The organism is Citrobacter sp. KTE30, assembly GCF_000398825.1.
In the GTDB taxonomy this organism is placed as follows: Bacteria; Pseudomonadota; Gammaproteobacteria; order Enterobacterales; family Enterobacteriaceae; genus Citrobacter; species Citrobacter freundii.
In genome coordinates, this window is sequence record NZ_KB976056.1 from 346,857 (window position 1) to 551,856 (window position 205,000).

191 protein-coding genes, 7 tRNA genes, 3 rRNA genes and 1 other annotated feature (1 of these 202 running past the window's edge) are annotated in these 205,000 nt (G+C 52.5%); of the genes, 111 read left to right on the forward strand and 90 right to left on the reverse strand.

Annotated elements, in window-relative coordinates:
• Window positions 1-673 precede the first annotated feature (673 nt).
• The 8 genes from WC1_RS01765 to WC1_RS01730 all read left to right on the forward strand — a co-directional run bounded on the left by WC1_RS01765 (window position 674) and on the right by WC1_RS01730 (window position 6,671).
• Complete coding sequence (locus WC1_RS01765) at window positions 674-940, forward strand: helix-turn-helix transcriptional regulator (RefSeq protein WP_016149632.1); 267 nt, start codon at window positions 674-676, stop codon at window positions 938-940.
• The gene (locus WC1_RS24250) at window positions 937-1,497 is read left to right on the forward strand and encodes a host cell division inhibitor Icd-like protein (protein ID WP_016149633.1); all 561 of its coding nucleotides are present in this window, start codon (window positions 937-939) and stop codon (window positions 1,495-1,497) included. The genes WC1_RS01765 and WC1_RS24250 overlap by 4 nt, the downstream gene beginning before the upstream one ends.
• Complete coding sequence (locus WC1_RS01755) at window positions 1,490-1,789, forward strand: derepression protein (RefSeq protein ID WP_016151189.1); 300 nt, start codon at window positions 1,490-1,492, stop codon at window positions 1,787-1,789. Before WC1_RS24250 ends, WC1_RS01755 begins: the two co-directional genes overlap by 8 nt.
• The gene (locus WC1_RS01750) at window positions 1,782-2,231 is read left to right on the forward strand and encodes a hypothetical protein (protein ID WP_016151190.1); all 450 of its coding nucleotides are present in this window, start codon (window positions 1,782-1,784) and stop codon (window positions 2,229-2,231) included. The genes WC1_RS01755 and WC1_RS01750 overlap by 8 nt, the downstream gene beginning before the upstream one ends.
• Window positions 2,232-2,302: 71 nt before the next feature.
• Window positions 2,303-2,563, forward strand: coding sequence for a hypothetical protein (locus tag WC1_RS01745; RefSeq protein ID WP_016151191.1), 261 nt, complete (start codon window positions 2,303-2,305; stop codon window positions 2,561-2,563).
• Window positions 2,560-2,880: a DUF5375 domain-containing protein gene (locus WC1_RS01740; protein WP_016151192.1), complete on the forward strand. Its 321-nt coding sequence runs from the start codon at window positions 2,560-2,562 to the stop codon at window positions 2,878-2,880. The genes WC1_RS01745 and WC1_RS01740 overlap by 4 nt, the downstream gene beginning before the upstream one ends.
• Window positions 2,881-2,891: 11 nt before the next feature.
• Entirely contained in the window at window positions 2,892-5,225 is a 2,334-nt protein-coding gene (locus tag WC1_RS01735; protein ID WP_016151193.1) for a primase-helicase zinc-binding domain-containing protein, read from the forward strand.
• Window positions 5,226-5,648: 423 nt separating this feature from the next.
• Window positions 5,649-6,671 carry a virulence RhuM family protein gene (locus WC1_RS01730; protein ID WP_016151194.1) on the forward strand — a complete coding sequence of 341 codons (1,023 nt, stop codon included), beginning with the start codon at window positions 5,649-5,651 and terminating at the stop codon, window positions 6,669-6,671.
• Window positions 6,672-6,885: 214 nt separating this feature from the next.
• Here WC1_RS01730 and WC1_RS01725 read toward each other — a convergent pair whose 3' ends face one another.
• Window positions 6,886-7,491, reverse strand: coding sequence for a GNAT family N-acetyltransferase (locus tag WC1_RS01725; protein WP_016151195.1), 606 nt, complete (start codon window positions 7,489-7,491; stop codon window positions 6,886-6,888).
• Window positions 7,492-7,553: 62 nt separating this feature from the next.
• Window positions 7,554-8,645 carry a hypothetical protein gene (locus tag WC1_RS23130; RefSeq protein WP_016151196.1) on the reverse strand — a complete coding sequence of 364 codons (1,092 nt, stop codon included), beginning with the start codon at window positions 8,643-8,645 and terminating at the stop codon, window positions 7,554-7,556.
• Here WC1_RS23130 and WC1_RS0123015 point away from each other — a divergent pair.
• A complete protein-coding gene (locus tag WC1_RS0123015; RefSeq protein ID WP_050567874.1) occupies window positions 8,644-9,072 on the forward strand; it encodes an ASCH domain-containing protein in 429 nt (142 codons plus the stop codon). The genes WC1_RS23130 and WC1_RS0123015 overlap by 2 nt on opposite strands.
• A gap of 5 nt (window positions 9,073-9,077) precedes the next feature.
• Here the strand turns inward: WC1_RS0123015 and WC1_RS0123020 are convergent, their stop codons facing one another.
• Window positions 9,078-9,269 carry a toxin-antitoxin system HicB family antitoxin gene (locus tag WC1_RS0123020; protein WP_032948214.1) on the reverse strand — a complete coding sequence of 64 codons (192 nt, stop codon included), beginning with the start codon at window positions 9,267-9,269 and terminating at the stop codon, window positions 9,078-9,080.
• 116 nt (window positions 9,270-9,385) lie between these two features.
• Here WC1_RS0123020 and WC1_RS01720 point away from each other — a divergent pair, with 116 nt between their 5' ends.
• From WC1_RS01720 to WC1_RS01710, 3 genes are all read left to right on the forward strand, one after another.
• Window positions 9,386-9,676, forward strand: a complete 291-nt coding sequence (locus WC1_RS01720) for a SymE family type I addiction module toxin (RefSeq protein ID WP_016151198.1) — start codon at window positions 9,386-9,388, stop codon at window positions 9,674-9,676.
• A gap of 117 nt (window positions 9,677-9,793) precedes the next feature.
• Window positions 9,794-9,970, forward strand: coding sequence for a hypothetical protein (locus WC1_RS01715; protein ID WP_016151199.1), 177 nt, complete (start codon window positions 9,794-9,796; stop codon window positions 9,968-9,970).
• 405 nt (window positions 9,971-10,375) lie between these two features.
• On the forward strand, window positions 10,376-10,750 hold the full coding sequence (locus WC1_RS01710) for a Rap1a/Tai family immunity protein (protein WP_016151201.1): 375 nt from the start codon (window positions 10,376-10,378) through the stop codon (window positions 10,748-10,750).
• A gap of 115 nt (window positions 10,751-10,865) precedes the next feature.
• Here WC1_RS01710 and misL read toward each other — a convergent pair whose 3' ends face one another.
• Window positions 10,866-13,691, reverse strand: coding sequence for an intestinal colonization autotransporter adhesin MisL (misL, locus tag WC1_RS01705; RefSeq protein WP_016151202.1), 2,826 nt, complete (start codon window positions 13,689-13,691; stop codon window positions 10,866-10,868).
• Between the two features lie 74 nt (window positions 13,692-13,765).
• Complete coding sequence (locus WC1_RS01700; RefSeq protein ID WP_003023988.1) at window positions 13,766-14,383, reverse strand: helix-turn-helix transcriptional regulator; 618 nt, start codon at window positions 14,381-14,383, stop codon at window positions 13,766-13,768.
• Between the two features lie 577 nt (window positions 14,384-14,960).
• Between WC1_RS01700 and WC1_RS01695 the strand changes: the two genes are divergently transcribed.
• The 3 genes from WC1_RS01695 to WC1_RS01685 all read left to right on the forward strand — a co-directional run bounded on the left by WC1_RS01695 (window position 14,961) and on the right by WC1_RS01685 (window position 18,034).
• Window positions 14,961-15,731: a winged helix-turn-helix domain-containing protein gene (locus WC1_RS01695; RefSeq protein ID WP_016151203.1), complete on the forward strand. Its 771-nt coding sequence runs from the start codon at window positions 14,961-14,963 to the stop codon at window positions 15,729-15,731.
• Window positions 15,731-16,195: a hypothetical protein gene (locus WC1_RS01690; RefSeq protein ID WP_003840687.1), complete on the forward strand. Its 465-nt coding sequence runs from the start codon at window positions 15,731-15,733 to the stop codon at window positions 16,193-16,195. The genes WC1_RS01695 and WC1_RS01690 overlap by 1 nt, the downstream gene beginning before the upstream one ends.
• A gap of 342 nt (window positions 16,196-16,537) precedes the next feature.
• Window positions 16,538-18,034, forward strand: coding sequence for a C69 family dipeptidase (locus WC1_RS01685; protein ID WP_005121531.1), 1,497 nt, complete (start codon window positions 16,538-16,540; stop codon window positions 18,032-18,034).
• 36 nt (window positions 18,035-18,070) lie between these two features.
• On the opposite strand, the gene WC1_RS01680 is transcribed toward WC1_RS01685, so the two are convergent.
• Window positions 18,071-18,973 carry a LysR family transcriptional regulator gene (locus WC1_RS01680; protein WP_016151204.1) on the reverse strand — a complete coding sequence of 301 codons (903 nt, stop codon included), beginning with the start codon at window positions 18,971-18,973 and terminating at the stop codon, window positions 18,071-18,073.
• 104 nt (window positions 18,974-19,077) lie between these two features.
• On the opposite strand from WC1_RS01680, the gene WC1_RS01675 reads away from it, so the two are divergent.
• The 3 genes from WC1_RS01675 (at window position 19,078) to WC1_RS01665 (ending at window position 21,412) form a co-directional block, all read left to right on the forward strand.
• On the forward strand, window positions 19,078-20,085 hold the full coding sequence (locus WC1_RS01675; protein ID WP_016151205.1) for a zinc-binding alcohol dehydrogenase family protein: 1,008 nt from the start codon (window positions 19,078-19,080) through the stop codon (window positions 20,083-20,085).
• A 1-nt stretch (window position 20,086) separates the two neighbouring features.
• Complete coding sequence (locus WC1_RS01670) at window positions 20,087-20,392, forward strand: putative quinol monooxygenase (RefSeq protein ID WP_003023975.1); 306 nt, start codon at window positions 20,087-20,089, stop codon at window positions 20,390-20,392.
• A gap of 117 nt (window positions 20,393-20,509) precedes the next feature.
• Window positions 20,510-21,412, forward strand: a complete 903-nt coding sequence (locus WC1_RS01665) for a carboxylate/amino acid/amine transporter (RefSeq protein WP_003023973.1) — start codon at window positions 20,510-20,512, stop codon at window positions 21,410-21,412.
• Window positions 21,413-21,440: 28 nt separating this feature from the next.
• Here WC1_RS01665 and nlpA read toward each other — a convergent pair whose 3' ends face one another.
• From nlpA to WC1_RS01615, 10 genes are all read right to left on the reverse strand, one after another.
• Window positions 21,441-22,259: a lipoprotein NlpA gene (gene nlpA / locus WC1_RS01660; RefSeq protein ID WP_003840678.1), complete on the reverse strand. Its 819-nt coding sequence runs from the start codon at window positions 22,257-22,259 to the stop codon at window positions 21,441-21,443.
• Between the two features lie 124 nt (window positions 22,260-22,383).
• A complete protein-coding gene (locus WC1_RS01655; protein ID WP_016151206.1) occupies window positions 22,384-23,298 on the reverse strand; it encodes an Rpn family recombination-promoting nuclease/putative transposase in 915 nt (304 codons plus the stop codon).
• Window positions 23,299-23,509: 211 nt separating this feature from the next.
• Window positions 23,510-24,253 carry a 2-dehydro-3-deoxy-phosphogluconate aldolase gene (locus WC1_RS01650; protein ID WP_016151207.1) on the reverse strand — a complete coding sequence of 248 codons (744 nt, stop codon included), beginning with the start codon at window positions 24,251-24,253 and terminating at the stop codon, window positions 23,510-23,512.
• Entirely contained in the window at window positions 24,240-25,349 is a 1,110-nt protein-coding gene (gene dgaE, locus WC1_RS01645) for a D-glucosaminate-6-phosphate ammonia lyase (protein WP_016151208.1), read from the reverse strand. The genes WC1_RS01650 and dgaE overlap by 14 nt, the downstream gene beginning before the upstream one ends.
• Window positions 25,350-25,352: 3 nt before the next feature.
• On the reverse strand, window positions 25,353-26,213 hold the full coding sequence (locus WC1_RS01640) for a PTS system mannose/fructose/sorbose family transporter subunit IID (protein ID WP_005121522.1): 861 nt from the start codon (window positions 26,211-26,213) through the stop codon (window positions 25,353-25,355).
• Window positions 26,210-26,959 (reverse strand): PTS mannose/fructose/sorbose/N-acetylgalactosamine transporter subunit IIC, encoded by a 750-nt coding sequence (locus WC1_RS01635; RefSeq protein ID WP_003023960.1) that lies wholly within the window; start codon window positions 26,957-26,959, stop codon window positions 26,210-26,212. Before WC1_RS01635 ends, WC1_RS01640 begins: the two co-directional genes overlap by 4 nt.
• A gap of 25 nt (window positions 26,960-26,984) precedes the next feature.
• On the reverse strand, window positions 26,985-27,470 hold the full coding sequence (locus WC1_RS01630) for a PTS sugar transporter subunit IIB (RefSeq protein WP_016151209.1): 486 nt from the start codon (window positions 27,468-27,470) through the stop codon (window positions 26,985-26,987).
• A 12-nt stretch (window positions 27,471-27,482) separates the two neighbouring features.
• The gene (locus WC1_RS01625; protein WP_003840671.1) at window positions 27,483-27,908 is read right to left on the reverse strand and encodes a PTS sugar transporter subunit IIA; all 426 of its coding nucleotides are present in this window, start codon (window positions 27,906-27,908) and stop codon (window positions 27,483-27,485) included.
• 211 nt (window positions 27,909-28,119) lie between these two features.
• On the reverse strand, window positions 28,120-30,918 hold the full coding sequence (dagR, locus tag WC1_RS01620) for a transcriptional regulator DagR (RefSeq protein ID WP_003840669.1): 2,799 nt from the start codon (window positions 30,916-30,918) through the stop codon (window positions 28,120-28,122).
• Between the two features lie 90 nt (window positions 30,919-31,008).
• Window positions 31,009-31,425 (reverse strand): GNAT family N-acetyltransferase, encoded by a 417-nt coding sequence (locus tag WC1_RS01615; protein WP_003023951.1) that lies wholly within the window; start codon window positions 31,423-31,425, stop codon window positions 31,009-31,011.
• A 130-nt stretch (window positions 31,426-31,555) separates the two neighbouring features.
• On the opposite strand from WC1_RS01615, the gene WC1_RS01610 reads away from it, so the two are divergent.
• On the forward strand, window positions 31,556-31,849 hold the full coding sequence (locus tag WC1_RS01610; RefSeq protein WP_003840665.1) for a YicS family protein: 294 nt from the start codon (window positions 31,556-31,558) through the stop codon (window positions 31,847-31,849).
• A 94-nt stretch (window positions 31,850-31,943) separates the two neighbouring features.
• On the forward strand, window positions 31,944-33,326 hold the full coding sequence (locus tag WC1_RS01605) for a glycoside hydrolase family 1 protein (RefSeq protein WP_016151210.1): 1,383 nt from the start codon (window positions 31,944-31,946) through the stop codon (window positions 33,324-33,326).
• Window positions 33,327-33,374: 48 nt separating this feature from the next.
• Here WC1_RS01605 and nepI read toward each other — a convergent pair whose 3' ends face one another.
• From nepI to rbsK (WC1_RS01550), 11 genes are all read right to left on the reverse strand, one after another.
• Complete coding sequence (nepI, locus tag WC1_RS01600; protein ID WP_003840662.1) at window positions 33,375-34,568, reverse strand: purine ribonucleoside efflux pump NepI; 1,194 nt, start codon at window positions 34,566-34,568, stop codon at window positions 33,375-33,377.
• A gap of 118 nt (window positions 34,569-34,686) precedes the next feature.
• Window positions 34,687-34,986 (reverse strand): helix-turn-helix domain-containing protein, encoded by a 300-nt coding sequence (locus WC1_RS01595; RefSeq protein ID WP_003840660.1) that lies wholly within the window; start codon window positions 34,984-34,986, stop codon window positions 34,687-34,689.
• Window positions 34,973-35,335, reverse strand: a complete 363-nt coding sequence (locus WC1_RS01590) for a type II toxin-antitoxin system RelE/ParE family toxin (RefSeq protein ID WP_016151211.1) — start codon at window positions 35,333-35,335, stop codon at window positions 34,973-34,975. Before WC1_RS01590 ends, WC1_RS01595 begins: the two co-directional genes overlap by 14 nt.
• Window positions 35,336-35,435: 100 nt before the next feature.
• Window positions 35,436-35,888: a DUF1198 family protein gene (locus WC1_RS01585; protein ID WP_003023933.1), complete on the reverse strand. Its 453-nt coding sequence runs from the start codon at window positions 35,886-35,888 to the stop codon at window positions 35,436-35,438.
• A 125-nt stretch (window positions 35,889-36,013) separates the two neighbouring features.
• On the reverse strand, window positions 36,014-37,405 hold the full coding sequence (gene uhpT / locus WC1_RS01580; protein ID WP_003023929.1) for a hexose-6-phosphate:phosphate antiporter: 1,392 nt from the start codon (window positions 37,403-37,405) through the stop codon (window positions 36,014-36,016).
• A gap of 142 nt (window positions 37,406-37,547) precedes the next feature.
• Window positions 37,548-38,876 carry an MFS transporter gene (locus tag WC1_RS01575; RefSeq protein WP_003023927.1) on the reverse strand — a complete coding sequence of 443 codons (1,329 nt, stop codon included), beginning with the start codon at window positions 38,874-38,876 and terminating at the stop codon, window positions 37,548-37,550.
• Window positions 38,877-38,885: 9 nt separating this feature from the next.
• Window positions 38,886-40,388: a signal transduction histidine-protein kinase/phosphatase UhpB gene (gene uhpB / locus WC1_RS01570; protein WP_008323788.1), complete on the reverse strand. Its 1,503-nt coding sequence runs from the start codon at window positions 40,386-40,388 to the stop codon at window positions 38,886-38,888.
• Entirely contained in the window at window positions 40,385-40,978 is a 594-nt protein-coding gene (gene uhpA / locus WC1_RS01565) for a response regulator transcription factor UhpA (protein ID WP_003023923.1), read from the reverse strand. The genes uhpB and uhpA overlap by 4 nt, the downstream gene beginning before the upstream one ends.
• A 153-nt stretch (window positions 40,979-41,131) precedes the next feature.
• Complete coding sequence (locus WC1_RS01560) at window positions 41,132-42,145, reverse strand: aldose 1-epimerase family protein (protein WP_016151212.1); 1,014 nt, start codon at window positions 42,143-42,145, stop codon at window positions 41,132-41,134.
• A gap of 11 nt (window positions 42,146-42,156) precedes the next feature.
• Window positions 42,157-43,473, reverse strand: coding sequence for an L-fucose:H+ symporter permease (gene fucP / locus WC1_RS01555; protein ID WP_003023919.1), 1,317 nt, complete (start codon window positions 43,471-43,473; stop codon window positions 42,157-42,159).
• 27 nt (window positions 43,474-43,500) lie between these two features.
• A complete protein-coding gene (gene rbsK, locus WC1_RS01550; protein WP_003844463.1) occupies window positions 43,501-44,421 on the reverse strand; it encodes a ribokinase in 921 nt (306 codons plus the stop codon).
• A gap of 324 nt (window positions 44,422-44,745) precedes the next feature.
• On the opposite strand from rbsK (WC1_RS01550), the gene WC1_RS01545 reads away from it, so the two are divergent.
• A complete protein-coding gene (locus WC1_RS01545) occupies window positions 44,746-45,531 on the forward strand; it encodes a DeoR family transcriptional regulator (RefSeq protein ID WP_003023916.1) in 786 nt (261 codons plus the stop codon).
• A 1-nt stretch (window position 45,532) separates the two neighbouring features.
• Here the strand turns inward: WC1_RS01545 and ilvN are convergent, their stop codons facing one another.
• The 3 genes from ilvN to ivbL all read right to left on the reverse strand — a co-directional run bounded on the left by ilvN (window position 45,533) and on the right by ivbL (window position 47,721).
• Window positions 45,533-45,823, reverse strand: coding sequence for an acetolactate synthase small subunit (gene ilvN, locus WC1_RS01540; RefSeq protein WP_003023914.1), 291 nt, complete (start codon window positions 45,821-45,823; stop codon window positions 45,533-45,535).
• Window positions 45,824-45,826: 3 nt separating this feature from the next.
• Complete coding sequence (gene ilvB, locus WC1_RS01535) at window positions 45,827-47,515, reverse strand: acetolactate synthase large subunit (RefSeq protein ID WP_016151213.1); 1,689 nt, start codon at window positions 47,513-47,515, stop codon at window positions 45,827-45,829.
• Window positions 47,516-47,622: 107 nt separating this feature from the next.
• Window positions 47,623-47,721, reverse strand: a complete 99-nt coding sequence (ivbL, locus tag WC1_RS24255) for an ilvB operon leader peptide IvbL (RefSeq protein WP_003827118.1) — start codon at window positions 47,719-47,721, stop codon at window positions 47,623-47,625.
• Between the two features lie 521 nt (window positions 47,722-48,242).
• Here ivbL and tisB point away from each other — a divergent pair.
• The 3 genes from tisB (at window position 48,243) to emrD (ending at window position 50,667) form a co-directional block, all read left to right on the forward strand.
• The gene (tisB, locus tag WC1_RS01530) at window positions 48,243-48,332 is read left to right on the forward strand and encodes a type I toxin-antitoxin system toxin TisB (RefSeq protein ID WP_003840643.1); all 90 of its coding nucleotides are present in this window, start codon (window positions 48,243-48,245) and stop codon (window positions 48,330-48,332) included.
• 123 nt (window positions 48,333-48,455) lie between these two features.
• Window positions 48,456-49,289 carry a DMT family transporter gene (locus WC1_RS01525; protein ID WP_003840641.1) on the forward strand — a complete coding sequence of 278 codons (834 nt, stop codon included), beginning with the start codon at window positions 48,456-48,458 and terminating at the stop codon, window positions 49,287-49,289.
• Between the two features lie 193 nt (window positions 49,290-49,482).
• Window positions 49,483-50,667, forward strand: coding sequence for a multidrug efflux MFS transporter EmrD (emrD, locus tag WC1_RS01520; RefSeq protein WP_003023905.1), 1,185 nt, complete (start codon window positions 49,483-49,485; stop codon window positions 50,665-50,667).
• Here the strand turns inward: emrD and WC1_RS01515 are convergent.
• Window positions 50,594-51,676, reverse strand: a complete 1,083-nt coding sequence (locus WC1_RS01515; protein WP_003840639.1) for a cellulase family glycosylhydrolase — start codon at window positions 51,674-51,676, stop codon at window positions 50,594-50,596. The genes emrD and WC1_RS01515 overlap by 74 nt on opposite strands.
• Window positions 51,677-51,754: 78 nt before the next feature.
• Entirely contained in the window at window positions 51,755-52,681 is a 927-nt protein-coding gene (gene dsdC / locus WC1_RS01510) for a DNA-binding transcriptional regulator DsdC (RefSeq protein ID WP_003840637.1), read from the reverse strand.
• Between the two features lie 229 nt (window positions 52,682-52,910).
• Between dsdC and dsdX the strand changes: the two genes are divergently transcribed.
• Both dsdX and dsdA read left to right on the forward strand, forming a co-directional pair.
• Entirely contained in the window at window positions 52,911-54,248 is a 1,338-nt protein-coding gene (dsdX, locus tag WC1_RS01505; RefSeq protein WP_003023897.1) for a D-serine transporter DsdX, read from the forward strand.
• Between the two features lie 17 nt (window positions 54,249-54,265).
• A complete protein-coding gene (dsdA, locus tag WC1_RS01500; RefSeq protein ID WP_016151216.1) occupies window positions 54,266-55,588 on the forward strand; it encodes a D-serine ammonia-lyase in 1,323 nt (440 codons plus the stop codon).
• Window positions 55,589-55,590: 2 nt separating this feature from the next.
• Here the strand turns inward: dsdA and WC1_RS01495 are convergent, their stop codons facing one another.
• The 6 genes from WC1_RS01495 to ibpA form a co-directional block, all read right to left on the reverse strand.
• A complete protein-coding gene (locus tag WC1_RS01495; RefSeq protein ID WP_003023893.1) occupies window positions 55,591-56,103 on the reverse strand; it encodes a radical SAM protein in 513 nt (170 codons plus the stop codon).
• A 14-nt stretch (window positions 56,104-56,117) separates the two neighbouring features.
• Window positions 56,118-56,480, reverse strand: coding sequence for a DUF202 domain-containing protein (locus tag WC1_RS01490; RefSeq protein ID WP_003023890.1), 363 nt, complete (start codon window positions 56,478-56,480; stop codon window positions 56,118-56,120).
• The gene (locus WC1_RS01485; RefSeq protein WP_003023888.1) at window positions 56,470-56,817 is read right to left on the reverse strand and encodes a YidH family protein; all 348 of its coding nucleotides are present in this window, start codon (window positions 56,815-56,817) and stop codon (window positions 56,470-56,472) included. Before WC1_RS01485 ends, WC1_RS01490 begins: the two co-directional genes overlap by 11 nt.
• Window positions 56,818-57,002: 185 nt before the next feature.
• Window positions 57,003-58,664: a putative transporter gene (locus WC1_RS01480; protein ID WP_003023886.1), complete on the reverse strand. Its 1,662-nt coding sequence runs from the start codon at window positions 58,662-58,664 to the stop codon at window positions 57,003-57,005.
• Window positions 58,665-58,788: 124 nt separating this feature from the next.
• A complete protein-coding gene (gene ibpB, locus WC1_RS01475; protein ID WP_003840609.1) occupies window positions 58,789-59,217 on the reverse strand; it encodes a small heat shock chaperone IbpB in 429 nt (142 codons plus the stop codon).
• Between the two features lie 92 nt (window positions 59,218-59,309).
• Window positions 59,310-59,723 carry a small heat shock chaperone IbpA gene (gene ibpA / locus WC1_RS01470; RefSeq protein WP_003023882.1) on the reverse strand — a complete coding sequence of 138 codons (414 nt, stop codon included), beginning with the start codon at window positions 59,721-59,723 and terminating at the stop codon, window positions 59,310-59,312.
• Window positions 59,717-59,789, reverse strand: a sequence feature (ROSE (Repression Of Heat Shock gene Expression) occurs in the 5'-region of heat shock genes and acts as an RNA thermometer to modulate expression.). (Overlaps the previous gene by 7 nt.)
• Before the next feature lie 238 nt (window positions 59,790-60,027).
• On the opposite strand from ibpA, the gene WC1_RS01465 reads away from it, so the two are divergent.
• The gene (locus WC1_RS01465) at window positions 60,028-60,360 is read left to right on the forward strand and encodes a YceK/YidQ family lipoprotein (protein ID WP_003023879.1); all 333 of its coding nucleotides are present in this window, start codon (window positions 60,028-60,030) and stop codon (window positions 60,358-60,360) included.
• A gap of 1 nt (window position 60,361) precedes the next feature.
• On the opposite strand, the gene WC1_RS01460 is transcribed toward WC1_RS01465, so the two are convergent.
• The gene (locus WC1_RS01460) at window positions 60,362-61,588 is read right to left on the reverse strand and encodes a YidR family protein (RefSeq protein WP_016151217.1); all 1,227 of its coding nucleotides are present in this window, start codon (window positions 61,586-61,588) and stop codon (window positions 60,362-60,364) included.
• Between the two features lie 99 nt (window positions 61,589-61,687).
• Here WC1_RS01460 and cbrA point away from each other — a divergent pair, with 99 nt between their 5' ends.
• Window positions 61,688-62,806, forward strand: a complete 1,119-nt coding sequence (cbrA, locus tag WC1_RS01455) for a colicin M resistance lipid reductase CbrA (RefSeq protein WP_016151218.1) — start codon at window positions 61,688-61,690, stop codon at window positions 62,804-62,806.
• A gap of 4 nt (window positions 62,807-62,810) precedes the next feature.
• Here the strand turns inward: cbrA and yidA are convergent, their stop codons facing one another.
• The 5 genes from yidA to dnaA all read right to left on the reverse strand — a co-directional run bounded on the left by yidA (window position 62,811) and on the right by dnaA (window position 69,993).
• A complete protein-coding gene (yidA, locus tag WC1_RS01450) occupies window positions 62,811-63,623 on the reverse strand; it encodes a sugar-phosphatase (RefSeq protein ID WP_003840602.1) in 813 nt (270 codons plus the stop codon).
• A 206-nt stretch (window positions 63,624-63,829) separates the two neighbouring features.
• On the reverse strand, window positions 63,830-66,244 hold the full coding sequence (gyrB, locus tag WC1_RS01445) for a DNA topoisomerase (ATP-hydrolyzing) subunit B (protein ID WP_003023868.1): 2,415 nt from the start codon (window positions 66,242-66,244) through the stop codon (window positions 63,830-63,832).
• Window positions 66,245-66,272: 28 nt separating this feature from the next.
• Window positions 66,273-67,346: a DNA replication/repair protein RecF gene (gene recF, locus WC1_RS01440; RefSeq protein WP_003844434.1), complete on the reverse strand. Its 1,074-nt coding sequence runs from the start codon at window positions 67,344-67,346 to the stop codon at window positions 66,273-66,275.
• Between the two features lie 138 nt (window positions 67,347-67,484).
• A complete protein-coding gene (gene dnaN, locus WC1_RS01435; RefSeq protein ID WP_003023863.1) occupies window positions 67,485-68,585 on the reverse strand; it encodes a DNA polymerase III subunit beta in 1,101 nt (366 codons plus the stop codon).
• A 4-nt stretch (window positions 68,586-68,589) separates the two neighbouring features.
• Window positions 68,590-69,993, reverse strand: a complete 1,404-nt coding sequence (gene dnaA / locus WC1_RS01430) for a chromosomal replication initiator protein DnaA (protein WP_003023861.1) — start codon at window positions 69,991-69,993, stop codon at window positions 68,590-68,592.
• Between the two features lie 606 nt (window positions 69,994-70,599).
• Here dnaA and rpmH point away from each other — a divergent pair.
• The 9 genes from rpmH (at window position 70,600) to WC1_RS01390 (ending at window position 78,259) form a co-directional block, all read left to right on the forward strand.
• Window positions 70,600-70,740 (forward strand): 50S ribosomal protein L34, encoded by a 141-nt coding sequence (gene rpmH / locus WC1_RS01425; protein WP_003023858.1) that lies wholly within the window; start codon window positions 70,600-70,602, stop codon window positions 70,738-70,740.
• A gap of 17 nt (window positions 70,741-70,757) precedes the next feature.
• Complete coding sequence (rnpA, locus tag WC1_RS01420; protein WP_003023848.1) at window positions 70,758-71,117, forward strand: ribonuclease P protein component; 360 nt, start codon at window positions 70,758-70,760, stop codon at window positions 71,115-71,117.
• Window positions 71,081-71,338 (forward strand): membrane protein insertion efficiency factor YidD, encoded by a 258-nt coding sequence (gene yidD, locus WC1_RS24270; RefSeq protein ID WP_003023846.1) that lies wholly within the window; start codon window positions 71,081-71,083, stop codon window positions 71,336-71,338. The genes rnpA and yidD overlap by 37 nt, the downstream gene beginning before the upstream one ends.
• A 2-nt stretch (window positions 71,339-71,340) precedes the next feature.
• Window positions 71,341-72,987: a membrane protein insertase YidC gene (gene yidC, locus WC1_RS01415; RefSeq protein WP_003023844.1), complete on the forward strand. Its 1,647-nt coding sequence runs from the start codon at window positions 71,341-71,343 to the stop codon at window positions 72,985-72,987.
• Between the two features lie 105 nt (window positions 72,988-73,092).
• The gene (gene mnmE, locus WC1_RS01410) at window positions 73,093-74,457 is read left to right on the forward strand and encodes a tRNA uridine-5-carboxymethylaminomethyl(34) synthesis GTPase MnmE (RefSeq protein WP_003844431.1); all 1,365 of its coding nucleotides are present in this window, start codon (window positions 73,093-73,095) and stop codon (window positions 74,455-74,457) included.
• Between the two features lie 182 nt (window positions 74,458-74,639).
• Window positions 74,640-75,821 (forward strand): MFS transporter, encoded by a 1,182-nt coding sequence (locus tag WC1_RS01405; RefSeq protein ID WP_003844430.1) that lies wholly within the window; start codon window positions 74,640-74,642, stop codon window positions 75,819-75,821.
• Window positions 75,790-76,749 (forward strand): HTH-type transcriptional regulator YidZ, encoded by a 960-nt coding sequence (yidZ, locus tag WC1_RS01400; protein ID WP_003023837.1) that lies wholly within the window; start codon window positions 75,790-75,792, stop codon window positions 76,747-76,749. The genes WC1_RS01405 and yidZ overlap by 32 nt, the downstream gene beginning before the upstream one ends.
• Window positions 76,750-76,915: 166 nt before the next feature.
• Window positions 76,916-77,662: a 4'-phosphopantetheinyl transferase family protein gene (locus WC1_RS01395; RefSeq protein ID WP_003844429.1), complete on the forward strand. Its 747-nt coding sequence runs from the start codon at window positions 76,916-76,918 to the stop codon at window positions 77,660-77,662.
• Window positions 77,663-77,692: 30 nt separating this feature from the next.
• Entirely contained in the window at window positions 77,693-78,259 is a 567-nt protein-coding gene (locus tag WC1_RS01390) for an NADPH-dependent FMN reductase (RefSeq protein WP_003023832.1), read from the forward strand.
• Window positions 78,260-78,313: 54 nt separating this feature from the next.
• Here the strand turns inward: WC1_RS01390 and adeP are convergent, their stop codons facing one another.
• Window positions 78,314-79,651, reverse strand: coding sequence for an adenine permease AdeP (gene adeP, locus WC1_RS01385; RefSeq protein WP_003840586.1), 1,338 nt, complete (start codon window positions 79,649-79,651; stop codon window positions 78,314-78,316).
• A 167-nt stretch (window positions 79,652-79,818) separates the two neighbouring features.
• Here adeP and yieH point away from each other — a divergent pair, with 167 nt between their 5' ends.
• Entirely contained in the window at window positions 79,819-80,484 is a 666-nt protein-coding gene (gene yieH, locus WC1_RS01380; RefSeq protein ID WP_016151219.1) for a 6-phosphogluconate phosphatase, read from the forward strand.
• An 84-nt stretch (window positions 80,485-80,568) separates the two neighbouring features.
• On the opposite strand, the gene phoU is transcribed toward yieH, so the two are convergent.
• The 20 genes from phoU to asnC form a co-directional block, all read right to left on the reverse strand.
• Window positions 80,569-81,294, reverse strand: coding sequence for a phosphate signaling complex protein PhoU (phoU, locus tag WC1_RS01375; RefSeq protein WP_003023824.1), 726 nt, complete (start codon window positions 81,292-81,294; stop codon window positions 80,569-80,571).
• 14 nt (window positions 81,295-81,308) lie between these two features.
• Complete coding sequence (pstB, locus tag WC1_RS01370) at window positions 81,309-82,082, reverse strand: phosphate ABC transporter ATP-binding protein PstB (protein ID WP_003023821.1); 774 nt, start codon at window positions 82,080-82,082, stop codon at window positions 81,309-81,311.
• A 46-nt stretch (window positions 82,083-82,128) separates the two neighbouring features.
• The gene (pstA, locus tag WC1_RS01365) at window positions 82,129-83,019 is read right to left on the reverse strand and encodes a phosphate ABC transporter permease PstA (RefSeq protein WP_003023819.1); all 891 of its coding nucleotides are present in this window, start codon (window positions 83,017-83,019) and stop codon (window positions 82,129-82,131) included.
• Window positions 83,019-83,978: a phosphate ABC transporter permease PstC gene (gene pstC / locus WC1_RS01360; protein WP_003023817.1), complete on the reverse strand. Its 960-nt coding sequence runs from the start codon at window positions 83,976-83,978 to the stop codon at window positions 83,019-83,021. Before pstC ends, pstA begins: the two co-directional genes overlap by 1 nt.
• A 144-nt stretch (window positions 83,979-84,122) precedes the next feature.
• Window positions 84,123-85,163: a phosphate ABC transporter substrate-binding protein PstS gene (gene pstS, locus WC1_RS01355; RefSeq protein ID WP_003023814.1), complete on the reverse strand. Its 1,041-nt coding sequence runs from the start codon at window positions 85,161-85,163 to the stop codon at window positions 84,123-84,125.
• A 334-nt stretch (window positions 85,164-85,497) separates the two neighbouring features.
• Window positions 85,498-87,327: a glutamine--fructose-6-phosphate transaminase (isomerizing) gene (gene glmS / locus WC1_RS01350; protein WP_003023813.1), complete on the reverse strand. Its 1,830-nt coding sequence runs from the start codon at window positions 87,325-87,327 to the stop codon at window positions 85,498-85,500.
• 224 nt (window positions 87,328-87,551) lie between these two features.
• A complete protein-coding gene (gene glmU, locus WC1_RS01345; RefSeq protein ID WP_016151220.1) occupies window positions 87,552-88,922 on the reverse strand; it encodes a bifunctional UDP-N-acetylglucosamine diphosphorylase/glucosamine-1-phosphate N-acetyltransferase GlmU in 1,371 nt (456 codons plus the stop codon).
• A 648-nt stretch (window positions 88,923-89,570) separates the two neighbouring features.
• Window positions 89,571-89,990, reverse strand: a complete 420-nt coding sequence (locus WC1_RS01340) for a F0F1 ATP synthase subunit epsilon (RefSeq protein ID WP_003023809.1) — start codon at window positions 89,988-89,990, stop codon at window positions 89,571-89,573.
• Window positions 89,991-90,010: 20 nt separating this feature from the next.
• Window positions 90,011-91,393 carry a F0F1 ATP synthase subunit beta gene (gene atpD, locus WC1_RS01335; protein ID WP_003023806.1) on the reverse strand — a complete coding sequence of 461 codons (1,383 nt, stop codon included), beginning with the start codon at window positions 91,391-91,393 and terminating at the stop codon, window positions 90,011-90,013.
• Window positions 91,394-91,419: 26 nt separating this feature from the next.
• Window positions 91,420-92,283 (reverse strand): F0F1 ATP synthase subunit gamma, encoded by an 864-nt coding sequence (atpG, locus tag WC1_RS01330; RefSeq protein ID WP_003023804.1) that lies wholly within the window; start codon window positions 92,281-92,283, stop codon window positions 91,420-91,422.
• Window positions 92,284-92,333: 50 nt separating this feature from the next.
• Window positions 92,334-93,875 (reverse strand): F0F1 ATP synthase subunit alpha, encoded by a 1,542-nt coding sequence (gene atpA, locus WC1_RS01325; protein ID WP_003023802.1) that lies wholly within the window; start codon window positions 93,873-93,875, stop codon window positions 92,334-92,336.
• A 12-nt stretch (window positions 93,876-93,887) separates the two neighbouring features.
• Window positions 93,888-94,421, reverse strand: a complete 534-nt coding sequence (gene atpH, locus WC1_RS01320) for a F0F1 ATP synthase subunit delta (protein ID WP_003023799.1) — start codon at window positions 94,419-94,421, stop codon at window positions 93,888-93,890.
• A 14-nt stretch (window positions 94,422-94,435) separates the two neighbouring features.
• Complete coding sequence (gene atpF / locus WC1_RS01315) at window positions 94,436-94,906, reverse strand: F0F1 ATP synthase subunit B (protein ID WP_003023796.1); 471 nt, start codon at window positions 94,904-94,906, stop codon at window positions 94,436-94,438.
• Window positions 94,907-94,965: 59 nt separating this feature from the next.
• Window positions 94,966-95,205, reverse strand: a complete 240-nt coding sequence (atpE, locus tag WC1_RS01310; RefSeq protein ID WP_003023794.1) for a F0F1 ATP synthase subunit C — start codon at window positions 95,203-95,205, stop codon at window positions 94,966-94,968.
• Between the two features lie 46 nt (window positions 95,206-95,251).
• A complete protein-coding gene (gene atpB / locus WC1_RS01305; protein WP_003023792.1) occupies window positions 95,252-96,067 on the reverse strand; it encodes a F0F1 ATP synthase subunit A in 816 nt (271 codons plus the stop codon).
• A 7-nt stretch (window positions 96,068-96,074) separates the two neighbouring features.
• The gene (atpI, locus tag WC1_RS01300) at window positions 96,075-96,455 is read right to left on the reverse strand and encodes a F0F1 ATP synthase subunit I (RefSeq protein ID WP_003023790.1); all 381 of its coding nucleotides are present in this window, start codon (window positions 96,453-96,455) and stop codon (window positions 96,075-96,077) included.
• Window positions 96,456-97,069: 614 nt separating this feature from the next.
• Complete coding sequence (rsmG, locus tag WC1_RS01295; RefSeq protein ID WP_003023788.1) at window positions 97,070-97,693, reverse strand: 16S rRNA (guanine(527)-N(7))-methyltransferase RsmG; 624 nt, start codon at window positions 97,691-97,693, stop codon at window positions 97,070-97,072.
• Between the two features lie 101 nt (window positions 97,694-97,794).
• Complete coding sequence (gene mnmG / locus WC1_RS01290) at window positions 97,795-99,684, reverse strand: tRNA uridine-5-carboxymethylaminomethyl(34) synthesis enzyme MnmG (RefSeq protein ID WP_003023784.1); 1,890 nt, start codon at window positions 99,682-99,684, stop codon at window positions 97,795-97,797.
• A 372-nt stretch (window positions 99,685-100,056) separates the two neighbouring features.
• On the reverse strand, window positions 100,057-100,506 hold the full coding sequence (mioC, locus tag WC1_RS01285; protein ID WP_003023782.1) for an FMN-binding protein MioC: 450 nt from the start codon (window positions 100,504-100,506) through the stop codon (window positions 100,057-100,059).
• Window positions 100,507-100,594: 88 nt separating this feature from the next.
• Entirely contained in the window at window positions 100,595-101,053 is a 459-nt protein-coding gene (asnC, locus tag WC1_RS01280) for a transcriptional regulator AsnC (protein WP_003023780.1), read from the reverse strand.
• Between the two features lie 151 nt (window positions 101,054-101,204).
• Here asnC and asnA point away from each other — a divergent pair, with 151 nt between their 5' ends.
• Window positions 101,205-102,197 carry an aspartate--ammonia ligase gene (asnA, locus tag WC1_RS01275; RefSeq protein WP_016151221.1) on the forward strand — a complete coding sequence of 331 codons (993 nt, stop codon included), beginning with the start codon at window positions 101,205-101,207 and terminating at the stop codon, window positions 102,195-102,197.
• Window positions 102,198-102,200: 3 nt separating this feature from the next.
• Here the strand turns inward: asnA and viaA are convergent, their stop codons facing one another.
• On the reverse strand, window positions 102,201-103,652 hold the full coding sequence (gene viaA / locus WC1_RS01270) for an ATPase RavA stimulator ViaA (protein ID WP_003023773.1): 1,452 nt from the start codon (window positions 103,650-103,652) through the stop codon (window positions 102,201-102,203).
• A complete protein-coding gene (gene ravA, locus WC1_RS01265; protein WP_016151222.1) occupies window positions 103,646-105,142 on the reverse strand; it encodes an ATPase RavA in 1,497 nt (498 codons plus the stop codon). Before ravA ends, viaA begins: the two co-directional genes overlap by 7 nt.
• 329 nt (window positions 105,143-105,471) lie before the next feature.
• Here ravA and kup point away from each other — a divergent pair, with 329 nt between their 5' ends.
• The 7 genes from kup to rbsR all read left to right on the forward strand — a co-directional run bounded on the left by kup (window position 105,472) and on the right by rbsR (window position 113,418).
• Window positions 105,472-107,340, forward strand: a complete 1,869-nt coding sequence (kup, locus tag WC1_RS01260; protein WP_016151223.1) for a low affinity potassium transporter Kup — start codon at window positions 105,472-105,474, stop codon at window positions 107,338-107,340.
• Between the two features lie 192 nt (window positions 107,341-107,532).
• Window positions 107,533-107,952, forward strand: a complete 420-nt coding sequence (gene rbsD / locus WC1_RS01255) for a D-ribose pyranase (protein WP_003023766.1) — start codon at window positions 107,533-107,535, stop codon at window positions 107,950-107,952.
• A 7-nt stretch (window positions 107,953-107,959) separates the two neighbouring features.
• Window positions 107,960-109,465, forward strand: coding sequence for a ribose ABC transporter ATP-binding protein RbsA (gene rbsA, locus WC1_RS01250; protein ID WP_003023764.1), 1,506 nt, complete (start codon window positions 107,960-107,962; stop codon window positions 109,463-109,465).
• Window positions 109,466-109,470: 5 nt separating this feature from the next.
• Entirely contained in the window at window positions 109,471-110,436 is a 966-nt protein-coding gene (rbsC, locus tag WC1_RS01245) for a ribose ABC transporter permease (protein ID WP_003023762.1), read from the forward strand.
• Between the two features lie 24 nt (window positions 110,437-110,460).
• On the forward strand, window positions 110,461-111,351 hold the full coding sequence (rbsB, locus tag WC1_RS01240; protein ID WP_003023760.1) for a ribose ABC transporter substrate-binding protein RbsB: 891 nt from the start codon (window positions 110,461-110,463) through the stop codon (window positions 111,349-111,351).
• A gap of 141 nt (window positions 111,352-111,492) precedes the next feature.
• Window positions 111,493-112,422, forward strand: coding sequence for a ribokinase (gene rbsK / locus WC1_RS01235; RefSeq protein WP_003023758.1), 930 nt, complete (start codon window positions 111,493-111,495; stop codon window positions 112,420-112,422).
• A 3-nt stretch (window positions 112,423-112,425) separates the two neighbouring features.
• The gene (rbsR, locus tag WC1_RS01230; protein ID WP_003023757.1) at window positions 112,426-113,418 is read left to right on the forward strand and encodes a ribose operon transcriptional repressor RbsR; all 993 of its coding nucleotides are present in this window, start codon (window positions 112,426-112,428) and stop codon (window positions 113,416-113,418) included.
• Here the strand turns inward: rbsR and mdtD are convergent.
• On the reverse strand, window positions 113,384-114,811 hold the full coding sequence (gene mdtD / locus WC1_RS01225) for a multidrug transporter subunit MdtD (protein WP_003840564.1): 1,428 nt from the start codon (window positions 114,809-114,811) through the stop codon (window positions 113,384-113,386). The genes rbsR and mdtD overlap by 35 nt on opposite strands.
• A gap of 1 nt (window position 114,812) precedes the next feature.
• Entirely contained in the window at window positions 114,813-115,517 is a 705-nt protein-coding gene (locus WC1_RS01220; RefSeq protein WP_003023753.1) for a FadR/GntR family transcriptional regulator, read from the reverse strand.
• A gap of 478 nt (window positions 115,518-115,995) precedes the next feature.
• On the opposite strand from WC1_RS01220, the gene WC1_RS01215 reads away from it, so the two are divergent.
• The 6 genes from WC1_RS01215 (at window position 115,996) to WC1_RS01190 (ending at window position 121,297) form a co-directional block, all read left to right on the forward strand.
• Window positions 115,996-117,537, forward strand: a 16S ribosomal RNA gene (locus WC1_RS01215).
• 85 nt (window positions 117,538-117,622) lie between these two features.
• Window positions 117,623-117,698, forward strand: a tRNA-Glu gene (locus WC1_RS01210).
• Window positions 117,699-117,919: 221 nt separating this feature from the next.
• Window positions 117,920-120,826, forward strand: a 23S ribosomal RNA gene (locus WC1_RS01205).
• Window positions 120,827-120,921: 95 nt separating this feature from the next.
• Window positions 120,922-121,037, forward strand: a 5S ribosomal RNA gene (gene rrf, locus WC1_RS01200).
• The 16S, 23S and 5S rRNA genes sit together here with 3 tRNA genes alongside, the layout of an rRNA operon.
• A gap of 55 nt (window positions 121,038-121,092) precedes the next feature.
• A tRNA-Asp gene (locus tag WC1_RS01195) sits at window positions 121,093-121,169 on the forward strand.
• A 52-nt stretch (window positions 121,170-121,221) separates the two neighbouring features.
• Window positions 121,222-121,297: transfer RNA gene (locus tag WC1_RS01190), tRNA-Trp, on the forward strand.
• Between the two features lie 99 nt (window positions 121,298-121,396).
• Here the strand turns inward: WC1_RS01190 and hdfR are convergent.
• The gene (gene hdfR / locus WC1_RS01185; RefSeq protein WP_086529734.1) at window positions 121,397-122,242 is read right to left on the reverse strand and encodes an HTH-type transcriptional regulator HdfR; all 846 of its coding nucleotides are present in this window, start codon (window positions 122,240-122,242) and stop codon (window positions 121,397-121,399) included.
• A gap of 106 nt (window positions 122,243-122,348) precedes the next feature.
• On the opposite strand from hdfR, the gene maoP reads away from it, so the two are divergent.
• On the forward strand, window positions 122,349-122,687 hold the full coding sequence (gene maoP / locus WC1_RS01180; RefSeq protein WP_003018025.1) for a macrodomain Ori organization protein MaoP: 339 nt from the start codon (window positions 122,349-122,351) through the stop codon (window positions 122,685-122,687).
• 24 nt (window positions 122,688-122,711) lie between these two features.
• On the opposite strand, the gene WC1_RS01175 is transcribed toward maoP, so the two are convergent.
• Window positions 122,712-124,232 carry a YifB family Mg chelatase-like AAA ATPase gene (locus WC1_RS01175; protein WP_016151226.1) on the reverse strand — a complete coding sequence of 507 codons (1,521 nt, stop codon included), beginning with the start codon at window positions 124,230-124,232 and terminating at the stop codon, window positions 122,712-122,714.
• A 352-nt stretch (window positions 124,233-124,584) separates the two neighbouring features.
• On the opposite strand from WC1_RS01175, the gene ilvL reads away from it, so the two are divergent.
• From ilvL to ilvA, 6 genes are all read left to right on the forward strand, one after another.
• On the forward strand, window positions 124,585-124,683 hold the full coding sequence (ilvL, locus tag WC1_RS24275; RefSeq protein WP_001311244.1) for an ilv operon leader peptide: 99 nt from the start codon (window positions 124,585-124,587) through the stop codon (window positions 124,681-124,683).
• Between the two features lie 139 nt (window positions 124,684-124,822).
• The gene (gene ilvG / locus WC1_RS01170) at window positions 124,823-126,469 is read left to right on the forward strand and encodes an acetolactate synthase 2 catalytic subunit (protein ID WP_003841174.1); all 1,647 of its coding nucleotides are present in this window, start codon (window positions 124,823-124,825) and stop codon (window positions 126,467-126,469) included.
• Complete coding sequence (gene ilvM / locus WC1_RS01165) at window positions 126,466-126,729, forward strand: acetolactate synthase 2 small subunit (RefSeq protein WP_003018017.1); 264 nt, start codon at window positions 126,466-126,468, stop codon at window positions 126,727-126,729. Before ilvG ends, ilvM begins: the two co-directional genes overlap by 4 nt.
• Window positions 126,730-126,746: 17 nt before the next feature.
• The gene (locus WC1_RS01160) at window positions 126,747-127,676 is read left to right on the forward strand and encodes a branched-chain amino acid transaminase (RefSeq protein ID WP_003018014.1); all 930 of its coding nucleotides are present in this window, start codon (window positions 126,747-126,749) and stop codon (window positions 127,674-127,676) included.
• 60 nt (window positions 127,677-127,736) lie between these two features.
• Complete coding sequence (gene ilvD, locus WC1_RS01155) at window positions 127,737-129,587, forward strand: dihydroxy-acid dehydratase (protein ID WP_016151227.1); 1,851 nt, start codon at window positions 127,737-127,739, stop codon at window positions 129,585-129,587.
• A 5-nt stretch (window positions 129,588-129,592) separates the two neighbouring features.
• The gene (ilvA, locus tag WC1_RS01150) at window positions 129,593-131,137 is read left to right on the forward strand and encodes a threonine ammonia-lyase, biosynthetic (protein WP_016151228.1); all 1,545 of its coding nucleotides are present in this window, start codon (window positions 129,593-129,595) and stop codon (window positions 131,135-131,137) included.
• 63 nt (window positions 131,138-131,200) lie between these two features.
• On the opposite strand, the gene fabV is transcribed toward ilvA, so the two are convergent.
• Together fabV and ilvY are read right to left on the reverse strand one after the other, a co-directional pair.
• Complete coding sequence (gene fabV, locus WC1_RS01145; protein ID WP_003841179.1) at window positions 131,201-132,394, reverse strand: enoyl-ACP reductase FabV; 1,194 nt, start codon at window positions 132,392-132,394, stop codon at window positions 131,201-131,203.
• 172 nt (window positions 132,395-132,566) lie between these two features.
• The gene (gene ilvY / locus WC1_RS01140; protein WP_003018003.1) at window positions 132,567-133,469 is read right to left on the reverse strand and encodes an HTH-type transcriptional activator IlvY; all 903 of its coding nucleotides are present in this window, start codon (window positions 133,467-133,469) and stop codon (window positions 132,567-132,569) included.
• 164 nt (window positions 133,470-133,633) lie between these two features.
• Here ilvY and ilvC point away from each other — a divergent pair, with 164 nt between their 5' ends.
• The gene (gene ilvC, locus WC1_RS01135; protein ID WP_003018001.1) at window positions 133,634-135,109 is read left to right on the forward strand and encodes a ketol-acid reductoisomerase; all 1,476 of its coding nucleotides are present in this window, start codon (window positions 133,634-133,636) and stop codon (window positions 135,107-135,109) included.
• 119 nt (window positions 135,110-135,228) lie between these two features.
• On the opposite strand, the gene ppiC is transcribed toward ilvC, so the two are convergent.
• Complete coding sequence (ppiC, locus tag WC1_RS01130; RefSeq protein ID WP_003017999.1) at window positions 135,229-135,510, reverse strand: peptidylprolyl isomerase PpiC; 282 nt, start codon at window positions 135,508-135,510, stop codon at window positions 135,229-135,231.
• 84 nt (window positions 135,511-135,594) lie between these two features.
• On the opposite strand from ppiC, the gene rep reads away from it, so the two are divergent.
• Entirely contained in the window at window positions 135,595-137,616 is a 2,022-nt protein-coding gene (gene rep, locus WC1_RS01125) for a DNA helicase Rep (RefSeq protein WP_003829018.1), read from the forward strand.
• 47 nt (window positions 137,617-137,663) lie between these two features.
• Here the strand turns inward: rep and gppA are convergent, their stop codons facing one another.
• Together gppA and rhlB are read right to left on the reverse strand one after the other, a co-directional pair.
• The gene (gppA, locus tag WC1_RS01120; protein WP_003844615.1) at window positions 137,664-139,145 is read right to left on the reverse strand and encodes a guanosine-5'-triphosphate,3'-diphosphate diphosphatase; all 1,482 of its coding nucleotides are present in this window, start codon (window positions 139,143-139,145) and stop codon (window positions 137,664-137,666) included.
• A 136-nt stretch (window positions 139,146-139,281) separates the two neighbouring features.
• Window positions 139,282-140,550 (reverse strand): ATP-dependent RNA helicase RhlB, encoded by a 1,269-nt coding sequence (gene rhlB, locus WC1_RS01115; RefSeq protein WP_003017994.1) that lies wholly within the window; start codon window positions 140,548-140,550, stop codon window positions 139,282-139,284.
• Window positions 140,551-140,693: 143 nt separating this feature from the next.
• Here rhlB and trxA point away from each other — a divergent pair, with 143 nt between their 5' ends.
• The 18 genes from trxA to WC1_RS01030 all read left to right on the forward strand — a co-directional run bounded on the left by trxA (window position 140,694) and on the right by WC1_RS01030 (window position 155,884).
• Window positions 140,694-141,023, forward strand: a complete 330-nt coding sequence (gene trxA, locus WC1_RS01110) for a thioredoxin TrxA (protein ID WP_001280776.1) — start codon at window positions 140,694-140,696, stop codon at window positions 141,021-141,023.
• Window positions 141,024-141,153: 130 nt separating this feature from the next.
• A complete protein-coding gene (locus tag WC1_RS24285) occupies window positions 141,154-141,273 on the forward strand; it encodes a rho operon leader peptide (RefSeq protein ID WP_049259789.1) in 120 nt (39 codons plus the stop codon).
• 87 nt (window positions 141,274-141,360) lie between these two features.
• Window positions 141,361-142,620 carry a transcription termination factor Rho gene (gene rho / locus WC1_RS01105; protein ID WP_002437993.1) on the forward strand — a complete coding sequence of 420 codons (1,260 nt, stop codon included), beginning with the start codon at window positions 141,361-141,363 and terminating at the stop codon, window positions 142,618-142,620.
• A gap of 202 nt (window positions 142,621-142,822) precedes the next feature.
• Complete coding sequence (wecA, locus tag WC1_RS01100) at window positions 142,823-143,953, forward strand: UDP-N-acetylglucosamine--undecaprenyl-phosphate N-acetylglucosaminephosphotransferase (protein ID WP_176602770.1); 1,131 nt, start codon at window positions 142,823-142,825, stop codon at window positions 143,951-143,953.
• 12 nt (window positions 143,954-143,965) lie between these two features.
• Entirely contained in the window at window positions 143,966-145,012 is a 1,047-nt protein-coding gene (gene wzzE / locus WC1_RS01095; protein ID WP_003844617.1) for an ECA polysaccharide chain length modulation protein, read from the forward strand.
• Between the two features lie 55 nt (window positions 145,013-145,067).
• Complete coding sequence (gene wecB / locus WC1_RS01090; RefSeq protein WP_032948215.1) at window positions 145,068-146,198, forward strand: non-hydrolyzing UDP-N-acetylglucosamine 2-epimerase; 1,131 nt, start codon at window positions 145,068-145,070, stop codon at window positions 146,196-146,198.
• The gene (gene wecC / locus WC1_RS01085; RefSeq protein WP_016151230.1) at window positions 146,195-147,457 is read left to right on the forward strand and encodes a UDP-N-acetyl-D-mannosamine dehydrogenase; all 1,263 of its coding nucleotides are present in this window, start codon (window positions 146,195-146,197) and stop codon (window positions 147,455-147,457) included. Before wecB ends, wecC begins: the two co-directional genes overlap by 4 nt.
• Complete coding sequence (rffC, locus tag WC1_RS01080; RefSeq protein WP_016151231.1) at window positions 147,454-148,131, forward strand: dTDP-4-amino-4,6-dideoxy-D-galactose acyltransferase; 678 nt, start codon at window positions 147,454-147,456, stop codon at window positions 148,129-148,131. The genes wecC and rffC overlap by 4 nt, the downstream gene beginning before the upstream one ends.
• A gap of 4 nt (window positions 148,132-148,135) precedes the next feature.
• Window positions 148,136-149,266: a dTDP-4-amino-4,6-dideoxygalactose transaminase gene (gene rffA / locus WC1_RS01075; protein WP_016151232.1), complete on the forward strand. Its 1,131-nt coding sequence runs from the start codon at window positions 148,136-148,138 to the stop codon at window positions 149,264-149,266.
• Between the two features lies 1 nt (window position 149,267).
• On the forward strand, window positions 149,268-150,518 hold the full coding sequence (gene wzxE / locus WC1_RS01070) for a lipid III flippase WzxE (RefSeq protein WP_016151233.1): 1,251 nt from the start codon (window positions 149,268-149,270) through the stop codon (window positions 150,516-150,518).
• Window positions 150,515-151,594, forward strand: coding sequence for a TDP-N-acetylfucosamine:lipid II N-acetylfucosaminyltransferase (locus WC1_RS01065; RefSeq protein ID WP_003841197.1), 1,080 nt, complete (start codon window positions 150,515-150,517; stop codon window positions 151,592-151,594). The genes wzxE and WC1_RS01065 overlap by 4 nt, the downstream gene beginning before the upstream one ends.
• Entirely contained in the window at window positions 151,591-152,946 is a 1,356-nt protein-coding gene (gene wzyE / locus WC1_RS01060; protein WP_003017967.1) for an ECA oligosaccharide polymerase, read from the forward strand. The genes WC1_RS01065 and wzyE overlap by 4 nt, the downstream gene beginning before the upstream one ends.
• Window positions 152,946-153,686, forward strand: a complete 741-nt coding sequence (gene wecG / locus WC1_RS01055; protein WP_003017964.1) for a lipopolysaccharide N-acetylmannosaminouronosyltransferase — start codon at window positions 152,946-152,948, stop codon at window positions 153,684-153,686. Before wzyE ends, wecG begins: the two co-directional genes overlap by 1 nt.
• Before the next feature lie 277 nt (window positions 153,687-153,963).
• A complete protein-coding gene (locus tag WC1_RS01050) occupies window positions 153,964-155,349 on the forward strand; it encodes a bifunctional threonine/serine APC transporter ThrP (RefSeq protein ID WP_003841199.1) in 1,386 nt (461 codons plus the stop codon).
• A gap of 102 nt (window positions 155,350-155,451) precedes the next feature.
• Window positions 155,452-155,528, forward strand: a tRNA-Arg gene (locus tag WC1_RS01045).
• Window positions 155,529-155,584: 56 nt separating this feature from the next.
• Window positions 155,585-155,660, forward strand: a tRNA-His gene (locus WC1_RS01040).
• Window positions 155,661-155,680: 20 nt separating this feature from the next.
• A tRNA-Leu gene (locus WC1_RS01035) sits at window positions 155,681-155,766 on the forward strand.
• 41 nt (window positions 155,767-155,807) lie between these two features.
• Window positions 155,808-155,884, forward strand: a tRNA-Pro gene (locus WC1_RS01030).
• A gap of 454 nt (window positions 155,885-156,338) precedes the next feature.
• Here WC1_RS01030 and hemY read toward each other — a convergent pair.
• The 4 genes from hemY to hemC are packed head-to-tail and all read right to left on the reverse strand — an operon-like array spanning window position 156,339 to window position 160,416.
• Window positions 156,339-157,538, reverse strand: coding sequence for a protoheme IX biogenesis protein HemY (gene hemY, locus WC1_RS01025; RefSeq protein WP_016151234.1), 1,200 nt, complete (start codon window positions 157,536-157,538; stop codon window positions 156,339-156,341).
• Window positions 157,539-157,540: 2 nt separating this feature from the next.
• Entirely contained in the window at window positions 157,541-158,716 is a 1,176-nt protein-coding gene (gene hemX / locus WC1_RS01020) for a uroporphyrinogen-III C-methyltransferase (protein ID WP_003017955.1), read from the reverse strand.
• 21 nt (window positions 158,717-158,737) lie between these two features.
• On the reverse strand, window positions 158,738-159,478 hold the full coding sequence (gene hemD / locus WC1_RS01015) for a uroporphyrinogen-III synthase (protein ID WP_016151235.1): 741 nt from the start codon (window positions 159,476-159,478) through the stop codon (window positions 158,738-158,740).
• Window positions 159,475-160,416, reverse strand: coding sequence for a hydroxymethylbilane synthase (gene hemC, locus WC1_RS01010; protein WP_003841203.1), 942 nt, complete (start codon window positions 160,414-160,416; stop codon window positions 159,475-159,477). Before hemC ends, hemD begins: the two co-directional genes overlap by 4 nt.
• Window positions 160,417-160,806: 390 nt before the next feature.
• Between hemC and cyaA the strand changes: the two genes are divergently transcribed.
• Window positions 160,807-163,353 carry a class I adenylate cyclase gene (gene cyaA / locus WC1_RS01005; RefSeq protein ID WP_003017946.1) on the forward strand — a complete coding sequence of 849 codons (2,547 nt, stop codon included), beginning with the start codon at window positions 160,807-160,809 and terminating at the stop codon, window positions 163,351-163,353.
• Window positions 163,354-163,447: 94 nt separating this feature from the next.
• On the opposite strand, the gene cyaY is transcribed toward cyaA, so the two are convergent.
• Window positions 163,448-163,768, reverse strand: coding sequence for an iron donor protein CyaY (gene cyaY, locus WC1_RS01000; protein WP_016151236.1), 321 nt, complete (start codon window positions 163,766-163,768; stop codon window positions 163,448-163,450).
• A gap of 138 nt (window positions 163,769-163,906) precedes the next feature.
• On the opposite strand from cyaY, the gene WC1_RS00995 reads away from it, so the two are divergent.
• The 8 genes from WC1_RS00995 (at window position 163,907) to corA (ending at window position 170,839) form a co-directional block, all read left to right on the forward strand.
• Window positions 163,907-164,110 carry an LPS translocon maturation chaperone LptM gene (locus WC1_RS00995; RefSeq protein WP_003017937.1) on the forward strand — a complete coding sequence of 68 codons (204 nt, stop codon included), beginning with the start codon at window positions 163,907-163,909 and terminating at the stop codon, window positions 164,108-164,110.
• 49 nt (window positions 164,111-164,159) lie between these two features.
• Entirely contained in the window at window positions 164,160-164,984 is an 825-nt protein-coding gene (dapF, locus tag WC1_RS00990; protein ID WP_003841207.1) for a diaminopimelate epimerase, read from the forward strand.
• Entirely contained in the window at window positions 164,981-165,688 is a 708-nt protein-coding gene (locus tag WC1_RS00985; protein ID WP_003841208.1) for a DUF484 domain-containing protein, read from the forward strand. Before dapF ends, WC1_RS00985 begins: the two co-directional genes overlap by 4 nt.
• Complete coding sequence (xerC, locus tag WC1_RS00980; RefSeq protein WP_016151237.1) at window positions 165,685-166,587, forward strand: tyrosine recombinase XerC; 903 nt, start codon at window positions 165,685-165,687, stop codon at window positions 166,585-166,587. The genes WC1_RS00985 and xerC overlap by 4 nt, the downstream gene beginning before the upstream one ends.
• Window positions 166,587-167,303, forward strand: coding sequence for a 5-amino-6-(5-phospho-D-ribitylamino)uracil phosphatase YigB (yigB, locus tag WC1_RS00975; RefSeq protein ID WP_003017925.1), 717 nt, complete (start codon window positions 166,587-166,589; stop codon window positions 167,301-167,303). Before xerC ends, yigB begins: the two co-directional genes overlap by 1 nt.
• A 64-nt stretch (window positions 167,304-167,367) precedes the next feature.
• Window positions 167,368-169,530 carry a DNA helicase II gene (gene uvrD / locus WC1_RS00970; RefSeq protein ID WP_003017922.1) on the forward strand — a complete coding sequence of 721 codons (2,163 nt, stop codon included), beginning with the start codon at window positions 167,368-167,370 and terminating at the stop codon, window positions 169,528-169,530.
• Window positions 169,531-169,678: 148 nt separating this feature from the next.
• Complete coding sequence (gene ysgD / locus WC1_RS25040; protein ID WP_212723238.1) at window positions 169,679-169,735, forward strand: YsgD/CorL family protein; 57 nt, start codon at window positions 169,679-169,681, stop codon at window positions 169,733-169,735.
• Between the two features lie 153 nt (window positions 169,736-169,888).
• A complete protein-coding gene (gene corA, locus WC1_RS00965) occupies window positions 169,889-170,839 on the forward strand; it encodes a magnesium/cobalt transporter CorA (RefSeq protein WP_003017920.1) in 951 nt (316 codons plus the stop codon).
• Window positions 170,840-170,912: 73 nt separating this feature from the next.
• Here the strand turns inward: corA and rarD are convergent, their stop codons facing one another.
• Together rarD and yigI are read right to left on the reverse strand one after the other, a co-directional pair.
• A complete protein-coding gene (gene rarD / locus WC1_RS00960) occupies window positions 170,913-171,806 on the reverse strand; it encodes an EamA family transporter RarD (RefSeq protein WP_003841213.1) in 894 nt (297 codons plus the stop codon).
• Between the two features lie 51 nt (window positions 171,807-171,857).
• Entirely contained in the window at window positions 171,858-172,325 is a 468-nt protein-coding gene (yigI, locus tag WC1_RS00955) for an acyl-CoA thioesterase YigI (RefSeq protein ID WP_003017917.1), read from the reverse strand.
• A 165-nt stretch (window positions 172,326-172,490) separates the two neighbouring features.
• Here yigI and pldA point away from each other — a divergent pair, with 165 nt between their 5' ends.
• The 3 genes from pldA to rhtC all read left to right on the forward strand — a co-directional run bounded on the left by pldA (window position 172,491) and on the right by rhtC (window position 175,962).
• Window positions 172,491-173,360, forward strand: coding sequence for a phospholipase A (pldA, locus tag WC1_RS00950; RefSeq protein WP_003017916.1), 870 nt, complete (start codon window positions 172,491-172,493; stop codon window positions 173,358-173,360).
• Between the two features lie 88 nt (window positions 173,361-173,448).
• On the forward strand, window positions 173,449-175,278 hold the full coding sequence (gene recQ / locus WC1_RS00945; protein ID WP_032948216.1) for an ATP-dependent DNA helicase RecQ: 1,830 nt from the start codon (window positions 173,449-173,451) through the stop codon (window positions 175,276-175,278).
• Between the two features lie 63 nt (window positions 175,279-175,341).
• Entirely contained in the window at window positions 175,342-175,962 is a 621-nt protein-coding gene (gene rhtC, locus WC1_RS00940) for a threonine export protein RhtC (RefSeq protein WP_003828942.1), read from the forward strand.
• Between the two features lie 38 nt (window positions 175,963-176,000).
• Here the strand turns inward: rhtC and WC1_RS00935 are convergent, their stop codons facing one another.
• Both WC1_RS00935 and rhtB read right to left on the reverse strand, forming a co-directional pair.
• Window positions 176,001-176,885, reverse strand: coding sequence for an Rpn family recombination-promoting nuclease/putative transposase (locus WC1_RS00935; protein WP_016151239.1), 885 nt, complete (start codon window positions 176,883-176,885; stop codon window positions 176,001-176,003).
• A 162-nt stretch (window positions 176,886-177,047) separates the two neighbouring features.
• On the reverse strand, window positions 177,048-177,668 hold the full coding sequence (rhtB, locus tag WC1_RS00930; RefSeq protein WP_003841220.1) for a homoserine/homoserine lactone efflux protein: 621 nt from the start codon (window positions 177,666-177,668) through the stop codon (window positions 177,048-177,050).
• Window positions 177,669-177,778: 110 nt separating this feature from the next.
• On the opposite strand from rhtB, the gene pldB reads away from it, so the two are divergent.
• The 3 genes from pldB to WC1_RS00915 all read left to right on the forward strand — a co-directional run bounded on the left by pldB (window position 177,779) and on the right by WC1_RS00915 (window position 180,586).
• Complete coding sequence (pldB, locus tag WC1_RS00925) at window positions 177,779-178,795, forward strand: lysophospholipase L2 (RefSeq protein ID WP_003017911.1); 1,017 nt, start codon at window positions 177,779-177,781, stop codon at window positions 178,793-178,795.
• A gap of 15 nt (window positions 178,796-178,810) precedes the next feature.
• Window positions 178,811-179,611 (forward strand): sugar/pyridoxal phosphate phosphatase YigL, encoded by an 801-nt coding sequence (yigL, locus tag WC1_RS00920; protein ID WP_016151240.1) that lies wholly within the window; start codon window positions 178,811-178,813, stop codon window positions 179,609-179,611.
• A 75-nt stretch (window positions 179,612-179,686) separates the two neighbouring features.
• Entirely contained in the window at window positions 179,687-180,586 is a 900-nt protein-coding gene (locus WC1_RS00915) for a carboxylate/amino acid/amine transporter (RefSeq protein ID WP_003844634.1), read from the forward strand.
• Here WC1_RS00915 and metR read toward each other — a convergent pair.
• Window positions 180,474-181,427: an HTH-type transcriptional regulator MetR gene (metR, locus tag WC1_RS00910; protein WP_003841224.1), complete on the reverse strand. Its 954-nt coding sequence runs from the start codon at window positions 181,425-181,427 to the stop codon at window positions 180,474-180,476. The two genes, WC1_RS00915 and metR, sit on opposite strands and share 113 nt — an antisense overlap.
• A gap of 235 nt (window positions 181,428-181,662) precedes the next feature.
• Between metR and metE the strand changes: the two genes are divergently transcribed.
• On the forward strand, window positions 181,663-183,924 hold the full coding sequence (gene metE / locus WC1_RS00905; RefSeq protein ID WP_016151241.1) for a 5-methyltetrahydropteroyltriglutamate--homocysteine S-methyltransferase: 2,262 nt from the start codon (window positions 181,663-181,665) through the stop codon (window positions 183,922-183,924).
• 54 nt (window positions 183,925-183,978) lie between these two features.
• Here the strand turns inward: metE and WC1_RS00900 are convergent, their stop codons facing one another.
• Window positions 183,979-184,785, reverse strand: coding sequence for a dienelactone hydrolase family protein (locus WC1_RS00900; protein WP_016151242.1), 807 nt, complete (start codon window positions 184,783-184,785; stop codon window positions 183,979-183,981).
• Window positions 184,786-185,050: 265 nt separating this feature from the next.
• Here WC1_RS00900 and udp point away from each other — a divergent pair, with 265 nt between their 5' ends.
• The 9 genes from udp (at window position 185,051) to tatD (ending at window position 192,992) form a co-directional block, all read left to right on the forward strand.
• Window positions 185,051-185,812, forward strand: a complete 762-nt coding sequence (gene udp / locus WC1_RS00895) for a uridine phosphorylase (RefSeq protein WP_003017903.1) — start codon at window positions 185,051-185,053, stop codon at window positions 185,810-185,812.
• Between the two features lie 140 nt (window positions 185,813-185,952).
• Window positions 185,953-187,383, forward strand: a complete 1,431-nt coding sequence (gene rmuC, locus WC1_RS00890) for a DNA recombination protein RmuC (protein WP_096890398.1) — start codon at window positions 185,953-185,955, stop codon at window positions 187,381-187,383.
• Window positions 187,384-187,477: 94 nt separating this feature from the next.
• Complete coding sequence (gene ubiE / locus WC1_RS00885; RefSeq protein ID WP_003017897.1) at window positions 187,478-188,233, forward strand: bifunctional demethylmenaquinone methyltransferase/2-methoxy-6-polyprenyl-1,4-benzoquinol methylase UbiE; 756 nt, start codon at window positions 187,478-187,480, stop codon at window positions 188,231-188,233.
• Window positions 188,234-188,246: 13 nt separating this feature from the next.
• Window positions 188,247-188,852: a ubiquinone biosynthesis protein UbiJ gene (gene ubiJ, locus WC1_RS00880; RefSeq protein WP_016151244.1), complete on the forward strand. Its 606-nt coding sequence runs from the start codon at window positions 188,247-188,249 to the stop codon at window positions 188,850-188,852.
• Window positions 188,849-190,489, forward strand: a complete 1,641-nt coding sequence (gene ubiB, locus WC1_RS00875) for a ubiquinone biosynthesis regulatory protein kinase UbiB (protein ID WP_003841233.1) — start codon at window positions 188,849-188,851, stop codon at window positions 190,487-190,489. The genes ubiJ and ubiB overlap by 4 nt, the downstream gene beginning before the upstream one ends.
• 78 nt (window positions 190,490-190,567) lie before the next feature.
• Window positions 190,568-190,822: a Sec-independent protein translocase subunit TatA gene (tatA, locus tag WC1_RS00870; protein WP_003017888.1), complete on the forward strand. Its 255-nt coding sequence runs from the start codon at window positions 190,568-190,570 to the stop codon at window positions 190,820-190,822.
• 3 nt (window positions 190,823-190,825) lie between these two features.
• Entirely contained in the window at window positions 190,826-191,374 is a 549-nt protein-coding gene (gene tatB, locus WC1_RS00865; RefSeq protein WP_003841235.1) for a Sec-independent protein translocase protein TatB, read from the forward strand.
• A gap of 2 nt (window positions 191,375-191,376) precedes the next feature.
• Complete coding sequence (gene tatC, locus WC1_RS00860; protein ID WP_003017884.1) at window positions 191,377-192,168, forward strand: Sec-independent protein translocase subunit TatC; 792 nt, start codon at window positions 191,377-191,379, stop codon at window positions 192,166-192,168.
• A gap of 41 nt (window positions 192,169-192,209) precedes the next feature.
• Entirely contained in the window at window positions 192,210-192,992 is a 783-nt protein-coding gene (tatD, locus tag WC1_RS00855; protein ID WP_003017882.1) for a 3'-5' ssDNA/RNA exonuclease TatD, read from the forward strand.
• Window positions 192,993-192,997: 5 nt separating this feature from the next.
• Here the strand turns inward: tatD and rfaH are convergent, their stop codons facing one another.
• Complete coding sequence (rfaH, locus tag WC1_RS00850) at window positions 192,998-193,486, reverse strand: transcription/translation regulatory transformer protein RfaH (protein ID WP_003017881.1); 489 nt, start codon at window positions 193,484-193,486, stop codon at window positions 192,998-193,000.
• Between the two features lie 204 nt (window positions 193,487-193,690).
• Here rfaH and ubiD point away from each other — a divergent pair, with 204 nt between their 5' ends.
• From ubiD to WC1_RS00830, 4 genes are all read left to right on the forward strand, one after another.
• Window positions 193,691-195,184: a 4-hydroxy-3-polyprenylbenzoate decarboxylase gene (gene ubiD / locus WC1_RS00845; RefSeq protein WP_016151245.1), complete on the forward strand. Its 1,494-nt coding sequence runs from the start codon at window positions 193,691-193,693 to the stop codon at window positions 195,182-195,184.
• A 40-nt stretch (window positions 195,185-195,224) separates the two neighbouring features.
• Window positions 195,225-195,926, forward strand: a complete 702-nt coding sequence (fre, locus tag WC1_RS00840; RefSeq protein WP_003017873.1) for an NAD(P)H-flavin reductase — start codon at window positions 195,225-195,227, stop codon at window positions 195,924-195,926.
• A gap of 227 nt (window positions 195,927-196,153) precedes the next feature.
• Window positions 196,154-197,068: an ROK family protein gene (locus WC1_RS00835; RefSeq protein WP_003844652.1), complete on the forward strand. Its 915-nt coding sequence runs from the start codon at window positions 196,154-196,156 to the stop codon at window positions 197,066-197,068.
• Between the two features lie 7 nt (window positions 197,069-197,075).
• Window positions 197,076-198,056 (forward strand): LacI family DNA-binding transcriptional regulator, encoded by a 981-nt coding sequence (locus WC1_RS00830; RefSeq protein WP_003841244.1) that lies wholly within the window; start codon window positions 197,076-197,078, stop codon window positions 198,054-198,056.
• Between the two features lie 178 nt (window positions 198,057-198,234).
• Here the strand turns inward: WC1_RS00830 and fadA are convergent, their stop codons facing one another.
• Window positions 198,235-199,398, reverse strand: coding sequence for an acetyl-CoA C-acyltransferase FadA (gene fadA / locus WC1_RS00825; RefSeq protein ID WP_016151246.1), 1,164 nt, complete (start codon window positions 199,396-199,398; stop codon window positions 198,235-198,237).
• A 9-nt stretch (window positions 199,399-199,407) separates the two neighbouring features.
• On the reverse strand, window positions 199,408-201,597 hold the full coding sequence (gene fadB / locus WC1_RS00820; RefSeq protein WP_016151247.1) for a fatty acid oxidation complex subunit alpha FadB: 2,190 nt from the start codon (window positions 201,595-201,597) through the stop codon (window positions 199,408-199,410).
• 189 nt (window positions 201,598-201,786) lie between these two features.
• On the opposite strand from fadB, the gene pepQ reads away from it, so the two are divergent.
• The 3 genes in view from pepQ to trkH are tightly spaced (at most 38 nt apart) and all read left to right on the forward strand, a layout consistent with a single transcriptional unit that may run on beyond the window.
• On the forward strand, window positions 201,787-203,118 hold the full coding sequence (gene pepQ, locus WC1_RS00815; RefSeq protein WP_003841250.1) for a Xaa-Pro dipeptidase: 1,332 nt from the start codon (window positions 201,787-201,789) through the stop codon (window positions 203,116-203,118).
• Window positions 203,118-203,732, forward strand: a complete 615-nt coding sequence (locus WC1_RS00810; protein WP_016151248.1) for an IMPACT family protein — start codon at window positions 203,118-203,120, stop codon at window positions 203,730-203,732. The genes pepQ and WC1_RS00810 overlap by 1 nt, the downstream gene beginning before the upstream one ends.
• A gap of 38 nt (window positions 203,733-203,770) precedes the next feature.
• On the forward strand, window positions 203,771-205,000 hold the 5' portion of the coding sequence (gene trkH, locus WC1_RS00805) for a Trk system potassium transporter TrkH (protein ID WP_003017848.1). Its footprint extends 222 nt past the window's final position; the window shows 1,230 of its 1,452 coding nt (coding positions 1-1,230); the start codon lies at window positions 203,771-203,773; the stop codon falls past the right edge of the window.

Below are 205,000 nucleotides of genomic sequence, written 5' to 3' on the forward strand. Positions count from 1 at the left end.
TCTGCGTTCTGGTTTGCTTTCTCGTTAAGGGTATCCAGTGCGCTGTCAATGGCCGTGCGGATGTTCTCATCCTGCGTACTGCCGATGGTTTTCATTACTGCGGTAAACAAATCTGGTTTCATCGTCGGGTTCTCTCTGTGTTTTCAACCTGACGCCATTCTGCCGTCCCTCAGACAACAACTCGATTCATTGCCGTTGTCGCAGACATGGCACAAACAGGACTTAAAAACCCGGCTGGCCAGAGAAAGGTCGCAGGTAAACCCCTCTCTCTGTTTGTTTTTTTACATATAACTATTCACTACTGTTCACTCAGTATAAAAATATAAGTAAAACAATAAATTAAAGAGTGAACAGTTGAGAGGAAAGTGTTCACCAACTGTTCACTACTGTTCACTGGTCTGAACATCCCGAATGTAAATTTTATGCGGTATATCCTATTAATTCATGCTGTTAGGGTGATTAAATCAATTTGCATTTCACTTTTGAAATCTCCAGTGCCTTATAACTCCTTCCAGTGCCTTTAAATGGTCTTGAGTAAAAAAACAGCACCCGTTGTTCCGTGCTTTGTACAATTTCCCCCTGTTGCATTGAGAAAAAATATTCACAAAATAGAGCGCTACCTGATACCGGACGGACACGTCCGGATCTCTGCGGATATTAACGAGGTAGCGTTATGCACACAGTTTCATCAGTACCATCTTCCCCCACCACCGCGCACCCGATGCCGGTTTCAGCCCCGGCTCAGGAGCGTTTTTTACGTCTCCCGGAAGTCATTCATCAGTGCGGCCTGTCCCGCTCCACGCTCTACGATTTAATCGCCCGCAATGCTTTCCCGGCGCAGGTTTCCCTCGGGGGTAAAAATGTCGCCTGGCTGCAGTCTGAAATCACGGCGTGGATGGAAGAGCGTGTCGCGCACCGCAACCGGAAATACGACGCATGAATCAGAGCCGTTTTCACAAAGCCCCTTTTTCTGGCTTGCATCCGTTGTGTGTTTCCTGGTACAGTTTCGTCGCTGTCGCAAAATCGACAGCCGGAATTGGCGTTCCGTGTAACTCAATGGCGACAACAGACGCGCTATGCGTCTTTTTTTATGTCGTAGCTCAGACACACCCATTTTCCGGGCTGTGGTGTTTATGCGTACACCACGGTTCCTGTCAGATAATGGTAGTCCGGGCGGGGCAGCCTTCGGGCTGGCCGGTATTCATTGAGGCCGGTTACGCCAACCCCGTTCGGGCTGCCACCAGTGAAATTGGCGTTTCCGGTGGTAGCAGCAACCGCTACTCAATGGAGATTGCCATCATGGCTGCGACCCTCACCCCGTCACACCCGCAGTTTGTCTTTATGTTTGCCGCCGTCCGTCGCGCAGACCGTAAACCCCGTATCTGTATGCTCCGCACCGTTGCCGGTGACGAGCTGGCCGCCCGCCGCACCCTTGTCCGGGAATACGTGCTTTCCCTTGCCGCCCGTCTGCCGGTTATGGAGGTGTCACATGCATAATAAAAACACCCCTCAGACCGTCTCAGCGCGTCGTGATGACCTTAACCCCATGCAGGAACACCTCAGCATTGAGGCGTACCATAAACTCAATCGCGCCAGCGCCGTCTCACAGTTCGTGGGAGGAGATTTGCTGCGCCGTGAACTGAACGGTTTACACCAGCTATACCTGCCGCAGATTTTTAGTTATATCCATGAGGACGTCAGCTACGTCCTGGAAGAACTGAAAGCCAAAGGCCTGTGCCGTGACTTTCTCGCCACGACGTCGGGAAACGGAGGGGAGCACCATGTTTGATTTCCCTCAGCCGGGCGAAACATATCGCTGTACAGGATTTCCTGATGTGGTGGTGTCGGGCGTGCTGGCCGACGGTATTCCGTGGGATATGCCGTACCGCTGTCCGGGGCTGGTCTGGAACCCGTACCGGCGCACCTACACCATCCTCATTCGTATTATTGCCGGTGGCTGTATGGCAGAAATTCCGCTCAGTCGTTTTTTGCGGGACTTTACCTGTGAGCATCCCGATGTATTTAAGCGCAACCCTGACAACCGCCATGCCGTATTGCGCGAAATAGCAGCCGACCCGGCATTACAGCAATACCGGGCGAGGAATATCGATAACTATCCTGATGATATTCCCCCGGTTAAACGTCCGGCGCCGGTGGCGCATAAATGGCGGAATAATTTCAGGCCGGAAACGGAAATAAAACCGGATAACAGCTACCGCCATTATCTGTAATTAAAAACGACACCCAAAAATAAAATGTGCGTATCTGCGCAGGGATACGCACGTCCTCAGGAGACGAAATAATGCCTGTTAACAGTACGGAACGGCCGCAGAATATAAACCAGCCCACTATCAGCCGGGCAGACCTTGAATGTCTCGAACATCTTCGCAATGTCGGCCAGCTCGTCGGCGACCTGATGCAGGTGCAGGACTGCACCTCTTTGCGCCACAATCCGGCACAGCAGCTTCAGCTCACCTCGGTGATTTACCTCATGACTGCCCGGCTTGACGGCGTGGTCGACCGCTGCAATCAGCACTGGCTGACCGGGGAGGGCAGTGTATGAAAACCGCATTATCTCCCGTTCTGCGCGCTGCGCTTTACCGCCGGGCGGTCGCCTGTGCCTGGCTGACCCTGTGCGAACGTCAGCACCGCTACCCGCAGCTCACACTCAGTACGCTGGAAAGCGCCATTGCGGCCGAGCTGGAGGGCTTCTACCTGCGCCAGCACGGCGAGGAAAAAGGCCGTCAGATTGCCTGTGCCCTGCTCGAAGATTTAATGGAAGCCGGACCACTCAAGGCCGCCCCGTCGCTGTCCTTTCTCGGGCTGGCCGTGATGGATGAACTCTGCGCCCGCCATATCACCGCACCGGCACTGCACTGAGGGAAAGCACCATGAAAATGAACGTAACGGACACCGTAAAACAGGCGTGCGGCCACTGGCCGAGCATTCTCCCGGCGCTGGGGGTAACGGTCATCAAAAACCGCCATCAGGCCTGTCCGGTGTGTGGCGGCTCCGACCGCTTTCGCTTTGATGATAAAGAGGGGCGCGGGACGTGGTTCTGTAACCAGTGCGGCGCGGGAGACGGTCTGAAACTGGTTGAGAAAGTATTCGGCGTATCGGCCTCCGAGGCCGCCGGGAAGGTGAACGCCGTGACCGGCAACCTGCCGCCGGTTTCCCCGGAGTTGACTGCGGCCGCAGACGCTGAAACTGAGGCAGACCGCAAAGCCGCCGCCGCGCTGGCCGTAAAACTGACGGAGAAAGCCCGACCGGCCACCGGCAACGCCTACCTCACCCGCAAGGGCTTCCCCGACCGGGAATGTCTGACGCTCACCACCCTGCATAAAACCGGCGGTGTGACTTACCGCGCCGGTGATGTGGTTGTCCCGCTGTATGACGATAGCGGCGCACTGGTTAACGTCCAGCTCATTAACGCGGACGGTCTCAAACGCACCCTGAAAGGCGGTCAGGTGAAAGGGGCGTGTCATATTCTCGACGGGAAAAAAGAGGCGGGAAAACGGCTGTGGATAGCGGAGGGCTACGCGACCGCGCTCACCGTGCATCACCTGACCGGCGAAACCGTCATGGTGGCGCTGTCGTCGGTGAACCTCCTTTCTCTGGCGAGCCTTGCCCGTCACAAATATCCGGCCTGCCGGATTGTGCTGGCCGCCGACCGTGACCTTAACGGCGACGGCCAGACCAAAGCGTCTGCGGCCGCAGAGTCCTGCGAGGGCGTGGTCGCCCTGCCGCCGGTGTTCGGTGACTGGAATGATGCGTACACACAGCACGGCGGAGAGGCCACGCGTAAAGCCATGTATGACGCCATCCGGCCACCGGCTGACAGCCCGTTCAGCACCATGAGCGAGGCGGAATTTACCGCCATGAGCACCAGTGAGAAAGCCATGCGGGTACATGAGCATTACGGCGAAGCGCTGGCGGTGGATGCGAACGGGCAGCTCCTGTCCCGTTATGAGGCCGGTATATGGAAAATCATTCCGCCGTCGGACTTTGCGCGCGACGTGGCCGGGCTGTTCCAGCGCCTGCGCGCCCCGTTTTCGTCGGGGAAAATTGCCTCGGTGGTCGACACCCTGAAACTGATTATTCCGCAGCAGGACGCCCCGGCACGGCGGCTGATTGGCTTTCGCAACGGGGTGCTCGATACCAAAAGCGGAGTATTCAGCCCGCACAGCAAAACGCACTGGCTGCGCACCCTGTGCGATGTGGATTTCACCCCGCCGGTCGAGGGGGAAACGCTGGAGACGCACGCGCCGAATTTCTGGCGCTGGCTCGACCGCGCCGCCGGTTCGCGCGCCGATAAACGTGACGTGATACTCGCCGCACTGTTTATGGTGCTGGCGAACCGCTACGACTGGCAGCTCTTTCTCGAAGTGACTGGTCCCGGCGGCAGCGGGAAAAGTATTCTGGCCGAAATTGCGACCATGCTCGCCGGGGAAGATAACGCCACGTCGGCCACCATCGAGACGCTGGAATCCCCCCGCGAGCGCGCGGCGCTGATTGGCTTCTCGTTGATACGTCTGCCTGACCAGGAGAAATGGAGCGGTGACGGGGCAGGACTCAAGGCCATTACCGGCGGGGATGCGGTCTCCGTTGACCCGAAATACCGCGATGCGTACTCCACCCATATTCCGGCGGTGATACTGGCCGTGAACAATAACCCGATGCGCTTCACCGACCGCAGCGGCGGGGTGTCGCGTCGCCGGGTGATAATGCACTTCCCGGAACAGATTGCCCCGGAAGAACGTGACCCTAAACTGAAAGATAAAATCGCCCGGGAGCTGGCCGTCATCGTGCGCCAGCTCATGCAGACGTTCAGCGACCCGATGACCGCGCGTACTCTGCTCCAGTCGCAGCAGAATTCCGATGAGGCGCTCAGCATCAAGCGCGACGCTGACCCGACATTCGATTTTTGTGGCTATCTGGAGGCACTGCCCGAGCCTGACGGTATGTATATGGGGAATGCGAATATCATCCCGCGACAGCCGCGCCTGTACCTGTATCACGCCTATCTGGTTTACATGGAGGCGCACGGCTACAAGAACACCCTCAGCCTGACCATGTTCGGCAAAGGGCTGTCATCGATGCTGAAAGAGTACGGGCTGAATTACGGTAAGCGACGAACAAATCAGGGGATACAGACGAACCTTGCGCTCAGGGAGGAAAGCAACGCCGACTGGCTGCCCCGGTGCGATGAAACCACCGCGACATAACCTACCCGGACCGGCATCAGCCGGTCTTTTTTTACCTGAAATCCCGGAAAGTGAACAGTAAAGTGTTCACTGTTCACGGACTATTCACAGCATATCACATTGAAATTAAAGACAAATAATGGCGAGTGAACAGTGTGAACAGTTTTCCGTAAAAAAAGTTTTTTTCGTAGTTTGAGCTTGTGCGAAAAATAAGCACATCCGCTCATGTGTATAGCGATGTGTATATTATTGATGTGTTAAATATTTTTAAATCAATAAAAACATTACGTTACACGTGTTTTTTGACTCCTGTGATCTTCCGCCAAAATTCCTCGTGTTAGTTCTTCTTAAATCACATCTCTTTTTAGCTTTCTATATCCGGGATCGATCTCTGGCATACTACGTTGATTGCAGCGTTATAAGTCTGGTTAAAACGGAGGCGACATGACAGATAAACACCTACCACAATCCCCGACAGGCGAATTTATTATGTTTGCCAGCAGTGATGGGAGAGTACGTGTTGAATGCCGCTTTGAAAGCGATACATTATGGCTCTCTCAGGCAACGATCTGCGAACTGTACGGAAAAGCTAAAGCCACTATTAGCGGGCATATTAAAAACATTTTTGAAGATGGTGAACTTGAGGAAAATTCAGTTGTTCGGTTTTACCGAACAACTGCCAGTGATGGGAAAAACTACCAAGTTCAATATTTTAGCCTGCCATTAATACTTGCTGTTGGTTACCGCGTCCGTTCGTCCCGCGGCATTCAGTTCCGCCAGTGGGCAACCCAAACACTCCAGGAATACTTGATCAAAGGTTTTGTGATGGACGATGAGCGGCTGAAAAATCCGCCTGTTGGTTCTTCGGCTGTACCTGACTATTTCGATGAGATGCTGGAACGCATCCGCGATATTCGGGCCAGCGAGCGCCGGGTTTATTTACGGGTGCGGGAGATCTTTGCGTTAGCCGCCGACTATCAACCGTCGCTAAAAGAAACCACGCAGTTTTTTCAAACCATCCAGAACAAACTACATTTTGCCTGTACCGGCCATACCGCCGCTGAACTCATTCATCAGCGAGCTGACGCCAGCCAGCCGCATATGGGGTTGACCAGCTATAAAGGTGAAGAGGTACGTAAGGGTGACGTGACGGTGGCAAAAAATTATCTCACCCAAGATGAGGTCAGCGAACTCAATCGCGTGGTTAACATGTGGCTGGATTTTGCCGAGGATCAGGCCCGTCGCCGTCAGCAGGTCTTTCTGCGTGACTGGCAGGATAAGCTGGATCAGTTCCTGCAATTTAACGACCGTGATGTTCTACAAGGCGCAGGTAAAGTCAGCAAGAAAATGGCCGATGAAAAAGCGCAGGCGGAATATAGTCAGTTTGCTGAACAACAACGGCGCTTAAAAGAGGCCGAAGGTGAGAAGGATATTGCTGCTTTGCTACAATGGAAAAAAAGAACCTAAAAAATAGTTCAGCGCCTACCCCCAAATTCCACAAGCAAAATCATTTGGGGGTTCTTATGGGGGTTACTCATTTATCCAATAAAAAATGTCAATTTCAAATCAATGAGTTAAGTATCAAATACGACTCCTGTGATCGCTAAAATCACCTACTTGACTTGCACTGAATGGTAGATTGCAAGGTGATTCAATTTTACTTTCTCTGTGTGCATTAACTTCATTTTTTAATGAAGTGGGTTTCTTTTTTATTCTTAACATATTCATCAGGTACACTTTTATACTCTCTGAATCCATTCTTTATTAGAAATGGAGTCATCTGATCTAATGCGCCTTCACTAACAGTAATATTAACTTCTTTATCATTCAAAAGTAATAATGAGCAATTTAGAAGAAGTGTACCTAAACCGATATTATTGAAGTTTTTATCTATGAAAAAAGTGGATATCTTATGTTCTAATGGGCTGATTTTTAAAACTGATAATCCTGCTAACTTTTCATTTACAGCGGCGACCAAGACCAAACGGCCATCTGGCAATGATTCATTATGATTATAATAACTATATATAGAATCATTTTTCTTATTATTAAAATGGCGAATGTAATTTTCTTTATTTACAACGGCATCCTTTACTAGTTTTGAGTCATACCACTTCTCAAAACATGGATAGTTTTGATTAGCATTTGAAAATAATTGTCTAACTTCATTATCTTGAAAATCTTGATAACTATCCAGCATAATAAGTTGAACATTTCCAACTGATGGGGGCATATCTAGATGCAGTTTTCTCAAACCGCTTCTATCTAACTCATTGATTTTATACATTACCCCCCCTATATATAAATATCATCTTTTTGATACCATTCCTAATAATATAGCACATTATATTATTTCGCAACTTGTATAAAGTTTTTTAGAAAATCATAAACGCCATTACTAACAATGCTGACAACAATAACGATAAACAAGTAAATTAATATAGTGAAAATAGGTGATTCAGTCTGTCTAAACTTGGCAACGGCAATAAAATCCGTCATATTGCTGCTTTTACCTTTTTCATCATCATATTCTTTAGCATCTTTGATTTTAGGCTGACAATCTTTCTCCCAATGGTAGATCATGGATGACTGTTCATTTTTGAAAATATTATCCTCAAAATATTTTTTCCAAGTTTCACCCTCGAGAATTCTACATTTTTTAAAGCTCTGACCAGAATGTGACAATTGATATTCATCAGTCTCATCTCTGATCACAAAGAGATGATATTTCGATGGACATGAAACTGCGTTTGCTAAGCTTATGCGAACATCTTTTGGCAATACACGTAGCTCGTTAACTCTAAAATCAATAACAATCAACTCATCTTTGAAGGGGGTAAGATACTTATCTGAATTCTCAGTCTTGTGTATTAATGCATTAATTTCCTCTTCCAGTAGATCTTTTAATCTAAATCGAATATAGTACTGAAGATTTTCATTATGTTCTATTTCACCATGACTGGTTTTATCTAAAGCACACTCTGATAATTTAAATGAAAGCTTCGTAAACTCATGGTTTACAACTACTGATGCTCTATTATCATATCGCCCATTTAACTTATTGAAATCCAAACTCGTATTCAAAGCTAATGGATTGTTTTTTTGCGAAGCAAGGTTATAAATAACATGCTTAGTTTTTATGTTTTTTGTCGCCAGTATGTGATCATTAAAGATAGCTGAAACCAAATCTTTGTTCACCTCCATCTTCCCACTCAAATCCTCAACTCGATCTTCTGTGATCGGAAATGGAATGATGACGTTAAGATTCAGGTCTTTATTGTAATCATTTTCTGTGTAAGAAAATTTTATTCCAAAATCTATACAATTGATAAGAGGTTTTCTTGTACACCAAAAATTTATATGTAACTCATCTATACTAACATTCTGTTTTTGGGTATTATCTATTTCACCTTCAACCCAAACAGCGAAACTTTTAGCCATGGTTAAGCCTATCCTTATGAGTATAAAACCGAGGTTTTCTCATGAGATTATAACACAAAAAAAAGATATTGAAATAAGGAAGAAAATTGGTAAGGAATTTTTGGCAGGAAATAATGTATTTATATATTCAACATCCCCAGAGAAAAAAATAATTGGCTCATTTCAAATAGACTCAATATTTGAATTCGATATGTATGAAGTTACTGATGAACTTTTACTACGTTCATGCCTTTCGAGAAATGAGATGCTTAATTATATCAAAAACGACAAAGCCTATGCCATAAAAATTAAAAATATTCAAGTAATAAGCCCAGTAAGCTTAGAAACATTAAGAAACAAATTACTAAACTTCAGACCTCCTCAGTCGTACATGTATATTAGTACTCATCTGTTAAATATCATCAGTAACCAGAGCAAAGAAGAATAAAATAATTAGTTCTTGGGTTGTATTCCTTTTTTACGTAATGCCTCCCTCGCCAGTTCTTTCAACCAACTGGCGAGGCTTACCCCTTCTTCTGCCGCTACAGCATCAAGTTGTTCCTTCAATGCCGGATCAATACGCATTTTGAACTGCGGCGATTGACCGCCGCCTTTTGGTTTTTTTTCGCGCGATATGATTGAAATGTGGCCACCTATCCAACTATCTTAATCATATAGGAGGCCACCAAAAGCCTTCTACACTAGCAACGCCCCGTTGTGCGGGAACACGTCTAACCTCACCAACTATCAAGGAGTTGATTATGGCTGATTCGCATTCTACCCCAGACACTGACCAATCCGGAATCGAACGTTCGGTAATTGTGGGATATCGCCCGAATGTTTTCGACAAATCCACACCAAAAATTATTCTTTCCGGCAAGTGGCTACGCGAAGCGGGGTTTGATACCGGGCGACAGATTACCGTAAAAGTGATGAATGGCTGTATCGTCCTGATGGTCTATGGCGAGCAGGAGCAACGGTTGCAGGATGAGCTGCAAGAGGCAAATCAGAAGCTGAACAGAATTGAGAGCACGCTGGCGACTCTACAGTGAAGTGCGGCTGAACATGCAAGCAGTACTTACAGGTTCACTTGGTGCCGGATGGCGCTTGTGCTTATCCGGCCTACTCTCCTGGAAAATGAAGCCAAAGTGTAACGGGAACCCAAACAAATGAATCACCACGAAAAACCAGACACCATCTTTTCGATTGACGACGATGAAAAAGTCGAAGAAATAAAAATTCAGTTACTGAAAGCCAAGATTCAATGTGCACAATTTGATATTCATTCTGATAATATTGTTAACGGCGATAATTTCTTTGATGAATTAATGGAGCCTAATAAATGAAAAAAGCATTATAAACTTACGGGCAATAATCAATAATTATGATATTTGAAGCAGCAACTCATTATCCATGAATCAGAAACGCATTAGAAATCATTCAATCACTACACTAAAAATCATAATAAAAATACTATCCTGATGGCCTATGCCAAACGATAAACATGACAGCACAATAAACACCATATTATAATCCCGCTAAAAATACACAGGCATCCTTTTTCTTTAATCAGGAAGGGACAGCCTCGTTTCTAATAAATTAGATTATTGGGTTACATATGAAAAACGTATTCATGGCAATGGTTATCGCTCTCGTCACTATCACCGCATCATCTACTGTTTTCGCATGCCCGAAAGGAGAACACCCGCACGGCGGTACTGGCTCACACCATAAGGGCGGCTGGTGCTCGTATGATCAGTAAAATTGCCATTCCTGTCTTGTTATTGCTCTGTTTTTCAACGCCTGTACTGGCAAAATCGACATTGAATATCGACGGCAACTCGCTTTATCACGGTTATCAGTTGTATGAGAAAGGTTTTGATTATTTGAATGTTCGGGATGAACAGACAGCAGTGATGTATATGTCTTTTGTTGCCGGTGTAGCGGGGACACTATCAAAAGAAAATATCATCTGTAATGAAAGCATAACCATTGGACAGGAAGCTGATATTGTTGGTAATTACCTCCAGACCCATCCTAAAGAACGAACAAAATACAGTCCTTCTGAATTGGCCATGATTGCTTTGGGCAAAGAACTTGCTTGTAACAAAAATAGTAATAGCTAGCGCTGTACGCAGCTTATTTACTGGATGGCGCTAACGCTTATCCGACCTACCGCTTCCCCAAAAAATAAAGCCGCTGACCCATTAATCAGCGGCTTTTCTGTTACTTACAATCCCGTCAGAAATTGTATTTCACGCCCAGCATACCGCGGGTATCGCTGTAGCCTTTGTCGCCGATCTGTTGGGCCACGTTGCTCCACACGTTGAGGCGCGGAGTAATTTGACCTTCAACGCCCACTTTCAGCTCGCCGATATTCTTCGTGCCGCGCATGTCGTTGCTCACATCATCCATCTTCACGCTGGTCGTCTGCGTGTTGTGGATCCAGTTGGCTTCGACAAACGGCTGGAACTCGCGTGATTTGCCGTCGTCGATGGCGTTGTGACCGTTGATAAAGGCTTTCACACCCAGACGGGTCATCAGGTTGCCATCGGTGTTGTCTTTCACGCGGGTACCGTTCGCTTCGCGGTGGCTGTCGGCCTGCACGTCCATCCATACCACCTGCGCTTTCGGTTGCAGCCAGTAGCTGTTGCGCTCGTTTTCACCCAGTTTGAAGCTGTAACCCGCTTCAACAGAAGCTGTTACCCCGCTAGATTTGTATTTCTCTGTCGCCTGCTCCTGGCCCATCACTTTGTTATCAAACCAGTTGTACAGCATCCAGGTGTCTACGTAAGTGCCGGTTTTGTCTGCGTCATTGGCATACCAGGTGCCGTACAGTCCCACGCTGTAACCGGTAACCTGACCACGTGAATAGTAGCCGGTCAGGCTGGACTGCGTGTGGTTCTGGCTGTTGGCGTAACCTGCCATTGCGCCGATGTGCCAACGGTCGAGGCCGTCGCTACTCCACTGCGCCAGATCACCGCCCAGCTGCAACACATAGCTGTTGCTTTGGGTTTTCAACTGCCCGCTACCGTCTTTAAAGCGGGTATGCGCCCCGACGTTACGCATCCACATACTGGTGACTTTTTTCTCGCCCGTCAGCATGTCGATGTACTGCGTTTCGCCCAGACGATCGTGCAGTCGGGTCATAAACAGCGTGTTAGCGGCGTAGTTGTTCGCCAGATAACTGCCTGCTTCCGGGCGGTATTGCTGCTCGGTGACCGGAGGTGCGACAGGTATTTCCGGCTCAGGGATTATCGGATCGACCGGGTCTGGATCGACAGGACCTGGGTCAATAGGGTCAACCGGATCCGGGTCAACGGGGTCTGGGTCGATGGGATCTACCGGGTCCGGATCGACCGGGTCCGGTTCTTCCGGATCCGGCGGAGCAGGAATAAAGCTGGTTAGATACCAGTTGCTGCCCTTTTGCACCACGTTATAGTCGTACGCACCAGCAACAATACGGCCTGCTTTCTCAAAAGTACCGTCAGAATTACCGGCTACTTCGATGATCTCAATACCTTCAACGGTCTGCGCCCCGGTTCCGCCAATGTTGTTCACCGCCACAAACGCATTACCCGCGGTGTTGCCGAGCACTTTCAGCTTGTCGGTTTCGGAGGTGTCGTCATTCAGGACGGTATTGAAAACCAGTTTGCCGCCGTTGCCGGTGAAATCTTCATTAATGGTAAGCGTCTGCCACGGTTCGCCGTCAGTATGCCCAAAGTTCACCACTGACCCGCCGTTCAGCGTCAGGTCGGTGAGCGTTGAGCTGTTGGTCATGTTCCAGGTCGCATCGCTCATTTGCAGCGAGATAACCCCCGTTCCGGCCGAGACGCTGGTGATGTATGACGCCCCACTCCACAACGAGTTGTCGGTCATGTTGAGCGTAATGGTACTGTTTTGCTGCGGCAGGCTGCTGGTCGCGGCAGTCGCGCCAGCGGCGTGAAGATCACCGTCGATAAGGAAGCGCCCGCCAGCGGAGCCGTCTACGGAGCCGCCCGTTTCGGTGCTGATGGCATAACTTTCATTGCTGTGATTGCCCGCCATAGTAATGGCGGCGCCGCCAGCCAGGTTTATTGCCCCGCGTGAAGTCGCATACAGACCGCGTGGCGCTTTGCTGTAAGACGCCGCTTTCGCCGAATTGTTTACGTTGATCATCGCGTTTTCGCCGAGATTCACGGTTGCATTGGTGGAATAAACCGCATGGGCGCTGACGCCGTTGACCGTAATCGTGGCATTGTTGCCCAGTTCCGTTTTGGAAGATGAGGCGGCATAGATCCCTGTCGAGGACGCGCCCGACGTCTCGATAGTGGCGTCATCACCAAGGCGGATCGAGGAGCCGCTCTGCCCGGTGCGAAGACCTTCTGAACTGTCACCGATCGTCACAATGTGTGCCCGATCGCCGACGACAATCGTATTTTTGGCCTGCGTAGCGTCTTTCATTGCGTTTGCAGTGATACCACGCCCCTGATAACCGGTGGTTTGAATATACAGATCGTCGCCGACGTATATGTTGGCTGAACCTTTCCAACCCTGGCTATAGGAGTTGTAACCGGCGTTAATACCGTCACCATCCTGACCGTCCACATAAATGCTGGTGCGATCTCCGGTGATGATAAAGACCGGGTTATCCGGCGTATTGGCCCCGTGCGTGCGAATACCGTCAACATCTTTACCATTGTTGGCAGCATTCTTCGACTGTGTGCGGATCGTCAGGTCATCACCGAAAATAACGCCTGGGCTACCCGTCGCGCTATTCTGAATAACGGTAATGGAGTGCTCGAAGGCTTCTGCTCCTGGCCCATTGAGCGTTAACCCATTGCCAAAAACAGGAATGGTGCCAGCACTCCATTGATAAACATAATTCGGCGTAGCGCTGGTTTTAGCGAAACTGGCATTCGCCTGTGCAGGAAATAAAGCCTGCAACTCCGGGGGCAGACTACTAACCAGACCGCTGGAAGGAAGACTATCAACATCAATCCAGGCTGCATGGGCCGAAAATACCATAGAAGTTAATGCGGCTGAAACCGCGATGGCAATACGAGAGTAAGATTTGGGATTTGGCATATTAGCCTCCTGCTATTAGGCGTAGAGCGTCCACCACATCGCAAGGATGTGAAATAATAAAAATCAGAAATGCGTTATAAAATATTCGATAGTATTTTATGAATACTATGGCCCAACTTATCTTCAAGCCGGAGCTTATAGACATATATTTTCTTAATATCAATATTATCTATTTGGGTAATTTGCTGAATACTTTTTCCTGAGACAAATCGCTTCAGTAATATCATTTCTGTATAGTTGAGTGTGCGCCCACGTTTACTGTTAGCGAGATGACCGGTAAATAATCGTCTCATTTTCTGATGCTGTACGTCATCATCATCATCAGAATATATAATCCCTTGTATTTTATTGCTTTTCGACAGCCAGTAGTTGGCTAACGGCGCCAGGTTCCGGTCCGCTATCAAAACAATATGCATACCGCTATAAGCCAGACGATCAACCCATTGCGGGTCGGCAAACAGGCGCAGGTTCGGGAAAGAGAAGTCCACAAAAATAAACCCGCGCGACAAATGGTTTTGATTATTAAGCAGAAGTTTTTCAATAATTCCTTTTTGCAGAAAGCCATTTCCCTCAGGCCAGATAGCAAAAGCGGCACGGTGACAGTAACTGGCGCGAACCGCAGCATCCGGAAATAATTGACAGGATAATTCACAGCTTATGCAACGAACACTCTGTGATGGTGATCTCTTCATCAAAAATGACTCCTGTTATTTTTCCATAAATATTTCATTGGTAAATAAATGTGTCAATCCGACACGTACGACATTCCTTGTCAGCTAATAACAGTGGCGCTAATAAAATGTAATAAACTCCTGATGTGCTAATAAGCATGGACTGTGATTAATACGATTGCGCTAAGCTTTTTTGTGCCTTATCTCAGAATAACAGTCTGGGCATTAGGAATTTTATGCATAAATTAAAATCCTAGGATAAATCTTAAAAAAGCACTATTTGCTAAAAAAACAACCGATGTAAACAATGCTCATTAATTACACAATACTGATAACTCAATCACCCTTGAAGTGCTGTGGATAAATATAATGATAATTCAGATAAACCTGTAATGAATTCTCATTATTTAACATTAGTTAATTTTACCTAAGAACTTGATCAGCTAACACGTTGTATGTAAAGAACATTTAAATCTTAAGTGAAATTCTTATCTGCGATCACGTACAAAGAGTGAGGCATATTATCGATTTGGATGTAAAATTTAAGGTAAGTGTTGGCACATGCGGTGATACGTTTAGGTTACTGAGGGCTGGGCAATTGTACCTTATCAATCAGTTGGTCGAATTTAATCCTGATAACAAAAGCCTGGTCAATCGACAGACAGGGCGAGCAATTCAACTACAGATACCAGCCTCGCTCTGTTTTCTCTATTTAATTACTCACGCAAGTGACATTGTTTCTCAGAACACGTTGATTAAAGTGGGCTGGGGTGAGAGAAATAATGTGACCACCACCAACACATTTTACCAGGCTATTCTGACGCTACGTAATGCTCTGGCGGATGTGGGTCTGCCGAGAGATACGGTAAAAACAATTTCCCGGCGCGGGCTTGCATTAAATGAAAATACGCAGGTTGAGGCGATAACACATCCTCAAAGTGAAGTTTACCAGCCACCGGTTATAGAGGATTACGCGCCCCCAAAGATAATTGCTCCCGCGCCTCAACAAACGACGCGGGGACCCTGGTGGTACATTATATTTAGCACGGGCATCGTTATTGCCACCCTGATTATCTGGCTGGTGTGGTATCAGACGCGTCCTGTTATGCCGTTTAGTAAATTCGTGTCTGTTTCTATGCAAGTTCCCTCTCGGCAAAACTGTAAAATTTATTACTCACCAAATGAGCACGACCAGGAGAATTATTTCAATCTGATGCAACTGCATCCCTACCTCTGCGAAAACAACAAGCACGTCTTCCTTTCCGGCTACCGCAAAGCGGAGAGGATCGTGGCGTTTGTCTGTGATAAAGATGCGCGGATAGATGCTAACGCGTTTTGTACTACCCACTATTACTGGATGCGCGGGTAATGAAAAAAATACATCACCTTATTCTGCTGGTAATCGGTCTGGCGACGTTGCTCGGTTCAGGCGGGTGGCTATGGTATTCACGCTTTGCCGAAAAGCCGCTGAGTTGCATCGGCAACGTGGAATGGAATATTGGCAGCAATCGCTTTGCCGGTACGTTAGCGTTTCGGATGTACGATAATGCAGGTTTGGCCACCATTACCGGAAAACTGTACGGACGTAATACCTCAGACATCAGCAGGAACATTTATTTCAACTACACCAGACAGCACGAAGCCCGGGTGCTACAGGCGATGCAGGTGGTCAAAACCTTCGCAGACAGCGCCGATGAAACGGATATTAACAATACCTTACCCGGTTTTTACCGCCAAAGCGGACGAACCCTCAGTCTGGTCATGGAAGAGTATAAGGGCACATGGATCTTTGCCAGCTCCAATGTACCCTCGCTGTATTGCCGCAAGAGGTAACGTCATATCCGGAAACAAAAATCGCGCCCCCTCAATGGAATTCATATTTGTCATCATCGACTTACGCGACATGGGTCACTGAATCCTCTAATAACCCATTGCTATTCTTCATCCCGAATCAGGAAACATCCTGAATATCACGATATCCATTGCGTAATAATTAAGCGAAATGGGCGTTTTATTTTGTCCAGAAGACTTCAATCTACGGATGGATATTTGGAGAAGGCGTGGGCAGGGGCGTTTATCTCTCTCGCGAGCAATGTCTGCAGGTTCAGGCGTTATCGCATTTCAGGAAACGGTATGTTTCCGGTGTATTTTTGGCGTACATATGAGGGATACGTAATGTTTACTTTTAAAAAGTGCCTGATTGCACTTTCTATAAATTTGGCCGTTGTTTCATCAGGTTTTGCTTGTACGACCCTGCTGGTCGGTAACGAAGCATCAGCGGACGGCTCGATGCTGGTTGCCCGTAGCGCTGACAGCGATGCCTTGAAAGCGCAACATTTTGTCATTCACCCGGCAAAACAGAATCAGACCGGGGTATACAGCACCAAAGCACATAACGGTGCGAATGACTTTACCTGGCCGCTACCCAAAAACTCGCTGCGTTATACCACTGTTCCAAACTGGAAAACCCAACTGCACGGCGCGACCGGATTTAACGAGCTGGGCGTTGGCGTGAGCGGCACAGAATCTATTTTTGCCTCACCAAAAGCGCTGGCCGCCGACCCGTACGTTGAGGATAAAGGGATCACCGAAGACGATATTCCGGATATTCTGCTGTCGCAGAGTAAAACCGCGCGTGAAGCCGTGGCGCTACTGGGCCATATCGTTGAGACCGTCGGCGCAGGCGAAGGCTTTGGCGTTGCCGTCGTCGACGATAACGAGATCTGGTATCTGGAAACCGGCAGCGGCCATCAGTGGATGGCGCAGCGTCTGCCAAATAACCAGTATTTTGCCACCGGTAACCAGGGCCGCTTACAGGATTACGATCCGAAAAACCCGGACATGATGGCGTCAAAAAACCTGATTCAATTTGCGACCGAAAAGGGTCTGTACGAACCGGCAAAAGATGGCAAATTCAACTTCTCCAAAGCCTATACCCGTGATGATGAGCGTGACCGCACGTATAACGACCCTCGCGTTTGGACCATCCAGAAAGAGTTCAATCCTTCCGTAAACCAGGATATGGCCAAAGGACGTGAATTCCCGGTCTTCATGACGCCAGAGAAGAAAATGACACTGGACGATGTGAAGGCCGTACTGCGTAACCATTATGAAGGCACCAGCCATGACCCCTACACCAACGGTCTGAACGGCAAAGAGCCATGGCGTCCGGTCAGCGTCTTCCGCACCTATGAAGCGCATGTTATGCAGGTCCGTCCGTGGTTGCCAAAAGAGATCGGTGAAACGACCTACATTGGTTTGGGCATGGCTGATCTCACCGCCTTTGTTCCGTACTACAGCGGCCTGAAAGCGTATCCGGCTAACTATACGATGGGTACCGATAAAGCGGACGATCAGTCTATCTACTGGAAATATCGTAAATTACAAACGCTGACGATGACCGATTATCCGAAGCTCGCGCCAATCGTCAAAAAAGCCTACAAAGCGTGGGAAGACAAAGTGGCCAAGGAGCAAAAAGAGGTTGAAGCAGAGTATCTGAAGATGGCGAAAACTGATAAACCAGCCGCCGATAAGATGCTGAATGACTTCAACCTGCGCATCATGGCCGACGCCGAGAAGCTGACGGAAGATCTGACTAATCAGCTATTTACCATCCGCACCAAAGACATTCAGTCTGATATCTTCTTTGCAAACGCTGCGAAAAAAGACTGAGTAACGACGCGATAGTATTCTGGCGTAAAGCGCTTATTAGCTTTGCGCCAGCATTTCACACCGCGCCTTCACTGCGTCGTGCAGCAGACGGACTGCTCTTGAAAGCTGCTTCCGATGGGGGCAAATCATATTCAGCGGGACTTTCTCCCCCTGATAATCCGGCATCAGCAGTTGTAATCGACCGTCACGCACATCTTCGCTGACATCCAGCCACGACTTGTACGCCACACCTTCCCCGGCAATTGCCAGCCGTCGGATCACTTCCGCATCGTCGCTCATAATGGTGCCGTTAACCTGCACACTACTGACCTCGCCGTTGCGCGTAAACGTCCAGCGATCGTGCAGACGGCCGCGTAATACGAAGGTCATGGCGTTGAGCTGTGTTAAATCATCCGGGGTTTGCGGCGCGCCGTTTTGTGCAATCCATTCCGGTGATGCCACCAGCACACGTCGGTTACTCGGTGCAACGGGCAGCGCAATGTAAGACGCATCTTCGGTATTGCCATAGCGAAACGCAACATCGACGGGGTCTTTAAAGACATCCGTCACCTGATCAGAGAAAAAAATCCGCAGGCGCAGCGCGGGATAGCGGCGTCGAAACGACTGAAAGACCGGCAGCAGCAGGTTACGGCCAAGATCGGAAGGCACGGCGATTTGCAGCGTGCCAGAAACTTCATCTTCTGGGGTCTGAATTTTTTGCAGCCCGGCATGCATCACGTCCAGCATCTGGCGGGCATAGGGTAGCCAGACCTCGCCCTCCGGCGTCAGGCGTAGGCTGCGCGTGGAGCGGGCGAACAAGCGGATAGCCAACGTAGACTCCAGTCGCTTGATAGCTGAACTGACCTGAGCAGGCTGAACGCCGACTTCGCGCGCAGCATCGCTAAAACTATTCAGCGCCGCGGCGCGGACAAACAACGTGAGATCTTCAAGCCGGAACATTTTCACTCCCCGAGTATAAGTCCTGTCGCCGTAGGGCTATTTTTCCCGTTCTGCTACCGGTTTACCATCGAATTATTCAACTGATTCCTGTGACCGGAGAGACCATGAAAGCCATCGCTATTACCCGCGCCGCGACCGACGGCAATAACATTGAATTTTTACAAGAGATTGACCTGCCCATGCCAGTCGCTACCGGGCACGATCTGCTGGTTGAAGTGAAAGCCATTTCCGTCAATCCCGTTGATACCAAGGTTCGCGAAGGTTTTAACGCCGATGTGCCGCGCGTTCTGGGCTGGGACGCCGTTGGCGTGGTGAAGTCCGTGGGTGAAGCCGTCACCCTGTTCACACCTGGCGATGAAGTCTGGTACGCCGGAGCGCTGGGCCGCGCTGGCAGTAACAGTGAATTTCAGCTGGTTGATGAACGTATTACCGCGCTGAAGCCAAAAACACTGGATAATGCTTCTGCTGCGGCGCTGCCGCTGACCGCCATCACCGCCTGGGAAATGCTGTTCGACCGTCTGGGCGTTGAGGAAAATAGCAATGAAGATGATGTGTTATTGATCGTTGGCGCGGCTGGCGGCGTCGGTTCTATTCTGACGCAACTGGCCAGTAAGCTGACCAAAATGACCGTCATCGGTACGGCATCACGTCCGCAGAGCCAGAAATGGGTTCGTGAAGCGGGCGCTCATCATGTGATTGACCACAGCAAGCCGTTGACGGAAGAGCTGGCACGGATAGGCATTAAAGAGGTGACGCACGTTGCCAGCCTGAACAATACCGAGCAGCACTATTCGCAAATTATTGCCGCCCTGGCACCGCAGGGCAAACTGGCGTTGATTGACGATCCGCACACTCTCGATGCGCGTCCGCTGAAGGCCAAAAGCATTTCGCTGCACTGGGAGTTTATGTTTACCCGTTCGATGTTTACCACCCACGACATCATTGCGCAGCATCAGTTACTGACCCGCGTGGCACAGCTGATCGACAGCAACACCATCCGCACCACGCTGGGCGAACATTTTGGCGCGATCACCGCGGCAAATCTGCAAAAAGCCCACGCGCAAATTGAAACCGGTCGTTCGGTCGGCAAGATTGTGCTGGAGGGGTTTTAGCATGTCAGATTCAGAAGTGATTTCAATTATTGCGGTACTGAAAGCCAAACCAGGGAAAATCGATGCACTGAAACAGGCACTGCAGGCTCTGTTACTGCCTACTCGCCGGGAGCCGGGCAATATTGAATATGCCCTGTTCCAGTTACGCGACACGCCGGATGTGTTTTACGTGCGCGAATCCTGGCACGGTCAGGCCGGTCTGGACGAGCATATCGCTCTGCCACATTTCCAGGCGTTCATTCTACAAATGAACGATCTGCTAGCCGAACCGCTACGGCTGGATTATCTGACGCCGATTGCGCCATAAAATAACTGCCGAAGCCCCCTGCCGCGTGGGGGCTACACCAGTCATGTCTCACTCGCTTCGCTATCTCTGCTATGATGCCTGCACACAAATAAAACAAAACAACATGCCGAGGGAAAGATGAGTTCCACCAGAAGAGGGATGATGAACGTCCTGATTGCCGCCGTATTGTGGGGAAGTTCAGGCGTTTGCGCGCAGTACATCATGGAGCAAAGTCAGATGTCGTCGCAGTTTCTGACCATGACACGTCTGATTTTCGCCGGGCTGATTCTGCTGATGCTCTCTTTCGTTCACGGCGACAAAGTTTTCTCCATTATCAAAAACCGCAAAGACGCCATCAGCCTGCTGATTTTTTCCGTAGTTGGAGCGCTCACCGTACAGCTCACCTTTCTGCTGACCATTGAAAAATCCAACGCCGCTACCGCGACGGTGCTGCAATTTTTGTCACCGACCATTATCGTGGCGTGGTTTTCCGTGGTGCGCAAAGCTCGACCGGGGATTTTAGTGCTGACCGCAATCTTCACCTCGCTTATCGGCACCTTCTTACTGGTCACCCACGGTAACCCAACGTCGCTGTCTATATCACCTGCCGCGCTGTTCTGGGGAATTGCCTCGGCGTTTGCCGCCGCGTTCTACACCACCTACCCCTCAACGCTTATCGCGCGCTACGGCACGCTGCCGGTTGTCGGCTGGAGTATGTTAATCGGCGGCATGATCCTGCTGCCGTTTTATGCCGGACAGGGCACTAATTTCGTGGTGAATGGCAGTTTGATTCTGGCGTTTTTCTATCTGGTGGTCATCGGCACGTCGCTGACGTTTAGCCTGTACCTGAAAGGCGCGCAGATGATTGGTGGACCGAAAGCGAGCATTTTAAGCTGCGCAGAACCGTTGAGCAGCGCGTTGCTGTCACTACTGTTGTTAGGTATTACCTTTACCCTGCCAGACTGGCTGGGCACGCTTTTAATCCTCTCATCGGTAGTGCTGATCTCAATGGACTCACGTCGCCGCGCCAGAGCGGTTTAACCCCAACCGGCGCGGCAACGGGTCATGATTACCAACCCGGAACCGCGCCGCCGTTAAAGATAGTTTCTGCCGCCTTTGCCACTTCCGGTGACTGATAAGATTGCAGGAATTCTTTCACATTCTCGGCATCTTTGTTGTCTTCTCGCGCCACCAGGATGTTCACGTACGGTGAGTTTTTGTCTTCGATAAATACGCTGTCATGTACCGGGGAAAGCCCGGTTTGCTGGATGTAGGTGGTACTGATAATCGCTACATCCACTTTCTGATCGTCCAATACGCGCGGCAACTGCGCGCCTTCCAGTTCCATAATTTTCAGATGCCGCGGGTTATCAGTGATATCCAACGCTGTTGGCAGCAGGCCGGTATCCGCTTTCAGCGTAATTAACTTCTCTTTTTGCAGCAGCAACAGCGCCCGCCCGAGGTTGGTTGGATCATTAGGTATCGCAATCGTTGCACCGTCTTTTAGTTCAGCGACGGTTTTGATTTTCTTCGAATACCCTGCCATCGGGAACACAAAGGTATTGCCCACCGCAACCAGCTTATAGTCGTGTGCTTTATTATCTTGTTCGAGGAACGGACGATGCTGGAAGACGTTGGCATCCAGCTCACCATGATTAGTGGCATCGTTGGGCAGCAGAGAACCGCTAAAACCCACCAGTTCAACATCGAGGCCGTACTTCTCTTTGGCCACTTTCTTCGCGACCTCCGCCACATCCTGCTCGGCACCGTTAATCACACCCACTTTGATATGCTTTGCATCACTGCTTTGTTGATCGCATCCTGCCAGCAATAACCCCGCCAGTAATACCGCCGCCCCGGCCCCAAAAAAAGGTATCTTCAGCTTCACGTTCTATCCTTTTGCAATAACCGCCTGATGAGTAATGAAATGACTATAGCGGCAAGGTCGCTGCGGTTTAAAAAACGAAAAAGCATCAGCAAGAAGAAAAAGGCATAACAGGGAAAGAGAAGGATTAGTCTGAATGTGCCGCCAGTTCGTCCAACGAAAGTCCGGTAATAATCAGCACCAGTTCACGATCAATACCCTTCTCCAGCATGGCATGGGCTATCCGCAACGCTTCGTCTTGTTTACCTTCGAGTTTACCCTCTAATAAACCCCTTCTTCGCCCCGACTCGCGTAAGCATTCTGCAATAGTCATTAATCTCTCCTTGTGTTGGGGAACGCGTAAAGCCACCTCGCGAATAAACGCCTCGAAACGCGGTGCGCTGCCAGACTGCATCAGATAATTAAATAGCGTTTCTACCTGGCTGTCATTAGCGTATCCCTTAACCAGCAGAGCAACCAGGTTATCCACCAGCACCATCAGGTCACGTTCACGTATATGCTTCTGGACAAGCTCAAGTAGCGCCATCCGCCGATGCTGCATAATCTCATCATCAGACACCACCGTGATGTCTACCAGCGGGAAGGCAGAACCATAAAGCTGCCGTGCGGTTTCTGGATCGTCAAATTCATCCAACCAACACAGCGAGTACGGATACGGGCTGTCAACGCCATGGTAAAAAAGTATTGGCACCACCAGTGGCAGCGTTTTGTGTCCTGCATCAAGGTGATTTTGCATCGCGGCAATGGCGTAACGCATCATCCGAAATGCCATATGAGCATCTGGCGAGCTTTGGTGTTCAATCAACGCGTAGATATAGCCTTTACCGGTTCTAGTTTTTAGCGACCACAGAATATCGGAATAACTGGCACGCAGATCCTCCTCAATAAAACTCCCGGGTTCCAGTTTCAGTGTATCCAGATCGCAAAGCTCATGTAATGACGCAGGAAGATAGGTATCAAGAAAATCCCGCACCGTATCTGGATGGCCTAAGAATTTTTTAAACACCGCATCATGCGGTGTAGATGTTGTTGGTTTTTGCATGGCGGTCCGTCACCGGAAGAACAAGATGACGGGACATTACTCGCCAGTGGCACAGACGACATCAGGGAAATTATCTCTCTGCGAGGCGCTTTCGAGGATAAATACATGCTGGTGCAATATATTCATTTTCAGGGAAGGGTGTTCGCAAAAATGCCCGGTAGCACCTAACGCTTACCGGGCATTTTTTGTGTGCCATCCGGCGATAGCAACATCACACCAGGGCTTTGACTATCTCCATCAACCTGATGATATCTGCAGGCCGGGTATTACCGGTCTGTGGGTCGATAATCGAGCTGTAAACATGCGGCATGACGCGCGGTACTCCTGCTTCCAGACAGGATTGCAGGATAATGCCGAAGTTATCGAGATCGATACCGCCGGTCGGCTCAATCAACGTCATGCCGTTGCGCGCCGCTGTCGTCGCCAGTGCGTACAACTCAGGCAGGGACTGCTCACCGCCCATTGGGAAGAACTTCGCCGCATGCGCGCCAGAGTCCAGCATCATACGTACCGCTGCATCACAGGAAACGCGGGCTGGCGTGCCCTGGCTGCTGCTGACGCCAGTGGAGATCAACACTTCCTCCAGCGTGCCCGTGGGACTGACTAACGCGTTGATATGGGTCTGTTCACCGCCCGTTGCCGCCAGCGCGCCTGCCGCAAAACCACAACCGGTAAAGGTCTGGTTGACGTGTGCCGGATGGACCTGTGAGGCAATCATCGCCGCTTTGTAATACTGCGCCGGGTCGCCCGCCCCCAGCCCCACGGAAATCGACGGCACGTCGACCATCCAGCGTTTTACTTCCTTAACCCCTTCCTCAACCGAGGAGAACTGCGCCGAAAGAATGCCGATCACCGCGTGACCTTCGGCAGCGTCATAGATTTCCCGGGCGTTGGCGATATCCTTCGCCAGCACGTTAATAGCCACTTTATTGCGATAAAAATTAATGTGCTGCATGGTCTGCAATCTCCTTTAGTCGGGCCACGATCAGTGCCATTTCCCCTTCTGCAACCGTACGCGGGTCAAGACTAAAGACGCCCTGATGAAGGTTGTAACGGCGAGCGTAAATCGCGATATCACCCTCTCGCAGCTGCGCTTCTACGGCGTAAGCATCCATCCCCAGCTCTTGTGCATTCACCCGAATACGAATCCGCCAGATGGCGCGCCCGGCTTCGTCCTGCTCAATATCCGCATCCAGTCCGCGAATCGCTGAAATCGCCTGCGCCACGGGGCGAAGCTCTTCGGCGGTGACCACGGTTTGCCCCTGATGATAGTTTTCCAGGGCATACACCAGCCCGACCATATTCTCTTTGCCGATCTTCATCGCCCGGGCAATTCCGTGGTGCTGCGCTTTACACGCGGCAATCCACTTTTTCTTTCCGGTGATAAACCCGGAGGTCGGCGCGTTAAAGGCTTTTGCCCCGCTGTAGACCACCATATCCGCCCCGCTCGCCACCCAGGCGTGTAAGTCTTCCTCGGCGGCGGCATCGACAATCAGCGGCAGGTTATGAACCTGCGCAACCCGTACGAAGTCTGCAATGCTCAACATGCCTTTCTGCACGCAGTGGTGCGATTTCACGTACAGCAGCGCGGCGGTGTTATCGGTAATCGCGCTCTCCAGCTGCCAGCGGGCCGCCAGATTACTTGAGCCAACCTCCACCACGCGTCCGCCGCCTAAGCGGATCGCGCTGGTGATGGGCGCACCGTAGTCAACGTTATGCCCGCGCAGCATGACCACTTCATTGGCCATACCCGCGCTGTCCGGCATCAGCGTGACACTAGCCTGGTCACCGCGGGTAATGGCGGCGGCAACGGCAATCGCAATACCCGCCGAGGCGCACGAAGTAACATAGCTGTCCTCCGCGCCGGTGTAGCGGGAAACCAATTGACCGGTACGGTCCACCAGCCGGTCAATTTCAACAAAGGCCGAAGCTGCCCGCGCGGTGGCTTGCATCACTTCCGGCGCAACGCTGGAAACGCCCAGAATCGTCATCTTGCCACAGGCGTTAATCACCTGTTTTAGCCCCAATTGTTGGTAGATATTCTGTGTCATGGCTTACAACACTCCCAGCAGCGAACAGACCACGCTGAGCGCAACAATCGACAGCAAAATCGTGGTGTAACGCGGCCCTTTCTTCACCAGATAGAAATAAATGGCGAACACCGCCGCCAGCGGCAACAGACCGGGGGCAATAGAGTCGAGGATTTGCTGAACCACCACTTCAGAGCCTTTCAGGGCGCTGAGTTTTAACGGCGTGGTGATCTTGACGTAGCTCGCAGAAAGCGCGCCCATCATGATCAGGCCCAGCACGTTCGCGCCGTAGATAAGTTCCTTTATTCGCCCTCCCTGCAGCAGACCAATTATCGAGTCACGTCCCAGCGTATAGCCTTTGTGCACCATACCGTAGCTGATTGCCAACGTAATGGCCGGGTAGAGGATTAACGGTACAATTCCGCCCATCGCGCTGCCATTTGCCGCGAATGGGATAAAAATAGCAATTAACAGCGGCATCACGGCGGCCCAGATGATCGAGTCCCCCATCCCGGCCAGCGGTCCCATTAGCCCGGTTTTAATCCCGGTAATTGAAGCATCGCTGATCGGCTCGCCGCGGGTTTTCTGTTCCTCCATCGCAATGGAGATCCCCTGAATCACCGCCCCGAACGTCTGCTCTGAGTTGAAGAAGTTCAGATGGCGTTTCAGCGCTTCTACCTGTTCCTCTTTTTGCGGGTAGAGCTTTTTGATGATCGGCGTCATCGAGGCGCAGAAAATCAGGCTCTGCAAACGCTCATAGGAGCTGGAAACTTCTGCACCCAGCCAGTAGATAAACCAGGCTTTGGTGATGTCTGCTTTGGTCAGCGTGCCGCTTTCACGCGCACGCTCCACCAGTTCATGTTGCATTACGTCGCTGCTCATCATGCTGCTCCTTCATTTTTCGCCAGACCTTTAATCAGGAAAGCCACGCAGGTACCAAAGATTGCCATCGCCATGATGTCTACCTTCAGGTACAGCACCGCAAAGAAACCGCCGATAAACCACGGCAGAAGGCTCTTTTTACCGATCACCATAATGGTAATGGCGAAGCCCAACGCTGGCAGAATGCCGCCCATAATTTCAAAGGAGTGCGTCAGCCAGTGCGGCATCAGCTTGAGGAAGCTTTCCACCACGTCCTGACCAAAATAGTTGGCGGCGAAAACCACCGGGAAACGCAGTACAAGGCCAAGCAACGCCGGGTAGAGGAATGCACAGCGCATAATGCCCGCCATATTGGCCGTTTCCGCATGCTTGTCGGCCATATGCACCCACGCTGCGTTTAACGTGCGGCGCAACTGGTCGAGGAACACGCCGATGACGCCAAACGGGATCGCCAGCGCGATAGCCAGGTTCGGGTCCATTCCGGCCTTCACAGCGATAGGAATTGAAATACAGGCGGCCAGCGCAGGATCCGACGGGACGTTACCGCCTGGCGTAGAGGTCACGCCGAGATAAACCAGCTGCATACCGGCACCGATGATCATCGCCGTTTCCATGTTGCCTAACAGCAAGCCAACGAATACGGCAATCACTACCGGTTGCAGCAGCATAGCGGAGAAGGTGTAGCCAAGGCGTAATCGGGCAAACCAGTAATACAACCCCATCAGGCTTGCAAAGACTAAAGTATCCATAGTTAAGTACCCTGTTATCAAAGAATTAGAATTTTTTCAGGATATCGTCCAGCGACTGAGGCTTATCTTCCGGGATAGTCTGGAAGAACACCTGAATCCCACGATTTTTCAGGTCGCTCAGAATGCCGACGTCTTTTTCATCCAGCGTAATATTCTGGAATACCGCTTTGCGGTTTGGCCCACCGCCCAGCCCACCGACCTGAATGGTAGTGACGTCAAACCCCAACTGGACCGCTTCCTGAACCGCCGCCAGAGAAGGGAACAGCACCAGCACTTTGCCGTCACCAAGCTGGTTTTCTTTCCAGGCGGCCGCAAAACTTTGGTTACCGAAACAATCCACTTTGATGTTTGGCGGCGCGGCCATCAGGTAGATGTTTTTCATAAACGGATCGGCATCCAGCTCTTCGCTAACCACCGCAATCCGGTTTGCCTGAGATTGCCCAACCCATTTGGTCACCACTTGTCCATGAATCAGACGGCTATCGATACGACATAAGACGATGTTTGCCATGACGTTTATTCCTTATTGTGATTGTTGTAATTGACGCACGTGGGCGACAACGTCCAGGCAACTGCTACGCCCGGCGTCGACCAGTTCAGCCACGCAGGTGGTCAACCGGCCATGCTCGCGTTTGTCGAGCGCCTCCAGCAGCAAAGAGGCGTTGAGCCCGGAAATAACAGCCACCGGGTAATCGGCGCTCAGCCGCGCCGCCACGTTGGAGGTGGTGCCGCCAATAAAATCAGTCAGGATCAATGAGCCTTCCGGCATGGTTTTCACTACGGCTTCAACGCGCTGATAAAACTCGCCGAGCGTATCAACGGGCATCAGCGCAATTTCCGTCACGCCTTTGATTTCACCCATCACCATGCGCAGGCTGTTGCAAAGCTGTTGCCCCCAGCCGCCATGGGTCAGCAGCAGGATCTGGGGCAAGGATTCAGTGGTAGTCAAAATGGCCTCCTGGCTCGATTACATGAGACTTGCAATGCCTGATGGCGCTTCGCTTATCAGGCCTACGGCAAGTGCTTTGTAGGCCGGATAAGGCGTTTTATGCCGCCATCCGGCAAACTCATCAAAGTAAGAGCAAAGGCTGTGCCAGAATTTGTGTCACGCGGGGAAGAGAGGAGCGCTGGCGAGGCAGAAAGCCGCGCCAGTAAAGGGATTAGCTATACAGCAGTTCGTAGATATAAAAATATTCCGCGTCCGATAAGCGAATGGCATAGGCCTCTTCGATCGGCAGGAAAGCGGATTTAATGACACTAAACGCGCGATTATCCAGATCCGGCTTGTTCTCCAGCGCCATCTGTAACGGTTTGCGGTTAATCACGATACGCTCGACCATACAGCAGCAGTGGATCAGGAAGCGCAGTGTCACCTGACGGCTCGGTTTGAGCGAAAGCGCGGTGGTCAGATGATTCAGCACGCCTTCCATCTCTTTGAGAATACGCTGCGGGTTGAGCACCGAAATATGGTTAATGATGCTCTCCATAGTCAACGCGCTGATAAAGCGCATCGCGCTGCGCTCCATCTCCAGACGGCGTTCGCTGCTGGAGAGATCTGGCGTCAGCAGGCTGAGTACCAGCTCGGGGCCTTGCTCAGAGAACAGCTCCTCGAGCGAGATAAACGGAATATCCGGCAGTCCTGGCTGGAAAGTGCCCACTATTCCCGCCAGGCGTTCACTGGCGTTAATCGCCTGCTGAACACGCTCCAGGCTGCGAACTTCGTTGTAATCGAGGATAACCATCCGCGTATCCTGCGACATCAACTCACCGAAGCTCTCCTCCAGCACCTTTTTGATTTTCTCTGCCGTTCCCATCCCGGTGATGCAGGAGATAACCAGCACTTTACCGCTGTTTTCCTGCTGCGGAGTACAAAGCTGACAGGGAATATTTTTGCTCTGCATCAACGCCGCCAGCTGCGGCAAGTCGCTGGTTTCGTAGCTTAAATCCAGCCCAATCTCCAGCAGGCTGGTGAGCGTGATATTGGGCATTAACAGTACGTCTATCTGGAATAACTTACTGATCGTGCTGCCAAAATGGACCAGTGAACCAATATCCACCATCAGGATCAATCGGCGATATTGCCGGGTCTGGATCATCTGCGTCAGGGCTTCCAGCGTGTCATGCACCGACTGCTCGAAAGGCATATCGATAGCGCTGAACACCTCGCGCTCCAGCACGCGATTCACGTACTGCGCCTGACTTGTGGCGGTCGTCGCACCGTGGGCAATCAAAATCACCCCGCAGTCAGGACTGGCGTCAATCCGTTGGCGGTAATGGCGACACTCTTTGAGGAACAGGCACAGCCAGACCACCTCCGTCGCCGGACACTGAATATGCAGCAGTTCATTGATTTTTCGGCATAACAGCGTCGCGTTTTCGTATTCATCTTTGCAGCGATCGAGGATCAGGCTGGAAGAATAAAGTTGCGGAATAAGGCCGCGCTGCACATAGCCAATCAGCGCCAGGAAGTGTTTGCGCAGCGGGTTAACCAGATTTTCCGGCAGCGTAAAACCAAGCACCTGCTCAACACAGCCGATCAGCAGCGTGACTCGCTCTTCAATCTGATCGCCATAGCGCGGAGGATGCGCCACGCTGTCGCGGCTGTAGAGACCATATTCAAATATCGAACTGAGCTTGTTTTTGAGGATTGCCAGCGTTTCGGCTGGCGGCACGTTGCTGTTACGCAGGTTGATATATTCGCGGGTCAGGAAGCTGTAGAAAAGATCGCTCTCTTCAATTTCGGCTCCGGTGGCCAGTGAATTTTTCAGCGCAGGCAGCGTGCGGGCATCGATGCTCAGGTGTTCTTTGCCTTCGAACAGCGCTCCAACCAACAGACGTTGTTCCGGCGTGGCGTTAAAGGGGATCTCGGTCAGACGTTTATCCAGTTGTAGCGTGTCGCTGTGCTCGGTCATCCCCGAGGCCCAGGCCTGTGCGCAGAGAAACTGAATGTCGCTCTTAAGCTGACCAATGTTGCCTTCCAGCGGCTTGTTCAGCAGCCAGAGCAGCAGAGTACGGTCGATGCTTATCGTACGCTCGATTTTGCGGCTCTCACGCTGTAAGAAGCCAACGATCAGTTCAACCTGCTCTTCCACTGAACGCTGGCGGATGCCGGGCAAATCGATACACACCTGAATACGTCGCTGGAAGGTACGCAGCAACGCCGAGCTTACCGGTTCGGTGGTCGCACATATCAGGCGAACCGAGATTGACCGCGCCACGGCGCTGGAACCCAGCGGCCGGTATTCGCCTTTGTCGAGAATAGAAAATAGCTTTTCCTGGCCTTCATACGGCAGACGATGCACTTCGTCGAGCAGCAGATAGCCACCGTCGGCTTGCTCGACCAGACCGGGTTTATTTTCATTTGCGCCGGTAAATGCCCCCTGTCGATGACCAAACAGGTGCGAAGAAAGCAGCTCCGGGTTATGGGCGTATTCCGCGCAGTTAAAGTAAACCAGCGGCGGCGACGCTCCCACTGCGCGTTCGCAGGCAAAACGGTGCATCAGTTCGGCAAAAAAGGTTTTGCCAACGCCGGAGGGACCGGTCAGCAGAACGTGCAGCCCGTGGGGATACAGCACCGCCGCGCGGCCTTTTTCCACCGCGTCGCGTAGGCTGCGATCGTAACCAATCAGGCCAGAAAAGGGATCGTCTGTCGCCTGGTTTTCCTGAACAGGTAACAGGTCGGCAACGGTTTGCACTTCGCGCTCGGACTCATCCAGTTTGCGTCCCAGCAGCGTTTCAATCGCCTGACGATGCAGAAAGAAGACAGGGCGTCCGCGGCTTTTAATCGCCAGGCCGTCGTTCCAGAGCTGATTGAGATCTTTACTGACCGAGTTGCGCGCCAGTCCGAGGTTAAAGCCGATAGCTTCCGCTGTGAACGCCGTTTCCTGCGCCAGATGGGCAAGATTCAGTCCTCGCGTCAGCCGTTCCAGCTCCCCCAGTATTATCTCAATCCGTCTCATCTCTTTACCGCTTAAGAAATAAATGATTGTTCAGAACATACACTATTCTGCTGCGCAAGAAAGTGAGGCGGCGTCCAGACCTTCCGGTCATCAAAACGTTTTCGACAAATAATGCCGCGCGGAGCCGGTTTCCGGAAAGTTATCGAGGGTCATTTGCAGCTGATAGCCGTTTTTCTGATAAAACGGCAGCGCCTGGAAACTCATGGTATCCACCAATGCATGCAGGCATCCTCTCTCACGCGCTGTCTGCTCGGCAGCCTGCATCAATTTTGTGCCGTAACCGCCTTTGCGCAGCGAATCATGCATCCACAGGAAATCAATACACAGCCATTCGCCTTTGATTTTGCCAATCAGCCCGCCCAGAATTTCATTGCTTTCATCGCGCCAGTACACCGCCAGGTCGCCAAAATTGGTGGTTCTCAGGAACTGACGGTTGTAGGCGCGCAATCCGGCAAGCAGGGCATTTTGATCGTCTTCAGTAATGGTATCTGTAATCTGTATTTGCATCCTATCCTCCTGAAAAACTACAACTTCTGGCTGATTATTTGTTTAGAAATTAACACAGGCTGATGAGTGAGACGCATGCCGTCTACACTTACTCTTGAGATGATGCGCATCGACAACAAGGATTATTATCATGAAACGAGCCGCTTTACCGCTTATTGCCATTCTTTTCACGCTGCCGGGTTTAGCGCAGGCCGATTCGGCTTACGGCTCTCTACAGTCCGTTCATGAAAAAAATACTGTATTGAAGGACTTACGCAAGATTTGCACCCCACAGGGGTCGCCATCCGATGACGTGTGGGAAAAAACGATTATGTCTGATACACGTAATCAGCAGCATATCCGCGAGGCTATTCTGGCAATACAAAGAAATAACCAGAACAACTACTGGGAAGCACTTGGCAAAGTTGAATGCCCGGATTTATAAGCATCTTGTTGTAAAATGAGCACTGTAACCGGTTTCTGTATCGCAAAAACACGTATTGTTGCCAGAACGTATAAATAGCAATGGAGCAATAACAATGCGATACCGTTTTCCAGAAAACTTCTGGTGGGGCAGTGCCTGCTCGGCACTGCAAACCGAAGGGGATAGCCTGAACGGCGGCAAAAGCCAGACCACGTGGGACGTGTGGTTCGACCGCCAGCCAGGTCGTTTCCACCAGGGGGTTGGTCCGGCAAACACCTCAACCTTTTATCAGCACTGGAAACAGGACATCGCACTGCTCAAGCAGCTGAAGCACAACAGCTTCCGTACGTCTCTGAGCTGGTCACGCCTGATCCCGGACGGTACCGGCGATGTTAATCCGGAAGCCATCGAATTCTATAACAACGTCATCGACGAGCTGCTGGCCCAGGATATCACGCCCTTTATCACCCTGTTCCACTTCGATATGCCAATGGTGATGCAGGAGAAAGGCGGCTGGGAAAACCGTGAGGTGGTTGAGGCGTTTGGCCGCTACGCGCAGACGTGTTTTACATTGTTCGGCAACCGGGTGAAGCACTGGTTCACCTTTAACGAGCCTATTGTCCCGGTGGAAGGCGGCTATCTGTATGACTTCCATTACCCGAACGTGGTGGATTTCAAACGCGCGGCCACCGTGGCGTATCACACTGTACTGGCGCATTCCACGGCGGTGCGGGCGTATCGCGCCGGAAACTACGGCGGTGAGATCGGTGTGATCCTAAATCTGACGCCCTCTTATCCACGCTCTCAGCACCCGGCGGATGTGAAAGCCGCGCACCATGCGGATCTGCTGTTTAACCGCTGCTTCCTTGACCCGGTACTAAAAGGGGAATATCCGGCGGATCTGGTCGAATTGCTGAAAGAGTACGATCAGCTACCAACCTGTCAGCCAGGCGACAGTCAGCTCATCGTCGAGGGGAAAATCGACCTGCTCGGTATCAATTATTATCAGCCGCGTCGCGTGAAATGTCGTGATACTGCGGTCAATCCAAACGCGCCGTTTATGCCGGAGTGGCTGTTTGATTATTACGAAATGCCGGGGCGTAAAATGAACCCTTACCGTGGCTGGGAAATTTATGAGCCTGGTATTTACGATATTATTACTAATCTTCGTGATAATTACGGCAACCCACGCTGCTTTATTTCTGAAAACGGTATGGGTGTGGAAAATGAGCAGCGTTTCGTTGAGCATGACCAGATCAACGACAGCTACCGCATTGAATTTGTTTCTGAGCATCTTAAATGGCTACATAAAGGCATCAGCGAAGGTTGTAATTGTCTTGGCTACCATATGTGGACTTTTATTGATAACTGGTCCTGGCTCAACGGATATAAAAACCGCTACGGTTTTGTCCAGTTAGATTTAGACACGCAAAAACGTACGGTGAAAAAGAGCGGCGAATGGTTTGCCCATACTGCCGAAAACAATGGTTTTAATTAAAAAAATAACCAGGATGCCGGATAGCGATCCGGCATACCGAGCTTTAGTTTATTGCATACCCTTTATGCGAACTTTTGCTGCCACCAGAAGCGCCGTCAGCAGCATCAGGCTGCCGGAAAGCATCAGGGGCGACAGCAGTCCGAGAGTATCGAGCGCATAGCCTCCCACCGCAGCCCCACAGGTATTGGCAAGCTGGATCACGGCGACCTGCACCGATCCGGCTTTTTCTGCCTGATCGGCAAGCGAGCGCGTGATCCACGTCGACCAGCCGACCGGTACCAGCGCAAACAACAGTCCCCAGATAATCGCAATACCCGCCGCCACCACTTTGTCACTGCCCCACAGAATCAGGACCAGTGCACTGAGCGCCAGCACCAGTGGCGCACCGGCTAACGCCAGTTTGACCGAACGCTTCAAAATCATCGACGAAAGCGACGTACCAACAAAACTGGCAATACCGAAGCTCAGCAGCACCAGCGTCAGGCCATCAACGTCAAAGCCCGCCAGATTCATATAGATCGGGCGAATATAGGTAAAGAAGGCGAACTGCCCGGCAAAGGACATGAAGATGGCAATCATCCCGGCCATCACCCCCGGTCTCTGCAGCAGGCTGAACATGTTTTGTTTCTGATGCGAAGGCTCGCCAGGCAGCGAAGGCAACGCTCTCACCACCCAAATTGTGCACAGCACGCCCATCACCGCCGCCGCATTAAACACATTACGCCAGCCGATAATGCCGCCTAAAAAGCTCCCCAACGGCGCGGCAATCACCAGCGCGATGGAGACTGCGCCAAAAATAACCGACAGCGCCTTCGGCACCGTACGTGCAGGAACCAGACGCATGGTCAGCGACGCCGACATCGCCCAGAAGCCACCAAGCGCCAGACCGAGACAGGCGCGGCCAACGAGCAGCAGCGAAAAAGAGTTGGCAAAGGAAACCAGCAGGCAGGAGAGCGTTAGCAGCACCGAAAACAGGATCACCACATAGCGACGATCGGTCGCCTGAATAATTTGCGTCACAAACAGGCTGGCGAACATGGCGACAAATGCCGTCACGGTCACCGATTGCCCCGCCACACCTTCAGAAATCCCCAGATCCTGCGCCATCGGCGTTAACAGGCTAACGGGCAGAAACTCAACGGTTATCAGGCAGGCAACACAGAACGCCACGGCAAATACCGCCGACCAGTTAGGTCGGGAATTTGCCTCAGCGCGGGATTTTTGTTCAACAGCTTCACTCATTTTGTTACCTGCGTGGGGTTATTGTAGAAAAGTTACGCAGTGTAACATTAAATTTGTGACGTATTTAACGTTTCAGCAACTAGTTTCATTTAACAAAGAATATCGGTTACTCGGATTTTTAAAGATAGAACGCGACTCTTTTACCTGTAGGTAGCTTAACATCAATGCTAAGTTCACCACCCAGTGCCGTGACATAACGCTTGAGCGTCGACAGACGAGGATCGTTATCTGCCTGCTCCATTTTTGCGATTGTTGGCTGCTTAACCCCCATTGCCGAGGCAAGTTCAGCCTGAGAGAGATTCAGTTCTTCCCTTAACATATTTAACGCAACCGCCTGACGTAGTATTTCTACTTTTTCGGTAATACGCTCCTGGCTTTCCGGGCTTTGTTTCGCCATCAATTCTTTAAGGGTAGCCATAATTTTCCTTACTTATTAGGTGATTTCGGTACTCAGCATCCGCAAGCCTGATCATCTCTTTATAGAATTTCTTTTCGTTTAACCCTGTTTTATCTCCAGCGCATAGCACGATGCCATGGCGAGAAGGATCAAACGCGAAGAACGCCCGAATCGGACTACCCTGATGCTGTACTCGCAACTCTTTCATATTTGAAAAAGCAGAAGCATTTACCGTATCAGCAAACGGCCTGCCTAACTGAGGACCATACTCGGATAAAATCATCATTGCTGCGAGCATATCTTCCTTGAGCGCTTCGGTCTGTACGTCAAACCATTTATCGAAAGCATCCGTTGTTTCCACTTCCCACATCAACGATCCCTCATAGCTAATAAGCTATAGAGAAATTATAGCTTATTAGCTATTGAATCAATCGTTATTTGCATAATTTATTCGCCATCAGACCTGATTCTCAATGCAACCAATGCACACCATCTTCGGGCTGGAAAAAGGCGTTATAGCGCATTTGAAACGCATTAAGCTCCTGCATGTCCGGCTCCATTTCGCGCAAAAAACCGAGCGCCAGACGCACCTGCGCGTCGGTAATCGGCGCGGCCAGCCGAGCTTTTTGCAGCCAACGGTGCCACTGCAGCAGATTCGGCTCACTGCCGTCGACAATCACGATTTGCCAGATCAACAGCACCTGGGCCGCATTTTGCAGATGTGATTCATCAGGGCGGTGGAGGTACTGTAAAAAAGCCTCACCCTGTACTTTTCCCATCTGATCGATCATCGATTCTACTGGCACGACATCAATGTTCAGTCGCTCGCTCAGACGGCGAATTGCCCGCCGTGAACCGGACGTCAGCACCCGAAATCCCACCACAAAAACAACCACCAGGGTGGCCAACATTATCCAAATCATGCGCACATCCATTACCAGACAGGATGCCCATCATAGCGGCAAATTTATCGCTGTCGATGGATGAACGCCACGGCATAAAAAAGCCCGCCATTAAGGCGGGCAAAAGTTACCAATGCACACTTAACTTAAGCGACTTTCAATTGTTGAATCTTTTTCTCGCGGCGAATTTTACGTTCTTCAAACACGGCCACGATGGCCATCAGACAGATACAACCGATGGCGGCGGTGTCCAGCGCGGCGAAGGTTCCTGCCCAGCCGGTGAGGCCGAAAATCGGCGTGCCGTCAGCAATCATTCCCAGACCAAGTTTGGCGAAGCTGTCACCAATCAGATAAGCAAAGGTGCCTTTAATCCCATCGGCTGCGCCGATCGCTTTTTTCGGTACAAATCCGACTGCCGCAACGCCGATTAACAGCTGCGGACCAAACACCAGGAAGCCCAGTGCAAACAGCGAAGCCAGATAAACGTACTGGTTGCTGGCGTGCTGATAAACGCCCAGGGTGGCGATAATCAACGCCAGCGCCACGCAGGCCACCAGCGCACGGCGGCCATTCGCCAGGTCAGAGAGCCAACCCCACAGCAGCGTGCCAACCAGCGCGCCCACTTCAAACAGGGTAAAGCCCTGAATCGCCACTTCTTTGGAGAGCTTTAGCTCCTGGAAAGCGTAGACAGTGGACCATTGGTCAATACCGATACGCACCACGTACAGGAAGATGTTCGAGAAACATAACAACCAGATCACTTTGTTTTTCAGCACGTACTCAACAAAGATCTGCCATTTCGTCATCTCGTTTTCTTCGGTCTCTTTGTCTTCTTCGCTGATCTCCTCGCCGAACAACTCTTCAGCTTTACCGAGACCATAAGATTCCGGGGAGTCACTGCCGTAGCGCAGGCCGATAAAACCAACAATCAGCGCGATAATCGACGGGAAGATAAACATCCCGATGACGTGACCGTCGAACAGATAGTTAGCGCCAAACAGCGCCACGCCTGCCGCACCCGCACCGCCGAGGTTGTGGGAGATGTTCCACATACCGAGGTAAGAACCCCGCTTGCGACGCGGCGTCCATTTGGTGATGGTGGAATAGCTACACGAGCCGCCGGTACTCTGGAAGAAACCACTCAGCGCATAGAAGGCAATCATCAGGAACAGGCTGGTTGAACCCGCACCCATGCTGGCGCTGAAGCCGAGCATACAGATGGCAGAGAGGATCAGCATAAACGGCAGGAACTGCTTGGTGTTTTTGCCGTCCGCGTAGTAGGAAACCAGCGTTTTTCCCACGCCGTAGGTGATGGAGAAGCCCAGGCCAATCATCCCCAGTTGCGTCATGCTCAGCCCGTAGGTGGAGATCATGTCGTTCTGCGCGATGTTGAAGTTTTTGCGGATCAGGTACATGGTCAGGTAGCCGATAAAGACCACCAGATAGGACTGCATGAACGGTTTGAACCACATTTTGCGCCGCACATCGAGCGGCAGATCCAGGGTCGGCTTGCGCACCTGGTTGAGAAAGGCCAGCATTTGACACTCCCGAGCTAATTTTTATACCTGCGAATAGCAGGCATTGTAAAAATCAGCCGGGAGACGTGCCTGAGACAGCGTCCAGGTGAAACCGGGAAAATTTCTTAGTTTTGCCCCACTCAGGGCAAAAAGGTGAGGTGCATCACGCTTCGTTGAGATCGCGCGGAGCCTGGGCGTTTAAAAACGGCAGCAGCAGCAGCGCGGAAATCCCCGCCGCAATGGCGATCACCACAAAAAACCCGGTCCAGTGCCAGACCTCCATCACCTTCGCCAGGGGCCAGCCGGAGAGCGATGCCCCCAGATAGGCAAACAGCCCAACAAAACCGGTTGCTGCACCTGCCGCCTCTTTGTGCGAACACTCCGCTGCCGCCATGCCGATCAGCATCTGCGGGCCGAAGACGAAGAATCCGGTGGTGAAAAAGCACGCTGCCTGCATCACGTAGCTGGCGAACGGCATCAGCCACAGCGAACCAACGGAGAGCAAAATTCCGGCGGCAAAAATCAGGTTCATTGGACCGCGGTTGCCGTTAAACAGCTTGTCCGAGCCCCACCCCGCCACCAGCGCACCGACAAATCCACCCAGTTCGAACATGGTCACGGCGGTATTGGCAGTCACCAGATCCACGCCGAGCGTCTCAGACATGTACAGATTGCCCCAGTCATTAATCGCTGCACGGACCACGTACACCAGCACATAACACAATGACAGCAGCCAGATATAAGGATTCAGCAGCACATAGCGGGTGAGGATCTCTTTGCGGCTCAGCCCTGCACCTTCCTGCTGCTGAGCAATTTCCAGCTCATCATGTCGCCAGTCGCCAATCGGCGGCAGACCAATCGCCTGCGGTCTATCGCGCAGCCGCCAGCAGAGGAAAACCCCCACCACAATCGCCAGCAGCCCAGCGATCATCATCCCGGCGCGCCAGCCGTAGTGCAGCGCTGTCGCCGCCATCACGATAGGGATCAGCGCCCCGCCGACGTTGTGCGCGGTATTCCACAGCGCCCACCAGCCGCCGCGCTCGGTACGCGAATACCACGCGGTCAATAAACGCGCGCAGACCGGCGACCCCCAGCCCTGGAAAAAGGCGTTCAGCGCCCACAGCACCGCAAAGGCCCACAGTGAGGTAGAGAATCCAAACAGAATGTTCACCACGCCGGTGGCGATCAGCCCGATGCCCATAAAATAGCGTGCGTTGGAGCGGTCGCTGACGATACCGGAAACAAACTTCGACAGGCCGTAGGTGATGTAAAACAGCGTCGCCAATAGCCCAATATCGCTGCGGGTCAGCACACCGCTGGTGAGGATATCCGGTACGGCGGCATTGAAGCTTTTGCGTGTGAAATAGAACAGCGCGTAGCCGAGCCAGATAGTGGTCAGAATATGCCGCCGCCAATAGCGATAGCGGGCATCCACTTCCTGCTTGTCGGTGATGAGCGGCGCATTGGCCGGGGCTTTTAAAAACGCAAACATGGCCGCTCCTTACACATAACGTTGAGGCAGTGACACGCTGACCCGCGTGCCGTGCGTACAGGAAATCGACAGCGATCCTCCGAGGGCGCTAATCCGTTCACGCATCCCGGTGAGGCCAAATCCATGCTGATTCGACCCCGGCGGCAGGCCGCTGCCGTCGTCCTCAATCACCAGCATCAGCCGTTCATCCTGTTGCCAGCCCTGAAGCGTCACCGCGCTGGCGTTGGCGTGCTTAACGATGTTGTTCAGTCCTTCCTGACAGACGCGAAACAGTGTCACCCGCTGGCTTTCGCTGAGTGCAGATTCGTCAATTCGCCAGTCGAGATGGCTGACGATGCCGCGGCTTTCCAGTTCCATTTCGCGCATCAATGAGCGGATGGCCTGTTCCAGCGTGAGATCGTCCAACTGGCGTGGTCGCAGGCGGCCTAACAGGCGACGCACCGAATCGTACACGCCGAGAGAAAGTTGTTCGATGTGTGCCCCGCTACGCTTCACCCCTGCGTTTTCCGGCGCCAGGCGCTGGACAATACCCGCCTGGGTACGAATGGCGGTGATGGTTTGGCCGATATCATCATGCAGTTCGCGCGCCACGTCCCGACGCACGCTCTCTTCGGTCTCCAGCAGGCGTTCAGCCAGACGATGGTTGCGCGCTAATTCGTTTTGCAGCGACTGGTTAAGCTCACGCAGACGCTGAATGCCCGCGCCGAGCAGCAGCCCGGTCAGGCTTTGCACCAGCAGCGAGAGCAACAGGTCGACGGGATGATCGTGCCAGGTCTGGCTGGCAATCAGCGCGATGGCGTTCATCAGCGTCGCAATCAGCGCCCCCTGCCAGCCGTAGTGCCAGGCCAGCGCAATGATCGGCAAAGCGAGGCAAAACGGTGTGAAGCGCGAAAGCTCGGCGGGTAAACCGAGCTGTAGCCACAGGCTGACGCTAAACAGCAGCAGGTACCAGACCAGATGCCGCCCGCGCCAGTTCACCGGCTGCGACACCACCGCAGGGCCCAGCGGCAGCCAGGTGGTGCTGGTCAGATAGTGCCAGAACACCAGGCAGATCGGCGCCAGCGTTAATCCGCCGGTGAGCGTCAGCAGCAACGCGTTCCATGCCTCTTCACCCTGCCCAAGCCAGGGCAGCGATTGCAGCAATGCCGCCGCCGTAAGCGCCGCGCCCTGCAACAGCAGCGTACGCCAGTCACGCTGGTGGCGGTATCGCGATATCAGCATCACCGGGAGTAACGTGAGGAAGCTGCCGATCATCAAAAGTGGCAAATGGGCCAGCACCACTTCCTGTACCAACCAGAAAAGAAGCAGCCATTCCGCGCCCAACAGCACCGGCCAGTAGTCACGTGGACATTGCAGCATCAGCCCCAAACGCAGGCCAAACGGAAACAGCAGTACTGCCAGCTCCGGGCGCTCAACCAGATGCAGGCTGATGCTCCACAGGCAAAACCACGCGGCAGAGAAGATAAAGAAGCAGGCAACAACGGTGATTAACCGGGAACAGAGCGTGTTCATTGCCAGCCGTCAAACATCCGGCGGGCCAGTTCGACGTCGTTGCTGACGCCCAGCTTTTCCATCAGGTTGGCGCGATGCACGTGCACCGTTTTCGGCGACAGACCCAGTTCAGCAGCAATCTCTTTGACCGCCATACCTTGTGCCAGTTTTTCCGCTACCTGACGTTCGCGTTTGGTGAGCGGATCCTGACGACCAGCCGCCAGTTTGACGGCGATGTCCGGCGTCAGGTAACAGCCGCCGGTCGCAACGGTATGCACCGCTGCGATCAGCTCATCCGGGCTACAGCGTTTAGAAAGGAAACCACGCGCGCCCGCGTTGAGCGCCTGCTCCACCAGCGCCGGGCTGTCGTGGACGGAGAGCATGATAATCGCCATTCCTTTTGGCAACTGGCTTAACAGTTCAAGACCGGAGATATCTGGCATCGAGATATCACAGATACAGACCTGCACGCCGCGTCCCGGTAATCCCGCCAGCGCCTCACTGCCTGAGCCAAACTCAGCCACCACCTGCAAATCAGGTTCCAGCCCCAGCAGTTGGGCAAAGCCGGAGCGGACGATAAGGTGGTCGTCAATAAGGGCAACGGTAATCATGGGTTCATCCTGGCGCTAAGACATGCCTGATGGCGCTGCGCTTATCAGGCCTACGGGCAGGTGCCGTTGTAGGCCGGATAAGGCATTAATACCGCCAACCGGCAAAAGCGCTTACCTTAACGATAAGTGCTTTGCTGTTCAAGCCTTGAGCGATCAGGCTATGCCCGTTGTGACGGTAAATGTGCGGGTGTGTTTCGGTTCTATCTGAATCAACGTCCCGTTTCGTTCCGCCGCCAGGAAGCCTTCAGGTCGACAAGTCGCGGGTAGGGCGAAGGCTGCCACCTGCTGATCGCCGTTATAGAGGATCCAACGGGTGACATAATTCAGCTCCGCGCTGGAGAAACGCGTCACGAACGTGGTGCCATCAGGTGCGATCATGCTAAATTCAGGCTTATCTGTGTATCTATCCAGTTGGTCAGCGAAGAAAACGATTTCCGGATCGTAAAAATCGGGTTCATTAAGGCGCGTCAGCGAAGCCTCACCCTGAATAATCCGCTGATTAAACGCCAGCCACTGCTCGGTAGGCTTAACATGTGCGGGTACCGATTCACGCAGCGTTATGGCTTCATCCGGGATATTCTGGCTGAAGGTCGCTTCCGGGACGTAGGCATAGTTCATATGGCACATGTACTGCAAAGGCATTGCCACTGAAGCGAGGTTAGTGACCGACATCTGAATATCAAACAGCGCGCTCGCCTTGCGCATGACCACCGCAGGATACGCCTGATAATGATGACCGAACCCCATCACATACTCGTAGCGTCCGCTCACGCGCAAATTCTCGCCTTCCAGCTCCAGCCAGGCCTCATCCATCGCAGCACAGGCCATTTCACCATGCAGCGGGTGAGAATCCTCCGGCGACGGGCAGCCATTAGCCAATAGCCCCGAGTGGAAAGCAAAGCAGCCGTAGGTCGCGACCACTTCTGCAGCCGGTTTTGGCTGACTGAACATGTTGCGCATGGTCAGATCATGCCCGTCAAACTGCGCATCCCAGATCATCTGCCCCATCCAGGGCAGAATAACCAGATGTCCACGACTGTTTTCTATCTTCAGCCCTTCCACTCCGCTGGCGTAACGAAACGCGGTAACCGTGAAATCGCTATTTTTCAGTAAGATTCGCGGATGCTCTGCAAAGAGTTCCCGCCACAGCGTGATACGTGTTGTCATGATCGTTCTCCTCAGGAAACCGTCGCTTCAGCCAAATTGTTGCGTACTTTGCTCTCACGCCAGAAGTAGATTCCGACGTACACGAAGCACAACATAGAAACCAGGAACGAAAGTTGCAGCGAGTGGAACATATCAGCCACATAGCCCTGAATTGCCGGAACCACCGCCGCACCGACAATCGCCATGACAATGACAGCTCCCGCCATTTCAGTATGCTCGTTATCCACGGTATCCAGCGTACCGGCGTAGATTGTCGCCCAGCAGGGTCCAAACAGGACGCTCACCAGCACGGCGACGTACACGGCGCTGAAGCTTGGCGCCAGCGCAACATAGACGAGGAACAGCGCGCCAATGATGGAGTATAGGATCAGCACTTTTTCCGGATTGAAGCGCGTCATCAATATGTTGGCGATAAACTTCCCGATAAAGAAGCAGGCAAAGCTATAGACCATGAAGGTTGAGGCATCACGCTCGTTGATATCACCCAATTCCAGTGCCAGACGGATAGTGAATGACCACACCGCAACCTGCATCCCCACATACAGGAACTGCGCAACAATCCCACGGCGGAAACGGGCATTGCTGGCCAGATAACGCAGCGTATCCATCGCTGACGGACGCTTATGACTCGCCGTTTGCGCGACTTTGCAGGTCGGGAAGCGGGTCAGCAGGAACAACACCATCACCACAACCAGTACCATAATCATGTACTTGTAAGGCTCAAGGGTATTTTCCAGCATCAACACTTTAAAGTTGTGGATCTGTTCCGCGTTCATCCCAGCCATCTGTTTTTCCAGACTCTCACCTTCAGAGAAGACCAGATATTTGCCCAGCAGAATACCGGCGGCGGCGCCAATGGGGTAAAAGGTCTGGCTGATGTTCAGGCGTAAAGTGGCATACGCTTTTGGGCCGATCATGGAGCTGTAGGTATTAGCTGCCGTTTCCAGGAAGCTCAGGCCAATCGCAATCGCAAAAATTGCCGCGAGGAACATGGTGTAGGTGGCCATGTGCGATGCCGGGAAAAAGAGCGTACAGCCAACAATATATAGCGTCAGCCCCATTAAGATGGCAATTTTATAGCTGGTCTTTTTAATCACCAAAGATGCTGGAATCGCAATTAAAAAATATCCGCCATAAAAGGCACTCTGCACTAATGCCGAGGCAAAGTTGCTGAGTGAAAATACGCTTTTGAATTGCGTAATCAGAATATCATTTAATGCGGCTGCGCATCCCCATAATGGGAATAAACAGGATAACAAAATAAACTGGAACAGAGGCGTCTTATTCAGATAGCCGTCGGGCATCTGAATGATGTTTTTATCGTTCATAGTGCTACCTTTTACAATGCAGGAGTATTATTCGTTTAAGGTAAGAAACTCATTAAATTGTTCGATGCTTGGATAAGATGATTGAGTGCCTTTCCCGGTAACGCTAAATGCAGCGAAGAGAACGGCTTTTTTCATGGCGGCTTCGACATCACCGCTTTGAACGTAATAATGGGCAAAACAACCGATGAAAGCGTCGCCTGCACCACTGGTATCGACAGCGTTCACTTTAAACGCCGGAACATGGACTTCCTGGTCACGCGTCATCCACAACGCACCTTTCTCACCCATGGTGACGATAATATTGTTCAAACCTTTATCAACCAGAGAACGTGCCGCTGCGCGAATATGGTCATAAGTATCCACTGGCATACCGGTTAATATTTCCAGCTCGGTTTCATTCGGCACAAAAAAATCACATTTACAGGCATAAGACATATCTAATTCCCGTAATGCAGGAGCGGGATTTAGTAACACTTCAATACCGTGTTTTTTGCCAAATTCAATCGCGTGATAAACAGTTTCCAGCTGCACTTCCAGTTGCAGGACAATAAGCTGACATTTTTTCAGATCTTCCGCCGCACGATCGATATCTTCCGGGGAGAGAAATTTGTTCGCTCCTTTAATAATCAGAATACTGTTGCTAGAGTTCGCATTAACAAAGATCGGTGCGACACCGCTGCTGGTGCAGGGTACCTTTTCGACATAGGTGGTATTAATCCCCCAGGATTCGAGATTGCGAATAGTGTTATCCGCAAAAATATCATCACCGACTTTTGTCAGCATCAGTACTTTGGAATTGAGCTTAGCGGCTGCAACGGCCTGATTTGCCCCTTTACCGCCACAACCAATTTTGAACGCCGGCGCTTCCAGCGTTTCCCCTTCTTTGGGCATCTGGTTGATGTAGGTGATGAGATCCACCATGTTGGAGCCAATAACCGCGATATCCATTTTACTACCTCTCAGAAACAATCACACCACAATGATATTAAAATAACATTATCATGTTACTTTCGTATCATTTGTGACTAGGATCGCGATTGGAAGATCATTTTATTGTTTATTTATTACGCTAAATGTTGCGACCCCATCACACTACAAATAATGAAGTTGCTTACAATTGACTGAAAGTTAACTGGATATAATCAATAAAACGTGAAAAAACACGCTTTTATTTCCGAATAGTCAGACGTATAGTAATACGGCAATGCCATGTTCTCAGAAACACAAAAATGTTACTGAAGGAACATGGGAACATGATTCGTGGAGAAGCACATGGAAACTAAGCAAAAAGAACGTATTCGACGTCTGATGGAATTGTTGAAGAAGACCGACCGAATCCATCTGAAAGAGGCGGCACGAATGCTGGAAGTTTCCGTGATGACTATTCGTCGGGATCTCAGTCAGGATGACGAGCCGTTACCGCTTACGCTGCTCGGTGGTTACATTGTGATGGTGAACAAGCCCGCCGCCATCGTTAATGCCCCAGTGCCTGCGCAAAAACAGTATCACCGCGACGATTTACCGGTTGCCATTCTGGCCGCGGGACTGGTAAGTGAAAATGATCTGGTCTTTTTTGATAATGGTGCGGAAATGCCGTTGGTGGTCAGCATGATCCCGGATGATATTTCCTTTACCGGAATTTGCTACTCGCACCGGGTATTCGTGGCGCTAAATGAAAAACCCAACGCCACGGTGATTCTTTGCGGAGGCACCTATCGGGCGAAAAGTGACGCCTTTTACGATACCAGCACCCCCTCTCCGCTGGATGCGCTCAACCCACGAAAAGTATTCATCTCCGCCAGCGGCGTCCATGAGCATTTCGGCGTTAGCTGGTTCAATCCGGACGATCTAGCCACAAAACGCAAAGCAATGGAACGCGGATTACGCAAAATTCTGCTGACGCGCCACGCCCTGTTCGATGAGGTCGCCCCCGCCAGCATTGGTCCACTCTCCACCTTTGACGTACTGATAAGCGACCGTCCGTTACCGGCAGATTACGCAACCCACTGCCGGAACGGCTCTGTCAAAGTGATCACCCCGGATTCAGACGGCGACTAACTCACTCAAAGAACACGGTGATTTTGTTAAACATCGACGGATCGGACTGATTGCGGGCCACTTTCACCACATCTTCAAGCTTGTCGATCTGGCTTATCATCTGCTCAAGACGTTGATCGTCGTTGACCAGTAGCCAGATGCGGCTCTTATCGCTGTCCTGAATCGGTAGACAGAGGATGCCTTCTACGTTGAACGCACGACGGGCGAACAGGCCGCAAACGTGAGTCATTACGCCCGGATGGTTACGTACGGTGAGTTCCAGGATTACGTTGTCATGAGTCTGCTGTTGCATGGCTTATTCCCCCACCATTTCTGTGTTTGCCGCACCCGGCGGCACCATCGGGTACACTTTTTCTTCGGCATCGATGCGCACGTGGATCAGCGCAGGTCCAGGGCGATTAATAATCTCCTGCAACGCTGCCTGTGGGTCCGCTTCGTTATTCAGATCGCAGGTTTCGAGACCAAACCCGGCAGCTATCTGCATAAAGTTAATCATCCCCGGATAGGTCGCGGCAAAAACACCCTGCTTATAGAACAGACTCTGCTGTTGATATACAAGACCTAACGCTTCGTTATTCATCAGAATGATTTTAATATCCAGCTGATTTTCGCTGGCGGTCGCCATTTCCTGAATATTCATCATCAGGCTGCCATCGCCGGAGAAGCACAGCACTTTTTTGTCTGGGTTAGCCAGGGCCGCACCAATCGCCGCAGGCAGGCCAAAGCCCATGGTTCCCAGACCGCCGGAGGTCAGCCACTGGCGTGGACGATTCAGCGGGTAAGCCTGTGCCGCCCACATCTGATGCTGGCCTACGTCGGTGGTGATAATGGCGCTGTCGTCTACGCAGGCAGCCACGGCGTTGATCAATCCATAGTGGCTGAGCGGATTTTTTTCCTGGGGGATCGCGCACGGAAATTCTTGCTGCAGGTCAGACACCAGTTGATGCCACTCTTCACGCGGCTGCGCTTCAATCTGCGGGATCAATTGTGCCAGAACCTCATCGACATCTGCCCGGATCGCCACGTGCGGCTGTTTGATTTTACCCAGCTCCGCGCGGTCAATATCCACGTGAATGATTTTGGCATTCGGGCAGAACTGTTCGGTTTTACCAATCGCCCGGTCATCAAAACGTGCGCCCAGGACAATCAGTAAATCCGCTTCTTGCAGAATAAAGTTGGTGCTGCGCGCGCCATGCATGCCCAGCATGCCTAACGACAGCGGATGCGCTTTTGGCAGCATACCGAGCGCCATCAACGTCATGGTGGTTGGCAGTTTTGCTTTTTCGGCCAGTTCACGAACACGTTCCGGCGCGTTAATTACGCCGCCGCCGAGGTACAGCACAGGGCGTTTGGCGGCGTTAATCATAGCTGCAGCATCGCGAATGCTGTCCTGGCTGAACGCTGGTGCCGCCATTTTCTGCGCGGGTTCCGGCATCTCTTCAATGTCAAAAACAGCGGTTTGAATATCCTTAGGAATGTCTATCCACACCGGGCCTGGACGTCCGGACTGCGCAATGCGGAACGCATCGCTCATGACCTGCGGTAATTCACTGATATGGCGGACCAGATAGTTATGCTTAGTGATGGGGATAGAGATGCCGTAGGTGTCGACTTCCTGGAAAGCGTCGGTGCCGATCATTGAGGCCGGAACCTGCCCGGTGATACACACCAGCGGGATGGAATCCAGACGCGCATCGGCAATGGCGGTTACCAGGTTGGTTGCGCCCGGTCCGCTACAGGCCATACAGACAGCGGGTTTGCCATCGGTTCTCGCCATTCCCTGCGCGATAAACCCCGCGCCCTGCTCGTGGCGCGCCAGGATATGACGGATTTGTGTGCTTTGGCTTAAAGCGTCATAGACGGGAAGAATCGAGCCGCCTGGAATACCGGTGACGACCTGAATCCCCTGACGTTCCAGGAAATGAACGATGAATTCTGCGCCCGTAAAACGCGTACGCTTGGATGTTATGCCCGAACTTGCCATGCTCCAGTCCTTTTATTCTGGGCCTTTGCTCCGGGCAGGTCTCTGAAACGAAAAACCCCGCCCGGTTTGCGCCGGCGGGGTTTTGGAATCGTGTGTTGATTCGGACCCTACGGCGCATTGCCGACGACCACCACCACACGCACGACGACCGCTGCGCGAGATGGCGCAGTTTTTAGTAGGGTCGCAGTCAGCATGGAAGGATTCATTAGGGACCTGTCTGTTTGTTGATTAACTGGATTTATACAAACACAGGTTTTTCAGCGTGACAATGGAAAAATTTTCATCTGCACAAAAATGCTTCAACGATCACATTTCATTGTATGTCGTGCAAAAACAAAAAACCCCGCCGGAGCGAGGTTTTTTCAGCGTTGTGCGGTTGGTAGCCGCCGAACACACTGTGTTATGTCAACGAAAAAAGTATACGCGTTCTACGAAGAACACGCAATTTCGGCACGAATTTTGATGTTTTTGAGTATGGAACATGAATAGTGTAACGTCCATAAAATACTGTTAATTTATACAGTATTTATCTATAATGTCTCGGTACGCAATGTGTTATGCGGGGGCCGCATCGTAAACCGGCGCATCAAAGTCCTGGCTGAAACGGGTGGTGCCGTCAGCGCCTTAACCCCCGCGTGAGCACACTGTGTTATGTCAACAAAGGTGCTGGCAACAGGCAGCGGCGAGGTACGTCAGCACCGTGCTCCTTGTACCAAAAGGAGAGCGTATGAGCCTCGTGGATATCGCTATTCTTATCCTCAAACTCATTGTTGCAGCACTGCAACTCCTTGATGCCGTTCTGAAATACATTAAGTAATTCAGATTCAAGTCGCACCTAAGGGGGGCGGATAACACTCCGCTCCCCTTTCACCTTCTCCCTGGTGCTTGTATCGCGTCAATATGTTACGTTTTTATGACATCCTCAGGGAAGAATTCCGCCATGACGCTTTCTGTTTTCTGCATTTTGCTGTTCGCCGCACTGCTGCATGCCAGCTGGAATGCCATCGTAAAAGCGGGAAACGACAAGCTGTACTCGGCGATCAGCGTCAGCGGAACCGCTGCGATTATGGCGCTGATTTGTTTACCCTTTGCGCCGCAACCCTCTGCCGCCAGCCTGCCGTTTTTAGCTGTCTCAACCGCATTACAGGTGGTCTATACCGTCCTGGTCGCTAAAACCTATCAGGTTTCGGATATGAGCCAGACCTATCCTCTGATGCGCGGCACAGCGCCACTGCTGGTCGCGATTATCAGCGTCCTGTTTCTTGGTGATAGCCTCTCGCTACTCGCCTGGGTGGGGATTGCCACCATCTGTCTGGCTATTCTCGGGATGGCATTTAACGGACGCAGCGGTTCGCAACGCGGGATTATCCTGGCGCTCATTAACGCCTGCTTTATCGCCGGTTATACGCTGGTTGATGGCACTGGCGTACGTTTATCAGAAACCGCGCTGGGCTACACGCTGTGGACCTTCTTTCTGAACGGCTCCTGCCTGCTGGGCTGGGCGATGATCGCCAGACGGCGGGAAGCGTCGCGCTATCTGGTACAGCAGTGGAAGAAAGGTATTCTTGGCGGCATTGGCACAATGGGTTCTTACGGCCTGGCGCTGTGGGCCATGACCCAGGCTCCGTTGGCGGTAGTCGCGGCGCTGCGTGAAACCTCTATCCTGTTTGGCGCGCTGCTCGCGTGGCTGCTACTGAAAGAGAAGGTTGCCGGAATACGTCTTGTCGCGGCAGCAGGTATTGCCGTAGGCGCAGTTTTACTACGCTTATCATGATCACGTTGTAAACCCGATGCAATTCGGCAACATTTGTTGCCGCTTTTTGTTTACATTTCCTGCCGTCTACCACATAAACATTCCAGCCCACTATCTGGCCTTCTTTTTCTGTTGTGGTAGATTCCACGCGCATTTACGGGAAAGTGCAGCACCTTATTCTTCTTTTTTCTCTTTTTTAAAAGTAATCAGCGAAATGAAAAGGCATAGAAGCGTCAATTTGTTGTTGATGTTGGTATTACTGGTGGCGGTAGGTCAGATGGCGCAAACCATTTATATCCCCGCGATTGCTGATATGGCGCGTGAACTGAACGTTCGCGAAGGGGCGGTGCAAAGCGTAATGGCCGCCTATCTGTTGACCTATGGTCTATCACAACTGGTTTATGGTCCCCTTTCAGACCGCGTTGGCCGCCGCCCGGTTATCCTCGCCGGGATGTCTATTTTTATGCTGGCCACGCTGGTCGCGATTACCACGCATAGTCTGACGGTACTGATTATCGCCAGTGCCATCCAGGGGATGGGAACGGGCGTCGGCGGTGTGATGGCGCGAACGTTACCGCGCGATCTGTACGAAGGCACGCAACTGCGCCACGCCAATAGTCTGTTAAACATGGGGATTCTGGTCAGTCCGCTGTTAGCTCCGCTGATTGGCGGTGTGCTGGATACAGTGTGGAACTGGCGCGCCTGCTATATTTTTCTGTTGATTCTGTGTGCGGGCGTGACGTTTAGCATGGCACGCTGGATGCCGGAAACGCGCCCTGCAGGTGCGCCGCGTCCACGGCTGATCGCCAGCTACAAAACCCTGTTTGGTAATAGCGCTTTCACCTGTTACGTGCTGATGTTGATCGGTGGTCTGGCGGGTGTTGCGGTCTTTGAGGCCTGCTCCGGAGTATTATTGGGCGCACGTCTCGGTCTAAGCAGCATGGTGGTCAGTATCCTGTTTATCCTGCCCATCCCGGCGGCGTTTTTCGGCGCATGGTTCGCCGGTCGCCCGAATAAACGTTTCTCGACGCTAATGTGGCAGTCGGTGACCTGCTGTCTGGTAGCGGGTTTAATGATGTGGATCCCAGGGCTGTTTGACGTGATGAACGTCTGGACGCTGCTGGTTCCTGCCGCACTGTTTTTCTTCGGCGCCGGAATGTTGTTTCCGCTGGCAACCAGCGGTGCAATGGAGCCTTTCCCGTTCCTGGCAGGCACGGCCGGCGCGCTGGTTGGGGGATTACAGAACATTGGTTCCGGCGTGCTGGCGTGGTTCTCTGCCATGCTGCCGCAGACCGGGCAAGCCAGTCTGGGCCTGCTGATGACCCTTATGGGGCTGTTGATTTTTGTTTGCTGGCTTCCGCTGGCGTCACGCGTGTCGCATCAGGGACAGGCGGTTTAAGCGTATGATGGCCCGGCTTATCGCCGGGCTTTTCGCATTCTGGCGCGATAATCGTCGTCAGTAACGGTTCCAGCGCCGGACGCCAGGCCCCCTCCTCACCATCATAGAACTGCGTATCCGCATTGATAGCATAGGGAATTTTCGCTTTTTTCAGCTCGCACGCCATAAAGCGGGCAAACGCCATTTGCGAGGCAGAAGGCGCGTTTTTGACGGTTTCTCCCGGCGACCAGCCCCCTACCCAACTGACATGCCCGGTTTTCTGTTGCCAATGAATGGCAGTATTGATACGGGCGCGAATGGCGGCCTTTTCTGCCGCAGTCCCTGAGGTCCACGGATATTTGCCGTTATTTTTCAGCGGTCCCCACGGAAAAATATGCCATTGGGCCAGCACCGTATTCTGACTTTGCGGCGGCAGCTTTAGGTTGGCCAAATCTTCCGGAGCGGCATGCAGTTTCGGCGCGATAAAAATCATTCGCTGTGGATCGATGGCATGGATGGTTCGAATGGTTTTGTCATACACGCGATTGAGCGACGCCTGATTATGGTTGAGCTTATCAGAGGGGTCGTAGATCAGGTCAAAACCCAGCAACGGCGAGCGTTGACCAAAGTAATGCGCCACCGCCACCCACCAGTTAACCACCTCTTTTTCGTTCCCGGCGCTGGGGTCTTTTTTATATTCGTCTGCCTGATAGGCAATGATCGGGATCACGCCATACTGCTCGCAGGCTTCCACCAGCTTGCGCAGATGAATCAGCCGCGCCTCCGTAGGCTCTCCCGCTACGCGAATGCGTACGTGGGCCAACCCTTTCGCCTTGTAGTCCCGCACTACCAGCGGATCGAATTCACGGATACCCCGATCGGTGCGCGCCCAATCTACGTCCATCCCAACGCCAAGCTGCTGCGCGTACTGCGCCGCCGTCAGCGCAGGTTGCGCGGCACATACGGTGGCGCTGGCCAACAGTAAAAGGGAAACAATCGGCTTTAACACGGTCGTCCTTACGCAAATCATCAGGAGTGATATCACGTATTTAGCACGCTTTTTCACTTTCCGTGTAGAGAGAAAGCGTAAAAAATATTCGCGGTCCGCTTATTTTACCTGCTCCTGAAGCCAGCTAATAAACGCCTCGATTTTCGGCCACTGCCTGCCGGGCAGCGTAGTGATGTAGTAATGCTGATGGCATTTCAGCGCCATATCGCCAAAAGGCGCGACCAGTTCTCCACTGTCGAGACGTTTTTGCACCAAACGCTTTCGGCCCATCGCCACGCCGATATGGTTCATGGCGGCAATTACCGCTAAATCAGAACGATCGAAACCAATCCCCGATGATGTCGGCAAATTCGCCGTAAAATGCTGCGCCCAGCTGTGCCATTCATCGGTTCCTGAGTCGTTACTCCATGCCTGTCTGTCGTGCAGCAAGGTGCAGTGCGGCAAATTCACTAACGAACCGGTAAGGTCATGGCGGCGAGCGTAATCCGGGCTGCATACCGGTAGGATCTCTTCATCCATCAGGAAGTGGTGCGTAAGCTGCGCGGAGGGCGCATCGTCAAAATAGATAGCCAAATCGACCCCGGCACGCTGTAAATTGACGTTGTCATTCCCAGTCAGGATGGTCAGTGAAATTGACGGGTAGCGACGGGTAAAGTCACCGAGCGCCGGAACCAGCCAGCACTGGGCGATAGAAGGTCGAGAGTAGACGGTGAGCGTCCCGGACAGCTCCTGGTTTTTAATATCGAGGATTTCCTGATTCAGCGTATCCAGCGACGATTTCAGCGCCCAGAATACCCGCTTACCCTCGTGGGTGAGTTCCACTTTACGGTGCGAACGGACAAACAGCTGAATGCCCAGTTCATCTTCCAGTTGATTAATGCGATGGCTGACGGCGCTGGGGCTTAACGACAGCTCATCTGCCGCCAGCGCAAACGACTGATGCCGGGCCGCCACTTCAAAAGTATACAGCTTTGACAGCTGCCAGCCATTGAGCAGCCGGTTTCTGACCTCGCGTAGGGGATCCAAACTCACCTCCTGTCCTCCTGATTCATTCGCCGGAGTGTAAAAAACTTCGCTGCAAAAATCAGCATAAAGATGAATCAAGGTGAACCATATCGCATAAACATAGCGTAATTAGACGTAAATCACTCACTTGATGCAATCTGGCTCATGTGAAAGGAGATTTATATCGTTTGTCAGACGGTGCCTTATTTTTGTCCAATAACCTTATATTAATCACAGGGCAAGGTGAGCTATGCACTCTCAAATCTGGGTTGTGAGCACGCTGCTGATAAGCATCGTGTTAATCGTTTTGACCATCGTGAAGTTCAAATTCCACCCGTTTCTGGCGCTGCTGTTAGCCAGTTTCTTCGTGGGTACGATGATGGGGATGGGGCCGCTGGATATGGTCAATGCCATTGAGAGCGGCATCGGCGGTACGCTGGGCTTCCTCGCGGCGGTTATCGGCCTTGGGACCATTCTGGGCAAAATGATGGAAGTGTCCGGCGCGGCCGAACGCATCGGTCTGACGCTGCAGCGCTGCCGCTGGCTTTCAGCGGATGTCATTATGGTGCTGGTCGGGCTGATTTGCGGGATCACGCTGTTCGTTGAGGTCGGCGTGGTGCTGTTGATTCCACTGGCCTTTTCGATTGCTAAAAAAACCAATACCTCATTACTGAAGCTGGCGATTCCGCTGTGTACGGCGCTGATGGCGGTACACTGCGTCGTACCTCCGCATCCGGCCGCCCTGTTCGTGGCGAATAAGCTGGGCGCGGACATTGGCACCGTAATTGTCTACGGCTTACTGGTGGGTTTAATGGCCTCGCTTGTCGGTGGGCCGCTGTACCTGAAATTCCTCGGTAACCGTCTGCCATTTAAACCAGTACCGGCTGAGTTTTCCGACCTGAAAGTGCGTGATGAAAGCACGCTGCCATCGCTGGGCGCGACGCTGTTTACCGTACTGCTACCAATTGGCCTGATGCTGGTGAAAACCGTCGCGGAACTGAACATGGCGAAAGGCAGCACGGTGTATACGCTGCTGGAGTTTATTGGTAACCCGATCACCGCGATGTTTATCGCCGTTTTCGTAGCCTATTACATTCTCGGTCTGCGTCAGCACATCGGTATGGGTGCGCTGCTGACCCACACCGAAAACGGTTTTGGCTCGATTGCTAACATTTTGCTGATTATAGGCGCAGGCGGCGCATTCAACGCTATTCTCAAGAGCAGCGGGCTGGCGGATACTCTGGCGCTGATCCTCTCAAACATGCATATGCACCCGATTCTACTGGCATGGCTGGTCGCTCTGATTCTGCATGCGGCGGTAGGCTCTGCCACGGTGGCGATGATGGGCGCAACGGCAATCGTTGCCCCGATGCTACCGCTGTATCCCAACGTTAGCCCGGAGATCATCGCCATTGCCATCGGTTCCGGCGCTATTGGCTGCACGATCGTCACCGATTCCCTGTTCTGGCTGGTGAAGCAGTATTGCGGCGCCACCCTGAATGAAACGTTCAAATACTATACGACCGCGACATTTATCGCGTCCGTTATTGCACTGGCTTGCACATTCCTGCTTTCCTTTATTATCTAAGCGCGAAGAGACTGACTATGGAAAACATTCAAACACTTATCGCCCAGCATCCTTTAGTGGAAGATCTGGTGGCTCTGAAAGAGACAACCTGGTTTAACCCTGGCACCACCTCTCTTGCGGAAGGTTTACCGTATGTTGGCCTGACAGCACACGACGTTGAGGACGCCCACGCGCGTCTGACGCGCTTCGCACCGTATCTGGCGCAGGCCTTCCCGGAAACTGCCGCCACTGGGGGCATTATCGAATCTGAGCTGGCCGCAATCCCTGCCATGCAAAAACGGTTGGAAAAAGAGTTCGGGCAGCACATTAACGGCGAACTCCTGCTGAAGAAAGACAGTCACTTGCCGATTTCAGGCTCGATTAAAGCCCGCGGTGGCATTTATGAAGTACTGACCCATGCGGAAAAACTGGCGCTGGAAGCCGGTCTGCTGACCACCAAAGACGATTACCGCGTTCTGCTTTCGCCTGAATTTAAACAGTTCTTCAGCCAGTACAGCATCGCGGTTGGCTCCACCGGCAACCTCGGCATGTCGATTGGTATCATGAGTGCCCGCATCGGCTTTAACGTTACGGTGCATATGTCTGCCGACGCCCGCGCGTGGAAAAAAGCCAAGCTGCGCAGCCACGGCGTGACGGTGGTGGAGTACGAAGAAGATTATGGCGTGGCGGTTGAACAAGGTCGTAAGGCGGCAGAGTCCGATCCGAACTGCTTCTTTATCGATGATGAAAATTCCCGCACGCTGTTCTTAGGCTATGCGGTCGCCGGTCAGCGTCTGAAAGCGCAGTTTGCCCAGCAGGGGCGCGTGGTGGATGCCGATCATCCTCTGTTTGTCTACCTACCGTGCGGCGTCGGTGGCGGCCCTGGCGGCGTGGCGTTTGGCCTGAAGCTGGCATTCGGCGATAACGTGCACTGCTTCTTCGCTGAACCGACTCATTCACCGTGCATGCTGCTGGGGATTTACACCGGGCTGCACGATACCATTTCCGTACAGGACATCGGTATCGACAACCTGACGGCGGCGGATGGGCTGGCGGTGGGTCGCGCCTCGGGCTTTGTTGGCCGGGCGATGGAGCGTCTGCTCGACGGTCTGTACACCCTGGACGATCAGACAATGTACGATATGCTGGGCTGGCTGGCGCAGGAAGAAGGCATTCGTCTTGAGCCGTCGGCGCTGGCAGGCATGGCTGGCCCTCAGCACGTTTGCGCCTCCACGGATTACCAGCAGATGCATGGCTTCAGCGCGGATCAGCTCAATAACGCCACCCATCTGGTGTGGGCAACCGGCGGCGGCATGGTGCCGGAAACCGAGATGGCGCAATACCTGGCGAAAGGGCGCTAATCTCAGCGCAGCATCGCCATCAGCTCCATCGGTGAGCGATGCTGCTTAAGCAGGTCACGCATCACGCGCATATGCGGTGCGGTATGGTTGAAGAAAGCCTGATATCCTGCACACAGCACGCCCTTTCCATTTTCCTCGCAGTACGCAGGACAATCACCATGGTAATATTGAAACAATGAGCATGTTTGGCAACGCGTATTCATTGATGACATGGTCTGTCGTTCAATTTGTGCTGCCAGACCACACCACTGGCGGAGCGTTTTGTCGAAAAGCTGGATAGATATCTGATTAATATCTTCACGTACCCAGATATCAAATATCGTAATTAAAAATCGGCCCCACGCCTCAGACGTAACCGATTCGTCTGTCAGATGACCTGAGCCATCGTGCTTAACCAGCGGAATAAACTGTACCAGGCGAACATTTCCTTGTTGCAAACCACGGTACACTTCAACTGGTTGTAAACACTTCTGGTGGTCAATCACCACGTTTAAAACATCATCACTAACATCCATGTTCTCACATCCTGTCATGCAAAATTCCCGATAAATACGATAAGTTGGCGAACATGCGTTACAGCAAACAGTATTGCGAGGGATAACACCGCGAGGGAGATCATAAATTTGTCACGCACCGCACGAGATTCAGAAAAATCGCTATGTGTAACATCCATCAGATTACGGCTGCGGGTATAGCGCCAAAGTACGATTCCCACCATCGCCAGCACCACAATTGAAACCCAAAACAGGAAGCCCGCCTGATGCCAGTTGTGCTTCAGCGCCAGCGCCATTAACGCACCATAACCCAGCAGGGTACGAAACCAGGCCAGCGATGTTCGCTCCGGTTGTAACCCCGGGTCGGCGATACGTCGCGATTTGCGGCTATCCGGCATACAGCACCAGCGTCATGACAATCACTGCCACAATAGTCAGCATAACGCTGATAATCAGCAGGCTGTGGGTGTAGGGCAAGTCCTCTTTCAGTCGCATCGCCTTTTCGTTACGTAGCCAGCGCAGGTAGCCGTAGATCGCCAGACCGCCGGCAAACAGACACAGCAACAAGGCAAGCGCCTCACGGATGACCGGCGTGGCAAAATCCGGGGCCAGTTGATCAAGGCCAACTCCCGCCGCCAGAAATCCGAGCGCGGTGCGGATCCACGCCAGAAAGGTACGTTCATTTGCCAGCGAGAAGCGATAGTCCGGTGCTTCCCCAAGGCGAGAAATCTTCATGACAGCTCCTTAAATATTGTTGTCTGGTCGTTATACCGGAACAGTTAAGGAGTATGAACCTGATTCTCAAACGAAAGGGCGAGTCGGGTGATGAGACAATGGAAAAGAGAGAGGGTGTTTGTAATGCCGGATGGCGAGTTGCGTTTTATCCGGCCTACAGGAGATGCAGGCCGGATAAGTCAGTTTTAACCTAATCCCCAGAAGAGCACCGCCAGCAATTGCGGGGTGATAATCCTCAGGAACATGACCAGCGGATAAACGGTGGCGTAGGAGAGCGCTGCCGCCCCGCTGGTGGCATGCAGGTTGTTAGCAAACGCCAGCGCAGGAGGATCGGTCATTGAGCCGGCCAGCATGCCGCACAGCGTCAGATAGTTCATTTTGGCGAAAATCCGTGCCAGCAAGCCTACGGTAATGAGCGGAATCGCGGTAATGAAAATACCGTAGCCCACCCAGCTCAGACCATCGCCTTGCGTCAGGGTATGAACAAAATCACCGCCTGACTTCAGACCAACCACCGCGAGAAACAGTACGATACCCAACTCTCGCAGCGCCAGGTTAGCGCTGGGAGGCATAAACCAGTACAGCTTACCGATGCTGCCAATACGTCCAAGAATCAAAGCCATAATCAGCGGCCCACCGGCCAGCCCCAGCTTCAACGCCACCGGGAAACCCGGGATAAACAGCGGGATTGACCCCAGCAGAACACCCAGTCCGATACCGATAAATACCGGCAGCATCTGCACCTGCTGCAGTTTTTGCTGCGCGTTACCGACAACATTAGCAACGGCGTCAATCGACGAAGGGCGCCCAACCAGATTGAGGATGTCCCCGAATTGCAGGCTGGCGTCGCTGCTGGCTACCAGTTCAACCCCCGCACGGTTCAGGCGGGAGATCACCACGTCGTAACGTTCTTTAAAGTGCAGATCGCGGATACGTTTACCCAGCACTTGTTCGTTGGTCACCACCACGCGCTCAACGCGTAAATCAGTCCCGCGCGTCGACAACGATGTGTCCACCTCCTGACCAATCACCACCTGCGCGTTGTGCAGATCGGCTGGCTGCCCGACCAGGTGTAACAGGTCGCCCATCTGGATAACCGTTCCCGGCGATGGCACCATCAATGTCTCGTCACGTTTCAGACGCGAGCAGATGATTTTGTCGCTGTTCAGGATCGGAACATCCTGAATTGCCATATTGTTGATGTTTGGGTTTTCCACACGGATGTTCATCGTCTGAATCAGTGCGTGCCCGTTGGTTAGCGTGGATTCATGCTGCTGGGCTTCAGCATCGACGTTAACGCGGAAAATAAGGCGCATCAGCCACATGGTGAGTAAAATTCCGCAAATGCCGAAAGGATAAGCCATGGCATAGCTCATCCCCATCTGGTCTACCACATCGCCAGGGGTACCCAGATCGCGCAGAATTTGCTGCCCGGCACCCAACGCCGGGGTATTGGTGACCGCCCCGGAGAATATACCCAGTACCACAGGAAGAGGAATGGCAAAAAGCTTATGCAGAATCGCGGTGACCAGGCCACCCATGATGACAATCAGCACGGCAAACAGATTCAGCCGCAGGCCCGAAACGCGCAATGACGCAAAAAAGCCCGGTCCGACCTGGATACCGATGGTGTAGACGAACAGGATCAGGCCAAATTCCTGAATGAAATGCAGCATGTCGCCGCTCAGGGTCATCCCTGCCTGATCGACAAAATGCCCGACAATAATACCGCCGAACAGCACGCCTCCGATGCCAAAACCAACACCACGTATTTTTATGTTGCCGATCCATAATCCGACAACTGCCACTAATGCCAGAACGCTGACCGTCAATGCTATATCACTCATTATCTTGTTCCCTGTGAATAACATCATTAAGTAAATGGATTCTCGCAGAGTACAGTCGCAATGTATGGGTGGTAAAGCACAAAAAAGCCCCGTCATTTCTGGCGGGGCAAAGGCATGGAGCTATTTAACTATTTAATGCGGGACGTTCGCTGATAGCGATACGTTGTGGAGCAATGGCTTCAGGTTCATTCCGGGTCAAATCGATATGCAGCAAGCCGTTAGTGAAGCTTGCGCCGGAGACCTCCATATTTTCAGCCAGCGTAAAGCTCAGGCTGAACGGCTGAATGACCAGCCCCTGGTGCAACCATTTGGTCTCTTTTTCCGGCTGCTGCGGCGTACCTTTCACGGTCAGGCGCGTACCTTCCAGTTGAATATCCAAATCTTCCTGGCGGAAACCGGCTAACGCAAGGGTAATGCGGTAGTGGTTATCATCGCTCTTTTCGATGTTATAAGGCGGGAAGCTCTGGCTTTCACCGGTGTTTTGCAAAGCATTGGCCAGTTTGTCAAAACCGATCCATTGACGCAGCAGTGGGGATAAATCGTAGTTACGCATAATAATCTCCTTCTAAGAAGCGAGTAGGTACCTTTCGGCTCCCTGACGGCAAGCCGATGACTTAGCAAGGCCGCCTGAAGCGGCCTATAGAATTAGTTGATTTCGATGCGGCGCGGCTTATTCGCTTCAGGAATCACGCGCTCAAGATCGATATACAGCAGACCATTTACCAGGTTTGCGCCGCGAACATGAATGTTCTCCGCTAACTGGAACTTACGCTCGAAGTTGCGCTCGGCAATACCCTGATACAGGTAAGTACGTTCTTTTTGATCGTCCGCATGGGCGCCTTTCACCACCAGCAGATTATCCTGGGCAGTAATTTCCAGTTCGCTTTCAGCAAAACCGGCAACGGCAATTGCAATGCGGTAATGGTTTTCGTCTACCAGCTCAACGTTGTACGGAGGGTAGCCGCCATTGCTTTGGCCCTGATTGTTTTCCAGCAGGTTAAACAGACGGTCAAAACCAATAGCAGAACGGTACAGCGGGGATAAATCAAAGTTACGCATAATTAATAGCTCCTGAAATCAGCGAGAATAATTGACCTTCCATCATGGACAGGTCAGGTAGCCAGGACACCCATCAGGCATGCCCTTCATTTGTCTACACTCTAAAAATGGGTCTTAATACAAACTTTTCAAGCGTATTCATCTGACTTTTTTTGCAGTTTGTTGTCTATTGCATACACTGGGGGGAGCAGTTGTTCTCGTTAAATCGCGATGGCCGCCACAGTGCGACGAAATGGTGATGTTATTTTCGCAACGGATCGCTTTAACTCACCATGCAAACACGATAAATACAGATGAATAAATGATGATTAAAAAAATGTTGGTAACACTGACGATGTGTAGTGGGATGGCGTTTGTAAGCGGCTGTTCCAGCATCATGTCGCATACCGGTGGCAAAGAAGGGACATATCCTGGCACGCGAGCCAGTGCCACAATGATTAGCGAAAGTGATACGAACTGGGGAACCAAGTCACTGGCAATTCTGGATATGCCTTTCACCGCGGTGCTCGATACGGTATTGCTACCGTGGGATCTCTTTCGCAAAGACAACTCGGTGAGATCCCGCGTAGAAAAGAGCGAGGAGAGAACCCAGGCCACGAACGCCGTTATTCCCCCGGCAGAAATGTCCGCTCCATAAGTTAACGCCCGGTTTCAGTCACCCACAGCTGGTGGAAACCCTCGACGTCTTCCATCCACGCAACCTGTCGACCATCAGGGGAGAAGACGATCGCATCGGCCGACGGCGGGTTACCATGACGTTCCGTTAAAAAATCAATCTCGCCCGTTTGAACATCACAACAAGCAATTCTGTTCTCCAGTACAAATCCCAGCCATTTCCCCGATGGGTGCCAGTTAAAGGCTGACTGAATATTCGTAGTGCATTGGGTAAGCTGACGCGGTGCACCCCCCTGTGGGGAAATCAGCCATAGCTGCACAATACCGCTGTCATCACGCATTAAAAACGCAATCTCAGACGCCTTTGGATTACTGCGTACCCAATGGCGAGGTTGATTCACCAGCCCCGGGAAAGCGCGCTCATGGGTAAACGTCAGGCGACGTTGGCAAATACCGGATGGCGGCGCAGGCATGGTCATGTCAGTCCCCTCCAGAGGCGCGTCCCCCGACTGTTTCCAGCCACTTTCATCCAGTGGCAAATCGACAATAAACAATTCCGGTACTTTTTCGCCATTCACTGACAACGTATCGCCGATAAACGCCAGCCTGTTTTCTCCTACCCAGCCCTCTTCATAGGCACGGTTAATCTCATCGCTACCCGGTTTTGGCGTTGGTGTCGTCTGGCTCACCAGCACGCACCAATGGCTGCCACTGTATTCACGCGGATGCTGCGCGGAGACCTTCACCGGCCCATACGGTGCAGCCACGCCGACGTTGCGTAAATCCAGCGCCGCCGAGCGCTCATGCAAAACATGATCGTTATAGGTGAAACTGACAAACTCACCGTTTGGGCTAAAGACATGCACATGACTCCCGCCACGCAGCGCGCCTGGCGTGTACGGCGCGGTAATATCCATCGCATCCAGATTCTCCACCCCAGCCTGCGTAACAATCACCCCACGACGATGATGGAAGTCGTAATGCCATGTTTCATCAGGATTTTCAGGCCCATGAATGAATACATATTTTTCCGACTTTGGATGAACGGTCACCACGCCAACGTGCGCTCCCTGAGTAGCCCGGTAAATCACCTCCAGTTCGCCAGTATGGATATTGACGCGCTCAATTGTTTCACCGGTAAAGGAGGCGCCAGAAGGACGCACATCAAAGACCAGCCACTGGCTGTCCGGTGTCCAGGTGTTAATATTGGTAAGCTGATGATTACGCGGCGTAAAGGTGATTTGCTTCATGGGATGCCCTGATACAAGACGATTAAAGCAATCATACTTCACAAGCACTTCACTTTCAGGCTTTAGCGTATCGCCATCTTCATTTTTGCGGACAGAAAGATGGAACATTTTGACGTGGCGATTATCGGATTAGGTCCGGCAGGCGCAGCGCTGGCGCGGCAGTTGAGCGGAAAAATGCGCGTGATTGCGTTGGATAAAAAACGCCAGTGCGGCAACGAAGGTTTCACTAAACCCTGCGGCGGTCTGCTGGCCCCGGACGCCCAGCGTTCGTTTATCCGCGATGGTATAACCTTACCCGTTGATGTCATCGCCAACCCGCAGATTTTTAGCGTTAAAACGGTTGATGTTGCCGCTTCTTTGACGCGTAACTACCAGCGCAGCTACATTAATATCAACCGCCATGCTTTTGATTTATGGCTTAAATCTCTCATCCCTGATGATGTGCAGGTGTACCACGACAGCCTGTGTCGGAAAATCTGGCGCGAGGGCGATAAATGGCATGTTATCTTCCGCGCCGACGGTTGGGAGCAGCAGATCACCGCGCGTTATCTGGTGGGGGCAGACGGTGCGAATTCACTGGTGCGCCGTCATCTCTATCCCCAGCACCAAATCCGTAAATATGTCGCTATTCAACAATGGTTTGCGGAGAAACATCCTGTGCCGTTCTATTCCTGTATTTTTGATAACGATGCAACTGACTGTTATTCATGGAGTATCAGCAAAGATGGCTATTTTATCTTTGGTGGCGCCTACCCCATGAAGGACGGACAGGCACGCTTTGACGCGCTGAAGGAGAAGCTGAAAGCGTTCCATTTCCAGTTCGGCAAACCGGTGAAAAGTGAAAAATGTACGGTTCTGTTCCCCTCACGCTGGAAAGATTTCGTCTGCGGTGAAGACAATGCGTTTTTGATTGGCGAAGCTGCCGGTTTTATCAGCGCCAGCTCGCTGGAAGGGATTAGCTATGCGCTGGACAGCGCGGAGATCCTCAAATCGGTACTGCTGCGGGATACGCCAGATATGAATCACGCTTACCGTAAAGTCACCCACAGGTTACGTCTCAAACTGTATGGCAAAATCCTGAAAAGCCGAGCCCTGACGTCGGCATTTTCCCGTAAATGGATTATGCGCAGCGGCGTGGCGCATATTCCCCAGGGAGACCATTCAGCACCACAAATCATGGCTGAAACAGGGCAAATGAAACAAGGCACTTGCCCATAATTTCTTAATTCAGCGCAAATTTCTCAATGGCATACGCGACGCCATCTTCGAGGTTGGATTTGGTCACGAAGTTGGCGATTTCTTTGACTGATGGAATAGCGTTGTCCATGGCAACACCCACGCCTGCGTATTCAATCATCGCGATGTCGTTTTCCTGATCGCCTATCGCCATCACCTCTTCGGCTTTAATACCTAACGCATCGGCCAGCGATTTTACGCCCGTCCCTTTATTGACGCGTTTATCGAGGATTTCGAGGAAATACGGCGCACTTTTCAATACAGTGTACTTCTCTTTTACTTCTGCTGGGATGCGCGAGATGGCTTTATCGAGGATCTCCGGTTCATCAATCATCATCACTTTCAGGAACTGGGTTTCTGGATCCATTTTCTCGGCTTCACAGAACACCAGCGGGATGGTCGCGACAAACGATTCGTGCACCGTGTAGTAGCTGATATCACGGTTCGCGGTATACAACGTGTTGCGATCGAGGGCGTGGAAATGTGAGCCAACTTCCCGGGAAAGCTGCTCCAGGTAGCGATAATCGTCATAGCTTAACGCAGTTTGCGCTACGGTACTGCCATCTCCAGCTTTCTGCACCAGCGCACCGTTGTAGGTAATGCAGTAGTCACCGGGCTGTTCCATATGTAGTTCTTTCAGATAGCTGTGAACGCCGGCATACGGGCGTCCCGTGGTCAGCACCACATTCACGCCGCGCGCGCGCGCTGCGGCAATCGCCGTTTTGACCGCTGGTGAAATGGTGTGATCGGGCAGCAGAAGTGTGCCATCCATGTCGATAGCAATAAGTTTGATAGCCATGAGTTCCCCGGATTAAATGAGTCCGTCCTCATGCTAACGCGATTCCGCTCAAAAAACAGCTACGAAAAGGGGGATAGAAAGGGGAATCGAGATTCCCCTTTTGACAATCGATGGTAGGCCGGATAAGGCCTGAGCCGGCAAACGTAAACGAACTGCCTGATGGCGCTTCGCTTATCAGGCCTACAGGAGCAGGCCTGAGGTACATGTTAGATATCGATATTCGCCGCTTTCAGGGCGTTCTCTTCGATAAACGCGCGACGCGGTTCAACGGCATCACCCATCAGCGTGGTGAACAGCTGGTCGGCAGCAATCGCATCCTTCACGGTAACGCGCAGCATACGACGGCTTTCCGGATCCATGGTGGTTTCCCACAGCTGTTCCGGGTTCATCTCGCCCAGACCTTTATAACGCTGGATAGCGAGGCCGCGACGTGACTCTTTCTGCAGCCATTCCAGCGCCTGCTCGAAGCTGGCAACCGGCTGGCGACGCTCGCCACGTTCGATAAACGCATCGTCCTCGATCAGTCCACGCAGCTTCTCGCCGAGCGTACAAATACGACGATATTCGCCACCGGTCACAAATTCATGCTCCAGCGGATAATCGGTATCAACGCCGTGGGTACGCACGCGGATCACCGGCTCGAACAGGTTCAGTTCAGCGTCTTTACGCACAAAGCTGTTCCAGGTGCTGCCGTGAACTTCGTTTTCATTCAGCACGTTAACCAGCTGGGACACCCAGGCAGTGACTTTCGCTTCATCAGCCAGATCGGCTTCAGCCAGCGTCGGCTGATAAACCAGTTCTTTCAGCAGCGCTTTCGGGAAACGACGTTCCATACGGCCAATCATTTTCTGCGTCGCGTTGTATTCAGAAACCAGTTTTTCTAACGCTTCACCCGCCAGGGCTGGTGCGCTGGCGTTGGTGTGCAGCGTGGCGCCATCAAGGGCGATAGAGATCTGGTACTGATCCATCGCTTCATCGTCTTTGATGTACTGTTCCTGCTTGCCTTTCTTCACTTTGTACAGCGGCGGCTGTGCAATGTAAACGTGGCCGCGCTCAACGATTTCCGGCATCTGACGATAGAAGAAGGTCAACAGCAGCGTACGGATGTGCGAGCCGTCGACGTCCGCATCGGTCATGATGATGATGCTGTGATAACGCAGTTTGTCCGGGTTGTACTCGTCGCGACCGATGCCGCAGCCCAGCGCGGTGATCAGCGTCGCCACTTCCTGAGAAGAGAGCATCTTGTCGAAACGCGCCTTCTCAACGTTAAGAATTTTACCCTTGAGCGGCAGAATCGCCTGGTTCTTACGGTTACGTCCCTGCTTCGCAGAGCCGCCCGCTGAGTCCCCTTCCACCAGGTACAGTTCAGAGTGAGCCGGGTCGCGTTCCTGACAGTCCGCCAGTTTGCCCGGCAGACCCGCTAAGTCCAGCGCGCCTTTACGACGGGTCATTTCACGCGCGCGACGTGCAGCTTCACGAGCACGCGCAGCATCAATGATTTTGCCGACGACGATTTTCGCGTCAGACGGGTTTTCCAGCAGGTATTCGCTCAGCAGTTCGTTCATCTGCTGTTCTACCGCCGATTTCACCTCAGAAGAGACCAGCTTGTCTTTGGTCTGAGAGGAGAATTTCGGATCCGGCACCTTCACGGAAACAACGGCAATCAGGCCTTCACGGGCATCGTCACCGGTGGCACTGACTTTGGCTTTTTTGCTGTAGCCTTCTTTGTCCATGTAGGCGTTCAGGGTACGGGTCATCGCCGCACGGAAGCCTGCAAGGTGAGTACCGCCGTCACGCTGCGGAATGTTGTTGGTGAAGCAGTAGATGTTTTCCTGGAAACCATCGTTCCACTGCAGCGCAACTTCGACGCCGATACCGTCTTTTTCGGTGGAGAAGTAGAAGATATTCGGGTGGATCGGCGTTTTGTTTTTGTTGAGGTATTCAACAAACGCCTTGATGCCACCTTCGTAGTGGAAATGGTCTTCTTTGCCGTCGCGCTTGTCGCGCAGACGAATAGAGACGCCGGAGTTCAGGAATGACAGCTCACGCAGACGCTTCGCCAGAATGTCGTATTCGAACTCAACGACGTTGGTAAAGGTTTCGTGGCTTGGCCAGAAACGGACCTGAGTACCCGTCAATTCTGTTTCGCCGGTTACCGCCAGCGGCGCCTGCGGCACACCATGCACGTAAGTTTGCTGATGCACTTTGCCTTCACGACGAATCACCAGCTCCAGTTTCTGCGACAGGGCGTTAACGACGGAAACACCTACGCCGTGCAGACCACCGGAAACTTTATAGGAGTTATCATCAAATTTACCGCCTGCGTGCAAAACGGTCATGATAACTTCAGCTGCCGAAACGCCCTCTTCCGGGTGAATACCGGTTGGGATACCACGGCCATCATCGGTAACGGACACGGAGTTGTCAGCGTGAATCGTTACCACGATATCTTTACAGTGACCCGCGAGCGCTTCGTCGATAGCGTTATCTACCACCTCGAATACCATGTGGTGCAGACCGGTGCCGTCATCCGTGTCGCCGATATACATACCCGGGCGCTTACGCACCGCATCCAGTCCTTTCAGGACTTTGATACTGGAGGAGTCATAAGAATTCGACATCAACGTTTCTCGCTCATTTTATCTTGGGTTAATCCGTTATTTTACCCTTTTCCACGGTAAACATCTTCGAATTTTCATCGGACATGTCTATAACGTGTTCAGCGCTAATTGCGCTGACAAAGACCTGAGATTGCGTGGCTTTTAAGCGGCTGGCCAGCAGCCCGCGACGCGCATCATCCAGTTCAGAGGCAAAATCATCTATCAGGTACAGGCAGCGCCGTCCGCTTTCGCGGGTCAGGAACTCCCCTTGCGCCAGACGTAAGGCGCACATCAGCAGCTTGAGCTGCCCACGCGACAATGTATCTTCCACCGGCGCACCGTCAGCGCGAATGCGGAAATCCGCCTTATGCGGACCGTGCGCGGTGTAGGTCAACATGCGATCGCGTTCAAAACTACGTTCCAGCACTTCGGCGTAATCTGTCTCTTTCTCCCAGCCGCGCTGGAAAGAGAAGGAGAGAGAAAACTCGGGAAGAAACTGCTGGCAGGTATCCGCCATATCCTGCGCGATACCAGCGCTGTACTCCGCGCGCCAGGTGCTGATTTGTTCCGCCAGTGGGATCAGTTCTTTATCCCACGGGCGCAGTTGCTCATAACGACTCACCTGGCGCAGCGCTGCATTGCGCTGCTTGAGCAGTCGCTTCAGGTTGCTCCAGGCGGTGAAAAATCCGGCTTCATTGTGAAAGCATCCCCAGTCAAGGAATGCTCTTCTGTATTTGGGGCCGCCATTGAGTAAAGTAAACCCCTCAGGCGTGATCAACTGCATCGGCATCAGGTGCGCCAGTTCCGCGACCTTGTGCCCGTCAGTGCCGTCAATGCGCACTTTGCTGTCACCCAGTTTGTCTTTCGTCAGGCCAATCGACGTCTCACGTTCTTCACCCTGCAAACGCCCGTGTAAAACAAACGACTCCTGCTCGTGGCGAATCACGCGGCCAATCTGCAAACTGCGAAACGCCCGACCATGGCCGAGCGTATAGATGGCTTCCAGCACACTGGTTTTGCCGCTGCCGTTAGCGCCAACCAGAAAGTTAAAGCCGGGAGATAAAGCGAGATCCGCATTTTCAATATTGCGGAAATCTTTAATCAGGAGTCGGGATAGCGACATATCAACTCATAACCAGGGCGTTATCGTCGCAGTTAGTCTGGTTACGGCCAGCGCACAGCAACCGGAGCGTACTGAAGTACGTGAGGATTGCGAGCACTGCCCGGAGCCAGAATAACAAGTAAGATAGCCCGATATTCTTTACAAGCGCATAGGCATGACGACATAGGCTGCAGATTGTGACGCTGCATCTTCAATCTGTACGCTCGATACGGAATCGGTCAGCAGAATACGTACGTTCTCGCACTTCAGCGCGTTCAGAACGTCAAGCACGTAGCTAACGTTAAAGCCGATTTCCAGTTCAGTACCAGGATAGGAAACATCCAGAATTTCTTCTGCTTCTTCCTGCTCCGGGTTGTTGGCAGTGATTTTGAGCTGGTTTTCGCTGACATACAGACGCACGCCACGGAATTTCTCGTTGGAGAGAATCGCCGCACGCGCAAACGCCTGTTTGAGGATATCGCAACCGGCTTCCAGATGTTTGTCCGGATTCTTCGGCAATACGCGGCGATAATCCGGGAAACGACCGTCAACCAGCTTGGAAGTAAAGATGAAGTCACCAACGTGCGCACGAATATTGTTGCTGCCAATCTGCACGCGCAGCGGGTTATCGCCGCCGTCGAGCATACGCATCAGTTCAATCACACCTTTACGCGGTACGATCACCGAATGGCTAGGCAACGGCTGACCGACAGGCATTGAACAGACCGCCAGGCGGTGACCGTCGGTCGCCACGGTACGCAACTCTTCCCCTTCGGTTTCAAACAGCATGCCGTTTAAGTAGTAACGCACGTCCTGATGCGCCATCGAAAACTGCGTGGCTTCAATCAGGCGCTTCATTGTCGCCTGTGGCAGGGTGAATTCGACTTCGCTCTGCCAGTCGTCCAGATTCGGGAAGTCGGCGGCAGGCAGCGTAGACAGCGAGAAACGGCTGCGGCCAGAACGCACCAGCATACGGTCGCCTTCCAGTTGAACGGCAATTTCCGCCCCTTCTGGTAATCCACGGCAAATATCGAAGAATTTACGCGCCGGAACGGTGGTCGCACCAGGTTCATGAGGCTGGATCAGCGCCACGCGCGCCACCATCTCCATTTCGAGATCGGTACCGGTAAGCGAAAGGGTGCCGTCAGCAACCTGCAGCAGCAGGTTTCCGAGGATCGGCAGTGTAGGACGTCCACCCAGCGGGCCGCTGACCTGCTGAAGCGGTTTTAATAAATGTTCACGTTCAACGGTAAATTTCATAGCGTCACGAAGATAATGTTCTGATTAAATTGGAGAAATCTTCTTTAATATCATGGCTTTCTTCACGCAACTGCTCAATCTTGCGGCAGGCATGAAGCACGGTAGTATGGTCACGCCCACCAAACGCGTCGCCAATTTCCGGCAGACTGTGGTTAGTGAGCTCTTTTGCCAGCGCCATCGCCATCTGGCGCGGACGAGCTACCGAGCGAGATCGACGCTTAGAAAGCAGATCCGCAATTTTGATTTTGTAATACTCCGCCACCGTCTTCTGGATATTGTCGATGGTGACCAGCTTTTCCTGCAAAGCCAGCAGATCGCGCAGCGCTTCACGCACGAAATCGATAGTAATCGCCCGGCCGGTAAAATTGGCGTTGGCGATCACGCGGTTCAGTGCGCCTTCCAGCTCACGTACGTTAGAGCGTAGACGCTTGGCAATAAAGAACGCTACTTCACCCGGCAGACGAATGTCGTTTTCGTCGGCTTTTTTCATCAGGATCGCAACACGCGTTTCCAGTTCAGGCGGTTCAATCGCGACAGTCAGTCCCCAGCCAAAACGGGATTTCAGACGATCTTCAACGCCGTTGATCTCCTTCGGATAGCGATCCGAGGTCAGGATGATCTGCTGATTGCCTTCCAGCAGGGCGTTAAAGGTGTGGAAAAACTCTTCCTGCGATCGCTCTTTATTCGCGAAGAATTGGATATCGTCAATCAGCAGCGCGTCAACGGAACGGTAGTAGCGTTTAAACTCTTCGATCGCGTTGTTTTGCAGGGCTTTGACCATGTCCTGCACAAAACGCTCGGAGTGCATATACACCACTTTGGCGTTTGGCTTACGCGCCATAATACCGTTACCGACAGCGTGCAGCAGGTGGGTTTTACCCAGACCCGTACCGCCATAAAGGAATAACGGATTGTAGGCGCCGCCAGGATTGTCCGCCACCTGACGTGCCGCCGCGCGCGCCAGTTGGTTAGATTTACCTTCAACGAAGTTATCAAACGTGTGTTTGACGTTGACGTTAGAACGATAGGTAGGTTCTGCCGGAGCCGGGACGTTATCCCAGCCTGGACGCGCCGCCGGAGCAGCACGTTGTGGTTGCACTTGCTGAGTCACGTGGGCGGGCGCAACAACGTTGTTGACCGGCGTTTTCAGCGTTTGCGTGACGGGTTTAGTACCGACTTCAAAGCGCAGCTGTGGGGCATCCGCTCCACAGAAATTATTGAGTAATCCATTAATATTATTAAGGTATTTATCCCTTACCCAATCGAGCACGAAACGGTTTGGCGCGTACAAAGCCAGCGTGTTATCGCTCAGTTCCGCCTGCAACGGGCGTATCCACATACTGAACTCTGTGGCTGGTAACTCATCCTGCAATCGGGCAAGACACTGCTGCCAAAGCGAAAGTGACACGGCGGACTCCACTCGAACAAAAGTCGATAAATGACAAAGGCTGAAACATTCATGATTGTTGACGCACACCGACAAGACCCTATGCAAAGGGTGACGTGCGAATTGCTATCTGCAATTTTTACCCGATCAGGATCCATTGAAACGATCAGGACCGCGGATCATAGCGTAAACTGAGAAAGAGATCTTCTGTTTCTCACAGATTCTTCCCGATTTATCCACAGGATGATCCAGAATCGGCTAAGTGTAAACGATCCTGGAGAAGTGCTGCAGGTTTTAGCGCGCATATTGAAAAAATTAATGAGTAAAGATGCTTTACTGCTTAAACGATCTAATAAAGATCCCGAGCGATCCTTGCGCTTTATCCACCAGCCCGTATAATTCTTACCCCCAGCGAGTAACGGTCGCCTTACGGCGTCAACGCTGCCTGTTTTTTACGCGAAACCATGCGGAAAAAAGCGGGAAATAAGGAAAGAGAATTGACTCCGGAGTGTACAATTATTACAATCCGGCCTCTTTAATCACCCACACTGTGGCGTAAGTCGTTCGAAATTCGTTCGGGTATACGCAAAAGTCAGTGAATTTATTCAAGTTTAGGTAGAAATCGCCATGAAACGCACTTTTCAACCGTCTGTACTGAAGCGCAACCGTTCTCACGGCTTCCGTGCTCGTATGGCTAATAAAAATGGTCGTCAGGTTCTGGCACGTCGTCGTGCTAAAGGCCGTTCTCGTCTGACCGTTTCTAAGTAATAAAAGCTAGCCCCTGAGTGGTTAAGCTCGCATTTCCCAGGGAGTTACGTTTGTTAACTCCCACTCATTTCACATTCGTCTTCCAGCAGCCACAACGGGCTGGCACGCCGCAAATCACCATCCTCGGCCGCCTGAATTCGCTGGGGCATCCCCGTATCGGTCTTACAGTCGCCAAGAAAAATGTTAAACGTGCGCATGAACGCAATCGGATTAAACGTCTGACGCGTGAAAGCTTCCGTTTACGTCAGCACGACCTTCCAGCAATGGATTTCGTGGTGGTGGCGAAAAAAGGGGTTGCTGACCTCGATAACCGTGCTCTCTCGGAAGCGTTGGAAAAATTATGGCGTCGCCATTGTCGCCTGGCTCGCGGGTCCTGATAGCCCTTATTCGGGTCTATCAACGCCTGATCAGTCCGCTGCTTGGGCCGCATTGCCGTTTCACTCCAACCTGTTCGAGCTACGGAATTGAGGCATTGCGCAGGTTTGGAGTGATAAAAGGCAGTTGGTTGACGGTGAAACGCGTATTAAAATGCCACCCTTTACACCCTGGTGGTGACGATCCCGTCCCGCCCGGACCATTTGATACCAGAGAACACTAACGATGGATTCGCAACGCAATCTTTTAGTCATCGCTTTGCTGTTCGTGTCTTTCATGATCTGGCAAGCCTGGGAGCAGGATAAAAACCCGCAACCTCAGGCCCAACAGACCACGCAGACAACGACCACCGCAGCGGGTAGCGCCGCAGACCAGGGCGTACCGGCCAGTGGCCAGGGGAAACTGATTACGGTTAAAACTGACGTGCTTGATCTGACCATCAACACCCGTGGTGGTGATGTGGAACAGGCTTCACTGCCAGCTTACCCGAAAGAACTCGGTTCTACCGAACCGTTCCAGTTACTGGAAACCACGCCACAGTTCATCTACCAGGCACAGAGTGGCCTGACAGGTCGTGACGGCCCGGATAACCCGGCTAACGGCCCGCGTCCGCTGTACAACGTCGAAAAAGACGCGTTTGTACTGGCTGACGGTCAGAACGAACTGCAGATCCCGATGACCTATACTGACGCAGCGGGTAACACATTCACTAAAACGTTTGTACTCAAGCGTGGTGAATATGCTGTCAACGTTAACTACAGCGTGCAGAACGCCGGCGAAAAACCGCTGGAAGTCTCCACCTTTGGTCAGCTGAAGCAATCCATCAATCTGCCATCTCATCGCGATACCGGAAGCAGCAACTTTGCGCTGCACACCTTCCGCGGCGCGGCGTACTCCACGCCGGATGAGAAGTATGAGAAATACAAATTCGACACCATTGCTGAAAACGAAAACCTGAACGTCAATGCTAAAGACGGCTGGGTCGCAATGCTGCAACAGTATTTCGCAACGGCATGGGTTCCGCGTAACGACGGCACCAACAACTTCTATACCGCTAACCTGGGTAACGGCATTGCCGCTATCGGCTATAAGTCACAGCCGGTACTGGTACAGCCTGGCCAGACTGGCGCGATGACCAGTACCCTGTGGGTCGGCCCGGAAATTCAGGATAAAATGGCGGCCGTTGCACCGCACCTGGATCTGACCGTGGATTACGGCTGGTTGTGGTTCATTTCTCAGCCGCTGTTTAAACTGCTGAAGTGGATCCATAGCTTCCTGGGTAACTGGGGCTTCTCCATCATCGTTATCACCTTTATCGTTCGTGGCATCATGTACCCGCTGACCAAAGCGCAGTACACCTCCATGGCGAAGATGCGTATGCTGCAGCCGAAGATTCAGGCAATGCGTGAGCGTCTGGGCGATGACAAACAGCGTCAGAGCCAGGAAATGATGGCCCTGTACAAAGCTGAGAAGGTTAACCCGCTGGGCGGCTGCTTCCCGCTGATCATCCAGATGCCAATCTTCCTGGCGTTGTACTACATGCTGATGGGCTCCATTGAACTGCGTCATGCGCCGTTCGCTCTGTGGATCCATGACCTGTCTGCACAGGACCCGTACTACATTCTGCCGATTCTGATGGGCGTGACGATGTTCTTCATTCAGAAGATGTCTCCGACCACCGTAACCGACCCGATGCAGCAGAAGATCATGACCTTTATGCCGGTCATCTTCACCGTGTTCTTCCTGTGGTTCCCGTCAGGTCTGGTGCTGTACTATATCGTCAGCAACCTGGTAACCATTATTCAGCAGCAGCTGATTTACCGTGGTCTGGAGAAGCGTGGCCTGCATAGCCGCGAGAAGAAAAACTCCTGATTCGGTGTAGGCCGGATTAGGCGAAGCCGCCATCCGGCAAACGGAACATAAAGTAAAGGGCGGTCATTAGACCGCCTTTTTTATTGCATTAAGAAGAGACAAACCATGAGCCATAACGACACCATCGTCGCTCAGGCCACCCCACCGGGACGTGGTGGCGTGGGTATCCTGCGTATCTCCGGCCTGAAGGCGCGTGAGGTCGCAGAAACCGTACTGGGGAAACTACCCAAACCGCGTTATGCCGATTATCTGCCGTTTAAAGACGCGGATGGCAGCACGCTGGATCAGGGGATTGCCCTGTGGTTCCCCGGCCCAAACTCCTTTACCGGCGAAGACGTTTTAGAGCTTCAGGGCCACGGAGGTCCGGTGATTCTTGACCTGCTGCTCAAACGTATTCTGACCATTCCCGGGCTGCGCATTGCCAGACCGGGTGAATTCTCCGAACGCGCGTTTCTCAATGATAAGCTCGATTTAGCCCAGGCCGAGGCAATTGCTGACCTGATCGATGCCAGCTCGGAGCAAGCCGCACGTTCGGCGCTGAACTCGTTGCAGGGTGCATTTTCCGCACGGGTAAATCATCTTGTGGAAGCGCTCACTCACCTGCGCATCTATGTGGAAGCGGCGATCGACTTCCCGGATGAAGAAATCGACTTCCTGTCTGACGGCAAGATTGAAGCGCAGCTCAATAGCGTTATCAGCGATCTTGATGCCGTGCGTGCGGAAGCGCGTCAGGGTAGCCTGCTGCGCGAAGGGATGAAGGTGGTGATTGCCGGGCGTCCAAACGCCGGGAAATCGAGCCTGCTGAACGCGCTGGCAGGCCGTGAGGCGGCTATAGTGACCGACATTGCGGGGACAACTCGCGACGTACTGCGTGAGCATATTCATATCGACGGTATGCCGCTGCACATCATCGATACTGCCGGTTTGCGCGATGCCAGCGATGAAGTTGAACGCATTGGTATCGAACGTGCCTGGCAGGAAATCGAACAAGCCGACCGTGTGCTGTTTATGGTGGATGGCACCACCACCGACGCCGTGGACCCAGCTGACATCTGGCCAGACTTTATTGCCCGTCTGCCAGCCAAACTGCCGATTACCGTGGTGCGTAACAAAGCGGATATTACCGGTGAGACGCTGGGCCTTAGCGAAGTAAATGGCCACTCACTGGTTCGTCTCTCCGCACGTACCGGTGAAGGTGTTGACGTACTGCGTAACCATCTCAAACAGAGCATGGGCTTTGAAACCAATATGGAAGGTGGCTTCCTGGCGCGTCGTCGTCACCTGCAGGCACTGGCAGAAGCGGCGGAGCATCTTGAGCAGGGTAAAGCCCAACTTCTCGGCGCTTGGGCCGGAGAATTGCTGGCAGAGGAGCTACGTCTCGCGCAGCAGAACCTCAGTGAGATCACCGGGGAATTTACCTCCGACGATCTGCTGGGACGAATTTTCTCCAGTTTCTGTATTGGTAAGTAACGTTGTGTTGCCCGGTGGCGCGATGCTTGCCGGGCCTACAGGCCCTGTAGGCCGGATAAGGCGTTTACACCGCCATCCGGCAACAACAATTTCCCATGCGGAAATCACTGTTGTCCAAATGGCAACTCGTGCAGTTGACTCTCTGACCGTATGCTTAGCGCCACATTTCTCATGAGGTCGCTATGACACGCTTTCTAATCTGCAGTTTCGCCCTGGTTCTTCTTTATCCTGCCGGTATTGATATGTATCTGGTGGGGCTGCCCCGTATTGCGGCCGATCTACAGGCCAGCGAGGCGCAACTGCATATCGCGTTTTCGGTTTATCTGGCGGGAATGGCGACGGCGATGCTTTTCGCCGGAAAAGTTGCCGACCAGTCAGGACGTAAACCAGTCGCTATTGTCGGTGCACTCATCTTTATTTTCGCCTCTGCGCTGTGTTCATTTGCCGAGAGCGGTACGCCGTTCCTGGTAGGCCGCTTTATTCAGGGTGTGGGCGCCGGCTGCTGCTATGTGGTGGCTTTCGCTATTCTGCGCGATACGCTCGACGATCGTCGCCGGGCGAAGGTACTGTCGTTGTTGAACGGTATTACCTGTATCGTGCCGGTGCTGGCTCCGGTGATGGGGCATCTGATCATGCTCAAATACCCGTGGCAGAGCCTGTTCTACACGATGATGGGAATGGGTGTGGCTGTTTGCCTGCTGTCGGTATTTGTCCTGCGAGAATCGCGCCCAGCAACGTTTATGGCGACGATGGAAAAGAACCACACTACCGAATCACTGGTAAACCGCTTTTTCTTAAGCCGTCTGGCCATTACTACCCTTAGCGTGTCGGTGATCCTGACCTTCGTGAATACGTCTCCGGTGCTGCTGATGGAAGTGATGGGCTTCGACCGCGGCGAGTACGCCACTACCATGGCCATGACCGCTGGCATCAGTATGGCGGTCTCTTTCTCTACGCCATTCGCCCTGAGCGTGTTTAAGCCTCGCGTTATGATGCTGACCTCGCAGGTGCTCTTTCTGTGTGCTGGCGTGGTGTTAACCCTTGCTACTTCACACGCGGTAACGTTGTTCGGGTTAACCTTAATCTGCGCCGGATTCTCGGTCGGTTTCGGTGTTGCGATGAGCCAGGCGCTGGGACCGTTCTCGCTGCGCGCGGGCGTCGCCAGCTCGGCATTAGGTATTGCACAGGTTTGCGGTTCCTCGCTGTGGATTTGGCTGGCGGCTGTTCTTGGCCTTGATGCGCTGAATATGCTGATCGGGATTCTGATTGGCTGTAGCATAGTGAGTATCATGCTGATTATCACTGTTGCACCTAACCGGTCCGCGCCAACTCATGAAGAAATCCCTCAGCAGTCTCGATCTTAATTTATTGCTCTGCCTGCAGTTGTTGATGCAGGAACGCAGCGTCACTAAAACCGCTAAACGGATGAACGTCACTCCGTCGGCGGTCAGTAAGTCGCTGTCGAAGCTGCGGGCCTGGTTTGACGATCCCTTGTTTGTGAACACCCCGCTGGGGCTATCGCCGACGCCGCTGATGGTCAGCATGGAGCAGAGCCTGGCTGAATGGATGCAGATGGGCAATCAGCTGCTCGATAAGCCGCACCATGAATCGCCGCGCGGGCTGAAGTTTGATCTGGTGGCCGAAACGCCGCTGGTGATGATCATGTTCAACGCGCTCTCCCGGCAGATTTACCAGCGCTATCCTCAGGCGACGATCAAAATACGCAACTGGGACTATGATTCGCTGGATGCCATTATTCGCGGTGAAGTGGATATTGGCTTTACCGGACGCGAAAGTCATCCGCGTTCGCGAGAACTGCTGAGTTTGTTGCCATTGTCGATCGACCATGAAGTGCTGTTTTCCGATCTGCCCTGCGTCTGGCTACGTGAAGATCATCCCGCACTGCAGGAAGAGTGGAATCTGGACACCTTTCTGCGTTATCCGCACATCAGCATTAGCTGGGAGCAAAGCGATACCTGGGCGCTGGATGAAGTCCTGCAAGAAATGGGGCGCGCACGCAATATCGCGTTATGTCTGCCTGGTTTTGAGCAATCGCTGTTTATGGCAGCGCAGCCGGATCACGCGCTGATTGCCACCGCACCGGTTTATTGCCAGCGTTATAACCAACTCCACCAGCTTCCACTCGTTGCGCGGCCGATGCCATTTGATACGGCGCAACTGGAAAAAATGCGCGTACCGTTTACTCTTCTTTGGCATAAACGCAACAGCCACAATCCTAAGATCGTCTGGCTAAAAGACACGATCAAGGCGCTTTATCGCGATATATCCTGACGATCCGTCATTTTGGTGTTTCAAAATCGACCATTCTGGCAACAGAAATGTAAATATCGCGTAATGTATCCCATTTCCGCTTACTTTTTGGGCAGCAAAGCCTGCCCGGAAGCCGTGTAAATGTTACTCTGGTGATAATCACGGACCATTAATCACGGAGCGAAAAATGGCGACACATTTTGCCAGAGGGATTCTTACGGAGGGACACCTGGTATCAGCTCGCCTCCCTTCTCCATGCCATATCGAAGCAAGAGATCTGCCCGCTCATCGCCGAACACGCTTCCTGGCCTCCCGAAGTCTTCTCGCCGAACTGATGTTCATGCTTTACGGCACCAGCACGTTGCCTGAGATTGTTACTGAGGCGAAAGGTAAGCCCATTTTTCGCGATAAGAATCTACCGGGATTTTCGATCTCTTATGCCGGGAATATCGTCGGCGTTGTGCTAACGACTGAAGGAACGTGCGGCCTGGATATGGAACTTCAGCGGGCAACCCGCGGGTTTAACAATCCAAATTCAGCGGAAACGTGGCGCTTCTCCAGTAACGAAAACCTGTGGATCAATAATCAAAACGACCCCAATGAAGCGCGCGCGCAGCTCATTACATTGCGCCAGAGCGTACTCAAACTCACCGGCGATGTATGCAATGACGATCCGCGCGAACTCCAGCTTTTACCCGGCGCAGGACGCCTGAAATGTGCCCATGTTGCGCAGATTGAAGCCATTTGCGACGCGGAAGATGTGCTGGTGTGGTCGGTTGCGGTTTCGCCAGCCATTGAAAAACTCAAGGTTTGGGAGTTTGATGGTCAGCAGGACTGGAAAAGTTTGCCTGATATCCAGACTCGCGCCAATGAGCCAACGGGTCGTCTGATCCGGTTCTCTCAATTATGCGCAGCGAAAAGCCATACGCTTTGATTTAACCTTTATGATGAAACAGGAGTCACCATGTCTGAAACATTGAATGTTGTTACGTTACTGGGAAGTCTGCGCAAAGGTTCGTTTAATGGAATGGTTGCCCGTACACTGCCCAAGATTGCTCCCGCAGGAATGGAAGTGAGCGCGTTACCGTCGATTGGTGATATCCCACTGTACGATGCCGATCTCCAGCAGGAAGAAGGTTTTCCGGCCAGCGTAGAAGCACTGGCTGAGCAAATCAGAAAGGCTGACGGTGTCGTCATCGTCACACCTGAATATAACTATTCTGTTCCGGGCGGACTGAAGAACGCCATCGACTGGCTGTCTCGCCTGCCCGATCAGCCATTATCCGGCAAACCGGTGCTGATCCAGACCAGCTCCATGGGTGCCATTGGCGGCGCGCGCTGCCAGTACCATCTGCGTCAAATCCTGGTGTTCCTCGACGCCATGGTAATGAACAAGCCGGAATTTATGGGCGGGGTCATTCAAAACAAGGTGGATCCGCAGACGGGTGAAGTGATTGACCAAAGCACGCTGGACCATCTGACCGGCCAGTTGACCGCATTTGGCGACTACATCCAACGCGTGAAAGCCTAAAAGAAAAAGCCCGCCAGCAACGATGCCTGGCGGGCAGTTGTCCAGACCGATATTTTAGTGCGCGTCGATAAACACAATCTTCAGCACAAACAGCAGCGCGACAACGATGACGCACGGGCTGAGATCGCGGAAACGTCCAGTACCGATTTTCATCACGCAGTAAGAGATAAAGCCCAGCGCAATACCTTCGGTAATTGAGAAGCTAAACGGCATCATCACGGCGGTAATAAACGCCGGAACCGCTTCAGTCAGGTCTTCCCACTTCACGCGCGACAGGCTTGATGTCATCAGGACACCAACGTAAATCAGCGCACCTGCTGCTGCATAGCCCGGTACCATTCCCGCCAGCGGCGACAGGAAGATAACCAGCAGGAACAGCAGGCCAACGACGACTGCAGTCAGGCCGGTACGGCCACCAACCGACACCCCGGAAGAGGATTCAATATAGGCGGTAACGGAAGAAGTCCCGATAAACGCCCCGGTAACCGACGACACGCTATCCACATACAGCGCCTGCTTCATGCGTGGGAACTTGCCCTTCGCGTCCGCCAGACCGGCTTTATCCGTCACGCCAATCAGCGTACCGGAGGAGTCAAACAGGTTGACCAGCATGAACGAGAAAATCACACCCGCCAGGCCAATGTTAAACGAACCGGCCAGATCGACATGTCCGATAACTGACATCACGCTCGGCGGCGCAGAAACGATACCGTTGTAATGGACATCGCCCAGCATCCAGCCCAGCAGCGTGGTTACAATGATGGAAATCAGCACCGCCGCATGAATATTACGTGACGCCAGAATCGCGATGATAAAGAAGCCCAGAATACCGAGCAGTACGCTGTGGGACGTCAGGTTACCGATAGACACCAGCGTGTCTTTGTTGGCGACGATAACACCTGCGTTTTTCAGCCCCATCATGCCGATGAACAGACCGATACCGCTGGTGATCCCCACTCGCAGACTAACTGGGATATTAGCAATCATCCAGTAACGTACGCGGAAAATGGTCAGCAGCAGCAGACCTACCGCGCCCCAGAAGATAGCACCCATACCGATCTGCCATGACAGGCCCATCGCGCCGACGACCACGAAAGCGAAAAATGCATTCAGGCCCATAGCAGGCGCAAGTGCGACCGGCAGGTTAGCAAATAGCCCCATCAGGATGCTACCAAAGGCAGCAATAAGGCAGGTGGTAACAAAGACTGCGCTGGTATCCATGCCAGCCACGCCAAGAATTTGCGGGTTAACAAAAACGATATACACCATCGTCAGGAAGGTGGTTAAACCGGCGATCACTTCGGTCCGTGCCGTCGTGCCATGTTCGCGCAGTTTGAACACGCGTTCCAGCATCCCCTGGCCAGAAGCCTGGGTTGTGTGTTGTTGACTCATTATCAATTTCCGAACAAGGAGGGAAAATTCGTCGCTATCCTATACCAAAATGCGACAATAGGGTTGGGTTATGAGCAACTTTTTTCATTGATTTTGCTTATACGGCAACGATTGCGTCGCCCAATAATGCATTACGAAAACGTTAAACTTGTTAAAACGGAAATGACATGTCCCAGATAGAAGCCGTATTTTTTGACTGTGACGGTACCCTTGTCGACAGTGAAGTGATTTGTTCTCGCGCGTATGTCAGCATGTTCCAGGCGTTTGGCATTACGCTCGATCTTGAAGAAATTTTCAAACGCTTCAAGGGGGTAAAGCTGTACGAGATCATCGACATTATCAACGAAGAGCACGGTGTCGAACTGGCAAAAGCCGATTTAGAACCGGTTTACCGCGCTGAGGTCGCACGTCTGTTCGATACCGAGCTGGAAGTCATTGCTGGTGCGAACACGCTGCTGGACAGCATGGCTGTGCCAATGTGCGTGGTGTCTAACGGTCCGGTCAGCAAAATGCAGCATTCGCTGGGTAAGCTGGGCATGTTGCACCATTTTCCTGATTTACTGTTCAGCGGCTACGATATCCAACGCTGGAAGCCCGATCCGGCCCTAATGTTCCATGCGGCAAAAGCAATGGACGTTAATGTTGAGAACTGCATTCTGGTTGATGATTCCAGCGCAGGCGCGCAGGCGGGGATTGCGGCGGGGATGGAAGTGTTCTACTTCTGCGCCGATCCGCATAACAAACCGATCGATCATCCAAAAGTCACGACCTTTACCGATCTGACACAGTTGCCGGAATTGTGGAAGGCACGGGGTTGGGATATTACCCGGTAATTATTTGTAGGCCCGGTAAGCTTGCGCCACCGGGCAATTGCCGGATGGCGCTAACGCTTATCCGGCCTACTTTCTACGTTTTTATCACTCTTTAGGATCTTTGCCCGCCAGCAGCTTATCCAGCTCATCGCCGCCCACGTGACGGAAGTCTTGTCCCTTCACGAAATAGAAGATGTATTCGCAGATATTCTGGCAGCGGTCACCGATACGTTCGATGGAACGTGCGCAGAACAGCGCGGTCAGCACGCTTGGAATGGTACGTGGGTCTTCCATCATATAAGTCATCAGCTGACGCACGATGCCTTCATACTCCTGGTCGACTTTCTTATCTTCGCGATAAATACGTACCGCTTCGTCGAGATCCATACGCGCAAACGCATCCAACACGTCGTGCAGCATCTGCACGGTGTGACGACCCAGCGACTCCAGACTTACCAGCAGCGGCTGGTGTTGTTGCGAGAACTTCTCCAGCGCGGTGCGGCAAATTTTATCTGCCACGTCGCCAATACGTTCCAGCTCAGCGATGGTTTTGATAATCGCCATCACCAGACGCAGGTCGCTCGCTGTCGGTTGACGCTTGGCGATGATGCGCACGCAGGCTTCGTCGATCGCCACCTCCATCATATTGACGTTCTTATCGCCTTCAATGACGCGCTTCGCCAGCTCGCTATCCTGATTGTGCATCGCCGTGATTGCATCAGAAAGCTGCTGCTCGACCATGCCGCCCATGGTCATCACCTGGGTACGGATGCTTTCCAGCTCTGCATTGAACTGGCCGGAAATATGTTTATTAAGGTTAAGGTTATCCACAACAAGCTCCTGAATCAGCCGTAACGACCGGTGATGTAATCTTCAGTTTGTTTCTTCGCGGGCTTGGTGAACAGATCGTCCGTGTTACTGAACTCAATCAACTCGCCCAGGTACATAAATGCCGTGTGATCGGAACAACGCGCAGCCTGCTGCATGTTGTGGGTAACGATAACGACGGTGTAATCCTCTTTCAGCTCAGTGATCAGCTCTTCGATACGCCCGGTAGAAATAGGGTCGAGCGCTGAACATGGCTCATCAAGCAGAAGCACTTCCGGGCGAATGGCGATGCCACGCGCAATACACAGTCGCTGCTGCTGACCACCCGAGAGAGAGTACCCGCTCTGGTGTAATTTATCTTTGGTTTCATTCCACAATGCGGCCTTGGTCAATGCCCACTGCACGCGTTCGTCCATATCCGCACGCGAGAGTTTCTCAAACAGACGTACGCCAAAAGCGATGTTGTCGTAGATGGACATCGGGAACGGCGTGGGCTTCTGGAATACCATGCCCACTTTGGCACGCAGCAGAGCGATATCTTGGGTATTGGTGAGAATATTGTCGCCATCCAGCAGAATTTCACCTTCCGCACGCTGCTCCGGGTACAGTTCAAACATTTTGTTGAACGTACGCAGCAGCGTCGATTTACCACAGCCAGAAGGCCCGATAAACGCCGTTACCTGGTTTTTCGCGATATCCAGGTTGATGTTCTTCAGGGCATGGAATTTGCCATAGTAGAAGTTCAAATCACGAACCTGAATTTTACCTGGGGCAGTATCAACCATACTCATTTCAATCTTTTCCTCATCCGGCGCCGCATCAGCCACGCCGTAAAAATTAACCGTGTTTCTTCTTCGCGAAAATGACGCGCGCCAGAATGTTCAGCAGCAGTACGCACAGGGTAATAATCAGTACCCCGGCCCAGGCCAGTTGCTGCCACTCAGCAAACGGGCTCATCGCAAACTTAAAGATAGTGACCGGCAGGTTGGCGATAGGCTGCATCATGTCGGTGCTCCAGAACTGGTTGGAGAGCGACGTAAACAGCAGCGGAGCCGTTTCACCTGCGATACGAGCAATTGCTAACAGAACACCTGTAATGATGCCCGAGACAGACGCCTTCAGGGTGATCGCAGAAATCATCTTCCATTTCGGCGTACCCAGTGCATAGGCGGCTTCACGCAGGCTATCTGGCACCAGCTTGAGCATGTTCTCTGTGGTACGAATAACAATAGGCACCTGCAGCAGCGCCAGCGCGATCACGCCCGCCCAGCCGGAGAAATGCTCCATTTTTGCTACCACGATGGTGTAAACGAACAGACCGACCACGATGGATGGCGCAGAAAGCAGAATGTCATTGATAAAGCGGATGACCTCAGCCAGCCAGGACTTACGCCCATACTCCGCCAGGTAGATACCCGCCATAATGCCGAGCGGGGTACCAAACACGGTCGCCCACAGAATCAACAGACCGCTACCGGCCAGGGCGTTCGCCAGACCACCACCCGCCGTATTCGGCGGCGGCGTCATTTCGGTGAACAGCGCTAGCGACATACCGTCAATGCCGCGGGTGATCGTGGACATCAGGATCCAAATGAGCCAGAACAGACCGAACGCCATGGTCGCCATAGAGAGCGTCAGCGCGATGCGGTTTTTCAGACGACGACGCGCCTGCATTTTACGGCGGGATTCCGCAAGCTGAGCGGTGTTTTGCATTTCAAGCGTAGCCATTAGCGTGCCCCCTCGTTCTTCGCAAGGCGCATGATCATGAACTTAGACGCAGCCAGCACGATGAAGGTGATCACAAACAGAATCAGACCCAGCTCCATCAACGCGGCAACGTGCAGCCCAGATTCCGCTTCGGCAAATTCATTCGCCAGCGCAGAGGTAATACTGTTGCCCGGCATGTACAGCGAGGCACTGTCGAGCTGGTAGGTGTTACCGATGATAAAGGTCACCGCCATGGTTTCACCCAGTGCGCGGCCCAGCCCCAACATCACGCCGCCGATCACGCCATTTTTGGTGAACGGCAGGACGATGCGCCAGATAACTTCCCAGGTGGTACAGCCGATGCCGTAGGCTGACTCTTTCATCAGTACCGGCGTTTGTTCGAACACATCACGCATAACCGCCGCAATGTACGGGATGATCATGATGGCGAGGATCACGCCAGCCGCCAGAATACCGATACCAAAAGCCGGGCCGGAGAACAGTGCGCCAACAAACGGAATGTTGGAAAGGATGTTTCCGACCGGCTCCTGGAAATAAGTCGCAAACAGCGGGGCAAAGATAAACAGCCCCCACATGCCGTACACGATACTCGGAATTGCCGCCAGCAGTTCAATAGCGATGCCCAGCGGGCGACGCAGCCAGCCAGGTGCAAGTTCAGTCAGGAACAGCGCAATGCCGAAACTCACCGGAACGGCAATCAGCAGTGCAATAAGTGAGGTAACCAGCGTACCGTAAATCGGTACTAAAGCACCGTAGATATCGTTCGGCGCATCCCAGTCTTTGGTCCACAGAAAGGAGAAACCAAATTTCTGAATGCTTGGCCAGGAGGAGATAACCAGAGAGACAATAATGCCACCCAACATCAATAGCACAATCAGCGCAGCCAGTCTTACCAGCGCGCTGAAGATCATGTCACCCTTTTTACCCGGTGGGTTAAAAGCAGGCTTGGTTGCAGCCATAAATCACTCTTTAAGTTAAACGCGTTTACGAAGTTGCCCATGCCGGATGGCGCTACGCTTATCCGGCCTACAAAGCGGGCCTACAGTCGAAACCGTAGGGCGGATAAGCGTAGCGCCATCCGCCAACTCGTTAAAGATATTCTATTAGTACAGCGCTTTACCGCTGCTGTCTTTCACGTTGGTCTTCCATGCAGCACGAACCTGCTCAACCACGCTGTCCGGCAGGCTGGCGTAATCCAGGTCGTTAGCCTGTTTGCCGCCATTTTTGTACGCCCAGTCGAAGAACTTCAGCACTTCTGCGCTCTGCTCTGGTTTCTTCGACTCTTTATGGACCAGGATGAAGGTGGTGGAAGTGATTGGCCACGCGTCGTCACCTTTCTGGTTAGTCAGATCCTGAGCGAAAGTTTTGCTCCAGTCAGCGCCTTTTGCGGCGTTAGCAAAGCTCTCTTCTGTCGGGCTTACCGGTTTGCCATCAGCAGAGACCAGCTTGGTGTACGCCAGGTTGTTCTGCTTAGCGTAAGCGTACTCAACGTAACCGATAGAACCCGGCAGACGCTGTACGAACGCAGCGATACCGTCGTTACCTTTACCGCCCAGACCGGTCGGCCAGTTCACAGTAGAGCCGGAGCCAATTTTAGATTTCCACTCTTCGTTTACTTTTGCCAGGTAACTGGTGAAAACGAAGGAAGTACCGGAACCGTCAGCGCGACGCACAACGGCGATATTCTGTGAAGGCAGCTTCAGACCCGGGTTCAGTTTGGTGATGGCTTCATCATCCCACTTTTTAATTTTACCGAGGTAGATGTCACCCAGCGTTTTACCGTCCAGCACCAGCTCGCCGGATTTCAGGCCCGGGATATTCACAGCCAGCACTACGCCACCGATCACGGTCGGGAACTGGAACAGACCTTCTTGCGCCAGTTTTTCGTCAGACAGCGGTGCATCAGAAGCGCCGAAATCAACGGTATTGGCCGTAATTTGTTTTACACCACCGGAGGAGCCGATACCCTGGTAGTTTACTTTGCTACCGGTCTCTTTCTGATAGGTATCTGCCCATTTGGCATACACTGGCGCAGGGAAGGTTGCACCTGCACCTGTCAGGCTCGCTGCTGCAAACGCAGAGAACGCGCTCATGGATAAGGTCGCGGCGACAACAGTTGCGACAGTGGTACGCATAACTTTCATAATGTCTCCTGCACGGTTTTCGTAAATCGTTGTTTGAGTTGCTACTGTGAGCAAAATAGGACAAACAGGTGACAGTTAAATGTACGAAATATGACAGTTTTATGACAACGAAAAATACGGGAAATTTTTTATCTAAAAATACATTTAAAACAAAAAGTTAGTCACAATCATGACAATAATATTTCGTTAGAATTTTCTTTTTATGACACTGAAAACAGTAGTTGAAGATGACGGTTTGTCACATAAAACAGGCGGGATAATTGATTAAAAACAGAACAAGTTTAAAAAAATGCCCCGCTTGTAGCAGGGCATTTCCAGTTCAGTTAAGCACGGATTATTCTACGGTAACTGACTTCGCCAGGTTACGCGGCTGATCGACGTCGGTGCCTTTAATCAGTGCCACATGATACGCCAGCAGCTGCAGCGGAACGGTGTAGAAGATCGGTGCAATCACCTCTTCCACATGCGGCATCTCGATGATGTGCATGTTTTCGCTGCTGGTAAAGCCAGCATCCTGGTCAGCAAAGACGTACAGCTGACCGCCACGGGCGCGAACTTCTTCAATGTTGGATTTCAGTTTTTCCAACAATTCGTTGTTCGGCGCAACCACGATAACTGGCATATCGGCATCAATCAGCGCCAGCGGACCGTGTTTCAGTTCACCTGCGGCATAAGCTTCAGCGTGAATATAAGAGATCTCTTTCAGCTTCAGCGCGCCTTCCAGCGCAATTGGATACTGATCGCCACGGCCAAGGAACAGCGCATGATGTTTGTCAGAGAAACCTTCTGCCAGAGCGGCAATGCGTTTGTCCTGAGACAACATCTGCTCAATACGACTCGGCAGCGCCTGCAGACCGTGAACGATCTCCTGCTCAATAGACGCATCAAGGCCTTTCAGACGGGACAGTTTCGCCACCAGCATCAGCAGAACGGTCAGCTGAGTGGTAAATGCCTTCGTGGAGGCCACACCGATTTCGGTACCGGCATTGGTCATCATCGCCAGGTCAGATTCACGCACCAGAGAGGAACCCGGAACGTTACAGATAGCCAGCGATCCCAGATAGCCCAGCTCTTTAGATAAGCGCAGGCCCGCCAGGGTATCCGCCGTTTCACCAGACTGAGAAAGGGTAATCATCAGGCTGTTACGACGCACGGCGGATTTGCGATAGCGGAATTCGGAAGCGATTTCGACATCACAAGGAATACCCGCCAGCGATTCAAACCAGTAGCGGGACACCATACCGGAGTTGTAAGACGTACCGCAGGCGATAATCTGGATATGCTCAACCTGAGACAGCAGCTCGTTGGCACGCGACCCCAGCTCGCTTAAATCCACTTCACCGTGGCTAATGCGCCCGGTCAGCGTATTTTTAATCGCGTTCGGCTGTTCGTAGATCTCTTTCTGCATGTAGTGGCGATAAATACCTTTTTCGCCCGCGTCATACTGCAGATTCGATTCGATATCCTGACGTTTCACTTCTGCGCCAGACTTGTCGAAAATAGAGACAGAACGACGAGTCACTTCCGCGATGTCACCCTCTTCCAGGAAGATGAAGCGACGGGTTACCGGCAGCAGCGCCAGCTGATCGGAAGCGATGAAGTTTTCGCCCATACCCAGACCAATCACCAGCGGGCTACCAGAACGGGCCGCCAGCAGGGTTTCCGGATTACGGGTATCCATGATCACCGTGCCGTAGGCACCACGTAGTTGGGGAATAGTGCGCAGCACGGCTTCACGCAGCGTACCACCCTGTTCCAGTTCCCAGTGCACCAGGTGAGCAATCACTTCGGTGTCGGTTTCAGAAACAAAGGTATAGCCACGCGTTTTCAACAGCTCACGCAGTGGTTCATGGTTTTCAATGATGCCGTTATGCACCACAACAATGTGTTCAGAAACATGAGGATGCGCGTTCGCTTCTGAAGGTTCACCGTGTGTCGCCCAACGGGTATGAGCGATACCTGTACCACCATGCAACGGATGTTCTTCCGCAGCAGCAGTCAGCATCTGCACTTTACCCAGACGACGCAGACGGGTCATGTTACCTTCAGCATCGACGACGGCCAGACCAGCAGAGTCATAACCACGATATTCCAGACGACGTAAACCTTCGAGAAGGATTTCAGCTACATCACGCTGCGCGATAGCGCCAACAATTCCACACATATTTTTTGATTCCGAATTTAGGCATTATGCCTGTCGTTGTCGCTGACCTGTATTTGCCCATTTCGGGCGCCCCGAGCCTTGTAGAGAGTGGGGTTATTTTTATGGTACTGCTTGTTGAGCGGAGGATTATGTTATCCCCTCATCTCTTGTGTGCCTGATGGCGCTTACGCTTATAAGGCCTACAGAACGTCACCGCACGTAGGCCGCCATCAGGCAAAAATCACTTACTTCTTCTTCACCGGACGCTGCCAGCCCTGTTTATGGACCTGAGGTACACGGCTTAATACCAGTTCGTTATCGGCGACATTACGCGTTACGGTGGTTCCGGCGGCAATCGTCGCACCTTTACCCACGGTGACAGGCGCCACCAGCTGAGTATCAGACCCCACAAACACATCATCACCAATAATGGTTTTAAACTTATTGGCGCCATCGTAGTTGCAGGTAATCGTACCCGCGCCGATATTCACGTTATCGCCAATTTCCGCATCACCCAGGTAGGCCAAATGACCGGCTTTGGAGCCTTTACCCAGACGCGCTTTTTTCATTTCGACAAAGTTACCCACGTGCGCGCCTTCCTGCAGCTCAGCCCCCGGGCGCAGACGTGCGAATGGACCAATGGTGCAAGCGGCTTCCAGATGCGCATCTTCCACCACACTATATGGACTAAGCTCGCAACCCTCACCAATCACGCTGTTTTTGATGATGCAGCCGGCGCCAATCTTGACGCGATCCCCAACGGTTACGTTACCTTCAATGATAACGTTAGTATCAATTTCAACATCGCGCCCATGAATAAGCGTACCGCGAAGATCAAAACGTGCCGGATCGCGCAGCATCACGCCTGCCAGCAGCAGTTTTTCTGCCTGCTCGGACTGATAAACACGTTCCAGACGGGATAGCTGAAGACGGTTATTCACCCCTTCAGTTTCGCTAATGCGTGCCGGATGTACTGCAGCAATTTCACGTCCTTCCTGATACGCCATCGCGATGATATCGGTGATGTAGTATTCACCCTGCACGTTGTTGTTGGTCAGTTTAGACAGCCAACGCTTCATGTCAGCACCGTTGGCAATCAGGATACCAGTGTTTATTTCCTGGATTTGACGCTGCTCGTCGGTGGCATCTTTATGCTCAACGATACCCGTGACATTGCCGTTATCGCGGGTAATTCGGCCATAACCGGTTGGGTCATCAAGTTTTACCGTTAGCAAGCCAATCCCGCCCTGCGGTTTGGCTTCACGCAGGCGACGTAAGGTATCGGTAGAGATCAGCGGCACATCGCCATAGAGCATTAAAATGTCTTCATCATCACCAAAGAATGGCGCCGCCTGCTGCATTGCATGGCCGGTACCCAACTGTTCCGCCTGCAGAACCCAGTTCAGATTGCCATCTTTCAGCGTCTGCTTGAGCAAATCACCACCGTGCCCGTAGACCAGATGTACGTGAGTCGCACCTAATTCATTAGCAGCATCAATGACATGCTGAACCATCGGTTTTCCTGCGAGGGTATGCAGCACTTTAGGGAGATCGGAATACATACGCGTGCCTTTGCCTGCGGCAAGGATCACGACGCTCATAGCATTATTCAACATACACATCCTGACTGTAATTTGAGAACGAATTTATACCGTTTCACATTGAAAATACTACATTTTTTTCAGCGTGAAATGGACCGAAGATAAAACGTTCAACAGGGGTAATTCCCCATCTGATAACTCACTATTTTCGTCTAAATCAGTATCTTTTGTCTGCCAAAAACCTGGGGGCTGCTCTTATTAAAGCCTTAGGTTAATGTTTTTGCTATTTTTTCACCGCATGAATAAAGAGTTACACATGCAAAGCCCGATTTTATTTATGTGATTCAGTGAGAAACCGAAAATGCGTACGCGAAATAAAAAGTTGAGGGAGAAGAGTAGGGGAGGGGATTTATAACAACAAGTGGCGCTGACTGATAAACCATATCAAGCATCGCGCCACAGGACAGGCAGGTAAAGTCTAAAAGCTCATATTGCTGAACATGGCGATGATTTTATTGAGTAATTTCATGTTGGCATCTCTTTTTATCTGATTTTATTATGTGACACACATCACATAAAAAGAGTCTACGCCGCATTTTTTAGCCAATCAATATTTTTATGATCTAAATCACAAAACAGCTTTCAATTTAAATGTTCTTGCAGCAAAAGCAAAAAAAAGCCAGCCTGGAAACCAGACTGGCCTTTATGCTTTTCAAGCCGGTGTTACATCGCTTTTTTGGTCAACTCGATAACGCGCAGTTTCGCGATCGCTTTGGCCAGTTCCGCAGATGCCTGAGCGTAATCCACGTCACCATGAGAGCTCTTGATGTGCTCTTCAGCCTTACGCTTCGCTTCCAGGGCTCTCGCTTCATCGAGATCCTGTCCGCGAATCGCGGTATCAGCCAGAACGGTCACGCTGCCAGGCTGCACTTCGAGAATGCCGCCGGACAGGTAGATAAACTCTTCATGACCGAACTGTTTAACGATGCGGATCATACCAGGCTTAATGGCGGTGAGCAGCGGTGCGTGACCCGGGAAAATACCCAGTTCACCTTCACTACCCGTTACCTGGATTTTCTCGACCAGACCAGAGAACATTTGTTGCTCTGCGCTGACGACGTCCAGGTGGTAAGTCATTGCCATATCACCCTCCGATTAAGGCGTTAAAGTTTTTTGGCTTTTTCCACGGCTTCGTCGATAGAACCAACCATGTAGAACGCCTGCTCTGGCAGGTGGTCGTATTCGCCTTCCATGATGCCTTTAAAGCCACGGATGGTGTCTTTCAGGGAAACGTATTTGCCCGGAGAACCGGTGAATACTTCCGCAACGAAGAACGGCTGGGACAGGAAGCGCTGAATCTTACGTGCGCGTGCTACCACCAGTTTATCTTCTTCAGACAGTTCATCCATACCCAGGATGGCGATGATGTCTTTCAGTTCCTGATAACGCTGCAGCAGGGACTGTACGCCACGCGCGGTGTCGTAGTGTTCCTGACCAACAACCAGCGGATCCAGCTGACGGCTGGTGGAGTCCAGCGGGTCAACTGCCGGGTAGATACCCAGAGATGCGATCTGACGGCTCAGTACCACGGTTGCATCCAAGTGAGCAAAGGTGGTTGCTGGGGATGGGTCAGTCAAGTCATCCGCTGGTACGTATACCGCCTGAACGGAGGTGATAGAACCGGTTTTGGTGGAGGTGATACGTTCCTGCAGAACACCCATCTCTTCCGCCAGGGTCGGCTGGTAGCCTACCGCTGATGGCATACGACCCAGCAGTGCAGATACTTCTGTACCGGCCAGGGTGTAACGATAGATGTTATCAACGAACAGCAGAACGTCACGACCTTCGTCACGGAACTTCTCAGCCATGGTCAGACCGGTCAGCGCAACACGCAGACGGTTTCCCGGCGGCTCGTTCATCTGGCCATATACCAGGGATACTTTGTCCAGAACGTTGGAGTCGGTCATTTCGTGGTAGAAGTCGTTACCCTCACGAGTACGTTCACCTACGCCCGCAAACACGGAGTAACCGGAGTGTTCGATCGCGATGTTACGGATCAGCTCCATCATGTTTACGGTTTTACCTACACCCGCACCACCGAACAGACCAACTTTACCGCCCTTAGCGAACGGACACATCAGGTCGATAACTTTGATACCGGTTTCCAGCAGTTCCTGAGAGCTTGACAGCTCTTCGTAGGAAGGTGCTGCACGGTGGATAGCCCAACGCTCTTCTTCACCGATATCGCCTTTCATGTCGATCGGGTGACCCAGAACGTTCATGATACGACCCAGCGTTGCTTTACCTACCGGGACTTCGATCGGGTGCTCGAGGTCTTTAACTTCCAGACCACGACGCAGACCGTCAGAAGAACCCATTGCGATGGTACGTACGATACCGCCGCCGAGCTGCTGCTGAACTTCCAGCACCAGGCTCTCTTTACCATTCATAACCTCAAGAGCATCGTACACGCGCGGTACGGCATCCTGAGGGAATTCGACGTCAACCACGGCGCCGATTACCTGGACAATTTTTCCAGTAGCCATCTTGAATCCTCTACGAATTAACCTGGTTATACCGCGGATGCACCACCGACGATTTCGGTGAGTTCCTGAGTAATGCTGGCCTGACGAGCTTTGTTGTATACCAACTGCAGCTCTTTAATCAGGCTGCCGCCATTGTCGGTCGCGGCTTTCATCGCCACCATACGTGCGGCCTGCTCGCTGGCCAGGTTTTCTACCACGCCCTGATAAACCTGAGACTCGACATAACGACGCAGCAGGGTATCCAGCAGCGCTTTCGGGTCTGGCTCATACAGGTAATCCCAGGATTTACGCTTCAATTCATCATCATCTGATGCCGGCAGAGGCAGCAGTTGGGTGATGGTTGGCGTCTGAGACATGGTGTTAATAAATTTGTTGCTGACAACGTACAGTCTGTCCAGGCGACCTTCATCGTAGGCCTGCAGCATCACTTTAACCGGACCGATCAGTTCGGACAGGGAAGGGTTATCCCCCATACCGGTTACCTGAGCAATCACATTACCGCCAACGGAGTTAAAGAAAGACACGCCCTTAGAGCCGATCATTGCGATATCGCACTGAACGCCTTTATCGGACCATGTTTTCATATCCGCCAGCAGCTTTTTGAACAGGTTAATGTTCAAGCCACCGCACAGACCACGGTCGGTCGACACCACCAGGTAGCCCACGCGTTTAACGTCGCGTTCTTCCAGGTAAGGGTGCTTATATTCCAGATTACCATTCGCAAGGTGACCAATCACTTTGCGCATGGTCTCTGCATAAGGACGGCTGGCCGCCATGCGATCCTGCGATTTACGCATTTTGGAAGCGGCGACCATCTCCATCGCTTTAGTGATCTTCTGCGTGTTCTGGACGCTTGCGATCTTACTACGTATCTCTTTTGCGCCGGCCATGAGCTTCTCCTCAATGCCTTGCGGTCCACCCTAAAGCAGACCGCCAGACGTTACCAGGACTGGGTTGCCTTGAAGGAATCGAGGATAGCTTTCAGCTTGCCTTCGATTTCATCGTTATAGCCACCGGACTGGTTGATCTCTTGCATCAGCGGAGCGTGGTCACGGTCAACGTAAGCCAGCAGAGCGGCTTCGAAGCTACCGATTTTCGCCAGTTCCACATCTTCGAGGTAACCGCGTTCAGCCGCGAACAGCACCACACCCTGCTGTGCAACAGACATTGGCGCATACTGTTTCTGCTTCAGCAGTTCAGTTACTTTCTGACCGTGGCTCAGCTGCTTACGAGTAGCTTCATCCAGGTCAGAAGCGAACTGAGAAAACGCTGCCAGTTCACGATACTGCGCCAGCGCGGTACGAATACCACCGGACAGTTTCTTGATGATCTTGGTCTGCGCTGCACCACCAACACGAGATACGGAGATACCCGGGTTAACTGCCGGACGAATACCGGAGTTAAACAGGTTGGTTTCCAGGAAGATCTGACCATCGGTAATAGAAATTACGTTGGTCGGAACGAACGCAGAAACGTCACCCGCCTGGGTTTCGATAATCGGCAGAGCGGTCAGGGAGCCGGTTTTACCTTTAACTTCACCATTGGTGAACTTCTCAACGTATTCCGCGTTTACGCGGGATGCGCGTTCCAGCAGACGGGAGTGGAGGTAAAATACGTCGCCCGGGAATGCTTCACGTCCTGGTGGACGACGCAGCAGCAGGGAAACCTGACGGTAAGCAACAGCCTGTTTAGACAGGTCATCGTAAACGATCAGTGCATCTTCACCGCGGTCACGGAAGTATTCGCCCATTGCGCAACCGGCATATGGTGCCAGGTATTGCAGTGCAGCAGATTCAGACGCGGTCGCCACAACAACGATGGTGTTGGACAGTGCGCCGTGTTCTTCCAGTTTACGAACCACGTTAGAAATGGTGGACGCTTTCTGGCCGATAGCCACGTACACACATTTGATGCCGGAATCACGCTGGTTGATGATGGCATCGATTGCCATCGCGGTTTTACCTGTCTGACGGTCACCGATGATCAGCTCACGCTGGCCACGACCGATTGGGATCATGGCATCAACAGATTTATAACCGGTCTGTACTGGCTGGTCGACGGACTGACGTTCGATTACGCCTGGTGCGATAACTTCGATTGGCGAGAAGCCATCGTTATCAACCGGACCTTTACCGTCAATCGGGGAACCCAGAGTGTTCACCACACGACCCAGCAGGCCACGGCCAACCGGAACTTCCAGAATACGACCCGTACACTTAACCTTCATGCCTTCGGCGAGGTCAGCGTATGGACCCATCACAACTGCACCTACGGAGTCGCGCTCCAGGTTCAGTGCGATAGCGTAACGGTTACCCGGCAGGGAAATCATCTCACCCTGCATACAATCGGCCAGGCCGTGAATGCGGATAACACCGTCACTTACAGAAACAATAGTACCTTCGTTGTGAGCTTCGCTCACAACATTGAACTGAGCAATGCGCTGCTTGATCAGTTCGCTGATTTCGGTGGAATTCAGTTGCATGCTCCAGTCCCCTTAAGACTGCAAGACGTCTGCAAGGCGTTCAAGACGGCCGCGTACGCTGCCATCAATGACCATATCACCCGCTCGGATGATTACGCCTGCCATTACAGACTTATCGATTTTGCAATTCAGCTTAACTTTGCGTGACAGACGTTTTTCCATCGCTGCGCTAATCTTCTTAAGCTGTTCATCACTCAGTGCATTGGCAGAAGTAACTTCTACCTCAGAGATAGCCTCACTGGCTGCACGCAGGTGAATAAACTGCTCAAGAACATCCGGGAGCGCATTCAGACGGTTATTTTCAGCCATTACCCGAATCAGGTTTTGGCCGCTTTCGTCCAGTTGCTCACCGCATACGGCGATAAACGACTCAGCGAGCGTTTCCGGCGCCAGCGCGCCAGAGAGAAGCTCTGCCATTTGTTCGTTTTTTGTCACCTCAGCGGCAAACATCAGCATATCCTGCCAACGGTCAACGCTTTGGTGCTCAACGGCAAAGTCAAAAGCTGCTTTGGCGTAGGGGCGAGCTACCGTAACAAATTCAGACATCAGCCCCTCCCTCCTTACAGTTCAGCGACAAGTTTGTCCACGATGTCGCTATTAGCAGCTTCATCCACGGAACGTTCGATGATCTTCTCGGCGCCAGCAACAGCCAGGATAGCAACTTGCTTACGCAGCTCTTCGCGAGCACGTTTACGCTCGGCTTCAATTTCCGCCTGCGCCTGTGCCACGATTTTAGTACGTTCCTGCTCTGCTTCAGTTTTAGCTTCGTCCAGGATCTGAGCACGGCGTTTGTTCGCCTGCTCGATGATTACCTGAGCTTCCGCCTTCGCTTTTTTCAGCTGGTCGGTCGCGCTGGCCTTTGCAAGGTCAAGATCCTTATGTGCTCGTTCTGCAGAAGCAAGGCCGTCAGCAATTTCTTTTTGACGTTTTTCGATGGCAGCCATTAAAGGCGGCCATACGTACTTCATGCAGAACAGAACGAACAGGACAAACGCGATGGCCTGGCCGAGGATTGTTGCGTTAAGATTCACAGCACAATGCCTCTATCTAGTTAACGTTCTGATATTGCTCTTAATTCAAGCAACGCTTACTACGCGACAGCAAACATCACGTACAGACCCAGACCTACAGCGATCATTGGGATTGCATCCACCAGACCCATAACGATAAAGAACTGAGTACGCAGCAGAGGAATCAGATCCGGTTGACGCGCTGCGCCTTCCAGGAATTTACCCCCGAGGATGCCGATACCGATCGCAGCACCGATTGCCGCCAGACCCATCATCACAGCGGCAGCAATGTACAGCAGATCCATATTCAGGTTTTCCATGACAGTCTCCAGTTTGTTTCAGTTAAAACGTAGTAGTGTTGGTAAATTAATGCTCTTCAGATGCCATCGACAGATAGACAATCGTCAGAACCATAAATATGAAGGCTTGCAGCGTGATAATCAGTATGTGGAAAATGGCCCACGGCACATTCAGGATCCACTGTGACCACCACGGCAACAGACCAGCAATCAGAATGAAAATCAGCTCACCAGCGTACATGTTACCGAACAGTCGCAGACCAAGTGAGATTGGTTTGGACAGCAGGCTTACCCCTTCAAGGATTAAGTTGACAGGGATGAACGCCCAGTGATTGAACGGCTGCAGCGTCAACTCTTTCGCGAAGCCACCGATGCCTTTCATTTTGATGCTGTAGAACAGAATGAGGATAAATACGCCCAGCGCCATCGACAGGGTGATGTTCACGTCAGCTGACGGAACCACACGCAGAGCCGGTAGGCCAAAGATATGCTCACCGATGTACGGCAGCAGGTCGATAGGCAGCAAATCCATCAAGTTCATCAGGAATACCCAGACGAAAATCGTCAGGGCCAGCGGAGCAATCAGCTTGCTTTTGCCATGGTACATGTCTTTCACGCTACCATGCACAAAGCCGATTACCAGCTCAATCGCAGTCTGAAATTTACCTGGTACGCCGCTGGTCGCCTTTTTGGCTACGCTACGGAACATAAGTAGGAACAACAGACCCAGAACCACCGAGAAGAAAATGGAGTCAATATTGAGCGTCCAGAAGGTGGCTGGGGGGTTGTGCGGATCCACCAGCGAGAATGTACGTAGGTCCAACTGAAGGTTATTCAGATGGTGTCCTATGTAATCCTGCGGCGTCATATTTTCTGAAGCCATGATGCCTTTACCCTTTGTTGTTAATTACAGCCGGCGCCAGTATCTGAACCACCAGCACCAAAACCCACGTAACGATCAGCGGCATGAATACCGCTTTCAAAACAGCCAACGCCACCACCAACAACACCAGCATAGCTAATACCTTGAAGGCTTCGCCGAAAGCGAACGTCCAGGCTACTCGGCCTTTAGCTGGTGTATGTGCCTGGTGACGCCAGGCAAATATCATAAACAACACATTAGGCAGTAACACTGCCAATCCACCGCACAATGCGGAGATGCCCCAGAAAGGGTCTTTGAGGCTAAATAGCAGTCCACTTGCTATTACCGCCAGAAACTGTGTGAGCAAAAGCTTACGAGCAACGTTTCGACTCAAGAGCGACATAGACATCACGTTTTTACTCCTGCTCCCTTCGAGGTATGCCGCGTGTCGTATAAAACGTTCTTTATGGCTTAGAGTCAAGCATCAAAAAGCGGTCAAATTATACGGTGCGCCTTCTCGATTTCAAACAATAAGTAGCTAAAAAGTGAATAAATGTTTAAATATTTTTCGCTACGCCACATTTATCACTTTTATGCAAACTGTGAACGATCATGCAAAACTGCAAAAGCCGCGTAAACACTGGCTGCAAAGCGTGCACCAGATCACATATTAAGCATATTCGCCCCGGCACTATTTATTTACTTGGCAAATGATGCCATTTCAACTTTTTGATATTTAAGCCTAAAATTCGTTACTGTTTTAAAAATAGCGAATAACAACAAAAAAACCACCCATTGACATTTATAATAAAAAATTAACACGAGCGGTGATTCTTTGATTCTATTTTTAGCAGGCTGATATTTTCACAGCTGACTTGTTTCACTTTTAACAAAAAACGGTACGTTATAGTTATGATGCAAAACCGTAAGGCATTAGTGAAATGTAACGACATTTAACCACACTATTCCTTATGACTTTTAACACCCGAAGAACCGTTTTTTTTCTATTTTTTTTGATAAAAATTAAATTTTGTTTGGCTTAATAACCACCAGATGACGTTCACCATCCAGTTGCGGAACGCGTAATTTTTCGACCGACTCGACGCTGAATTCTGCAGGCAACGAGGCAATTTCATCTTCAGGCAACTGCCCTTTTAGCGCATAAAAACGCCCTTCCTGACCAGGCAAATGATGGCACCAGCTCACCATATCATTGAGTGACGCGAAAGCACGGCTAATCACCCCATCAAACGGCGGCTCCGAAGGGAATTCTTCAACGCGACTTTGCACTGGAGTGATGTTAGTAAGCGCAAGCTCATGCTGCACCTGGCGCAAGAAACGAACGCGTTTTCCCAGGCTATCCAGCAGTGTGAAATGCGCTTCAGGACGTACGATGGAGAGAGGGATTCCCGGTAGGCCCGGACCAGTGCCGACATCGATAAAACGCTCGCCCTTCAGGTACGGCGCGACGACAATGCTGTCCAGAATATGGCGCACCAGCATTTCGTTGGGATCACGCACCGACGTCAGGTTGTACGCTTTGTTCCATTTATGCAGCATATCGACATACGCAATCAGCTGATTTTTCTGGTGATCGGTAAGAGAAATACCGGCATCAGCCAGCAGACGAGAGAGTTTGTTGAGCACGGTCGTTACCTGTAAATAATCTATTGCCCGACGCGCTGTCGCTTATCGGGCCGACAAATTTGTAGGGCGGGCAAACGAAGCACTCCCGCCAAAAAGTGATATCAAGCGCTGCGACGCAGCATACCTTGTTTTTTCAGCCATACCAGCAGAATGGAGATGGCGGCAGGTGTTACGCCGGAAATACGCGATGCCTGGCCGATCGATACCGGTTTGTGATCGTTCAGTTTGGCAATGACCTCATTCGACAAGCCGGAGACCTGACGATAATCCAGCGTTGCAGGCAACAGGGTGTTCTCATTACGCTGTTGCCTCTCGATCTCTTCCTGCTGACGGGCGATATATCCTTCGTATTTCACCTGAATTTCAACCTGTTCTGCGGCCTGAGCATCATCAAGCGCAGGTGCAAACGCAGATAAAGAGGTCAACTGAGCATAGGTCATATCCGGGCGACGCAGCAGATCTTCACCGCTCGCTTCACGTGACAAAGGTGTCGCCAGGTGAGCATTCACTTCTGCTGCGGACTCCGCTAACGGATTCACCCAGGTTGATTTGAGACGCTGGCGTTCTTGTTCAATACGCTCCAGCTTCTCGTTGAAGCGAGCCCAACGCTCATCGTCCACCAGTCCCAGCTCACGGCCAATTTCGGTCAGACGCAGGTCGGCGTTATCTTCGCGCAGCATCAAACGGTATTCCGCGCGTGAGGTGAACATGCGGTACGGTTCTTTGGTGCCCAGCGTACACAGATCGTCCACCAGCACACCAAGATAAGCCTGATCGCGGCGCGGCGCCCAGCCGTCTTTGTCAGCAGACAAGCGTGCGGCGTTCAGACCAGCCAGCATCCCTTGCGCGGCAGCTTCTTCATAACCGGTCGTACCGTTGATCTGACCAGCAAAGAACAGACCCTGGATGAATTTGCTTTCCAGAGTAGGTTTCAGGTCGCGCGGATCGAAGAAATCATACTCAATCGCGTAGCCAGGACGGACGATTCTGGCATTTTCCATCCCCTGCATGGAACGGACAATTTGCATCTGCACATCGAACGGCAGGCTGGTGGAGATGCCATTCGGGTAAATTTCGTTAGACGTCAGTCCTTCCGGTTCGAGGAAGATCTGATGTTGGTTACGATCGGCAAAGCGCATCACTTTGTCTTCGATCGACGGGCAATAGCGTGGGCCGATACCTTCGATCACGCCTGCGTACATCGGGCTACGATCGAGGTTATTACGGATCACATCATGGGTTTTTTCATTGGTATGCGTGATGTAACACGGCATCTGGCGCGGATGTTGAGATGCATCGCCCAGGAATGAGAATACCGGCATCGGGTTATCGCTGTTTTGCTGGCCGAGCACGCTGAAATCAATCGTGCGCGCATCGATTCGCGGCGGTGTACCGGTTTTCAGGCGACTGACGCGCAGCGGCAGTTCACGCAGACGACGTGACAGCGGAATAGACGGCGGATCGCCAGCGCGGCCGCCGCTGTAGTTGTCCAGACCAATATGAATTTTGCCGTCGAGGAAAGTCCCCACGGTTAACACGACCGCTTTGGCACGGAACTTCAGTCCCATTTGGGTTACCGCGCCCACGACACGATCGTTTTCAACAATCAGATCTTCAACCGCCTGTTGGAAGATCATCAGGTTAGGTTGATTCTCCAGCGCGGTACGTACTGCCTGGCGATAGAGCACACGATCGGCCTGAGCGCGAGTAGCACGAACGGCAGGCCCTTTGCTGGCGTTTAGTATCCTAAACTGGATACCCGCATGGTCGATCGCTTTTGCCATCAACCCACCAAGCGCATCCACTTCTTTTACCAGGTGTCCCTTCCCAATACCGCCGATCGCCGGGTTGCAGCTCATCTGTCCCAGAGTGTCGATATTGTGTGTCAAAAGCAGAGTCTGTTGACCCATTCGCGCCGCGGCCATTGCGGCCTCGGTGCCTGCATGACCCCCGCCAATGATGATGACGTCAAAAGGATCCTGATAAAACATGGTGATTGCCTCGCATAACGCGGTGTGAAAATGGATTGAAGCCCGGGCCGTGGATTCTACTCAACTTTAGTCGATGGAGAAAGACCTGGGATCCTGGGTATTAAAAAGAAGATCTTTTTATTTAGAGATCTGTTTTATTGTGATCTCTTATTAGGATCGCACCTTTCTGTGGATAAGGGCGATCCTTTAAGTAAGATCAACAGGTTGCTGAGGATCATTAGCTGTGAATGATCGGTGATCCTGGTCCGTATAAGCTGGGATCAGAATGAAGGGTTATACACAACTCAAAAACTGAACAACGGTTGTTCTTGGGATAACTACCGGTTTATCCAAGCTTTTAACCAGAGTTATCCACATAAAAAAGTACGATCTTTACAAATCTCTGAGCAACGGATGCCACGATCCCAGCCAAATTTCAGCCGGATCTTCCGGAATTTCATGTTCCAGTACGTTGATCCTGAGCGTTTCGCCGATCTGTTTTGCCCCACAGGCCTTCAATTCGGCTTCCAGCTTGTCGATTGCGCCGCAAAAGGTGTCATATTCACGACTGCCGATCCCGATTGCACCAAAGTGCACTTGTGACAGGTTCGGTTTCTGCTCGCGTAAAGCATCATATAAAGGCTGCAGGTTGTCAGGAATGTCTCCTGCTCCGTGCGTGGAGCTGATAATCAGCCAGATCCCGTCAGTCGGAACCTCTTCAAGCATTGGCCCATGCAGTATTTCGCTGGAAAAACCGGCGTCGTCCAGCTTTTCAGCCAGATGCTCTGCTACATATTCCGCACTGCCAAGCGTACTACCGCTGATAAGAGTGATGTCTGCCATGATCGCCCACCTTTATAAAGAGGGCGTATTGTACGCTGTGTGCGAGCTGGGATCTACCTGTGGAAAAATAGGGGATTAAAAAAACCGATCATGGCTTGATGGTACGCATAATCGGGTTCTGCAAGACGATCAGGGTTTCAGTGGACTGAATTTCGTCAATTGTTTGGATCTTGTTGATAAGTACCTGCTGCAACGCGTCGATCGATTTGCACATTACCTTAATAAAGATGCTGTAGTGCCCGGTGGTGTAATACGCTTCGGTCACTTCATCGAGGCTTTCCAATCTTGCAAGTGCTGACGGATAGTCTTTCGCACTTTTCAGAATGATGCCGATAAAGCAGCCGACGTCGTAACCCAATTGTTTGGGACTAACATCAATCCGCGCGCCGGTAATGATCCCGGCCTGCTTCATCTTTTCTACGCGAACGTGAATTGTTCCTGGGCTGACGCCGAACTGTTTGGCTAATTCTGCGTAGGCTGTACGGGCATTTTCCATCAGGGCATCAAGAATGCCGCGGTCCAGATTGTCGATCTGATAATTTTCCATAGGTTTTTCTTATGTAGATTAATGATTCCCTCTATTTTAGTCGTTAATTTTAACGAATCAAAATCGAAGTCGGCTTTTTGTTTGTTGATTATTGAATATTACCTCCATTCTGTTGCTTAATCATAGGCAACAGGACACAGGAGTACACATAATGAAAACCGCTTACATTGCCAAACAACGTCAAATTAGCTTCGTAAAATCTCATTTTTCTCGCCAGTTGGAAGAGCGTTTAGGTCTGATCGAAGTTCAGGCTCCGATCCTCAGCCGCGTTGGAGATGGTACGCAGGATAACTTGTCGGGCTGTGAAAAAGCGGTGCAGGTGAAGGTTAAAGCATTGCCAGACGCTCAATTCGAAGTGGTTCATTCACTGGCGAAGTGGAAGCGTCAAACGTTAGGACAACACGACTTTAGCGCAGGCGAGGGGCTGTACACGCATATGAAAGCCCTGCGTCCCGATGAAGATCGCCTCTCCCCGCTGCACTCAGTGTACGTTGACCAGTGGGATTGGGAGCGCGTGATGGGCGACGGTGAGCGTCAATTCTCCACTCTGAAAAGCACAGTAGAGGCTATCTGGGCGGGAATTAAGGCCACCGAAGCTGCGGTTAGCAGAGAGTTTGGTTTGGCACCGTTCCTGCCAGAGCAGATCCACTTTGTTCATAGCCAGGAGCTGTTATCTCGTTATCCGGATCTTGACGCAAAAGGTCGTGAACGTGCGATCGCTAAAGAGCTGGGCGCGGTATTCCTGGTGGGGATCGGCGGTAAACTCAGTGACGGTCACCGTCATGATGTACGCGCGCCGGATTATGATGACTGGAGTTCAGCGTCTGAGCTGGGTCATGCCGGTCTGAACGGTGATATTCTGGTCTGGAACCCGGTTCTGGAAGATGCGTTTGAGCTGTCTTCTATGGGGATCCGTGTGGATGCTGACGCTCTGAAACACCAGCTGTCTTTGACCGGTGATGAAGATCGCCTGAGTCTGGAATGGCACCAGGCGCTGCTGCGTGGTGAAATGCCGCAGACAATTGGTGGGGGGATTGGGCAGTCGCGTCTGACCATGCTGTTGCTGCAATTACCGCACATTGGCCAGGTTCAGTGTGGCGTATGGCCGGCCCAGGTACGTGAAAGCGTCGCTTCTCTACTGTAACAATTAACGCCGCCAGCGTCTGAGCAGGCGGCTTCGCATCCCGGTATCAAAGCGCCAGATATGATCGAAAATGCGCATGATGCCGGGTTTGCCATGTGCTGACATCGCTACCGCATGAAAACGGTGCTGGTGCACCCGCTGTAATTCCCCCACTTTGCTGACGACTTCATCGGGTAATCGCTGAGCGATAAAATCTGAGATAACCACCGCATCGGCATCAAACCATTCCCGACCCTGCATGCGTTCAATAATGGCGCGAAAACAGCTGGCAATATCAGTGCCCCCACGAAAGCGCTGACTTAAAAAGCGGATCGCCTGTTCGATGCCCTCCGGGCCGGAAAGCTCATAGCGCACCACTTCTGTTGAAAACAGCATAATGAAACAGCGCCGGTTATCTGCAAGGGCGACGCGCATTAGCGCCAGGCAAAAGGCTTTCGCACACTGCTCATTAAATCCGCCCATCGATCCTGATGTATCAACGCAGACGATAAAAGGTCCGCGCGGCTGCTCGTCAAAATCCTGATGCACCACCGGACGTTCTGTTACCTTCTCACGCCATGCTTCGCCGTGCAGGCGGTAGGTCAGCAGTTGCTTTTCCACCAGCCGTCGGTAGAACTCGTATTCCAGTTCGGTAATGCCCAACGTGGCCAGTTCTGGCGGTAGCAGGCGCAGGATATCGTCACTTTGCTGGATGCCATCCACCTGCTCCGGGACGGTTGCCGGTTCGCGCACCAGGGTACGGAAGGTTTCCATTGGCGCATCTTTACGCGGCACGGATTTCGCCTCTCTGGAACGACCTAACTGCTCGGCCAGGCGCTGGAGTTCGGGTTGTTGCGTCAGAAATTCGCCGTATTTCACCATCAACTGATAATCACCGCGCTTGATTTGGCCCGCGCTCATATCCCACAACCGGCCTGCAGCGTTATCATTTTCCGCCAGAACGGGTTCCAGTTGTCCGCTAAGGGTCATCCGTTCCTGTACTTCACTGAGCAAATGCTCGCGCTCTTCTTCCAGCAGTTGCTGATTCAGCGTTGTGGTTTGCACCACCAGGCTCAGGCGCCAGCGCTGGAGAAAAAGCGTATGTAGGGCGGGCGTAAAGGTGCTGTTGTCATTGACCAGTTGCTGCGCTTGCCCAGCCCAGGGCGAATGGAGTCGGTGCAATAGCGATAATATTTGCGGTAGTTGAACGATAAACTGTGCATGAGAGAGGAGCTGGCTTTGTTGATAACAAATGACTTCTTCTGCCAACTCCGGCGGCACATGGGTATCTTTGAGGCGGCTACGCAAAGATTCGCGCCAGCGGGGAATATCGTCAGTGATCGCTTTTTTAAGGCGAGGAAATTTTTTAAAAAATACCACCATCTTTGGGGAAGCCAACAGGGCGACGATCATCTCTTCGATCATCGCCTCTTCGCTGACTGCCAGCATTATGTTGAGTGTATCAAGGGTCAGCATTGTTGCGCCTGGCGGATTTGCACCCCGACATCCTGCAGGCTGGCCTCAATGCGGCCTAACCAGTCGCTATGAATAAACAGGCATTTTTGCTGTTCGCTGAATGCGCTGTGCTGCTGATGCCACTCGTTATCGAGCGCTTCAAGCTCCTGCTTTATCTCTGCGGGCATACTCTCTTGCGAAGCCCCCGGCAGCGCCAGGCGAGAACCCTGTAAACTGACATCGCGCACAACCAGATGCTGTGCACTATCGACTTCCATATTCAGTGTTTGGGCAAAGCCGATCCCGTTTAATTTTCCGCGGATTTCACCGCCTTTTGTTAGCCACAGTTCCAGCGCACTGCGTTCAAAAGCAATATGGATAACTTCCATATCATGCAGCTTTAATGGCTTTTGTAGCAGTAATGTCACGACTGAGGACGTAGCTTCTGGTGGTAAATCATAATGAGGACGACGACTGAACATGCCACCCTGACGGATTACCGTGAACGCCGTTTTGTCGCTTTGTTGCTGCTGGAGTTGAATGCGGCGCTGCACAATACTGCCGAGGCGCGTCAGCATGGCTTGCTGCTGCCAGGCGTGTCCGGTCATCAATATTTCAAGCTGCTGTTGCATCAGATTCAGGCTTTGCGCGTCGTACCACAGACAATCTTTCAGCAGGATCAGGTCGATAGGTACTACCGCATCACGTCCGCTAAAGAAAGCGCTGGCCTGGAGTAAACGGATCGCTTTTTTCCAGCGACGATCGGACACGTAGGGGGCATTTGGTAGCGTGTCCAACTGCTGGCGTAGGGTGAAAATAAGCTCAAATACGCGATCGGGAAGCTTGATGGCGCCGATGTCTTTTTGCCACTGGTGATACTCTTCATCCGTCACCTGCAATGATGCGGGGACCGGGTTGTCGCTTTCATCCTGCTGACTTAGTAGCATGGAGCGGAAATTGGCCTTGTCCTGAACTTTATCCAGCCACAGACGAATCAGCATACGGTCGTACAGCGCTTCCAGGCTGCTGTCGGCTTCAGGCAGTTCGTTGGAAGCGGCAACCAGCAGACGCATCGGAATTTTTTCTTCATACGCGCCGTTGCGAAAGTGACGTTCGTTAATGGCGGTCAGCAGGGTGTTAAGAATTGCCGGGCCTGCTTTCCAGATTTCATCAAGAAAAACGATTTCAGCTTCAGGAAGATAGCCCGCCGTTAAGCGTTCATAGCGACCTTCGTCTTTAAGGGCCTGTATGGACAGCGGGCCGAAAACTTCTTCCGGCGTAGAGAAGCGCGTCATCAGGTATTCAAAAGCGCGTGCATTTTGGAAGGCAAACTTCAGTCGGCGGGCAATTAAGCTCTTTGCGATCCCCGGGGGGCCTAATAAGAAAACGCTCTCGCCGCTGAGTGCTGCCAGCAGACACAGACGAATGGCGTGGCTACGTTCATAAAGTCCCTTTTCCAGCGCATTGCTCAGACGGGAAATTCTTTCCGCTAATAAATGTGGGTGAGCCATAATGAAGTGGCGTCCTTTCGCCAAATGTACTGCATAAACTGCGAGTATAGATGCTTCACACCATTGCAGTAATAGACTGAAGGTGCGCTTATTTTTCTTTGAGCCAGATTAATCTGGTCTCATTTAGGGGTACGATTTTGTGATTAATCGTGCATACTGTGCGCCTTTTTGTGGGCCAAGGGACGACGCACACATTTCTTATATATACACCAAATCAATCAAGCTGCACCAAGGCGGCAATGGAGTTTTCTCCTGGGATGGGGGGAATAACGAATGCAGCCCACACGGAGTGGCTTGAAAGATGATGTGTATAAACGAAAGACGAGTCTATGAGCACTGATAATAAACAATCATTGTCTGCGATTACCCTTGCAGCCATTGGGGTTGTCTACGGTGATATTGGTACCAGCCCACTTTATACGCTTCGTGAATGTTTGTCCGGCCAGTTTGGTTTTGGCGTTGAACGTGATGCCGTATTTGGTTTTCTCTCGCTGATTTTCTGGCTGCTGATCTTTGTTGTCTCCATTAAATACCTGACGTTTGTCATGCGCGCAGATAACGCCGGAGAAGGCGGGATCCTGACGCTGATGTCATTGGCCGGGCGCAATACCTCGGCGCGAACAACCTCCATGCTGGTCATTATGGGATTGATAGGCGGCAGCTTCTTCTATGGTGAAGTGGTGATTACGCCAGCCATTTCGGTGATGTCTGCGATTGAAGGTCTGGAGATTATTGCCCCGCAACTGGATACCTGGATTGTTCCGCTCTCGATAATCGTACTGACCCTACTGTTTTTGATTCAAAAACACGGTACCGGCATGGTCGGTAAGCTGTTTGCGCCGATTATGCTGCTGTGGTTCCTGACGCTGGCGGTTTTAGGCGTACGCAGTATTATTAGCAATCCGGAAGTACTGCAGGCGCTAAATCCGTATTGGGCGGTGCATTTCTTCCTCGAATTCAAAACGTTGTCTTTTATTGCGCTGGGTGCGGTGGTGTTGTCGATTACCGGTGTTGAAGCGCTGTATGCGGATATGGGCCACTTCGGTAAGTTGCCGATTCGCCTGGCATGGTTCTCTGTGGTGTTGCCTTCACTGGTACTGAACTATTTTGGTCAGGGGGCGCTACTGTTAAAGCATCCTGAAGCGATCAAAAACCCGTTCTTCCTGTTGGCGCCAGACTGGGCGTTGATCCCGCTACTGATCCTCGCTGCGCTGGCGACGGTAATCGCTTCGCAGGCGGTTATCTCCGGTGTGTTCTCGCTGACGCGTCAGGCCGTGCGTTTGGGATATTTATCGCCAATGCGCATTATCCATACCTCGGAAATGGAGTCGGGCCAGATCTACATTCCTTTCGTTAACTGGATGCTCTATTTTGCGGTGGTTATTGTGATTGTGAGTTTTGAACACTCCAGTAATCTGGCCGCGGCGTACGGGATTGCGGTAACGGGGACGATGGTGCTGACCTCTATTTTGTCGACCACCGTGGCGCGCAAAAACTGGCACTGGAATAAATACTTCGTCTTCCTGATCCTGGTGGCATTCTTGTGCGTCGATGTTCCGCTGTTCTCCGCGAACCTCGATAAACTGATTTCCGGCGGTTGGCTGCCTCTGACGCTGGGTCTGGTGATGTTCACCATCATGACCACCTGGAAAAGTGAACGCTTCCGTCTGCTGCGTCGTATGCATGAGCACGGTAACTCTCTGGAGGCGATGATTGCTTCTCTGGAGAAATCGCCACCGGTACGCGTGCCGGGAACGGCTGTATATATGTCCCGCGCACTGAACGTCATCCCGTTTGCGCTTCTGCATAACCTCAAACATAACAAGGTGCTGCATGAGCGCGTTATTCTGCTGACGCTGCGCACGGAAGATGCGCCCTATGTTCACAACGTGCGTAGGGTGCAGATTGAGCAGTTATCGCCCACCTTCTGGCGCGTGGTTGCCAGTTACGGTTGGCGCGAAACGCCGAACGTGGAGGAAGTGTTCCATCGCTGCGGTCTGGAAGGCTTAAGCTGCCGGATGATGGAAACCTCCTTCTTCATGTCGCACGAGTCGCTGATTGTCGGCAAACGACCATGGTACTTGCGTCTGCGCGGTAAGCTGTATCTGCTGTTACAGCGCAATGCGCTGCGTGCGCCGGACCAGTTTGAAATCCCACCGAACCGGGTTATTGAGCTCGGTACTCAGGTCGAGATTTAATCTCATCAACGCCCTCTTTCATCGTGAAAGGGGGCGTTTTGTTTTGCCCCTCCCAGTTTTCATTTCATCTAATGATAATCCTTGCGAAACGTTTCGATGGCGATCACATTTTCGTAACGTCGCGGTGGTTTTCTGTCCACTCTTCGCACTACACTTATCTCCAGCGAAACGTTTCGCTAGTGGGGAAAGAAAATGAAGAAAGGCACGGTACTCAACTCTGAAATTTCATCGGTGATCTCCCGTCTGGGGCATACCGATACGCTGGTGGTGTGTGATGCAGGTTTACCCATCCCGAACAGCACAACGCGTATCGATATGGCATTAACCCAGGGCGTACCTTCTTTTATGCAGGTACTGGATGTGGTAACACGTGAAATGCAGGTCGAGGCGGCCATTCTCGCGTCGGAAATTAAACAACATAATCCGCAACTCCACGAAACGTTGCTCAGCCACATTGAGCAACTGCAACAACACCAGGGAAACACCATAGAAATTCGTTACACCACGCATGAACAATTCAAAAAACAAACCGCAGACAGTCAGGCGGTAATTCGCAGCGGAGAGTGTTCTCCGTATGCGAATATCATTCTCTGTGCTGGCGTCACGTTCTGAGGCCATCATGAACGCATTACTGCAACTCAAAGGGATCGATAAAGCGTTCCCGGGCGTAAAAGCGCTATCCGGCGCCGCGCTGAATGTCTACCCAGGCCGCGTAATGGCGCTGGTGGGCGAAAACGGCGCGGGTAAATCCACCATGATGAAGGTGCTGACCGGAATCTACACCCGTGATGCCGGTTCCTTATTGTGGCTGGGGAAAGAGACCACCTTTAACGGCCCGAAATCCTCCCAGGAAGCCGGAATCGGTATCATCCACCAGGAGCTGAACCTGATCCCGCAACTCACTATCGCTGAAAACATTTTTCTCGGTCGTGAGTTTGTGAATCGCTTTGGCAAAATTGACTGGAAGAAGATGTACGCCGAAGCCGATCTGCTGCTCGCCAAACTCAATCTGCGCTTTAAAAGCGACAGGCTGGTCGGTGAGCTGTCGATTGGCGATCAGCAGATGGTCGAAATTGCTAAAGTGCTGAGCTTTGAATCGAAGGTCATCATTATGGATGAACCGACGGATGCCCTCACCGATACTGAAACCGAATCCCTGTTCCGCGTCATTCGCGAACTGAAATCCCAGGGACGCGGCATTGTCTATATTTCTCACCGCATGAAAGAGATCTTCGAGATTTGCGACGACGTAACCGTCTTCCGCGATGGGCAGTTTATTGCCGAGCGTGAAGTCGCATCGCTTACCGAAGACTCGCTGATTGAAATGATGGTGGGACGTAAGCTGGAAGATCAGTACCCGCGCCTGGAAAAAGCGCCGGGTGATATTCGCCTGAAGGTCGATAATCTGTGCGGTCCTGGCGTAAACGATGTGTCATTCACGCTGCGTAAAGGCGAGATCCTTGGCGTATCGGGGCTGATGGGGGCCGGACGTACCGAGCTGATGAAAGTGTTGTACGGCGCATTGCCACGCACCAGCGGCTACGTCACGCTTGATGGCCATGAAGTGGTTACCCGTTCGCCGCAGGATGGACTGGCTAACGGCATCGTCTATATTTCTGAAGACCGTAAACGCGATGGTTTAGTGCTCGGCATGTCGGTGAAAGAGAACATGTCACTGACCGCGCTGCGCTATTTCAGCCGTGCAGGTGGAAGCCTTAAACATAAAGATGAGCAGCAGGCGGTGGGTGATTTTATTCGTCTGTTCAATGTTAAAACCCCATCGATGGAACAGGCTATCGGCCTTCTTTCCGGTGGTAACCAGCAGAAAGTGGCGATTGCGCGCGGTCTTATGACCCGGCCAAAAGTGCTGATCCTTGATGAACCAACGCGCGGCGTTGACGTTGGGGCCAAGAAAGAAATCTATCAGCTTATCAACCAGTTTAAGGCCGATGGGCTGAGTATCATTCTGGTCTCTTCTGAGATGCCAGAAGTATTGGGCATGAGCGATCGAATTATCGTTATGCATGAAGGGCATCTCGGCGGTGAATTCACTCGCGAGCAGGCCACTCAGGAAGTATTAATGGCTGCCGCTGTGGGCAAGCTTAATCGCGTGAATCAGGAGTAAAAAAGATGACTACCCAGGCTGTTTCTGGTCGCCGTTATTTCACTAAAGCATGGCTTCTGGAGCAAAAGTCGCTCATCGCTCTGTTAGTGCTGATCGCGATTGTTTCCACCATGAGCCCTAACTTTTTTACCGTTAATAACCTGTTCAACATTCTTCAGCAAACGTCGGTGAACGCCATCATGGCGGTTGGCATGACGCTGGTTATCCTGACGTCGGGTATCGATCTGTCCGTCGGTTCATTGCTGGCGCTGACCGGTGCGGTTGCGGCTTCGATTGTAGGGATTGAAGTCAATGCGCTGGTGGCTGTTGCTGCGGCCCTGGCGCTCGGCGCTGCCATTGGCGCGGTGACCGGAGTGATTGTCGCGAAAGGTCGCGTGCAGGCGTTTATCGCGACTCTGGTTATGATGCTGCTGCTGCGCGGTGTGACCATGGTCTACACCAACGGCAGTCCGGTAAACACCGGGTTTACTGACAATGCCGATCTGTTTGGCTGGTTCGGGATTGGTCGTCCGTTAGGCGTCCCTACGCCGGTGTGGATCATGGGGATTGTCTTCCTCGCGGCGTGGTACATGCTGCACCACACGCGTCTGGGGCGTTATATCTATGCGCTGGGCGGTAACGAAGCGGCAACGCGTCTGTCCGGTATCAGCGTCAGTAAAATCAAAATTATCGTTTACTCACTGTGCGGCCTGCTGGCATCACTGGCGGGCATCATTGAAGTTGCGCGCCTCTCCTCTGCGCAACCGACGGCAGGTACTGGCTATGAGTTGGATGCTATCGCTGCGGTGGTATTAGGCGGAACTAGCCTGGCGGGTGGTAAAGGACGAATTGTTGGGACGCTGATCGGCGCATTGATTCTTGGTTTCCTCAATAATGGGTTGAATTTGTTAGGTGTATCCTCCTATTACCAGATGATCGTCAAAGCGGTGGTGATTTTGCTGGCGGTACTGGTAGACAACAAAAAGCAGTAACAACGATTACAGGACATCTTAAATATGAACATGAAAAAACTGGCTACCCTGGTTTCTGCTGTTGCGCTGAGCGCCACCGTGAGTGCGAATGCGATGGCGAAAGATACCATTGCGCTGGTGGTCTCCACCCTCAATAACCCGTTCTTTGTTTCTCTGAAGGATGGGGCGCAAAAAGAGGCGGATAAGCTGGGTTACAACCTGGTGATTCTGGACTCGCAGAACAACCCGGCGAAAGAGCTGGCTAACGTTCAGGACTTAACGGTTCGTGGAACTAAAATTCTGCTGATCAACCCAACCGACTCTGATGCCGTTGGTAATGCTGTGAAGATGGCTAACCAGGCAAAAATTCCGGTTATTACCCTTGACCGTGTTGCCTCCAAAGGCGAAGTGGTAAGCCACATTGCGTCTGATAACGTGTTGGGCGGCAAAATTGCGGGTGATTACATCGCGAAGAAAGCAGGTGAAGGCGCAAAAGTTATCGAACTGCAGGGGATTGCCGGAACTTCAGCGGCGCGTGAGCGTGGCGAAGGTTTCCAGCAGGCCGTTGCGGCACACAAATTTAACGTACTGGCCAGCCAGCCGGCAGACTTCGACCGCACTAAAGGTTTGAACGTCATGCAGAACCTGCTGACCGCGCATCCTGATGTGCAGGCCGTATTTGCTCAGAACGATGAAATGGCGCTGGGTGCGCTGCGCGCACTGCAAACCGCGGGTAAATCTGATGTGATGGTGGTTGGATTTGACGGCACTCCAGATGGCGAAAAAGCAGTAAATGATGGCAAACTGGCTGCGACCATTGCTCAGTTGCCGGATCAGATCGGCGCGAAAGGCGTCGAGACTGCGGATAAAGTCCTGAAAGGCGAGAAGGTTCAGGCTAAATATCCGGTTGACCTGAAGCTGGTCATCAAGCAGTAATACCGATTCAGGTCGCTCGCGGCCTGATGGAGACATAAATACGCCATCCCCGTATCTGGTTTTGGGGATGAAAGCGTAAAAAGAAAAGCAGGGCACGCGCCACCCTAACCCGGTGGCGCACTTTGACTTGGAACACCAAATATGAAAACCGCAGGCAACCTCGTTGTTCTTGGCAGTATCAATGCCGATCACATCCTTAACCTTAACTCTTTCCCGACACCTGGTGAAACCGTAACCGGTAGTCATTATCAGGTCGCATTTGGCGGTAAAGGCGCGAATCAGGCTGTTGCTGCGGGTCGTAGTGGCGCGAATATCGCATTCATTGCCTGTACGGGCGATGATGATATTGGCGAAAGTGTGCGTAAACAGTTAGCCAAAGACAACATTGATATTGCGCCGATTAGCGTAATTTCGGGGGAATCGACCGGTGTTGCGTTGATTTTTGTGAATGGTGAAGGTGAGAACGTTATCGGCATTCATGCTGGAGCTAACGCAGCGCTTTCGCCAGCGCTGGTGGAAGCACAGCATGAGCGTATTGCGCAGGCGTCCGCTTTACTGATGCAGCTAGAGTCGCCGATCGAAAGCGTTCTGGCTGCGGCAAAGATTGCACATCAAAATAAGACCATGGTCGCCCTAAACCCGGCTCCGGCGCGTGAACTTTCTGACGAGCTGTTGGCGCTGGTAGATATTATTACCCCGAATGAAACCGAGGCTGAAAAGCTGACGGGGATCCGGGTTGAAAATGATGAAGACGCGGCCAAAGCGGCGCAGGCATTGCATGCTAAAGGAATCCATACTGTACTGATTACCTTAGGGAGTCGCGGTGTGTGGGCCAGCGTGAATGGCGAAGGTCAGCGAGTACCCGGTTTTAAAGTGGAAGCCGTTGATACTATTGCCGCCGGAGACACCTTTAATGGCGCGTTAATTACAGCGTTACTGGAAGAGACTCCGCTGCCTGAAGCGATCCGTTTTGCGCATGCCGCTGCGGCGATTGCGGTTACCCGTAAAGGCGCACAGCCTTCCGTTCCGTGGCGCGAAGAAATAGAAGCGTTTTTAAGTCAACAGAGGTAACGCTTGGCTACAATGAAGGACGTCGCCCGCCTGGCGGGTGTTTCCACGTCGACGGTTTCTCACGTCATTAATAAAGATCGCTTTGTCAGTGAGTCTGTCACTGACAAAGTAGAAGCTGCGATTAAAGCGCTTAACTACGCTCCCTCCGCGCTGGCGCGTAGCCTCAAGTTAAACCAGACCCGCACAATTGGCATGTTAATCACTGCCAGTACCAATCCCTTCTATTCTGAGCTGGTGCGCGGCGTTGAACGTAGCTGTTTTGAGCGCGGCTACAGCCTGGTGCTGTGCAATACCGAAGGCGATGAACAGCGCATGAACCGTAATCTGGAAACGCTAATGCAAAAACGCGTGGATGGCTTGCTGCTGCTCTGCACGGAAACACATCAGCCTTCCAGAGAGATAATGCAGCGTTATCCTTCTATACCGACCGTGATGATGGACTGGTCGCCCTTTGATGGTGAAAGCGATCTGATTCAGGATAACTCCCTGCTGGGCGGGGATTTAGCCACGCAACATCTTATCGAAAAAGGTTTTACGCGCATTGCCTGCATCACCGGGCCGCTGGATAAAACCCCGGCGCGTTTGCGGCTGGAAGGATATCGGGCGGCAATGAAGCGGGCGGGCTTGCCTGTCCCGGAAGGCTACGAGATTACCGGTGACTTTGAGTTTGGTGGCGGCTTTGAAGCTATGCAAACGTTGCTGTCGCATAAACAGCGACCGCAGGCCGTTTTTACCGGTAATGATGCAATGGCGGTTGGCGCGTATCAGGCTCTGTACCAGTCGGGATTGCGCATTCCGCAGGATATGGCGGTGGTGGGTTATGATGATATCGAGCTGGCGCGCTATATGACGCCTCCGCTGACGACCATACATCAACCAAAAGATGAATTGGGCGAACTGGCCATCGATGTATTAATCCATCGGATGGCCCAGCCCGCATTACAACAACAGCGTTTGCAGCTTACTCCTGTTTTGATGGAGCGGGGGTCGGTTTAGGTTTGTGCCGATCTTTGATCAGGTTACGTCCATCTTTGGCTTTTAGCAGCATGAACATCAGCGCGGATATTACCGTGATAGCGCCCATCGTCATAAAGGTGTAGTGGAACTGTTCGACCGTATTGGTTCCTTCCATACCTTCATAGATACGCAGAACGGCGGCGCTGATGGCAACCCCTAAACTGATTGATAACTGCTGAGTAACGGCCAATACGCTGTTGCCGCTGCTGGCGTTTTCATCGGTCAGATCCGCCAGAGTGATAGTATTCATTGAGGTAAACTGGGTGGACATCGCCATACCTAAAATGAACAGCGGCAGGATCAGCATCCAGACCGGCATGGCAGGAGATTGCAAAGCGAACTGCGCAATCATCAGGCCGATAAAAACCGTAACACCCACCAATGTGGTCCTGTAGCCGAGTTTGCGCAGAACCTGCGTCACCATGGATTTTGCCAGAATTGAACCCAACGCCGTTGGCGCCATCATACAACCGGCTATCAGAGCCGGATATCCAAAGCCTACCTGCAACATCAGCGGCATTAAGAAGGGCACGCAGCCTGTGCCCAGGCGAGTGGCGAGGTTGCCGGCGATCCCAACAGAAAAGGTTCGAGTCTTAAATATCGGAAGAGATATAAGTGGCGTTGGGTGACGACGAGCATGGCGAATATAGGCGAGTAGTAACAACACACTGGCAAGAATAATACCGAGTGCGACCCAGGTAGCGACAAGCTTCTCACCGAACAATTCAACGCCGCTGGAAAACAACACCAGGCTCAAACCAAACAGAAAGAAACCGGTCATATCAAAACCGCGGCGTGGGGTGGTGAAGTTCGGCATATATTTGCGGGCATAGAAGATACCGGCAATGCCAATTGGAATATTAATCAGGAAGATCCAGTGCCAACTGGCCCATGTAACCAGTACACCGCCCAATACCGGACCTAAAATCGGCCCCACAAGTCCAGGCATGGTGACGAAGTTAAGCACGGGAAGCAGTTCACTGCGAGGGTAGGCACGCAATAACGCCAGACGGGCAACGGGCATCATCATGGCGCCACCGATCCCCTGAATGACACGGAAAATCACCAGCTCGCTTAGGGAGCTGGACAGCGCACAGGCCAGCGATCCCAACGTAAACAGGCTAACAGCAATCATAAAGACGCGTCGGGTACCAAATCGGTCTGCCAACCAACCACTTACCGGGATCAGCATCGCGACCGTCAGAGTATAACTGATGATGGCCGACTGCATGGCGAGCGGAGAGCGGTTAAGACTATGTGCTATTGCGGGTAGGGCGGTATTGAGGATAGTGGCGTCTAGTGCCTGCATAAAAAAGGCCATGGCTGCTATCCACGGTAGCCCGGCCATACTACGTGATTTCTTTTCTGACATATTATTTATCCGGTAGCACGTTCGGTGCTATCAGCAATGCCTGACAAGCAGCAAAGGCGCGATCGCCATCGTTATCATCTATTGCATCGACAATGGCCTGGTGCAAATCCAGTTTCACCACATCGTTATAGGTAATAGAGGTAAAGTAGGTCTGGTAAACCGAATGGAACAGAGATGCAAAGGAAATAAGGAACGGATTCGCACTCATTTCATAGATGTGTTCATGCCAGGCGATATCAACCTCAATCCAGCGTTCGCGTCTGAAGTTTCTTTTCAGCTCGACCATCTCTTCCATCAGCGTGTTGAGGTGCGCTTTCTGTTCAGCCGTACCAATGGTCGCCGCCAGTAAACACGCCTGAGGCTCCAGGCTGATACGCATCACCAGAAAATGTTTAATGACCTGCGGGAAATTATCTTCCGTCATCCACCAGGTGAGCAGCTCCTGGTCGAGGAAGTTCCAGTTTGCTTGCGGCATGACGCGTGTGCCGATACGTGGGCGTGGTAATACCATACCTTTTGCCGTTAACGTTTTTACCGCCTCTCTTACCGCGGTGCGACTCACACCAAACTGATCGCCCAGCTCTATTTCGCCAGGCAATATAGCGCCCGGCGCGTATTCACCTTTTAATATTCGCTGAGCCAGCTTTTCGGCCAGAACGTAGGACAAGTTTTTCTGTGCGGCTAGCTGTTGGGCATTTAACGGCATGAATGTTCTTCCTTACTCTTTTTCTTATTCATTAGTATGCCACCTGGAAGTGTGATTGCGGCTGCAAAAACGGCAATTTGCTTATTTTATGGCATGTTAATGGTTGTTTTGGTGAAAAAACACGCACTCAGAAAGTTATTTTAAATTTCCCCTTGTCAGCCTGAAATAACTCCCTATAATGCGCCTCCACTGACACGGAACAACGGATTATAAGCCGCCGGGTCAGCGGGGTTCCACCGAGAACTCCGGCGAAGAAAGCGAAATTAAATGCTTGACTTCGCAGCGGGATGGCGTAATATGCACACCCCGCGCCGCTGAGAAAAAGCGAAGCGGCACTGCTCTTTAACAATTTATCAGACAATCTGTGTGGGCACTCGAAGATACGGATTCTTAACGTCGCAAGACGAAAAATGAATACCAAGTCTCTGAGTGAACATACGTAATTCATTACGAAGTTTAATTCACGAGCATCAAACTTAAATTGAAGAGTTTGATCATGGCTCAGATTGAACGCTGGCGGCAGGCCTAACACATGCAAGTCGAACGGTAGCACAGAGGAGCTTGCTCCTTGGGTGACGAGTGGCGGACGGGTGAGTAATGTCTGGGAAACTGCCCGATGGAGGGGGATAACTACTGGAAACGGTAGCTAATACCGCATAACGTCGCAAGACCAAAGAGGGGGACCTTCGGGCCTCTTGCCATCGGATGTGCCCAGATGGGATTAGCTAGTAGGTGGGGTAACGGCTCACCTAGGCGACGATCCCTAGCTGGTCTGAGAGGATGACCAGCCACACTGGAACTGAGACACGGTCCAGACTCCTACGGGAGGCAGCAGTGGGGAATATTGCACAATGGGCGCAAGCCTGATGCAGCCATGCCGCGTGTATGAAGAAGGCCTTCGGGTTGTAAAGTACTTTCAGCGAGGAGGAAGGCATTAAGGTTAATAACCTTAGTGATTGACGTTACTCGCAGAAGAAGCACCGGCTAACTCCGTGCCAGCAGCCGCGGTAATACGGAGGGTGCAAGCGTTAATCGGAATTACTGGGCGTAAAGCGCACGCAGGCGGTCTGTCAAGTCGGATGTGAAATCCCCGGGCTCAACCTGGGAACTGCATCCGAAACTGGCAGGCTAGAGTCTTGTAGAGGGGGGTAGAATTCCAGGTGTAGCGGTGAAATGCGTAGAGATCTGGAGGAATACCGGTGGCGAAGGCGGCCCCCTGGACAAAGACTGACGCTCAGGTGCGAAAGCGTGGGGAGCAAACAGGATTAGATACCCTGGTAGTCCACGCCGTAAACGATGTCGACTTGGAGGTTGTGCCCTTGAGGCGTGGCTTCCGGAGCTAACGCGTTAAGTCGACCGCCTGGGGAGTACGGCCGCAAGGTTAAAACTCAAATGAATTGACGGGGGCCCGCACAAGCGGTGGAGCATGTGGTTTAATTCGATGCAACGCGAAGAACCTTACCTACTCTTGACATCCAGAGAACTTAGCAGAGATGCTTTGGTGCCTTCGGGAACTCTGAGACAGGTGCTGCATGGCTGTCGTCAGCTCGTGTTGTGAAATGTTGGGTTAAGTCCCGCAACGAGCGCAACCCTTATCCTTTGTTGCCAGCGGTTCGGCCGGGAACTCAAAGGAGACTGCCAGTGATAAACTGGAGGAAGGTGGGGATGACGTCAAGTCATCATGGCCCTTACGAGTAGGGCTACACACGTGCTACAATGGCATATACAAAGAGAAGCGACCTCGCGAGAGCAAGCGGACCTCATAAAGTATGTCGTAGTCCGGATTGGAGTCTGCAACTCGACTCCATGAAGTCGGAATCGCTAGTAATCGTAGATCAGAATGCTACGGTGAATACGTTCCCGGGCCTTGTACACACCGCCCGTCACACCATGGGAGTGGGTTGCAAAAGAAGTAGGTAGCTTAACCTTCGGGAGGGCGCTTACCACTTTGTGATTCATGACTGGGGTGAAGTCGTAACAAGGTAACCGTAGGGGAACCTGCGGTTGGATCACCTCCTTACCTTAAAGAACCTGCCTTTGTAGTGCTCACACAGATTGTCTGATGAAAAGTAAATAGCAAGGCGTCTTGCGATTGAGACTTCAGTGTCCCCTTCGTCTAGAGGCCCAGGACACCGCCCTTTCACGGCGGTAACAGGGGTTCGAATCCCCTAGGGGACGCCACTTGCTGGTATGTGTGAGTGAAAGTCGCCGACCCCAATATCTCAAAACTTACCTTCGGGTGACGTTTGAGATATTTGCTCTTTAAAAATCTGGATCAAGCTGAAAATTGAAACGACACACTGTTTCATTTCTCCGTAATAAGAAATGAAAAGCGGTGTGTTCGAGTCTCTCAAATTTTTGCAAGTCGATGATGAATCGAAAGAAACATCTTCGGGTTGTGAGGTTAAGCGACTAAGCGTACACGGTGGATGCCCTGGCAGTCAGAGGCGATGAAGGACGTGCTAATCTGCGATAAGCGTCGGTAAGGTGATATGAACCGTTATAACCGGCGATTTCCGAATGGGGAAACCCAGTGTGATTCGTCACACTATCATTACGTGAATACATAGCGTAATGAAGCGAACCGGGGGAACTGAAACATCTAAGTACCCCGAGGAAAAGAAATCAACCGAGATTCCCCCAGTAGCGGCGAGCGAACGGGGAGCAGCCCAGAGTCTGAATCAGCTTGTGTGTTAGTGGAACGGTCTGGAAAGTCCGACGGTACAGGGTGATAGTCCCGTACACCAAAATGCACAGGTTGTGAACTCGAAGAGTAGGGCGGGACACGTGGTATCCTGTCTGAATATGGGGGGACCATCCTCCAAGGCTAAATACTCCTGACTGACCGATAGTGAACCAGTACCGTGAGGGAAAGGCGAAAAGAACCCCGGCGAGGGGAGTGAAAAAGAACCTGAAACCGTGTACGTACAAGCAGTGGGAGCCTCTTTATGGGGTGACTGCGTACCTTTTGTATAATGGGTCAGCGACTTATATTCTGTAGCAAGGTTAACCGTATAGGGGAGCCGAAGGGAAACCGAGTCTTAACTGGGCGTTAAGTTGCAGGGTATAGACCCGAAACCCGGTGATCTAGCCATGGGCAGGTTGAAGGTTGGGTAACACTAACTGGAGGACCGAACCGACTAATGTTGAAAAATTAGCGGATGACTTGTGGCTGGGGGTGAAAGGCCAATCAAACCGGGAGATAGCTGGTTCTCCCCGAAAGCTATTTAGGTAGCGCCTCGTGAACTCATCTTCGGGGGTAGAGCACTGTTTCGGCTAGGGGGTCATCCCGACTTACCAACCCGATGCAAACTGCGAATACCGAAGAATGTTATCACGGGAGACACACGGCGGGTGCTAACGTCCGTCGTGAAGAGGGAAACAACCCAGACCGCCAGCTAAGGTCCCAAAGTCATGGTTAAGTGGGAAACGATGTGGGAAGGCACAGACAGCCAGGATGTTGGCTTAGAAGCAGCCATCATTTAAAGAAAGCGTAATAGCTCACTGGTCGAGTCGGCCTGCGCGGAAGATGTAACGGGGCTAAACCATGCACCGAAGCTGCGGCAGCGACACTATGTGTTGTTGGGTAGGGGAGCGTTCTGTAAGCCGTTGAAGGTGTGCTGTGAGGCATGCTGGAGGTATCAGAAGTGCGAATGCTGACATAAGTAACGATAATGCGGGTGAAAAACCCGCACGCCGGAAGACCAAGGGTTCCTGTCCAACGTTAATCGGGGCAGGGTGAGTCGACCCCTAAGGCGAGGCCGAAAGGCGTAGTCGATGGGAAACAGGTTAATATTCCTGTACTTGGTGTTACTGCGAAGGGGGGACGGAGAAGGCTATGTTAGCCGGGCGACGGTTGTCCCGGTTTAAGCATGTAGGCGGAGGTTCCAGGTAAATCCGGTACCTTTTTAACGCTGAGGTGTGATGACGAGGCACTACGGTGCTGAAGTAACAAATGCCCTGCTTCCAGGAAAAGCCTCTAAGCATCAGGTAACACGAAATCGTACCCCAAACCGACACAGGTGGTCAGGTAGAGAATACCAAGGCGCTTGAGAGAACTCGGGTGAAGGAACTAGGCAAAATGGTGCCGTAACTTCGGGAGAAGGCACGCTGATATGTAGGTGAAGTGATTTACTCATGGAGCTGAAATCAGTCGAAGATACCAGCTGGCTGCAACTGTTTATTAAAAACACAGCACTGTGCAAACACGAAAGTGGACGTATACGGTGTGACGCCTGCCCGGTGCCGGAAGGTTAATTGATGGGGTTATCCGTAAGGAGAAGCTCTTGATCGAAGCCCCGGTAAACGGCGGCCGTAACTATAACGGTCCTAAGGTAGCGAAATTCCTTGTCGGGTAAGTTCCGACCTGCACGAATGGCGTAATGATGGCCAGGCTGTCTCCACCCGAGACTCAGTGAAATTGAACTCGCTGTGAAGATGCAGTGTACCCGCGGCAAGACGGAAAGACCCCGTGAACCTTTACTATAGCTTGACACTGAACACTGGTCCTTGATGTGTAGGATAGGTGGGAGGCTTTGAAGTGTGGACGCCAGTCTGCATGGAGCCATCCTTGAAATACCACCCTTTAATGGCTGGTGTTCTAACGTGGACCCGTTACCCGGGTTGCGGACAGTGTCTGGTGGGTAGTTTGACTGGGGCGGTCTCCTCCTAAAGAGTAACGGAGGAGCACGAAGGTTAGCTAATCCTGGTCGGACATCAGGAGGTTAGTGCAAAGGCATAAGCTAGCTTGACTGCGAGAGTGACGGCTCGAGCAGGTGCGAAAGCAGGTCTTAGTGATCCGGTGGTTCTGAATGGAAGGGCCATCGCTCAACGGATAAAAGGTACTCCGGGGATAACAGGCTGATACCGCCCAAGAGTTCATATCGACGGCGGTGTTTGGCACCTCGATGTCGGCTCATCACATCCTGGGGCTGAAGTAGGTCCCAAGGGTATGGCTGTTCGCCATTTAAAGTGGTACGCGAGCTGGGTTTAGAACGTCGTGAGACAGTTCGGTCCCTATCTGCCGTGGGCGCTGGAGAATTGAGGGGGGCTGCTCCTAGTACGAGAGGACCGGAGTGGACGCATCACTGGTGTTCGGGTTGTCATGCCAATGGCATTGCCCGGTAGCTAAATGCGGAAGAGATAAGTGCTGAAAGCATCTAAGCACGAAACTTGCCCCGAGATGAGTTCTCCCTGAGACTATAAGTCTCCTGAAGGAACGTTAAAGACGATGACGTTGATAGGTCGGGTGTGTAAGTGTAGCGATACATTGAGCTAACCGATACTAATGAACCGTGAGGCTTAACCTTACAACGCCGAAGATGTTTTGGCGAAAGACAGACATCATATTCAGCTTGATACAGATAACATTAACCGGCGAAAAGCGGGTTAATAACAGAATTTGCCTGGCGGCTGTAGCGCGGTGGTCCCACCTGACCCCATGCCGAACTCAGAAGTGAAACGCCGTAGCGCCGATGGTAGTGTGGGGTCTCCCCATGCGAGAGTAGGGAACTGCCAGGCATCAAATTGCAGTAAACCGGGATGAAGAATCCGGGTAGTGACAAAGAAATTCGGTGGAGCGGTAGTTCAGTTGGTTAGAATACCTGCCTGTCACGCAGGGGGTCGCGGGTTCGAGTCCCGTCCGTTCCGCCACTTATTAGAAAATTAAGCCTGCTACTAAGCAGGCTTAATGATAAAAAAATTTAGGGGCGTAGCTCAGTTGGTAGAGCACCGGTCTCCAAAACCGGGTGTCGCGAGTTCGAGTCTCTCCGCCCCTGCCAGAAACAATCCTTAGCATTCTTGCTAAGGATTTTTTTTATCTGCAATTTGCGCAGTGCCTTCCAGTTGTTTTATTCCCGGCATCCTTGCCCGTATTTTCTTTAATCTTCCAGAATATTCGTGCTCAGCAAGTCGCAAATCAGTGCATGTTTATCGCTGTTTTGCAGCCAAACTGCATATAACGGGCGCGAAAGGGTTGTACTGTCAGTAACCGTATGGAGATCGCTTTTACCTTTAGCCCAACTGACCGGAAGCCAGCTAAAGCCTCTAAGGACTGAAAGTTGCTGCCTGGCCAATTCTGCCGAACTGGTGGTGAGTACCGGCACTTCATCTCCCGCAATCAATCCCGCTTCGTGTTGCTGAAAGTCAGGTCCCCATTCCAGACGCAGATAATTCAGTTCATCCTTGGTTTGCGAAGGAGAACTGCAATAGAGCGCCAGCGTGAAATATCCCAACAGTTGGCTGCTAAATTCGTCCATTTTGGGCGTTTCGGTAGTAATCAGTAGATCAAGCTGTCGTTCATGGAGCTGTTTTACTAACGACTGTCGCTGAGCGATCCTCGCTTCAAACTGCAGGCTGGATTGCGGCTCCTGGGATTGGTACAAACGCCCCAACCAGCCATTAAGCATACATTCCCAGAGGGATGCGCTGGCACCAATAGAAAACTCGTTATGACGCGAGGTATTCGCAACCTCCTTACGTGCGGCTTGCCACGTATTCATCAGCGTTTCAGCGTAAGGCAGTAATTTTTCACCTGCAGCGGTTAAACGGATATTGTTTCTGTGTCGGGTGAACAGGTTTACACCCAATTGATTTTCCAGTTGTCTGATCCGGAAACTAACCGCTGATTGGGTCAGATAGAGCGCTTCAGCAGCTCTGCCAAAGTGGCGTGTCCGGCTAACTTCCAGGAAAGTTTTTAACAATTCCGTATCCACAACTCGCTCCATAAAATTATTTGTCGTTATGATTTAAATCTTTTGTTTGACGCTCTGTCAAGCGTAACTAATACTCCGCGCCATAAATAGCTCGGCCAAAGAATTAGGAGCGTGCAGGATGGCGGAAAGCTTTACGACGACTAATCGATATTTCGATAATAAATATTATCCCCGCGGATTCTCCCGTCATGGTGATTTCACCATTAAAGAAGCACAACTGCTTGAGCGTCACGGTTATGCTTTCAATGAGCTGGATCTGGGCAAGCGTGAGCCGGTAACGGAAGAAGAAAAACTGTTTGTTGCGGTATGCCGTGGTGAGCGCGAACCGGTTACCGAAGCTGAACGTGTGTGGTCCAAATACATGACGCGCATTAAGCGTCCAAAACGCTTCCACACGCTGTCTGGTGGGAAACCTCAGGTGGAAGGTGCGGAAGACTACACCGAATCTGATGATTAATAAAAAAGGGCGAAAGCCCTTTTTTTATGCCAGTAGTTTCTGCAAATGAATGAGTAATCTGTCTATCGCCCGATACCCAACAGCCTCCTGTAAGTGCTGGCGAGAGATATGGTCAGATTGTTCTATATCCGCGATCGTTCGAGCAACCTTTATCAGGCGTAACCAGGCGCGGATGGATAATCCGAGATGCGCGAGCGTTTCTTCAAGCCACTGTGCATCGTCACTGCGCAGTGGACAGTATTTATTGATATCCTGACTGTCCAGATGCGCGTTTAACTTATTTTGTCGTCGATACTGACGATCTCGCGCTGCCATAACACGTTGCTTCACCGTTGCGCTATCTTCCCCTTTTACCTGGTTCTGGCTGAGTATCCCGGGCGGTGGCAAAGGGATTTCGAGAGAGAGATCGAAGCGGTCAAGAAATGGACCTGATAATCGATTGAGGTAGCGTAGCGTCTGCTCTGGGGTACAGCGGTTATGGTTCCCCTGATAATGGCCTGTTGGGCTGGGATTCATGGCGGCTATGAGTTGAAAGCGAGCGGGATAGGTGATTTTTGCTCTGGTGCGGGATAGATGTATCTGTCCGGACTCAATGGGTTCGCGCAGTGCATCCAGTGTGCGCCGCTCAAACTCGGGTAGTTCATCCAGAAATAGTATGCCGTTATGCGCCAGAGAGATCTCGCCTGGCGCAGGAATAGAGCCTCCACCGACCATGGCGGTTAATGAAGCACTGTGATGCGGAGAGCGAAAAGGGCGTTGTTTCCACTGTTTCTGTAGCGTGTCGGAATTGACCAGACTAAGAATCGCGGCGCTTTCCAGTGCCTCATCGTTACTCAGTGGCGGAAGCAATCCTCTCAGGCGACTGGCCAGCATAGTCTTACCCGTACCCGGAGGGCCGATGAGTATGAGGTTATGACCGCCAGCTGCGGTAAGCTCCAGCCCGCGTTTACCCTGTTCCTGGCCGATAACATCGCTCAGATCATCTGCTAATGCGCAGGGGATAAAATCTGCTGATGATGGTCTGTCTAAATCATGCTTACCTTCGAGGAATGCGCATACTGCCTGTAGATGATCGGCTATGAGGCACCCTTCACCCTGTATTAGTCCAACTTCAGCTGCATTCTCTTTTGCGACAATAATTCTCCTGCCTGCGCGAATGGCTTCGGTTGCACTTGATATCGCACCGGGAACGCCGCGTAACGCGCCTGTAAGCGCTAATTCGCCTACCAGCTCATATGTATCGAGATTATGGGGAGTAAGCTGCTCAGAAGCGGCCAGAAGCGCAACTGCGATAGGTAAATCATATCGTCCCCCTTCTTTTGGGAGATCGGCTGGAGCGAGGTTTATGGTTATCTTCTTTGCCGGGAATTCATAACCGCTATTAATTACCGCACTGCGAACCCGATCGCGGGCCTCTTTCACCGTTGTTTCGGGTAATCCCACCATGGTTAAACCAGGCAAACCATTGCTGATATGTACCTCGATGGTAATGGCTGGCGCATTCACGCCCAGCGCAGCGCGTGTGTGAACAATCGATAGTGACATAAGCCCTCCTGATGAAAGCATTATGTCGCAATACATCGCTGCAAGATTTCACATAATTACGGTTTTTAGAGGCTCATTCCCGTGTTTTTATGTAGCTCAACACTGATTACATTAAGTCTGGAATAGCGCTCGCAAACGCTTTTGCATGGCATTTTTAGTAGGGAATGGGTTGCCGAGAATTACCTGAAACGTGAAATATTTTCACCTTTGATTTTTTGTTTAAAAAACAACGATATTTATCTAAACCGTTAACGTCGTCAGAAAAACGAATAAAAAAATATCTTGTGTCATTTGCAAATTCTATGGTAACTCTTTAGGTATTCCTTCGAACAAGATGCAAGAAAATACAAAAATGACAGCCCTTCTACGAGTGATTAGCCTGGTCGTGATTAGCGTGGTGGTGATTATTATCCCACCGTGCGGGGCTGCACTTGGACGAGGAAAGGCTTAGAAAACAAGCCTTAACGAACTAAGACCCCCGCACCGAAAGGTCCGGGGGTTTTTTTTGACCTTAAAAACATACACGAGGAGCAGAAAGTGAACGGTAGCATAAAATTCTGTTTCTCAAGATTTACGGCGGGGATGTAACTATGAATGGGGCACAGTGGGTGGTACATGCGTTGCGTGCACAAGGGGTTCAAACCGTCTTTGGTTATCCTGGTGGCGCAATTATGCCGGTTTACGATGCGTTATATGACGGCGGCGTAGAACACCTGTTGTGCCGACACGAGCAGGGCGCGGCAATGGCAGCAATTGGCTATGCCCGTGCGACCGGTAAAACCGGCGTGTGTATCGCCACTTCCGGACCTGGTGCTACCAACCTGATCACGGGCCTTGCCGATGCGCTGTTAGATTCAGTTCCTGTGGTGGCGATCACCGGCCAGGTGGCATCATCTTTCATCGGAACGGATGCGTTCCAGGAAGTGGACGTTCTGGGTATGTCTCTGTCCTGCACCAAACACAGTTTCCTGGTGCAGTCACTGGAAGAGCTGCCGCGCATCATGGCTGAAGCTTTTGCTGTGGCGAATTCCGGTCGTCCGGGGCCGGTTCTGGTTGATATCCCGAAAGACATCCAATTGGCCAGCGGTACGCTGGAGCCGTATTTTACGACAGTCAAAAACGTAGAGGTTTTCCCGCACGCTGACGTTGAGCAGGCGCGTAAAATGCTGGCACAAGCGCAGAAACCTATCCTGTACGTAGGTGGCGGCGTTGGTATGGCGCAGGCGGTCCCGGCCCTGCGTGAATTTATCGCGGTAACCCAAATGCCGGTCGCCTGCACGTTGAAGGGGCTGGGCGCAGTAGAGGCTGACTACCCATACTATTTGGGTATGTTGGGAATGCACGGCACTAAAGCGGCAAATTTCGCGGTGCAAGAATGTGATTTACTGATTGCAGTGGGCGCGCGTTTTGATGACCGGGTAACCGGCAAGCTGAATACCTTCGCACCAAACGCCAGCGTGATCCACATGGATATCGACCCTGCGGAAATGAACAAGCTGCGCCAGGCGCACGTAGCATTGCAGGGTGATTTAAATTCTCTGCTGCCGGCATTGCAGCAATCGCTGAAGATTGACGCATGGCGTCAGCATAGTGCTGAACTGCGCACAGAGCATACCTGGCGCTATGATCATCCCGGTGAGGCTATCTACGCGCCACTGTTGTTGAAGCAGTTGTCCGATCGCAAACCCGCGGACAGCGTAGTGACAACGGATGTTGGCCAGCATCAGATGTGGTCGGCGCAGCATATGACCTACACCCGCCCGGAAAATTTTATCACCTCGAGCGGCCTGGGCACGATGGGCTTTGGCTTGCCAGCAGCGGTTGGCGCGCAGGTTGCTCGCCCGAACGATACGGTAATCTGTATCTCCGGTGACGGTTCCTTCATGATGAATGTACAGGAGCTCGGCACCGTAAAACGCAAGCAGTTGCCGTTGAAGATAGTTTTACTCGACAACCAGCGGTTAGGCATGGTGCGACAATGGCAGCAGCTGTTTTTCCAGGAACGTTATAGCGAAACCACCCTTACCGATAACCCCGATTTCCTCATGTTGGCCAGTGCCTTCGGCATCCCAGGTCAACACATCACCCGTAAAGACCAGGTTGAAGCGGCACTCGACACCATGCTGAACAGCGAGGGGCCATACCTGCTTCATGTCTCAATCGACGAACTTGAGAATGTCTGGCCTCTGGTACCGCCAGGTGCCAGTAACTCAGAAATGCTGGAGAAATTATCATGATGCAACATCAGGTCGCCGTTGAGGCTCGGTTCAATCCGGAAACGTTAGAACGTGTTTTACGCGTGGTACGCCATCGCGGTTTTCAGGTGTGCTCCATGAATATGGAAGCCGCTAGCGATGCGCAGAATATAAATATCGAATTGACCGTTGCCAGCCCCCGGTCGGTCGACTTACTGTTTAGTCAGTTAAGTAAACTGGTAGACGTTGCACATGTTGCTATCTGCCAGAGCACAACCACATCACAACAAATCCGCGCCTGAGCGCAAAAGGAAGAAAAATGACGACGAAAAAAGCTGATTACATTTGGTCTAATGGCGAGATGATTCGTTGGGAAGACGCTAAGGTTCACGTGATGTCCCACGCGCTGCACTACGGTACTTCTGTATTTGAAGGCATCCGTTGCTACGATTCTCACAAAGGGCCGGTGGTGTTCCGTCATCGCGAACATATGCAGCGTCTGCGTGATTCAGCCAAGATCTATCGTTTTCCGGTTTCTCAGAGCGTTGATGAGTTGATGGAAGCTTGCCGTGAGGTGATTCGTAAAAACAATCTGACCAGCGCCTATATCCGTCCGCTGGTGTTTGTTGGCGACGTGGGGATGGGCGTTAACCCGCCAGCGGGATACACCACTGACGTGATCATCGCTGCGTTCCCGTGGGGCGCTTACCTTGGTGCTGAAGCGCTGGAACAGGGGATCGACGCGATGGTTTCTTCCTGGAACCGCGTTGCGCCGAACACCATCCCTACAGCGGCTAAAGCGGGCGGTAACTATCTGTCTTCGCTGCTGGTGGGTAGTGAAGCGCGTCGTCATGGCTATCAGGAAGGCATTGCCCTGGATGTGAATGGTTACATCTCTGAAGGCGCGGGTGAAAACCTGTTTGAAGTAAAAGACGGCATTCTGTTTACCCCGCCGTTTACCTCTTCTGCACTGCCGGGTATCACCCGTGACGCGATCATTAAGCTGGCGAAAGATCTCGATATCGAAGTGCGTGAGCAGGTGCTGTCCCGTGAATCGCTGTACCTGGCCGACGAAGTGTTCATGTCCGGTACCGCGGCCGAAATCACCCCAGTACGCAGCGTCGATGGTATCCAGGTGGGCGAAGGCCGCTGCGGTCCGGTCACCAAACGCATCCAGCAGGCCTTCTTTGGCCTCTTCACTGGTGAAACGGAAGATAAATACGGCTGGTTGGATCAGGTTAATCAATAAACATAAATTTGGGACGGCACGCACCGTCCCAATTATTAGACAGACGGGAGTTAATCAAGCATGCCTAAGTATCGTTCTGCTACCACCACCCACGGCCGCAATATGGCGGGTGCCCGCGCACTGTGGCGCGCCACCGGGATGACCGATGATGATTTCGGTAAACCGATTATCGCTGTGGTGAACTCTTTTACCCAGTTTGTGCCGGGTCACGTCCACCTGCGCGATCTCGGTAAACTGGTTGCCGAACAAATCGAAGCCTCAGGCGGCGTGGCGAAAGAGTTCAACACCATTGCTGTGGATGATGGTATCGCCATGGGGCACGGTGGCATGCTGTATTCACTGCCGTCGCGCGAGCTGATCGCCGATTCAGTGGAGTACATGGTTAACGCCCACTGCGCCGATGCGATGGTCTGTATCTCTAACTGCGACAAAATCACCCCTGGGATGTTAATGGCCTCTTTGCGCCTGAATATTCCGGTGATCTTTGTTTCCGGCGGTCCGATGGAAGCCGGGAAAACCAAGCTCTCTGACCAAATCATCAAGCTCGACCTGGTTGATGCGATGATTCAGGGCGCTGACCCGAAAGTCTCCGACTCACAAAGCGAGCAGGTTGAACGTTCCGCCTGTCCAACCTGCGGCTCCTGCTCCGGCATGTTCACCGCCAACTCAATGAACTGCCTGACCGAAGCGCTGGGCCTGTCGCAGCCGGGTAACGGTTCGCTGCTGGCGACTCACGCCGACCGTAAAACGCTGTTCCTTAACGCGGGTAAACGCATCGTTGAGCTGACTAAACGCTACTATGAGCAGGATGATGCCTCCGCCCTGCCGCGCAACATTGCCAGTAAAGCGGCGTTTGAGAACGCCATGACGCTGGATATCGCCATGGGCGGCTCCACCAACACCGTTCTGCACCTGCTGGCGGCCGCACAGGAAGCGGAAATCGACTTCACCATGAGTGATATCGACAAGCTGTCCCGCAAAGTCCCACAGCTGTGTAAAGTGGCGCCGAGCACGCAGAAATACCATATGGAAGACGTGCACCGCGCAGGCGGCGTACTGGGTATTTTAGGCGAACTGGATCGTGCCGGACTGCTGAACCGCGACGTGAAAAACGTGCTGGGTCTGACTCTGCCGCAAACGCTTGATCGGTATGACGTGATGTTGACCAAAGACGACGCGGTGAAAAAAATGTTCCGCGCCGGACCGGCGGGCATCCGTACCACCCAGGCGTTCTCGCAGGACTGCCGTTGGGATACGCTGGATGACAACCGCGCTGAAGGCTGCATCCGCTCGCTGGAACATGCTTACAGCAAAGACGGCGGTCTGGCAGTCCTGTACGGTAACTTTGCGGAAAACGGCTGTATCGTAAAAACTGCAGGCGTGGATGACAGTATCCTGAAATTCACCGGCCCGGCAAAAGTGTATGAAAGCCAGGACGATGCGGTTGAAGCAATCCTCGGCGGTAAAGTGGTGGCTGGCGACGTGGTTGTCATTCGCTACGAAGGGCCGAAAGGCGGGCCAGGCATGCAGGAAATGCTCTACCCAACCACCTTCCTTAAATCGATGGGCCTCGGCAAGGCTTGTGCGCTGATTACCGATGGTCGTTTCTCCGGCGGTACTTCGGGGCTTTCAATCGGTCACGTTTCTCCGGAAGCGGCCAGCGGCGGTAATATTGCGATTATCGAAGATGGTGACATGATTGCCATCGATATCCCGAATCGTGGCATTCAACTGCAACTGAGTGATGCGGAAATCGCTGCGCGCCGTGAAGCGCAGGAAGCTCGCGGTGACAAAGCCTGGACGCCAAAAGATCGTCAACGTCAGGTCTCCTTTGCACTGCGCGCCTATGCCAGCCTGGCAACCAGTGCCGACAAAGGTGCGGTGCGCGATAAGTCGAAGCTCGGGGGATAATGACCATGGCGGATTCACAACCTCTATCCGGTGCTCCTGAGGGCGCTGAGTATCTCAGAGCGGTACTGCGTGCGCCGGTATACGAAGCGGCACAGGTAACGCCGCTACAGAAAATGGAAAAGCTCTCTTCGCGCCTCGATAACGTCATTCTGGTGAAGCGCGAAGACCGTCAACCCGTTCACAGCTTCAAGCTACGCGGTGCCTATGCCATGATGGCGGGCTTGACCGAAGAGCAAAAAGCGCATGGGGTCATCACCGCATCGGCGGGTAATCATGCTCAGGGTGTCGCGTTCTCTTCTGCGCGATTAGGCGTGAAGGCGCTGATTGTCATGCCAACGGCTACCGCCGATATCAAAGTCGATGCCGTTCGCGGCTTCGGCGGAGAAGTGCTGCTGCACGGCGCGAATTTTGATGAAGCCAAAGCCAAAGCGATTGAACTGTCACAGCAGCAGGGTTTTACCTGGGTTCCACCGTTTGATCATCCGATGGTGATTGCCGGGCAGGGCACGCTGGCGCTGGAGCTGCTCCAGCAGGACGCTCATCTCGATCGCGTATTCGTGCCTGTTGGTGGTGGCGGATTAGCGGCAGGTGTTGCGGTGCTGATTAAACAGCTGATGCCGCAAATCAAAGTGATTGCCGTGGAAGCGGAAGATTCGGCCTGCCTGAAAGCAGCGCTGGATGCTGGTCATCCGGTGGATCTGCCGCGTGTGGGTCTCTTTGCCGAAGGCGTAGCGGTGAAACGTATTGGCGATGAAACCTTCCGTCTGTGCCATGAATATCTCGACGATATTATCACTGTCGATAGCGATGCTATTTGTGCGGCAATGAAAGACCTGTTCGAGGATGTACGTGCGGTGGCTGAGCCTTCCGGGGCGCTGGCGCTGGCGGGGATGAAAAAATACATCGCCCAGCACAATATTCGCGGTGAACGTCTGGCGCACGTGTTGTCCGGTGCGAACGTTAACTTCCACGGCTTGCGCTACGTTTCCGAACGTTGCGAGTTAGGGGAGCAGCGCGAAGCCTTACTGGCGGTGACCATCCCGGAAGAGAAGGGAAGTTTCCTGAAGTTCTGCCAGCTGTTGGGGGGCCGTTCGGTAACGGAGTTTAACTACCGCTTTGCCGATGCCAAAGACGCCTGCATTTTTGTCGGTGTACGCCTGAGCCGTGGGCTGGAAGAGCGTAAGGAAATCCTGCAACTGCTCAACGAGGGCGGCTACAGCGTGGTGGATCTGTCTGATGACGAGATGGCGAAGCTACACGTGCGCTATATGGTCGGTGGACGTCCGTCGAAACCCTTACAGGAACGTCTCTACAGCTTCGAATTTCCTGAATCACCAGGGGCGTTGCTCAAATTCCTGCATACCCTGGGGACGCACTGGAATATTTCATTGTTCCACTATCGCAGTCACGGTACCGACTATGGTCGCGTACTGGCGGCGTTTGAGTTGGGGGAACACGAGCCTGATTTCGAAACGCGGCTGAACGAACTGGGCTATGATTGTCACGATGAAACGCATAACCCGGCGTTCAGGTTCTTCCTGGCGGGTTAACAACAGCCATTAAAAAAGGGTTCATGTAAAAACATGAACCCTTTTTGCTACTGTATCAGCAGATTACAGCGTGATAACGTCGAATTCGACTTCGGTGTTCACGTCAGCGTCGTAGTCCACGCCGTCGAGGCCAAAACCGAACAGGTTCAGGAATTCTTGCTTGTAGCCTGCATAATCGGTTTCTTGCGCCAGGTTTTCGGTTGTGATCAGCGGCCACAGGTCGCGACATGCCTGCTGAATGTCATCACGCAGTTCCCAGTCATCCATACGGATACGCTGGTTGTCATCAAGCGCCACTTTGTCACCGTACAGGCTGGTGGTCATCAGACGGTTGATTTGCTCGATACAACCTTCATGAATCCCCTGTGCTTTCATCAGCTTGAAGACCATGGAGATGTACAGCGGCATCACTGGAATGGCGGAAGACGCCTGAGTGATTACGGATTTCAGTACGGCAACGTTCGCAGAGCCGTGCAGCGGAGCCAGCTGGTTACGCAGTTCGCCCGCGGCGCGATCGAGATCTTCTTTCGCTTTGCCCAGCGCGCCGTGCCAGTAGATTGGCCAGGTCAGGTCGGTACCGATGTAGGAGTAGGCTACGGTTTTCACGCCGTCAGCCAGCACGCCAGCTTCGCTCAGCGCGCCCATCCACAGTTCCCAGTCTTCTCCGCCCATTACGGTAACGGTGTTCTGAACTTCTTCTTCGGTTGCCGGCTCAATGCTGGCGGTGATGATCTGATCTTTGTTGGTATCGATCGCTTTAGAGGTGTAAACCTCACCGATTGGCTTCAGCGCAGAACGGACGATTTCACCGGTTTTCGGCATTTTACGCACTGGGGAAGCCAGTGAGTAAACCACCAGGTCAATCTGACCCAGGTCTTCTTTTATCAGTTTGATCACTTCATCACGGCATTCGTCAGAGAACGCATCGCCGTTGATGCTTTTGGAGTACAGACCTTCACGCTTAGCTGCTTCATCGAAGGCGGCAGAGTTATACCAGCCTGCGGAACCCGGTTTGGTATCCGTGCCCGGTTTTTCGAAAAATACGCCGATAGTGGCGGCTCCGCTGCCAAAGGCGGCAGAAATTCTGGAAGCCAGACCGTAACCGGTGGAAGCACCGATCACCAGCACGCGGGACGGGCCGTTCTCGATTTTCCCGTTCTGCTTAACATACTCGATCTGCTTTTCCACGTTGACTTTGCAGCCAGTCGGATGGGTCGTTGTACAGATGAATCCACGAATTTTTGGTTTGATTATCATAATGATGGCTAATTAAGTTTGTATTTTCGCTGTCAAGTGCGCAATGACACCGTCTGTTCTGGCCTGCTTAACGCGATGGTTAACAAGCCCCCCACTACAATGGATCACGACATTATACAGAAAAGGAGCGCCAATACTGAATCTACCACTGATTTTAGGCCTGACGCTGGCGCTAGTCGGCAGATTTACGTTCCAGAACAATCTTCCAGAACGCGTCGATCAGCGGTTCATGCAGCCGCTTTTTCGGCGCGCAGACGCCCAGTTCGAACGGCGTTTTCTCGTCGCTGCGTTCTAAAATCATCACGCGGTTACGTACCGGCTCCGGGCTGTTTTCCAGCACCACTTCCGGCAGCAGCGCCACGCCGCAGCCCAGCGCCACCATTGAGACCATCGCTTCATGACCGCCTACCGTAGCGTAAATCGATGGGTTGCTGATTTTGTGACGGCGGAACCACAGCTCAATGCGGCGGCGGACCGGCCCCTGGTCGGCCATGATAAACGGCACCGTCGACCAGTCGGGTTTCTCGACGGAAACCTGATTACGCACCGGGCAGGGCAGCGCCGGGGCGATCAGCACCACCGTCAGATTCTCCAGCATCGAGAAAGCTACCGCGCCGGGTAGTGTCTCGGGCTTACCGGCAATCGCCAGATCGGCTTCACCAGTGACCACTTTGTCCATCGCATCGGCGGCGTCGCCGGTGGTGAGCTTAATTTCCACCGATGGATGCTCGGCGCGGAAACGATCGAGAATGGGTGGCAGATGGCTGTATGCCGCAGTTACCGAACAGAAAATATGCAGTTCGCCTGACAGCGACGGCCCTTGTTGATCGAGGGTGTGGCGCAGTTGCTGGTATTGCAGCAGCGTCTGTTGGGCGAATACGCGCAGCTCTTCGCCCGCTTCGGTCAGCGTGACCGTGCGGTTATCGCGCACAAACAGCGGCTGGCCGAGATCTTCTTCCAGGCGCTGAATCTGGCGTGAAAGCGTGGAGGGGCTGACGTGCATTGCCCGTGCGCTGCGGCCAAAGTGGCGACTTTCAGCCAAATGCAGGAACATTTTCAGATCGCGTAAATCCACAGACGAGCCTCCGATTTTCTACGTTGCATAAATTGCAATGTGACGTTGTGAATATATCAATTTCCGCAATAAATTTCCTGTTGTAATGTGGATTCAATCTCGCAAATACAAATCTGCGAACCGAATAATAAGCACCACAACACAACATCACGGAGTACACCATCATGGCTAACTACTTTAATACACTGAACCTGCGCCAGCAGCTGGCACAGCTGGGTAAATGTCGCTTTATGGGCCGCGACGAATTCGCCGATGGTGCGAGCTACCTTCAGGGTAAAAAAGTGGTCATCGTCGGCTGTGGCGCTCAGGGTCTGAACCAGGGCCTGAACATGCGTGACTCCGGTCTGGATATCTCCTACGCACTGCGTAAAGAAGCCATTGCTGAGAAGCGTGCTTCCTGGCGTAAAGCGACCGAAAACGGCTTCAAAGTGGGTACCTACGAAGAGCTGATCCCGCAGGCGGACCTGGTCGTTAACCTGACCCCGGACAAACAGCACTCCGACGTGGTGCGCTCCGTACAGCCGCTGATGAAAGATGGCGCGGCGCTGGGCTACTCCCACGGCTTCAACATCGTCGAAGTGGGCGAGCAGATCCGTAAAGACATCACCGTTGTGATGGTGGCACCGAAGTGCCCGGGTACTGAAGTTCGTGAAGAGTACAAACGTGGCTTCGGTGTACCGACCCTGATCGCCGTTCACCCGGAAAACGATCCGAAAGGAGAAGGCATGGCGATTGCTAAAGCCTGGGCTGCGGCCACCGGTGGTCACCGTGCGGGCGTGCTGGAGTCCTCCTTCGTTGCGGAAGTGAAATCTGATCTGATGGGTGAGCAGACTATCCTGTGCGGTATGCTGCAGGCAGGTTCTCTGCTGTGCTTCGATAAGCTGGTGGAAGAAGGTACTGACCCGGCATATGCTGAAAAACTGATTCAGTTCGGCTGGGAAACCATCACCGAAGCGCTGAAGCAGGGCGGCATCACCCTGATGATGGACCGTCTGTCTAACCCGGCGAAACTGCGTGCTTATGCGCTGTCCGAACAGCTGAAAGAGATTATGGCGCCGCTGTTCCAGAAACACATGGACGACATCATTTCCGGCGAATTCTCTTCCGGCATGATGGCTGACTGGGCTAACGACGATAAGAAACTGCTGACCTGGCGTGAAGAGACCGGCAAAACCGCGTTCGAAACCGCCCCGCAGTTTGAAGGTAAAATCGGCGAGCAGGAGTACTTTGATAAAGGCGTTCTAATGATCGCGATGGTGAAAGCGGGCGTTGAGCTGGCGTTCGAAACCATGGTTGATTCCGGCATCATCGAAGAGTCTGCGTACTACGAATCACTGCACGAACTGCCGCTGATCGCGAATACCATCGCCCGTAAACGTCTGTACGAAATGAACGTGGTTATCTCCGATACCGCAGAATACGGCAACTACCTGTTCTCTTACGCTTGCGTACCGCTGCTGAAAGAGTTCATGACCACCCTGCAGACCGGCGACCTGGGCAAAGCGATTGCCGAAGGTGCGGTAGACAACGCGCAGCTGCGCGACGTGAACGAAGCAATCCGTAGCCACGCTATCGAGCAGGTTGGTAAGAAACTGCGCGGTTACATGACCGATATGAAACGCATTGCCGTTGCTGGCTAAATAGGATGTCGGGTGGCGCTTGCGCTTACCCGACCTACGCACAGCAGATGTAAGCCGGATAAGGCGTAGCCGCCATCCGGCAAAAAAATCCCGGTGCCTGAACGCTCCGGGATTTTTTATTAGTTACGGTACAGTACTTTAATTATGTGGTAACCAAACTGAGTGTGCAGCGGGCCGGTTGGCTCCAGCACTGGGCAGGAAAAGACCACTTTGTCGAACGCCGGAACCATCTGGCCCTGACGGAATTCACCTAAATCACCGCCGCGTTTGCCTGATGGGCAGATAGAGTGTTTCTTCGCCAGTTTGCCGAAGTCTGCGCCGTTTTTAATCTGTTCCAGAAGATCCAGTGCCAGTTTCTCTTCTTTAACAAGGATATGCACTGCTGCTGCTGTTTTTGCCATGATCGTGCCTTGAGTGGGGTGGTTAAGGCTGGCTATACTACCACGCTGTTATTCTCCCCTCCCGACTTTCATGAGTGACCCTTTATGCGTTTGAACCCCGGACAACAACAAGCCGTCGAATTCGTCACCGGACCTTGCCTGGTGCTGGCGGGAGCGGGTTCCGGCAAGACGCGTGTTATCACCAACAAAATCGCCCATCTGATCCGTGAATGTGGTTATCAGGCACGCCATATTGCGGCCGTGACCTTTACCAATAAGGCTGCGCGCGAGATGAAAGAGCGCGTGGCGCAAACGCTGGGTCGTAAAGAGGCGCGTGGGTTGATGATCTCCACCTTCCACACCCTGGGACTGGATATCATTAAGCGTGAATATGCGGCGCTGGGGATGAAGTCGAACTTCTCGTTGTTTGACGATACTGACCAGGTGGCATTGCTCAAGGAACTGACCGAAGGGCTAATCGAAGACGATAAGCTTATCCTCCAGCAGTTGATCTCGACGATCTCCAACTGGAAAAACGATCTGATGACTCCGGCACAGGCGGCAGCCAGCGCCAAGGGCGAGCGCGATCGTATTTTTGCCCACTGCTATGGTCTGTATGACGCGCATATGAAGGCGTGTAACGTCCTCGATTTTGACGATCTGATCCTGCTTCCCACGCTGCTGCTACAGCGCAATGAAGAAGTGCGTGAGCGCTGGCAAAACAGAATCCGCTACCTGCTGGTGGATGAATATCAGGATACCAACACCAGCCAGTACGAGCTGGTGAAGTTGCTGGTAGGTAAACGCGCGCGCTTTACCGTCGTGGGTGATGACGATCAGTCGATCTACTCCTGGCGCGGCGCCCGTCCACAGAACCTGGTACTGTTAAGCAAAGATTTTCCGGCTTTGCAGGTGGTGAAGCTGGAGCAAAACTACCGTTCATCAGGTCGCATCCTGAAGGCGGCGAACATCCTTATTGCGAACAATCCACACGTCTTTGAAAAGCGACTCTTTTCCGAGTTGGGTTACGGTGCTGAACTGAAGGTACTGAGTGCCAATAATGAAGAGCACGAAGCGGAACGCGTGACCGGGGAATTAATTGCCCATCATTTTGTGAACAAGACGCAGTATAAAGACTACGCCATCCTGTATCGCGGTAATCATCAGTCGCGCGTGTTCGAAAAGTTTCTAATGCAGAACCGTATCCCGTACAAAATTTCCGGCGGAACGTCGTTCTTCTCGCGTCCGGAGATTAAAGATCTGCTGGCCTATCTGCGCGTGCTGAGCAACCCGGATGACGATAGCGCATTTTTGCGTATCGTAAATACGCCAAAACGTGAAATCGGCCCGGCCACGCTGCAAAAGTTGGGGGAATGGGCGATGACACGTAATAAAAGCCTGTTTACCGCCAGCTTTGATATGGGACTTAGCCAGACACTGACCGGGCGCGGGTATGATTCTCTGACTCGCTTTACGCACTGGCTGGGGGAAATTCAGCGTCTGGCGGAGCGTGAGCCGGTTGCCGCTGTGCGCGATCTTATCCACGGTATTGATTACGAATCCTGGCTGTATGAAACCTCGCCGAGCCCGAAAGCGGCTGAAATGCGTATGAAAAACGTCAATACGCTGTTCAGTTGGATGACGGAGATGCTGGAAGGCAGTGAGCTGGAAGAGCCAATGACCCTGACCCAGGTTGTTACCCGCTTTACCCTACGCGACATGATGGAACGTGGAGAGAGTGAAGAAGAGCTGGATCAGGTGCAATTGATGACACTGCATGCCTCAAAAGGGCTGGAGTTCCCATACGTGTTTATGGTGGGAATGGAAGAAGGATTTTTGCCGCACCAGAGCAGTATCGATGAAGACAATATCGATGAAGAACGTCGTCTGGCTTATGTAGGGATTACGCGTGCACAAAAAGAGCTCATCTTCACGCTATGTAAAGAGCGTCGTCAGTACGGTGAGCTGGTGCGTCCGGAACCGAGTCGTTTCCTTCTGGAGCTGCCACAGGATGACGTTATCTGGGAGCAAGAGCGAAAAGTGGTGAGCGCAGAGGAGCGGATGCAAAAAGGGCAGGCCAGCATCGCTAATATTCGGGCAATGATGGCGAAAGCTAAAGCGAAGTAGGTATTTTATGGGCCGGATCTGTGTAAGCACTATCCGGCAACCAACATCTAACGCACTTCCAGCGGCCAGTGGACATAGCTTTGCCACTGGCTTTCCTGATCGATTAACTCTTTACCCAGCGGATGATGTTCCAGCCAGCCTTCTGGTAGAGTGACCGTCAGGTGCTCGTTTCTTGCATCCAGTTGTATTTCCGGCACAAGATCGTCACGGCGACGACTGGCGAAGATGATCGCCAGGCGTAGCAAACGACAAAGATGCTCCGCGATGCGCGGCGGCACTGCGTTTTGCTGGTGGAGTGAAGAGAGATCGACGGGATTGGTCTGGTTGAGTAACAGCGTCGCTAGCAGTTTCTTTTGCGCAGGGGTAAAACCCGGGAGATCGAGATTGCGCACCAGATAAGCGGCATGCTGTGGTGCCTGTTTAAAATCAACGCTTAGGCCAATTTCATGCAGCTGACAGGCACTAATCAGTAGTTCGCGGCTAATCGGTTCAAGATGCCACTTTTTTTCTACCTGATCGAGAAATTTAGTCGCTAAATTGGCAACGCGATGTGCTTGCTCTGTATCGACCATAAAGCGGCGCTGGATATTGCGTAATGTGCGGCTACGAATATCCTGATCCACCGCCAGATGCAGCATACCGTAGACCAGACCTTCACGTAATGCGCCGCCGGCCAGGGTCATGCATTGAATGTTCAGTTCGGTGAAAATAGCAATCAGAATGGCCAGCCCGCTGGGGAAAACCAGCGCACGTTCCAGCGTTAACCCTTCGATTTCGAGCTCTTCCAGACGACCGCAGTGAATGGCACGCTGCTTAAGCTGCTGAAGTTTGGCCAGCGTAATGCGCTCATCCATGCCCTGCGCCATCATGATTTCCTGCAACGCCTGGACGGTGCCAGAGGCACCAACGCAAACTTTCCAGCCATGAAAACGCAGTTTGTCGGCGACCGGGCGCAGAACTTCGCGAGCGGCTTTCTCGGCCTCGTCAAAGTTTTCCTGTGCCAGATTACGATCGGTAAAATAGCGTTCGAGCCAGGTGACGCAGCCCATTGACAGGCTGAACAGGGAAGTGGTTTGCGCGCCAGAACCGGTAACCAACTCTGTGCTGGCCCCGCCAATGTCGACGACCAGACGCTGATCTGCGCCGCCGGTAGTGTGGGCCACACCTTGATAAATCAGGCGCGCTTCTTCTTCACCGCTAATCACCTGGACAGGGCAGCCGAGGATCTCTTGCGCTTTAGCAATAAACACATCGGCATTTACGGCGATGCGTAATGTTGCCGTGGCGACCACGCGGATTTGTGGATGCGGAATATCCTGCAGACGTTCTGCAAACAGGCGCAAACATTGCCAGCCGCGCTCCATCGCTTCAACAGAGAGCTCGTTGTCACCGTTGAGTCCAGCAGCCAGACGCACTTTGCGTTTGATACGAGTGAGCGTCTGGATGCTTCCTGCCACCTCGCGTACAACCAGCATATGAAAACTATTTGAGCCGAGATCGATTGCCGCATACAGCGAAGTAGAATTCATACACTTCATCCTTCAACCTGTATCTGTGTTGGCTGCGTTCTCTCACCCGAATCACTTACTAAAGTAGGTTCATCAGGATTCGTTTTCTTGCCGCCTTGATACAGGCTGAATGATTTTGTGTATGGCATAACTTTTCTTAACCTGAACGACGACGATTACGCGGAGCACCACCGGTACGGCGTGGGCCATTGCCTGTGCGCGGGCGCGTTAAGCGCAACGGCTTCGGCAGATCGGTCATCAGCGCATCCGGGTTATATTTGCTGACCGGAATCGAGTGGCCGATATAGGTCTCGATTGCGGGTAAATTCAGCGCGTACTCTTCACAAGCGAGGCTGATAGAGTGACCGCTTGCACCAGCACGACCGGTACGACCGATACGGTGAACGTAATCTTCACAGTCATCCGGCAGGTCATAGTTAAATACGTGCGTTACGGCTGGGATATGCAGACCACGTGCAGCAACATCCGTCGCAACGAGAATGTCGATATCGCCACGGGTGAATTCATCGAGGATTCGCAGACGTTTTTTCTGCGCCACGTCACCGGTCAGCAGACCGACACGATGGCCGTCTGCAGCAAGGCTGCCCCAGATATCTTCACAACGATGCTTGGTGTTAGCAAAAACAATGGCGCGATCTGGCCACTCTTCTTCAATCAGCGTTTGCAGTAAACGCATTTTCTCTTCGTTGGAGGGGTAGAAGAGCTCTTCTTTAATGCGATGGCCAGTTTTCTGTTCCGGTTCGACTTCAACGTACTCAGCGTTATTCATTTGTTCGAACGCCAGTTCGCGAACGCGGTAAGAGAGGGTTGCAGAAAACAGCATATTCAGACGTTGGGTGGTTGGCGGCATACGACGGAACAGCCAACGGATATCTTTAATAAAGCCCAGATCGTACATACGATCGGCTTCATCCAGCACCACGACCTGAATCGCGCCCAGATTAATGTGGTTCTGTTTTGCATAGTCGATGAGACGACCGGTCGTGCCGATAAGAATATCGACGCCGCTTTCCAGCACTTTCAGCTGCTTATCGTAACCGTCGCCGCCATACGCCAGGCCTAATTTCAGACCAGTGGTCTGTGCCAGCGGCTCGGCATCGGCGTGGATCTGCACGGCTAACTCACGCGTTGGCGCCATAATTAACGCACGCGGTTGGTTCACCTTGCGATCGGCAATCGCGGGATGAGAGAGAAGATAATGAAACGTTGACGTCAGGAACGCCATCGTTTTTCCGGTACCGGTTTGCGCCTGCCCGGCAACATCACGACCAGCCAGCGTTAGCGGCAGCGCGAGGGCCTGAATGGGCGTACAGTTATGAAAGCCTTTGTTTTCAAGGGCTTCTATCACCTTTGGGTGCAGGGCGAAGTCGGAAAACTTCTGTTCTGTTAAATGTGTTTTGCTCATAGTGTGGTAGAATATCAGCTTACTATTGCTTTACGAAAGCGTATCCGGTGAAATAAAGTCAACCTTTAGTTGGTTAATGCTACATCAACACGTCGTTGATTAATGCTACACCAATGCACCAGGCTTATTCCTGTGGAGTTATTATGAGCGATAAAATTATTCACCTGACTGACGACAGTTTTGACACGGATGTACTCAAAGCGGACGGAGCAATCCTCGTTGATTTCTGGGCAGAGTGGTGCGGTCCGTGCAAAATGATCGCTCCGATTCTGGATGAAATCGCTGACGAATATCAGGGCAAACTGACGGTTGCTAAATTGAACATTGACCAAAACCCAGGCACCGCGCCGAAGTATGGTATCCGTGGCATCCCGACCCTGTTGCTGTTTAAAAACGGCGAAGTTGCGGCGACAAAAGTCGGCGCGCTGTCCAAAGGTCAGTTGAAAGAATTCCTCGACGCTAATTTAGCGTAAGGAAGTCTCATGATCGGGCGACCATACTTCGAAATGATTCGGATGACTGGACGCCCGACTTGAGTCGTGCTAAGTTAGTGTTGACTTCGTATTAAACATACCTTATTAAGTTTGAATCTAGTTATATCCAATACTTCCCGTTGTTTCTCGCGCGAGAAGTGGACAGATTCCTGGCTTGTCACTCAATCCGTCTTGTCGTTTCAGTTCTGCGTACTTTCCTGTGACCAGACAGCGAACAGACATGAGTTGATGGCCGTAAACAGGCATGGATGACCCTGCCATACCATTCACAACATTAAGTTCGAGATTTACCCCAAGTTTAAGAACTCACACCATTATGAATCTTACCGAATTAAAGAATACGCCGGTTTCTGAGCTGATCACTCTCGGCGAAAATATGGGCCTTGAAAACCTGGCTCGTATGCGCAAGCAGGACATTATTTTTGCCATCCTGAAGCAGCACGCAAAGAGTGGCGAAGATATCTTTGGTGACGGTGTGCTGGAGATATTGCAGGATGGATTTGGTTTCCTCCGCTCTGCAGACAGCTCCTACCTCGCCGGTCCTGATGACATCTACGTTTCTCCCAGCCAAATCCGCCGTTTCAACCTCCGCACTGGTGATACCATTTCTGGTAAGATTCGCCCGCCGAAAGAAGGTGAACGCTACTTTGCGCTGTTGAAAGTTAACGAAGTTAACTACGACAAACCAGAAAACGCCCGTAACAAAATCCTCTTTGAGAACTTAACGCCGCTGCACGCAAACTCTCGTCTGCGTATGGAGCGTGGTAACGGTTCTACTGAAGATTTAACGGCACGTGTACTGGATTTGGCATCGCCGATCGGTCGTGGCCAACGTGGTCTGATTGTTGCTCCGCCGAAAGCGGGTAAAACCATGCTGCTGCAGAACATCGCGCAGAGCATTGCATACAATCATCCTGACTGCGTGTTGATGGTGCTGCTGATTGACGAACGTCCGGAAGAAGTTACCGAGATGCAGCGTCTGGTGAAAGGTGAAGTGGTTGCGTCTACCTTTGACGAACCTGCCTCCCGCCACGTTCAGGTTGCGGAAATGGTTATCGAGAAGGCGAAACGTCTGGTTGAACACAAGAAAGACGTTATCATTCTGCTTGACTCCATCACCCGTCTGGCACGTGCATATAACACCGTGGTTCCTGCTTCCGGTAAAGTACTGACCGGTGGTGTGGACGCCAACGCCCTGCATCGTCCGAAGCGTTTCTTTGGTGCTGCACGTAACGTGGAAGAGGGCGGTAGCCTGACCATCATCGCGACTGCGCTGATTGATACCGGCTCTAAAATGGATGAAGTTATCTACGAAGAGTTTAAAGGTACCGGCAACATGGAACTGCATCTCTCCCGTAAGATTGCTGAAAAACGCGTCTTCCCGGCTATCGACTACAACCGTTCCGGTACCCGTAAAGAAGAGCTGCTCACTACCCAGGAAGAGCTGCAGAAAATGTGGATCCTGCGCAAAATCATCCATCCTATGGGTGAAATCGACGCCATGGAGTTCCTCATTAACAAGCTGGCGATGACCAAGACCAATGACGACTTCTTCGATATGATGAAGCGTTCCTGATTCGGGCATCATCTGAAAACGCCACGTTTTTACGTGGCGTTTTGCTTTTACGATTCATCCTAATGTTTGGTCAGATAAAATTGTCATTATTATCGGCGTCATGGATTGTCACAATGTGCGGCATGACCGACAAGAGGTAGGAAGTGTAATGTTTTAGCTGCTCTCTTCAAGGGGGCGTCTTAACGCATTATACTTTAAGGAAATGATATATGCTGAGAACACATACACTGTGAATCTACTCGCTGCTTTCTCTGAGCTAGTTAGTATTTTTTTATTCACAACCATTTTTATTTTTTTGGCACGAAAAGTAGCCATAAAAATAGGTTTAGTGGATAAGCCAAACTTCCGCAAACGTCACCAAGGGATTATTCCGTTAGTGGGCGGGATTTCTGTGTTTGCCGGAATCAATTTCATGTTTGGCCTTTCGGATTATTACATTCCCCATGCCTCTTTATACCTCTTCTGTGCAGGTGTGCTGGTGTTTGTTGGCGCGCTTGACGATCGTTTTGACATCAGCGTAAAAATACGAGCAGTCGTTCAGGCGGCGATTGCTATTGTGATGATGGTAAAAGGTGAGCTTTATCTAAGTAGCCTGGGATATATTTTTGGCCCGTGGGAGTTGTTGTTGGGTCCCTTTGGTTATTTTCTCACCCTTTTTGCCGTCTGGGCGGCGATTAACGCCTTTAATATGGTTGATGGCATTGATGGCTTGTTAGGCGGGCTATCCAGCGTCTCATTCGCAGCGATGGGGTTTATCCTGTGGTTCGATGGCCAGACAAGCCTGGCAATCTGGTGTTTTGCCATGATCGCCGCCATTCTGCCTTACATCCTACTGAACCTGGGGATTCTCGGACGCCGCTATAAAGTCTTTATGGGCGATGCGGGGAGTACGCTGATTGGCTTTACGGTAATCTGGATCCTGCTGGAGACCACTCAAGGTAAAACGCATCCTATTAGCCCGGTCACGGCTCTGTGGATTATCGCCATTCCGTTAATGGATATGGTGGCGATCATGTATCGTCGTTTACGTAAAGGCATGAGTCCTTTCTCTGCAGATCGCCAGCATATTCATCATTTAGTGATGCGCGCCGGGTTTACTTCCAGACAGGCATTTGTTCTGATCACGTTGGCTGCAGCGATTCTGGCCTCTATCGGTGCACTGGCTGAATATTTTCGTTTAGTCCCTGAATGGGCCATGTTGGTGCTCTTTTTACTGGCATTCGGTCTTTACGGTTACTGTATTAAGCGAGCATGGAAGGTGGCGAGATTTATTAAGCGAGTTAAGCGCAGACTACGAAGGCACCGCGAAGGCAAACCAAACTTAACCAAGTAAATTGAGGATGCGATGACACAACCATTACCGGGGGAACACGCCGTGAGCGCAGAAAATGAACTGGATATCCGTGGGTTGTTTCGTGCCTTATGGGCAGGGAAAGTGTGGATTGTCGGCATGGCTCTCGCCTTCGCGTTAGTCGCTCTCGCCTATACGTTCTTTGCTCGTCAGGAGTGGAGTGCGACGGCGATTTCAGACAGGCCCACGGTCAATATGTTGGGCGGTTATTACTCTCAGCAGCAATTCTTGCGTAACCTGGACATCAAGGCCAGTCTTGCATCAGCGGATCAACCGTCAGTGATGGATGAAGCCTATAAAGAATTTATTATGCAGCTTGCCTCATGGGATACGCGCCGTGAATTCTGGCAGCAGACTGATTACTACAAGCAACGTATGGTGGGTAATAGCAAAGCCGATGCGGCGATGCTGGATGAACTGATCAATAACATTCAGTTTATGCCTGGCGATGCGGTTCGTAATACCAATGACAGCGTGAAGCTGATTGCTGAGACGGCACCTGATGCCAACAATCTGTTGCGTCAGTACGTTGCGTTTGCCAGTCAGCGTGCTGCGCGTCATTTGAACGACGAGTTAAAGGGAGCCTGGGCTGCGCGCACCGTGCAGATGAAGGCACAGGTAAAACGCCAGGAAGAAGTGGCGAAATCGATTTTCTCTCGCCGAGTCCACAACATTGAGCAGGCACTCAAAATTGCTGAACAGCATAATATTTCGCGTACTTCCACTGACGTTCCGGCTGAAGAATTACCTGATTCAGAACTGTTTTTGCTTGGACGCCCTATGCTGCAGGCGCGACTCGAAAACCTGCAATCTGTTGGTCCCGATTTCGATCTGGACTACTTCCAAAACCGAGCCATGCTTAACACACTGAACGTTGGGCCAACTCTGGATCCGCGTTTTCAGACCTATCGTTATTTGCGTACGCCGGAGGAACCGGTAAAACGTGACAGCCCTCGTCGTGCCTTCCTGATGATTATGTGGGGCATCGTTGGGGCTCTGATCGGTGCTGGTGTCGCGTTAACCCGCCGCCGCACGATTTAGCAATATCGTTGCAGTGAGGGGCTGGGCCCTCACTGCCAATCCGAAGAGAATCGATGTGAAAGTACTGACTGTATTTGGCACGCGACCAGAGGCCATAAAAATGGCACCTCTGGTTCATGCGTTGGCAAAAGATCCTGATTTTGAGGCAAAAGTTTGCGTCACGGCGCAGCATCGCGAGATGCTCGATCAGGTGTTGAACCTTTTTTCCATTGTACCTGACTACGATCTCAATATTATGCAGCCAGGTCAGGGACTAACAGAAATTACCTGCCGAATACTGGAAGGATTAAAGCCTATTCTGGCTGACTTTAAACCCGACGTTGTGTTGGTTCACGGCGATACCACGACCACCATTGCCACTAGCCTGGCCGCGTTCTATCAGCGTATTCCGGTAGGGCATGTGGAGGCGGGTTTACGTACAGGCGATCTCTACTCTCCCTGGCCGGAAGAGGCGAACCGTACGCTGACCGGGCATTTGGCGATGTATCATTTTGCGCCAACAGAAAACTCGCGCCAAAACCTGCTACGGGAAAATATTTCTGATAGCCGTATCTTCGTTACAGGTAATACGGTTATTGATTCGTTGATCTGGGTTCGTGACCGTGTACTGGGAAATGAGGTGCTGCGTACCGATCTGGCAGAACGTTATCCTTTCCTGGCTGTTGATAAAAAGATGATACTGGTGACCGGTCATCGTCGTGAAAGCTTCGGTCGCGGTTTTGAACGCATATGCCACGCGCTGGCGGAAATTGCTGCGGCCAATCAGAACGTACAGATTGTCTATCCGGTGCACCTGAATCCTAACGTTAGCGAACCGGTGAATCGCATTCTGGGTCACGTTGAAAACGTCATCCTGATTGAACCGCAGGATTACATGCCGTTTGTCTGGCTGATGAATCATGCCTGGCTGATCCTGACCGACTCCGGTGGGATTCAGGAAGAAGCCCCATCTTTGGGGAAACCGGTACTGGTGATGCGCGAAACGACGGAACGTCCGGAAGCGATTACTGCAGGTACAGTACGTCTGGTAGGGACAGACCCGCAGCGTATTGTCGAAGAAGTCACGCGTTTGCTGCATGACGATAATGAATATCAGACCATGAGCCGCGCCCATAATCCGTATGGTGACGGGCAGGCATGTGGCCGCATTTTACACGCGTTAAAAAATAATCGGATATCGCTATGAGTTTTACGACCATTTCTGTCATTGGGCTGGGTTATATCGGACTGCCGACGGCGGCTGCCTTTGCTTCCCGTCAAAAGCATGTGATTGGCGTAGATGTAAATCAACACGCGGTGGATACCATTAATCGCGGTGAAATTCATATCGTTGAGCCAGATTTGGGCGCCGTGGTGAAAACGGCGGTCGAAAATGGATTTCTGCGTGCGACCACAACCCCTGTAGATGCGGATGCCTTTCTGATTGCTGTGCCTACTCCGTTTAAGGGGGAGCACGAACCCGATATGGTTTATGTGGAAGCCGCAACCAAGTCTCTTGCTCCGGTGCTGAAAAAAGGCGCGTTGGTGATCCTTGAATCGACGTCGCCTGTCGGGGCTACCGAACAGATGGCCACATGGCTGGCTGAAATGCGTCCTGATTTGACTTTCCCGCAGCAGGTCGGTGAACAGGCTGACGTTAACATTGCTTATTGTCCAGAACGCGTGCTGCCGGGCCAGGTGATGGTTGAACTGATTAAAAACGACCGCGTGATTGGGGGAATGACCTCCGTCTGTTCCGCGCGTGCTAGCGAACTGTACAACATTTTCCTTGAGGGTGAATGTGTCGTGACCAACGCCCGCACTGCGGAAATGTGCAAGCTGACTGAAAATAGTTTCCGCGACGTCAATATCGCCTTCGCTAATGAGTTGTCGCTGATTTGCGCCGATCAGGGGATCAACGTCTGGGAACTGATTCGCCTGGCAAATCGCCATCCGCGCGTGAATATTTTGCAACCGGGTCCGGGTGTTGGCGGGCACTGTATCGCGGTTGATCCGTGGTTTATCGTGGCGCAGAACCCGCAGCAGGCGAAATTGATTCGCACCGCGCGTGAGGTAAACGACGGTAAGCCTCATTGGGTGGTCGATCGGGTAAAAGCTGCCGTGGCCGACTGTCTGGCGGATACCAATAAACGGGCCAGCGAAGTGAAAATTGCCTGTTTTGGTCTGGCATTTAAACCGAATATCGATGATTTACGTGAAAGCCCGGCGATGGGAATTGCGCAAAGTATCGCGCATTGGCACAAAGGCGAAACATTGGTGGTGGAACCGAATATCCATCAACTGCCGAAAAAACTGGACGGTCTGTGCCAACTGGCAACGCTGGACGATGCCCTGGGAAGTGCCGATGTACTGGTCTTGCTTGTCGACCACAATGAATTTAAAGCCATTAAAGGCGATGCGGTTCACCAGCAATATGTCGTTGATACCAAAGGGGTCTGGCGGTGAAAATCCGCGCCAGTATTGAACCGCTTAGCTGGGAAAATACGTTCTTTGGCGTGCATAGCGCCATTGTACGTTTTGACCAACACGCGTCGGTTCTGACTGCGGATGCGTTGCAGCCCTGGTCGCGGGTACAGGCAAAAATACCTGCCGCCAATACCCAAGAATTAGATGCCCTGCAACAGCTGGGCTTCTCACTGGTTGAAGGTGAAGTGGATTTTGTGCTGCCAGTGACGTGTGCACATGGTGACCCCGGTGCGCAGGTCGCACAAACTACGGATATCCCTGCATTACGCCATCTGGCAGGACAGGCGTTCGCGCAAAGTCGTTTTCGCCCCCCGTGGTATGCCGCAGATGCCAGCGCGCGTTTTTATGCGCAGTGGATTGAAAACGCGGTGCTGGGGACGTTCGATCATCAATGCCTCGTTTTTCGTACACCAACAGGTGAGATTCGTGGCTATGTCTCGCTGCGTGAACTGAATGCGACCGAGGCGCGAATTGGCCTGCTAGCCGGGCGTGGGGCGGGAGCAGAACTGATGCAGGCCGCGCTTTGCTGGGCGCAGGCTCACGGTAAAACAGCACTGCGTGTGGCGACCCAAATGGGCAATACCGCCGCGCTTAAACGTTATATACACAGTGGTGCGAATGTGGAAAGCACCGCGTATTGGTTATACAGGTGACACGATGATTCCATTTAACGCACCGCCGGTGGTGGGCACTGAACTCGATTACATGCAGGCTGCGATGAACAGCGGCAAACTGTGTGGCGACGGCGGTTTTACCCGTCGCTGCCAGCAGTGGCTGGAACAGCATTTTGGCAGCGAGAAAGTATTGCTGACGCCTTCCTGCACCGCATCGCTTGAGATGGCGGCATTGCTGCTGGATATCCAGCCTGGCGATGAAGTCATTATGCCAAGCTATACGTTTGTCTCCACGGCCAATGCTTTCGTGCTGCGAGGCGCGAAAATTGTCTTTGTTGATATCCGCCCGGATACCATGAACATTGACGAAACGCTGATTGAAGCGGCGATCACCGACAAAACCCGCGCGATTGTGCCGGTGCATTACGCGGGTGTGGCCTGCGAAATGGATACTATTATGGCGCTGGCGACCAAACATAACCTGTTTGTGGTGGAAGATGCGGCCCAGGGCGTTATGTCGACTTACAAAGGTCGGGCGCTGGGGACGATTGGTCACATCGGTTGCTTTAGCTTTCATGAGACCAAAAACTATACTGCAGGTGGTGAAGGCGGCGCGACGCTGATTAATGATAAAAAATTAGTCGAACGTGCAGAGATCATCCGTGAAAAAGGGACAAACCGCAGCCAGTTTTTCCGTGGCCAGGTAGATAAATATACCTGGCGTGATATCGGCTCCAGCTATTTGATGTCCGATCTACAGGCCGCTTATCTGTGGGCGCAACTGGAAGCAGCGGACCGCATTAACCAGCAGCGTCTGACTCTGTGGCAGAACTACTATGATGCTCTTGAACCGCTGGCGCGTACCGGACGTATCGAGCTGCCTTCTGTACCGGACGGCTGCGTGCAAAACGCCCATATGTTTTACATCAAGCTGCGCGATATCGACGATCGCACGGCGTTGATTAACTTCCTGAAAGAAGCTGAAATTATGGCGGTGTTCCACTATATCCCGCTGCATGATTGCCCGGCTGGCGACAAATTCGGCGTATTTGCCGGTGTTGATCGTTACACCACCAAAGAGAGCGAGCGTTTGCTGCGTTTACCGCTGTTCTACAACCTGTCGCCGGTCAACCAGCGAACGGTAATTTCGACCTTACTCAACTACTTCGCCTGAAATGTCGCTTGCTAAAGCGTCCTTATGGACGGCAGCCAGTACGCTGGTAAAAATTGGTGCGGGTTTGCTGGTCGTGAAGCTGCTGGCGGTGTCGTTTGGCCCGGCAGGCGTGGGGCAGGCGGGTAACTTCCGCCAGATGGTCACCGTGCTTGGTGTCCTGGCGGGGGCCGGCATTTTCAACGGCGTCACGAAATATGTTGCGCAGCACCATGACGATCCGAACCAGCTCCGCAAGGTCGTCGGTACATCTTCCGCGATGGTGCTGGGATTCTCTACGCTGATGGCGGTGATTTTTCTGCTGGCGGCCGCACCAATCAGTCAGGGATTGTTTGGTCATACTCATTATCAGGGGCTGGTAAGACTGGTTGCGCTGGTGCAGATGGGCATTGCCTGGGCGAATCTGCTGTTGGCGTTGATGAAGGGTTTTCGCGATGCGGCGGGTAACGCGCTGTCGCTGATTGTGGGTAGCCTAGTGGGCGTAGTGGCTTATTATGGCTGTTATCGCCTGGGAGGGTATGAAGGCGCTTTGCTGGGTCTGGCGTTAGTGCCCGCGTTGGTCGTTATCCCCGTCGCTATTATGCTGATTAAGCGTGGGGCGATTCCGCTGCATTACCTGAAACCCTCGTGGGATAACGGTCTGGCTGGACAGCTAAGCAAGTTTACGCTGATGGCGCTGATTACCTCCGTAACGTTGCCTGTGGCATACGTGATGATGCGAAACCTGCTGGCGGCGCAGTACAGTTGGGATGATGTGGGGATTTGGCAGGGGGTAAGCAGTATCTCTGATGCTTATCTGCAATTCATTACCGCTTCATTCAGCGTTTACTTGCTGCCGACGTTGTCGCGACTTACTGAAAAGCGCGACATTACGCGCGAGGTGGTTAAGTCGCTGAAGTTCGTGTTACCAGCAGTTGCCGCTGCGAGCTTTACCGTTTGGCTACTGCGTGACTTTGCTATCTGGCTGCTTTTCTCCGCAAAATTCACCGCCATGCGCGATCTGTTTGCCTGGCAACTGGTTGGCGATGTACTAAAAGTTGGGGCGTATGTCTTTGGGTATCTGGTGATCGCGAAAGCGTCACTGCGGTTTTATATTTTGGCTGAAATTAGCCAGTTCATGTTATTGACGGTGTTTGCTCACTGGCTGATCCCTGCACATGGTGCGCTGGGAGCGGCACAGGCTTATATGGCAACGTACATCGTCTATTTTTCTCTTTGTTGTGGCGTGTTTTTACTCTGGCGTAGGCGGGCATGACTGTACTGATTCACGTTCTGGGATCGGATATCCCTCACCATAACCAAACCGTGCTGCGGTTTTTCAACGACTCGCTTGCCGCGACGAGCGAGCACGCGCGCACGTTTATGGTTGCCGGTCAGGATGCGGGATTCAGTGAGAGCTGCCCGGCGTTATCGCTGAGTTTCTACAGCGGGAAAAAAGCGTTAGCCGAAGCAGTTATTGCGAAAGCAAAAGCGAATCGCCAACAGCGATTCTTCTTCCACGGTCAGTTCAACACCAGCCTGTGGTTGGCGCTGCTGAGCGGGGGAATTAAACCGACGCAGTTTTACTGGCATATCTGGGGTGCTGATTTATACGAAGTCTCCAGTGGGCTGAAATTCCGCCTGTTTTACCCGATTCGCCGCATGGCGCAGAACCGCGTGGGCTGCGTGTTTGCCACGCGGGGCGATTTACGTTATTTCGCCGAGCAACATCCGCATGTACGGGGTGAGTTGCTCTATTTCCCAACGCGAATGGATCCTTCACTCAATAACATGAGCAATGATTGTCAGCGCAGCGGCAAGATGACGGTGCTGGTTGGCAACTCTGGCGATCGCAGCAATGAGCATGTTGCCGCGCTGCGTGCTGTCCATCAGCAGTTCGGCGACACGGTGAACGTGATTGTACCGATGGGTTACCCCGCCAATAATGATGCCTATATCGATGAGGTTCGCCAGGCCGGTATGGCATTATTTAGCGCTGATAATCTGCAGATTTTAAGTGAAAAGCTGGAATTTGATGCCTATCTAACATTATTGCGGCAATGCGATTTGGGTTACTTTATTTTTGCCCGACAGCAGGGGATCGGTACCCTGTGTTTGCTGATCCAGGCGGGTATCCCGTGCGTGCTCAACCGTGAAAATCCCTTCTGGCAGGATATGGTGGAACAGAATCTTCCGGTGTTATTTACCACGGATGATCTCAATGAAGGCGTCGTACGTGAAGCGCAGCGCCAGTTGGCATCGGTAGATAAAAACACGATTACCTTCTTTAGCCCGAATTATCTGCAGCCGTGGTATAACGCGCTGCGCATTGCTTCAGGAGAAACCGTATGAGCCTGATGCAATTCAGCGGTCTGCTGGTAGTCTGGCTGCTCTCCACCTTATTTATCGCCACGCTGACCTGGTTTGAGTTCCGCCGCGTACGTTTTAACTTCAATGTTTTCTTCTCATTGCTGTTCTTGCTGACGTTCTTCTTCGGATTCCCGTTAACCAGCATCCTGGTGTTCCGCTTTGATGTGGCAGTGGCTCCGCCGGAGATCCTGCTGCAGGCCTTGCTGTCAGCAGCCTGTTTCTATGCCGTCTACTACGTGACGTATAAAACGCGATTGCGTAAGCGAGTAGAGGGTAAGCCGCGCAGGCCGCTGTTTACCATCAATCGCGTTGAAGCCCATTTGACCTGGGTTATCCTGATGGCGATTGCGCTGGTGAGCGTGGGCGTCTTCTTTATGCACAACGGATTCCTGCTGTTCAGACTGCAATCCTATAGCCAGATTTTTTCCAGCGAAGTCTCTGGGGTCGCTCTGAAGCGTTTCTTCTACTTCTTCATTCCGGCCATGCTGGTGGTTTATTTCCTGCGTCAGGACAGCAAAGCGTGGTTGTTCTTCCTGGTGAGTACCGTCGCGTTTGGTTTGCTGACCTATATGATTGTGGGTGGGACGCGCGCCAATATCATTATCGCGTTTGCCATCTTCTTGTTTATCGGCATTATTCGCGGCTGGATTTCGCTGTGGATGTTGGTCGCAGCAGGCGTGCTGGGTATTGTCGGGATGTTCTGGCTGGCGTTGAAGCGCTACGGAATGAGCGTTAGCGGCGATGAGGCGTTCTATACGTTCCTGTACCTTACGCGCGACACCTTCTCGCCGTGGGAGAACCTGGCGCTGTTGCTGCAGAATTACCACAATATTGAGTTCCAGGGGCTGGCGCCGATTGTTCGTGACTTCTATGTCTTTATCCCTTCCTGGCTGTGGCCTGGGCGGCCGAGTATTGTACTCAACTCAGCGAACTACTTTACCTGGGAAGTGTTGAACAACCACTCGGGACTGGCGATTTCGCCGACGTTAATTGGTTCGCTGGTGGTGATGGGCGGGGCGCTTTTTATACCGTTAGGCGCGATTGTTGTTGGACTCATTATCAAGTGGTTCGACTGGCTGTATGAGCTAGGTAACCAAGAAACCAATCGCTATAAGGCGGCGATTTTGCACAGTTTCTGTTTTGGCGCCATTTTCAATATGATCGTGTTGGCACGTGAAGGGCTGGATTCGTTTGTCTCGCGAGTGGTCTTTTTCCTCGTGATTTTTGGCGTTTGCCTACTGATGGCAAAACTGCTGTTTTGGCTATTCGATAGCGCAGGACTCATCCATAAACGAATCAAGTCGCTGCCCCGGACACAAATTGAAGGATCGTAATGACAGATAACACAACTGCGCCGCTGTATTCGCTGCGCGGATTACAACTGATTGGCTGGCGCGATATGCAACATGCGCTGAATTACCTGTTTGCCGAAGGACATCTCAGGTCAGGAACGCTGGTGGCTATCAACGCTGAGAAAATGCTGACAGCAGAAGATAATCCTGAAGTGAGGGAGCTGATCAACGCCGCGGAGTTCAAATATGCGGATGGGATTAGCGTGGTGCGTTCGGTGCGCAAAAAATTCCCGCAGGCGCAGGTTTCACGTGTGGCCGGTGCTGATCTTTGGGAAGCGCTGATGGCGCGAGCTGGGCAAAACGGAACGCCTGTTTTCCTGGTTGGTGGCAAGCCTGAAGTTCTGGCGCAAACAGAAGCAAAACTACGTGCACAGTGGCGTGTGAACATTGTGGGTAGCCAGGATGGTTATTTTACCCCAGAGCAGCGTCAGGCGTTATTTGAGCGTATTCACGCCAGCGGCGCGCAAATTGTGACGGTGGCGATGGGTTCGCCGAAACAAGAGATCTTTATGCGTGATTGCCGCAAGACTCACCCTGACGCGCTGTATATGGGCGTGGGTGGCACCTACGACGTCTTTACCGGTCACGTTAAGCGTGCGCCTAAAATCTGGCAAAATCTGGGGCTGGAGTGGCTGTATCGCTTATTGTCGCAACCGAGCCGTATTACTCGACAACTTCGCTTATTACGCTATCTCCGCTGGCACTATACCGGCAACCTCTGACGCCCTCTCTCCTCTGATAAGTAGCGTGATCTGCTAATTACGCTACTTATTCACAACATAATCGCTGCTTTCTCGCACAATATATTCATTTTTTGAATGCTTTAATTGCCATTTAAGCGATTTTAGGAAACCATTCGCAACAATCATTTCAGTGCCGTGGAGTTTTGACGCCAACTGCTAAGCGGTCGGTGTCGTATAGCCTGTTATGACATAACAAGATGTACCCATAACGAGAACCGGTAATACCGGACAGTATGCAAACACAACAAGAGGATTTATGGCCGAGAACAAACCTGAGCTACAGCGTGGGCTGGAGGCTCGTCACATCGAATTAATTGCCCTCGGGGGCACTATTGGCGTCGGGCTGTTTATGGGGGCCGCCAGTACCCTGAAATGGGCGGGACCTTCGGTTCTGCTGGCGTATATCGTCGCCGGGCTGTTCGTATTTTTCATTATGCGTTCTATGGGGGAGATGTTATTCCTCGAGCCGGTTGCCGGTTCATTCGCTGTTTACGCTCACCGTTATATGAGCCCCTTCTTTGGCTATCTCACCGCCTGGTCATACTGGTTTATGTGGATGGCGGTGGGGATCTCAGAGATTACCGCCATCGGGGTGTACGTCCAGTTCTGGTTCCCTGAAATGGCGCAATGGATACCCGCACTGGTCGCGGTCGGATTGGTTGCATTGGCGAACCTCGCCGCAGTTCGCTTGTATGGTGAAATTGAGTTCTGGTTTGCCATGATCAAAGTGACCACCATCATTGTGATGATCGTCATTGGGTTAGGGGTGATTTTCTTCGGTTTTGGTAATGGCGGTCAGGCTATCGGCTTTGGCAACCTGACCGAACACGGCGGTTTCTTTGCCGGTGGTTGGAAGGGTTTCCTGACGGCATTGTGTATTGTCGTGGCTTCTTATCAGGGCGTGGAACTGATCGGCATTACTGCAGGTGAAGCGAAGAACCCACAAGTCACGCTGCGTAGCGCGGTAGGTAAAGTGCTGTGGCGTATCCTGATTTTCTACGTTGGCGCAATTTTTGTTATCGTCACTATTTTCCCGTGGAACGAGATTGGCAGCAACGGCAGTCCGTTTGTTCTCACCTTTGCCAAGATTGGTATTACCGCCGCGGCGGGGATTATTAACTTTGTGGTCCTGACGGCGGCGCTGTCTGGCTGTAACAGCGGCATGTACAGCTGTGGGCGTATGCTCTACGCGCTGGCCAAGAATCGCCAGCTCCCCGCCGCTGTTGGGAAAGTTTCTCGCCATGGTGTACCGGTTGCCGGCGTGGCCATTTCTATCGCGATCCTGCTGATTGGTTCGTGCCTGAACTACATCATTCCCAATCCGCAGCGCGTGTTTGTTTATGTCTATAGCGCCAGCGTGTTGCCGGGGATGGTGCCGTGGTTTGTGATCCTGATAAGCCAGCTGCGTTTCCGTCAGGCGCATAAAGCGGCGATTGCCAGTCATCCATTCCGCTCCATTCTGTTCCCGTGGGCGAATTATTTGACGATGGCGTTCCTGATTTGCGTATTAATTGGCATGTACTTTAATGAAGATACCCGAATGTCGCTTTTTGTTGGCATGGGTTTCTTACTGGCCGTGACGTTCATTTATAAGGTTTTTGGTCTGAATCGTCATGGCACAGCCCATAAATTGCGGGAATAAGCGACAAAACGCACAAACCATGACCAAACGATAATTTATTTTAAAAAAGCACTAGACAGAAGACCGAGACCTCCGTAATATCCAGCCCCGCAACGGCGCTAAGCGCCCGTAGCTCAGCTGGATAGAGCGCTGCCCTCCGGAGGCAGAGGTCTCAGGTTCGAATCCTGTCGGGCGCACCATTTAGTAGGGTGCCAGAGCTGCGGTGGTTTTAATACCGCGTAAAAGATTTGCAGTGGTGGCTATAGCTCAGTTGGTAGAGCCCTGGATTGTGATTCCAGTTGTCGTGGGTTCGAATCCCATTAGCCACCCCATTAATTTAAAGTTGTGAAATGCGAAGGTGGCGGAATTGGTAGACGCGCTAGCTTCAGGTGTTAGTGTCCTTAGGATGTGGGGGTTCGAGTCCCCCCCCTCGCACCACGACTTAAAGAATTGAACTAAAAATTCAAAAAGCAGTAAAACGGCGAGTAGCGCAGCTTGGTAGCGCAACTGGTTTGGGACCAGTGGGTCGGAGGTTCGAATCCTCTCTCGCCGACCAATTTTGAACCCCGCTTCGGCGGGGTTTTTTGTTTTCTGATTTTCCCTTCTCAGCCTTTATTCCCGCGAATTACCTGATGTCTTAAAAAGTCCGAATACCTGGTTTTTGCAGTGCAATCGTGGCATGCCTTGTGCAATAATATGCGGGTAGATGCTCATTCCATCTCTTATGTTCGCCCTCTGGCCTCATAAACTCAGGAATGATGCAGAGCCATTTACGGTGCTTATCGTCCACAGACAGATGTCGCGTAGCCTCATCAAACACCATGGACATAACGTTGAGTGAAGCACCCATTTATGTTGTCATACAGACCTGTTTAACGCCTGCTCCTTACCGAGCGGGCGTTTTTTTATGCATACACAAAATCCTTCGAACTGCTTCTCGAATGATTTTGTGTATACGATTGAAAAATATGTAGGCCCGGTAAGCGAAAGCGCTACCGGGCATTCAGGAGTTACTGCGGGGGATTGTTGTTCTGCAACGTCAACATCAGGCCATCACGACGCATGGTGGCGGCTTCTTCCGGCTGATGCAGTCTGTCCAGCGCGTCAGCAAGCCAGGCGTAGTCATAGGCATCCGGGCGCTGTTTGAGAGCGGCACGGAAGGCGAGCGTGGCTTCCTGCCATTCCCCATGCTTCATTAACGACTGACCCAGCGTACTCCACAGCAACGGGCGATCGCCCACGGCTTTAATCTGCTGGCGCAGCACTTTTTCTATCTGTTCCGGATTATTGGTTTTCAGACGCGGGATTGGCAGCACCAGGCGGTCATCGTACTGACGTTTCAAACCATCAATGATGACCTGCTGCGCCGTATCGTGATCGTCACACTCAATCAGATGTTCAGCCATTGCTACCTGCAAAGCAACCTGATGACGGGTTTTACGGTTCTGGTTTTTCCACCATGCACGCAGCCCCTCGCTGCCCTGATCGGCGCGGACCTGATCCATCAAGCCAACCCATGCCTGTTGTTCCAGCATGGCGCGGTGCTCGTCATCACCCACATGCGCTTTTGCCATGGATGGGATGATATCCAGCAAGGAACTCCATGCGCCGGTGCGAATGTAGGCCTGCTCAGCCAGACGCAGCACCTCCGGATGACGTGGCGTTACTTCCAGCAGTTTGTCTACGCTGTGGCGTGCGGCGTGATTTTCATTACGCGCAAGTTGCAGGCGAACGCGAGCGATTTCTACCGGGATCGTATCATTTCCCGCCAGTTCGGCAGCACGCTCAAGGTGTTGGTTGGCGCGAGCTTCGTCACCGCGCTGCTGAGCCGCTTCTGCCGCCAGCAGGTAATTCACTACTGGCTGTTCTGCATGATCGGCATTTTTCGACATCAGCTTCTCAACCTGCTGATAGTCACCTTCTGCCAGTTTGAGCAGCGCCTGTTCGGTCTGCTTACGGGCGCGACGACGTTTACGACCCACAAACCACCCACGGGTATGTGCGCCGGTGCGGAAAATTCGGCGCAACAGCCATTCAATCGCAAACAGGACGACCATGGCGACGATCAGGATGATCACCAGGCCCGTCACACTGGTTTCGATATTGTAGTTATCCGTCTGGATCAACACGTAGCCCTGATGACCGGCTATCATCGGACCGACGACGATCCCGGCGATCAACAGCACAAAGAGCAACAATACTTTTAGCATCATTATTCTCCTTGCGGCGCGGTTGCCGGAGCGTCTGTCGAAGGCGCTGGCGCTGCTGCTACCGGTGCTGTGGCAGGTTGCGCCAGTAAATTACGTACGCGGGTCTGCATTAACTTGTCGAGAATAGCCTGACTCTGCAGCGTTTCCGGGACATCCATACTGATGCTTTGCTGGCTCAGTTGGTCTACTTCTTCAAGGAACGCTTTGGTCGCTGCATCGTCGGTGTCGTAGTAAGCACGCACCCATGTGGAGACATTTTCCAGCGCCTGGCGGTATGTCTCTTCCTGATGACGCGGCACGGCCTGTGCAGCTACTAACAGGCGGGAACGGATATTTTCACGTAAGTAAACGTCCTGGTTCGGTGCCAGCAGCGGTACGGCAGTTTCATCACGACGGCGCACGGTGATAAAGCTGTCCATAAAGTTCTGCCAGCTTTTTTGCAGATTGACGCGCCATTCGCTAATAGAGCTGGAAAGCTCGCTGCTGTCCGAGTCCATCGGTGAATCGTCGGTGTCGTTGTCGGCCAAACGCAGGTTATCGATCTGATTAGAGAGTTGATTCACTTTCAGGATAATGCCGTCATAGTCGACCTGAGTCACCGCGGAGAGGCTCGCGATATCGTCAGTAATCGCACGTCGCGCGGTAATTAAGCTCGGGTCGTTCATATCTGCCAGACTGGCATCGGCGCTTTTCAGCAGCGCCGCGGCGGTAGTGACGTCCTGATCGCTCCATAATTTGCGACCAGCCAGTTTCACCAGGAAATCAGCCTGCGCCAGCAGCCATGTTCCAGCATCGCTGCCGGAGATGGTGGCGACTTTTTGCTGGACTTCATCAAGCTGTTTGACCAGCGCGGCCTGCTGGCGAGTGGCTTCATCCAGCTGCGTTGCCTGCTGTTTAATAATACCTTCCAGCTCAGCTTTCTGGCTTTCCTGCGCTTTTTGCAGTGCCGTCAGCTGGTTCGCCAGCGCATCGCTGGTTGCCGTTTGTGTTGTTGCCTGTTGTTTCCCCCAGCCGTACAGCCCAACGCCTGCTGCCAGCGCAATAGCAATCGCCACAGCGCTCAGAATCAGCGCCGTGCTGTTCTTACTCTTTTTTTCAGTATTAACTGGCTGTGACGTGGTTTCCACGGCCTCCCTGGTCTCTTCAACCACGGCGGAGGATTTTTCTTGTTCCGTCATTATGGCATCCCATTATGAGAGTTATTGTAATGCGCGTAGTAGCGCATCGTTGTCGGCGTTATCAGCGACCTTAATATCTTGCCAGCCCAGTTCCCGGGCGAGGTGCGCCAGACGCTCGCTGACGACCAGCAGCCGACAGCGTAGTAACCAGTGCTCACGATACCACTGTGGAATAAGCGTCCAGAGCTGTTGTAGCATCTCTCCGCTAGTGACGACCACCGTGGTTACGCCACGGGATTGCCAGCGCATCGCTTCTTCTGCACCATCGTAATATTTTGCACTGCGTTGATAACATTCACAAAAATCGACATCGGCTCCGCGTGCCGTCAGGGTTTCACCTATCAGCTCGCGGCCACCGTTGCCGCGTAATATAAGCGCGCGTTTTCCCGCAATATTTTGTAATTCAGGTAATTGTAGCAAGACTTCGCTAATTTCCCGATCCAGAGGGTAGTGAATATTGAAGCCGCTAACAGTATGCAGCGCCAGCGCCGTTGTACGGCCAATGGCAAAATATCGCGGAAGGGATGCCCAGCTTTTCTCTTGCTGCTGAAGCTCGGCATCTGCAAAGGTAACGGCGTGCTGCGAGAGGACGAAGACCAGATCGTTCTCCGTCAGCGCCGACAGTCGGGAAGCAAGCGTTGCCAGTTCCCGGCCAGGTGAAAACTCGATGAGCGGAAAACTCCAGGCCACCTGCCCCAGTGTGCGCAGACGGCTCACTAACTCTTCCCCTGCGGGAGACGGGCGGGTGACCAGAATACTCATGCGGGTGCTTCTCCGTTATAAACTTCAGCCAGAATGGCGCGCGCACCATTCTCCAGCAGTTCTTCTGCCAGAGAGATGCCCATCTGTTCGGCATCCTGTGTGGCGCCGCGACGTTCTCCGCATACCATCTGTGAACCGTCTGGCGCGCCGACCAGCGCACGTAGCCAAATCTCACCGTCGATGATTTCGGCATAGCTACCAATAGGTACCTGACATCCCCCTTCCAGGCGGGTGTTCATGGCGCGTTCTGCTTTGACGCGTAGCGCGGTTTCTTCATGGTTGAGCGGCGCTAACAGCGCCTGAGTGCGCATATCATCCAGTCGACATTCTATGCCTACTGCGCCTTGTCCGACAGCGGGCAGGGAGACTTCCGGCGGCAGAGCGGTACGGACTCGCGACTCAAGACCTAAACGTTTTAATCCAGCGACCGCCAGAATAATGGCGTCATAATCGCCGTTATCCAGTTTGCTGAGGCGCGTGCCTACGTTGCCGCGTAGCGAACGGATGACGAGATCCGGGCGACGCTTCGCCAACTGGCATTGGCGACGCAAACTGGATGTCCCAACGATGCTGCCTGCGGGGAGTTCATCCAGCGTGTTGTACTTATTTGAGACGAAAGCATCACGCGGATCCTCTCGCTCGCAAATGGTGACCAGTCCAAGACCGTCAGGGAATTCAACCGGCACATCCTTCATGGAATGCACGGCGATATCGGCGCGTTTTTCCAGCAGCGCGACTTCCAGCTCTTTAACAAACAACCCTTTCCCTCCGACTTTCGCCAGCGGGGTATCAAGGATCACATCGCCACGGGTTACCATAGGAACCAGTTCCACGATCAGACCTGGGTGGTTTGCCATTAAGGCGTCTTTGACATAATGTGCCTGCCAGAGCGCAAGGGGGCTTTGGCGTGTGGCAATTCTCAAAACATTGTCTAACATGCTTGTTACCGTCATTATCAATCATTGACCATCCTAACATCCTTATCAAAGGGATGTCAGCGTTACGCTCAAACGTAAGTGAGAGGAAAGGCGCTGCATCATCACTGTCAGTGAATAATGACGAGAAAAACCTCCCGACCGTATGAAGGAATTTACACGTAACGAACGGTGCTACACTGGTATGTAGCGCATCTTTCTTTACGGTCAATGAGCAAGGTGTTAAATTGATCACGTTTTAGACCATTTTTTCATCTGTAACTAATAAAAGTGCAGGGGAAAAAGGTAACGGTTATTTTTGACATACGGTTTATCCGGACTGATGACGAGGGTGGTGAGCGTTTGCGCCGCCGCTATCGACGCCATGACGGATGCAACATCAGGCGATACGTCTTGTACCTCTATATTGAGACTCTGAAACAGAGACTGGATGCCATAAATCAACTGCGTGTGGATCGCGCGCTTGCTGCCATGGGACCTGCTTTCCAGCAGGTATACAGTCTGCTGCCGACATTATTGCACTACCACCATCCGCTGATGCCGGGTTACCTTGATGGTAACGTTCCCAAGGGCATATGCCTTTACACGCCTGATGAAACCCAACGCCACTACCTGAACGAGCTGGAACTGTACCGCGGTATGTCGCCGCAGGACCCGCCGAAGGGCGAACTGCCGATCACCGGCGTTTACTCAATGGGCAGTACCTCTTCGGTAGGGCAAAGCTGTTCGTCTGACCTTGATATCTGGGTCTGCCATCAATCCTGGCTGGATAGCGAAGAGCGCCAACTGCTGCAGCGTAAATGTAGCCTGCTGGAAAGCTGGGCGGCCTCGTTGGGCGTGGAAGTCAGTTTCTTCCTGATTGACGAAAACCGTTTCCGTCACAATGAAAGCGGCAGTCTGGGTGGTGAGGACTGTGGCTCGACGCAGCATATCCTGTTGCTGGATGAATTCTATCGCACCGCTGTGCGCCTCGCGGGTAAACGTATTCTGTGGAATATGGTGCCGGGCGACGAAGAAGAGCACTACGACGATTACGTCATGACGCTCTACGCACAGGGGGTGTTAACGCCAAACGAATGGCTGGATCTCGGCGGACTCAGTTCGCTTTCCGCCGAAGAGTACTTTGGCGCCAGCCTCTGGCAGTTGTACAAGAGTATCGACTCCCCGTACAAAGCGGTGCTGAAAACGCTGTTGCTGGAAGCCTATTCCTGGGAATATCCCAACCCACGCCTGTTGGCGAAAGACATTAAACAGCGCTTGCATGACGGCGAGATCGTCTCTTTTGGTCTCGACCCTTACTGCATGATGCTGGAGCGCGTTACCGAGTACCTCACGGCGATCGAAGATCCGACGCGCCTGGATTTAGTACGTCGATGTTTCTACTTAAAAGTGTGCGAGAAACTGAGCCGTGAGCGCGCCTGCGTGGGCTGGCGTCGTGAAGTATTAAGTCAGTTAGTGAAAGAGTGGGGCTGGGATGACACTCGTCTGACCATGCTGGATAACCGCGCTAACTGGAAGATTGACCAGGTACGTGAAGCGCATAACGAACTGCTCGATGCGATGATGCAGAGCTATCGTAACCTGATCCGCTTTGCGCGGCGCAATAACCTCAGCGTCAGCGCCAGTCCGCAGGATATCGGCGTGCTGACCCGTAAGCTGTATGCTGCGTTTGAAGCGTTGCCGGGTAAGGTCACGCTGGTGAACCCGCAGATATCTCCGGATCTCTCGGAACCGAATCTGACCTTTATCCATGTACCGCCGGGTCGTGCCAACCGTTCGGGTTGGTATCTCTACAACCGCGCGCCTAACATGGACTCGATCATCAGCCATCAGCCGCTGGAATATAACCGCTATCTCAACAAGCTGGTGGCGTGGGCCTGGTTCAATGGCCTGCTGACTTCGCGTACGCATTTGTTTATTAAGGGCAACGGCATTGTTGATTTGCCGAAGCTGCAGGAAATGGTCGCCGACGTGTCGCACCACTTCCCACTGCGACTGCCTGCGCCAACGCCGAAAGCGCTCTATAGCCCATGCGAAATTCGCCATCTGGCGATTATCGTTAACCTCGAATATGACCCGACGGCAGCGTTTCGCAATCAGGTGGTGCATTTTGATTTCCGTAAGCTGGACGTCTTCAGTTTTGGTGAAGAGCAAAAATGCCTGGTGGGTAGCGTAGACCTGCTGTACCGCAACTCGTGGAATGAGGTGCGTACGCTGCACTTCAACGGCGAGCAGGCGATGATTGAAGCGTTAAAAACGATTCTGGGCAAAATGCACCAGGATGCCGCGCCGCCAGACAGCGTCGAGGTCTTCTGCTATAGCCAGCATCTGCGCGGTTTAATTCGCACCCGCGTTCAGCAACTGGTGTCTGAGTGCATCGAACTACGTCTGTCCAGTACTCGTCAGGAAACCGGACGCTTCAAAGCGCTGCGTGTTTCCGGCCAGACGTGGGGACTGTTTTTCGAGCGCCTGAACGTTTCGGTACAGAAGCTGGAAAATGCGATTGAATTCTATGGCGCGATTTCACATAACAAACTGCACGGGCTTTCGGTCCAGGTTGAGACCAACCATGTGAAACTGCCGTCGGTGGTAGACGGTTTTGCCAGTGAAGGGATTATTCAGTTCTTTTTCGAAGAAACGGGTGATGAGCAGGGCTTTAATATCTACATTCTGGACGAAAGCAATCGGGCTGAGGTGTATCACCACTGCGAAGGTAGTAAAGAGGAACTGGTACGCGACGTCAGCCGTTTCTACTCATCGTCGCACGATCGTTTTACCTACGGCTCCAGTTTCATCAACTTTAACCTGCCGCAGTTCTATCAGATTGTGAAAACCGACGGGCGCGCGCAGGTGATTCCGTTCCGCACCCAGCCGATTAGCGCTGTTCCGCCCGTCAATCAGGACAACGACGCGCCGCAGTTGCAGCAGTACTTCTCTTAAGCATAGTGCCGGCTGGCGGTGTAAACACCTTATCCGGCCTCCAAATGCGCGAGATACCCAGGCCGGATAAGCGAAGCGCATCCGGCAATCACACTTAGTGGAAGCTCACCTCTTCACCTGCCTGCTGCGTTGCCGCCTGTTCAAGCAGATCCCAGAACGTTTCGCCGCTTCGGTCGCAGATCCACTCGTCGCCTTTCAGGTCAAAGTGGTAGCCGCCCTGTTTGGTCGCCAGCCATACCTGGTGCAGCGGCTCCTGACGGTTAATGATAATTTTGCTGCCGTTTTCGAAACTGATGGTCAGAACGCCGCCGTTGATCTCACAATCAATATCGCTGTGGCCATCCCAGTCATCCAGACGTTCTTCAATGGTCATCCACAGGGTGTCAGCAAGGCGATGAAATTCACTGTCGTTCATTTTCTTATCCTATTTTTCGTGATGCCCGCAGTATAACGTGGAATAAATCGCGATGCAGTTTTTAGCCAAACTCTTGCTTTTACGCCTTCTCCTGCGATGATAGAAAACAGAAAGCATGAACTTTACAGGCAATCGATAATGAAAAACGTGTTAAAGCCACTCGCTGTCATTTTTACTCTGTTCAGCCTGACGGGCTGTGGGCTCAAAGGCCCGCTCTATTTCCCGCCAGCTGATAAAACCGCGCCGCCTCCGACCAAGAGCGTTCAGCCGCAATCGCAATCCACCACGCCTGAGAAAAACGATCGTGGGATTAGTGATGGGCCTTCTCAGGTGAATTACTAACGGCAGGAATAGATTTTACATTTCTGTACCCGCGTGAACGGAGTGAATGATGCAATTCTCTAAAATGCATGGCCTTGGCAACGATTTTATGGTCGTCGACGCGGTAACGCAGAATGTCTTTTTCTCACCAGAGCTGATCCGCCGCCTGGCCGACAGACATCTCGGCGTTGGATTTGATCAACTGCTGGTGGTTGAACCTCCGTATGATCCGGAGCTGGATTTCCACTACCGTATTTTTAATGCCGACGGCAGTGAAGTGTCACAGTGCGGCAATGGCGCCCGCTGTTTTGCCCGTTTTGTTCGCCTGAAAGGGCTGACCAATAAGCGCGATATTCGCGTCAGTACCGCGAATGGTCGTATGGTATTAACCGTAACCGACGACGAGCTGGTGCGGGTGAATATGGGCGAACCCAATTTTGAACCCTCGCAGGTTCCTTTTCGCGCTAATAAAGCAGAGAAGACCTATATTATGCGCGTGGCCGAACAGACAGTATTGTGCGGCGTGGTTTCAATGGGGAACCCGCACTGCGTGATTCAGGTTGATGATGTTGATACGGCCACGGTAGAAACACTGGGACCGGTTCTGGAAAGCCATGAACGCTTCCCTGAACGCGCCAACATCGGATTTATGCAGGTGGTAAAACGCGAGCATATCCGACTGCGCGTCTATGAGCGCGGCGCGGGTGAAACGCAGGCCTGCGGCAGTGGTGCATGCGCCGCCGTTGCAGTCGGTATCCAGCAGGGGCTGCTGGCAGAAGAAGTGAGGGTGGAATTACCGGGCGGTCGACTTGATATCGCCTGGAAAGGTCCGGGTCATCCGCTGTATATGACTGGCCCGGCGGCACATGTCTACGACGGATTTATTCACTTATGAAGCAACCAGGGGAAGAACTACAGGAAACGCTCATGGAGCTCGACGATCGGGCGGTCGTCGATTATCTGCAACGTAATCCTGAGTTTTTTATCCGTAATGCCCAGGCTGTTGAAGCGATGCGAGTTCCGCACCCAGTGCGGGGCACGGTCTCTTTAGTGGAATGGCATATGGCGCGGGCGCGTAATCATATTAACGTGCTGGAAGAGAACATGGCGCTGTTGATGGAACAAGCCAACGCCAATGAAAGCCTGTTCTATCGTCTGTTAAATCTGCAAGGACGTCTGGTGGCGGCCAGCAGCCTTGACGATATGCTGATGCGATTTCATCGCTGGGCGCGTGAGTTAGGGCTGGCAGGAGCGACGGTTCGTCTGTTCCCGGATCGCTGGCGACTAGGCGCGCCCTCAAAATTCACCCATCTGGCATTAAGCCGTCAGGCTTTTGAACCGTTGCGTATCCAGCGTTTGGGCCAGTCGCAGCACTATCTTGGGCCGCTCAATGGTCCTGAATTGCTGGTCATGATGCCGGAGGCGAAAGCCATAGGCTCAGTCGCGATGTCGATGCTCGGGCAGGATGGATCCCTTGGCGTGATGCTGTTTAGCAGTCGTGATGTTAATCATTACCAGCAGGGGCAAGGCACGCAATTGCTGCAGGAAATCTCGCTGATGTTGCCGGAGCTGCTGGAGCGCTGGATTGAACGCGTATGACCGATTCACCCCTTTCTCAGGATGTGGCGCGCTTTTTGCGCTATCTGGGCGTTGAGCGTCAGCTTAGCCCGATCACCTTGCTTAATTATCAGCGTCAGCTTGATGCCATCATTGCGTTAGCTGGAGAGACCGGTCTGCAAAGCTGGCAACAATGTGATGCGCTCATGGTCCGCAGTTTTGCTGTTCGCAGCCGTCGTAAAGGATTGGGGCCGGCGAGTCTGGCGCTGCGTCTCTCCGCGTTACGCAGTTTCTTCGACTGGCTGGTTAATCAGGGCGAAATGAAAGCCAATCCGGCAAAAAGCGTTTCCGCGCCGAAAGCACCGCGTCATCTGCCTAAAAATATCGATGTCGACGACGTTAATCGTCTGCTGGATATCGATCTCAACGACCCCCTTGCCGTGCGCGATAGAGCGATGCTGGAAGTGATGTACGGCGCGGGTCTGCGTTTATCTGAACTGGTTGGGCTGGATATTAAACATCTCGATCTCGACACCGGCGAAGTGTGGGTGATGGGTAAGGGCAGTAAAGAGCGTCGCCTGCCGATTGGCCGCAATGCGGTGGCGTGGATTGAGCACTGGCTGGATCTGCGCGGACTCTTTGGCTGCGATGACGATGCGCTATTTCTGTCCAAACTGGGCAAACGCATCTCGGCGCGTAACGTACAGAAACGCTTTGCTGAATGGGGTATCAAGCAGGGGCTGAACAGCCATGTACATCCCCACAAATTACGCCACTCCTTTGCGACGCATATGCTGGAGTCGAGCGGCGATCTGCGCGGAGTGCAGGAGTTATTGGGTCATGCCAATCTCTCCACAACTCAAATCTATACCCATCTTGATTTTCAACACCTGGCTTCAGTGTACGATGCGGCGCATCCGCGCGCCAAACGGGGGAAATAATGCGTTTTTACCGGCCTTTGGGGCGCATTTCTGCGCTCACCTTTGACCTTGATGACACCCTTTACGATAACCGTCCCGTTATCACACGCACCGAGCAGGAAGCGCTCGCGTTTGTACAGAATTACCATCCGGCGTTGAATTCGCTGCAAAATAGCGACCTACAGCGCTTGCGTCAGGCCGTTCGTGACGCCGAGCCGGAAATCTATCACGATGTTACCCAATGGCGTCACCGGGCCGTAGAACGCGCTATGCTGGAGGCGGGTTTGTCAGCGGCAGAAGCCAGAATGGGGGCTAATGCGGCGATGATGAATTTTGCCAAATGGCGTAGCCGCATTGAAGTCCCACAGACGACGCATGACACGCTGAAAGCGCTGGCTCGCAAATGGCCGCTGGTGGCGATCACCAACGGTAACGCGCAGCCGGAACTGTTTGGCCTGGGTGATTACTTTGAGTTTGTGCTGCGCGCCGGTCCCGACGGACGATCAAAACCGTTCAGCGACATGTACACGCTGGCGGCGGAAAAACTGAAAATGCCTGTAGGTGAGATCCTGCATGTGGGTGATGACCTGACGACAGACGTCGCGGGCGCTATCCGTTGTGGTATGCAGGCCTGCTGGATCAAACCGGAAAATGCCGACCTGATGCACACCGCTGACAGCCGTTTGCTGCCGCATATCGAAATTTCACAGTTGGCATCTCTGACCTCGCTGATATAATCACCAACAACTCTGTATAAATTCCCAGGGGTCCGGCTGGGCCCTGTTGATTCCGGCGGTGCCAATGGACGTTTCTTACCTGCTCGATAGCCTCAATGACGAACAGCGCCAGGCTGTGGCCGCGCCACGCAGCAACATGTTGGTTCTGGCAGGTGCGGGGAGTGGTAAAACGCGCGTGCTGGTGCACCGTATCGCCTGGTTACTGACGGTAGAGAACAACTCGCCGTATTCGATTATGGCGGTAACCTTTACCAACAAAGCGGCAGCGGAAATGCGCCACCGTATTGGTCAGATCATGGGAACCAGCCAGGGCGGTATGTGGGTGGGGACGTTCCACGGTCTGGCGCACCGTCTGCTGCGCGCGCACCATATGGATGCCAACCTGCCGCAGGATTTCCAGATCCTCGACAGCGAAGACCAACTGCGTCTGCTCAAGCGCCTGATCAAGGCGATGAACCTGGATGAGAAGCAGTGGCCGCCGCGTCAGGCGATGTGGTTTATCAATAGTCAGAAAGACGAAGGGCTGCGCCCGCACCATCTGCAGAGCTATGGCAACCCGGTTGAGCAAACCTGGCAGAAAGTGTATCAGGCTTACCAGGAAGCGTGTGATCGCGCCGGGCTGGTGGATTTCGCCGAGCTGCTACTGCGCGCCCATGAACTGTGGCTCAACAAGCCGCATATCCTGCAGCACTATCGCGAACGCTTTACCAATATCCTGGTGGACGAATTTCAGGATACCAACAACATTCAATACGCCTGGATCCGCCTGCTGGCGGGCGATACCGGTAAAGTGATGATCGTGGGTGATGACGACCAGTCGATCTACGGCTGGCGCGGGGCGCAGGTGGAAAACATCCAGCGCTTCCTCACCGATTTCCCGGGCGCAGAAACCATTCGTCTGGAGCAGAATTACCGCTCGACCAACAATATCCTCAGCGCAGCTAACGCCCTGATTGAGAACAACAACGGGCGTCTGGGTAAAAAGCTGTGGACCGACGGTGTCGACGGTGAACCGATCTCGCTTTACTGCGCGTTCAACGAACTTGATGAAGCGCGTTTTGTGGTTAACCGCATCAAGACCTGGCAGGACAACGGCGGCGCGCTTGAACAATGCGCTATTCTGTACCGCAGCAACGCCCAGTCGCGCGTACTGGAAGAGGCGTTGTTACAGGCCAGCATGCCGTATCGGATTTATGGCGGGATGCGCTTCTTCGAGCGCCAGGAAATCAAAGATGCGCTCTCTTACCTGCGCCTGATCGCTAATCGCAATGACGACGCCGCATTTGAGCGCGTGGTGAATACACCGACCCGCGGGATTGGCGATCGTACTTTAGATGTGGTGCGTCAGACCTCCCGTGACCGCCAGCTAACGTTGTGGCAGGCTTGTCGTGAGCTGTTGCAGGAAAAAGCCCTCGCGGGGCGCGCTGCCAGCGCCTTACAGCGTTTTATGGAGCTGATTGACGCACTGGCCCAGGAGACCGCCGATATGCCGCTGCACGTGCAAACTGACCGGGTGATTAAAGACTCCGGCCTGCGCATGATGTACGAGCAGGAAAAAGGCGAGAAGGGCCAGACGCGTATCGAAAACTTAGACGAACTGGTGACGGCAACGCGCCAGTTTAGCTACAACGAGGAAGATGAAGACTTAATGCCGTTGCAGGCGTTCCTGTCTCACGCCGCGCTTGAGGCGGGCGAAGGGCAGGCGGATACCTGGCAGGATGCGGTTCAGCTGATGACCCTGCACTCGGCGAAAGGTCTGGAGTTCCCGCAGGTGTTTATCGTCGGCATGGAAGAAGGCATGTTCCCCAGCCAGATGTCGCTGGACGAAGGCGGACGTCTCGAAGAGGAACGCCGTCTGGCCTACGTCGGCGTGACCCGCGCGATGCAAAAGCTGACGCTGACCTACGCCGAAACGCGTCGTCTGTACGGCAAAGAGGTTTACCATCGCCCGTCGCGCTTTATTGGTGAACTGCCGGAAGCGTGTGTTGAAGAGGTACGTCTGCGCGCCACGGTCAGCCGCCCGGTAAGCCATCAGCGAATGGGCACGCCAATGGCGGAAAACGATACCGGCTATAAGCTTGGCCAGCGCGTACGCCATGCCAAGTTTGGCGAGGGCACCATTGTCAATCTGGAAGGCAGCGGCGAGCACAGTCGTTTGCAGGTCGCGTTCCAGGGGCAGGGGATCAAATGGCTGGTGGCGGCCTATGCCCGACTGGAAACGGTATAACTTTCAGAAAAATATCATTATTTTGTAACGATCTGCTAGCCTTACTGATGAGCAGGTAATTTATCCAGGCTAGCGTTTCGTTGCGTGTTGACGTCAAAATTTTGCTGGCGTAACATGCGCGCACGATTACGCTAAGAGGACATTCGCCTTGGACACACCCAGTAGATACTGGCTCATTATCCTGTCATCCAGGATCAACTCCTAAGGCTATCCCTTTTTGCTGATAGCCTTCGCGGTTGTCAGCGACCTTCTGTTTTTCCCGTCGCGCTGAGTCAGGCTGTTTAATGGTCTGAAACCCAATTTGTTTCTGTGTGCCCTCCGAACTGTCCGATAATTTTTTGCATTGGGAGTCCCGGTCATGCTGAGCGCATTTCAACTGGAAAACAATCGTTTAACTCGCCTTGAGGCAGACGAGATCGAGCACCTGGCCAGTTCGGTTTGGGTCGATTTAGTCGAGCCGGATGACGAAGAACGAAACCGTGTGCAAAAGGACTTGGGCCAGAATCTGGCTACGCGCCCTGAACTGGAAGACATCGAAGCATCCGCGCGTTTTTTTGAAGACGAAGACGGTCTGCACATTCACTCCTTCTTCTTTTATGAAGATGCCGACGATCACGCGGGTAACTCAACCGTCGCATTTACTATTCGCGAAGGCCGTCTGTTTACCCTGCGTGAGCGCGAATTGCCGGCCTTTCGCCTGTACCGCATGCGTGCGCGTAACCAGGCTATGGTGGATGGCAATGCCTACGAGCTGTTGCTCGACCTGTTCGAAACCAAAATTGAACAGCTGGCGGATGAGATCGAAAACATCTACAGCGACCTGGAAAAACTCAGCCGTGTGATCATGGAAGGGCGTCAGGGCGATGAATATGACGAAGCGCTGTCGACGCTGGCGGAACTGGAAGATATCGGCTGGAAGGTACGCTTGTGTCTGATGGATACCCAACGTGCACTGAACTTCCTGGTGCGTAAAGCGCGGTTGCCGGGCAGTCAGCTGGAGCAGGCGCGTGAGATCCTGCGCGATATCGAATCTCTGCTGCCGCACAATGAATCGCTGTTCCAGAAGGTTAACTTCCTGATGCAGGCGGCGATGGGTTTTATCAACATCGAGCAGAACCGCATCATCAAGATCTTCTCGGTGGTTTCTGTGGTGTTCCTGCCGCCGACGCTGGTGGCGTCCAGCTATGGGATGAACTTTGAGTTCATGCCGGAACTGCACTGGAGCTTTGGTTATCCTGGGGCGATTGTCTTTATGATGCTCGCCGGTCTGGCGCCGTATCTGTACTTTAAGCGCAAGAACTGGCTGTAATGGCGGTGACTTATCCGGCCTACGGTGATGTGCTTTTGTAGGCCGGATAAGCGAAGCACCATCCGGCAATCCCCTAGCTCCGACGAACCCGTCGTTGCGTATAAATCGCATCCATCACGAAAATCGCCAGCGCGACCCAGATAAACGCGAAAGTGACCATCTTGTCCGCACCCGGTACTTCACCGTAGAACGTTACCGCCAGCAGGAACATCAGCGTAGGGCCAATGTACTGGAAAAAACCCAGCGTCGACAGACGCAGGCGGGTTGCCGCGCCGGTAAAGCACAGCAGCGGAATGGTGGTCACGACACCCGCAGCAATCAGCAGCAAATTGAGCGACATCGGGTTTTGCCCCATATGGCTGGTTGGGCTGTCGGCAATGCCAAACAGATAGATGGCTGCAACGGGTAAAAGCCACAGGGTTTCGATCAGCATGCCGGTTTGTGCTTCGACCGCAATCTTCTTGCGCACCAGGCCATAGAACGCAAAGCTGAACGCCAGTCCCAGCGCGATGATTGGCAGCGATCCGAAGGTCCACAGCTGTACCAGCACGCCGCATGCGGCTAACAGTACCGCCAGCCACTGCATGCGACGAAAGCGTTCGCCGAGGAAAAGCATTCCCAGCACAATATTCACCAGCGGGTTAATAAAATAGCCGAGGCTGGCTTCCAGCATATGGTGATTATTGACCGCCCAAATGAACAGCAGCCAGTTTCCGCCGATGAGCACCGCCGAGAGCGCCAGCAGGAAGATCTTCTTTGGCGTTTGGAGCAGCGTTTTGACACCCGACCATTGGCGGCTGATGCTCATCAGCACCACCATGAAGAAAAATGACCAGATGACACGGTGCGTCAAGATCTCATCCGCCGGGACATAGTAAATCAGCTTGAAGTAGGCAGGTGCGATACCCCAAATAAAATAAGCAGCAAGAGCGAGTAACACGCCCTGCCGCGTTTGTTTAGCATCCATCGGGAAAACTCATTGCAGAAATGTAACAGCAGTTTACCTTTTTTTGGCTGCTTACCCCACCATATAAGTGGCGGTTGCGCTGGCAATATAAAGCTGTTCTTCGTTATGCAGTTCCACGCGTGCCACGGCGACTTTATTACCCGCCCGCAGCAGGCTGCTGGTGGCGGTAAAGCGATTCCCTCTCCCTGGGCGCAGGTAATCAACGCGCAAATCGATGGTTCCCATGCGTGACATCCGCTGACGCAGTTCGTCCTCACTGATCGTCTCATGGCGGGTTAGCGTACTGCCAACGCACACCAGTCCGGCGGCGACGTCCAGCGCCGAGGCGATCACGCCGCCATGCAAAATGCTTTGCGCCCAGTTGCCGACCATCATCGGTTGATTATTAAAGGCTAATTGAGCAAATTCTTTCTCATAGCGTTCAAGCTCCAGTCCCAGCGCCCGGTTAAACGGCATATGATAGACAAACATTTCACCCACTAACTTCAGCGCTTCCTCAGCAGTAAGTACGGCAGACATATGATCCCTACATCCTAATGGTTAATGAAATGTTGATACTATGCTTATTATTTGTTGTTTTCTACTTTAGGACGGGATAACTAACGAGGAACTCGCTAAGTATGTAGAATACTTGCCAGATAATTATACAATTCATCAATATTTTGGTTCAGGAGAACAGTACCGATGCGGGCGATTCTGGGATGGTTACTACCAGCAGTCATGCTGCCGTTGACCGCGTATGCGCAGGAAGCGACAGTGAAAGAGATTCATGATGCACCGGCGGTTCGTGGCAGTATTATCGCCAACATGCTGCAGGAACATGACAACCCTTTCACGCTTTATCCTTATGACACTAACTATCTTATCTACACCAATACCAGCGACATGAACAAAGAGGCGATCAGCAGCTATAGCTGGTCCGAAAATGCGCGCAAAGATGAGGTTAAGTTTCAGCTAAGCCTGGCGTTTCCGCTGTGGCGCGGGATATTAGGCCCAAATTCGGTACTCGGCGGCTCCTATACCCAGAAATCCTGGTGGCAGCTTTCTAACAGTGAAGAGTCTTCACCGTTTCGCGAAACCAACTACGAACCGCAATTGTTCCTCGGTTTCGCCACCGACTACCGCTTTGCCGGTTGGACGCTTCGTGATGTCGAAATGGGTTATAACCATGACTCTAACGGCCGCTCCGATCCCACTTCACGTAGCTGGAACCGTCTTTATACTCGCCTGATGGCTGAAAACGGTAACTGGCTGGTGGAAGTTAAGCCGTGGTACGTCATCGGCAGCACTGATGATAACCCGGATATCACAAAATATATGGGCTACTATCAGCTCAAACTGGGTTATCACCTCGGTGACGCCGTCTTAAGTGCGAAAGGTCAGTACAACTGGAATACCGGTTACGGTGGCGCTGAGTTGGGTGTCAGTTACCCCATTACGAAGCATGTGCGTCTTTACACCCAGGTTTACAGCGGTTACGGCGAATCGCTGATTGACTATAACTTCAATCAGACCCGTGTTGGTGTGGGCGTGATGCTCAACGATATCTTCTGATAAGTATTGAGAGTATTTTAATCGTTGCAGTTTCTCTCTCAGGCGCTGAAAATAGCGCCTGTTTTTATTTCAGGCTAATGGGGTTAATGTGGCGCAGGCGGAAGTGTTGAATCTGGAAATGGGCGCTAAACAGGTTTTGCAAGAAACCTTTGGCTACCAACAGTTTCGCCCTGGTCAGGAAGAAATCATTGATACCGTGCTCTCTGGTCGCGACTGCCTGGTCGTTATGCCGACCGGCGGCGGTAAATCCCTGTGCTATCAAATTCCCGCATTATTGCTAAACGGACTCACCGTTGTTGTTTCTCCGCTGATTTCCTTGATGAAGGATCAGGTCGATCAACTGCTGGCCAACGGCGTGGCGGCGGCGTGCCTTAACTCTACTCAAAGTCGTGAGCAGCAGCTTGAGGTGATGGCAGGCTGTCGTACAGGACAGATTCGCTTACTGTACATTGCGCCCGAACGTCTGATGCTGGATAACTTCCTTGAGCATCTGGCGCACTGGAATCCGATGCTGCTGGCGGTTGATGAAGCGCACTGTATTTCGCAGTGGGGGCATGATTTCCGCCCCGAATACGCGGCGCTGGGACAGTTGCGCCAACGTTTCCCAACCCTGCCGTTTGTGGCGCTGACCGCGACCGCGGATGAGACAACCCGGCTGGATATTGTGCGTCTGCTGGGACTCAACGACCCGTTAATTCAGATCAGCAGCTTTGACCGCCCGAACATTCGCTACATGTTGATGGAGAAGTTTAAGCCGCTCGATCAGCTGATGCGCTACGTGCAAGAGCAGCGCGGTAAGTCTGGCATTATCTACTGTAACAGTCGCGCTAAAGTCGAGGACACCGCCGCGCGTCTGCAAAGCCGTGGCATCAGCGCCGGGGCTTATCATGCCGGGCTGGAAAATGCCGTACGCGCCGAGGTGCAGGAGAAATTCCAGCGCGACGACCTGCAAATCGTGGTGGCGACCGTGGCGTTCGGTATGGGGATCAACAAACCTAACGTACGCTTCGTGGTGCATTTCGACATTCCGCGCAATATCGAATCCTATTACCAGGAAACCGGCCGCGCCGGGCGTGATGGTCTACCGGCGGAAGCGATGCTGTTTTACGATCCAGCTGATATGGCATGGCTACGCCGTTGCCTCGAAGAGAAACCCGCTGGGCAACTGCTGGATATCGAACGGCATAAGCTCAATGCGATGGGGGCGTTTGCCGAGGCACAAACCTGTCGTCGCCTGGTGCTGCTGAATTATTTTGGCGAAGGGCGTCAGGAGCCGTGTGGTAACTGCGACATCTGCCTCGATCCGCCAAAGCAGTACGACGGACTCATGGATGCGCGTAAAGCGCTGTCGACGATTTACCGTGTTAACCAACGCTTCGGCATGGGGTACGTCGTGGAAGTGCTGCGCGGAGCGAATAACCAGCGTATTCGCGAACTGGCTCATGACAAACTGCCGGTCTATGGCATTGGTCGCGAGCAAAGCCACGAACACTGGGTGAGCGTTATTCGCCAGCTTATTCACCTGGGCCTGGTGACGCAGAATATTGCTCATCACTCCGCGTTACAGTTAACCGAAGCCGCGCGTCCGGTGCTGCGCGGTGAAGTTCCACTACAGCTTGCCGTGCCGCGTATTGTGGCGCTGAAACCGCGCGCGATGCAGAAATCCTTCGGCGGCAACTATGACCGCAAACTGTTCGCCAAATTGCGTAAGCTGCGTAAAGTCATTGCCGATGAAGAGAACATCCCGCCGTACGTGGTGTTCAACGACGCTACGTTGATTGAAATGGCCGAACAAATGCCGGTTTCACCGAGTGAAATGCTGAGCGTCAACGGCGTGGGAATGCGTAAACTTGAACGTTTTGGCAAAGAGTTTATGGCGCTTATCCGCGCACACGTTGATGGTGATGACGAAGAGTAGTCAGCAGGGCAAAAAAGTGCCAGGATGGTGACTCACTGAACTATTCCCCCGCGAGTCATTTTTATGTTAACGCTATTTTTCACCGTTGCGTTGGTGCATATCGTTGCGCTGATGAGCCCCGGTCCCGATTTCTTTTTTGTTTCTCAAACTGCGGTTAGCCGTTCGCGCAAAGAGGCGATGATGGGCGTGCTGGGTATTACCTGCGGCGTCATGGTCTGGGCTGGCGTGGCACTGCTCGGCCTGCATCTGATTATCGAAAAAATGGCCTGGCTGCACACCATTATTATGGTAGGTGGGGGTCTGTATCTGTGCTGGATGGGTTATCAGATGCTGCGCGGCGCGTTTAAAAAACAGGATGTTGCAGCTCCCACTCCGCAGGTTGAGCTGGCGCAGAGCGGACGCAGCTTCTTGAAAGGCCTGCTGACCAATCTGGCGAACCCTAAAGCCATTATCTATTTTGGCTCCGTCTTCTCGTTATTTGTTGGCGACAACGTCGGAACGGGAGCGCGTTGGGGGATTTTTGCCCTGATTATTGTGGAAACGCTGGCGTGGTTTACCGTGGTTGCCAGCCTGTTTGCGCTGCCGAAGATGCGTCGTGGCTATCAGCGCCTGGCGAAGTGGATTGACGGTTTTGCCGGGGCGCTGTTCGCGGGTTTCGGCATCCACCTGATTATTTCGCGCTAAGTTTGTTACCCGCCTGGGAGTCCCAGGCGGAGTACGGTTTATTGCGCAAGCTTCTGTAATTCATCCTTCGAAAGGCCGGTCATTTCTATAATCGCATCGGTATCAAGACCTCGCTTGAGCATTGCTTTTGCTACATCAGTGAGGGCAATGCGTTTGCCCTCTTCACGGCCTATCTGCTTTAGTTGATCCGCCATTGTCATCAGTTTGTCTCCATGCTGCGGCACACGCTGTGCCAGCTTATACAGTAATGTCTGAACATCTTGTGTATTCCCTGCTTGCACCATGTAGTTTACCAGCACGGTTATTTGTTGTCCGCTCATCTTCTCCAGCATAAACAGGCGGGTAAGTTTATCCAGCAGCTGTGCCATGTCGCGCTGGCGAATATGCTTTTGCACTAATGTCAGCGCCGCCATACTGCGATGCTGCATGATTTCATCATCTGGAATAACCGTCACATCCACCAACGGAAACGGTGTGCTGTAAAGTTGAAGGGCGGTTCCCGAATCCTCAAAGTGATCCAGCCAGTTCATTGAGCCTTGCCATGGGCTTTGCTTGCCATGGTAAAAGAGCACTGGAATCACCAGCGGTAGAGTGTCGTTTCCAGCCTCAAGATGACGTTGCATCGCGGCGATAGCGTAGCGCATCAGGCGAAATGACATATGCTTGTCAGGTGAGCTTTGATGCTCGATGAGCACATGTACATAGCCATGCCCGCTGGTGGTTTCCAGTGAGTAGAGAATATCGCTGAAATAGGGGCGCAGATCGTCCTCCACAAAACTGCCTGATTCCAGACGGAGCGTTTCCAGTTTGCAGATTTTGATTAACGAGGGAGGAAGATGAAGTTCGATAAAGTCCCGCGCGGTTTCCACGCGGGAGAGGAAGGTCTTAAATACTGCGTCATGGGGTGTCGTTGCTTCCGCCATCGTCCATCATCCGTGAGAAGTGAGAGTGGCGGCATTCTTACTCTGGTATTCAACACCTAACAGCACAGAATAAAAGACTTTTCCTCCTTTGCGGCTAAGTACGGAAAGTCATATTCAGACGCTCATACTGTTAGCATTTCTTTGCGAGTGCCGTTCCATTGGCTAGGCATGCCTTGCCGATGCCAGCAGGGCGCCTATCAACATAAACAGCGAACCGAACACTTTGTTCAGCGCCTTCATTTGCTTTGGCCCTTTAATCCAGCCAGCAATGCGCGTGGCCAGCGTCGCGTAACCGATCATCACAATGATATCGACCACGATGGTCGTAACGCCAAGCACCACGTACTGCATCAGTTGCGGTTCCTGCGGCAGGATAAACTGCGGGAACAGGGCGGCAAGAAAAACAATGCTCTTGGGGTTGGTCAGATTCACAAAGACCGCGCGTTTGAACAGGCGCCTGCGTGATTGTGTATTCGCCATGGTGTTCAGATCGATAGCGCCCGCAGCCCGCCATTGTTGAATACCCAGCCAAATCAGATAGGCCGCTCCCGCCCACTTCAGCACCTCAAATGCGATCACCGAACGTGAAAATAGCGTTCCCAGCCCCACGCCAACCAAAACGATATGAATGCCCAGCCCGGTCTGTAAACCTGCAATCGACGCGCTGGCACCGCGATAACCATGGCTGATGGCGGTGGTCATAGTGTTGATTGCGCCAGAGCCTGGAGACAAGCTCAAAATAATAGAGGTCAGCAGGTAGGCGAACCACCATTCAAAGGTCATGAGAAACTCCCGGATTGTCTATTTTTATGCCACAATACGCTACTGCCGTTAGGTTGTATCAGCGACGGCGAAAAAAACGATTTTACTTGGTCAGCGAGGCTGGATACCCGATGTTTCAGCAGCAAAAAGACTGGGAAACAAGAGAAAACGCGTTTGCTGCTTTTTCCATGGGGCCACTGACAGATTTCTGGCGTCAGCGGGAAGAAGCGGAATTTACGGGCGTGGATGATATCCCCGTACATTTTGTGCGTTTTCATGCAGAAAAAAACGATCGCGTCATCGTCGTCTGTCCTGGACGCATTGAAAGCTATGTGAAATACGCTGAACTGGCGTATGACCTGTTTCATTCTGGTTTTGACGTGCTCATTATCGATCACCGTGGTCAGGGGCGTTCCGGGCGAATGCTTTCGGATCCACATCGCGGTCATGTCGATAACTTTAATGACTATGTCGACGATCTAACCGCCTTCTGGCAGCAGGAGGTGCTACCCGGCCCGTGGAGAAAACGCTATATCCTGGCGCATTCAATGGGCGGGGCGATTGCCACGTTATTCCTGCAGCGCCACCCGAATCAGTGTGATGCCATCGCGCTTTGTGCACCGATGTTTGGTATTGTGATGCGCTTTCCCGACTGGATGGTGCGCCACATTCTGGACTGGGCTGAAGGGCATCCGCGGATCCGCGAAGGCTATGCGATGGGAACCGGGCGCTGGCGGGCGCTGCCGTTCGGTATGAATGCGTTAACCCATAGTCGACAGCGCTATCGGCGCAATCTACGCTTCTATGCTGATGAGCCGCGGTTGCGCGTTGGTGGTCCCACCTATCACTGGGTACGCGAAGGGATTCTGGCTGGTGAACAGGTTTTGGCTGGCGCTGGGGATGATGCGACGCCGACGCTGCTGATTCAGGCTGAAGAAGAACGTGTAGTGGATAACCGCATGCACGATCGTTTTTGTGAACTCCGCGCCGCAGCGGGCCATCCTGTAGAAGGAGGTCAGCCGCTTGTCATAAAAGGCGCGTACCATGAGATCCTTTTTGAAAAGGACGCCATGCGCTCAGTCGCGCTTAACGCTATTGTCGAATTTTTCGACAAACATAACTCATCCAGCGGAACCCGCTTTGCCTAGAGGTTGAATTTTCTTATGTATCAGGTTGTTGCGTCTGATTTAGACGGTACGCTGCTTTCCCCCGACCATACTCTGTCCCCTTATGCCAAAGAGACGCTGAAGTTATTGACCGCTCGCGGCGTTAACTTCGTGTTTGCGACTGGCCGTCATCATGTTGATGTGGGGCAAATTCGCGATAACCTCGGCATTAAAACCTACATGATCACGTCCAACGGCGCGCGGGTGCATGATTCTGACGGGAATCTGGTTTTTTCCCATAACCTGGATCGCGACATTGCCAGCGACCTGTTTGGCGTAGTGAATGCAAATCCGGACATCGTGACCAACGTTTATCGCGATGATGAATGGTTTATGAATCGCCATCGTCCGGACGAAATGCGATTCTTCAAAGAAGCAGTGTTTAACTATTCCCTGTTTGAACCTGCATTACTGGAGCCTGAAGGTGTCAGCAAAGTGTTCTTCACCACCGACTCTCACGAAAGACTGCTACCGCTGGAGCAGGCGATTAACGCCCGCTGGGGCGATCGCGTCAACGTCAGCTTCTCTACGCTTACCTGTCTGGAAGTCATGGCGGGCGGCGTGTCGAAAGGTCATGCGCTGGAAGCGGTAGCGAAAGCGATGGGCTACAGCCTGAAAGACTGCATCGCTTTTGGCGATGGGATGAACGATGCGGAAATGCTCTCCATGGCGGGCAAAGGCTGCATCATGGGCAATGCCCACCAGCGCCTGAAGGATCTGCACCCAGAACTGGAAGTCATTGGTCTTAATGCTGACGATGCCGTGCCGCACTACCTGCGCGATTTCTTTTTAAAGTAATTGTTCTTTAGTTGACCAGTTGTCAACTAAACTCTCCGCTACAATGGATGTTCCCTGTTCTAAGAGACATCCATTGTGGCGCTACTCATCATTACCACTATTTTGTGGGCCTTTTCCTTCAGCCTGTTTGGCGAGTACCTTGCTGGTCATGTCGATAGCTATTTTGCGGTGCTGGTGCGCGTTGGACTCGCGGCGTTGGTGTTCCTGCCGTTTTTACGTACCCGCGGGCACAGCGTAAAAACGATCGCGCTGTATATGCTGGTGGGGGCCATGCAGCTTGGCATTATGTATATGCTGAGTTTTCACGCCTACCTGTATCTGACGGTTTCAGAGCTGTTGCTTTTCACCGTGCTGACGCCGCTCTACATCACGCTGATTTATGACCTGATGAGCGGACGTCGTCTGCGCTGGAGTTATGCCTTTAGTGCGTTACTGGCGGTGATTGGCGCGGGGATTATTCGTTACGATCAGGTAACCAGCCACTTCTGGACTGGCCTGCTGCTGGTGCAGCTTTCCAACATTAGTTTTGCCATCGGTATGGTGGGCTACAAGCGTCTGATGGAAACCCGCCCAATGCCACAGCATAACGCTTTTGCCTGGTTTTATATGGGGGCCTTTATGGTGGCTGTCGTGGCCTGGTTCATGCTGGGCAATGCGCAGAAAATGCCTACCACTACGCTACAGTGGGGTATCCTGGTCTTTCTTGGCGTGGCAGCGTCCGGCATTGGTTACTTTATGTGGAACTACGGCGCGACCCAGGTGGATGCCGGTACGCTGGGCATCATGAACAATATGCATGTGCCGGCCGGGCTGTTGGTTAACCTGGCTATCTGGCATCAACAGCCTCACTGGCCAAGCTTCATCATTGGCGCGGCTGTGATAGTGGCCTCACTGTGGGTACATCGAAAGTGGGTCGTTCCGCACTCCGCACAAACGGCAGATGATCGCAGGCGTGATTCCGCGCTGAGCGAATAAACGCTTCAGTGACCGGCTGTCGCTGCTCGCCATCACGCACGGCGGCGTACAGTCGGCTCCACAATCCATCACCCAGGGTTTTAGTCACTACTAAACCCTGGCGTTCAAAACTCTCCACCACCCAGTGCGGTAACGCCGCGATACCCATTCTGGCTGCAACCATCTGAATCAGCAGCAGGGTGTTATCCACGCTCTTCAGCGACGGGCTCACGCCTGCAGGCTGTAAAAAATGTCGCCAGACATCCAGTCGACTCCGTTGCACCGGGTAAATGAGCAGCGTCTCGCTGGCCAAATCTTCCGGCGTGATTTGCGTTTTGCTGGCCAACGGATGGTCAGGCGCCAGTACCAGGCGGACTTCAAAATCAAACATCGGTGAGTAGTGCAATCCGCTGCGCGGCAGAATGTCGGAGGTTAACACCAGATCCAGCTCATCCTGCTGTAGCGCTGGTTGCGGATCGAACGTCACGCCGGATTTAAAGTCCATCTCCACCTGTGGCCAGTTGGCACGAAAATTCTCCAGCGCGGGCGTCAGCCATTGAATACAACTGTGACATTCAATTGCGATTCGCAGCCGGGTTTGCTGCGGTTCGTTGCAAGCCTGCAGCGCACGACCAATTTGCGGCAACACCTGATTGGCTAACTGCAGCAGGATTTCTCCCTGCGGCGTAAAGCGCAGAGGCTGGCTTTTACGGATAAAAAGTCGAAAGCCAAGGCGCTGCTCCAGATCGCTGAACTGGTGAGAAAGAGCGGATTGGGTCTGATGCAACGTCGCCGCGGCGGCTGCCAGCGAACCGCTATTCCGCAACGCCTGGAGCGTTTTCAGGTGTTTAATCTCGATCATGAAAGTCCTTCACTTCGGCATGAACAAATTGCGCTTGAGGAATATACAGTAACCGCCAATTATGGATGTGTAAACATCTGGACGGCTAAAATCCTTCGTCTTTTAAATTTATGGTGCGTTGGCTTAGTTTCCCCACCCCAGTCACTTACTTCAGTAAGCTCCTGGGGATGAGTAAACTTGCCGCCTTCCCTAAATTCAAAATCCATAGGATTTACATATAATTAGAGGAAGAAAAATGACAATATTGAATCACACCCTCGGTTTCCCTCGCGTTGGCCTGCGTCGCGAGTTGAAGAAAGCGCAAGAAAGCTACTGGGCGGGAAATTCCTCCCGTGAAGAATTGCTGGCCGTTGGCCGCGAGCTGCGTGCCCGCCATTGGGAGCAGCAGAAGCAGGCGGGTGTTGACCTGCTGCCGGTAGGTGATTTTGCCTGGTACGATCACGTGCTGACTACCAGCCTGCTGCTCGGCAACGTTCCGGCTCGTCATCAGAATAAAGACGGCTCGGTCGATATCGATACCTTATTCCGTATTGGCCGTGGCCGCGCACCGACCGGTGAGCCAGCGGCGGCGGCAGAAATGACCAAATGGTTTAATACCAACTATCACTACATGGTGCCAGAGTTCACCAAAGGTCAGCAGTTCAAACTGACCTGGACGCAACTGCTGGATGAAGTAGACGAAGCGCTGGCGCTCGGGCACAAGGTGAAACCTGTGCTGCTGGGGCCGGTAACTTACCTGTGGCTGGGGAAAGTGAAGGGCGAACAGTTTGACCGCCTGAGTCTGTTGAACGACATTCTGCCGGTTTACCAGCAGGTACTGGCGGAGCTGGCAAAACGCGGTGTTGAGTGGGTACAGATTGACGAACCCGCTCTGGTGCTGGAATTGCCGCAAGCGTGGCTGGACGCCTTCAAACCAGCTTATGATGCATTGCGGGGCCAGGTGAAGCTGTTACTGACCACCTACTTCGAAGGCGTAACGCCAAACCTGGATACCATTACCGCGCTGCCGGTGCAGGGACTGCACGTCGACTTCGTGCACGGTAAAGATGATGTCGCCGAGCTGCACAAACGTCTGCCTGCCGACTGGCTGCTGTCAGCGGGCCTGGTGAACGGGCGCAACGTCTGGCGCGCCGATCTCAGCGAAAAATACGCGCAAATTAAAGATATCGTCGGGAAACGTGACCTGTGGGTGGCTTCTTCCTGCTCCCTGCTGCACAGCCCTATCGATCTCAGCGTGGAAACCCGCCTTGATGCAGAGGTGAAGAGCTGGTTTGCCTTCGCCCTGCAAAAATGCGGCGAGCTGGCGCTGCTGCGTGATGCGTTGAACAGCGGTGATACGGCGGCAATTGTCGAATGGAGCGCACCGATTCAGGCTCGTCGTCACTCTACTCGTGTCCACAACGCCGCAGTGGAAAAACGTCTGGCGGCAATCACCGCCCAGGACAGCCAGCGCGCCAACGCTTACCCGGTTCGCGCCGAGGCGCAACGTGCCCGCTTTAATCTGCCGGCATGGCCGACCACGACTATCGGCTCATTCCCGCAAACCACCGAAATTCGCGGTCTGCGTCTGGACTTCAAAAAGGGCAACCTGGATGCCGGTAACTACCGCACCGGTATTGCGGAACATATCAAACAGGCGATCGCTGAACAGGAGCGTCTGGGGCTCGACGTGCTGGTACACGGTGAAGCCGAACGTAACGACATGGTGGAATACTTTGGTGAGCATCTGGACGGGTTCGTCTTTACCCAGAACGGTTGGGTGCAGAGCTATGGCTCCCGTTGCGTGAAGCCACCGGTAGTCATTGGCGACGTCAGCCGCCCAGAAGCGATCACCGTGGAGTGGGCGAAGTATGCCCAGTCGCTGACCGACAAACCGGTAAAAGGTATGCTGACCGGTCCGGTGACCATTCTTTGCTGGTCATTCCCGCGTGAAGACGTGACGCGTGAAACCATCGCGAAGCAGATTGCGCTGGCGTTGCGTGATGAAGTTGCGGATCTGGAAGCAGCGGGGATCGGCATTATCCAGATTGATGAGCCGGCACTGCGTGAAGGTTTACCGCTGCGTCGCAGCGACTGGGCGGCGTATCTGGAGTGGGGCGTGGAAGCCTTTCGCATTAACGCGGCAGTGGCGAAGGATGAAACCCAGATCCACACCCACATGTGTTACTGCGAGTTCAACGACATCATGGACTCCATTGCGGCGCTGGACGCGGACGTGATCACTATTGAGACTTCACGTTCTGATATGGAGCTGCTGGAGTCGTTCGAAGAGTTCGACTATCCAAACGAAATCGGGCCGGGCGTCTACGACATTCACTCGCCGAACGTCCCGAGCGTGGAGTGGATTGAAGCTCTGCTGAAGAAAGCCGAGCAGCGTATTCCGGCTGAGCGTCTGTGGGTGAACCCGGACTGCGGCCTGAAAACGCGCGGCTGGCCGGAAACCCGTGCTGCGCTGGCAAACATGGTTAAAGCGGCGCAGAATCTGCGTCAGGCGTAAAAACAAAACGGAGGCTGATGCCTCCGTTTTGTTTATTGGTTTGCCTGGCGGGAATTATTTCTTCCCACCGTATTGCGCGAACCACTCCAGCATTCTCTGCCAGCCGTCTTTCGCGGACTCTTCGTGATAGCTCGGGCGATAATCGGCGTTAAACGCATGTCCGGCATCGGGATAGACCACGATTTCCGCTTTCGCATTGGCGGCGCGCAGCGCCTGACGCATTGTTTCAACGGTATCTTGCGGAATGCTGGTATCCTGGCCGCCATAAAGTCCCAAAACGGGGGCGTTAAGATCGGTTGCGATATCAACGGGATGTTTCGGCGAGTTGAGGGTTTTATCACCCACCAGTTTGCCATACCACGCCACCGCCGCTTTTAACTGCGGATTATGTGCGGCATACAGCCAGGTGATGCGTCCACCCCAGCAAAATCCGGTGATCATCAGTTGGTGCGCATCTCCCCCGTTGCGGGAGGCCCAACTGGCGACGTGGTCCAGATCGGCCAGTACCTGAGAGTCAGGCACTTTGGCGACAAGGCCGCTGAGCAACGTGGGGATATCGGCAAAGTCATTGGGATCGCCTTCGCGAAAATAGAGTTCTGGTGCGATAGCCAGATACCCTTCCAGAGCCAGACGGCGGCAAACGTCACGAATATGCTCATGAATACCAAAAATCTCCTGCACGACAATGACCACGGGAAGCAGTCCATCGGTTTGTTTTGGTCGTGCGTGATACGCTGGCATATCATCGCCTTGTGAAGGTATGGACGTTACACCGGCGATAATTTCGTTATCCGGAGTGTGAACCGTGGTAGACGTCGGTGGAGATACAGCAGGTGCAAAGCCAGATTGTCGTGTTGTCATGGTATTCTCCGTACCCTTAAATATTCAGCCAAAAAGCGCATTGTTAACTATAGACACATGCAACGAACCACATTGCCTTAAACGGGCTATCTTTTGTGCAGGGCTTCCTTACATCGCATCATTTATGTGATATGAATCACTATTTAATGGTAATTGAATGCAATTGATTTACATCAGAGTGATGACTGTCACGAAAATATGTTCATGCCTTCGGTAAAGTGTGTTTTTGCTTCTTCTGACAAAACCGATTCACAGAGGAGTTTTTATGTCTAAGTCTGATGTTTTTCATCTCGGCCTCACTAAGAGCGACTTACAAGGGGCTACGCTTGCTATCGTCCCTGGCGACCCGGAGCGTGTGGAAAAGATCGCCGCGCTGATGGATAAGCCGGTTAAGCTGGCATCTCATCGCGAGTTCACTACCTGGCGTGCTGAGCTGGATGGTAAAGCCGTGATCGTTTGCTCTACCGGTATCGGCGGCCCGTCAACCTCTATTGCCGTTGAAGAACTGGCACAACTGGGCATTCGTACCTTCCTGCGTATCGGTACGACTGGCGCTATCCAGCCGCATATCAATGTAGGTGATGTCCTGGTCACCACGGCGTCTGTCCGTCTGGACGGCGCAAGCCTGCACTTCGCGCCAATGGAGTTCCCGGCCGTTGCGGACTTCGAGTGCACCACTGCGCTGGTGGAAGCGGCGAAATCTATCGGCGCCACTACCCACGTGGGCGTTACTGCATCTTCTGACACCTTCTACCCGGGCCAGGAACGTTACGACACCTTCTCTGGTCGCGTCGTGAGCCGTTTCAAAGGCTCGATGGAAGAGTGGCAGTCTATGGGCGTTATGAACTACGAAATGGAATCTGCCACGCTACTGACCATGTGCGCAAGCCAGGGTCTGCGTGCCGGTATGGTCGCAGGTGTTATCGTGAACCGTACTCAGCAAGAGATCCCTAATGCGGAAACGATGAAACAAACAGAAAGCCATGCGGTAAAAATCGTGGTGGAAGCTGCGCGTCGTTTACTGTAATTCTCCCGCCTATTCAAAAAGGCCGACGCGTTCGGCCTTTTTATTTTGCGTAGTACCTCGCAGGAAATTCCTTTTAAACTGGACGTTTATACAGCACAATTCTATTTTGTGCGGGTAAGTCGTTGCTGTAAGGGGGCGTTGTGGATATTTCAATTATGATGAGTGCCGTGCTGGCGTTAGCCGCAGGGCTGCTGGTTGGGTGGCTGGCAACAAAAGCGCACGCCGACAGGATCCGTGCCGATCTCATCGAAGAACGACGTGAACTGGATATCGCGCTAAGTGCCGCCCGGCAACAACTCTCACAGGAAGCCCACTGGCGTGATGAGTGCGAACTGCTGAATAACGAACTCCGCAGCCTGCACAGTATCAATACCTCGCTGGAGGCCGATCTCCGGGAAGTCACCACTCGTCTGGAAGCAACGCAACAGCATGCGGAAGATAAAATTCGCCAGATGATCAACAGCGAACAGCGCCTGAGCGAGCAGTTTGAAAATCTGGCGAACCGTATATTCGAGCACAGCAATCGCCGCGTAGATGAGCAAAATCGCCAAAGCCTGAACAGCCTGTTGGCACCGCTTCGCGAACAACTGGACGGTTTTCGACGCCAGGTTCAGGATAGCTTTGGTAAAGAGGCACAGGAACGTCATACTCTGGCGCACGAAATTCGTAATCTCCAGCAACTGAATGCGCAGATGGCACAGGAAGCGGTAAACCTGACGCGGGCATTAAAAGGCGATAACAAAACGCAGGGTAACTGGGGCGAGGTCGTACTCACGCGGGTGCTTGAGGCTTCCGGTCTGCGCGAAGGCTATGAATACGAAACCCAGGTCAGCATCGAAAACGACGCCCGTTCGCGGATGCAGCCGGATGTTATTGTCCGATTACCGCAGGGCAAAGATGTGGTGATTGATGCGAAAATGACGCTGGTCGCCTATGAACGCTATTTTAACGCTGAAGATGAATTCACCCGCGAGAGCGCGTTGCAGGAGCACATCGCCTCGGTGCGCAACCACATTCGTCTGCTGGGCCGCAAAGACTATCAGCAGCTTCCGGGGCTGCGTACGCTTGACTATGTGCTGATGTTTATCCCCGTTGAGCCCGCTTTTTTGCTGGCGCTCGACAGACAGCCCGAACTGATTACCGAAGCGCTTAGAAATAACATTATGCTGGTGAGCCCTACCACGCTGTTGGTGGCATTGCGCACGATTGCCAACCTGTGGCGCTACGAGCATCAGAGTCGTAATGCGCAACAAATTGCCGATCGGGCCAGTAAACTTTATGACAAGATGCGGTTGTTTGTGGATGATATGTCGGCAATAGGTCAAAGCCTGGACAAAGCCCAGGATAATTACCGACAAGCGATGAAAAAACTCTCTTCCGGTCGTGGAAACGTCCTGTCGCAGGCAGAAGCGTTTCGCAGTTTAGGTGTAGAAATTAAGCGCGAGATTAATCCTGAGCTGGCTGAGCAAGCCACTACGCAGGATGAAGAATACCGCTTGCGCTCGGTCCCTGAGACGCAACAAGATGCATCTTGCCCCGATGGTGAAGCGGTAAATCAGCAATCAAACTAGTCCATTTGGGGTAGTTGAACCCGGCAGAAGGGTAGGGCAAATTGGCCCAATCTGTTACACTTCTCGAACATTTTTTGGATGAGCAGGCACTGAGATGGTGGATAATTCACAAGAAACGACGCACTTTGGCTTTCAGACCGTCGCTAAAGAGCAGAAAGCTGACATGGTGGCCCACGTTTTTCATTCTGTGGCCTCTAAATATGACGTTATGAATGACTTAATGTCATTTGGCATTCATCGTTTGTGGAAGCGCTTCACCATTGACTGCAGTGGCGTGCGTCGCGGGCAAACCGTTCTCGATTTAGCAGGCGGTACCGGCGATCTGACGGCGAAATTCTCTCGCATGGTAGGCGAAACCGGCAAAGTTGTGCTGGCGGATATCAATGACTCAATGCTCAAAATGGGTCGCGAAAAGCTGCGCAATATTGGTGTGGTGGGTAACGTTGAGTACGTTCAGGCGAATGCTGAAGCACTACCTTTCCCTGACAACACGTTTGACTGCATCACCATCTCTTTCGGTCTGCGCAACGTTACGGATAAAGACAAAGCATTACGCTCCATGTACCGCGTATTGAAGCCGGGCGGACGTTTACTGGTGCTGGAATTCTCCAAGCCGATTATCGAACCGTTGAGCAAAGCCTACGACGCGTACTCTTTCCATGTTCTGCCGCGTATAGGTTCAATGGTAGCAAGCGATGCGGACAGCTATCGCTATCTGGCGGAATCCATCCGCATGCATCCCGATCAGGACACCTTAAAAGCAATGATGCAAGATGCCGGGTTCGAAAGCGTTGATTACTACAACCTGACAGCAGGTGTCGTTGCGCTGCATCGTGGTTACAAGTTCTGACAGGAGAGTGGGGATGCCTTTAAAACCCTTAGTGACCGCAGGCGTTGAAAATCTGCTCAACACCTTTCTGTACCGCTCTCCTGCGCTCAAGTCAGCCAGAACGCGTTTACAGGGCAAAGTGCTACGTGTTGATCTCAAAGGATTTTCAACATCGTTAGTCTTGGTGTTTAGTGAGCGCCAGGTCGATATGCTGGGGGCGTGGGAAGGCGAAGCCGATTGCACCGTAATCACATATGCCAGTGTGTTACCGAAATTGCGTGACAGACAGCAACTCACCACGCTTATCCGCAGCGGTGAACTGGAAGTCCAGGGTGATATCCAGGTAGTACAGAACTTTGTTGCGCTGGCCGATCTGGCCGAGTTGGATCCTGCAGAACTGTTAGCACCCTATACCGGCGATATCGTCGCGGAAGGGGTCAGCAAAGTCTTGCGTGGTGGAGCGAAGTTCCTGTGCCATAACTTTCAGCGCCAGCAGCGCTATGTCGCCGAAGCGATCACCGAAGAGTGGCGCATGGCTCCTGGCCCACTAGAGGTTGCATGGTTTGCTGAAGAAACGGCAGCCGTTGAGCGCGCGGTTGAATCTCTGGCCAAACGGCTGGAAAAACTGGAGGCCAAATGACGCCAGGTGAAGTACGGCGCCTTTATTTCATCATTCGCACTTTTTTAAGCTACGGTCTTGATGAACTCATCCCCAAAATGCGAATCACGCTGCCGCTTAGGTTGTGGCGATACTCGTTGTTCTGGATGCCCAACCGACATAAAGACAAACCGCTGGGAGAAAGGCTGAGACTGGCTTTACAGGAACTCGGCCCGGTGTGGATCAAGTTTGGGCAGATGCTCTCCACCCGTCGTGACCTTTTCCCTCCGCACATCGCCGATCAGCTTGCGCTATTGCAGGATCGTGTTGCCCCGTTTGATGGGCTTAGAGCGAAAAAACAAATCGAAGAGGCCATGGGCGGGCTGCCCGTCGAGGAATGGTTTGATGATTTTGAAATCACGCCGCTGGCATCTGCGTCTGTTGCTCAGGTTCACACTGCGCGATTGAAATCGAATGGCAAAGAGGTGGTGATCAAAGTTATTCGCCCGGACATACTGCCGGTCATCAAAGCGGATTTAAAACTGATCTACCGCCTGGCTCGTTGGGTTCCTCGTCTGCTGCCAGATGGGCGTCGCCTGCGACCAACAGAAGTCGTCCGTGAATATGAAAAAACGTTGATTGATGAGCTAAATCTGCTGCGCGAATCGGCGAACGCCATTCAGCTACGACGTAATTTTGAAGATAGCCCGATGCTGTACATCCCGGAAGTGTATTCCGACTATTGCAGTCAGAACATGATGGTGATGGAGCGCATTTACGGTATCCCGGTTTCAGATGTCACCACGCTTGAGAAGAACGGCACCAATATGAAGTTGCTGGCTGAACGTGGTGTTCAGGTCTTCTTTACTCAGGTATTCCGCGACAGCTTTTTCCATGCGGATATGCACCCTGGGAACATTTTTGTCAGTTATGAGCACCCTGAAAACCCGAAATACATTGGTATTGATTGTGGGATTGTGGGCTCTTTAAACAAAGAAGATAAGCGTTACCTGGCTGAAAACTTCATTGCGTTCTTTAACCGCGATTACCGCAAAGTTGCTGAACTGCACGTGGATTCTGGTTGGGTTCCACCGGATACCAACGTAGAAGAGTTTGAATTTGCCATTCGTACCGTGTGCGAGCCGATTTTTGAAAAACCGCTGGCGGAGATTTCCTTTGGTCATGTGCTGTTGAATTTGTTCAACACTGCGCGCCGCTTCAATATGGAAGTCCAGCCTCAACTGGTATTGCTACAGAAGACGCTGCTGTACGTTGAGGGTGTCGGACGACAGCTCTACCCGCAGTTAGATTTGTGGAAAACGGCTAAGCCATTCCTCGAATCCTGGATTAAAGATCAGGTCGGTATTCCGGCGCTCGTTAGGGCATTTAAAGAAAAAGCACCGTTCTGGGTCGAAAAAATGCCAGAAATACCTGAACTGGTGTATGACAGTTTGCGCCAGGGCAAATATTTACAGCACAGTGTTGATAAGATTGCCCGCGAGCTTCACGCGAATCATGTACGCCAGGGACAATCCCGTTATTTATTGGGCATTGGCGCAACATTGTTGCTAAGTGGAACATTCCTGCTGGTAAGCCGCCCTGAGTGGGGGCTTATGCCGGGCTGGTTGATGGCAGGCGGTGTCTTAGCCTGGTTAATCGGCTGGCGCAAAATGCGCTGAATTTTTCATCGCCCAAGGCAGGCCGTGTAACGTATACTACGGCCTTATTAATTCATCATCTATGACAGAGGAACATGTATGGGTGGTATCAGTATTTGGCAGTTGTTGATCATTGCCGTCATCGTTGTACTGCTATTTGGCACCAAGAAACTCGGCTCCATCGGTTCCGATCTTGGCGCATCGATTAAAGGCTTCAAAAAAGCGATGGGTGATGATGAGCCTAAGCAAGATAAAACCAGCCAGGACGCTGATTTTACAGCTAAATCCATCACCGATAAGCAGGGCGAAGTGAAAAAGGAAGACGCCAAAAGCCAAGATAAAGAGCAGGTATAATCCGTGTTTGATATCGGTTTTAGCGAACTGTTATTGGTGTTCGTGATCGGCCTCATTGTCCTGGGGCCGCAACGATTACCCGTAGCGGTAAAAACGGTTGCTGGCTGGGTGCGTGCTTTACGTTCCCTGGCAACTACTGTTCAGAATGAACTGACCCAGGAGCTTAAGCTTCAGGAGTTTCAGGACAGCCTGAAGAAAGTAGAGAAAGCGAGCCTGACAAATCTGACCCCGGAGCTGAAAGCGTCAATGGATGAGCTGCGTGAAGCGGCGGAATCGATGAAGCGTTCTTACAGCGTGCACGATCCTGAGAAAGCGAGCGATGAAGCGCACACTATCCATAATCCGGTGGTGAAAGAAGGTGAAGCGCAGCGAGAAGGGGTCACCCCTGCCGCCGCTGAAAATCAGGCCAGTTCGCCGGAGCAAAAACCGGAATCCACGGGTGCTAAAACGCCAGAGCCGACGGAAAACACTTCCGCTACGTTGATGGATGCAGAAAAGAAAGCTGCCGCACCTGTTGTCGAATCCTCACCCTCGTCGAGTGATAAACCGTAAACATGTCTGTAGAAGATACCCAACCGCTCATCACGCATCTTATTGAGCTGCGTAAGCGACTCCTGAACTGCATTATTGCGGTAATCGTGATCTTTCTGGCGTTGGTTTATTTTGCCAACGACATTTACCATATGGTTGCGGCACCGCTGATTAAACAGATGCCGCAGGGTGCAACGATGATCGCCACCGATGTGGCTTCGCCGTTCTTTACGCCAATCAAGTTGACCTTCATGGTGTCGCTGATCCTGTCAGCGCCAGTGATCCTCTACCAGGTATGGGCATTCATTGCGCCTGCTTTGTACAAACATGAACGTCGCCTGGTTGTGCCGCTGCTGGTCTCCAGTTCGTTGCTGTTCTACATCGGCATGGCATTCGCCTATTTTGTTGTCTTCCCGTTGGCGTTTGGTTTTCTGGCCAACACGGCTCCGCAAGGCGTACAGGTATCAACGGACATTGCCAGCTATCTCAGTTTCGTCATGGCGCTGTTTATGGCTTTCGGGGTCTCTTTTGAGGTCCCTGTCGCCATTGTGCTGCTATGCTGGATGGGCATTACGACGCCAGACGATTTACGCAAGAAGCGTCCTTACGTTGTGGTTGGGGCATTTGTCGTCGGGATGTTACTGACCCCGCCAGATGTCTTCTCGCAAACGTTGTTGGCGATACCGATGTACTGCCTGTTTGAAGTGGGCGTTTTCTTCTCTCGTTTCTATGTCGGCAAACGACGTACGAGAGATGAGGACAACGAGGCTGAAGAAGCAAAAGAAGCCGAAGCCACCGAGAAAACAGAAGAGTAAATTCAACCGCCCGTCAGGGCGGTTGTCATATGGGAGGTAGCATGTTTGACATTGGCGTTAATTTAACCAGTTCACAATTTGCAAAAGACAGGGATGATGTTGTGGCGCGCGCCTTTGCTGCGGGCGTAAACGGTATGCTTCTGACCGGAACAAACCTGCACGAAAGCCAGCAGGCGCTAAAGTTGGCACAGCATTATCCGCATTGCTGGTCCACGGCTGGCGTGCACCCGCATGACAGCAGCCAATGGCAATCCTCAACGGAAGACGAGATTATCGCACTGGCAAACCAGTCTGAGGTGGTCGCTATTGGCGAGTGCGGTCTGGATTTCAATCGCAATTTCTCCACGCCGCAGGAGCAGGAACGTGCTTTTGAGGCGCAACTGCGCATTGCTGCTGAACTGCAGATGCCGATTTTCATGCATTGTCGGGATGCCCATGAGCGTTTTCTGACGTTGCTGGAGCCGTGGCTGGATAGCCTCCCAGGCGCGGTGCTGCACTGTTTTACCGGAACGCGGCAGGAGATGCAGGACTGCGTGGACCGGGGACTCTATATCGGTATCACCGGCTGGGTCTGTGATGAGCGCCGGGGGATGGAACTGCGGGAACTGCTGCCGTTTATTCCGGTGGAAAGGCTGCTGATTGAAACCGATGCGCCTTACCTACTCCCTCGCGACTTAACGCCTAAACCGACGTCACGGCGCAATGAACCGGCGCACCTGCCACATATTCTTGAGCGTATTGCCCACTGGCGCGGGGAAAATCCTCAATGGCTGTCAGCAACCATTGATGCTAACGTCCGAACACTGTTCGAAGTGACCTTCTAAACGGCTTAAATTTTACGAAAGCCGGTATTTTTCACGCTCTGCTTAACCTCTTTATTCAACAGGTTAAGCAGTAGCATGGAACGTGCTTCGCCATCCGGTTCGGTGAAGATCGCTTTTAGCCCCTCAAACGCCCCTTCAGTAATAATCACGCTGTCCCCTGGCTGAGGAGTTTGCGGGTCAACAATTCCTTCAGGCTTGTAGATAGAAAGCTGGTGAATAACGGGAGAAGGAACTGTCGCAGGCGTCGCGCCAAAACGGACGAAATGGCTGACACCACGCGTGGCATTGATAGTGGTGGTGTGGATCACTTCCGGGTCGAACTCGACAAACATGTAATTAGGGAATAGTGGTTCACTGACTGTGGTACGTTTACCGCGCACTATTTTTTCCAGGGTGATCATAGGCGTCAGGCAGTTCACCGCCTGCCTTTCCAGGTGTTCCTGGGCTCGCTGAAGTTGCCCACGTTTGCAGTACAGTAAATACCAGGATTGCATAATAACTCTTATCCGCTTGTTCTGAGCGCCAGCATAGCAAAAGCCATGCGTTAAGTTAATTATACCCGCCTCAACGCAGGCTGAAACCCAATGGGTATATACTCCCAGGGCTTATATGTATCGCCAGAGTTCACGCTAATTTAACAAAAATACAGCATCACAATGATGAACGCCGTATAATGAAGCGCTTACGAAGAGGCCACAATGGACGCCATGAAATATCACGATTTACGCGACTTCCTGACGCTGCTTGAACAGCAGGGCGAGCTCAAACGCATTTCGCTTGAGGTGGATCCCCACCTGGAAATTACTGAAATTGCCGATCGCACTCTGCGTGCCGGTGGGCCTGCGTTACTGTTTGAGAATCCGAAAGGCTATTCAATGCCGGTGCTGTGTAACCTGTTTGGCACACCAAAGCGTGTTGCGATGGGGATGGGACAAGAAGATGTCTCGGCGCTACGAGAAGTCGGTAAACTGTTGGCGTTTTTGAAAGAGCCAGAGCCACCGAAAGGATTCCGCGATCTGTTTGATAAGCTGCCGCAGTTTAAGCAGGTGTTGAACATGCCGACTAAGCGGTTGCGTGGTGCGCCTTGTCAGCAAAAAATCTACTCAGGCGATGACGTTGATTTAAACCGCATTCCGATTATGACCTGCTGGCCGGAAGATGCCGCGCCGCTGATTACCTGGGGACTCACCGTCACGCGTGGTCCGCATAAAGAGCGGCAGAATCTGGGCATCTATCGCCAGCAGCTGATTGGTAAAAACAAGCTTATTATGCGCTGGTTGTCCCATCGCGGCGGCGCGCTTGATTATCAGGAGTGGTGCGCGGCGCATCCTGGTGAACGTTTCCCGGTTTCAGTGGCGTTGGGGGCAGATCCTGCGACCATTCTGGGGGCCGTGACGCCCGTTCCTGATACATTATCCGAGTATGCATTTGCCGGGCTGTTGCGCGGTACCAAGACCGAAGTGGTCAAATGTATTTCCAACGACCTGGAAGTGCCTGCCAGCGCAGAAATCGTACTGGAAGGGTACATCGAACCGGGCGAGCTGGCTCCAGAAGGGCCCTATGGCGATCATACCGGCTACTACAACGAAGTAGATAATTTCCCGGTCTTTACCGTCACCCACATTACCCAGCGTGAAGATGCTATTTATCACTCTACCTATACCGGACGTCCGCCTGATGAGCCAGCAGTGCTCGGCGTGGCGCTGAACGAAGTATTCGTTCCTATTCTGCAAAAGCAGTTCCCGGAAATCGTCGATTTTTACCTGCCTCCGGAAGGCTGTTCATATCGTCTGGCCGTGGTGACGATGAAAAAACAGTACGCAGGCCATGCCAAACGCGTCATGATGGGCGTTTGGTCGTTTTTGCGTCAGTTCATGTACACCAAATTTGTTATTGTCTGCGATGATGACGTTAACGCGCGCGACTGGAATGATGTAATTTGGGCTATTACTACCCGTATGGACCCCGCCCGGGATACGGTACTGGTAGAGAATACGCCAATTGATTACCTGGACTTTGCCTCGCCGGTTTCCGGCCTTGGTTCAAAAATGGGGCTGGATGCCACAAATAAATGGCCGGGCGAAACCCAACGCGAATGGGGACGTCCGATTAAAAAAGATCCTGAAGTGACTGCGCGTATTGACGTAATTTGGGATGAACTGGCCATCTTTAATGACGGCAAAAGCGCCTGAGGCGCGATCGTTTTGCCTATTGATCCGACAGAGAGAGCGCATGACAACCTTAAGCTGTAAAGTGACCTCGGTAGAAGCTATAACCGACACCGTATATCGCGTTCGTTTAGTGCCAGACGCGGCGTTTTCCTTTCGTGCTGGCCAGTATTTAATGGTCGTGATGGACGAAAGGGATAAGCGTCCGTTCTCCATGGCATCAACGCCGGACGAGCAAGGATTCATTGAGCTGCACGTTGGCGCCTCTGAGCTAAATCTTTACGCCATGGCCGTGATGGACCGTATTCTGAAAGACCGGGAAATCAAGGTCGATATTCCGCACGGCGAAGCCTGGCTGCGTGATGAAGACGAGCGCCCGCTGATCCTGATTGCCGGAGGTACAGGGTTCTCTTACGTGCGTTCTATTCTGCTTACCGCGCTGGCGCGCAATCCCAACCGCGATATCACTATTTACTGGGGCGGGCGCGAAGAGAAGCATCTCTACGATCTCTCAGAGCTGGAAGCATTGTCGGTGAATCACCCGAACCTGCGTGTTGAGCCGGTGGTAGAGCAGCCTGAAGACGGCTGGCGTGGTCGTACGGGAACCGTGTTAACGGCAGTATTGCAGGATTACGGTACTCTGGCGGAACACGATATCTACATTGCAGGTCGTTTTGAGATGGCAAAAATCGCGCGCGACCTGTTCTGTAATGAGCGTCAGGCACGTGAAGATCGCCTGTTTGGCGACGCGTTCGCGTTCATTTAAGCGCTGTGCGCCGGAGTCCTTCCGGCGCATCCATCATCAACCTTACTTCTTCTAACAGGGTGCAAGCCCGGTCTCACTGCTCCTCTTTTCAGCACATTTTTAGTAAACATGTTTTTCCTGTCTATTAACCATAAAACTGATTTTTTGTGACGGGTCTCATTTTGTTTAGTAAACAAAATGGGCAAGCTGTATCGCATCACATTGCTGGACATCAACGAGGGAAAACCATGAGGCTCGGACTGGATATCGGCGGGACTAAAATTGAAGCGGTGGTGATTGATAACGCGGGTGAAATTGTTTACCGCGAGCGATGTGCGACACCAAAGCAGAGTTACGGTGATTTTTTCCAGGCCGTGACGGAGATGATTTCTAAGGCCAGACTGGCCGTTAATCAGTCTTTATCGGTTGGTGTTGGAGTGCCTGGCGCAGTGGATAGCGAAGGTTTGATTAAGAATTCGAACATCCTGGTGTTGAATCAGCAGGCTTTTGCTCAAGACCTTGAGCGAGCGTTAGGAATACCCGTGCCTGTTACTAATGATGCCAACTGCTTTACCCTGTCGGAAGCGATGGACGGTAGCGGACACGGGCATAGCGTGGTATTTGGTGTGATCCTCGGTACCGGTTGCGGCGGTGGACTATGCATCGATAACCGTTTGATCTCCGGACCTAACGCCTGTGCAGGAGAGTGGGGACATAATGCATTGCCGCGCTACCACGAATCTCGGGATGGGGCTGAAGTGACATGCTATTGCGGACAGGTGAACTGTATTGAGAGCTTTATTTCCGGCAGCGGCCTGGAGCGTCAGTATATGAGTCACACCGCACAACATGCAGATGTGCCACATATTATGCAGCGGGTAGAATCGGGTGATGCAGATGCCTGTTTGTTATGGGAACGCTATTGCGATCAGCTGGCGCGCGCGTTGGCGGGGGTGGTGAATACGCTCGATCCCGATGTTATCGTGCTGGGCGGTGGGGTATCCAATATCACTTTACTGTACTCAGGCTTGCAGGCGCGAGTGGCGCAGTACGTATTTGGTAAACAGTGCCGTACGCCGATCGTTCAGGCCCGACACGGTGACAGCAGCGGCGTACGCGGCGCGGCCTGGCTGGGGGCACAAAAGGCCAGCGTAAATCAATGAGAGTGACATGACGAAACCTGTACGTATCAGGGACATTGCCGAAGCTTGTGGTGTCTCGGTTGGCGCGGTTTCCCGCGCCCTGAAAGGGCAGCCAGGGCTACGTGAAGATACCCGGCTGCGCATTATTTCTGTGGCGCAGCAGCAGGGTTATGATTTTTCTCGCCTGCGCGCAGACAAGATCAAACGCGTCCTGTTTTTGCTGCACCGCCAGCACAATATCAGCCGGGCATTGCCGTTTTATTCTCAACTGCTGCTGGGGATAGAAGATAACTGTCGTGACCATGGTATTGCGCTGAGCTTTCTCTCCATTGGTCCAGGCGATGCAGTGAGTGAGCAGGTGATGTTGCACCAGCCTGATGCGCTGATCTGCGCGGGATTTTTTGAGCCTGAATTACTTGGCTTGCTGCAACAGATGAAACTGCCGTTGGTGCTGGTGGATCTCTGGGCGCCGGACCTGCCTTGCGTGAACCCGGACAATACCCAGGGCGGTTATCTGGCCACGCAACATCTGATTGCGCAAGGGCGCAGCCGTATCGCTTTTCTTGCCAGTTCGCTTGCGCACTACAGCATCCGTCAGCGCGAGAAGGGCTACCGTCAGGCATTGTATGAAGCCCGCTTGCTGATGCCGCCAGAGTATGAAGCCATTGCGCCGCCACTGCTGGATACCGAGCAATCTTTGGTGGAGGCGGTTAATGAATTGCTCAGTCTGCCAGAGCCGCCCGACGCCATTTTTGCCTATAACGACGCGGCAGCGCTGGTTGTTCAACGGGTGTGTACGCAGCAGGGTATACGTATCCCGGAAGATCTTGCGTTGGTGGGGTTTGATGATATTGATGCTGCGGCCTGGTCACATCCACCACTCACCACCATTGCGGTTGATAAACAACAATTGGGGCGTGAAGCGCTGCGTTTATTGCTGGAAGAAAATCAGGAAGAGAATCTGCTGTTGCCGGTGCAGTTAGTGGTGCGTGGTAGTTCAGGGAAATAAAAAACCCGCCCCTGACAGGCGGGAAGAACGGCAACTAAACCTTTCCCCGTCATAATTCACTCTGCCTCTTTGTTGGCTGCCTTTGCTCACCCCGGTCACATAGTTATCTATGCTCCCGGGGATTCGCTCAGTTGCCGCCGCGATGCAGCGCGAATTATTTAGGGGAATTTATCTTTGATTAAACTCGCTCAAATACCGTTGCGATGCCCTGGCCTAACCCGATACACATCGTCGCCAGGCCAAACTGTACGTCTTTGCGTTCCATCAGGTTGAGCAGGGTGGTGCTGATACGCGCCCCGGAGCATCCCAGTGGGTGGCCCAGAGCGATCGCGCCGCCGTTGAGGTTGATCTTCTCGTCTATCTGCTCCATCAGTCCCAGATCTTTAATGCACGGCAGGATCTGAGCGGCAAAGGCTTCGTTCATCTCAAACAAGCCGATGTCGCTGGTGGAGAGTCCCGCTTTTTTCAGCGCCAGCTTTGAGGCCGGAACCGGACCGTAACCCATGATTGACGGGTCGCAGCCAACAACAGCCATCGAACGAATACGGGCACGCGGCGTCAGACCCAGTTCACGGGCGCGACTTTCACTCATGACCAGCATCGCCGCTGCGCCGTCGGAGAGTGCGGAGGAGGTACCGGCAGTGACCGTTCCACTAACCGGATCGAACGCTGGGCGCAGGGTGGAGAGCGCTTCAACGGTTGTCTCCGGGCGGATAACCTCATCGTAGTTAAACTGCTTCAGCACGCCGTCGGCATCATGACCGCCGGTCGGGGTGATTTCGTTTTTAAATGCGCCAGACTGTGTTGCAGCCCAGGCGCGAGCATGTGAACGTGCGGCGAAAGCATCCTGCATTTCACGGCTGATGCCGTGCATGCGGGAGAGCATTTCTGCGGTCAGACCCATCATCCCCGCCGCTTTTGCTACGTTGCGGCTCATGCCCGGATGGAAATCAACGCCGTGGCTCATTGGTACATGGCCCATATGCTCCACGCCACCAATCAGGCACGCCTGAGCATCGCCGGTCATGATCATACGTGCCGCGTCGTGCAGCGCCTGCATTGATGAACCGCACAGGCGGTTCACGGTGACCGCCGGAACGGAGTGCGGGATTTCCGCCAGCAGCGCGGCGTTACGGGCGATGTTGAAACCCTGCTCAAGCGTTTGCTGCACACAGCCCCAGTAAATGTCATCCAGCGCGGTTGGATCCAGCGCCGGATTACGCGCCAGCAGGCTACGCATTAAGTGTGCGGAGAGATCTTCTGCACGCACGTTACGAAACGCCCCCCCTTTTGAACGGCCCATCGGGGTACGGATCGCATCAACAATTACAACCTGTTCCATTGTGACTCCTTAAGCCGTTTTCAGGCTGCCAACCGGGCGGGCAGGCTCAACCTGGGGATAATACGGTTCGTTATGGCGCGCCTTATCACGCAGACCAGCAGGAACTTCATACAGCGCTCCGAGGTGCTGATACTGCTGGGCCATATCGAGATACTTCGCGCTGCCGAGCGTATCCAGCCAGCGGAACGCGCCGCCGTGGAAAGGAGGGAAGCCCAGGCCATACACCAGCGCCATATCGGCTTCTGCCGGGCTGGCGATAATGCCTTCTTCCAGGCACCGTACCACTTCGTTGACCATTGGGATCATCATGCGAGCGATAATCTCTTCATCACTGAATTCGCGTTTCGGCTGGCTGACTTCTGCCAGCAGATCATCAACGGTGGCATCCTCTTCTTTTTTCGGCTTGCCCTTGTTGTCTTCTTTATAACGCCAGAATCCAAGACCGTTTTTCTGTCCGAAACGGTTTGCATCAAACAGGGCGTCTATCGCGTCGCGATAATCTTTCTGCATACGCTGAGGGAAGCCTGCGGACATCACTGCCTGCGCGTGATGTGCGGTATCAATTCCCACCACGTCCAGCAGATAAGCCGGGCCCATCGGCCAGCCAAACTGTTTTTCCATGACTTTATCGACTTTGCGGAAACCCGCCCCATCGCGCAGCAACTGGCTGAAACCGGCAAAATACGGGAACAGCACGCGGTTCACGAAGAAACCGGGGCAGTCGTTGACCACAATTGGCGTTTTGCCCATCTGGCTTGCCCATGCGACAACTTTGGCGATGGTTTCATCCGAGCTTTTCTCGCCGCGAATGATCTCAACCAGTGGCATGCGGTGTACTGGGTTAAAGAAGTGCATCCCACAGAAATTTTCCGGGCGTTTGAGCACGCTGGCCAGTTCGTTGATTGGAATGGTAGAGGTATTCGAAGCCAGTACGGTGTCCGGGCGTACCTTATCTTCGGTTTCCGCCAGTACCGCTTTTTTCACTTTCGGGTTTTCCACGACCGCTTCGACTACCACGTCCACGCGCTCGAAACCGCTATAGTCGAGGGTTGGATGAATAGTGGAAATCACGCCCGCCATTTTCAGACCGTCAATTTTGCCGCGCTCAAGCTGTTTGTTCAGCAGTTTGGCCGCTTCGGTCATGCCCAGCGTTAATGATTTGTCGTTGATATCTTTCATGACAACCGGCACGCCTTTCCAGGCTGACTGGTAAGCGATGCCGCCGCCCATAATGCCTGCACCCAGCACTGCCGCTTGCTTTGGTGCTTCAATATTTTTGGTGAGCTTTTTGGCTTTGGCTTTCACGAACTGATCGTTAAGGAAGATCCCAACCAGCGCGCGAGCTTCACTGGTGTGCGCCAGTGGCACAAAGCTTTTATTTTCCAGATTCAGCGCTTCTTCACGGCCAAAACGAGCCGCTGCTTCAATGGTTTTTACCGCGGTAATCGGTGCGGGATAATGCTTACCTGCCGTCTGCGCCACCATGCCTTTGGCGATGGTAAAGCTCATAGCAGCTTCAATTTTGCTGAGTTTCAACGGCTCCAGCTTAGGCTGACGTTTGGCTTTCCAGTCGAGGTCGCCGTTAATCGCCTGACGTAATACCGCGATCGCGCCATCAAGCAGTTTGTCTTGCTTCACTACGCCATCGACCAGACCGATTTTTAGCGCCTGCTCAGCACCAACGTCTTTACCTGCCGCAATAATTTCCAGCGCGCTGTCCGCACCCAGCATACGTGGCATACGCACAGAGCCGCCAAAGCCCGGCATAATGCCCAGCTTGGTTTCCGGCAGACCAATGCGCAGGTCCGGCGTTGCCAGACGATAATCGGTTGCCAGGACACACTCGCAGCCACCGCCCAACGCATAGCCATTTACCGCTGAGAGGGTCGGAACAGGTAGATCTTCGAGGCGGTTAAAGACGCTGTTGGCAAAATGCAGCCACTGGCTCAGTTGCTCTTCAGGCACGAGGAACAGTGAAAGGAATTCGGTGATATCGGCACCAACAATAAAGGCTGCTTTGTTAGAGCGCAGCAGCAGCCCTTTTAAATTCGGTTGTTTTTCCAGCACATCAAGCGCATGGCCCAGGCTGGCAACGGTGGCCGTGTCGAGTTTATTGACCGAACCAGGGGCATCGAACACCAGTTCGGCGATGCCATCTTCCAGCCAGTCGAGGTACAGGGTGTCGCCTTTGTAAAGCATGTCAGTCTCCTGAATCCGCAAGGTGATCTGGTCATACCAGATGAATCGAAGTGTGTGTTTTATGTTAATAAAATGCAAATGAATGATTAAAGAAATGACGATTCGATCACGCTCGGCAGAAATCACGCACTCACAAAGCGATGTGCTAAGATGCGGAGACTTGAGGTCAAAAAAACAGAAGGGTAGAAAATGGAATCACTGGCCGCACTCTATAAAAATCATATCGTTACCTTACAAGAACGGACGCGCGACGCGCTGGAGCGCTTCAAGCTGGATGCGTTACTTATTCACTCAGGCGAACTTGTTAACGTCTTTCTCGACGATCATCCGTATCCGTTTAAGGTCAATCCGCAATTCAAAGCCTGGGTGCCTGTCACGCAGGTTCCTAACTGCTGGTTGCTGGTGGATGGCGTAAACAAGCCGAAACTGTGGTTCTACCTGCCGGTCGATTACTGGCACAACGTTGAGCCGCTGCCTACCTCTTTCTGGACGGAAGAAATCGAGATCATCGCGCTGCCGAAAGCGGATGGTATCGGTAGCCAACTGCCTGCTGCTCGCGGCAATATCGGTTACATTGGCCCGGTTCCGGAACGTGCCCTGCAACTGGACATCGCGGCCAGCAACATCAACCCGAAAGGGGTGATCGACTACCTGCATTATTACCGTGCCTATAAAACGGACTACGAACTGGCCTGTATGCGCGAAGCGCAGAAAATGGCAGTAAATGGACACCGTGCAGCAGAAGAAGCGTTCCGTTCCGGAATGAGCGAGTTTGATATCAACCTCGCTTACCTGACTGCCACCGGTCACCGCGACACCGACGTGCCATACAGCAACATCGTGGCGCTTAACGAGCATGCTTCGGTTCTTCATTACACCAAGCTGGATCATCAGGCGCCGTCTGAAATCCGCAGCTTCCTGCTCGACGCTGGCGCAGAATACAACGGCTATGCGGCAGACCTGACGCGTACCTGGTCGGCGAAAAACGACAACGACTATGCGCATCTGGTGAAAGACGTTAACGACGAAGAGCTGGCGCTGATTGCCACCATGAAAGCAGGTGCCAGCTACGTGGATTACCACATTCAGTTCCATCAGCGCATCGCGAAGCTGCTGCGTAAGCATCAAATCATCACCGATATGAGTGAAGAGGCGATGGTAGAAAACGATCTTACTGGGCCGTTTATGCCACACGGCATTGGTCACCAGTTGGGCCTGCAGGTACATGATGTCGCTGGCTTTATGCAGGATGACAGTGGTACCCATCTGGCCGCGCCGTCGAAGTATCCTTACCTGCGTTGCACCCGCGTATTGCAACCGGGCATGGTTCTGACCATCGAACCGGGCATTTACTTCATTGAATCTCTGCTGGCGCCGTGGCGTGAAGGGCAGTTCAGCAAACACTTCAACTGGCAGAAAATTGAAGCCCTGAAACCGTTCGGCGGTATTCGTATTGAAGACAACGTGGTGGTCCACGAAAACAATATCGAAAACATGACTCGGGATTTGAAACTGGCGTAATGGACAGTTGGTTAATCCCTGCGGGGCCGGTTAGCGTCGTCGAAGAGATCAAAAAAAGCCGCTTCATTACGCTGCTCGCCCATACGGACGGCGTAGAAGCGGCAAAAGCGTTTGTTGAATCAGTCAAAGCGGAACACCCGGACGCCCGCCACCATTGCGTGGCGTGGGTGGCGGGTGCGCCCAATGACTCGCAGCAGCTAGGATTTTCAGACGATGGCGAACCGGCGGGTACGGCAGGTAAACCGATGCTCGCACAGCTGATGGGGAGCGGTGTCGGTGAGATTACCGCTATAGTCGTGCGCTACTACGGCGGTATCCTTCTCGGTACTGGAGGGTTGGTAAAAGCCTACGGTGGCGGTGTGAATCAGGCGTTGCGCCAGTTAACGACACAGCGCAAGACGCCATTAACCGAATATACTTTGCAGTGTGAGTACGGTCAGCTGGCAGGCATTGAAGCTTTGCTGGGGCAGTTTGACGGTAAAGTCGTTGCCAGTGATTACCAGGCTTTTGTTCGACTCAGGGTGGCGCTTCCTTTTGCCAAAGTGGATGAGTTTTCGGCAAAACTGGCGGATTTTAGTCGTGGTTCATTGCAATTGTTAGCGATTGAAGAATAATCCCCACCTCATTTTAAAGAACTAAGGAAGCGGCAGAGATGCATTTTCGCGCCATCACCCGAATCGTTGGACTACTGGTCATCTTATTCTCGGGGACAATGATTATCCCTGGACTGGTAGCGCTCATATACCGTGACGGGGCAGGGCGTGCATTCACCCAAACTTTCTTCGTTGCTTTGGCGATCGGCTCCATGCTGTGGTGGCCAAACCGTAAAGAGAAGGGCGAGCTGAAATCGCGCGAAGGATTTCTGATTGTCGTTTTGTTCTGGACCGTTCTGGGCAGCGTGGGTGCGCTACCGTTCATCTTTGCGGAAAGCCCAAACCTGACGATAACCGACGCTTTTTTTGAATCCTTTTCCGGATTGACCACCACCGGTGCAACGACGTTGGTGGGGCTGGATTCATTGCCACACGCGATTCTCTTTTATCGCCAGATGCTGCAATGGTTCGGCGGGATGGGGATCATCGTGCTGGCGGTGGCTATCCTGCCTATTCTTGGCGTGGGTGGGATGCAGCTCTATCGGGCAGAAATGCCGGGGCCGCTGAAAGATAATAAGATGCGCCCGCGTATTGCCGAAACGGCGAAAACGCTGTGGCTTATCTATGTATTACTGACGGTGGCGTGCGCGCTGGCGCTATGGTTTGCCGGGATGCCTGCGTTTGACGCCATTGGGCACAGTTTTGCCACGATTGCCATCGGTGGTTTTTCCACACACGATGCCAGCGTGGGGTATTTCGACAGTCCCACGATTAATACGATTATTGCTATCTTCTTGCTGATCTCCGGTTGTAACTATGGTCTGCACTTCTCTTTATTAAGTGGGCGTAGTCTGAAGGTTTACTGGCGCGATCCGGAATTCCGCATGTTCATCGGCGTGCAGTTGACGCTGGTGGCTGTCTGTACGTTGGTGCTGTGGATACACAATACCTATGGCTCGGCGCTCACGACGATCAACCAGGCCTTTTTCCAGGTGGTATCGATGGCGACGACTGCCGGATTTACCACGGACAGTATTGCCCGCTGGCCGCTGTTCCTGCCGGTGCTGCTGCTGTGTTCTGCTTTTATCGGCGGCTGTGCCGGGTCGACGGGGGGGGGCTTGAAGGTGATTCGTATCCTGCTGCTGTTTAAGCAAGGCAACCGCGAATTGAAACGACTGGTTCATCCGAATGCGGTTTACAGTATCAAACTGGGTAACCGTGCGTTGCCGGAGCGAATTCTTGAAGCCGTATGGGGATTCTTCTCTGCCTATGCGTTGGTCTTTATTATC

Bases quoted from the DNA above. Each gene is read 5' to 3' on its own strand.
- WC1_RS01765 (WP_016149632.1), top strand. From the start codon at position 674: ATGCACACAGTTTCATCAGTACCATCTTCCCCCACCACCGCGCACCCG.
- WC1_RS24250 (WP_016149633.1), top strand. From the start codon at position 937: ATGAATCAGAGCCGTTTTCACAAAGCCCCTTTTTCTGGCTTGCATCCG.
- WC1_RS01755 (WP_016151189.1), top strand. From the start codon at position 1,490: ATGCATAATAAAAACACCCCTCAGACCGTCTCAGCGCGTCGTGATGAC.
- WC1_RS01750 (WP_016151190.1), top strand. From the start codon at position 1,782: ATGTTTGATTTCCCTCAGCCGGGCGAAACATATCGCTGTACAGGATTT.
- WC1_RS01745 (WP_016151191.1), top strand. From the start codon at position 2,303: ATGCCTGTTAACAGTACGGAACGGCCGCAGAATATAAACCAGCCCACT.
- WC1_RS01740 (WP_016151192.1), top strand. From the start codon at position 2,560: ATGAAAACCGCATTATCTCCCGTTCTGCGCGCTGCGCTTTACCGCCGG.
- WC1_RS01735 (WP_016151193.1), top strand. From the start codon at position 2,892: ATGAAAATGAACGTAACGGACACCGTAAAACAGGCGTGCGGCCACTGG.
- WC1_RS01730 (WP_016151194.1), top strand. From the start codon at position 5,649: ATGACAGATAAACACCTACCACAATCCCCGACAGGCGAATTTATTATG.
- WC1_RS01725 (WP_016151195.1), bottom strand. From the start codon at position 7,491: ATGTATAAAATCAATGAGTTAGATAGAAGCGGTTTGAGAAAACTGCAT.
- WC1_RS0123015 (WP_050567874.1), top strand. From the start codon at position 8,644: ATGGTTAAGCCTATCCTTATGAGTATAAAACCGAGGTTTTCTCATGAG.
- WC1_RS23130 (WP_016151196.1), bottom strand. From the start codon at position 8,645: ATGGCTAAAAGTTTCGCTGTTTGGGTTGAAGGTGAAATAGATAATACC.
- WC1_RS01720 (WP_016151198.1), top strand. From the start codon at position 9,386: ATGGCTGATTCGCATTCTACCCCAGACACTGACCAATCCGGAATCGAA.
- WC1_RS01715 (WP_016151199.1), top strand. From the start codon at position 9,794: ATGAATCACCACGAAAAACCAGACACCATCTTTTCGATTGACGACGAT.
- WC1_RS01710 (WP_016151201.1), top strand. From the start codon at position 10,376: ATGATCAGTAAAATTGCCATTCCTGTCTTGTTATTGCTCTGTTTTTCA.
- misL (WP_016151202.1), bottom strand. From the start codon at position 13,691: ATGCCAAATCCCAAATCTTACTCTCGTATTGCCATCGCGGTTTCAGCC.
- WC1_RS01700 (WP_003023988.1), bottom strand. From the start codon at position 14,383: ATGAAGAGATCACCATCACAGAGTGTTCGTTGCATAAGCTGTGAATTA.
- WC1_RS01690 (WP_003840687.1), top strand. From the start codon at position 15,731: ATGAAAAAAATACATCACCTTATTCTGCTGGTAATCGGTCTGGCGACG.
- WC1_RS01685 (WP_005121531.1), top strand. From the start codon at position 16,538: ATGTTTACTTTTAAAAAGTGCCTGATTGCACTTTCTATAAATTTGGCC.
- WC1_RS01680 (WP_016151204.1), bottom strand. From the start codon at position 18,973: ATGTTCCGGCTTGAAGATCTCACGTTGTTTGTCCGCGCCGCGGCGCTG.
- WC1_RS01675 (WP_016151205.1), top strand. From the start codon at position 19,078: ATGAAAGCCATCGCTATTACCCGCGCCGCGACCGACGGCAATAACATT.
- WC1_RS01670 (WP_003023975.1), top strand. From the start codon at position 20,087: ATGTCAGATTCAGAAGTGATTTCAATTATTGCGGTACTGAAAGCCAAA.
- WC1_RS01665 (WP_003023973.1), top strand. From the start codon at position 20,510: ATGAGTTCCACCAGAAGAGGGATGATGAACGTCCTGATTGCCGCCGTA.
- WC1_RS01655 (WP_016151206.1), bottom strand. From the start codon at position 23,298: ATGCAAAAACCAACAACATCTACACCGCATGATGCGGTGTTTAAAAAA.
- WC1_RS01650 (WP_016151207.1), bottom strand. From the start codon at position 24,253: ATGCAGCACATTAATTTTTATCGCAATAAAGTGGCTATTAACGTGCTG.
- dgaE (WP_016151208.1), bottom strand. From the start codon at position 25,349: ATGACACAGAATATCTACCAACAATTGGGGCTAAAACAGGTGATTAAC.
- WC1_RS01640 (WP_005121522.1), bottom strand. From the start codon at position 26,213: ATGATGAGCAGCGACGTAATGCAACATGAACTGGTGGAGCGTGCGCGT.
- WC1_RS01635 (WP_003023960.1), bottom strand. From the start codon at position 26,959: ATGGATACTTTAGTCTTTGCAAGCCTGATGGGGTTGTATTACTGGTTT.
- WC1_RS01630 (WP_016151209.1), bottom strand. From the start codon at position 27,470: ATGGCAAACATCGTCTTATGTCGTATCGATAGCCGTCTGATTCATGGA.
- dagR (WP_003840669.1), bottom strand. From the start codon at position 30,918: ATGAGACGGATTGAGATAATACTGGGGGAGCTGGAACGGCTGACGCGA.
- WC1_RS01615 (WP_003023951.1), bottom strand. From the start codon at position 31,425: ATGCAAATACAGATTACAGATACCATTACTGAAGACGATCAAAATGCC.
- WC1_RS01610 (WP_003840665.1), top strand. From the start codon at position 31,556: ATGAAACGAGCCGCTTTACCGCTTATTGCCATTCTTTTCACGCTGCCG.
- WC1_RS01605 (WP_016151210.1), top strand. From the start codon at position 31,944: ATGCGATACCGTTTTCCAGAAAACTTCTGGTGGGGCAGTGCCTGCTCG.
- nepI (WP_003840662.1), bottom strand. From the start codon at position 34,568: ATGAGTGAAGCTGTTGAACAAAAATCCCGCGCTGAGGCAAATTCCCGA.
- WC1_RS01595 (WP_003840660.1), bottom strand. From the start codon at position 34,986: ATGGCTACCCTTAAAGAATTGATGGCGAAACAAAGCCCGGAAAGCCAG.
- WC1_RS01590 (WP_016151211.1), bottom strand. From the start codon at position 35,335: ATGTGGGAAGTGGAAACAACGGATGCTTTCGATAAATGGTTTGACGTA.
- WC1_RS01585 (WP_003023933.1), bottom strand. From the start codon at position 35,888: ATGATTTGGATAATGTTGGCCACCCTGGTGGTTGTTTTTGTGGTGGGA.
- uhpT (WP_003023929.1), bottom strand. From the start codon at position 37,405: ATGCTGGCCTTTCTCAACCAGGTGCGCAAGCCGACCCTGGATCTGCCG.
- WC1_RS01575 (WP_003023927.1), bottom strand. From the start codon at position 38,876: ATGTTTGCGTTTTTAAAAGCCCCGGCCAATGCGCCGCTCATCACCGAC.
- uhpB (WP_008323788.1), bottom strand. From the start codon at position 40,388: ATGAACACGCTCTGTTCCCGGTTAATCACCGTTGTTGCCTGCTTCTTT.
- uhpA (WP_003023923.1), bottom strand. From the start codon at position 40,978: ATGATTACCGTTGCCCTTATTGACGACCACCTTATCGTCCGCTCCGGC.
- WC1_RS01560 (WP_016151212.1), bottom strand. From the start codon at position 42,145: ATGACAACACGTATCACGCTGTGGCGGGAACTCTTTGCAGAGCATCCG.
- fucP (WP_003023919.1), bottom strand. From the start codon at position 43,473: ATGAACGATAAAAACATCATTCAGATGCCCGACGGCTATCTGAATAAG.
- rbsK (WP_003844463.1), bottom strand. From the start codon at position 44,421: ATGGATATCGCGGTTATTGGCTCCAACATGGTGGATCTCATCACCTAC.
- WC1_RS01545 (WP_003023916.1), top strand. From the start codon at position 44,746: ATGGAAACTAAGCAAAAAGAACGTATTCGACGTCTGATGGAATTGTTG.
- ilvN (WP_003023914.1), bottom strand. From the start codon at position 45,823: ATGCAACAGCAGACTCATGACAACGTAATCCTGGAACTCACCGTACGT.
- ilvB (WP_016151213.1), bottom strand. From the start codon at position 47,515: ATGGCAAGTTCGGGCATAACATCCAAGCGTACGCGTTTTACGGGCGCA.
- ivbL (WP_003827118.1), bottom strand. From the start codon at position 47,721: ATGAATCCTTCCATGCTGACTGCGACCCTACTAAAAACTGCGCCATCT.
- tisB (WP_003840643.1), top strand. From the start codon at position 48,243: ATGAGCCTCGTGGATATCGCTATTCTTATCCTCAAACTCATTGTTGCA.
- WC1_RS01525 (WP_003840641.1), top strand. From the start codon at position 48,456: ATGACGCTTTCTGTTTTCTGCATTTTGCTGTTCGCCGCACTGCTGCAT.
- emrD (WP_003023905.1), top strand. From the start codon at position 49,483: ATGAAAAGGCATAGAAGCGTCAATTTGTTGTTGATGTTGGTATTACTG.
- WC1_RS01515 (WP_003840639.1), bottom strand. From the start codon at position 51,676: ATGATTTGCGTAAGGACGACCGTGTTAAAGCCGATTGTTTCCCTTTTA.
- dsdX (WP_003023897.1), top strand. From the start codon at position 52,911: ATGCACTCTCAAATCTGGGTTGTGAGCACGCTGCTGATAAGCATCGTG.
- dsdA (WP_016151216.1), top strand. From the start codon at position 54,266: ATGGAAAACATTCAAACACTTATCGCCCAGCATCCTTTAGTGGAAGAT.
- WC1_RS01495 (WP_003023893.1), bottom strand. From the start codon at position 56,103: ATGGATGTTAGTGATGATGTTTTAAACGTGGTGATTGACCACCAGAAG.
- WC1_RS01490 (WP_003023890.1), bottom strand. From the start codon at position 56,480: ATGCCGGATAGCCGCAAATCGCGACGTATCGCCGACCCGGGGTTACAA.
- WC1_RS01485 (WP_003023888.1), bottom strand. From the start codon at position 56,817: ATGAAGATTTCTCGCCTTGGGGAAGCACCGGACTATCGCTTCTCGCTG.
- WC1_RS01480 (WP_003023886.1), bottom strand. From the start codon at position 58,664: ATGAGTGATATAGCATTGACGGTCAGCGTTCTGGCATTAGTGGCAGTT.
- ibpB (WP_003840609.1), bottom strand. From the start codon at position 59,217: ATGCGTAACTACGATTTATCCCCACTGCTGCGTCAATGGATCGGTTTT.
- ibpA (WP_003023882.1), bottom strand. From the start codon at position 59,723: ATGCGTAACTTTGATTTATCCCCGCTGTACCGTTCTGCTATTGGTTTT.
- WC1_RS01465 (WP_003023879.1), top strand. From the start codon at position 60,028: ATGATTAAAAAAATGTTGGTAACACTGACGATGTGTAGTGGGATGGCG.
- WC1_RS01460 (WP_016151217.1), bottom strand. From the start codon at position 61,588: ATGAAGCAAATCACCTTTACGCCGCGTAATCATCAGCTTACCAATATT.
- cbrA (WP_016151218.1), top strand. From the start codon at position 61,688: ATGGAACATTTTGACGTGGCGATTATCGGATTAGGTCCGGCAGGCGCA.
- yidA (WP_003840602.1), bottom strand. From the start codon at position 63,623: ATGGCTATCAAACTTATTGCTATCGACATGGATGGCACACTTCTGCTG.
- gyrB (WP_003023868.1), bottom strand. From the start codon at position 66,244: ATGTCGAATTCTTATGACTCCTCCAGTATCAAAGTCCTGAAAGGACTG.
- recF (WP_003844434.1), bottom strand. From the start codon at position 67,346: ATGTCGCTATCCCGACTCCTGATTAAAGATTTCCGCAATATTGAAAAT.
- dnaN (WP_003023863.1), bottom strand. From the start codon at position 68,585: ATGAAATTTACCGTTGAACGTGAACATTTATTAAAACCGCTTCAGCAG.
- rpmH (WP_003023858.1), top strand. From the start codon at position 70,600: ATGAAACGCACTTTTCAACCGTCTGTACTGAAGCGCAACCGTTCTCAC.
- yidD (WP_003023846.1), top strand. From the start codon at position 71,081: ATGGCGTCGCCATTGTCGCCTGGCTCGCGGGTCCTGATAGCCCTTATT.
- yidC (WP_003023844.1), top strand. From the start codon at position 71,341: ATGGATTCGCAACGCAATCTTTTAGTCATCGCTTTGCTGTTCGTGTCT.
- mnmE (WP_003844431.1), top strand. From the start codon at position 73,093: ATGAGCCATAACGACACCATCGTCGCTCAGGCCACCCCACCGGGACGT.
- WC1_RS01405 (WP_003844430.1), top strand. From the start codon at position 74,640: ATGACACGCTTTCTAATCTGCAGTTTCGCCCTGGTTCTTCTTTATCCT.
- yidZ (WP_003023837.1), top strand. From the start codon at position 75,790: ATGAAGAAATCCCTCAGCAGTCTCGATCTTAATTTATTGCTCTGCCTG.
- WC1_RS01395 (WP_003844429.1), top strand. From the start codon at position 76,916: ATGGCGACACATTTTGCCAGAGGGATTCTTACGGAGGGACACCTGGTA.
- WC1_RS01390 (WP_003023832.1), top strand. From the start codon at position 77,693: ATGTCTGAAACATTGAATGTTGTTACGTTACTGGGAAGTCTGCGCAAA.
- adeP (WP_003840586.1), bottom strand. From the start codon at position 79,651: ATGAGTCAACAACACACAACCCAGGCTTCTGGCCAGGGGATGCTGGAA.
- yieH (WP_016151219.1), top strand. From the start codon at position 79,819: ATGTCCCAGATAGAAGCCGTATTTTTTGACTGTGACGGTACCCTTGTC.
- pstB (WP_003023821.1), bottom strand. From the start codon at position 82,082: ATGAGTATGGTTGATACTGCCCCAGGTAAAATTCAGGTTCGTGATTTG.
- pstA (WP_003023819.1), bottom strand. From the start codon at position 83,019: ATGGCTACGCTTGAAATGCAAAACACCGCTCAGCTTGCGGAATCCCGC.
- pstC (WP_003023817.1), bottom strand. From the start codon at position 83,978: ATGGCTGCAACCAAGCCTGCTTTTAACCCACCGGGTAAAAAGGGTGAC.
- pstS (WP_003023814.1), bottom strand. From the start codon at position 85,163: ATGAAAGTTATGCGTACCACTGTCGCAACTGTTGTCGCCGCGACCTTA.
- glmS (WP_003023813.1), bottom strand. From the start codon at position 87,327: ATGTGTGGAATTGTTGGCGCTATCGCGCAGCGTGATGTAGCTGAAATC.
- glmU (WP_016151220.1), bottom strand. From the start codon at position 88,922: ATGTTGAATAATGCTATGAGCGTCGTGATCCTTGCCGCAGGCAAAGGC.
- WC1_RS01340 (WP_003023809.1), bottom strand. From the start codon at position 89,990: ATGGCAATGACTTACCACCTGGACGTCGTCAGCGCAGAGCAACAAATG.
- atpD (WP_003023806.1), bottom strand. From the start codon at position 91,393: ATGGCTACTGGAAAAATTGTCCAGGTAATCGGCGCCGTGGTTGACGTC.
- atpG (WP_003023804.1), bottom strand. From the start codon at position 92,283: ATGGCCGGCGCAAAAGAGATACGTAGTAAGATCGCAAGCGTCCAGAAC.
- atpA (WP_003023802.1), bottom strand. From the start codon at position 93,875: ATGCAACTGAATTCCACCGAAATCAGCGAACTGATCAAGCAGCGCATT.
- atpH (WP_003023799.1), bottom strand. From the start codon at position 94,421: ATGTCTGAATTTGTTACGGTAGCTCGCCCCTACGCCAAAGCAGCTTTT.
- atpE (WP_003023794.1), bottom strand. From the start codon at position 95,205: ATGGAAAACCTGAATATGGATCTGCTGTACATTGCTGCCGCTGTGATG.
- atpB (WP_003023792.1), bottom strand. From the start codon at position 96,067: ATGGCTTCAGAAAATATGACGCCGCAGGATTACATAGGACACCATCTG.
- atpI (WP_003023790.1), bottom strand. From the start codon at position 96,455: ATGTCTATGTCGCTCTTGAGTCGAAACGTTGCTCGTAAGCTTTTGCTC.
- mnmG (WP_003023784.1), bottom strand. From the start codon at position 99,684: ATGTTTTATCAGGATCCTTTTGACGTCATCATCATTGGCGGGGGTCAT.
- mioC (WP_003023782.1), bottom strand. From the start codon at position 100,506: ATGGCAGACATCACTCTTATCAGCGGTAGTACGCTTGGCAGTGCGGAA.
- asnC (WP_003023780.1), bottom strand. From the start codon at position 101,053: ATGGAAAATTATCAGATCGACAATCTGGACCGCGGCATTCTTGATGCC.
- asnA (WP_016151221.1), top strand. From the start codon at position 101,205: ATGAAAACCGCTTACATTGCCAAACAACGTCAAATTAGCTTCGTAAAA.
- viaA (WP_003023773.1), bottom strand. From the start codon at position 103,652: ATGCTGACCCTTGATACACTCAACATAATGCTGGCAGTCAGCGAAGAG.
- ravA (WP_016151222.1), bottom strand. From the start codon at position 105,142: ATGGCTCACCCACATTTATTAGCGGAAAGAATTTCCCGTCTGAGCAAT.
- kup (WP_016151223.1), top strand. From the start codon at position 105,472: ATGAGCACTGATAATAAACAATCATTGTCTGCGATTACCCTTGCAGCC.
- rbsD (WP_003023766.1), top strand. From the start codon at position 107,533: ATGAAGAAAGGCACGGTACTCAACTCTGAAATTTCATCGGTGATCTCC.
- rbsA (WP_003023764.1), top strand. From the start codon at position 107,960: ATGAACGCATTACTGCAACTCAAAGGGATCGATAAAGCGTTCCCGGGC.
- rbsC (WP_003023762.1), top strand. From the start codon at position 109,471: ATGACTACCCAGGCTGTTTCTGGTCGCCGTTATTTCACTAAAGCATGG.
- rbsB (WP_003023760.1), top strand. From the start codon at position 110,461: ATGAACATGAAAAAACTGGCTACCCTGGTTTCTGCTGTTGCGCTGAGC.
- rbsK (WP_003023758.1), top strand. From the start codon at position 111,493: ATGAAAACCGCAGGCAACCTCGTTGTTCTTGGCAGTATCAATGCCGAT.
- mdtD (WP_003840564.1), bottom strand. From the start codon at position 114,811: ATGTCAGAAAAGAAATCACGTAGTATGGCCGGGCTACCGTGGATAGCA.
- WC1_RS01220 (WP_003023753.1), bottom strand. From the start codon at position 115,517: ATGCCGTTAAATGCCCAACAGCTAGCCGCACAGAAAAACTTGTCCTAC.
- hdfR (WP_086529734.1), bottom strand. From the start codon at position 122,242: ATGGAGCGAGTTGTGGATACGGAATTGTTAAAAACTTTCCTGGAAGTT.
- maoP (WP_003018025.1), top strand. From the start codon at position 122,349: ATGGCGGAAAGCTTTACGACGACTAATCGATATTTCGATAATAAATAT.
- WC1_RS01175 (WP_016151226.1), bottom strand. From the start codon at position 124,232: ATGTCACTATCGATTGTTCACACACGCGCTGCGCTGGGCGTGAATGCG.
- ilvL (WP_001311244.1), top strand. From the start codon at position 124,585: ATGACAGCCCTTCTACGAGTGATTAGCCTGGTCGTGATTAGCGTGGTG.
- ilvG (WP_003841174.1), top strand. From the start codon at position 124,823: ATGAATGGGGCACAGTGGGTGGTACATGCGTTGCGTGCACAAGGGGTT.
- ilvM (WP_003018017.1), top strand. From the start codon at position 126,466: ATGATGCAACATCAGGTCGCCGTTGAGGCTCGGTTCAATCCGGAAACG.
- WC1_RS01160 (WP_003018014.1), top strand. From the start codon at position 126,747: ATGACGACGAAAAAAGCTGATTACATTTGGTCTAATGGCGAGATGATT.
- ilvD (WP_016151227.1), top strand. From the start codon at position 127,737: ATGCCTAAGTATCGTTCTGCTACCACCACCCACGGCCGCAATATGGCG.
- ilvA (WP_016151228.1), top strand. From the start codon at position 129,593: ATGGCGGATTCACAACCTCTATCCGGTGCTCCTGAGGGCGCTGAGTAT.
- fabV (WP_003841179.1), bottom strand. From the start codon at position 132,394: ATGATAATCAAACCAAAAATTCGTGGATTCATCTGTACAACGACCCAT.
- ilvC (WP_003018001.1), top strand. From the start codon at position 133,634: ATGGCTAACTACTTTAATACACTGAACCTGCGCCAGCAGCTGGCACAG.
- ppiC (WP_003017999.1), bottom strand. From the start codon at position 135,510: ATGGCAAAAACAGCAGCAGCAGTGCATATCCTTGTTAAAGAAGAGAAA.
- rep (WP_003829018.1), top strand. From the start codon at position 135,595: ATGCGTTTGAACCCCGGACAACAACAAGCCGTCGAATTCGTCACCGGA.
- gppA (WP_003844615.1), bottom strand. From the start codon at position 139,145: ATGAATTCTACTTCGCTGTATGCGGCAATCGATCTCGGCTCAAATAGT.
- rhlB (WP_003017994.1), bottom strand. From the start codon at position 140,550: ATGAGCAAAACACATTTAACAGAACAGAAGTTTTCCGACTTCGCCCTG.
- trxA (WP_001280776.1), top strand. From the start codon at position 140,694: ATGAGCGATAAAATTATTCACCTGACTGACGACAGTTTTGACACGGAT.
- rho (WP_002437993.1), top strand. From the start codon at position 141,361: ATGAATCTTACCGAATTAAAGAATACGCCGGTTTCTGAGCTGATCACT.
- wecA (WP_176602770.1), top strand. From the start codon at position 142,823: ATGATATATGCTGAGAACACATACACTGTGAATCTACTCGCTGCTTTC.
- wzzE (WP_003844617.1), top strand. From the start codon at position 143,966: ATGACACAACCATTACCGGGGGAACACGCCGTGAGCGCAGAAAATGAA.
- wecC (WP_016151230.1), top strand. From the start codon at position 146,195: ATGAGTTTTACGACCATTTCTGTCATTGGGCTGGGTTATATCGGACTG.
- rffA (WP_016151232.1), top strand. From the start codon at position 148,136: ATGATTCCATTTAACGCACCGCCGGTGGTGGGCACTGAACTCGATTAC.
- wzxE (WP_016151233.1), top strand. From the start codon at position 149,268: ATGTCGCTTGCTAAAGCGTCCTTATGGACGGCAGCCAGTACGCTGGTA.
- WC1_RS01065 (WP_003841197.1), top strand. From the start codon at position 150,515: ATGACTGTACTGATTCACGTTCTGGGATCGGATATCCCTCACCATAAC.
- wzyE (WP_003017967.1), top strand. From the start codon at position 151,591: ATGAGCCTGATGCAATTCAGCGGTCTGCTGGTAGTCTGGCTGCTCTCC.
- wecG (WP_003017964.1), top strand. From the start codon at position 152,946: ATGACAGATAACACAACTGCGCCGCTGTATTCGCTGCGCGGATTACAA.
- WC1_RS01050 (WP_003841199.1), top strand. From the start codon at position 153,964: ATGGCCGAGAACAAACCTGAGCTACAGCGTGGGCTGGAGGCTCGTCAC.
- hemY (WP_016151234.1), bottom strand. From the start codon at position 157,538: ATGCTAAAAGTATTGTTGCTCTTTGTGCTGTTGATCGCCGGGATCGTC.
- hemX (WP_003017955.1), bottom strand. From the start codon at position 158,716: ATGACGGAACAAGAAAAATCCTCCGCCGTGGTTGAAGAGACCAGGGAG.
- hemD (WP_016151235.1), bottom strand. From the start codon at position 159,478: ATGAGTATTCTGGTCACCCGCCCGTCTCCCGCAGGGGAAGAGTTAGTG.
- hemC (WP_003841203.1), bottom strand. From the start codon at position 160,416: ATGTTAGACAATGTTTTGAGAATTGCCACACGCCAAAGCCCCCTTGCG.
- cyaY (WP_016151236.1), bottom strand. From the start codon at position 163,768: ATGAACGACAGTGAATTTCATCGCCTTGCTGACACCCTGTGGATGACC.
- WC1_RS00995 (WP_003017937.1), top strand. From the start codon at position 163,907: ATGAAAAACGTGTTAAAGCCACTCGCTGTCATTTTTACTCTGTTCAGC.
- dapF (WP_003841207.1), top strand. From the start codon at position 164,160: ATGCAATTCTCTAAAATGCATGGCCTTGGCAACGATTTTATGGTCGTC.
- WC1_RS00985 (WP_003841208.1), top strand. From the start codon at position 164,981: ATGAAGCAACCAGGGGAAGAACTACAGGAAACGCTCATGGAGCTCGAC.
- xerC (WP_016151237.1), top strand. From the start codon at position 165,685: ATGACCGATTCACCCCTTTCTCAGGATGTGGCGCGCTTTTTGCGCTAT.
- yigB (WP_003017925.1), top strand. From the start codon at position 166,587: ATGCGTTTTTACCGGCCTTTGGGGCGCATTTCTGCGCTCACCTTTGAC.
- uvrD (WP_003017922.1), top strand. From the start codon at position 167,368: ATGGACGTTTCTTACCTGCTCGATAGCCTCAATGACGAACAGCGCCAG.
- corA (WP_003017920.1), top strand. From the start codon at position 169,889: ATGCTGAGCGCATTTCAACTGGAAAACAATCGTTTAACTCGCCTTGAG.
- rarD (WP_003841213.1), bottom strand. From the start codon at position 171,806: ATGGATGCTAAACAAACGCGGCAGGGCGTGTTACTCGCTCTTGCTGCT.
- yigI (WP_003017917.1), bottom strand. From the start codon at position 172,325: ATGTCTGCCGTACTTACTGCTGAGGAAGCGCTGAAGTTAGTGGGTGAA.
- pldA (WP_003017916.1), top strand. From the start codon at position 172,491: ATGCGGGCGATTCTGGGATGGTTACTACCAGCAGTCATGCTGCCGTTG.
- rhtC (WP_003828942.1), top strand. From the start codon at position 175,342: ATGTTAACGCTATTTTTCACCGTTGCGTTGGTGCATATCGTTGCGCTG.
- WC1_RS00935 (WP_016151239.1), bottom strand. From the start codon at position 176,885: ATGGCGGAAGCAACGACACCCCATGACGCAGTATTTAAGACCTTCCTC.
- rhtB (WP_003841220.1), bottom strand. From the start codon at position 177,668: ATGACCTTTGAATGGTGGTTCGCCTACCTGCTGACCTCTATTATTTTG.
- pldB (WP_003017911.1), top strand. From the start codon at position 177,779: ATGTTTCAGCAGCAAAAAGACTGGGAAACAAGAGAAAACGCGTTTGCT.
- yigL (WP_016151240.1), top strand. From the start codon at position 178,811: ATGTATCAGGTTGTTGCGTCTGATTTAGACGGTACGCTGCTTTCCCCC.
- metR (WP_003841224.1), bottom strand. From the start codon at position 181,427: ATGATCGAGATTAAACACCTGAAAACGCTCCAGGCGTTGCGGAATAGC.
- metE (WP_016151241.1), top strand. From the start codon at position 181,663: ATGACAATATTGAATCACACCCTCGGTTTCCCTCGCGTTGGCCTGCGT.
- WC1_RS00900 (WP_016151242.1), bottom strand. From the start codon at position 184,785: ATGACAACACGACAATCTGGCTTTGCACCTGCTGTATCTCCACCGACG.
- udp (WP_003017903.1), top strand. From the start codon at position 185,051: ATGTCTAAGTCTGATGTTTTTCATCTCGGCCTCACTAAGAGCGACTTA.
- ubiE (WP_003017897.1), top strand. From the start codon at position 187,478: ATGGTGGATAATTCACAAGAAACGACGCACTTTGGCTTTCAGACCGTC.
- ubiJ (WP_016151244.1), top strand. From the start codon at position 188,247: ATGCCTTTAAAACCCTTAGTGACCGCAGGCGTTGAAAATCTGCTCAAC.
- ubiB (WP_003841233.1), top strand. From the start codon at position 188,849: ATGACGCCAGGTGAAGTACGGCGCCTTTATTTCATCATTCGCACTTTT.
- tatA (WP_003017888.1), top strand. From the start codon at position 190,568: ATGGGTGGTATCAGTATTTGGCAGTTGTTGATCATTGCCGTCATCGTT.
- tatC (WP_003017884.1), top strand. From the start codon at position 191,377: ATGTCTGTAGAAGATACCCAACCGCTCATCACGCATCTTATTGAGCTG.
- tatD (WP_003017882.1), top strand. From the start codon at position 192,210: ATGTTTGACATTGGCGTTAATTTAACCAGTTCACAATTTGCAAAAGAC.
- rfaH (WP_003017881.1), bottom strand. From the start codon at position 193,486: ATGCAATCCTGGTATTTACTGTACTGCAAACGTGGGCAACTTCAGCGA.
- ubiD (WP_016151245.1), top strand. From the start codon at position 193,691: ATGGACGCCATGAAATATCACGATTTACGCGACTTCCTGACGCTGCTT.
- fre (WP_003017873.1), top strand. From the start codon at position 195,225: ATGACAACCTTAAGCTGTAAAGTGACCTCGGTAGAAGCTATAACCGAC.
- WC1_RS00835 (WP_003844652.1), top strand. From the start codon at position 196,154: ATGAGGCTCGGACTGGATATCGGCGGGACTAAAATTGAAGCGGTGGTG.
- WC1_RS00830 (WP_003841244.1), top strand. From the start codon at position 197,076: ATGACGAAACCTGTACGTATCAGGGACATTGCCGAAGCTTGTGGTGTC.
- fadA (WP_016151246.1), bottom strand. From the start codon at position 199,398: ATGGAACAGGTTGTAATTGTTGATGCGATCCGTACCCCGATGGGCCGT.
- fadB (WP_016151247.1), bottom strand. From the start codon at position 201,597: ATGCTTTACAAAGGCGACACCCTGTACCTCGACTGGCTGGAAGATGGC.
- pepQ (WP_003841250.1), top strand. From the start codon at position 201,787: ATGGAATCACTGGCCGCACTCTATAAAAATCATATCGTTACCTTACAA.
- WC1_RS00810 (WP_016151248.1), top strand. From the start codon at position 203,118: ATGGACAGTTGGTTAATCCCTGCGGGGCCGGTTAGCGTCGTCGAAGAG.